196 protein-coding genes, 3 tRNA genes and 2 pseudogenes (2 of these 201 only partly in view) are annotated in these 230,686 nt (G+C 71.4%); 106 read left to right on the top strand and 95 right to left on the bottom strand.

Translation table 11 applies throughout. The features are described 5' to 3' along the window. From HCK04_RS05815 to araA, 9 genes are all read left to right on the top strand, one after another. Positions 1-474: the end of a sugar ABC transporter ATP-binding protein gene (locus tag HCK04_RS05815; RefSeq protein WP_142645822.1), read on the top strand. 1,038 nt of this gene lie to the left of the window's left edge; the window shows 474 of its 1,512 coding nt (coding positions 1,039-1,512); the start codon falls outside the window, past its left edge; its stop codon occupies positions 472-474. Continuing rightward, positions 471-1,517, top strand: a complete 1,047-nt coding sequence (locus HCK04_RS05810; protein ID WP_142645821.1) for an ABC transporter permease — start codon at positions 471-473, stop codon at positions 1,515-1,517. Before HCK04_RS05815 ends, HCK04_RS05810 begins: the two co-directional genes overlap by 4 nt. Positions 1,518-1,522: 5 nt before the next feature. Then, positions 1,523-2,512: a galactofuranose ABC transporter, permease protein YjfF gene (gene yjfF / locus HCK04_RS05805; protein WP_142645878.1), complete on the top strand. Its 990-nt coding sequence runs from the start codon at positions 1,523-1,525 to the stop codon at positions 2,510-2,512. 66 nt (positions 2,513-2,578) lie between these two features. After that, positions 2,579-3,697, top strand: coding sequence for a multiple monosaccharide ABC transporter substrate-binding protein (gene chvE, locus HCK04_RS05800; protein WP_142645820.1), 1,119 nt, complete (start codon positions 2,579-2,581; stop codon positions 3,695-3,697). 50 nt (positions 3,698-3,747) lie between these two features. Then, a complete protein-coding gene (gene mmsA, locus HCK04_RS05795) occupies positions 3,748-5,286 on the top strand; it encodes a multiple monosaccharide ABC transporter ATP-binding protein (protein WP_142645819.1) in 1,539 nt (512 codons plus the stop codon). Beyond that, positions 5,283-6,542 carry a multiple monosaccharide ABC transporter permease gene (gene mmsB / locus HCK04_RS05790; protein WP_185948924.1) on the top strand — a complete coding sequence of 420 codons (1,260 nt, stop codon included), beginning with the start codon at positions 5,283-5,285 and terminating at the stop codon, positions 6,540-6,542. The genes mmsA and mmsB overlap by 4 nt, the downstream gene beginning before the upstream one ends. Before the next feature lie 93 nt (positions 6,543-6,635). Next, complete coding sequence (araB, locus tag HCK04_RS05785) at positions 6,636-8,285, top strand: ribulokinase (protein ID WP_142645818.1); 1,650 nt, start codon at positions 6,636-6,638, stop codon at positions 8,283-8,285. After that, the gene (locus tag HCK04_RS05780) at positions 8,282-8,941 is read left to right on the top strand and encodes an L-ribulose-5-phosphate 4-epimerase (protein WP_142645817.1); all 660 of its coding nucleotides are present in this window, start codon (positions 8,282-8,284) and stop codon (positions 8,939-8,941) included. The genes araB and HCK04_RS05780 overlap by 4 nt, the downstream gene beginning before the upstream one ends. Then, positions 8,938-10,431 carry an L-arabinose isomerase gene (araA, locus tag HCK04_RS05775; RefSeq protein WP_142645816.1) on the top strand — a complete coding sequence of 498 codons (1,494 nt, stop codon included), beginning with the start codon at positions 8,938-8,940 and terminating at the stop codon, positions 10,429-10,431. The genes HCK04_RS05780 and araA overlap by 4 nt, the downstream gene beginning before the upstream one ends. A gap of 63 nt (positions 10,432-10,494) precedes the next feature. On the opposite strand, the gene HCK04_RS05770 is transcribed toward araA, so the two are convergent. Together HCK04_RS05770 and HCK04_RS05765 are read right to left on the bottom strand one after the other, a co-directional pair. Further along, positions 10,495-11,655, bottom strand: a complete 1,161-nt coding sequence (locus HCK04_RS05770; RefSeq protein WP_142645815.1) for an NAD(P)-binding protein — start codon at positions 11,653-11,655, stop codon at positions 10,495-10,497. Continuing rightward, complete coding sequence (locus HCK04_RS05765) at positions 11,652-12,566, bottom strand: RNA polymerase sigma-70 factor (protein ID WP_142645814.1); 915 nt, start codon at positions 12,564-12,566, stop codon at positions 11,652-11,654. The genes HCK04_RS05770 and HCK04_RS05765 overlap by 4 nt, the downstream gene beginning before the upstream one ends. Positions 12,567-12,659: 93 nt before the next feature. Here HCK04_RS05765 and HCK04_RS05760 point away from each other — a divergent pair. After that, a tRNA-Ala gene (locus HCK04_RS05760) sits at positions 12,660-12,732 on the top strand. Positions 12,733-13,349: 617 nt separating this feature from the next. Here HCK04_RS05760 and HCK04_RS05755 read toward each other — a convergent pair. Then, complete coding sequence (locus HCK04_RS05755) at positions 13,350-13,658, bottom strand: AzlD domain-containing protein (protein WP_142645813.1); 309 nt, start codon at positions 13,656-13,658, stop codon at positions 13,350-13,352. Beyond that, positions 13,649-14,356 (bottom strand): AzlC family ABC transporter permease, encoded by a 708-nt coding sequence (locus tag HCK04_RS05750; protein ID WP_142645812.1) that lies wholly within the window; start codon positions 14,354-14,356, stop codon positions 13,649-13,651. The genes HCK04_RS05755 and HCK04_RS05750 overlap by 10 nt, the downstream gene beginning before the upstream one ends. 67 nt (positions 14,357-14,423) lie before the next feature. Between HCK04_RS05750 and HCK04_RS05745 the strand changes: the two genes are divergently transcribed. Further along, positions 14,424-14,987: an XRE family transcriptional regulator gene (locus HCK04_RS05745; protein WP_142645811.1), complete on the top strand. Its 564-nt coding sequence runs from the start codon at positions 14,424-14,426 to the stop codon at positions 14,985-14,987. Here HCK04_RS05745 and HCK04_RS05740 read toward each other — a convergent pair. Both HCK04_RS05740 and HCK04_RS43405 read right to left on the bottom strand, forming a co-directional pair. Further along, positions 14,984-15,154, bottom strand: a complete 171-nt coding sequence (locus tag HCK04_RS05740; protein WP_168065686.1) for a hypothetical protein — start codon at positions 15,152-15,154, stop codon at positions 14,984-14,986. The genes HCK04_RS05745 and HCK04_RS05740 overlap by 4 nt on opposite strands. Positions 15,155-15,642: 488 nt before the next feature. After that, positions 15,643-15,765: a hypothetical protein gene (locus tag HCK04_RS43405; RefSeq protein ID WP_260617129.1), complete on the bottom strand. Its 123-nt coding sequence runs from the start codon at positions 15,763-15,765 to the stop codon at positions 15,643-15,645. Positions 15,766-15,915: 150 nt separating this feature from the next. Here HCK04_RS43405 and HCK04_RS05730 point away from each other — a divergent pair, with 150 nt between their 5' ends. After that, complete coding sequence (locus HCK04_RS05730; RefSeq protein WP_205829875.1) at positions 15,916-16,635, top strand: class I SAM-dependent methyltransferase; 720 nt, start codon at positions 15,916-15,918, stop codon at positions 16,633-16,635. A gap of 96 nt (positions 16,636-16,731) precedes the next feature. Next, positions 16,732-18,114, top strand: coding sequence for a SpoIIE family protein phosphatase (locus HCK04_RS05725; RefSeq protein WP_168065684.1), 1,383 nt, complete (start codon positions 16,732-16,734; stop codon positions 18,112-18,114). Here HCK04_RS05725 and ftrA read toward each other — a convergent pair. Beyond that, a complete protein-coding gene (ftrA, locus tag HCK04_RS05720) occupies positions 18,027-19,079 on the bottom strand; it encodes a transcriptional regulator FtrA (RefSeq protein ID WP_142645809.1) in 1,053 nt (350 codons plus the stop codon). The genes HCK04_RS05725 and ftrA overlap by 88 nt on opposite strands. Before the next feature lie 72 nt (positions 19,080-19,151). On the opposite strand from ftrA, the gene HCK04_RS05715 reads away from it, so the two are divergent. The 3 genes from HCK04_RS05715 to HCK04_RS05705 all read left to right on the top strand — a co-directional run bounded on the left by HCK04_RS05715 (position 19,152) and on the right by HCK04_RS05705 (position 20,299). Then, positions 19,152-19,607 (top strand): rhodanese-like domain-containing protein, encoded by a 456-nt coding sequence (locus tag HCK04_RS05715; protein ID WP_142645808.1) that lies wholly within the window; start codon positions 19,152-19,154, stop codon positions 19,605-19,607. Positions 19,608-19,678: 71 nt separating this feature from the next. Further along, positions 19,679-19,751 (top strand) — tRNA-Ala (locus tag HCK04_RS05710). A gap of 59 nt (positions 19,752-19,810) precedes the next feature. Further along, positions 19,811-20,299 carry an aminoglycoside nucleotidyltransferase gene (locus tag HCK04_RS05705; protein ID WP_142645807.1) on the top strand — a complete coding sequence of 163 codons (489 nt, stop codon included), beginning with the start codon at positions 19,811-19,813 and terminating at the stop codon, positions 20,297-20,299. A gap of 436 nt (positions 20,300-20,735) precedes the next feature. Here HCK04_RS05705 and HCK04_RS43400 read toward each other — a convergent pair whose 3' ends face one another. From HCK04_RS43400 to HCK04_RS05685, 4 genes are all read right to left on the bottom strand, one after another. After that, positions 20,736-23,207 carry an HNH endonuclease signature motif containing protein gene (locus HCK04_RS43400; RefSeq protein WP_142645806.1) on the bottom strand — a complete coding sequence of 824 codons (2,472 nt, stop codon included), beginning with the start codon at positions 23,205-23,207 and terminating at the stop codon, positions 20,736-20,738. Continuing rightward, positions 23,186-23,419 carry a hypothetical protein gene (locus HCK04_RS05695; RefSeq protein ID WP_142645805.1) on the bottom strand — a complete coding sequence of 78 codons (234 nt, stop codon included), beginning with the start codon at positions 23,417-23,419 and terminating at the stop codon, positions 23,186-23,188. The genes HCK04_RS43400 and HCK04_RS05695 overlap by 22 nt, the downstream gene beginning before the upstream one ends. Positions 23,420-24,887: 1,468 nt before the next feature. Further along, entirely contained in the window at positions 24,888-25,589 is a 702-nt protein-coding gene (locus HCK04_RS05690; protein ID WP_142645804.1) for an HAD family hydrolase, read from the bottom strand. Between the two features lie 22 nt (positions 25,590-25,611). Continuing rightward, positions 25,612-26,064, bottom strand: a complete 453-nt coding sequence (locus HCK04_RS05685; RefSeq protein ID WP_142645803.1) for a helix-turn-helix domain-containing protein — start codon at positions 26,062-26,064, stop codon at positions 25,612-25,614. Between the two features lie 116 nt (positions 26,065-26,180). On the opposite strand from HCK04_RS05685, the gene HCK04_RS05680 reads away from it, so the two are divergent. Continuing rightward, positions 26,181-26,888: an SDR family oxidoreductase gene (locus HCK04_RS05680; RefSeq protein WP_142645802.1), complete on the top strand. Its 708-nt coding sequence runs from the start codon at positions 26,181-26,183 to the stop codon at positions 26,886-26,888. A gap of 45 nt (positions 26,889-26,933) precedes the next feature. Continuing rightward, positions 26,934-27,143: a DUF6203 family protein gene (locus HCK04_RS05675; RefSeq protein WP_142645801.1), complete on the top strand. Its 210-nt coding sequence runs from the start codon at positions 26,934-26,936 to the stop codon at positions 27,141-27,143. A 1-nt stretch (position 27,144) separates the two neighbouring features. Here HCK04_RS05675 and HCK04_RS05670 read toward each other — a convergent pair whose 3' ends face one another. Continuing rightward, the gene (locus HCK04_RS05670) at positions 27,145-28,131 is read right to left on the bottom strand and encodes a helix-turn-helix domain-containing protein (RefSeq protein ID WP_312845717.1); all 987 of its coding nucleotides are present in this window, start codon (positions 28,129-28,131) and stop codon (positions 27,145-27,147) included. Between the two features lie 107 nt (positions 28,132-28,238). On the opposite strand from HCK04_RS05670, the gene HCK04_RS05665 reads away from it, so the two are divergent. From HCK04_RS05665 to HCK04_RS05655, 3 genes are read left to right on the top strand one after another with little or no spacing between them, the layout of a single operon-like run. Continuing rightward, positions 28,239-29,513 (top strand): MFS transporter, encoded by a 1,275-nt coding sequence (locus HCK04_RS05665; RefSeq protein WP_142645799.1) that lies wholly within the window; start codon positions 28,239-28,241, stop codon positions 29,511-29,513. After that, positions 29,510-30,196, top strand: a complete 687-nt coding sequence (locus HCK04_RS05660) for a peptidyl-tRNA hydrolase (protein ID WP_221889868.1) — start codon at positions 29,510-29,512, stop codon at positions 30,194-30,196. Before HCK04_RS05665 ends, HCK04_RS05660 begins: the two co-directional genes overlap by 4 nt. Positions 30,197-30,242: 46 nt before the next feature. Beyond that, positions 30,243-31,277, top strand: a complete 1,035-nt coding sequence (locus HCK04_RS05655; RefSeq protein ID WP_168065682.1) for a hypothetical protein — start codon at positions 30,243-30,245, stop codon at positions 31,275-31,277. A gap of 75 nt (positions 31,278-31,352) precedes the next feature. Here HCK04_RS05655 and HCK04_RS05650 read toward each other — a convergent pair whose 3' ends face one another. Then, the gene (locus HCK04_RS05650; protein ID WP_205829874.1) at positions 31,353-33,224 is read right to left on the bottom strand and encodes a potassium transporter TrkA; all 1,872 of its coding nucleotides are present in this window, start codon (positions 33,222-33,224) and stop codon (positions 31,353-31,355) included. 56 nt (positions 33,225-33,280) lie between these two features. On the opposite strand from HCK04_RS05650, the gene HCK04_RS05645 reads away from it, so the two are divergent. Both HCK04_RS05645 and HCK04_RS05640 read left to right on the top strand, forming a co-directional pair. Next, on the top strand, positions 33,281-33,868 hold the full coding sequence (locus HCK04_RS05645) for a nucleoside triphosphate pyrophosphatase (protein WP_142645795.1): 588 nt from the start codon (positions 33,281-33,283) through the stop codon (positions 33,866-33,868). 10 nt (positions 33,869-33,878) lie between these two features. Then, on the top strand, positions 33,879-34,682 hold the full coding sequence (locus HCK04_RS05640; RefSeq protein ID WP_142645794.1) for an EI24 domain-containing protein: 804 nt from the start codon (positions 33,879-33,881) through the stop codon (positions 34,680-34,682). On the opposite strand, the gene HCK04_RS05635 is transcribed toward HCK04_RS05640, so the two are convergent. Then, complete coding sequence (locus tag HCK04_RS05635; protein ID WP_142645793.1) at positions 34,655-35,806, bottom strand: ATP-binding cassette domain-containing protein; 1,152 nt, start codon at positions 35,804-35,806, stop codon at positions 34,655-34,657. The two genes, HCK04_RS05640 and HCK04_RS05635, sit on opposite strands and share 28 nt — an antisense overlap. A gap of 228 nt (positions 35,807-36,034) precedes the next feature. Here HCK04_RS05635 and HCK04_RS05630 point away from each other — a divergent pair, with 228 nt between their 5' ends. Beyond that, complete coding sequence (locus HCK04_RS05630) at positions 36,035-37,153, top strand: DUF4192 domain-containing protein (RefSeq protein ID WP_142645792.1); 1,119 nt, start codon at positions 36,035-36,037, stop codon at positions 37,151-37,153. Here HCK04_RS05630 and HCK04_RS05625 read toward each other — a convergent pair. Then, entirely contained in the window at positions 37,132-37,482 is a 351-nt protein-coding gene (locus HCK04_RS05625; protein WP_142645791.1) for a hypothetical protein, read from the bottom strand. The two genes, HCK04_RS05630 and HCK04_RS05625, sit on opposite strands and share 22 nt — an antisense overlap. A gap of 200 nt (positions 37,483-37,682) precedes the next feature. Between HCK04_RS05625 and HCK04_RS05620 the strand changes: the two genes are divergently transcribed. Then, a complete protein-coding gene (locus HCK04_RS05620; RefSeq protein ID WP_260617128.1) occupies positions 37,683-38,228 on the top strand; it encodes a DUF1707 and DUF4870 domain-containing protein in 546 nt (181 codons plus the stop codon). Positions 38,229-38,247: 19 nt separating this feature from the next. On the opposite strand, the gene HCK04_RS05615 is transcribed toward HCK04_RS05620, so the two are convergent. From HCK04_RS05615 to HCK04_RS05595, 5 genes are all read right to left on the bottom strand, one after another. After that, a complete protein-coding gene (locus tag HCK04_RS05615) occupies positions 38,248-39,774 on the bottom strand; it encodes an ATP-dependent DNA ligase (protein WP_142645789.1) in 1,527 nt (508 codons plus the stop codon). A 49-nt stretch (positions 39,775-39,823) separates the two neighbouring features. Then, the gene (locus HCK04_RS05610) at positions 39,824-41,350 is read right to left on the bottom strand and encodes a glycosyltransferase family 39 protein (RefSeq protein WP_142645788.1); all 1,527 of its coding nucleotides are present in this window, start codon (positions 41,348-41,350) and stop codon (positions 39,824-39,826) included. A 386-nt stretch (positions 41,351-41,736) separates the two neighbouring features. Beyond that, positions 41,737-42,111: an FKBP-type peptidyl-prolyl cis-trans isomerase gene (locus tag HCK04_RS05605; protein WP_142645787.1), complete on the bottom strand. Its 375-nt coding sequence runs from the start codon at positions 42,109-42,111 to the stop codon at positions 41,737-41,739. Between the two features lie 155 nt (positions 42,112-42,266). Then, the gene (locus tag HCK04_RS05600; protein WP_185948923.1) at positions 42,267-42,863 is read right to left on the bottom strand and encodes a general stress protein; all 597 of its coding nucleotides are present in this window, start codon (positions 42,861-42,863) and stop codon (positions 42,267-42,269) included. Between the two features lie 83 nt (positions 42,864-42,946). After that, entirely contained in the window at positions 42,947-44,386 is a 1,440-nt protein-coding gene (locus HCK04_RS05595; RefSeq protein ID WP_142645786.1) for a GuaB1 family IMP dehydrogenase-related protein, read from the bottom strand. A 104-nt stretch (positions 44,387-44,490) separates the two neighbouring features. Between HCK04_RS05595 and HCK04_RS05590 the strand changes: the two genes are divergently transcribed. Further along, positions 44,491-45,000, top strand: coding sequence for an effector binding domain-containing protein (locus HCK04_RS05590; protein WP_142645785.1), 510 nt, complete (start codon positions 44,491-44,493; stop codon positions 44,998-45,000). A 7-nt stretch (positions 45,001-45,007) separates the two neighbouring features. On the opposite strand, the gene HCK04_RS05585 is transcribed toward HCK04_RS05590, so the two are convergent. The 6 genes from HCK04_RS05585 to HCK04_RS05560 form a co-directional block, all read right to left on the bottom strand. Then, positions 45,008-45,553: a hypothetical protein gene (locus tag HCK04_RS05585; RefSeq protein WP_142645784.1), complete on the bottom strand. Its 546-nt coding sequence runs from the start codon at positions 45,551-45,553 to the stop codon at positions 45,008-45,010. Next, complete coding sequence (locus HCK04_RS05580; protein WP_076434397.1) at positions 45,550-45,783, bottom strand: helix-turn-helix transcriptional regulator; 234 nt, start codon at positions 45,781-45,783, stop codon at positions 45,550-45,552. The genes HCK04_RS05585 and HCK04_RS05580 overlap by 4 nt, the downstream gene beginning before the upstream one ends. Positions 45,784-45,813: 30 nt before the next feature. Next, entirely contained in the window at positions 45,814-46,605 is a 792-nt protein-coding gene (locus HCK04_RS05575; RefSeq protein WP_142645783.1) for an ABC transporter permease, read from the bottom strand. After that, a complete protein-coding gene (locus HCK04_RS05570) occupies positions 46,602-47,474 on the bottom strand; it encodes an ABC transporter ATP-binding protein (protein ID WP_142645782.1) in 873 nt (290 codons plus the stop codon). Before HCK04_RS05570 ends, HCK04_RS05575 begins: the two co-directional genes overlap by 4 nt. Before the next feature lie 96 nt (positions 47,475-47,570). Continuing rightward, positions 47,571-48,218 carry a nitroreductase family protein gene (locus tag HCK04_RS05565; RefSeq protein WP_142645781.1) on the bottom strand — a complete coding sequence of 216 codons (648 nt, stop codon included), beginning with the start codon at positions 48,216-48,218 and terminating at the stop codon, positions 47,571-47,573. Positions 48,219-48,444: 226 nt separating this feature from the next. Next, positions 48,445-49,563: a CaiB/BaiF CoA-transferase family protein gene (locus tag HCK04_RS05560; protein WP_142645780.1), complete on the bottom strand. Its 1,119-nt coding sequence runs from the start codon at positions 49,561-49,563 to the stop codon at positions 48,445-48,447. A 76-nt stretch (positions 49,564-49,639) separates the two neighbouring features. Between HCK04_RS05560 and HCK04_RS05555 the strand changes: the two genes are divergently transcribed. The 3 genes from HCK04_RS05555 to HCK04_RS05545 all read left to right on the top strand — a co-directional run bounded on the left by HCK04_RS05555 (position 49,640) and on the right by HCK04_RS05545 (position 53,470). Then, positions 49,640-50,629: a 2-hydroxyacid dehydrogenase gene (locus tag HCK04_RS05555; RefSeq protein ID WP_142645779.1), complete on the top strand. Its 990-nt coding sequence runs from the start codon at positions 49,640-49,642 to the stop codon at positions 50,627-50,629. Positions 50,630-50,814: 185 nt separating this feature from the next. After that, complete coding sequence (locus HCK04_RS05550; RefSeq protein WP_142645778.1) at positions 50,815-52,185, top strand: FAD-binding oxidoreductase; 1,371 nt, start codon at positions 50,815-50,817, stop codon at positions 52,183-52,185. 25 nt (positions 52,186-52,210) lie between these two features. Further along, positions 52,211-53,470, top strand: a complete 1,260-nt coding sequence (locus HCK04_RS05545) for a class I SAM-dependent methyltransferase (RefSeq protein WP_142645777.1) — start codon at positions 52,211-52,213, stop codon at positions 53,468-53,470. Positions 53,471-53,476: 6 nt separating this feature from the next. Here the strand turns inward: HCK04_RS05545 and HCK04_RS05540 are convergent, their stop codons facing one another. Beyond that, positions 53,477-55,003 carry a long-chain fatty acid--CoA ligase gene (locus tag HCK04_RS05540; RefSeq protein ID WP_142645776.1) on the bottom strand — a complete coding sequence of 509 codons (1,527 nt, stop codon included), beginning with the start codon at positions 55,001-55,003 and terminating at the stop codon, positions 53,477-53,479. A 147-nt stretch (positions 55,004-55,150) separates the two neighbouring features. On the opposite strand from HCK04_RS05540, the gene HCK04_RS05535 reads away from it, so the two are divergent. Then, positions 55,151-56,419, top strand: a complete 1,269-nt coding sequence (locus HCK04_RS05535) for a cytochrome P450 (RefSeq protein ID WP_142645775.1) — start codon at positions 55,151-55,153, stop codon at positions 56,417-56,419. A gap of 9 nt (positions 56,420-56,428) precedes the next feature. Here HCK04_RS05535 and HCK04_RS05530 read toward each other — a convergent pair whose 3' ends face one another. Continuing rightward, on the bottom strand, positions 56,429-56,848 hold the full coding sequence (locus tag HCK04_RS05530; RefSeq protein ID WP_142645774.1) for a hypothetical protein: 420 nt from the start codon (positions 56,846-56,848) through the stop codon (positions 56,429-56,431). A gap of 206 nt (positions 56,849-57,054) precedes the next feature. On the opposite strand from HCK04_RS05530, the gene HCK04_RS05525 reads away from it, so the two are divergent. Then, entirely contained in the window at positions 57,055-58,329 is a 1,275-nt protein-coding gene (locus HCK04_RS05525; RefSeq protein ID WP_142645773.1) for a cytochrome P450, read from the top strand. A 28-nt stretch (positions 58,330-58,357) separates the two neighbouring features. Here the strand turns inward: HCK04_RS05525 and HCK04_RS05520 are convergent, their stop codons facing one another. Next, positions 58,358-59,944 carry a hypothetical protein gene (locus tag HCK04_RS05520; RefSeq protein ID WP_168065679.1) on the bottom strand — a complete coding sequence of 529 codons (1,587 nt, stop codon included), beginning with the start codon at positions 59,942-59,944 and terminating at the stop codon, positions 58,358-58,360. A gap of 440 nt (positions 59,945-60,384) precedes the next feature. Here HCK04_RS05520 and leuS point away from each other — a divergent pair, with 440 nt between their 5' ends. The 3 genes from leuS to HCK04_RS42010 all read left to right on the top strand — a co-directional run bounded on the left by leuS (position 60,385) and on the right by HCK04_RS42010 (position 68,108). Next, positions 60,385-62,847, top strand: a complete 2,463-nt coding sequence (leuS, locus tag HCK04_RS05515; RefSeq protein WP_142645772.1) for a leucine--tRNA ligase — start codon at positions 60,385-60,387, stop codon at positions 62,845-62,847. 81 nt (positions 62,848-62,928) lie between these two features. Then, positions 62,929-66,120 (top strand): S41 family peptidase, encoded by a 3,192-nt coding sequence (locus HCK04_RS05510; protein WP_142645771.1) that lies wholly within the window; start codon positions 62,929-62,931, stop codon positions 66,118-66,120. A gap of 320 nt (positions 66,121-66,440) precedes the next feature. Then, the gene (locus HCK04_RS42010; RefSeq protein ID WP_142645770.1) at positions 66,441-68,108 is read left to right on the top strand and encodes a cellulase family glycosylhydrolase; all 1,668 of its coding nucleotides are present in this window, start codon (positions 66,441-66,443) and stop codon (positions 68,106-68,108) included. Positions 68,109-68,117: 9 nt separating this feature from the next. On the opposite strand, the gene HCK04_RS05500 is transcribed toward HCK04_RS42010, so the two are convergent. Together HCK04_RS05500 and lexA are read right to left on the bottom strand one after the other, a co-directional pair. Continuing rightward, entirely contained in the window at positions 68,118-69,212 is a 1,095-nt protein-coding gene (locus HCK04_RS05500; protein WP_142645769.1) for an aminotransferase class I/II-fold pyridoxal phosphate-dependent enzyme, read from the bottom strand. 88 nt (positions 69,213-69,300) lie between these two features. After that, positions 69,301-70,014, bottom strand: a complete 714-nt coding sequence (lexA, locus tag HCK04_RS05495; protein ID WP_142645768.1) for a transcriptional repressor LexA — start codon at positions 70,012-70,014, stop codon at positions 69,301-69,303. Positions 70,015-70,451: 437 nt separating this feature from the next. On the opposite strand from lexA, the gene nrdR reads away from it, so the two are divergent. Then, positions 70,452-70,931: a transcriptional regulator NrdR gene (gene nrdR, locus HCK04_RS05490; RefSeq protein ID WP_142618207.1), complete on the top strand. Its 480-nt coding sequence runs from the start codon at positions 70,452-70,454 to the stop codon at positions 70,929-70,931. Positions 70,932-71,049: 118 nt separating this feature from the next. Then, positions 71,050-73,935: a vitamin B12-dependent ribonucleotide reductase gene (locus HCK04_RS05485; RefSeq protein ID WP_142645767.1), complete on the top strand. Its 2,886-nt coding sequence runs from the start codon at positions 71,050-71,052 to the stop codon at positions 73,933-73,935. A 63-nt stretch (positions 73,936-73,998) separates the two neighbouring features. Here HCK04_RS05485 and HCK04_RS05480 read toward each other — a convergent pair whose 3' ends face one another. Continuing rightward, the gene (locus HCK04_RS05480) at positions 73,999-74,805 is read right to left on the bottom strand and encodes an alpha/beta hydrolase (protein WP_142645766.1); all 807 of its coding nucleotides are present in this window, start codon (positions 74,803-74,805) and stop codon (positions 73,999-74,001) included. Positions 74,806-74,816: 11 nt separating this feature from the next. Beyond that, complete coding sequence (locus HCK04_RS05475) at positions 74,817-76,328, bottom strand: MFS transporter (protein WP_142645765.1); 1,512 nt, start codon at positions 76,326-76,328, stop codon at positions 74,817-74,819. 126 nt (positions 76,329-76,454) lie between these two features. Between HCK04_RS05475 and HCK04_RS05470 the strand changes: the two genes are divergently transcribed. Both HCK04_RS05470 and HCK04_RS05465 read left to right on the top strand, forming a co-directional pair. Further along, positions 76,455-76,922, top strand: a complete 468-nt coding sequence (locus HCK04_RS05470) for a MarR family transcriptional regulator (RefSeq protein ID WP_240971011.1) — start codon at positions 76,455-76,457, stop codon at positions 76,920-76,922. 28 nt (positions 76,923-76,950) lie between these two features. Beyond that, positions 76,951-77,577 (top strand): NADPH-dependent F420 reductase, encoded by a 627-nt coding sequence (locus HCK04_RS05465; RefSeq protein WP_142645764.1) that lies wholly within the window; start codon positions 76,951-76,953, stop codon positions 77,575-77,577. 80 nt (positions 77,578-77,657) lie between these two features. On the opposite strand, the gene HCK04_RS05460 is transcribed toward HCK04_RS05465, so the two are convergent. Continuing rightward, the gene (locus tag HCK04_RS05460) at positions 77,658-78,755 is read right to left on the bottom strand and encodes a Gfo/Idh/MocA family oxidoreductase (protein WP_142645763.1); all 1,098 of its coding nucleotides are present in this window, start codon (positions 78,753-78,755) and stop codon (positions 77,658-77,660) included. Positions 78,756-78,846: 91 nt separating this feature from the next. On the opposite strand from HCK04_RS05460, the gene HCK04_RS05455 reads away from it, so the two are divergent. Beyond that, positions 78,847-79,482, top strand: coding sequence for a TetR/AcrR family transcriptional regulator (locus tag HCK04_RS05455; protein ID WP_142645762.1), 636 nt, complete (start codon positions 78,847-78,849; stop codon positions 79,480-79,482). 198 nt (positions 79,483-79,680) lie between these two features. On the opposite strand, the gene HCK04_RS05450 is transcribed toward HCK04_RS05455, so the two are convergent. Next, complete coding sequence (locus HCK04_RS05450) at positions 79,681-80,115, bottom strand: YbjN domain-containing protein (protein ID WP_168065677.1); 435 nt, start codon at positions 80,113-80,115, stop codon at positions 79,681-79,683. Between the two features lie 119 nt (positions 80,116-80,234). Further along, positions 80,235-80,801, bottom strand: a complete 567-nt coding sequence (locus tag HCK04_RS05445; protein ID WP_142645760.1) for a TetR/AcrR family transcriptional regulator — start codon at positions 80,799-80,801, stop codon at positions 80,235-80,237. 72 nt (positions 80,802-80,873) lie between these two features. On the opposite strand from HCK04_RS05445, the gene HCK04_RS05440 reads away from it, so the two are divergent. After that, positions 80,874-81,596, top strand: a complete 723-nt coding sequence (locus tag HCK04_RS05440; RefSeq protein WP_142645759.1) for an SDR family oxidoreductase — start codon at positions 80,874-80,876, stop codon at positions 81,594-81,596. 265 nt (positions 81,597-81,861) lie between these two features. Here HCK04_RS05440 and HCK04_RS05435 read toward each other — a convergent pair whose 3' ends face one another. From HCK04_RS05435 to HCK04_RS05400, 8 genes are all read right to left on the bottom strand, one after another. After that, positions 81,862-82,497: a pyridoxamine 5'-phosphate oxidase family protein gene (locus HCK04_RS05435; protein WP_142645758.1), complete on the bottom strand. Its 636-nt coding sequence runs from the start codon at positions 82,495-82,497 to the stop codon at positions 81,862-81,864. Positions 82,498-82,610: 113 nt separating this feature from the next. Continuing rightward, entirely contained in the window at positions 82,611-82,796 is a 186-nt protein-coding gene (locus HCK04_RS05430; protein ID WP_142645757.1) for a hypothetical protein, read from the bottom strand. A gap of 273 nt (positions 82,797-83,069) precedes the next feature. Further along, entirely contained in the window at positions 83,070-83,519 is a 450-nt protein-coding gene (locus HCK04_RS05425; RefSeq protein WP_142645756.1) for a carboxymuconolactone decarboxylase family protein, read from the bottom strand. A 2-nt stretch (positions 83,520-83,521) separates the two neighbouring features. Next, on the bottom strand, positions 83,522-84,433 hold the full coding sequence (sigJ, locus tag HCK04_RS05420) for an RNA polymerase sigma factor SigJ (RefSeq protein ID WP_260617127.1): 912 nt from the start codon (positions 84,431-84,433) through the stop codon (positions 83,522-83,524). A 51-nt stretch (positions 84,434-84,484) separates the two neighbouring features. Then, positions 84,485-85,486, bottom strand: a complete 1,002-nt coding sequence (locus tag HCK04_RS05415; RefSeq protein WP_142645754.1) for a LacI family DNA-binding transcriptional regulator — start codon at positions 85,484-85,486, stop codon at positions 84,485-84,487. Between the two features lie 44 nt (positions 85,487-85,530). Next, a complete protein-coding gene (locus HCK04_RS05410; RefSeq protein WP_142645753.1) occupies positions 85,531-86,412 on the bottom strand; it encodes a carbohydrate ABC transporter permease in 882 nt (293 codons plus the stop codon). After that, positions 86,412-87,308 carry a sugar ABC transporter permease gene (locus tag HCK04_RS05405; protein WP_142645874.1) on the bottom strand — a complete coding sequence of 299 codons (897 nt, stop codon included), beginning with the start codon at positions 87,306-87,308 and terminating at the stop codon, positions 86,412-86,414. Before HCK04_RS05405 ends, HCK04_RS05410 begins: the two co-directional genes overlap by 1 nt. A 2-nt stretch (positions 87,309-87,310) precedes the next feature. After that, positions 87,311-88,627, bottom strand: coding sequence for a sugar ABC transporter substrate-binding protein (locus tag HCK04_RS05400; protein ID WP_142645752.1), 1,317 nt, complete (start codon positions 88,625-88,627; stop codon positions 87,311-87,313). 205 nt (positions 88,628-88,832) lie between these two features. Between HCK04_RS05400 and HCK04_RS05395 the strand changes: the two genes are divergently transcribed. Next, on the top strand, positions 88,833-90,830 hold the full coding sequence (locus tag HCK04_RS05395; RefSeq protein WP_240971009.1) for a beta-galactosidase: 1,998 nt from the start codon (positions 88,833-88,835) through the stop codon (positions 90,828-90,830). A gap of 384 nt (positions 90,831-91,214) precedes the next feature. On the opposite strand, the gene HCK04_RS05390 is transcribed toward HCK04_RS05395, so the two are convergent. Beyond that, on the bottom strand, positions 91,215-91,451 hold the full coding sequence (locus HCK04_RS05390; RefSeq protein ID WP_142645751.1) for a hypothetical protein: 237 nt from the start codon (positions 91,449-91,451) through the stop codon (positions 91,215-91,217). A 176-nt stretch (positions 91,452-91,627) separates the two neighbouring features. Here HCK04_RS05390 and yicI point away from each other — a divergent pair, with 176 nt between their 5' ends. From yicI to HCK04_RS05365, 5 genes are all read left to right on the top strand, one after another. Next, positions 91,628-93,892: an alpha-xylosidase gene (gene yicI / locus HCK04_RS05385; protein ID WP_240971007.1), complete on the top strand. Its 2,265-nt coding sequence runs from the start codon at positions 91,628-91,630 to the stop codon at positions 93,890-93,892. Positions 93,893-93,912: 20 nt separating this feature from the next. Beyond that, on the top strand, positions 93,913-95,229 hold the full coding sequence (locus HCK04_RS05380) for an extracellular solute-binding protein (protein ID WP_142645749.1): 1,317 nt from the start codon (positions 93,913-93,915) through the stop codon (positions 95,227-95,229). 116 nt (positions 95,230-95,345) lie between these two features. Further along, positions 95,346-96,260, top strand: coding sequence for a sugar ABC transporter permease (locus tag HCK04_RS05375; RefSeq protein WP_142645748.1), 915 nt, complete (start codon positions 95,346-95,348; stop codon positions 96,258-96,260). Further along, the gene (locus HCK04_RS05370; protein WP_260617126.1) at positions 96,257-97,096 is read left to right on the top strand and encodes a carbohydrate ABC transporter permease; all 840 of its coding nucleotides are present in this window, start codon (positions 96,257-96,259) and stop codon (positions 97,094-97,096) included. The genes HCK04_RS05375 and HCK04_RS05370 overlap by 4 nt, the downstream gene beginning before the upstream one ends. Positions 97,097-97,137: 41 nt before the next feature. Then, positions 97,138-100,068: a glycoside hydrolase family 3 protein gene (locus HCK04_RS05365; RefSeq protein WP_142645747.1), complete on the top strand. Its 2,931-nt coding sequence runs from the start codon at positions 97,138-97,140 to the stop codon at positions 100,066-100,068. A 173-nt stretch (positions 100,069-100,241) separates the two neighbouring features. Here the strand turns inward: HCK04_RS05365 and HCK04_RS05360 are convergent, their stop codons facing one another. Genes HCK04_RS05360 through HCK04_RS05350 form a run of 3 tightly spaced genes read right to left on the bottom strand, consistent with a single transcriptional unit; the run spans position 100,242 to position 106,399 of the window. Continuing rightward, entirely contained in the window at positions 100,242-102,293 is a 2,052-nt protein-coding gene (locus tag HCK04_RS05360) for a serine/threonine-protein kinase (RefSeq protein ID WP_168065673.1), read from the bottom strand. A 5-nt stretch (positions 102,294-102,298) separates the two neighbouring features. After that, a complete protein-coding gene (locus tag HCK04_RS05355) occupies positions 102,299-104,284 on the bottom strand; it encodes a hypothetical protein (RefSeq protein ID WP_168065671.1) in 1,986 nt (661 codons plus the stop codon). 3 nt (positions 104,285-104,287) lie between these two features. Continuing rightward, a complete protein-coding gene (locus HCK04_RS05350) occupies positions 104,288-106,399 on the bottom strand; it encodes a protein kinase family protein (RefSeq protein WP_142645745.1) in 2,112 nt (703 codons plus the stop codon). 114 nt (positions 106,400-106,513) lie between these two features. Between HCK04_RS05350 and HCK04_RS05345 the strand changes: the two genes are divergently transcribed. Both HCK04_RS05345 and HCK04_RS05340 read left to right on the top strand, forming a co-directional pair. Continuing rightward, positions 106,514-108,028, top strand: coding sequence for a serine/threonine-protein kinase (locus HCK04_RS05345; RefSeq protein WP_142645744.1), 1,515 nt, complete (start codon positions 106,514-106,516; stop codon positions 108,026-108,028). A 2-nt stretch (positions 108,029-108,030) separates the two neighbouring features. Continuing rightward, entirely contained in the window at positions 108,031-109,419 is a 1,389-nt protein-coding gene (locus tag HCK04_RS05340; RefSeq protein ID WP_168065669.1) for a serine/threonine-protein kinase, read from the top strand. Between the two features lie 360 nt (positions 109,420-109,779). Here HCK04_RS05340 and HCK04_RS05335 read toward each other — a convergent pair whose 3' ends face one another. After that, complete coding sequence (locus tag HCK04_RS05335; protein ID WP_142645742.1) at positions 109,780-110,298, bottom strand: hypothetical protein; 519 nt, start codon at positions 110,296-110,298, stop codon at positions 109,780-109,782. Positions 110,299-110,559: 261 nt separating this feature from the next. On the opposite strand from HCK04_RS05335, the gene HCK04_RS05330 reads away from it, so the two are divergent. Together HCK04_RS05330 and HCK04_RS05325 are read left to right on the top strand one after the other, a co-directional pair. Then, positions 110,560-111,945: a hypothetical protein gene (locus HCK04_RS05330; protein ID WP_142645741.1), complete on the top strand. Its 1,386-nt coding sequence runs from the start codon at positions 110,560-110,562 to the stop codon at positions 111,943-111,945. 66 nt (positions 111,946-112,011) lie between these two features. After that, the gene (locus tag HCK04_RS05325) at positions 112,012-112,266 is read left to right on the top strand and encodes a hypothetical protein (protein ID WP_142618158.1); all 255 of its coding nucleotides are present in this window, start codon (positions 112,012-112,014) and stop codon (positions 112,264-112,266) included. A 170-nt stretch (positions 112,267-112,436) separates the two neighbouring features. Here the strand turns inward: HCK04_RS05325 and HCK04_RS05320 are convergent, their stop codons facing one another. Further along, complete coding sequence (locus tag HCK04_RS05320) at positions 112,437-112,784, bottom strand: hypothetical protein (RefSeq protein ID WP_142645740.1); 348 nt, start codon at positions 112,782-112,784, stop codon at positions 112,437-112,439. Positions 112,785-113,308: 524 nt separating this feature from the next. On the opposite strand from HCK04_RS05320, the gene HCK04_RS05315 reads away from it, so the two are divergent. The 5 genes from HCK04_RS05315 to HCK04_RS05295 all read left to right on the top strand — a co-directional run bounded on the left by HCK04_RS05315 (position 113,309) and on the right by HCK04_RS05295 (position 121,346). After that, positions 113,309-114,520, top strand: a complete 1,212-nt coding sequence (locus tag HCK04_RS05315; protein WP_142645739.1) for an ROK family transcriptional regulator — start codon at positions 113,309-113,311, stop codon at positions 114,518-114,520. A gap of 153 nt (positions 114,521-114,673) precedes the next feature. Continuing rightward, on the top strand, positions 114,674-115,633 hold the full coding sequence (locus HCK04_RS40940; protein ID WP_142645738.1) for a PD40 domain-containing protein: 960 nt from the start codon (positions 114,674-114,676) through the stop codon (positions 115,631-115,633). Positions 115,634-116,218: 585 nt separating this feature from the next. Next, positions 116,219-119,068, top strand: coding sequence for a glycoside hydrolase family 3 protein (locus tag HCK04_RS05305; RefSeq protein ID WP_142645737.1), 2,850 nt, complete (start codon positions 116,219-116,221; stop codon positions 119,066-119,068). Then, positions 119,059-120,066: a LacI family DNA-binding transcriptional regulator gene (locus HCK04_RS05300; RefSeq protein WP_142645736.1), complete on the top strand. Its 1,008-nt coding sequence runs from the start codon at positions 119,059-119,061 to the stop codon at positions 120,064-120,066. Before HCK04_RS05305 ends, HCK04_RS05300 begins: the two co-directional genes overlap by 10 nt. Next, positions 120,063-121,346, top strand: a complete 1,284-nt coding sequence (locus HCK04_RS05295) for a GH1 family beta-glucosidase (RefSeq protein WP_142645735.1) — start codon at positions 120,063-120,065, stop codon at positions 121,344-121,346. The genes HCK04_RS05300 and HCK04_RS05295 overlap by 4 nt, the downstream gene beginning before the upstream one ends. A 121-nt stretch (positions 121,347-121,467) precedes the next feature. Here the strand turns inward: HCK04_RS05295 and HCK04_RS05290 are convergent, their stop codons facing one another. Both HCK04_RS05290 and HCK04_RS05285 read right to left on the bottom strand, forming a co-directional pair. Further along, a complete protein-coding gene (locus HCK04_RS05290) occupies positions 121,468-122,619 on the bottom strand; it encodes a low temperature requirement protein A (protein WP_168065667.1) in 1,152 nt (383 codons plus the stop codon). Positions 122,620-122,653: 34 nt separating this feature from the next. Further along, entirely contained in the window at positions 122,654-123,712 is a 1,059-nt protein-coding gene (locus HCK04_RS05285; protein WP_142645733.1) for a 2-oxoglutarate and iron-dependent oxygenase domain-containing protein, read from the bottom strand. Between the two features lie 215 nt (positions 123,713-123,927). Between HCK04_RS05285 and HCK04_RS05280 the strand changes: the two genes are divergently transcribed. Then, positions 123,928-125,286, top strand: coding sequence for an ATP-binding protein (locus HCK04_RS05280; RefSeq protein WP_142645732.1), 1,359 nt, complete (start codon positions 123,928-123,930; stop codon positions 125,284-125,286). Positions 125,287-125,518: 232 nt separating this feature from the next. Here HCK04_RS05280 and HCK04_RS05275 read toward each other — a convergent pair whose 3' ends face one another. After that, positions 125,519-126,325, bottom strand: a complete 807-nt coding sequence (locus HCK04_RS05275; protein ID WP_168065665.1) for a DoxX family protein — start codon at positions 126,323-126,325, stop codon at positions 125,519-125,521. A gap of 76 nt (positions 126,326-126,401) precedes the next feature. After that, entirely contained in the window at positions 126,402-127,991 is a 1,590-nt protein-coding gene (locus tag HCK04_RS05270; RefSeq protein ID WP_185948922.1) for an MFS transporter, read from the bottom strand. Between the two features lie 222 nt (positions 127,992-128,213). Between HCK04_RS05270 and HCK04_RS05265 the strand changes: the two genes are divergently transcribed. From HCK04_RS05265 to HCK04_RS05255, 3 genes are all read left to right on the top strand, one after another. Next, positions 128,214-130,406 (top strand): hypothetical protein, encoded by a 2,193-nt coding sequence (locus HCK04_RS05265; protein WP_142645731.1) that lies wholly within the window; start codon positions 128,214-128,216, stop codon positions 130,404-130,406. A 123-nt stretch (positions 130,407-130,529) separates the two neighbouring features. Further along, the gene (locus tag HCK04_RS05260; RefSeq protein ID WP_142645730.1) at positions 130,530-132,878 is read left to right on the top strand and encodes an AAA family ATPase; all 2,349 of its coding nucleotides are present in this window, start codon (positions 130,530-130,532) and stop codon (positions 132,876-132,878) included. 111 nt (positions 132,879-132,989) lie between these two features. After that, positions 132,990-134,693 carry an ABC transporter family substrate-binding protein gene (locus HCK04_RS05255; RefSeq protein WP_142645729.1) on the top strand — a complete coding sequence of 568 codons (1,704 nt, stop codon included), beginning with the start codon at positions 132,990-132,992 and terminating at the stop codon, positions 134,691-134,693. Positions 134,694-134,819: 126 nt separating this feature from the next. Here the strand turns inward: HCK04_RS05255 and HCK04_RS05250 are convergent, their stop codons facing one another. The 3 genes from HCK04_RS05250 to HCK04_RS05240 form a co-directional block, all read right to left on the bottom strand. Beyond that, positions 134,820-135,584: a 5-oxoprolinase subunit PxpA gene (locus HCK04_RS05250; protein WP_142645728.1), complete on the bottom strand. Its 765-nt coding sequence runs from the start codon at positions 135,582-135,584 to the stop codon at positions 134,820-134,822. 62 nt (positions 135,585-135,646) lie between these two features. Continuing rightward, positions 135,647-137,149 (bottom strand): hypothetical protein, encoded by a 1,503-nt coding sequence (locus HCK04_RS05245; protein ID WP_142645871.1) that lies wholly within the window; start codon positions 137,147-137,149, stop codon positions 135,647-135,649. Positions 137,150-137,374: 225 nt separating this feature from the next. After that, positions 137,375-137,629, bottom strand: coding sequence for a hypothetical protein (locus HCK04_RS05240; RefSeq protein WP_185948921.1), 255 nt, complete (start codon positions 137,627-137,629; stop codon positions 137,375-137,377). A gap of 101 nt (positions 137,630-137,730) precedes the next feature. On the opposite strand from HCK04_RS05240, the gene HCK04_RS05235 reads away from it, so the two are divergent. The 4 genes from HCK04_RS05235 to HCK04_RS05220 all read left to right on the top strand — a co-directional run bounded on the left by HCK04_RS05235 (position 137,731) and on the right by HCK04_RS05220 (position 143,546). Next, positions 137,731-138,297 carry an HhH-GPD-type base excision DNA repair protein gene (locus tag HCK04_RS05235; RefSeq protein WP_142645727.1) on the top strand — a complete coding sequence of 189 codons (567 nt, stop codon included), beginning with the start codon at positions 137,731-137,733 and terminating at the stop codon, positions 138,295-138,297. A gap of 177 nt (positions 138,298-138,474) precedes the next feature. Then, positions 138,475-140,556 (top strand): SpoIIE family protein phosphatase, encoded by a 2,082-nt coding sequence (locus HCK04_RS05230; RefSeq protein WP_142645726.1) that lies wholly within the window; start codon positions 138,475-138,477, stop codon positions 140,554-140,556. Between the two features lie 218 nt (positions 140,557-140,774). Then, positions 140,775-142,463 carry an RNA polymerase sigma factor gene (locus HCK04_RS05225; protein WP_260617124.1) on the top strand — a complete coding sequence of 563 codons (1,689 nt, stop codon included), beginning with the start codon at positions 140,775-140,777 and terminating at the stop codon, positions 142,461-142,463. A gap of 192 nt (positions 142,464-142,655) precedes the next feature. Further along, positions 142,656-143,546, top strand: coding sequence for a hypothetical protein (locus tag HCK04_RS05220; protein WP_240971006.1), 891 nt, complete (start codon positions 142,656-142,658; stop codon positions 143,544-143,546). A 1-nt stretch (position 143,547) separates the two neighbouring features. Here HCK04_RS05220 and HCK04_RS05215 read toward each other — a convergent pair whose 3' ends face one another. Both HCK04_RS05215 and aceE (HCK04_RS05210) read right to left on the bottom strand, forming a co-directional pair. After that, on the bottom strand, positions 143,548-144,297 hold the full coding sequence (locus HCK04_RS05215) for a peroxide stress protein YaaA (protein ID WP_142645723.1): 750 nt from the start codon (positions 144,295-144,297) through the stop codon (positions 143,548-143,550). Between the two features lie 271 nt (positions 144,298-144,568). Next, entirely contained in the window at positions 144,569-147,025 is a 2,457-nt protein-coding gene (gene aceE / locus HCK04_RS05210) for a pyruvate dehydrogenase (acetyl-transferring), homodimeric type (RefSeq protein WP_142645722.1), read from the bottom strand. A 71-nt stretch (positions 147,026-147,096) separates the two neighbouring features. On the opposite strand from aceE (HCK04_RS05210), the gene HCK04_RS05205 reads away from it, so the two are divergent. Both HCK04_RS05205 and HCK04_RS05200 read left to right on the top strand, forming a co-directional pair. Further along, positions 147,097-147,711, top strand: coding sequence for a GntR family transcriptional regulator (locus HCK04_RS05205; protein WP_221889870.1), 615 nt, complete (start codon positions 147,097-147,099; stop codon positions 147,709-147,711). 43 nt (positions 147,712-147,754) lie between these two features. After that, complete coding sequence (locus HCK04_RS05200) at positions 147,755-148,495, top strand: GNAT family N-acetyltransferase (protein WP_260617122.1); 741 nt, start codon at positions 147,755-147,757, stop codon at positions 148,493-148,495. 171 nt (positions 148,496-148,666) lie between these two features. On the opposite strand, the gene HCK04_RS05195 is transcribed toward HCK04_RS05200, so the two are convergent. Then, complete coding sequence (locus HCK04_RS05195; protein WP_079312375.1) at positions 148,667-148,897, bottom strand: hypothetical protein; 231 nt, start codon at positions 148,895-148,897, stop codon at positions 148,667-148,669. A gap of 245 nt (positions 148,898-149,142) precedes the next feature. Between HCK04_RS05195 and HCK04_RS05190 the strand changes: the two genes are divergently transcribed. Continuing rightward, entirely contained in the window at positions 149,143-151,215 is a 2,073-nt protein-coding gene (locus tag HCK04_RS05190) for a DNA topoisomerase IV subunit B (RefSeq protein ID WP_142645720.1), read from the top strand. Between the two features lie 64 nt (positions 151,216-151,279). Here HCK04_RS05190 and HCK04_RS05185 read toward each other — a convergent pair whose 3' ends face one another. The 6 genes and pseudogenes from HCK04_RS05185 to HCK04_RS05160 all read right to left on the bottom strand — a co-directional run bounded on the left by HCK04_RS05185 (position 151,280) and on the right by HCK04_RS05160 (position 156,536). Beyond that, positions 151,280-151,774, bottom strand: coding sequence for a carbonic anhydrase (locus HCK04_RS05185; RefSeq protein WP_142645719.1), 495 nt, complete (start codon positions 151,772-151,774; stop codon positions 151,280-151,282). Between the two features lie 762 nt (positions 151,775-152,536). Further along, a complete protein-coding gene (locus tag HCK04_RS43395) occupies positions 152,537-153,184 on the bottom strand; it encodes a hypothetical protein (RefSeq protein WP_221889867.1) in 648 nt (215 codons plus the stop codon). A 954-nt stretch (positions 153,185-154,138) separates the two neighbouring features. Next, positions 154,139-154,291, bottom strand: a pseudogene (locus tag HCK04_RS05175) (FxsA family protein); the annotation flags it as partial. Between the two features lie 210 nt (positions 154,292-154,501). Beyond that, positions 154,502-154,825 carry a hypothetical protein gene (locus HCK04_RS05170; RefSeq protein ID WP_142645717.1) on the bottom strand — a complete coding sequence of 108 codons (324 nt, stop codon included), beginning with the start codon at positions 154,823-154,825 and terminating at the stop codon, positions 154,502-154,504. A gap of 15 nt (positions 154,826-154,840) precedes the next feature. Further along, complete coding sequence (locus tag HCK04_RS05165) at positions 154,841-155,848, bottom strand: SPFH domain-containing protein (protein WP_142645716.1); 1,008 nt, start codon at positions 155,846-155,848, stop codon at positions 154,841-154,843. 187 nt (positions 155,849-156,035) lie between these two features. Further along, on the bottom strand, positions 156,036-156,536 hold the full coding sequence (locus tag HCK04_RS05160; RefSeq protein WP_142645715.1) for a carbonic anhydrase: 501 nt from the start codon (positions 156,534-156,536) through the stop codon (positions 156,036-156,038). 139 nt (positions 156,537-156,675) lie between these two features. Here HCK04_RS05160 and HCK04_RS05155 point away from each other — a divergent pair, with 139 nt between their 5' ends. Continuing rightward, the gene (locus HCK04_RS05155; RefSeq protein ID WP_142645714.1) at positions 156,676-157,041 is read left to right on the top strand and encodes a VOC family protein; all 366 of its coding nucleotides are present in this window, start codon (positions 156,676-156,678) and stop codon (positions 157,039-157,041) included. Between the two features lie 8 nt (positions 157,042-157,049). On the opposite strand, the gene HCK04_RS05150 is transcribed toward HCK04_RS05155, so the two are convergent. Beyond that, positions 157,050-157,328: a DUF3817 domain-containing protein gene (locus tag HCK04_RS05150; protein ID WP_142645713.1), complete on the bottom strand. Its 279-nt coding sequence runs from the start codon at positions 157,326-157,328 to the stop codon at positions 157,050-157,052. A 2-nt stretch (positions 157,329-157,330) separates the two neighbouring features. Then, positions 157,331-157,825 (bottom strand): hypothetical protein, encoded by a 495-nt coding sequence (locus HCK04_RS05145; RefSeq protein WP_142645712.1) that lies wholly within the window; start codon positions 157,823-157,825, stop codon positions 157,331-157,333. A 303-nt stretch (positions 157,826-158,128) separates the two neighbouring features. On the opposite strand from HCK04_RS05145, the gene HCK04_RS05140 reads away from it, so the two are divergent. Further along, complete coding sequence (locus tag HCK04_RS05140) at positions 158,129-159,097, top strand: helix-turn-helix domain-containing protein (RefSeq protein ID WP_221889866.1); 969 nt, start codon at positions 158,129-158,131, stop codon at positions 159,095-159,097. Between the two features lie 172 nt (positions 159,098-159,269). On the opposite strand, the gene HCK04_RS05135 is transcribed toward HCK04_RS05140, so the two are convergent. Together HCK04_RS05135 and HCK04_RS05130 are read right to left on the bottom strand one after the other, a co-directional pair. After that, entirely contained in the window at positions 159,270-161,798 is a 2,529-nt protein-coding gene (locus HCK04_RS05135; protein WP_142645710.1) for a DNA topoisomerase IV subunit A, read from the bottom strand. A gap of 221 nt (positions 161,799-162,019) precedes the next feature. After that, positions 162,020-162,595, bottom strand: coding sequence for a GNAT family N-acetyltransferase (locus HCK04_RS05130; RefSeq protein ID WP_185948920.1), 576 nt, complete (start codon positions 162,593-162,595; stop codon positions 162,020-162,022). Positions 162,596-162,786: 191 nt separating this feature from the next. On the opposite strand from HCK04_RS05130, the gene HCK04_RS05125 reads away from it, so the two are divergent. The 3 genes from HCK04_RS05125 (at position 162,787) to HCK04_RS05115 (ending at position 166,217) form a co-directional block, all read left to right on the top strand. Then, on the top strand, positions 162,787-163,248 hold the full coding sequence (locus tag HCK04_RS05125; RefSeq protein ID WP_168065661.1) for a nuclear transport factor 2 family protein: 462 nt from the start codon (positions 162,787-162,789) through the stop codon (positions 163,246-163,248). Positions 163,249-163,312: 64 nt separating this feature from the next. After that, positions 163,313-165,424, top strand: coding sequence for a RecQ family ATP-dependent DNA helicase (locus tag HCK04_RS05120; RefSeq protein WP_221889865.1), 2,112 nt, complete (start codon positions 163,313-163,315; stop codon positions 165,422-165,424). A gap of 214 nt (positions 165,425-165,638) precedes the next feature. Beyond that, positions 165,639-166,217 carry a hypothetical protein gene (locus tag HCK04_RS05115; RefSeq protein ID WP_142645707.1) on the top strand — a complete coding sequence of 193 codons (579 nt, stop codon included), beginning with the start codon at positions 165,639-165,641 and terminating at the stop codon, positions 166,215-166,217. Positions 166,218-166,326: 109 nt separating this feature from the next. Here HCK04_RS05115 and HCK04_RS05110 read toward each other — a convergent pair whose 3' ends face one another. Continuing rightward, positions 166,327-167,220 carry a sugar kinase gene (locus tag HCK04_RS05110; protein WP_142645706.1) on the bottom strand — a complete coding sequence of 298 codons (894 nt, stop codon included), beginning with the start codon at positions 167,218-167,220 and terminating at the stop codon, positions 166,327-166,329. Positions 167,221-167,497: 277 nt separating this feature from the next. Between HCK04_RS05110 and HCK04_RS05105 the strand changes: the two genes are divergently transcribed. The 8 genes from HCK04_RS05105 (at position 167,498) to HCK04_RS05070 (ending at position 176,024) form a co-directional block, all read left to right on the top strand. Next, the gene (locus HCK04_RS05105) at positions 167,498-170,254 is read left to right on the top strand and encodes a bifunctional GNAT family N-acetyltransferase/acetate--CoA ligase family protein (protein WP_142645705.1); all 2,757 of its coding nucleotides are present in this window, start codon (positions 167,498-167,500) and stop codon (positions 170,252-170,254) included. 110 nt (positions 170,255-170,364) lie between these two features. Further along, positions 170,365-170,958 carry a DUF5998 family protein gene (locus tag HCK04_RS05100; RefSeq protein ID WP_142645704.1) on the top strand — a complete coding sequence of 198 codons (594 nt, stop codon included), beginning with the start codon at positions 170,365-170,367 and terminating at the stop codon, positions 170,956-170,958. 87 nt (positions 170,959-171,045) lie between these two features. Then, entirely contained in the window at positions 171,046-172,173 is a 1,128-nt protein-coding gene (locus HCK04_RS05095; RefSeq protein WP_142645867.1) for a nucleotide pyrophosphatase/phosphodiesterase family protein, read from the top strand. 127 nt (positions 172,174-172,300) lie between these two features. Continuing rightward, entirely contained in the window at positions 172,301-172,741 is a 441-nt protein-coding gene (locus HCK04_RS05090) for a MarR family transcriptional regulator (protein ID WP_142645703.1), read from the top strand. Between the two features lie 41 nt (positions 172,742-172,782). Then, positions 172,783-173,004, top strand: a complete 222-nt coding sequence (locus HCK04_RS05085; protein WP_142645702.1) for a hypothetical protein — start codon at positions 172,783-172,785, stop codon at positions 173,002-173,004. After that, on the top strand, positions 173,001-174,389 hold the full coding sequence (locus HCK04_RS05080) for an MFS transporter (protein ID WP_205829870.1): 1,389 nt from the start codon (positions 173,001-173,003) through the stop codon (positions 174,387-174,389). The genes HCK04_RS05085 and HCK04_RS05080 overlap by 4 nt, the downstream gene beginning before the upstream one ends. Before the next feature lie 95 nt (positions 174,390-174,484). Beyond that, positions 174,485-175,069 (top strand): hydrolase, encoded by a 585-nt coding sequence (locus HCK04_RS05075; RefSeq protein WP_142645701.1) that lies wholly within the window; start codon positions 174,485-174,487, stop codon positions 175,067-175,069. Between the two features lie 142 nt (positions 175,070-175,211). Then, positions 175,212-176,024 (top strand): sulfurtransferase, encoded by an 813-nt coding sequence (locus HCK04_RS05070; RefSeq protein ID WP_142645700.1) that lies wholly within the window; start codon positions 175,212-175,214, stop codon positions 176,022-176,024. Between the two features lie 468 nt (positions 176,025-176,492). On the opposite strand, the gene HCK04_RS05065 is transcribed toward HCK04_RS05070, so the two are convergent. Genes HCK04_RS05065 through HCK04_RS05050 form a run of 4 tightly spaced genes read right to left on the bottom strand, consistent with a single transcriptional unit; the run spans position 176,493 to position 181,632 of the window. Further along, complete coding sequence (locus tag HCK04_RS05065) at positions 176,493-179,513, bottom strand: CHAT domain-containing tetratricopeptide repeat protein (protein WP_142645699.1); 3,021 nt, start codon at positions 179,511-179,513, stop codon at positions 176,493-176,495. After that, a complete protein-coding gene (locus tag HCK04_RS05060) occupies positions 179,510-180,043 on the bottom strand; it encodes a hypothetical protein (RefSeq protein WP_142645698.1) in 534 nt (177 codons plus the stop codon). The genes HCK04_RS05065 and HCK04_RS05060 overlap by 4 nt, the downstream gene beginning before the upstream one ends. Then, positions 180,040-180,567, bottom strand: a complete 528-nt coding sequence (locus HCK04_RS05055) for a sigma-70 family RNA polymerase sigma factor (RefSeq protein ID WP_142645697.1) — start codon at positions 180,565-180,567, stop codon at positions 180,040-180,042. The genes HCK04_RS05060 and HCK04_RS05055 overlap by 4 nt, the downstream gene beginning before the upstream one ends. A 45-nt stretch (positions 180,568-180,612) precedes the next feature. Then, positions 180,613-181,632, bottom strand: coding sequence for a S8/S53 family peptidase (locus HCK04_RS05050; protein ID WP_142645696.1), 1,020 nt, complete (start codon positions 181,630-181,632; stop codon positions 180,613-180,615). 192 nt (positions 181,633-181,824) lie between these two features. Here HCK04_RS05050 and HCK04_RS05045 point away from each other — a divergent pair, with 192 nt between their 5' ends. After that, entirely contained in the window at positions 181,825-182,322 is a 498-nt protein-coding gene (locus tag HCK04_RS05045; protein ID WP_179155579.1) for a DUF3145 domain-containing protein, read from the top strand. Positions 182,323-182,545: 223 nt separating this feature from the next. Here HCK04_RS05045 and HCK04_RS05040 read toward each other — a convergent pair. The 11 genes and pseudogenes from HCK04_RS05040 to HCK04_RS04990 all read right to left on the bottom strand — a co-directional run. After that, positions 182,546-182,677: pseudogene (locus tag HCK04_RS05040) on the bottom strand (aldo/keto reductase); the annotation flags it as partial. Positions 182,678-182,897: 220 nt separating this feature from the next. Then, positions 182,898-184,319, bottom strand: a complete 1,422-nt coding sequence (locus HCK04_RS05035; protein WP_142645695.1) for a carboxyl transferase domain-containing protein — start codon at positions 184,317-184,319, stop codon at positions 182,898-182,900. A gap of 15 nt (positions 184,320-184,334) precedes the next feature. Further along, positions 184,335-185,567 carry a beta-ketoacyl-ACP synthase II gene (fabF, locus tag HCK04_RS05030; RefSeq protein ID WP_142645694.1) on the bottom strand — a complete coding sequence of 411 codons (1,233 nt, stop codon included), beginning with the start codon at positions 185,565-185,567 and terminating at the stop codon, positions 184,335-184,337. Between the two features lie 99 nt (positions 185,568-185,666). Next, positions 185,667-185,906 carry an acyl carrier protein gene (locus tag HCK04_RS05025; RefSeq protein ID WP_030505676.1) on the bottom strand — a complete coding sequence of 80 codons (240 nt, stop codon included), beginning with the start codon at positions 185,904-185,906 and terminating at the stop codon, positions 185,667-185,669. A gap of 79 nt (positions 185,907-185,985) precedes the next feature. Further along, positions 185,986-186,942 (bottom strand): beta-ketoacyl-ACP synthase III, encoded by a 957-nt coding sequence (locus HCK04_RS05020; protein WP_142645693.1) that lies wholly within the window; start codon positions 186,940-186,942, stop codon positions 185,986-185,988. Next, a complete protein-coding gene (locus HCK04_RS05015) occupies positions 186,939-187,835 on the bottom strand; it encodes an ACP S-malonyltransferase (RefSeq protein ID WP_142645692.1) in 897 nt (298 codons plus the stop codon). Before HCK04_RS05015 ends, HCK04_RS05020 begins: the two co-directional genes overlap by 4 nt. A 117-nt stretch (positions 187,836-187,952) precedes the next feature. Beyond that, complete coding sequence (locus HCK04_RS05010; RefSeq protein ID WP_142645865.1) at positions 187,953-189,155, bottom strand: helix-turn-helix domain-containing protein; 1,203 nt, start codon at positions 189,153-189,155, stop codon at positions 187,953-187,955. A 256-nt stretch (positions 189,156-189,411) separates the two neighbouring features. Next, a complete protein-coding gene (locus HCK04_RS05005) occupies positions 189,412-191,061 on the bottom strand; it encodes a DUF2079 domain-containing protein (RefSeq protein WP_168065659.1) in 1,650 nt (549 codons plus the stop codon). A 151-nt stretch (positions 191,062-191,212) separates the two neighbouring features. Continuing rightward, on the bottom strand, positions 191,213-191,656 hold the full coding sequence (locus tag HCK04_RS05000) for a DUF350 domain-containing protein (protein WP_142645690.1): 444 nt from the start codon (positions 191,654-191,656) through the stop codon (positions 191,213-191,215). Between the two features lie 14 nt (positions 191,657-191,670). Further along, a complete protein-coding gene (locus HCK04_RS04995; RefSeq protein ID WP_142645689.1) occupies positions 191,671-192,834 on the bottom strand; it encodes a glutathionylspermidine synthase family protein in 1,164 nt (387 codons plus the stop codon). A gap of 12 nt (positions 192,835-192,846) precedes the next feature. Further along, positions 192,847-193,248 carry a hypothetical protein gene (locus HCK04_RS04990; protein ID WP_142645864.1) on the bottom strand — a complete coding sequence of 134 codons (402 nt, stop codon included), beginning with the start codon at positions 193,246-193,248 and terminating at the stop codon, positions 192,847-192,849. A 205-nt stretch (positions 193,249-193,453) separates the two neighbouring features. On the opposite strand from HCK04_RS04990, the gene HCK04_RS04985 reads away from it, so the two are divergent. The 4 genes from HCK04_RS04985 (at position 193,454) to HCK04_RS04970 (ending at position 196,463) form a co-directional block, all read left to right on the top strand. Beyond that, entirely contained in the window at positions 193,454-194,470 is a 1,017-nt protein-coding gene (locus HCK04_RS04985) for a PHP domain-containing protein (RefSeq protein WP_221889864.1), read from the top strand. A 69-nt stretch (positions 194,471-194,539) separates the two neighbouring features. Continuing rightward, positions 194,540-194,998 (top strand): WYL domain-containing protein, encoded by a 459-nt coding sequence (locus tag HCK04_RS04980; protein WP_142645687.1) that lies wholly within the window; start codon positions 194,540-194,542, stop codon positions 194,996-194,998. Between the two features lie 97 nt (positions 194,999-195,095). Continuing rightward, complete coding sequence (locus tag HCK04_RS04975) at positions 195,096-195,809, top strand: YafY family protein (protein WP_221889863.1); 714 nt, start codon at positions 195,096-195,098, stop codon at positions 195,807-195,809. Between the two features lie 258 nt (positions 195,810-196,067). Further along, positions 196,068-196,463 (top strand): VOC family protein, encoded by a 396-nt coding sequence (locus tag HCK04_RS04970; protein WP_142645685.1) that lies wholly within the window; start codon positions 196,068-196,070, stop codon positions 196,461-196,463. Between the two features lie 223 nt (positions 196,464-196,686). Here HCK04_RS04970 and HCK04_RS04965 read toward each other — a convergent pair whose 3' ends face one another. Then, the gene (locus HCK04_RS04965) at positions 196,687-198,687 is read right to left on the bottom strand and encodes a serine protease (RefSeq protein ID WP_260617119.1); all 2,001 of its coding nucleotides are present in this window, start codon (positions 198,685-198,687) and stop codon (positions 196,687-196,689) included. A gap of 248 nt (positions 198,688-198,935) precedes the next feature. Next, positions 198,936-201,689: a pyruvate dehydrogenase (acetyl-transferring), homodimeric type gene (aceE, locus tag HCK04_RS04960; protein ID WP_142645684.1), complete on the bottom strand. Its 2,754-nt coding sequence runs from the start codon at positions 201,687-201,689 to the stop codon at positions 198,936-198,938. Between the two features lie 566 nt (positions 201,690-202,255). Between aceE (HCK04_RS04960) and HCK04_RS04955 the strand changes: the two genes are divergently transcribed. From HCK04_RS04955 to HCK04_RS04925, 7 genes are all read left to right on the top strand, one after another. After that, on the top strand, positions 202,256-202,450 hold the full coding sequence (locus HCK04_RS04955; protein ID WP_142618036.1) for a DUF1918 domain-containing protein: 195 nt from the start codon (positions 202,256-202,258) through the stop codon (positions 202,448-202,450). Between the two features lie 10 nt (positions 202,451-202,460). Continuing rightward, the gene (locus HCK04_RS04950) at positions 202,461-202,868 is read left to right on the top strand and encodes a secondary thiamine-phosphate synthase enzyme YjbQ (protein WP_142645683.1); all 408 of its coding nucleotides are present in this window, start codon (positions 202,461-202,463) and stop codon (positions 202,866-202,868) included. Positions 202,869-203,007: 139 nt separating this feature from the next. Beyond that, positions 203,008-203,436, top strand: coding sequence for a DUF3052 domain-containing protein (locus HCK04_RS04945; RefSeq protein ID WP_142645682.1), 429 nt, complete (start codon positions 203,008-203,010; stop codon positions 203,434-203,436). A gap of 73 nt (positions 203,437-203,509) precedes the next feature. Further along, the gene (locus HCK04_RS04940; protein ID WP_185948918.1) at positions 203,510-203,965 is read left to right on the top strand and encodes a peroxiredoxin; all 456 of its coding nucleotides are present in this window, start codon (positions 203,510-203,512) and stop codon (positions 203,963-203,965) included. A 71-nt stretch (positions 203,966-204,036) separates the two neighbouring features. Continuing rightward, the gene (locus tag HCK04_RS04935) at positions 204,037-204,363 is read left to right on the top strand and encodes a hypothetical protein (protein ID WP_142645680.1); all 327 of its coding nucleotides are present in this window, start codon (positions 204,037-204,039) and stop codon (positions 204,361-204,363) included. Continuing rightward, complete coding sequence (locus tag HCK04_RS04930) at positions 204,360-205,316, top strand: ROK family protein (RefSeq protein WP_142645679.1); 957 nt, start codon at positions 204,360-204,362, stop codon at positions 205,314-205,316. Before HCK04_RS04935 ends, HCK04_RS04930 begins: the two co-directional genes overlap by 4 nt. A 15-nt stretch (positions 205,317-205,331) precedes the next feature. Then, positions 205,332-205,403 (top strand) — tRNA-Val (locus HCK04_RS04925). A 286-nt stretch (positions 205,404-205,689) separates the two neighbouring features. Here HCK04_RS04925 and HCK04_RS04920 read toward each other — a convergent pair. After that, positions 205,690-206,616, bottom strand: coding sequence for a hypothetical protein (locus tag HCK04_RS04920; protein ID WP_142645678.1), 927 nt, complete (start codon positions 206,614-206,616; stop codon positions 205,690-205,692). A gap of 351 nt (positions 206,617-206,967) precedes the next feature. Here HCK04_RS04920 and HCK04_RS43390 point away from each other — a divergent pair, with 351 nt between their 5' ends. The 3 genes from HCK04_RS43390 to HCK04_RS04905 all read left to right on the top strand — a co-directional run bounded on the left by HCK04_RS43390 (position 206,968) and on the right by HCK04_RS04905 (position 209,540). Beyond that, positions 206,968-207,090 carry a hypothetical protein gene (locus HCK04_RS43390; RefSeq protein WP_260617117.1) on the top strand — a complete coding sequence of 41 codons (123 nt, stop codon included), beginning with the start codon at positions 206,968-206,970 and terminating at the stop codon, positions 207,088-207,090. Between the two features lie 132 nt (positions 207,091-207,222). After that, positions 207,223-207,528: a hypothetical protein gene (locus HCK04_RS04910; RefSeq protein ID WP_205829865.1), complete on the top strand. Its 306-nt coding sequence runs from the start codon at positions 207,223-207,225 to the stop codon at positions 207,526-207,528. Positions 207,529-207,827: 299 nt separating this feature from the next. Beyond that, positions 207,828-209,540, top strand: a complete 1,713-nt coding sequence (locus HCK04_RS04905; RefSeq protein WP_142645677.1) for a hypothetical protein — start codon at positions 207,828-207,830, stop codon at positions 209,538-209,540. Positions 209,541-209,729: 189 nt separating this feature from the next. Here HCK04_RS04905 and HCK04_RS41995 read toward each other — a convergent pair whose 3' ends face one another. Further along, the gene (locus HCK04_RS41995; protein WP_142645676.1) at positions 209,730-210,632 is read right to left on the bottom strand and encodes a VOC family protein; all 903 of its coding nucleotides are present in this window, start codon (positions 210,630-210,632) and stop codon (positions 209,730-209,732) included. A gap of 438 nt (positions 210,633-211,070) precedes the next feature. On the opposite strand from HCK04_RS41995, the gene HCK04_RS04895 reads away from it, so the two are divergent. The 3 genes from HCK04_RS04895 to HCK04_RS04885 all read left to right on the top strand — a co-directional run bounded on the left by HCK04_RS04895 (position 211,071) and on the right by HCK04_RS04885 (position 214,661). Continuing rightward, the gene (locus HCK04_RS04895) at positions 211,071-212,888 is read left to right on the top strand and encodes a tetratricopeptide repeat protein (protein ID WP_142645675.1); all 1,818 of its coding nucleotides are present in this window, start codon (positions 211,071-211,073) and stop codon (positions 212,886-212,888) included. A gap of 93 nt (positions 212,889-212,981) precedes the next feature. Beyond that, positions 212,982-213,650 (top strand): HEAT repeat domain-containing protein, encoded by a 669-nt coding sequence (locus tag HCK04_RS04890; protein ID WP_142645674.1) that lies wholly within the window; start codon positions 212,982-212,984, stop codon positions 213,648-213,650. A gap of 6 nt (positions 213,651-213,656) precedes the next feature. After that, a complete protein-coding gene (locus tag HCK04_RS04885) occupies positions 213,657-214,661 on the top strand; it encodes a MerR family transcriptional regulator (RefSeq protein WP_142645673.1) in 1,005 nt (334 codons plus the stop codon). On the opposite strand, the gene HCK04_RS04880 is transcribed toward HCK04_RS04885, so the two are convergent. The 3 genes from HCK04_RS04880 to HCK04_RS04870 are packed head-to-tail and all read right to left on the bottom strand — an operon-like array spanning position 214,639 to position 217,345. After that, positions 214,639-215,325: a hypothetical protein gene (locus HCK04_RS04880; protein WP_142645672.1), complete on the bottom strand. Its 687-nt coding sequence runs from the start codon at positions 215,323-215,325 to the stop codon at positions 214,639-214,641. The genes HCK04_RS04885 and HCK04_RS04880 overlap by 23 nt on opposite strands. Continuing rightward, entirely contained in the window at positions 215,322-216,785 is a 1,464-nt protein-coding gene (locus tag HCK04_RS04875; protein ID WP_205829864.1) for an MFS transporter, read from the bottom strand. Before HCK04_RS04875 ends, HCK04_RS04880 begins: the two co-directional genes overlap by 4 nt. Further along, positions 216,782-217,345 (bottom strand): helix-turn-helix domain-containing protein, encoded by a 564-nt coding sequence (locus HCK04_RS04870; protein WP_205829863.1) that lies wholly within the window; start codon positions 217,343-217,345, stop codon positions 216,782-216,784. Before HCK04_RS04870 ends, HCK04_RS04875 begins: the two co-directional genes overlap by 4 nt. Before the next feature lie 187 nt (positions 217,346-217,532). On the opposite strand from HCK04_RS04870, the gene HCK04_RS04865 reads away from it, so the two are divergent. Then, positions 217,533-217,940 (top strand): ester cyclase, encoded by a 408-nt coding sequence (locus HCK04_RS04865; protein ID WP_240971004.1) that lies wholly within the window; start codon positions 217,533-217,535, stop codon positions 217,938-217,940. Between the two features lie 141 nt (positions 217,941-218,081). On the opposite strand, the gene pntB is transcribed toward HCK04_RS04865, so the two are convergent. After that, positions 218,082-219,488: a Re/Si-specific NAD(P)(+) transhydrogenase subunit beta gene (gene pntB, locus HCK04_RS04860; protein WP_142645670.1), complete on the bottom strand. Its 1,407-nt coding sequence runs from the start codon at positions 219,486-219,488 to the stop codon at positions 218,082-218,084. A gap of 2 nt (positions 219,489-219,490) precedes the next feature. Continuing rightward, complete coding sequence (locus tag HCK04_RS04855) at positions 219,491-221,086, bottom strand: Re/Si-specific NAD(P)(+) transhydrogenase subunit alpha (protein WP_142645669.1); 1,596 nt, start codon at positions 221,084-221,086, stop codon at positions 219,491-219,493. 401 nt (positions 221,087-221,487) lie between these two features. On the opposite strand from HCK04_RS04855, the gene HCK04_RS04850 reads away from it, so the two are divergent. The 8 genes from HCK04_RS04850 to HCK04_RS04815 all read left to right on the top strand — a co-directional run. After that, a complete protein-coding gene (locus HCK04_RS04850) occupies positions 221,488-222,729 on the top strand; it encodes a sensor histidine kinase (RefSeq protein WP_142645668.1) in 1,242 nt (413 codons plus the stop codon). Continuing rightward, complete coding sequence (locus HCK04_RS04845; RefSeq protein WP_142645667.1) at positions 222,726-223,400, top strand: response regulator transcription factor; 675 nt, start codon at positions 222,726-222,728, stop codon at positions 223,398-223,400. The genes HCK04_RS04850 and HCK04_RS04845 overlap by 4 nt, the downstream gene beginning before the upstream one ends. A gap of 545 nt (positions 223,401-223,945) precedes the next feature. Further along, complete coding sequence (locus HCK04_RS04840; protein WP_142645860.1) at positions 223,946-224,746, top strand: alpha/beta hydrolase; 801 nt, start codon at positions 223,946-223,948, stop codon at positions 224,744-224,746. A 50-nt stretch (positions 224,747-224,796) separates the two neighbouring features. After that, complete coding sequence (locus HCK04_RS04835) at positions 224,797-225,909, top strand: DUF3500 domain-containing protein (RefSeq protein WP_142645666.1); 1,113 nt, start codon at positions 224,797-224,799, stop codon at positions 225,907-225,909. Between the two features lie 256 nt (positions 225,910-226,165). Beyond that, positions 226,166-227,974: a gamma-glutamyltransferase gene (locus tag HCK04_RS04830; RefSeq protein ID WP_142645665.1), complete on the top strand. Its 1,809-nt coding sequence runs from the start codon at positions 226,166-226,168 to the stop codon at positions 227,972-227,974. Continuing rightward, positions 227,971-228,855 carry a YoaK family protein gene (locus HCK04_RS04825; RefSeq protein WP_142645664.1) on the top strand — a complete coding sequence of 295 codons (885 nt, stop codon included), beginning with the start codon at positions 227,971-227,973 and terminating at the stop codon, positions 228,853-228,855. The genes HCK04_RS04830 and HCK04_RS04825 overlap by 4 nt, the downstream gene beginning before the upstream one ends. Beyond that, complete coding sequence (locus tag HCK04_RS04820; protein WP_142645663.1) at positions 228,852-230,252, top strand: MFS transporter; 1,401 nt, start codon at positions 228,852-228,854, stop codon at positions 230,250-230,252. Before HCK04_RS04825 ends, HCK04_RS04820 begins: the two co-directional genes overlap by 4 nt. Further along, positions 230,249-230,686, top strand: the beginning of a protein-coding gene (locus HCK04_RS04815) for an FAD-dependent monooxygenase (RefSeq protein WP_142645662.1). It continues 789 nt past the right edge of the window; only the first 438 of its 1,227 coding nucleotides appear in the window; it begins with the start codon at positions 230,249-230,251; the stop codon falls past the right edge of the window. The genes HCK04_RS04820 and HCK04_RS04815 overlap by 4 nt, the downstream gene beginning before the upstream one ends.

Genomic DNA, 230,686 nt, shown 5'->3' with positions numbered 1-230,686 from the left:
CTGATCCCCGACCTGACGGTGCGGGAGAACCTCGTCCTCGCCCTGCAGGCCTCCCGCGGCTGGACCCGGCCGATCCCGCGGCGCAGGCAGGACGAGCTGGTCGACAAGTACATCGCCGCGCTGAACATCCGCCCGGCCAACCCCGACCAGCTCATCAAGAACCTCAGCGGCGGCAACCAGCAGAAGGTGCTGCTGGCCCGCTGGCTCATCCTGGAGCCCCGCCTGCTCATCCTCGACGAGCCCACGCGCGGCATCGACGTCGGCGCCAAGGCCGAGATCCAGCGCCTGGTCGCCGAGCTGTCGGACGGCGGGATGGCCGTGCTGTTCATCTCCGCCGAGCTGGAGGAGGTGCTGCGGCTCAGCCACAGGGTCGGCGTGCTGCGCGACCGCCGGCTGGTCGCCGAGCTGGACAACGACGAGGGCCTGACCACCGACACTCTGACGGAGACGATCGCGAGCGGAGCCCGATCATGAGCCGGATCCTCAAGCACCGCCTGTTCTGGCCCGTGGTCGTCCTGGTCGCGCTGCTGGCGCTGAACCTCTTCTTCACCGACGGCTTCTTCAAGATCGAGATGAAGGAGGGGCACCTCTACGGCAGCCTCATCGACATCTTCCGGTTCGGCGCGCCTTTGATTCTGGTGTCGCTCGGCATGACGCTGGTCATCGCCACCAGCGGCATCGACCTGTCGGTCGGCTCGGTCGTGGCGATCGCCGGCGCGCTGGCCTGCCTGCGCATCAGCGGCCTGTCCGACCAGAACTCGGTGAGCGGTGTGCTCGGGGCCGTGGGCCTCGCGCTGGTGCTGTCGGTGGTCCTCGGCGCGTGGAACGGCTTCCTGGTCGCCGGCATCGGCATCCAGCCGATCATCGCGACGCTGATCCTGATGGTCGCCGGGCGCGGCCTGGCCCAGCTCATCACCGACGGCCAGATCACCACCGTCAACAGCTCGCCGTACAAGCTGATCGGTGGCGGCTACTGGCTGACGCTGCCGTTCGGGATCATCGTCGTGGCGGTCGTGCTCGCCCTCACCGCGTTCCTCACCCGGCGCCTGGCGCTCGGCCTGCTCATCGAGTCGGTCGGCGGCAACGCCGAGGCGAGCCGCCTGGCCGGCATCAGCGCCCGCGGCGTGCTCATGACGGTGTACGCGTTCTGCGGGCTGTGCGCCGGCATCGCAGGCCTGATGATCAGCTCGAACGTCTCCAGCGCCGACGGCAACAACGCCGGTCTGTGGATCGAGCTGGACGCGATCCTCGCCGTCGTCATCGGCGGCACCCCGCTGTCCGGCGGCCGGTTCTCGCTCAGCGGCACGGTGCTGGGCGCCCTCATCATCCAGACGCTGACCACCACGATCTACTCGATCGGCGTTCCGCCGGAGACGACGCTGCTGTTCAAGGCGCTCGTGGTGACGATCGTCTGCCTGATCCAGTCCCCGGCCTTCCGCACGAAGGTGTTCCACCGCCGCAGACGCCCGGTCACGGCGTCCCCGGCGCCCGAAGAGAAGGTGAGGGTCACGGCGTGACGGGCATCACCGGTCTGCTGGACCGCCGCCGTGCGATCCCGCAGAAGTACATCCCGGTCCTGGTGACCGCGGGCCTGTTCGTGGCCATGTTCGTGGCGGGCGGCATCCGCTACCAGAACTTCGCCACCGGGCAGATCATCCTCAACGTCTTCATCGACAACGCGTTCCTGCTGGTCGTCGCGGTCGGCATGACGTTCGTGATCCTCACCGGCGGCATCGACCTGTCGGTCGGCTCGGTGGTCGCGCTGGCCACGATGCTGAGCGCCAGCCTGCTCAAGGACGGCTGGCCGGCGTACGCGGTCATGGTGCTGGTGCTGGTGATCGGCGCGGTGCTGGGCCTGGCGATGGGCGCGATCATCCACTATTTCGAGATCCAGCCGTTCATCGTCACGCTGGCCGGGATGTTCCTCGCCCGCGGCCTGTGCTACACGATCAGCACAGAGTCGATCCCGATCGACAACCCGACGTTCACCGACATCGCCCAGTCGCGGATCAACCTCGGCGGCGACCTGTCGGTCTCCCCGAGCGCGGTGATCGCGGTGGTGGTCGTGCTGATCGGGGCGTACGTGCTGCACTACACGCGGCTCGGCCGCAACGTCTACGCGACCGGCGGCAGCGAGCAGTCGGCCCTGCTCATGGGTCTGCCCGTGGCCCGTACGAAGATCGCGGTCTACACGATCAGCGGGTTCTGCTCGGCGCTCGGCGGCCTGCTGTTCGCCTTCTACTCGTTGTCGGGCTACGGCCTGAGCGCCGTGGGCATGGAGCTGGACGCGATCGCGGCGGTCGTCATCGGCGGCACGCTGCTGACCGGCGGGAGCGGCTTCCTCTTCGGCACCGTGCTCGGTGTGCTCGTGCTGGGACTGATCCAGACGATCATCAGCTTCGAGGGCACGCTCAGCTCCTGGTGGACCAAGATTTTTATCGGTTTGCTGCTCTTTGTCTTTATCCTCCTGCAGCGCGTATTTTCAGGTGGCTCACGCCGCAGAGTTCCCTGATGTGCGGAAAGTCCTATCCTTCAATCGGCCGCACACCGGTGTGCGGCGACCCCCAAGGAGATCTACATGAGGTTGCTACGAATCGGGGGCGTGGTGTCCGCCATCGCGCTCGCCGCGACCATGACCGCCTGCGGCTCCAGCCAGAAGACGGTGGACACGGAGGCGTCCGCGTCCTCCGGGGCCGGCAACGCCGGGGCCCTGATCGGCGTCACCATGCCGACGAAGTCGTCGGAGCGCTGGATCCACGACGGCGACAACGTCAAGCAGCAGCTTGAGGCCCTGGGCTACCAGGTGGACCTCCAGTACGCCGAGAACGACATCCCCACCCAGGTCAACCAGATCGAGAACCAGATCACCAAGGGCGCCAAGCTCCTGATCATCGCCTCGATCGACGGCACCGCGCTCACCTCGCAGCTGCAGGAGGCCGCGGACAACAAGATCCCGGTCATCGCCTACGACCGGCTCATCCGCAACAGCCCGAACGTCGACTACTACGCCACCTTCGACAACTTCAAGGTCGGCGTGCAGCAGGCGAACTCGCTGCTCAAGGGCCTCGGCGTCGACGCCGGCAAGAAGGGCCCGTTCAACGTCGAGCTGTTCGGCGGCTCGCCCGACGACAACAACGCCACCTTCTTCTGGAACGGCGCGATGTCGGTGCTCCAGCCGAAGATCGACGACGGCACGCTGAAGGTCAAGAGCGGCCAGACGGACTTCAAGCAGGCCGCCATCCTGCGGTGGGACCCCGCCACGGCGCAGAAGCGCATGGAGGACATCCTCACCAAGACCTACACCGGCGGCACCAAGGTCGACGGCGTGCTGTCGCCGTACGACGGTCTTTCGATCGGCATCCTGTCGGCGCTCAAGAGCTCCGGCTACGGCACCAGCGGCCAGCCGTACCCGGTCGTGACCGGCCAGGACGCCGAACTCGCCTCGGTCAAGTCGATCATCGCCGGTGAGCAGTACTCCACCATCTTCAAGGACACCCGCAAGCTCGCGGAGCAGACCGTGAAGATGGCCGACGCGGTGCTGAAGGGCCAGCAGCCCGAGGTGAACAACACCACGGACTACAACAACGGCAACAAGGTCGTTCCGTCGTACCTGCTCGACCCGGTGGTCGTCGACAAGGACAACTACAAGGACGTCATCATCGGCAGCGGCTACTACACAGAGGACCAGCTCAAGTAGGGATCGGGGCCCGGGGAGCAGTCCCCGGGCCCTCCCTGAGCGGGGGGCACATGACCGAGCACATCTTGCGGATGAGCGGGATCACCAAGACGTTTCCCGGGGTGAAGGCGCTGCAGGACGTCAATCTGGCGGTGCGGCGGGGAGAGATCCACGCGATCTGCGGCGAGAACGGCGCCGGCAAGTCGACGCTGATGAAGGTGCTGTCCGGGGTCTATCCCCACGGCCAGTACGACGGCGAGATCACCTTCGAGGGCAAGCGTTGCGAGTTCGGCGGCATCCGCGACAGCGAGCACGCCGGAATCGTCATCATCCACCAGGAGCTGGCGCTGTGCCCGCAGTTGTCGATCGCGGAGAACATCTACCTCGGCAACGAGCGGGCCACACGCGGCTTCATCGACTGGAACCGCACCAACTACGAAGCAGGCGAGCTGCTGAAACGGGTCGGCCTGCGGGAGAACCCGACCACGACCGTCTCCGACATCGGCGTGGGCAAGCAGCAGCTCGTGGAGATCGCCAAGGCGCTGTCGAAGGAGGTGAAGCTCCTCATCCTCGACGAGCCGACCGCGGCGCTCAACGACGAGGACTCGGCCCACCTGCTCGACCTGCTGCGCGGGCTCAGGGACGAGGGCATCACCTGCGTGATCATCTCGCACAAGCTCAACGAGGTGATCGCGATCGCCGACTCCGTCACGATCCTCCGGGACGGGCGCACGATCGAGACGCTCGACATGGCCTCGGGCGACGTGACCGAAGACCGCATCATCTCGGGGATGGTCGGCCGCGCCCTCGACAACCGCTTCCCGCCGCGTACGCCGGCGATCGGCGAGGAGGCGTTCCGGATCGAGGACTGGACGGTCTACAGCCCCAGCCAGCCCGGCAGGAAGGTGGTCGACGGGGCCTCGCTCACGCTGCGGCGGGGTGAGATCGTGGGCCTGGCCGGGCTGATGGGCGCCGGCCGCACCGAGCTGGCGATGAGCGTGTTCGGCCGGACGTACGGCGTGCACATCTCCGGCAGGATCTTCAAGGACGGCAGGCCGATCGAGATCCGCACCGTGCAGGACGCGATCAGGCACGGCGTCGCCTACGCCACCGAGGACCGCAAGCGGTACGGCCTCAACCTGATCGAGGACATCAAGCGCAACATCAGCGCGGCGTGGCTGAAGGGCCTGTCGAGGCGGGGCTGGGTCAACGAGTACGAGGAGTACCGCGTCGCCCAGCAGTTCCGCGCGAGCATGAACATCAAGGCGCCGGACGTCGACAGCGTCGTCGGCAAGCTGAGCGGCGGCAACCAGCAGAAGGTCGTGCTCTCCAAGTGGATCCTGACCGAGCCTGACGTGCTGATCCTCGACGAGCCGACCCGGGGCATCGACGTCGGCGCCAAGTACGAGATATACGTGATCATCAACCGTCTGGCGGAGCAGGGCAAGGCCGTGCTGGTGATCTCGTCTGAACTGCCCGAGTTGCTCGGTCTCTGCGACCGCATCTACACGCTCTCGGAGGGGCGCGTCACCGGCGAGGTGCCGCGCGAGGAGGCCACACAGGAACGCCTCATGTATCTCATGACCAAGGGACAGGAGTCGCTCGCATGAGCAGCATCACGCCCGCCGACATCGAGGTCGGCGCCAAGGGCGGCGGGGGAGCGCCGGGGCGGCCGGGCCGGGTGTCGCTCGGCGGGCTGTCGCTCAACCTGCGCTCCAGCGGCATCTACATCGCGTTCGCGCTGATCATCGCGTTGTTCTCGGTGCTGACCGACGGCGCGCTGCTCCAGCCGCAGAACATCTCCAACATCATCGTCCAGAACTCCTACATCCTGATCCTCGCGATCGGGATGATCCTGATCATCATCGCGGGGCACATCGACCTGTCGGTCGGCTCGGTGGTCGCGGTCACCGGCGCGCTGGCCGCCGTGCTCATGGTGAACATGGGCGTGCCCTGGCCGCTGGCCCTGCTGATCACGCTCGTGGCCGGTGCGCTGATCGGGGCCTGGCAGGGGTATTGGATCGCCTACTTCGGCATCCCCGCGTTCATCGTCACGCTGGCCGGCATGCTGCTCTTCCGGGCGCTGACCCTGACCGTGCTGGGCAACCAGGGCATCGGCCCGTTCCCCGACCAGGTCCGGACACTGGCCAACGGCTTCACCGACGGCTGGCTGGGCAACATCGGCCTCGGCCCGCTCGGGGGCGCCGACCTGTTCAGCCTGCTGATCGGCATCGTCGCGATCGCCGGCATGGTCCTCGCGCAGTGGCGCAGCCGCAGCGCGCGCAAGGGGTATGGCCAGACGGTCGACTCCCTGGCGCTGTTCGTGCTGAAGATGGCGGCCGGAGCCGCGCTGATCCTCTTCCTCGTCGTGCAGCTCGCCCGCTTCAAGAACCTGCCGTGGGTGCTCGTGCTGCTGGCGGTGCTCGTGCTGGCGTACTCGCTGATGGCCAACCGCACCGTCTTCGGCCGGCAGATCTACGCGATCGGCGGCAACCTCCAGGCGGCCGTGATGTCCGGCGTCAAGGTCAAGTCGGTCGTCTTCTGGATCTTCGTCAACATGGGGGTGCTGTCCGCGATCGCCGGCGTCATCTTCGCCGGGCGGCTCAACCAGGCGGGTCCCACCGCGGGCAACAGCTTCGAGCTGGACGCGATCGCCGCGGCCTTCATCGGCGGCGCGGCCGTCCAGGGCGGCGTGGGCAAGGTCGTCGGCGCGATCACCGGCGGTCTGATCATGGCGGTGATCAACAACGGCATGTCGCTGATCGGCTCGCCCAGTGAGCGGGTGATGCTCGTCAAGGGTGCCGTGCTGCTCGCCGCGGTGGCGTTCGACGTGTGGACCAAGCGCAGGGCAGGCACCGCACGCTGATGGCCTCAGACATCGACAGGAACCCGGGCCGCCGGCCGCACCGCCGGTCGGCGGCCCCGTCCCGGTCGGCACGACAGCTTGTGGAGGTTGAGTGTGAGCGTTAACAATGACCGCTATGTGGTCGGTGTGGACTACGGCACGTTGTCCGGCCGCGCCGTGGTGGTGCGGGTGAGCGACGGCGCGGAGCTCGGGAGCGCCGTGCACGAGTACGCCCACCGCGTGATCGAGGACGCGCTGCCCGGCTCCGGGGTCCGCCTCGCGCCCGACTGGGCACTGCAGTCGCCGGCCGACTGGATCGACGTGCTGCGCAACGCCGTGCCGAAGGCCCTGGCCGACGCGCAGGTCTCCGCCGAGCAGGTCGTCGGCATCGGCACGGACTTCACGGCCTGCACGATCCTGCCCGCCACGGCCGACGGCCGTCCGCTGTGCGAGGAGTTCCCCGAGCGGCCGCACGCCTGGCCGAAGCTCTGGAAGCACCACGCGGCCCAGCCGCACGCCGACCGCATCAACGCGCTGGCCGCCGAGCGCGGCGAGGCGTGGCTGCCGAGGTACGGCGGCAAGATCTCCTCCGAGTGGGCCTTCGCCAAGGGCCTGCAGCTGCTGGAGGAGGACCCGGAGATGTACGACCGGGCCGACCGCTGGATCGAGGCCGCCGACTGGATCATCTGGCAGCTCACCGGCGTGGAGACCCGCAACGTCTGCACCGCCGGATACAAGGCCGTCTTCCAGGACGGCGCCTACCCGTCCGAGGACTTCCTGGCCGCGCTGAACCCCGCCTTCTCCGGGTTCACCCGGAAGCTCGGCCAGGAGCTCGCGCCGCTCGGCGGGCTCGCCGGTCGCCTGACCGCGCGGGCCGCCGAGTGGACGGGACTGCCCGAGGGCATCGCGGTCGCGGTCGGCAACGTCGACGCCCACGTCACCGCCGCCGCGGCCGACGCCGTGCGGCCGGGCCAGATGGTGGCCATCATGGGCACCTCCACCTGCCACGTCATGTGCTCCGACCAGCTCGCCGAGGTCCCCGGCATGTGCGGCGTGGTGCGCGACGGCATCGTCCCCGGGCTGTGGGGCTACGAGGCCGGGCAGTCCGCCGTCGGTGACATCTTCGGCTGGTTCGTGGACAACTGCGTGCCCGCCGCGTACGCCGAGCGCGCGGCGGAGGCGGGCGTCGGCCTGCACGAGTACCTGACCTCGCTCGCCGCCGAGCAGCGCGTGGGGCAGCACGGGCTGGTCGCGCTCGACTGGCACGGCGGCAACCGCTCGGTCCTGGTCGACCACACCCTGTCCGGCGTGATCGTCGGGCAGACGCTCGCCACCCGGCCCGAGGACGTCTACCGCGCGCTCATCGAGGCCACCGCGTTCGGCGCCCGCACGATCGTGGAGACGTTCGAGGCGGCCGGGGTGCCGGTCGAGGAGTTCGTGGTCGCCGGCGGCCTGCTCAAGAACCGCTTCCTCATGCAGACGTACGCCGACGTGCTGCGCCGCCCGCTGTCGGTGATCGGCTCCGACCAGGGGCCGGCCCTCGGCTCGGCCATCCACGCCGCCGTCGCGGCGGGCGCCTACCCCGACATCACGGCCGCCGCGGCGGCGATGGGCAAGCGCGAGGCGGCGGCGTACGTGCCCGACGCCGGGCGGGCCGACGCCTACGACCTGCTGTACGCCGAATATCGCAGGTTGCACGACCACTTCGCGGACGGCGAGATGCTCCACCGGCTCCGCGCGATCAGGAACGAGGCCAGCGCATGATCGATGAACTTCGCAGGGAAGTCTGCCGGCTCCACGCCGAACTGGTGCGATACAACCTCGTCGCCTGGACGGCCGGCAACGTGTCGGGCCGGGTGCCGGGCGAGGACCTGTTCGTCATCAAGCCCAGCGGGGTGTCGTACGACGACCTGACCCCCGAGTCGATCGTGGTCTGCGACCTCGACGGCAACCTCGTCGAGGGCGACCTGGCGCCGTCCAGCGACACGGCCGCGCACGCGTACGTCTACCGGCACATGCCGGAGGTCAACGGGGTCGTGCACACCCACTCCACGTACGCCTCGGCATGGGCGGCCCGTGGTGAGGCGATCCCGTGCGTGCTCACCGCGATGGCCGACGAGTTCGGCGGCGAGATCCCCGTCGGGCCGTTCGCGCTCATCGGCAACGACGACATCGGCAAGGGGATCGTCGCGACCCTGACCGGGCACCGTTCCCCCGCCGTGCTGATGCAGAACCACGGCGTGTTCACCATCGGCGGCTCGCCGAAGGCGGCCGTCAAGGCCGCCGTGATGTGCGAGGACGTCGCCCGCACCGTGCACATCTCCCGGCAGCTCGGCGAACCCCTGCCGATCGCCCAGGGTGACATCGACCGCTTGTACGACCGCTATCAGAACGTCTATGGACAGAGGAGTCACCTGTGAAGCTTTGGTTCCTGACCGGTAGCCAGGGCCTGTACGGCGAGGACACGCTTCGGCAGGTGGCCGAGCAGTCCCAGCGCATCGCCGAGCAGCTGGGCGAGGCCCTGGGGGAGTCGGCGCCGTTCGAGATCGAGTGGCGGCCGGTGCTCACCGACGCGGCGGCCATCCGCCGCGTCTGCCTTGAGGCCAACAGTGACGACGACTGCATCGGCCTGATCGCGTGGATGCACACGTTCTCCCCGGCCAAGATGTGGATCGCCGGGCTGGACGCGTTGCGCAAGCCGCTGCTGCACCTGCACACGCAGGCCAACGTGGAGCTGCCGTGGAGCTCCATCGACATGGACTTCATGAACCTCAACCAGGCCGCCCACGGCGACCGCGAGTTCGGCTACATCCAGACGCGCCTCGGCGTGCCGCGCAAGACCGTCGCGGGTCACGTGAGCGACCCCGCGGTGACGGCGCGCATCGCCACCTGGGCCCGCGCCGCGGCGGGCCGGGCCGAGATCGGCTCGCTGCGCCTGGCCCGCTTCGGCGACAACATGCGCGACGTCGCCGTGACCGAGGGCGACAAGGTCGAGGCGCAGCTCCGGTTCGGCGTGTCGGTGAACACCTACGGCGTCAACGAGCTGGTCGAGGCCGTGGACGCCGCCGCGGACGCCGACGTGTCGGCCCTGGTCAAGGAGTACGACGACCTCTACCGGCTGGCCCCCGAGCTGCGCGCGGGCGGGGACCGGCACGAGTCGCTGCGTTACGCGGCCCGCATCGAGCTGGGCCTGCGGCACTTCCTGGAGGGCGGGGGCTTCAAGGCGTTCACCACGAACTTCGAGGACCTGGGCGGGCTGCGCCAGCTTCCCGGCCTGGCCGTGCAGCGGCTCATGGCCGAGGGCTACGGCTTCGGCGGCGAGGGCGACTGGAAGACCTCCGTGCTGCTGCGCACGCTCAAGGTCATGTCGGCGGGCCTGCCCGGCGGCACCTCGTTCATGGAGGACTACACCTATCACCTCACCCCGGGCGAGGAGCTCATCCTCGGCGCGCACATGCTGGAGGTCTGCCCGACGATCGCGTCGGACACCCCGTCGTGCGAGATCCACCCGCTGAGCATCGGCGGACGGGAGGACCCGGTGCGGCTGGTGTTCGACGCCGCCCCCGGCCCCGCCGTGGTGGTCGGCCTGTCCGACATGGGCGAGCGGTTCCGGCTGGTGGCCAACGAGATCGACGTGGTCGCCCCGCCCGAGCCGCTGCCCGCCCTGCCGGTCGCCCGCGCCGTGTGGCGGCCCCGGCCCGACCTGCGCACCTCCGCCGAGTCGTGGATCACGGCGGGCGCCCCGCACCACACGGTGCTCTCCTCGGCCGTCGGGTCGGAGGAGCTGACCGACTTCGCCGACATGCTCGGCGTCGAGCTGCTCGTCATCGACGAGGCGACCACCCCGCGCCAGTTCGCCAAGGAACTGCGGTGGAACCAGGCCTACTATCGGCTCGCGCAAGGGTTCTGAAGCTCAAGGTCATGATGTCTCGCGGGCCCTTCCCCTCCTGGGGAAGGGCCCGTTCGCGTTCCGTCAGGCCGCACGCCGGGACAGGGGCCGCGCGGCGAGCGCGGCCTCGGCCGCCGCGAGCGCGCTGTTGATCGAGACCTCGCCGAGCAGGCCGGGCGCCGCGACCTGGTCGCCGGCCAGCCACACGCCGTCGCCGCGCCGCACCGCAGGCCGGTCGCGCCACGTCGCGCCGGGCAGGTCGAGCGCGCCGGTGCGCCCGGCGGCCACGGCGTCGCGGCGCCAGGTCGTCCGCTCGTGCCAGCCCGGCAGGGCCAGGTCGGCGATCCGCTCCAGCCGCGCGATCGCCGCGGCCCTCGACTCGCCGGGACGCATCGGCATCTCCATCTGGACGAGGCTCTCGCCCTCGGGCGCCAGCGACGGGTCGGGCAGCGTGTAGCGCTCCAGGAAGCCGCCCTCGTCCAGGTCGCTGACGAGGAACAGGTCGCGCCGGTCGGCCCGCACCGCGAGGTCGAGCAGCACCGCCCGGCCGCTCTCCCAGCGCAGCGAGTCGTCGCCCAGCAGGCCGCGGGCGGCGTCGAGGGAGGTGGCCACGATCACCCGCCCCTCCGGCAGCCGGTCGAGCCGCGACCCGGTCTCGATGCGTACGCCGAGGTCGCGCGCCCGCGCCGCCATCCGGTCGATCACCCGTCCCCAGCCGCCGATCACGTAGCGCACGGCCGGGTAGCGCGGGCCGAACGCCCGCCGGAACCGCTCCCAGGCGAAGGCCGCCGACAGCCGGCCGGGGTCCGACTCGTAGGTGACGATGCCGAGCATGCCGGCGGCGGCCCGTGCGGCCTCGGCGCCGAAGCGCCGGGTGGCCCAGGAGCCGAAGTCCTCGTCCACCGGCGCCTCGGCCCGGCCGGCCATCATCCGCAGCACCCCCGCCGGGGGCCGTACGGTCAGCCTCCCGTCGCGGCGGAACCGCGCCCTGGCCAGGTGCCCCGGCCGCACTGCCGCGTACGGCCGGACCAGCCCCCGCTCGTCCAGCCACCGCCAGGGCCGGCCGTCGGCGTAGAAGGCGTGGGTGCCGTCGTTGGCGACGTACGGCGCGGCGGTGGAGCGGGCGCGCCCGCCGAGGGTGTGATGTGCCTCGTGCAGGACGACGGTCGCGCCGCCCTCCGCGCAGGCGATGGCGGCGGTCAGGCCGGCGAGCCCGCCGCCCACAATGGTGATGTTTTCTGTCATGCACTCCCGGACGCATCCGGAGCCCCGATCCGTGACATCTTGTCGGGGTTGGCGATGAGGTAGACCGTGTCCACCAGTCCGTCGTTGATCACCAGCGAGATGACCGTGACGGGACGGCCGTCCAGCCAGGCGACGATCGCGGGCCCGCCGTTGACCTCGGCGATCCCCACCTCCATCCGTTCGCCGGGGCTGGCGCCGATGGAGGCCAGGAAGCGCTTGCGGCCTTCCGCGCTCGCGATCGCGAGGAGGAAGCGGGCGACCCGCATGGCGCCGGTCACCTCCCGCAGGGGCGCCCGCGCCTTGCCGCCGCCGTCGCCGACCATGCGCACGTCCGCGGCGAGCAGCGCCGTCAGGCCCTCGATGTCCCCTTCCGTGCAGGCCGCGATGAAGCGCTCGGTGATCGTGCGCCGTTCCCGCCGGTCCACGTCGAAGCGCGGCCTGCGCTCGCGCACGTGGTCGCGGGCGCGCCTGGCCAGTTGCCGTACGGCGGGCTCGCCCCGGCCGAGGATCTCGGCGATCTCGCCGTGGGAGAAGCCGAACGCCTCCCGCAGGACGAACACGGCCCGTTCCAGCGGGGACAGCGTCTCCAGCACGACGAGGAGGGCCAGCTCGATGCTGTCGGCGTGTTCCGCGGCGTCCCCGGAGTCCGGCGCGCCGATGATCGGCTCGGGCAGCCAGGGCCCGACGTACGCCTCCCGCCTGGCCCGCACCCGGCGCAGCCGGTCGATGGCGAGGTTGGTGGTGACGCGCACGAGGTAGGCCTTCGGGTCGGCCACCGACGCGGCGTCCACCTCCGCCCAGCGCAGCCACGCCTCCTGGACCACGTCCTCGGCGTCCGCGGCGCTGCCGAGGATGCGGTAGGCCACGCCCGCGAGCAGGCTCCGGTGCGCGGTGAAGACTTCGATGGTCATGACATGCCAGACGTATCATGCCCGCCGTTATGTGACATCGGCTCGTCCGATTACCGCAGCCGCGCGGACTCCTATACACTGGCTCCGTCGCAAGGGGCTATAGCGCAGCTGGTAGCGCACTTCCATGGCATGGAAGGGGTCTGGGGTTCGAGTCCCCATAGCTCCACAACACCTCAAGGGCGGTCGATCGACCGCCCTTTTTGTCGTCCCCGAGGCCTCAAGCACCCGGAAGCTCCACTTAGATGGGTGATGACTTGCATCTATGCGTAGTGAAGCGCCGCCGTTGTTGCCGATCTTCCGTTCCCGGCACCAGGCGGAGCTGCTCGCACTGCTGTACCTCCAGCCGGAGCGGGAGTTCTCTCTGACCGAACTCGCGGGTCGCCTGTGGAGGCAGGGCTCCTCCTCGATCGCCGAGTGGGCAGAGCGCATCTGCTTCGCGCCAAGGCGCACGGCCGATATGCCAAGCCGCTCACCGAACTGCTGACCTTGTCGTTCGGGCCGCACGCGTTCATAGAGCAGGAGTTCGCCGATGTCCCGGGGGTCGAAGCGCTGGCGATCTTCGGGTCCTGGGCGCGTCGGCCGTGCTGGCTCACCAGGGCTGCGGCCTACCTCTTCGGGCGGGCACTACGTGATCGAAGAGGTGCTCAGAGCCCAGTTCGGTAACACCTTCAGGGACTTTGGCGCGCTACGCCGTCGCCGCAACGAGATCGACTAGCGGAAAGCCTGATCGAGACGGCGGGAAAGCCGCTGCCCAATCTTTCTCTTTTCTGACGCCTTCGCTGATCAGGGGACGCCGAGGAGGCGGAGGATCGCGGTGGTGGCGGCGGCGAGGACGACGATCAGGGGGAACGGCGCCTTCCGCAGCGTGAGGATCCCGGCGACGAGCACCCCGGCGGGCCTGGCCCATCCGGCGAAGCCTTGCCCCTCGGTGAGGGCCGAGGTCGCCACCAAGGCGATGAGCAGCACGGTCGCGGCGACGGACAGCAGGTGACGCAGGCGGCCGGGCAAACGCAGCCGGTGCCGCAGCACCGGCCCGGCCAGGCGGAACGCGTAGGTGCCGGCGGCCAGCGCGAGGACGGCGATCAGGGGCATGGGACCTCCGCACCGGAAGGGGTCCGTACGGCGAGCACGAGACCGGTCAGGGCGAGCAGCACCGGCAGGCCCGCGGGCAGGAACGGCGTGGCCGCCACCGCGACCACCCCACCCAGAAGGCAGGCTCGCCGCAGGGTGGCGGTCCGGGCGTTCCGTTCCGTCAGGGAGGGCAGCACGAGGGCGAGCAACACGGCGGGGAAGGCCGCGTCCAGCCCCAGGGCGCCGGTGTCGCCGATGCCGCGCCCGGCCAGCACGCCGAGCACGACGGCCGCGTTCCAGCTCACGAACAGACCGAGCCCGCAGGCCCAGAACGCCGCGTGACGCCGCCGGGGATCGCCGTCGCGCAGCACGAAGGCCACCGCTTCGTCCGTCATGAGGTGCGCGCCGGTGAGCCGGGTCCACCACCGGCCGCCGAGGACGTCGCCGATCGCGAAGCCGAACGGCAGCAGGCGCGCGTTCAGCACCAGACCGGCCGCGACGGCGGCGATCGGGGCGCCGCCGGACAGCACCACGCCGACCGCGGCGAACTGCGCCCCTCCGGCGAACACCAGCAGGGACATGACGACCGGCACCCACGCGGGCAGGCCGCCGGACACGCTGATCGCGCCGAACGCGGCGCCCACCATGGCGTCGGCGAGGCACACCAGGGCGATGTCGCGGAGCGTGCCGCGATCAAGTGTTCGCCAGAGCGAATGCATGTCCAGTAGAGTGAACAACGATGATGGTGTTCGTCAAGTCGAACAAGTGGAAGTGTGGAGCGAACACATGGGTGAGAGGCCGTCCTTCGACCTGATCACGCTCATCGCCGGGTCGATCCGCAAGGAGCGTGAGCGGGCCGGCCTGTCGCTGACCGAGCTGGCCAAGCGCGCGGGCATCGCCAAGTCCACGCTCTCCCAGCTTGAGTCGGGCGTCGGCAACCCGAGCGTGGAGACGCTGTGGGCGCTCGGGGTCGCCCTCGGCGTGCCGTTCAGCCGCCTCGTGGACCCGCCCCGGCCGGCCGTACGGGTGATCCGGGCGGGGGAGGGGCCCGCGACCTACTCCGAGCAGGCCAGTTATGCGGCCACCCTGCTGGCGTCGTGCCCGCCCAACGCGCGGCGCGACCTCTACCGGATCTCGGCCCAGCCGGGCCCGCCGCGCACCTCGGACCCGCACATGGCCGGCACCGTCGAGCACCTGCTCATCGGCACCGGACGCGCCCTGGCCGGGCCCGCGGAGGAACCGGTGGAGCTCGGGCCGGGCGACTACATCGCCTATCCCGGCGACGCCCCCCACATCTTCGAGGCACTCGAACCCGACACCACCGCGGTCATCGTCATGGAGCACGTCTAGGCGGCCTGCGGCTCGCCACTGCGGACGACGGCCGCCCAGACGGCGACGCCCGCCACGGTCGCGGTGGCGCACGCTGCGAGCGCGAGGGGCGGCGCCGGCGGGGCGATCGCCCCGAGAGCGGCGAGGACGAGCACCCCCGCGAGATGCGACCGTGGGACACGCCCCACACGCCCGCCTGAACAGCGCGTGCCCGATGAGGAAGAGCGCGGGGCCGCCCAGGATGGCGGTCGCCGTTCCGGGCGCCATGTGGCCGCCCGGGTGGTGGATCACGAGTTCGTCGGCCACGGCCGACACGACGATGCCCGCGACCATCGGCAGGTGAAGGAAGGTGTAGGCGGACCGGGCGAGCCGCCCCGGGTCGTCCGATGCGGCGATGACCCGGCTGCCCGCCTCGGCGCTGCTGCCGAAGTAGGTCCACCACGGGCCGACGCTCGCGCCGAACGCGGTGAGCAGGGCAGTGCCGCCCTCGGGCGACGGGTGCGCGGCGAAGGTCGCCCCGGTGACCAGGATCGACTCCCGGCAGCGTCACCGTGCTGTGGCGCGACCGGCCCACGTGGCCCGAGGAAGCCCGAGGCGGTCCTCGCCGGGAAGCGGGCTCAGGTGAGCGTACGCCGGATGTCCGAAACCCGCTGGCGGCCGGGGCCGCTCGACTCGGTCATCGGCGGGCGTACAGCGCACAGCCAGACCGGCCCCTCGTCAGCCGTTCGACGACGCCCGCGAGCGCCGGCTCGTCGATCCGGCCGCCGTCGTCGTACGGGGTGACCGTGACGGCGGCCATGCCGTGCCTCGCGGACCTCGCCGATCACGCGAACCCTCCCTGGTCTGACATCTGGCATATCGGCATGCCGAGCGGAGTTGACAACGATCTTTGACACATTTGATGGCCGAAATGCCTTTTTGGCCGTGCAATGTCTTGACTTGTCAGGGTGTGGTCCCCTATCTAGAAGAAGGCAAAAGACGGCTGATCAATACGGCGGCGACGATGACAATCGAATCAGGACCGGACAATCCGCGTCAGGAGTACCGCGCCATCCAAGCTGAGGCGTTCAATCGCATCGGCGGCCGGTACGACGAGGCCTTCCCGCACAAGGAAGGCCAGGTGGCCGCCGGTGAATGGATGATCAAGCAGCTCAAGCCGGGATCGCGCGTCCTCGACGTCGGCTGCGGCACCGGGTCGCCCACGGCGCAGCAGTTCGCCGAGGCGGGCTGCGAGGTCACCGGCATCGACATCTCCCCGGTCATGCTCGATCTGGCGCGCAAGAACGTGCCGACCGGGACGTTCCTCGAACGCGACGTGCTCGACCTCGACGACTCGCTCGGCGTGTTCGACGCCGCGACGGCGTTCTTCAGCCTGCTCATGCTGCCCCGGGCCGAAATCGAGCAGGCGCTCCGCGCGATCCACGGTGTGCTCGCCCCCGGCGGCCTGTTCTCGCTGAGCATGGTGGAAATCGACCTCGACGACGTTCCTTTCCAGTTTCTCGGCGCTCCGGTGCGGGTGACCGGATATCTGCGCGACGAGTTGCGCGAGGTCGTCGAAGCCGCCGGTTTCAGCGTGCTGTCGGAGAATCACATTTCGTATGCTCCCGCGACCACACAGGCGCCGCCGGAAATCCAGCTCTTCGTCAACTGCCGGCGTGACCAATTCTGAGCGGCCACACCCGTGTCGGGAGGCGGGGAGCCGTTCGCCGTACTGAGTCACGTCAGCGGTGTCGTCCGGGCCATGGGCGAGAGTCAGGGCCCGGACATGACGACGAGGGTCCTCTGCGAGGCGGTGGTCCCGGAGCTGGCCGACGCCGCCGCGGTCTACGTGGACGGCGCCGTCTGGCACCGGGTCGATCCGGACGGACGGCTGCCGCCGCGCTGGGCCGGCGACGAGATCCGTGAGGCGGCGCTGCTCGACGAGCACCTGCTCGCCGTACCCCTCAGGGCGTACGGCGAGCCCGTCGGCTGCGCGCTGCTGGCGCGGGACAGCCGGCGGCCGCCCTTCGGGGAGGCCCACGTGCTCGCCGCCGGGCAGCTCGCCGTGCCCGCCGCGCTCGCCATCCACCACGGGCGGCGCGACCGCCAGCAGGACGAGACCCTGGAGACCCTCCAGCGCGGCATGCGGCCGGGCGACCCGCCCGACCTGCCCGGGCTGGAGATCTCCTACCGCTACAAGCCGGCCGCGGACCGGGTGGGCGGCGACTGGTACGACGTCATCCCGCTGCCGGGCAGCAGAGTGGCCCTGGTCGTCGGCGACGTCATGGGGCACGGGCTGGCCGCCGCGGCCGTGATGGGCCAGCTCCGCACGGCCGTGCAGACCCTCGCCTCGCTCGACCTGCCGGCCGAGCAGGTGCTCCATTCCCTCGACGAGATGGCCCAGCGGCTGGCCGCGCAGACGCTCACCACCTGCGTCTACTGCGTGTACGACCCGGTGCTGCGCAGGTGCACGATCGCGAGCGCCGGGCACCTGCCGCCGATCCTGCTGGGCGCGGACGGCAAGGCGGAGGTGCTGTCGCCGCCCCGGTGCCCGCCGATCGGGCTGGGCCGCACGCCGTTCGAGACCATGGAGATCGCGGCGGAGGACGGCAGCATGCTCGTCCTCTACACCGACGGGCTCGTGGAGGAGCGCGGGCAGGACATCGGGCTCAGCGTCGAGTCGCTGCGCCGCAGGCTCGCGAACGGCGCCTCGATCGAGGCGCTGAGCGACGACGTGCTGTCCGCCGAGAGGACCGACGACGTCACCGTGCTGGCCATCCGGTTCCGCGGCATCCCCAGCGAGCACGTCGCCCAGTGGCTGCTGGAGCCCCTGCCGACGACGCCGTCGCGCGTACGCGGCCTGGTCCGCCGGACGCTCGGCTCGTGGGGTCTCACGTCGATGATCCCGGTGGCCGAGCTGCTCGCCGGAGAGCTGGTCACCAACGCCGTGCAGCACACCCAGCGGCCCATCACCATCAGGCTGCTGCGCACCGACCACCTGCTGTGCGAGGTCAGCGACGACGACCACCGGCTGCCGGTGGTGCACGAGCCCGGCCCGCTCGACGAGGAGGGCAGGGGGCTCTACCTGGTCAACCAGCTCGCCGAGCACTGGGGGACCAGCCGGGTCGCCGGAGGCAAGACGGTCTGGTTCTCGCTGGCGATCCCCTGACGCCGGAACGCCTTCCGGTACGCCGACGGCGACGTACGCATCGAACGGCCGAAATGGTGGCGGAACGTCACCGGGCTCTCGAACCCGACGGCGGCCGCCACCTCCTCGATGGGAGCCGTCGTCGCCTCCAGGAGCGGCAGGCTGGCGGCGATCCGCTGCGCGATCACCCACCGCAGGGGGCTCGTCCCGGTGCGGCGGCCGAAGTGCCGGATGAAGCCGCGCTCGGACATCCCGGCGACCCGGGCCAGCGCGGCGACCGTGACCGGCCGGGTGAGATCGGCCAGCACCCAGTCCATCGCCCTGCCCACCGGATCACCGGCCTCCACCTCCGCGACCGGCGTCTCGACGAACTGCGCCTGCCCGCCCTCCCGGTGCGGCGTGACCACCAGCCTGCGGGCCACCGCGTTGGCCACGCTCGGCCCGTGGTCACGGCGCACCAGATGGACGAGCAGGTCGAGGCCCGCCGCGCTGCCCGCGCTGGTCAGCACGTCGCCCTCGTCCACGTACAGCACTCCGGGATCCACCCGGACCTCGGGGAAACGCCGCTGGAGCAGCGCGGCGTACCGCCAGTGGGTCGTCGCGGCCCGCCCGTCGAGCAGCCCGGCGGCGGCGAGCGCGAACGCGCCCGAGCAGATCGACACGACCCGTGCCCCGCCGTCGTGCGCCCGGCGCAGGGCGTCCGTGAGGGCGGGGGAGATCTCCGCCCGCACGTCCGGGACTCCGGGCACGATCACGGTCCGCGCCCCGGCGAAGACGTCCAGCCCGTGCGCCGCCTCGATCGTGAACCCGCCGACCGCCCGCAGCGGGCCGGGCCTCTCCGCGCACACGGCCAGCTCATACCAGGGGACGTCCAGCTCCGGGCGGGGCAGCCCGAAGACCTCGACGACGCAGCCCAGCTCGAAGGGGCTCATGCCGTCGAAGGCCAGCACCGACACGGTACGGCTCCGGTCGGGGAGCGGGAGCATGGCGGAATATTAGCGATATCGGGCGTTCACGCCTCTTCTGGCATGGCAGGGCGGCCGGGCACCCTGGTCGGCATGTCCGCCGTAACGCACACGCCCGCCGCCGAGCCGCCCGCCGCCGTCGCCCACTTCTCCGCCCGCCTGACCTTCGAGACCGACGTGTCCGACGTACGCGCCGACCTGCTCTCCGGGGAGCCGGCGATCGTGGTGGTCGACTGCCGCAGCGCGGAGAGCTGGCGGCAGGGCCGCATCGAAGGGGCCGTCCACCTGCCCACGGCCGAGATCGCCGCCCGGGCGCCCGCGCTGATCCCCCGTGATGTGACCGTGGTCACCTACTGCTGGGGGCCGGGCTGCAACGGCGCCACCCGCGCGGCCCTGGAGTTCGCCCGGCTGGGCTACCGGGTCAAGGAGATGATCGGCGGCTTCGAATACTGGGCGCGTGAGGGCTTCCCGGTCGTCGGGCCCTCCGGAGTGCGCACCCGGCCGGCCGACCCGCTCACCGCCCCCGCGGGAGCCGCCTGCGCCTGCTGAAACGTTCTCGGTTACACCCACACCGCGGAAGTCCTATACACTGGCGGGGCATCGCCGACGCGGTGTGGCAAGGGGCTATAGCGCAGCTGGTAGCGCACTTCCATGGCATGGAAGGGGTCTGGGGTTCGAATCCCCATAGCTCCACAGTGACCGGATCACCAAGAGAGCCGTCCTCCGCCCGGAGGGCGGCTTTCGGCGTTCTGATGGACGCCGAAACGGTCTGCCGCATCTACGAGCATCTCGCCGAGCGCGGGGTGAAGGTCTGGATCGACGGCGGCTGGTGCGTGGACGCCCTCCTGGGCAGGCAGACGAGAGATCACCCGGATCTCGACCTGGCCGTGGACCGCAGAGACGAAGAGGACTTCGCCGGGCACATGCGGGGCCTCGGCTATGTGAAGAGGCGCGACGGCGACGACACCGCGTGGAACTACGTCCTGACCGACGGCCGGGGCCACAGCGTCGACGTGCACGTCTTCGAATATGACGAAGCCGGAAACCACGTCTACGGGATCGCGTACCCCTACGGCTCGCTCACCGGACAGGGCACGATCAACGGCCATACCGTGGACTGCGTCGCTCCGGAGTGGATGTTCGCCTTCAAGACGGCATACCCACCGCAGGAAAAGGACCGCAGGGACGTTCGTGCGCTGGGGGAGACGTTCGGCTTCGAGATTCCGCCGGCTCATCGATGATCACTGGCAAATGAGGCACAGGACGCGCTCACGCAAATCCGCGACCACCAGGGACGGCGTTTCGTCGTGGGGCCATTCGCGGCCGACTGATGCAGGCGGTATCCAATCCGGCCCTTCGACCGGCGACATCGTGACGTTCGGCTTCGTCCCGGCGCACCACTGGAACCGCCGTACGCTCTGGGACACCTGCCGCACGTCGGCGCCTACGAGTCGCGGTGGTTCATGAAGGTCTCCCACGTCGATCCCGTCGAGGCCGTGCAGGGCTGCCTCGACGCCTGACTTCCCGGCGGCTGCCCATGCCGCCGTGCCGCACTGTGAAGCCCTGTGAGCACGGTGAAGCCCTGTGAGCACGGTGAAGCCCTGTGAGCACGGTGAAGCCCCCGTGGACAGCGCACCGGTGACCCTCTCGTCGGCCCTCGGCCCTCGGCTTGGGCGGTCATTCCCGTAGCCGCCGTGCTCTTCCGAGGCGGTGGTAGGTGAAGGCCCAGCGGTCTTCGCCGACGTTGCGGCGGGTGTAGCGGTCGGGGTGCTGGTAGCGGTCGCGGTTGTGGAACTGGCAGGCCGGGCCCAGCAGCTTCAGGTCCGTGAGCCCGCCGGTGCTCCAGTTGTCGGCGTGGTCGATCTGGCACATGGTCGCCGGGAGCGGGCAGCCGTCGACCCAGCACGTGGCATACCGGGCGAAGATGGCCCGCCGCTGGGCAGGAGTCGCCAGACGGACCTTGCGCCCCATGTCGAGCACCTGCCCCTCGGCGTTCATGACGATCCGCACCAGAGTGGAAGTGCGGGCGAGGCGGTGCACGCTGGAGACGGGCAGCACCTGCCCGGTCGCCAGCAACAACCCCGGCGGCACCATCCCCAGCGGCCCTCCCAACGCCCCTCCCAGAGACGCCCCCAGCAGCGTGCTTGCCGACGCTCCCAGCGCCGACCCCAGCGACGCCCCGGGCATCGTGCCCGCCGACGCTCCCAGCGACGCACCCAAGAACGCCCCGGGCATCGTGCCTGCCGACGCACCTGGCGCTGCTCCGGGTGACGCACCCTGCGCTGTTCCCGGTGACGCTCCCTGCGAGGTCCTCGGCGTGTCTTGGCCATGCCGGCAGTCCCCCGCAGGCCGAGGCCCGGCGTGGGTGTGACGTGTGGAGGCGTCCTCGGGCGGCGGATCCGGCCACGCCGCCTCCGAAGATGCCGCCTCCGAAGATGCCGCCTCTGAGGGTGCTGCCTGCGATGGTTGTGCGTCCGAAGCCGCCGCGCCCGAAGCCGCCGCGTCCGAAGCCGCCGCGTCCGAAGCCGCCGCGCCCGAAGACGCTATGTCCGAAGGGGCTGTGGGGGAATGCCCGCCATCGTCGGCTGGGCATGCTGACGCGTGCCGCGGGGCATGCGGTGCTCCTGTCTGAGTCGCGGCGCGGTCGCAGCGATCGCCCTTGGCGGGCGCGGTCTCGTGGCGCTTGGCAGAGCTGGTGCTGATGGTCTCGCGGCCCTTTGGGGAGTCGGCGTTCGCGGTGTGGTCGCCCTCGGCAGAGGCGGTGTTCGCGGTGTCGCGGGGCTCGCACTCGCCGGGCCGCCGCGCACCGGCCTCGCGCTCACCGGCTCCGCAACCGCAAGGCTCCTCGTTGCGAAGTCCGGCCGTGGCATCGGCGGAGCCAGGGGCGGAGTCGGTGGCAGAGTCGGTGGCAGGGGTGGTGGCGCAATTGGTGGCGGGGTCGGCCTCGGCTTCGCGCACGTCATCGATGCCGGTCACCGCTGTAGCGCAAGCGTCGCCAGCGCTCCGGGCACCGGCGTCCGTGGCTCCGTCGGCAGCGGCGTCGCTCCCCGCACCAACACCTGCCTCGGCCTCGGTGGAGTCGTCGGCGCTCATCGCGTCGGAGACATTGTCGTCGGCCTTGTGAGGCGCAGAGTCGCTAATGTCGTCAGCGCTCCCGGCACCCGCTTCCGCCCCGGCCCCGGCCCCGGCCTCGGCCTCGGCATGGGCAGCGTTGAACTCCTCCGGGATGTCGGGGTCGTCGGTGCCGTCCGCAGCGCCGGGGTCGCCCAACGCGCCGGAAACGGTGTCATCGGCCCGGCTCAGGTCGTCGGCGCTTCCGGTGGCGTCGGGGTTGGTGTCGTCGGTGGCCGGGGCAGCGGGGTCTTGGGTGGCCGGGTCGCTGGTGTCGTCGGCGGGGTGTGGGTTGTCGTCGGTGGGGTCGGTGGTTTCGGGGTCGGTGGGGAGGGATTCGGCGCTGACCACGACGAGGAGCTCGGTGACGATCTTCTGCTCCAGCAGGGCGATCAGCGCGTCGGCCTGACGTACCGTCAGCGGGCGGTCATCCCCCTGCGCCCTCAGCTTGGCGTACGCCTGCAACAAGGCCATCAACCGGGCGCCGGCCTCACGCGGCAGGTAGAACTCTCCTTCCACGCCGCCGCCCTTGCCCGGGCGGACCCGCAGGAACCGCCTCCCGTAATCGGCCCGCTCGTCGCGTTCTTCCCCATCGGGGTCGAGCACCGCCCGCAGGTGGCGGCCGGCCTTGGCGACTTCCGCCGCCCCCGCTTTGGCGGCCAGGTCCACCAGGATCGGCTCCGCCAGGCCGGCCTGCTCGTCGGTTAGTCCGGCCACAGCGGCGCAGATGGCCTCCACCACCCCCGCCGCCAGCTCACCCGTGGCGAACTTCTCCCGCACGACGGGGAGGCGCGGCAGTTCCGCCCCCAACGTGAGCAGGCAGCCCGCACCGCCCACCGTCATCCCCCCACTGGTGCGCAACCAGCACCGGGTGGAGGCATGCCCATGCTGCCTGGCCTGCCCCGCCCGATGCACCCGCCCCACCCGATCGGCCAGGGCGCTGGTGATCCGATCCCGGGCGAACAGCAACTCCTCCGCCTCGGCCAGGCACATGTCCACATCGTCGGGAAGCGGGGTCAGCGCCAGCTCTTGGGCCACCTCACGAACCGACCCCACCACCACCCACGACGACCGCACACGGCGCTGGCCCCGACCACGACCACGGCCACGATCACGGCCACGATCACGACCGCCCACACCCTCGGAAGCACCCCCACCCGCACCCGCACCAGCACTCGGGCCGGCCGCGCCAGGGTCATTCGCGCCAGTGCCGTTTGTGCCAGCAGCGTCCGCGCCGTCGGCAGCCCCACGCGTGGCACCTGAGCCAGCGCCATTCGCGCCAGCGGCATTCACACCGGCGAATGCCGCACTGTCGGGAGTGTCGGGAGCCTCACGGGCGGCATCGGCGTCAGATCCCGCGCTGTCGGCAGCTCCACGCGCGGCATCTGCTCCGGCACCGTTCGTGCCAGCGGCATTCGCACCGATGGCAGCCCCACGCTTGGCATTCGCGCCGTCGCTATCTGCGCTGTCGGTATGCGTGCCGGGGACGTCCGCGCCCGGGGCGTCCACGCTCTCGGCAACGGGTGTGTCGGCGTGCTGCCGGCGCTCGAAGTTGATGATCGGGAAGGGCTCGCGGGCGGATGAGCCGTCGGACGACCATAGCGGAGAATTGGCGATCAGACGGTCCCACCAACCGTCGTCAGGGCCATTCGAATGACGAAGGTGCTCAGGATCGACGTCGAACAGATCCATCACACCTCCATCAAGAGATTCGAAAGCTTGTATTAATTTTCTCGTCTCTCTGGGGCCTGTGCAAGATCAACTAAGAATCTCTTGGGATCACAGATTGAGGGGACCGCCCTGGTCAAGGGGTGTTCGCCGTGGCCGGGCAGGCCAGCCAGATGCTGTGGCTGGAGAAGCCCTGCCAGCGGCAGTGAAGGCACCGCCGCTCAGGGTGCGGCAGGCGCTACCCAGCAAACGTCGAAAGCCCAGAAAACGGCGCCGACGCCGCTCAGAAAGCATCGAGAGCCTGGAAAACAGTGCCGACGCCGCCCGGAAAGTGGGGACGACACTGCCCGGAAAGCGCTGAAAGCCCGGAAAACTGCGGCGGCACTGCTCAGCCGGTGGGGACGGCGCTGCTCAGAGAACGGGGACGGCGCTGCCCGGAAACGCCGAAGGCTCGTAACAGCGGAGGCCCAGGACGACGGAGGCCCAGGACGATGGAGGCACAGGACGACGAAGGCACAGCAAACGGCGACTGGGCTGCTCGGAAGGTGGCGAGGGGCCCAGAAAGCAGGCGTGCTCAGAAGGCGGTGACGGCGTGTTCGACGGCACGCAGGACGCGGCCGCGTTGGACGGTGCGATTAGCGATCACCTCTTGTACGGGATCACCTGCGTGGATCCTGTCGGTGCCGGCGACGTACGCGGAGCGGGAACCGAGGCGTGGCGGCGCGGTGCACGGTGCAGCAACGGGCGGCGGCGTGGCGGGCGCACTCGCGGGCAAGCATCGGACGCGCCTGCGGGCTGGCCGGACGCGCCTGCGAACCGGCGGGATGCGAGCCGGTCGGATGCGGGTTGGGCCGGATGGGGACCGGCGGGATGCGAGCCGGTCGGATGCGGGCCGGCCGGATGGGGACCGGCGGGATGCGGGCCGGTCGGATGCGGGCCGGCCGGATGCGGGTTGGGCCGGATGCGGACCGCCGGCTGGGGGCTGGCTTGTGTCATCGTGCGAAATCTGTGCCAGGGCCAAGGCTTCAGGATCCGCCGGCCCACCCATCATCACTGGCCCGTGAGGTGCAGGACGAGCTCGCGCAAATCCGCGACCACCATGGGTGGCGCTTCGTCATGGGGCCATTCGCGGCCGTCGCGATTGATCCAGGCGGTGTCCAATCCGGCCCTTCGACCGGCGATGACGTCCTCGACGGGGTCGTCGCCCACGTGGAGGACATCGCACGCATCGAGCCGCAGCCGATCCACCGTGAAGCGGTAGATCTCGGGATCCGGCTTGTGCAATCCGCACTCGGCGGCGACCACCACCGTTTCGAAGAGACCGTCCAGTCCCACACGGTGAGGGTGGGTGTTCCCGTTGGTGACGAGGGCGAGGCGATAGCGCGATCGCAGAGCCGCCAGGCTGCCCGGCACGTCGTCATAGGCACGCAGCCGCGCCCACCGGGCTCGCATGTAAACGCCGTGGACGTCGCGGGCAAGCTTCGGATCGGCGTGCCCGCAGTGCGTCAGGGCCGTCTCGAAGGACGCCAGCCGGATCTTCTCCATGCTCTGACCACGGTAGGCGTCGAGGCGGGCGACCGAATCGCGTACCTCGCGCAGCCATCGCGCGGTCACCGGCCCGTCCGGCCTGCCGACTCCCGACGCGCGGAGCAGGCGGGCGGCGTCCTCAAGCGCGAGGCTCATCGCGCTCTCGAAGTTCCACAGCGTGCCGTCGCCGTCGAAGGTCAGAGCCCGATAGCCGCCGCCGGACATGCCCGCTCCCTCGTACGGCCGGTCAGGTGCGGGTGCGTACGAAGGCGACCGCGTCCAGCGGGACGGCGCGGCCCTCGGGGTCGGTGAACGACACGTCCAGCCGGGCCCCGGTCCGCCGATCGAGGCGTTTCACCGTCGGCCCGGAGAGGCGGGGCGCGTGGCGGTCCCCCCACTGCTGCAGCGCTCCGAGGATCAGGATCGCGTCGCGGCCCGCGTCGGTCAGGTGGTACTCGTACCGGGTCCGGGCCCCGGTGTCGCGGTAGGGCCGCTTCTCGACCACGCCCGCGGCGGCGAGCGTCGTCAGCCGGGTGGTCAGCAGATTCGTGGCGATCCCCAGGCGCTGCTGGATGTCCGCGAAGCGGACGACCCCCGAGTGCAGCTCCCGCAGGATCAGCGGCGTCCACCGCTCTCCGAGGAGGGTCACCGCCCGTTCGATGGAGCACGTCATCGAGTCGGGCAGTTCCGTGGTCGTCATCACACGCCTCAATCGCTCATCGCCTGTGGGTTCCAGGCTAGCTCAGGACGCTGACTTGAAAATCTAAAGTCAGCCATCTAGCGTGTACGCGAAGTCGTCGAGAGATGGAGACTGCAATGAAGATCGAGGGATCGGTCGCGCTGGTCACGGGCGCGAACCGCGGGCTGGGACGCCGCTTCGCGGCCGCGCTGGTGGAGCGCGGCGCCGCCAAGGTGTACGCGGCGGCGCGCAGGCCGGAGACGATCGACCTGCCGGGCGTGGTGCCGCTCGCCCTGGACATCACCGACCGCGCATCGGTCAGGGCCGCCGCCGAGCATGCCCCCGACGTGGATCTTCTGATCAACAACGCCGGAGTCTCCACGAACTCGTCGGCCCTCGCCGGTGCGCTCGACGACATTCGCCTGGAGATGGAGACGCACTACTTCGGCACGCTCGGCATGGCCCGTGAGTTCGCCCCGATCCTGGGCCGCAACGGGGGCGGCGCGATCCTCAACGTGCTGTCGGTGCTGTCGTGGGTCGCCGTATCCCCGCGGGTGGCTGGCTACTCCGCGGCCAAGGCGGCCGCGCTGCAGCTCACCAACAGTCTCCGCATCGAACTGAAGGAGCAGGGCACGCTCGTCACGGCGCTGCACGTCGGATACATGGACACCGACATGGCCGCCCACGTCGACGGCCCGAAGGTCGACCCGGCGGAGGTCGCCGCCCAGGCCCTGGACGCGATCGAGCAGGGCAGCTTCGAGGTGCTCGCCGACGACGTGAGCCGCCGCGTGCGGTCGCTGCTGTCGGGCGACGTGGCCGGACTCTATCCGCAGCTGGCGTCCTGAACCGCGGGCACATGATCACACCCGTGCCGGGTAGGGGCGGGTGTCATGAAGAGGATCCTGCAGCTCGTCGTCACCCGCTGGCTGGCGCGTACGCCGATCGGGATGGTCGTGCTCGGCCTCGGCTGGCTGTTCCTGCGTAAGCGGCGGGCCCGCAAGCAGCAGCAGCACGCGGACTCCCCGGTGCTTCGCGAGCCTCCACGCCGCTCGGGCGGCCGGTACGCCCGGCGCGGCCCCGCCGTGGGCGACCGCCGGTGAGTCAGCCGAGCGCGGCGGGCGTACGGAACGTCTGGCGATAGGCCAGGGGGGAGACCCCGACGGCGGCGTGGAGGTGCTGGCGGAGCGAGACCGCGCTGCCGAAGCCGGCCTTCCTGGCGACCACGTCGACCGGAAGGTCGGTGGTCTCCAGCAGGTGCCGGGCATGGGCGATCCGCTGCCCGGCGAGCCACCTGGCCGGGCTGAGCCCGGTCTCCTCCCGGAACCTGCGGGTGAACGTCCGCACGCTCATGCGGGCGTGCGCGGCGAGGGCGGCCAGGTTGACCGGCTCCTCCAGGTTTTCGAGCATCCACGCCCGGGTGGGCGCGGTGGTGGTCCCGACGGGATCGGGGAGCGGGCGCTCGATGTACTGGGCCTGCCCGCCCTCCCGGAACGGCGGCGTGACGCACCGGCGCGCGGTGCGGTTGGCCACCTCGCTGCCGTGGTCGCGCCGGATGACGTGCAGGCACAGGTCGATGCCCGCCGCCACGCCGGCCGAGGTGAGCACGTCGCCGTCGTCGATGAACAGCACGTCGGGGTCGAGCAGCACGCGGGGGAACAGCATGCTGAACTCCGCGGCGTTGCGCCAGTGGGTGGTCGCCGGACGCCCGTCGAGCAGTCCGGCGGCGGCCAGCACGAAGGCGCCGGTGCAGATCGAGATGAGCCGGGCGCGTCCCGCGACATTCCGCAGCGCTGCGCGCACCTCCTGGTCGAGCGTGCCGTCCTCCAGTGGGGGACCGCTGTGGATGCCCGGCACCACCACCGTGTCGGCGGTCGCGAGCACGCTCAGGTCGTGGTCGGGGACGACGCTGTAGCCCGCCTGGCTCCGCACCGGGCGTCCGCCCGGGCTGCAGGTGACCACCTCGTAGAGCGGGCCGGGGTCACGGCCGGAGTCGCAGGCGGCCCAGAACACCTGCCCGGGGATGCCCAGGTCGAGCGTGGCGAAGTCGTCCAAGGCCAGTACGGCGACGCGGTGCACGCTTGGGGGCACGGTTGGGGGCACGGTTGGGGGCACGGTTGAGGGCATGGCCTGATTCTTTCACATGTTGACCTCCCGGCCACTATCTGCGAAAGCGGCACGACGGGAGGATGCTCGGCATGAAGTCGCTGCATCGTGCATGGATCGTCGCCGCCGTCGCCTTCGTCGCGATCATCGGGGCGGCCGGGTTCCGCGCCACGCCGGGTGTGCTGATCACGCCGCTGGAGGACGCGTTCGGCTGGTCGAGAGGCACGATCTCGCTCGCGGTCTCGGTGAACCTCATGCTGTACGGCCTGTGCGCGCCGTTCGCGGCGGCGCTCATGGACCGCTTCGGCATGCGCCGCGTCGTCGCCTGCGCCCTGCTGCTGGTGGCGGCGGGCAGCGGCCTGACCGTGTTCATGACCGCGAGCTGGCAGCTCGTCGCGCTGTGGGGCGTCCTGGTCGGGCTCGGCACCGGCTCGATGGCGCTCGTCTTCGCCGCCACGCTGACCGACCGCTGGTTCGTACGGCACCGCGGCCTGGTCACCGGCGTGCTGACGGCCGGCGGCGCGACCGGGCAGCTGATCTTCCTGCCGGTGCTCGCGCATTTGACGGAGATGCAGGGGTGGCGGTGGGCCTCGCTCACCGTGGCCGCTGCCGCGCTCGCCGTCGTGCCGCTCGTGTGGTTCCTGCTCAGGGACACCCCCGAGGAGATCGGCCTGACCGCGCTGGGCGCGACCGAGCCGGTCGTGCGCACGCCTGCAGTGCGTACGCCGGACGGGGGCGCCGCCGCGCGGGCCGTCCGCGTGCTGCGGGACGCCGCCCGCACCCGGCACTTCTGGTATCTCGCCATCGGCTTCGCGATCTGCGGGGCGAGCACGAACGGCCTGGTGGGCACCCACTTCATCCCGGCCGCCCATGACCACGGCATGCCGGAGACCACCGCGGCCTCGCTGCTCGCCGTGATCGGGGTCTTCGACATCGCCGGCACCGTCTTCTCCGGCTGGCTGAGCGACCGGGTGGACCCGCGGCTCCTGCTCGCCGTCTACTACGCGCTGCGCGGGCTGTCGCTGCTGATCCTGCCGCGGCTGTTCGCCGCCACGGCCGAGCCGAGCATGCTGGTCTTCATCGTCTTCTACGGCCTCGACTGGGTGGCCACCGTGCCGCCGACCGTCGCGCTGTGCCGGAAGATCTTCGGCGCGGACGGTGCGGTGGTCTTCGGCTGGGTCTTCGCCTCCCACCAGATCGGCGCGGCCGTCGTCGCCACCGCGGCCGGGGTCACCCGCGACCATCTGGGGAACTACGACCTGGCGTGGTACGGCGCGGGCGTGCTGTGCCTGCTCGCCGCGCTCATGTCGTCCCGTATCGTCACGCGTGTCCGGGATGGCCGCGAAGCTGCGATCCTTGTCGGGTGACCGAACGCGTTCTTCCTCTGGTCGTACGCATCGAACGGGCCGCGCCGCCGCAGCGCACCGACGCGCTGGAGGCGGCGGCGACGGCCGTGGTGTGCCTGCTGGACCGTGCAGAGAACCCCGCGGATACCCCCGCCGCGGACGGAGACGGGTGGTCCGACGTGGTCGCCGAGTGGCAGGACGGGCGGATCAGGAAGGTGGTCAGGCGGGCCCGCGGCGCCGAGTGGCGGCGGGCGCTCGCCCTGCCCGGCATCACCGTCGCCGTGCGCACGGCCGAGGTGCGGGTGCATCCTCCCGTGCCGCTCGACGACTGGCCGCGCGACCTCGCCCGCCTCCAGGTGTCGGGCACCGAGCTGACCGACGACGCCGTCCCGCCTGAGCCGGGCCCGGGCGACGTGGTGCTCTGGATCAACCCCGGGCTCGAGATGACCGCGGGCAAGGCGATGGCCCAGGCGGGCCACGGCGCCCAGTTCGCCTGGTGGGGTGCGGGCGAGGCGGACCGGGCGGCCTGGCGCGAACGGGGCTTCGCCGTACGGGTCAGGACGGCCGGCCCGGCCCGGTGGGACGCGCTGGCCGCGAGCGGGCTTCCGGTGGTCAGGGACGCCGGGTTCACGGAGATCGCTCCGGGCTCCGCGACGGTCGTGGCGGACGCTCCGTGGCTGCGGGTCGGCGTTCCCGAAGTGTGATGGGGAACGCGCCCGAAATATCGGGATATGCCGTACGCTCCCGTTCGTGTCACCTGGGGACTATGGGACGAAGGCCGTTCCCTCTTATATAGCGGCCGAGGCCGAGACCACTCCACTACCGAAGATCACGGTCCCTGTGGCTGCGCCACCGGCGAGCTCGTCCAAGGGGCTCGGAGACCTGCCGATGCGGGTGGTCTACCGGGCGATCGCGATCGCCGCGGGAGTCGTCGTCCTGGGCGCGGGCGCGACCGTCGTGCTGCTGAACCGGGACGACTCGGCGACCGCCGCCCCGCGGAACTCCGCAGCCGCCGCCCCCTCGGTCATCTCGGACTCGTCCGCGTCGAGCGCCGGTGTGGCACCGGCCGCGGGCGCGGTGGCCACGCCCGGTCTCAGTCCGCTGTCCAGCCCGCTGTCGAACGCCGAGGCGAGCACGACGCCCGGTGCGGACAGCACGGACGGCGCTGACGGTGGGGACAGCGCTGACGGTGGCGACGGTGTGGACACGGCCGATGCCGATGTCGCACTGGCGGCGGCCCTCAAGGACCCCCGAGTCCCCGCGCTGCCGAAGAAGACCCACCGGCTCCGCAGCCTGCCCGGCCGGTCGGCCTCCACCCACGGGCTGATCAAGGACCGGCGGTCCGGCGTCGCCCTGCCCCGCTTCGCCACGTCATGGGCGCTGGCCAAGCCCGCGCCGTTCGCCTCCCGCCAGTTGCTGCCCAAGGTCAAGGGCGCGTCGTACCGCGGGATGCTGGTCTCCTGCCCGGTGCCGATCCCCGAGCAGAAGTCGCTGCGCGACACCGCCTTCCTGGCCGCCCGGTGGACGCTGAACCACCACCCGTCGGGCTCCACGATCACCTGGACGGCCTCCCAGCCCATCAAGGCGGGCGAGCAGAAGGGCTGGCTGCTCGGCTACACCGTGCACTACACGCTCAAGGGCAAGAAGCGGGTCTCCGCCGCGGCGCTGGCCCTCGTGGACGTGCCGGAGAAGAAGCCCGCCGTCGTGTTCGTCACGATCCCAGACAGCCAGAAGAAGCGCTGGCACGACATCAACAAGGTGATGTCGTCCGTCAAGGTGCTCTGACCCGGCGCGCGGACCGGACACGGCCGAGCCCGGCTCCCCGTCCGGGAGCCGGGCTCGGCGATGACTGGTTTTCGACTAGTTCTCGGCGAGGACGATCACGGAGTCGCCCGCCGTGAAGGTCACCGGCCGGGACCGGCCCGGGTTGAGCACGACGCCGTAGTGGGGCGGCTCCCCGGACTTCGCCGCCAGGCGGTAACCGATCGCGGTCTCACCGCGCCGCAGGGCCGACTCCACGATCGTACGGAAGGCGACGGGCTCGCCGGTCGTCACGTAGTTCTCCACGGGCCGGGGATAGACCTCCGAGCCCGCGGAGTCGAAGAGATGGCCGAAGACCTCGGCGAGGTGGGGGTTCTCGGCGAGCTGCGCGAGCAGCAGGCCGATGACGGTGTCGCTGATGACGATGTCGTCGGCCTCGGTGACCTCGGCGAGCGCCCGGTTGTTCTCGTCGTGCATCTCGCTCACGATCGAATATTTCTCCCCGAGGGTCGCCTGCATGTCGCGTAACTGCAGCAGCGTCATCAGCGTGCGGGTGTCGGCGTGGTGCGGGTCGATCCGGTCGTCGGAGAGCACGATGACGTGCTGGTAGACGCCGACGCCGAGGGACTCCAGGGCGTACCTGTCGGTGGCGTCGCACTCCTTGACGTTCACCGTCAGGTTGCGCAGGCCCTCCAGGCCGGTGCCGGCAGCGGGGTGGTCGCCGGCGACGTCGAGCATCGATCCGGGGGTCACATAGCCGTCGAGGTAGTGGATGATCTTCGCGGCCCGGCCGTTCCAGCCGAGCATCAGGGTCCGCTCGGGTGCCGGTGCCGGGGTCTTCGCGGGGACGATGTGTTCTTCGTCCGCGGGAGCCGTTCCGTTCGCCAGGCGGATGAGCGAGTCGTCCTGGGCGATCACGACGATCTCGTCGGACGTCCCGATCGCGGTGTCGGCCGGCGGGTTGAGCATCACACCGCCGGGCGTGCGCAGGCCGAGGACGGTCGCGGTCGCGTACGCGTCGAGGGCCTGGCCGTACGACCTGCCGGCGAGGGACGGATCGCGGCGCAGGTAGATCTCACCGCCGTCGAAGTTCAGCAGGTCCATGCAGACGACGGACACGCCGGACTGCCGGGACGACTGCACGATCAGCCGTGCGGCGATGTCGTCGCTGTCGACCAGGTGGACGCCGGGCCCTCCGGCCAGGCGGGCGGCGGCCATGTTGCGCGAGGAGGAGATGGCGGCGACCACCGGAGGATGCGCGCCCGCCCGCTTGGCCAGGGCGAGCAGGGTCTTGATCACGTGCGCGTCCGGGTCCTCCTTGTCGGGGGACAGCACGACGATCGTCCGCGCGGTGTTCAGGCTCAGCAGGTCGAGGTCGGTCGGCTCGGTGGGGCGGCCGGTGCGGCACACCACACGCGTCCTGCCCGTGTCGCCCACCCGGGCCCTGATGGCGTCCTCCATGGCCGGCTTGTCCCGGTCGGCCAGGATCGCGATGACCGAGCCGTGCTGGCTGGCGTGCGCCTTCGCGAGCTCGGAGACGATCGTGTAGAGCTGCTCGGACCAGCCGAGGATGACCGTGTGGCCTCTCTCGATGACGCGGGAGCGGCCCTTGCGCAGCTCCTCGATCTTGCCGCGCAGGCCGGCGGACAGCACGCCCACGAGGATGCTGACGATGAAGATGCCGCCGAGGGACGCCCCCAGCATGATCGCGAGGAAGGGCGCTGTGCCGGTGTCTCCGGCGATCTTGCCCGGGCTGAGGGCGTGCATGAGCGACAGCCACAGCACCCCGGGCCAGCCGTGGTGCTGGAGCGCCTCGTCGGGGGTGAGCCACATCGTCAGCGTGCTGGCGATCACGATGAGCACCAGCGAGACCAGGGCCAGCCAGCCGATGAGGGCGGCCGTGCCCCTGGCCATGGTGTTGTCGAACCAGTAACGCGCACGCTCTTTGATCGTGGCCTTCGACACCGGCATCCCCCGCTAGTGATCAGTAAACGTCAGACATAGTAGAAGCGACTAGGCTGAAAGGTGTGACTGAACTGGTCCTCGCTTCGGCCTCGCCCGCCCGCCTCGGAGTGCTGCGGGCGGCCGGGCTCGATCCCAAGGTCGTCGTCAGTGGTGTCGACGAGGACGCGATCACGGCAGGCACCCCCGAGGAGCTGTGTCTCGAACTGGCCGTGGCCAAGGCGGACGCCGTCTCCCGGACACTCACCGGCGGCCTCGTGATCGGCTGCGACTCGGTGCTCGAACTCGACGGCGTCGCGTACGGCAAGCCGGGGACGCAGGAGGAGGCGGTGCGCCGCTGGCGGATGATGCGGGGCAGGACGGGCCGGCTGCTGACCGGGCACTGCGTGGTGGACGTCGCCGGGGGCCGGAGGGTGTCGGAGGCGGCGGCGACCGTCGTGCGGTTCGGCACGCCGTCCGAGGAGGAGATCGAGGCGTACGTCGCCAGCGGCGAGCCGCTGCGCGTGGCGGGTGCGTTCACGCTCGACGGCCTGGGCGGCTGGTTCGTGGAGGGCATCGAGGGCGACCACGGCAACGTGCTCGGCATCTCGCTTCCCCTGCTTCGCCGCCTTTTCGCCGCTTTGGGCGTGCCGGTGACGACCTTGTGGCGCTAGCCTGCCCGCCATGAGTGGCATCGGGCGGCCCGCCGTACGGCGTGGCGTCGGCGGTTTCGCCGAGGGAGTCGGTTTCTGCCTGCGTGGTCTCGCCTGGATCGCCCGGCATCCCCGCTGGTGGCTGTTCGGGCTGATCCCGGCGCTGATCGCGCTCGTGCTGTACGCCCTGGCGCTGGTCTGGCTGGGCACGCACGCCACCGACGTGGCGGCCTGGGCGACGCCGTTCGCGGACGACTGGGGCTGGCGCGACACGTTCCGCGCGCTGGTCGGCTTGGTGATCTTCGTGGCGGGTCTCGCGCTCGCCGTGCTGACGTTCACCGCCGTCACGCTGGTGATCGGCGACCCCTTCTACGAGAAGCTCTCGGAGCAGGTCGAGGAGGACCTGGGCGGGCTCCCCGACGGGGGCGACCTGCCGTTCTGGGCGTCCCTGTTCCGGTCGATCCGCGACGGCATCGTCACGCTCTGGTGGGTCCTGCTGTTCTCCGTCCCGCTGTTCGTGCTCGGCTTCGTGCCTGTCGTCGGGCAGACCGTGGTGCCCGTCGTGGGGGCGTTCGTCTCCGGGTTCTTCCTCACGGTCGAACTGACCGCCCTGGCGATGGAACGCCGGGGTCTGCGGCGCAAGGAGCGTTTCGCCCTGCTCCGGTCGAACATGTCGGCCTCGCTGGGCTTCGGCGTGCCGCTCTTCGTGGCGTTCATGGTGCCGCTCGTCATCGTGGTCGTGATGCCCGGCGCGGTCGCCGGCGCCGCCATGCTCGTCCGCGTGCGGCTGGCGCCGGCGACCGAGGGTCAGGCCAGGGACACCAGGCCGGCGTAATCGGAGTTCCACATGTCCTCGACCCCGTCCGGCAGCAGCAGGACGCGGTCGGGACGCAGGGCCTCCACGGCCTTGTCGGCGTGCGTGACCATCACGACGGCGCCCTGGTAGGAGGCGACCGCCGCCAGCACCTCGTCCCGTGACGCCGGGTCGAGGTTGTTGGTGGGCTCGTCGAGCAGCAGCACGTTGGCCTGCGAGCTCACGAGAGTGGCGAGCGCCAGCCGGGTCTTCTCGCCGCCCGACAGCACGCCCGCGGGCTTGCCCGCGTCGTCGCCGCCGAACAGGAACGAGCCGAGGATCCGCCGCACCTCGCCGTCGCCCAGGTGCGGCGCGGCGGCGGCGAGGTTCTCGACGACGGCCCGCTGCCGGGCACGCCCGCGCTCGATGGCGTCGCGGTCGGCCAGATAGGTGCGCCGGCCGGTGTTGTGCACCTCCAGCGCGGCCCGGTCGGCGTCGAGGCGCCAGATCCTGTTCACGGTGTCGTCGAGCAGCGTGGTGTCGTGGCTGATCAGGACCAGCCCGCCGGTGCGGCTCGCGAGGAACGACCGCAGCCAGGCCACGGAGTCGGCGTCGAGGTGGTTGGTCGGCTCGTCGAGCAGCAGCGTGCCCTGCCCGGCGAACAGGATGCGGGCGAGCTCGACCCGGCGGCGCTGCCCGCCCGGCAGCGTGCCGACCGGCTGGGTCATGACCCGGTCGGGCAGGCCGAGCCCGGCGGCGATGCGGGCGGCCTCGGCCTGCGCGGCATAGCCGCCGCGGGCCTCGAACTCCGCCTCGGCCCTGACGTAGCGCCGCATCGCCCGCTCCTGCTGGGCGGGATCCCTCATGGCGGCCTCGGCGGCGCGCAGCGCCCGCTCGGCCTCGTCGAGGCCGCGGGCCGACAGGATGCGGGCGGTGACGGACAGGGACGGATCGGCCGCCGCGGGATCCTGCGGGAGATAGCCGACCTCGCCGGTCCGGGTGATGGTGCCCGCGGCCGGCTGCAGTTCGCCGGCCAGGGTCTTCAGCAGGGTGGTCTTGCCCGCGCCGTTGCGGCCGACGCGGTCGCCGGGGGCGACGTGGGCGGTGACGCCCGACAGCAGGAGACGGGCGCCGACACGCACGTCGACACCACGTAGGGTGATCATTGGAATACGCTCCGGAACAGCTCAAGGACACACGGGTGGCGCGAAAGCGTGTGTCCGAGCTAAGACATCCGGGGCGTAGACATGACGCGGATTGTAGATGTGCGCTCCGCCCGGTTCCAATGGTTTTCCGGCGCCGTCGGTTTCCGGGGTTTTCCACAGGCGGTGGGATATCCCCAGAGCGGCGTTCCGGCCGTCCGGGCGGGTGGCCGCCGGGCGAGGCTTGCGGCCATGACGATCCCGAAGCTCGTGCTCTCCTCACCGGCGGACATCCTCGCCGCCGTGCCCTACCTCGTCGGGTTCCATCCCGCCGACAGCCTCGTCGTGGCCGGTGTCGCCGGGCCGGACGTGCGGCTCACGACACGCTGGGACCTGCCGGTCGCCTCCGAGGACCTCGACCGGCTGGTCGCGCTGCTGTGCCGCGAGGCGGTGACCGCCGCCTTCGTCGTCGGGTACGGCCCGGGCGCGCTGGTGACCCCCGCCGTCGACGCGGTGACCCGGCTGCTGCACGCCGGGGGCATCCGGGTGGCCGAGAGCCTCCGGGCCGAAGGCGGGCGCTACTGGTCCTACGCCTGCGGCAGCGCGAGCTGCTGTCCCGCGGAGGGCACGCCGTACGACACCGAGCGCAGCCAGGTCGCCGCCGAGGCCGTGCTGCACGGGCTGGTCGCCCTGCCCGACCGGGGCAGCCTGCGGCGCTCGGTCCAGCGGTGCGGCGGGGCGGCGATGCGGCGGGTCACCGCCCGCGTCATGGCCGAGCTGCGGGCGCTGCCCGAGCCCGGGGGACCGGGCGCGGACGAAGCGGCCGCGCGATTCGTGGCCGAGGGGCTGGCGCGGGTGCGCGGGGCCGTGGGCCTCTACGGCTCGGGGCACAGGCTGGACGACGAGCAGGCCGCCCGGCTCGGGCTCGACCTCGCCGTGGTCAGGGTGCGCGACGAGGCGTGGGCGTTGATCGACGGCCGTGACGCGCACATCGCGCTGTGGCGTGACCTCACCCGCCGGTTGGAGCCGGGGCATGTCGCGCCCGCGGCCTCACTGCTGGCGGCCGCCGCCTGGCATCGGGGGGAATGCGCGCTCGCGGGCATGGCGCTGGAGCGGGCGCTCACCGCCGACCCCGGCTATTCGATGGCGCTCCTGCTCCGGCAGGCACTGGTGCACATGATGTCTCCCGCCATGCTCCGCGACCGTATGCCGACGCCCGAGGAGCTCGACGAGGAGATGGGCCCTCCCCGGGCGATCTGGCTCGCGCCGCTGCGCGCGCTGCTGGCCCGGGACTCACCCGGCCCGGCCGCCGCGCCGGCCCCGGCATCCGCGCCCGCGCCCGGCGGCCGTCAGACCGCGTCGTCCTCCTGAGCCTGCCGCCGGCGTTCGTTGTACGCGCGCATCCGGGCGGGATAACCGGTGAGCTGCACGTCGTACACGGGAAGGGCGAGATCCCTGGCGACCTTGGCGATCACCGAGGGAGCACCGACGCGGCGACGGGTCCACTCCCCGTCATGAGCCACGGCCACGGCGGTGGTGTCGGTCGCGAAGGTCTCGGGCTCGACGTAGAACTCGACTCCGCGCCGGGTCTTGGCGAACTCGATGAGGGCCTCGATGTCGGCGTCGGTCGCCTCGCGGTCGAACTTGGCCACGCGGGCGCCCCGGCGGCGCCGGAGCCCATAGCGATCTCGCCATCTCATAGCCCTTGTATACATCGCCCTGTATCACGATGGCGTTAAGCGAACGGTCTCGGGGCGATGTAGGGGATGTCCCTGATGCCGCCGGGCGCGTGCCCGGCACAAGATGGAGGCAGACTCGAAGAAGGCCGAGCAGTCGATCGACGGAAGGCGATGCCGTGATGCCCGCGACAGCGACACCACCGTGGCCGGGTCGCGCCCCCGTGCCGCACCCTCAGCTGCGTGTCACCAACCAGGACCGCGAACAGGTGGTCGAGCACGTCAAGGCGGCCTACGCCGAGGGCAGGCTCGACAAGCACGAGATGGACGAGCGGCTGCACCTCGCGATGACGGCGCGCACGCACGGCGACCTCGTGCCCATCATGAACGACCTGTACGGCACGCGCCCGGCCTACGTCCCCCGGCCGCCGGTCTACCAGCCCAGGGCCGCGGCTCCGGACGGGGGAGACCGGGTGGGGGCGGCGGCTTCGCACCTGTTCGGCCTGATGGGGCTGTTCATCGTCGGCCCGCTGCTGATGATGGTGACCGCGGGGCGGACGTCCCCCTACATCAGGAAGCACGCGGTGGAGTCGCTCAACTTCCACCTCACCATGCTGGGCGCGACGGTGCTGCTGCCGTTCACCGTCGTGGGGCTCGTCCTGGTGCCGGTCATCTGGGTCGTCGGACTGGTCCTGTGCGTCGTCGGCGGGGTGTCGGCGCTGGCCGCCACCGAGTTCCGCTACCCACTGACCATCCGCCTGATCAAGTAGCCCGGGAGGCGGCCCGCGGTCAGGGCATGAGCGCGCGGACCGCGGCCACGGTGTCGGCCTCCTCCGGGCGCTTGTCGGGCCGGTAGCGCAGCACGCGGGCGAACCGCAGCGCCATGCCGCCGGGGTAACGGCTCGACCGCTGCACGCCGTCGAAGGCGATCTCCACGACCAGCGCGGGCTTGAGCGTGACGACGTAACCGTCCGTCGGGCCGTCCGCCAGCCGCAGGAACTGCTCGGTCTGCCAGGTCAGCAGCTCGTCGGTGAGGCCCTTGAACGTCTTGCCGAGCATCACGAACCCGCCGCTCTCCCGGTCGTAGGCCCCGAGATGCAGGTTGGACAGCCAGCCCCGCCGCCGTCCGTTGCCCCACTCGGCGGCCAGCACGACCAGGTCGAGGGTGTGCCGCGGCTTCACCTTGACCCAGCCCGCCCCGCGCCGGCCCGCGGCGTACGGCGTGCGCAGCGACTTCACCACGACGCCCTCATGGCCCCACCGTACGGCGTCGCCGAAGAACGCCTCGGCCTCCTCAGCGTCCGCCGTGACGAGCCGGGGAGTGATCAGCTCGGCCGGCACCGCGGCCTCGAGCGCGGCGTGCCGTTCCTCGTCCGGCAGGTCGAGCAGGTCGGCGCCGCCCACGCGCAGCGCGTCGAAGAAGAAGACGGTCAGCGGCACCGTCGCGCGCAGTGACGCCACGTCGGTCCTGCTGGCCACCCGGCCCGAGGTGACCTGGAACGGCTCGGGCCTGCCGTCCGGGCGCAGCGCGATGACCTCGCCGTCGAGCACGAGATCGGTGCCGGGCAGGCCGAGCACGGCCTCGACCAGCTCGGGGACCTGTGCGGTGATGTCGTCGAGCGTGCGGGTGAAGACCGCGACCCGGTCGCCCGACCGATGGGCCTGGACCCGCACGCCGTCGAGCTTCCACTCGACCGCGGCGGGCGCACCGGCCTTCTCCAGGGCGGCGGTCACGCTGGGCGCGCTCTGCGCGAGCATCGGCGCGACCGCCCGCCCGACCTCCAGGTGGAACGCCTTCAGCTCCGCGACGCCGCCGCTGAGCGCGGCCGCGCCGACGGCGGGCAGCGAGCCGCGCAGGGTCAGGGCCCGGCGCACCTCGGCCGCGGGCACGTTCGCGGCCATGGCGATCGCCTCGATCATCACCCCGTTGAGCGCTCCCTGGCGCAGCTCGCCCGTCAGCAGCCGGTGCAGGAACGACTGCTCCTGCCGGGTGAGGGCGCCGAACAGCTCGCCGAGCAGCTCACGGCGCGCCGCCTGCGAACCGGCGCCCGACTGCGCCTTGATGCGTTCGAGCAGGGCGTCGACCTGCGTCAAGGTCGCCGTGGCGATCTGACGCGGCTCGGGGAGGTCGGACAGGCTCCGCCAGCCCACCCCGATCTGGCGCTGCGGCAGCTCACCCGACAGGTAGGCGATGGCGATCTCGGCCTCGTCCGGTCCCACCCTGCCGAGCAGCTCGGCGAGGTGCCTGATCTTGGCGAGCCGAGCCGAGTCCGCGGCGACGGCCGCGGACGTCCTGGCAAGGTCGATCAGCAACACACCGTAATCCTGCCTCACCACAGCGCCAGGTGCCCAGGCCGGGGGGCGGCTAGCTGTAGTGGCGGGCGGACGGCCACAGCTCGCGCAGGGGGCGCACGGGGTCGCGGCAGACCGTGATCGGCGCGCCGTCCTCCTCGCCGGGCATCCCGGTCAGCCTGCCGCCCGGGGTGCAGCGGGCGAAGGCGGTGGCGAGCTCGCCGGGCGGCAGGCCGACGGCCACGACCACCCGCGTCCCCTCCGGCGGCGGTCCCCACCACCACAGCTCGTTGTGGCCGCTGTAGACCGCAGGCAGCCCGAACTCGCCCGCGTAGCGGCGCAGCGCGCCGGCCTCGCCGTAGTTCCCCGTGAGCAGCACCGCACCGGCGCGCTCGCCGGCGGGCAGGCCGTTCACGACCCTGGCCGTCTGCGCCGCCACGTCGCGCATGCCCACCGACTCACGGGCCACCTCGTTGATGGCCGCGACCGGCGTGCCGCCGAGCGACGCCGCCGGGATGACCGGCAGCGCGACGACCACCGCCACTACGGCGTCGACCGCCAGCGCCGCGACCAGCGTCCGTCTCCACCGCCATCCGGCCGCCGTGACGCAACCGGCCGCGAACAGGTAGAGCAGGAACCCGCCGGTGTAGTCGGGGCGGCCTCCCGAGAAGAGGAACAGCGCGCAGGCCACGGGGTAGGCGATGGCGAGCGAACGCACCCGGCGGCTGCGCCACAGCCGCAGCCACCCGGCCACGCAGATCACCGCCTGCACCGGCCCGAGCAGCACGAGCTGCAGGGGGACGAAGGCCGCCCGGTTGTCCGCGCCCTCGTCGGCACGCAGCGCGTCGGCCATCTGGAACTGCGGCCAGTCGTGCGTCACCTGGTAGATCACGTTGGGCGAGGCGATCACCAGGGCCAGGAGGGCGCCGGCCCACAGCCGCCTGTCCCGCAGCACCTCGCGCGGGCCCGCCACGAGGATGCCCAGACCGACGGTGCCCAGCAGCACCACCATCAGATCGCGGTTGTACGAAGCGATGCCGGAAAGGACGCCCGCCCAGAGCCAGTAGCGCCCGTCACCTCTGAGCAGCACCCGGAGCAGGCACAGCGTGACCGCGCTCCACAGCACGAGGTCGGGGGTGAGGGTCAGCAGCGAGTGACCGGCCAACAGCGGCAGCACGGAAGTGGCCGTCCCGGCCGCGGCGAGGATCTGGGCCGCACGGCCGCCGCCCAGCTCCCGGGTGGCCAGCGCGACGAGCACGACGAGAGCCCCGGCGCACAGGGCGGGAACGATCCGCAGCGCGACGACCGTGTCTCCGAAGACCGTCGTGGACAGGCGGGCGATCATCGGCGTCAGCGGCGGGGTGTCGAAATATCCGAGTCTGGGCCGCTCGCCCAGCATGCGGAAGTACAGCTCGTCGCGGTGGTAGCCGTACCACGGGCTCACCGCGAGCAGCACGGCCACGGTCACGGCGGCGATCGCGGGAACGGCGCGGGGTGTCCCGGTGAGCGCAGCGCCCGTGCGGACGCCCTCACCGGGGGATGCCCCCTCGGTGCCGCCCTGTGCCGGCGTGCCGCCGGTCACCCGGCCGTCCGCGGTCACGCCGGCCTCCCGGAAGCCGGCGTTCGCGGGGGGCCGCCCCGCGGGCGGCCGTGAGGGGAGGAACCCCGATCGAAGGGGGTCATGGAGAGGCGGTTCGGGGGGGTATCTGCCACCCGGCCATCATCCTCGAACCGCTTCCGCTCTCCTACCCCCGAATCCGGTACCCCCGAATCCGGTACCCCCGAATCCGGTACCCCCGAATCCGGTACCCCTGAATCCGGTACCCCTGAATCCGGTACCCCTGAATCCGGGACCCCTGAATCCGGGACCCGTGAATCCGGGACCCGTGAATCCGGGACCCGTGAATCCGGGACCCGTGAATCCGGGACCCGTGAATCCGGGACCCCCGAATCCGGGGACGCCGCGGTCGCCTCACCGCGGCTCGGTCAGCCGACGCCGAGCAGGTCGACGACGAAGATGAGCGTCTCGCCGGGCTTGATGACGGCGCCCGCGCCGCGGTTGCCGTACCCGAGGTGCGGGGGGATCGTCAGACGCCGCCGTCCGCCGACCTTCATGCCGGCCACACCACGGTCCCAGCCGGCGATGACCCGGCCGCCGCCGAGCGGGAACTGGAACGGCTGGCCGCGGTTCCAGGAGGCGTCGAACTCCTCACCCGTGGAGAACGCCACCCCTACGTAGTGGACGGTCACGTTCTGCCCCGGCTTGGCCTCCGGCCCGTCCCCTTCGACGAGATCGACGATCTCCAGGTCCGCGGGCGGGGCGCCCTCGGGAAAGTCGATCTCCGGCTTCTCCAGTGCCACGTGGGCCTCCTGCTTCTGTAGTGCCCCAAGCGCTTGCGGTGCCGGTGGTTCCGGCAGGCTGACGACTCTACCGGGGGCGGCCGGCACGACAACGCCTTCCCCACCCGGGTGGGGAAGGCGCCGGAACTCCGCCGATGCCGAGAGGCGGCGAAGGGTCACGGGCGGCGGCCCCTCGGCAGGTCCGCCCGGTCGTCGTCGCGGGCCTGCGCCTGATCCACCGCCCGATCCTCCTCCGCCGGGTAGGCGGCGGCCTGCGGAGCGGTGTCGGCCGGCGGCGCACCGCCCTGCAGCAGGGCCTGGGCCTGGTCGAGCAGGGAAGAGGCCACCAGCACGTCGTAGCGCCCCGCGACGATCGAGCTCCGGGAGGAGAAGTCGCGCGTCCCGCCGGTGAAGGCGTGGCTGGTGAAGCCGAAGGCCGCCCCGGCGATGGCGCCCCAGAGGATCGACCACAGCACCAGCCCGAAGAACGAGGTCGTGGTCGAAGTGAACAGCCCGAGGAACAGGCCGACGACGAACCCGAACACCGCGCCGGTGATCAGGCCGGACAGCGCCGCCCTGCCGTTGGTGAGCCGCCCGGTGACGGTCTCCTCCAGGCGCAGGTCGCTGCCGACGATCGCGGTGTTCTCCACCGGGAACCCGGCGTCGGACAGGGTGTCCACGGCGCGCTGCGCCGCGGTGTAGTTGTCGTAGCTGACCAGCAGCCGTCTGTCGGCCGCCATACTGACCGGCCCTCCGGCCGGGGAGTACTGCATGATCGCCTCCGCGGGGTAGTGCGGTCGGTACACGAACGCACTACCCCCGGAGAGCCCGATATTCCTCTACGGAACAGGAGGGGTCACCAGCTCTGGTGCAGCGGCATGCCCTCGCTGTAGCCGGAGGCGCTCTGCACGCCGATCACCGCCCGCTCGTGGAACTCCTCCAGTGTGGCGGCGCCCGCGTAGGTGCAGGAGGAGCGCAGACCGGCCACGATGGCGTCGATCTGGTCCTCCACGCTGGGCCGCGCCGGGTCGAGGTACATCCGCGAGGTCGAGATGCCCTCCTCGAACAGCGCCTTGCGGGCCCGCTCGAACGGCGTGTCGTCGGCGGTGCGCAGCCGTACGGCTCGGGCCGAGGCCATGCCGAAGTTCTCCTTGTACTTCCGGCCGTCGGGGGCGGTGCGGGTGTCGCCGGGCGACTCGTACGTGCCGGCGAACCACGAGCCGATCATGACGTTGGAGGCCCCGGCGGCGAGCGCCAGCGCGACGTCGCGGGGGTGGCGCACGCCGCCGTCGGCCCACACGTGCCGCCCCAGGCGGCGGGCCTCGGCCGCGCACTCCAGCACGGCGGAGAACTGCGGCCGCCCCACGCCGGTCATCATCCGGGTCGTGCACATGGCGCCCGGGCCCACGCCGACCTTCACGATGTCGGCGCCCGCCTCGACGAGGTCGCGTACGCCCTCCGCCGTGACGACGTTGCCCGCCGCGACCGGCACCGAGGGCTTCAGCGCCCGCACGGCCCGCAGCGCCGAGATCATCTTCTCCTGGTGGCCGTGCGCCGTGTCGACCACGAGCACGTCGACACCGGCGTCGAGCAGTTCCTTGGACTTGGCGGCCACGTCGCCGTTCACCCCGACCGCCGCGGCGATCCGCAGCCGGCCGTTCGCGTCCACGGCGGGCTGATAGAGCGTGGAGCGCAGGGCGCCGGTGCGGGTGAGGATGCCGACCAGGCGGCCGTCCTCGTCCACCACGGGCGCCAGCCGGTGGCGGCCCTCGTGCAGCGCGTCGAACGCGGACTGCGGGTCCACGCCCCGCGGCAGCGTCTGCGGCGAGGCGGTCATGACCTGGGAGAGCTGGGTGAACATGTCGACGCCGTGGCAGTCGGCCTCGGTCACCACACCGACCGGGCGGTTGTCCCAGTCGACGACGATGACCGCGCCGTGCGCCCGCTTGGGCAGCAGGGTGAGCGCCTCGCCCACGGTGTCGTGAGGGGTGAGGGTGATGGCCGTGTCGTGAACGAGGTCACGGCTCTTCACCCATTCGATGACGTCGGCCACCACGTCGATCGGGATGTCCTGGGGGATGACGGTGATGCCGCCGCGCCGGGCGACGGTCTCGGCCATGCGGCGGCCCGCGACGGCGGTCATGTTGGCGACGACGACGGGGATCGTCGTGCCGGTTCCGTCGCCGGTGGACAGGTCCACGGCCAGGCGCGACCCGACCGAGGAGCGGGACGGCACCATGAAGACATCGCTGTACGTGAGATCGTAGGGCGGCGTCACATCATTGAGGAATCGCACGTTTGTCCAGCCTACGTTGTGAGCGGGTCATAAACGGCATTCCCGGCCGACGCCTGAGCAGACCCGGACACGGGATACATTGACCTCGCCTGAAAGGAGAGCACGTGATCATCGTTGACCGTCCGGAGGCGCTCGTCGTCGGCTATGCCGTGCGGACGACCAACGCGGCGGAGGCGGACCCGGCCCGCGCCCAGTTGCCGGGCCTGTGGGCCCGTGCCGGAGCGCCCGGAGCCTTCGCGCACGTGCCCGGCCGGGTCGACGAGAACCTGTACGCCGTGCTCACCGACTACGAGAGCGACCACAACGGCGCCTACACCCAGATCGTCGGCGTGGCCGTGCGCACGGCGGCGCGACTGCCCGAGGGCATGGTCGCCGTACGGGTGCCGGGCGTGCCGGCGCTGCTGTTCGAGGCGCGGGGACCGCTGCCGGGGGCGCTCGCCGAGGTCTGGCAGCAGGTGCGGCAGCACACAGAGTCGGGCGGCGTCCCGGCCCGCGCCTTCACCACCGACCTGGAGATCCACCACCCCGACGGCGTCGATCTCTTCGTGGCCACGCTGCCGTCGTTCGGTGAGCCCTCCGGGCCCCCGGCGCAGGCTCAGGCCACGCCGGCCTGACCGCCGGTCACTGCTCGTCGCCGGGGTCGTCGTCCGGCGGCGGGTCGGGCAGCCGCCACCCGGCGACCAGCAACGGCAGCACGTAGTGCGTGAGCCACACCGCGATGAGGCCGAGAGCGATGGCGGCCCCCGGCACCCGGGCCGCGGGGCCGTCTCCCCACATCGCGGCGAGGACCAGGGCCGTGACGACCGTGAGGATCAGCCGCATCAGCGTGTTGGCCACCGTGTAGGCGCGCAGCCGTTCCGCGATCTGCCGTTCGTCCAGGCGGCGCTCCGGCAGCGAGGCCAGTCCGCGCGTGGCGGCGTTCAGCGCGGTCACCGAGGGCAGGTAGCACACGAGCGCGATGGTCAGCAGCACGAAGTTGACCGTCACGGCCGTGTCGCTCGGCGCGATGTACCAGGACACGATGGCGTCGGCCCATATCACCAGCAGGCCGGTCGCGCCCACGGCGACGAGCAGGCGGCGCCGGGCGCGGGTGCGGTACAGCGGCACGAACATCGGGTGTTCCATGCTGCGGGCGGCGTGCGCGTGCCATCTTTCGCCCCAGTTCACGATGTGCTCCCGAGTTTGGGGAACGGCTTGAGGGAGAAGACGACCTCCACGGGCACCTCGAAGAACTCGGCGATCCGCAGGGCCAGGTGAAGGCTCGGGCTGTACTCGCCGCGCTCCAGGTAGCCCACCGTCTGGTAGTGCACCCCGAGCGCGGCCGCCAGATCCCGGCGCGAGACGCCGCGGTCGGCCCTCAGCACCGCGATGCGGTTGAACACCGGCTCCTCGGCCACGTCTCACCTCCGTCGGGCCTGCGAGTCCGCTCACCGTCCACGGACCCGGCGCAGCAACCAGGGGGCTAGAACCATACCGCCGACGGCCCACGCGCCCAGAACGGCCGCGGCCCGGCCGAGCGGCCAGCTGTTCCCGAGCTCGGCCGGGAGGACGGAGTCGGGCAGGAACACCGCGCGCAGTCCGAGGCCCTGCCAGTAGAGCGGGAAGACCTGGGCGATGCCGCGCACTATGCCGGGCATCATCTCCAGCGGGACCATCACCCCGGAGATGAGCATCAGGAGCATCGTCGGCAGGGCGAGCATGGCCGCGGCCGCCTTCGGGCCGGACACCAGGGTGCCGATGGCCGCGCCGATGGGGACGACGGCCAGCGTGCCGAGCACCAGGACCCAGACGAGCGTCAGCCACCGCCCGGGTGTCGGCGGCGTGGCCGCCCCGCCGAGCGGCACGGCCGCCACCAGGACGAGCGCGGCGTTGAGCCCGATCGTGAGCAGCGTCGTGACGGCCCGCCCGGTCAGGTAGACCCGGATGCCTCCCGGCAGCGTCCGGGCGCGCATCAGCGTGCCCTCCTCGCGATCGGCGGCGATCAGCATGGGCAGCCCCATCAGCCCGGTCGAGAACGCCGCGAACGCCAGGAACCCCGGCGTCATGAACGCCGCCATCGACACGGGCGTGCCCGGCACGTTGTTGCCGCCGATGAACAGGATGAGCACCACGTAGGTGCCGACGGTCCCGACAACGGCGTTCAGCAGTTCCTTGCGGTCGCTCCAGAGGTTGAGCTGCTCGGTCCAGCCCCGCCGCAGCCCCAGAATGGTCGCGTTCATCGTGCCCCTCCCACGGTCGCCGTCTCGCGCGTTCCCCGCGCCTCCTCGATGAGATCCAGGTAGCTCTCCTCCAGGGTCGGCCGCCTGATCTCCAGCCCGGGGACCGGGCCGCCGTACCGCTGGTGCAGTTCCCAGGCCACCCCGGAGGGATCGGCGGTCTCCAGCTCGCCGTCCGCCCAGCGGACCAGCGACGGCGCCTGTACGGCGTGCGCCAGCTCGGCGGGGCTGCCGCAGGTGACCACCCGCCCGGCGACGAGCACGGCGATCCGCCCCGACAGCCGCTCGGCCTCGGCCAGGTCGTGCGTGGTGAGCAGCACGGTCAGGCCGTCCTCGCCGGCCAGCCGCTCGATCAGCTGGTGGAACTCCCGCCGGGCCTCGGGGTCGAACCCGGTCGTGGGCTCGTCGAGGAACAGCACGTCGGGGCGGCCGACGATGCCGAGCGCGATGTCGAGCCTGCGGCGCTGGCCCCCGGACAGCACCCCGGCCCGGTTGCGCGCCGCCTCGGTCAGGCCGAGCGCGGCGAGCAGCTCGTCGACGTCGTGGGGATCGTCGTAGTGCGCCGCGACGTGCGCGAGCAGGTCGCGCACCCGCCAGCGGGGGTGGTCGCGCCACGACTGCATGACCACGCCGAGCCGTGCCCGCCAGGCGTCCCCGGCGTGCGCCGGGTTCTCGCCGAGCACCTCGACCTCGCCGGACCAGCCCGTACGGAACCCTTCCAGGATCTCGACCAGGGTGGTCTTGCCGGCGCCGTTGGGCCCCAGCAGCGTGAACACCTCGCCCCTGCGCAGGTCGAGGTCGACGCCGTTCAGGACCTGAACAGGCCCGTACGCCATGCGGAGTCCGCGTACGCGGATGGCGACGTCAGGCATGCGCCCTCCAATGAAGTAGCCGTGCTCTCGAATGTAGTAGATGTACTACATTCGATTCAAGACCTGCTTCATTGGAGGGCGATCAGCGTGATCGGCTCAGGGCGTCCAGAGGGGCTCGGGGATCTCGAAGCCGACCGGCTCACCCCACTGGTTGCGGAAGGACACCTCGTGGGCGGGCCGGCGCGGGGCCACACCCCACCGGCCGGTCGGGTAGCCGAAGGTGACGGTGCAGGCGATCTGCCAGCCCTTGCCCTCGGGCACGCCGAGGATCCGCATGGTCTCCTCGCCGTGGAACAGCCCCAGCACGGTGGTCAGCGCGCTGCCCACCCCGAACGCGCGGGCGGCGAGCTGGGCGCTCCAGACCGAGGGATAGATGGAGCCGCCGCTGGTGTCGTTGCGGGTGAAGGCGAACAGCATCAGGGGATAGGACTCGAAGTGGTCGGCCAGGTGCTGGGCCGACCGCATGACGCTGAGCGTGCGGGTGTCGCCGGTCGCCTCGGCCCGCTCGCGCATCGGCTTGTAGTGCGTCTCGAACAGGACGCCGAGCGCCTGCCGGTAGAGCGGCCCGAGCTGCTCCTTCACCCTGGTGTCGTCCACCAGCAGGAACCGCCAGCTCTGGGTGTTGCCCGGGCTGGGGGCGCGGACGGCGGCGTCCAGGATGCGTTCCTGCACCTCCATCGGGATCGGGTCGGGCTTGACCCGCCGCATGGCGCGGGTCGTGTAGAGGGCTTCGAAAACGTCCATGTGCGGGGGAACTCCTCGATCGTCACAGGGGGGGAACGGGGGTAAACGGGGGGGCAGGGGGCTAAGGGGCAGGGGCGGCGGGCAGGGGCGGCGGGCAGGGGGCGGGAGGCAGGGGGCGGCGGGCAGGGGTCAGGCCGGTACCGCGGGGGAGCCGGTCGGGCCGGAACGGCCGAGGGGGCGGGGCCGGGGTCGAACTGCCGAGAAGGTCGGGCGCTGCGGGAACCGGTCAGGCGAGCACACCGGCGGCGCGCAGGGCCTTCGCCTCGTCGGCGGGCAGGCCCCAGGCGCTCAGGTCGTGCAGCCGGGTGGCCGGGGACAGGTCGCCGCGCGGCGCGCCGACCAGCCGGGGCGCGGGCGCGGCCTGCGGCAGCCCGTCGACCTCCACGAACGTGCCGCGCGCCCGGTTGTGCGGATGCCGTACGGCCTCGCGCGGGTCGAGCACAGGGGACACGCACGCGTCGGACCCTTCGAAGACCGCCTCCCACTCGGCCCGGGTGCGCGACCGGAAGATCTCGGTCAGCCGCTCCCTGATGGCCGGCCAGTTGGCCGGGTCGTCGCGGTCGGGCATGTCCTCCACACCCATCCGGGCGAGCATCTCGGCCCAGAACCGCGGTTCGAGCGGGCCCACGGCGAGATGGCCGCCGTCGGCCGTCTCGTACGTGTCGTACATGGGCGCGCCGGTGTCGAGGAGGTTGGTGCCGCGCGGGCCCCAGTGACCGGAGTGCACCCCGGCGTAGAACATCGAGAACAGCAGCGCCGCGCCGTCGACCATCGCGGCGTCCACCACCCGGCCGCGTCCGGTGCGCTCGCGTTCCAGCAGCGCCAGCAGCACGCCGTACGCCAGCATGAGCCCGCCGCCGGCGAAGTCGCCCAGGATGTTGATCGGCGGGGTGGGCTTCTCGCCCGCGCGGCCCAGCATCGACAGCACCCCGGCGATCGCGATGTAGTCGATGTCGTGCCCCGCCGTGGAGGCGAGCGGGCCGTCCTGTCCCCAGCCGGTCATGCGGCCGTAGACCAGCCGCTCGTTGACCGCGTGGAGGTCGGCGGGCCCGATGCCGAGCCGTTCGGCGACTCCGGGCCGGAACACCTCGATCACCACGTCGGCCCGCTCGGCCAGCCGCTTGAAGGCGGCCACGCCCTCCGGCGACTTCAGGTCGAGGCCGATCGTGCGCTTGCCGCGGTCCATGACGTCGCGGCGCGGGGTGTCGCTCACGGCCTTCACCCGGTCGACGCGCAGCACCTCGGCGCCGTGGTCGGCCAGCATCATCCCGGCGAACGGCCCGGGTGCGAGACCGGCCAGCTCAAGCACCCGGATCCCTGTCAGCGGCCCCCGCGACTCCTCCATCCGAACCCTCCTCGGAGCGGTATCACTTCACGCGCATTAGTAGAACATGTTTCTGTAGGCATGCGAGACTGCGCCCGTGACGTGGAATGTTCTTGCCCTGCCACCGCTCCCGGAGGACGCGGTGCGCGGCCTGCTCGCCGACCTCGACGGCCGCGTCGAGGTGCGCGTCCCCGCCCGCCACGACCGCGCGGCGCTGCTCGACGCACTGCCCGAGGCCGAGATCGTCGTCGGCGACTGGAGCGGGGCCCTGGCCCTCGACGCGGAGGCCGTACGGCTGGCGCCGCGCCTGGCGTTCGTGCAGCAGCCGTCGGTCGGCGTCGACGGGCACGACCTGGAGGCGCTGGCCCGCGCCGGGGTGCCCCTCGCCAACACGGCGGGGGTGAACGCCGCCGCGGTGGCCGAATGGTGCCTGGCCGCCGCGCTGGCGCTGCTGCGCCATCTCGCGGACGGCGACCGGGCCATGCGGGCGGGGGAGTGGCCGCAGTTCGCCTACCAGCGCCGCGAGCTGTCCGGCTGCCGGGTGGGGGTGATCGGTTTCGGGCCGATCGGCGCGGCCTGCGCCCGCATGTTCGGCGCGCTCGGCTGCCGGGTCTCCTACTGGTCGCGCACGCCCAAGCCCGAGACGTACGGCGCGGACTACGCGGATCTCGACACGCTGGTGGCGGGCAGCGACGTGGTCGTCCTGGCCGTGGCGCTCGCGCCCGAGACCGTCGGGCTGATCGACGCGGCGCGGATCGCCCGCATGCCCAGGGGATCGGTGCTGGTCAACGCGGCCAGGGGCGCGGTGGTCGACAACGCGGCGCTGTTGACCGCGCTGGAGTCCGGTCACCTCGCCGGAGCGGCGCTGGACGTGTACGACAGCGAGCCCCCGGCGCCGGACGACCCGTTGCGCTCCTGTCCGCAGGTCCTGCTGTCGCCGCACGCCGCCGGGGTGACGCCCGAGGCGACGACGCGGCTGATCCGGTGCGTGCTCGACAACCTCACCGCCGCGACGGAAGGCCGTCCGGTGGTCAACGTGGTCAACGGCGCCGATCCCCTGGTCCGCCGTCGCGTGCCCGGCGGATGACGAATTCCCCTGTTACGGCAGGGGCGCCGGAGGCGATGAAAAAGAGCAGGATACGATCTACGCCGACGGTGCGCCGCGGGAATTCCAGATAGTTTTCCGGGGCGTAACGTGTCTACTCTGGTCTGCGTTCCCCGCCGGGGATAGCGTGCCAAGAGCCGATCTCTACGATCCATGGGGGTGGTGTCATGCCAGAGCGCACGGCCAGTATGACCGCCCATCAGAAGGCCGTCGAGCAGATCAGGGACTCCTACGCGGCCATACCGGAGGACTCCGCTCCCCGGCTCGCCAAGGCCACGACGAACCTGTTCCGCTTCCGCGCGCCGGCCAAGACGGCGACGCTGTCCGCCCGCGATCTGGACCAGGTCATCCACGTCGACCCGGTGACCATGACCGCCGAGGTCCAGGGCATGACGACGTACGAGAACCTGGTGGACGCGACGCTTCCGTACGGGCTCATGCCCTACGTGGTGCCGCAGCTCAAGACGATCACGCTGGGCGGCGCGGTCACGGGCCTCGGCATCGAGTCGACGAGCTTCAAGGACGGTCTGCCGCACGAGTCGGTCGAGGAACTGGAGATCCTCACCGGCGACGGGCGGATCGTCGTGGCCCGGGCCGACAACGAGCACGCGGACCTGTTCCACGCGTTCCCCAACTCCTACGGCACGCTCGGCTACGCGCTGCGGATCCGCATCAAGCTGGCCAGGGTGAAGCCGTACGTCAAGCTGACGCACATCCGCTTCAGCGACGCCGGCAAGTGCATGCTCGCCATGCAGGAGATCTGCGACAGCCGCGAGCACGACGGCGAGCGGGTCGACTTCGTCGACGGCACGTTCTTCGGCCCGGACGAGCTGTACATCACGGTGGGCTCGTTCTCCGACCGGGCGCCCTACACGTCCGACTACACCGGCATGCGGATCTACTACCAGTCGATCCGCAGCCGCGTCCGCGACTGGCTGACGGTGCGCGACTACCTGTGGCGCTGGGACACCGACTGGTTCTGGTGCTCGCGCGCCTTCGGGGTGCAGCAGCCGCTGGTCCGCTCGCTCCTGCCGCGCCGCTACCTGCGGTCGGACGTCTATCGCAAGCTCGTCGGCCTCGACCAGAGGTACGGCGTGACCGCCCGGATCGACCGCTGGCGGAACAACCCCGTGCACGAGTCGGTCATCCAGGACGTCGAGGTGCCCATCGAACGCGGCGCCGAGTTCCTGGAGGTCTTCCACGACAGGGTCGGTATGACCCCGGTGTGGATGTGCCCGCTCAAGGCGACCGACCGGTGGGCCCTATACCCGCTGGAACCCGGCCGCCTGTACGTGAACTTCGGTTTCTGGGGCATGGTTCCGCTGCCGCGCGGCCAGTACGACGGGTACTACAACCGGCTGATCGAGCGGGCGGTGCATTCGCTCGACGGCCACAAGTCGCTCTACTCCACCTCCTTCTACGAGCGGGAGGAGTTCTGGCGGCTTTACAACGGAGACGCCTACTGGCCGGTCAAGCGCGCCTACGACCCGGGCGGCCGGCTGCTGGACCTCTACGACAAGTGCGTCAGAGGCCGGTAGGCGTCGATACGTCGGGAGAGGTGCAATGACTCTTGCGAAGATCTTCGAGAAGATCGTCGGTCCTGACGCCGGCGTCGAGTTCGTCGCCTATGACGGCAGCAAGGCCGGATCCTCGGGGGCGGACCTCCGCATCGAGGTGAAGTCGCCCGTGGCGGTGGCCTACCTCGCGCAGGCGCCGGGAGAGCTCGGCCTCGCCCGCGCGTACATCTCCGGGCACATCGACGTGCACGGGGACATGTACACCCTGCTCGACCGGATGTGGTCGCTGACCCTGAACGACCTGCCGCTCAGCGAGAAGATCGCCGCGATCCGGTCGCTCGGGATCAAGCCGCTGCTGATGCGCGTCCAGCCGCCGCCGCAGGAGGCGCGGCAGAGCACGCTGGCGAAGCTGGGCAGCCGGCACGCCAAGCAGCGCGACGCCGAGGTGATCCATCACCACTACGACGTCTCCAACCGCTTCTACGAGTGGGTGCTCGGCCCCTCCATGGCGTACACGTGCGCGGTCTTCCCGCGGCCGGACGCGACGCTGGAGGAGGCGCAGTACGCGAAGTTCGACCTGGTCGCCAAGAAGCTCGACCTCAAGCCCGGCATGCGGCTGCTCGACGTCGGCTGCGGCTGGGGCGGCATGGTCATGCACGCGGCCAGGGAGTACGGCGTGAAGGGCCTGGGCGTCACGCTGTCGCGCCAGCAGGCCGAGTGGGCGCAGAAGGCCATCGCGGAGGCCGGGCTGTCCGAGCTCGCCGAGGTCCGCTACATGGACTACCGCGACGTCGCGGAAACCGGTTTCGACCGGGTCAGCTCGATCGGCCTCACCGAGCACATCGGCAAGGACAACCTGCCGTCGTACTTCTCCTTCCTGTACGGCAAGCTCAAGCCGGGCGGGCGCATTCTCAACCACTGCATCACCCGCCCGACCAGCACCGAGAAGACCATCAACAAGGGCGGCTTCATCAACCGCTACGTCTTCCCGGACGGCGAGCTCGAGTCGGTGGGCTACCTGATCCGCCAGATGGAGGACACCGGTTTCGAGGTCCGCCACGAGGAGAACCTGCGCGAGCACTACGCGCTGACGCTGCGCGAGTGGTGCAAGAACCTCGACGCCCACTGGGACGAGGCGGTCGAGGAGGTCGGCCAGGGCACCGCCCGGGTCTGGCGGCTCTACATGGCCGGCTGCGTCGTCGGGTTCGAGCGCAACAAGGTGCAGCTGCACCAGGTGCTCGGCGTCCGGCTCGACGACGAGGGACAGGCACACGTGCCGCTGCGCCCGTCCCTCGACTGGCCGTAAAGAGCTCTAGCGCAACTCGCGCTTGAGGATCTTGCCGGTGGCGGTCATCGGCAGGGACTCGCGGAACTCCACGATCCGCGGGTACTTGTAGGCCGCCATCGTCTCCCGGCACCACGCCACCAGTTCCTCCTCGGTGATCGTGGCGCCGGGCTTGCGGATGACGTACGCCTTGACCTCCTCGCCGTGGGAGTCGTGGGGCACCCCGACGACCGCGGCGAGCGATACCGCGGGGTGGGTCATGAGGACCTCCTCGATCTCCCGCGGATAGACGTTGAAGCCGCCGCGGATGATCATGTCCTTGGCCCGGTCGACGATGAAGTAGTAGCCGTCCTCGTCGCGCCGGGCCACGTCGCCGGTGCGGAACCAGCCGTCCTTCATGACCTGGGCCGTCGCCTCGGGCCGGTTGTAGTAGCCCTTCATGATGTTGTGGCCGCGGATGGCGATCTCGCCGATCTCGTCGGTCGTGTTCCACTCGGCGTCGACCAGCTTCATCTCCACGCCCCAGATCGGCGTGCCGATCGAGCCGGCCTTCGCGGGCCTGCCCGGCTGGTTGAACGAGGCCACGGGCGCGGTCTCCGACAGGCCGTACCCCTCCAGGACGTTCACGCCGAACGTCGCGCTGAAGTCCTTGAGCACCTCGACCGGCAGCGCCGAACCGCCGGAGGCCGCCGTCACCAGCGACGACGGCACCTCGGCCGCGCCGGCGTGCACGGCGGTGAGCATGGCCCAATACATGGTCGGCACACCCGCGAACAGCGTGACCTTCTCCCGGTTCATCAGCGTGAGGGCCTCGACCGGTTCGAAGCGCGGCATCAGCACGAGTGTGGCTGCGCGCAGGAACCCGGCGTTCATCAGCACCGTCTGCCCGAAGGAGTGGAACAGCGGCAGCGCGACGAGATAGGTGTCCTCCCCCTGCCGGGGGAACATGCCTTCGCTGACCATGGCGTTCATGACCATGTTCTGGTGGGTGAGCTCGGCGCCCTTCGGCTGGCCGGTGGTGCCGCTCGTGTAGAGGATCACCGCCGTGTCGTCGGCGGAGGTCTGCACGGTCTCGAACTCGCCGGACACCCCGTCGAGGGCCGCCCACAGCGTCTCGCCGAGCTCGGACTCGGTGGCGAACGGCGTGGCGGGCAGCACGAAGAAGTGCTCGGCGCCCTCGGCGTCGGCGAAGCCGGCCCGGCCCCGCTCGCCCAGCGGCAGCTCCGGCGAACCCTCGAAGCAGAAGAAGGCCTTGGCGTCGGAGTCGTCCAGGTGATAGGCGATCTCCCTGGCCTGCAGCAGCACGTTCAGCGGGACGACGGTCGCGCCCGCCTTGAGGATCCCGTAGTAGACGAACGGGAAGTAGGGCACGTTGGGGCAGGCCAGCGCCACCTTGTCGCCCCTGCCGATGCCGCGCGAGACCAGCAGGTTGGCGACCTGGTTGGCCACGGTGTTCACGAGCGAGTACGGCAGGCGCATGTCGCCGAAGACGACCGCGGTGGCGTCGGGCTTCTCCCGTGCGCTGTCTTCCAGCACGACGGCCAGGTTGAGCATTGCCGCTCCCTCTTCTATCGGACCCCTCGGTCCATACCAACCGGTAGGTACCTCAGCGTAACGGCTCAAGGTCCGGATTTTGAGGGTCTGGTTACAAGGGCGTTCCCGACCCTTGACGATGCCGTGCCCCCGCACAAGAGTGGCGGCATGGACACGGCTGCCGACCTGTCCCGCATCCCGTTCTGGGGCCTGCCCCAGGCCGAGCGGCACGAGGCGTTCCGCCGCCTGCGGGCGCTCGACCACCCCGCCTTCTTCCGCGAGAACAAGATCCCCTTCATCGGTCACGGCGCCGGTTACTACGCGCTGGTGCGGCACGCCGACGTGACCGAGGCCAGCCGCGACCCCGCCGTCTTCAGCAGCGAGCCGACGGCCAACAGCATCCCGGACATGCCCCGCTGGCTGGCGGTCTACTTCGGCTCGATGATCAACATGGACGACCCCCGGCACGCCCGGCTGCGGCGGATCGTCTCGCGGGCGTTCACCCCGCGCATCCTGGCCAAGATGGAGGAGGACCTGAGCCGGGCCGCCCGGGAGATCGTCGGCGCCGCCGTACGGGAGGGGCCGGGCGACTTCGTCACCCAGATCGCCGCCCGGTTACCCGTACGGGTGATCTGCGACATGATGGGCATCCCGGCCGATCATCACGACCGGGTGCTGCGCCGTACGAACACGATCCTGGCCAACGCCGACTCCGAATATTCGGGGGTCGCGGCCGACCCGTCCCGGCCGGACGGCTCCTTCGGCCGCTGGACCACGGCCCGGGGCCTGGCCGCGCTGCTGCGGGCCGGGCACGACCTGAACGCGCTGGCCCGCCGCCTGGCCGCCGAGCGCCGCCGCCGGCCCACCGACGACCTGACCAGCAGGCTCGTGAACGGCGAGGAACGCCTGACCGCCCAGGAGCTCGGCTCGTTCTTCATCCTGCTGGTCGTCGCGGGCAGCGAGACCACGCGCAACGCCATCGCCCACGGGCTCAAACTGCTCACCGACCACCCCGGCCAGCGCGCGCTGCTGCTGGAGGACTTCGACGGGCGCATCGCGGGAGCCGTGGAGGAGATCGTCCGCTACTCCAGCCCCGTCATCCAGTTCCGGCGCACCGTGACCCGGGACCACACGATGAACGGCCACGACTACCGCGCGGGCGACAAGGTCCTGCTGTTCTACAACTCGGCGAACCGCGACGAGACGGTCTTCCGCGACCCCGACGTCTTCGACATCACCCGCAGCCCCAACCCCCACGTCGGTTTCGGCGGCCACGGCCCCCACTACTGCCTCGGTGCCCACCTCGCCCGCCGGGAGATCACCGTGATGTTCCGGGAGCTGTTCGACCGCATGCCCGCCATCCGGTCCGTCGGCGAGCCGTCCTATCTGCTGTCCAACTTCATCAACGGCGTCAAGCACATGAGCTACCGGTTCTGAACGCCGGCCTCAGTGGGCGTACTCGTCGAGGCGCCGGAACATGGCCGCCAGCATCAGCGGGAACATCAGGACGTGGGCGGCGACCATCACGGCCATGCCGTCGATCATGCCCAGCCACAGGAGCGGGAAGAGCGGCACGACCGGGACGAACATCGCGGCGCACATCTCCAGGGTCGGAGCCCAGGAGTGCCCGCGCACCCGCATCCACGCCGCCATGCCGGCCGACATGTCGAACGCCATCAGCAGGTAGGCCGGCTCGGGATCACTGTCGTACGAGGGGTCGAACCCCAGGGCGGACCACAGCAGGCCGAGCGCGAACATCCCGGCGAACATCGCGATGATCATCTCGACGTAGTGGAGGGCGAAACGTCCCCAGCGCCGGATGCCGCTCCGGTTGCCGGTGTGTCCTTCAGGCGTCGTGTCAGTCATGGCCCAACTGTCCGGGCGCCCCGGCGACGCGCCAAGGAGCGGGACGAGAACAGGTCCGAAATCCTGCGCTCCCCGTCCGTCCGGCCCCGTCCGTCCTCCCCCCCCCGCCGGCGCATGGGCGTCTGAGCCGCTGCGGGTGAACGGTCCGGTGTGGCAGACTAGAAACCGAATGTGGTTCTAGTCACTCGGAAGGGCCGGCCCCCACCATGACGACACAGCCCACGGAGCGTACGCCCATCACCTCGGCGGCGGACATCGACCTGAACGACTGGGACTTCTGGGGCCGCCCGGACGAGGAGCGGGAGCACGCGTTCCGGCTGCTGCGCGACCTGGACAAGCCGGCCTTCTTCCCCGAGCCCGAGTTCAGCCTGGGCGGCATCACCGGGCCGGGTTACCACGCGCTCGTCAGGCACGCCGACATCCTGGAGGCCAGCCGCAACCCCGAGGTCTTCTGCTCGGGCGACGGCGGGGCCACCAACATCCCCGACCTGCCGGGGGAGTTCGCCGAATACTTCGGCTCGATGATCAACATGGACGACCCGCGGCACGCGCGCCTGCGGCGGATCGTCTCGCGCGCCTTCACGCCGAGGATGATCAAGCAGTTCGAGTCCGACGTGGACGCCGCCGCCTCGCGCATCGTGGACGAGCTGCTGGAGACCGGCCCCGGCTGTGACTTCGTCACCGAGGTGGCCGCCAAGCTGCCCCTGAAGATCATCTGCGACATGATGGGCATCCCGGAGAAGGACTATCAGTTCGTCTTCGACCGCTCGAACATCGTCCTCGGCGCCACCGACCCCGAATATGTCAGCAAGCGCGAGGACATCGCCCACGCGCTGCTCACCGCGGGGATGGAGCTGCAGCAGCTCGTGCAGGACCTGGCCGCGCTGCGGATGGAGACCCCCACCGACGACCTCACCTCGTCCCTCGTCAACGCCAACATCGACGGGGAGCGGCTGACCGCCCAGGAGCTCGGCTCGTTCTTCATCCTGCTCGTCGTGGCCGGCAACGAGACCACGCGCAACGCCATCTCGCACGGCATGCGGCTGCTCACGCTCAACCCGGACCAGCGCCGGCTGTGGCTGGAGGACTTCGAGGGCCGGGCGCCGCGCGCGATCGAGGAGATCGTCCGGCTGGCCGCGCCGGTCAACTACATGCGCCGCAAGGTCACCCGCGACCACGAGATGAACGGCAACCTCTACCGCAAGGGCGAGAAGGTCCTGCTGTACTACTGGGCGGCCAACCGCGACGAGCGGGTGTTCGACGACCCGCTGCGCTTCGACATCCTGCGCGACCCGAACCCGCACGTCGGATTCGGCGGCCCGGGCCCCCACTTCTGCCTCGGCGCGCACCTGGCCCGCCGCGAGATCACCGCGATGTTCCGCGAGCTGCTGCGGCGGGTCCCGCAGATCGAGGCGGGCGCACCGGAGCGTCTGCTGTCCAGCTTCATCAACGGCATCAAGCACATGCCCTGCGAGTTCTGACCGGCCGGGCTCCGGGCCCGGCCGGCGGTCAGCCGAGGGGCTTGATCGACCGGAAGACCGTGTTGATGTCGGGGAGCAGGTCGTTCTTGAGCTCCGGCACGGCCATGTAGACGATCGTGGGAAGGTCGGCGCCGGTGTTCACGGCCGCGACGACGACCGTGGTGGTCGCGCCGTCGGCGGTCACCTTGTAGGCCGCCGCGAGCCCGGTGAGGTTGTTGCGCGCCAGGCGCTGCTGGGCCACCTTGGCGATCTTGTTGTCCTTGGGGAACTGGGTCTGCCGTGCCCGGTACATCACCGCGTTGATCACCGGGCCCAGATTGTCGGGCGTGGTGTACTTCGCGGCCAGCGACTGCGCCAGCGTGCCCGACATGACCACGGCGAACTCGCGCTTGCCCTTGGTCGTCATGCCGGCCGGCACGTACTGCCTGGTGGTGAAGCCGTACGTCGCCTTGACCTGCGCCGGGTCGGCGTCCGCCTGCCAGGGGCCGCCGAGCTTGGGCAGCGTGACGCGGCCGGCGGTGTCGGTGAGCACACCGTTCACCGGGGAGGCGGTGCCCTTGTAGACGGGCAGCCGTGACGCGGTCTGCGTCTGCGGCTTGGTCGTGGTGGCGGTCTTGGCGGGGGTCGGCTTCGCCGACGTCGAAGCCTCGGCCGCGTCGCCGGAGCTGAGCGGCCCGGCGGCGAACGCCCACACGAGCACCCCGACGAGCGCGGCGACGACCGAGGCCACCAGCGCGTAGAGCCAGACCGGCCGGCCGTCCTCGTCGTCCTCGTACTCGTCGATGGCCTGGTAGTTCTCCCCGAACACCGTGTTCCACAGCTCCTGCTGCCGGTGCGCGGGAGGGGTCTTGGGCCCGCTGATCTGTCCCGCCGTCACGAACGGCCGGTACGGATCCTCCGGCTGGGGCGGGGCCTGCGGCGCGCCGGAGGCGTGCGGCGGGGTGGCGGAGGCGTGCGGAGCGGCCGGGGCGGACTCGGCGTACGAGCGGACCGACGGGGTGAACGGCGCGGACGGCCGGGAGTGGTCAGGGCTCCCGGGCATCGCACCACCGGGCATCTGGCCGCCGGGCATCGCACTCCCCGGCATCGCACTTCCCGGCATGGCGCCGCCGGAGAACTGACCTCCGTACGGGCCGGGCTGCCCCGACCCCTGGCCCTGACCATGCCCCGCGGGCCCCGCGGGACCCGCGGGGCCCTGTGTGCCGTACGCCGGCGAGGGGCCCCCGAATCTCTCGGCGTCCCCGAATCTCTCGGCGTCCCCGAATCTCTCCGCGCTCCCGAATCTCTCCGCGCCACCGAAGCCTTCAGCGCCGCCGAATCTCTCCGTACGGCCGAAGTTCTCCCCGCCGCGGAAGTTCTCCGTGCCTCCGGCGCCCCCCGAGCCGCTGTAGCCGTCCCGGGTGAAGGCGGGGTAGGACCGCTCCGGAGCCGCGCCCGGAAGCGGGCCCCCCGCCATGGTCGCGGTCGCGTCCGCGGGCTGCTGGGGCGTCCCCTCGACGAACGACCTGACGGTCGGGGTGAAGGATGACGAGGACGGAGGTGGCGCCTCGGGCCAGGCAGGCGGGATCTCCGGCCACGACGGCTCCCGCTGGTGTTCGCTGCGGTCCGTGGGCACGGTACCTCCCGAGATCATGCCCGAATTGGGGGTGCCTGGCATGATCTCATGCGAGCCGGGGGCTGCCGCAGCGAAACCGCGGAATGCCTCTCGGAACTGCTCACCTGTGGGGTCGGTGGGCGGGTCCTGCATCGGCAAATCCGCGGGCGGAAATGAGTTGGCCACAGAAGCACAGTAGGGGAATGGACATAAGAGCCCACAACGGAACTATCACCATCGTGTATCGCGCTCTGACACGCGAGGTCAGCCCGCAAGATCGATCGGCGACCCGGTTGTGGTCTGCGCTACGCTTGACATGCGTGCCGCCACCCCGCTGAGCGGGCAGCCGCCTCGGAGCGCGAGAGCGCGGAGACGGGGCTGCCTCGACTGTGACGCAGGGACCTGCCCCCGGCGGACGCCATCATCTGTGTGTGATTCCAGCCGCCTGGCGAGGAGTGGAAGTGGACGAGCCGGTGTACGACCCGGAGGCGCTGCAGGCCAAGTGGCTGCCGCGGTGGGAGGAGCTGAACCCCTTCGCGGCGGTCGAGGACCTCGCGGACACCAGGCCGCGCAAGTACATGCTCGACATGTTCCCCTACCCCTCCGGCGACCTCCACATGGGGCACGGCGAGGTCTTCGCGATCGGCGACGTCGTCGCGCGCTACTGGTTCCAGAAGGGCTACAACGTCCTGCATCCGATCGGGTGGGACTCCTTCGGCCTGCCCGCCGAGAACGCGGCCATCAAGCGCAACGCCCACCCCGCCGAGTGGACGTACAAGAACATCGAGACGCAGGCGAACTCGTTCAAGCGCTACGCCATCTCCTTCGACTGGTCGCGACGCCTGCACACCAGCGACGCGGAGTACTACCGCTGGAACCAGTGGCTGTTCACCCGCTTCTACGAGCGGGGCCTGGCCTACCGCAAGGGCGGCCTGGTCAACTGGTGCCCGCAGGACCAGACCGTGCTCGCCAACGAGCAGGTCGTGGCGGGCAAGTGCGAGCGCTGTGGCGCCGACGTGATCCGCCGCGAGCTGACGCAGTGGTACTTCAAGATCACTGACTACGCCGACCGGCTGCTCGACGACATGGCGCAGATCGAGAGCGGCTGGCCCGAGCGCATCCTCACCATGCAGCGCAACTGGATCGGCCGCTCCACCGGCGCCGACGTCCAGTTCCGCATCGAGGGCCGCGACGAGCCGGTCACCGTCTACACCACGCGCCCCGACACGCTGTACGGCGCGACGTTCTTCGTCGTGGCCGCGGACGCCCCGCTGGCGGAGGAGATCTGCGCCCCCGAGCAGGCGGAGGCGCTGGCCGCCTACCGCGCCGAGGTCGCCAAGCTCTCCGACATCGAGCGGCTGTCCACGGAGAAGGAGAAGACCGGGGTCTTCCTGGGCACGTACGCGATCAACCCGGTCAACGGGGAGCGCATCCCGGTCTGGGCCGCCGACTACGTGCTGTCCGACTACGGCCACGGCGCGATCATGGCGGTGCCGGCGCACGACCAGCGCGACCTCGACTTCGCGCGGAAGTTCGGCCTGCCGGTCAAGGTCGTCGTGCACACCGGCCTCGCCGATCCGGGCGAGACCGGCATCGCCACGCCCGGCGAGGGCACGCTGGTCAACTCCGGCCCGCTGGACGGGCTGACGAAGACCGAGGCGATCAAGAAGATCATCGAGGTCCTGGAGGAGCGCGGCACCGGCAGGGCCGCGGTGAACTACCGCCTGCGCGACTGGCTGCTGTCGCGGCAGCGGTTCTGGGGCACGCCGATCCCGATCATCCACTGCCCGGACTGCGGCGAGGTCCCGGTGCCGGACGAGCAGCTCCCGGTCACGCTGCCCGACCTGCGCGGCGCGGCCCTGCAGCCGAAGGGCGTCTCGCCGCTGGCCGCGGCCACCGAGTGGGTCAACGTCGCGTGCCCCAAGTGCGGCGGCCCCGCCCAGCGGGACACCGACACGATGGACACCTTCGTCGACTCGTCGTGGTACTACCTGCGTTACTGCGACCCGCACTACGAGGACGGGCCGTTCGACGTCGAGAAGGTCCGCAAGTGGGGGCCGATCGACCAGTACGTGGGTGGCGTCGAGCACGCCGTGCTCCACCTGCTGTACGCGCGGTTCTTCACCAAGGTCCTGCACGACATGGGCCTGGTCGACTTCACCGAGCCCTTCGAGCGCCTGCTCAACCAGGGCCAGGTCATCAACCGGGGCAAGGCGATGTCGAAGTCGCTGGGCAACGGCGTGGACCTCGGCGAGCAGATCGACACGTACGGCGTGGACGCCGTCCGGCTGACGATGATCTTCGCCGGGCCGCCGGAGGACGACATCGACTGGGCCGACGTCTCGCCGGCCGCGTCGCAGAAGTTCCTCGCCCGCGCGTTCCGCGTGATGGCCGAGGCCGGTGCCGCCAGCGCGCCCGGCGTGGACTTCTCCACCGGCGACGTCGAGCTGCGCAAGGTGACCCACCGGACCATCGACGAGGTGACCAAGCTCGTCGAGAGCTACCGGTTCAACGTCGCGGTGGCCCGCATGATGGAGCTGACCACGGCCACCCGCCGGGCGATCGACTCCGGGCCCGGCGCGGCCGACCCGGCCGTCCGCGAGGCCGCCGAGACCCTGGCGATCATGCTGTCGCTGGTCGCGCCGTACTGCGCCGAGGAGGGCTGGGAGCGGCTCGGGCACGCGCCGTCGGTCGCCAAGGCCGGCTGGCCCGAGGCCGACCCGGCGCTGCTGGTCCAGGAGTCGGTCACGGCGGTGGTGCAGGTGGCGGGCAAGGTCCGCGACCGGCTGGAGGTCTCCCCGGACATCTCCGAGGCCGACCTGCAGGCCCTGGCCCTGGCGTCGGACAAGGTCCGGCCCTACCTGGACGGCGAGCCGCGCAAGGTGATCGTGCGGGCGCCCAAGCTCGTCAACGTCGTCCCGTAACGGGTGACCCCGGCTCCGCCGTACCGTGATCGAACCTGTCCGGTACGGCGGAGCCGTCGTCGTTCGGCATAAGGTGCGCACGTGGCTAATGGCGCATACCTGAGATACCCCCATCTGAACGGCGACCTCCTCACCTTCGTGGCGGACGACGACGTCTGGCTGGCGCCCGCGGGCGGCGGCAGGGCCTGGCGGTTCACGGCCGACCGGGTCGAGGTCTCGCATCCCCGGTTCTCTCCCGACGGCACCCGCATCGCCTGGACGAGCACCCTTGAGGGCGCTCCCGAGGTGTTCGCCGCCGGCCTGGACGGCGGCGAGGGCGAGCGGCTCACCCACTGGGGCGACGCCATGACCGGCGTACGCGGCTGGACCGAGGACGGGAACGTGCTGGCCGTCACCGCCGCGGGGCACGGCTCCCGCTCGTGGCAGTGGGCCCACGCCGTCCCGCTGGACGGCGGCCCGGCGACGGCCCTGCCGTACGGCAGGGTCAGCGAGACCGCGGTGAGCGGCGCCAGGGTGGCGACCGTGTCGGCGATCTGGCGCGAGCCGTCGCAGTGGAAGCGATACCGCGGCGGCACGGCGGCCAAGATCTGGGTGGACGCGACGGGCGACGGCGAGTTCACCCGCCTGTTCGAAGGCGATCCCGCGCAGCACTGGTCGGTCATGTGGGTGGGCGAGCGCCTGGCCTTCCTCGCCGACACCGACGGCGACGGCAACCTCTACTCCTGCCTGCCCGACGGCTCCGACCTGCGGCAGCACACCACGCACCACGGCTTCTACGCGCGTCACGCCGCGTCGGACGGCTCCCGCGTCGTCTACAGCCTCGCCGGCGACCTGTGGCTGCTGGACAGCCTCGACGCCGAGCCGCGCAGGCTGGACATCACGCTGAGCGGGCCGCGCCCGGCCAGGGCCAGGCGGCCGGCGCCGAACAACGTCGGCGGTTTCGCCCCGGACCGCACCGGGCGGGCCAGCGTGGTCGAGATCCGCGGCACCGCCCACTGGCTGACCCACCGCGACGGCCCCGCAGGCACGCTGCGCGCCGAGCCCGGCGTCCGGGTGCGGCTGCCGCGGACTCTCGGCTCCTCCCCGCAGTCGCAGACCGGCCGGGCCGTCTGGGTGTCGGACGCCTCCGGCGAGGACGCGCTGGAGATCGGCACGCCGGGCGGTGAGATCCGCACCCTGGCCGCCGGGCAGCTCGGCCGGGTGCTCGACCTGGCCGCCGCGCCGGACGGCACGCACGCGGCGGTCGCCACCCACGACGGGCGGCTGCTGGTGGTGGACCTCGACTCGGGGAACGTCCGTGAGGTCGACCGCACCACCCACGGCGACGTGCAGCACCTCACGTTCTCGCCCGACTCGGCCTGGCTCGCGTGGGCGCATGCCTACCAGCCCTGGCGCTACCACCTCAAGCTCGCCCGCGTGGACGGCAGCACCACGATCGAGGTCACCCCGCCGCGCTTCAACGACTACAGCCCGGCCTTCACGACGGACGGCAAGCACCTGGCCTTCCTGTCCGACCGCACGTTCAACCCGGTCTATGACAGGCACGTCTTCGACCTGTCCTTTCCCGCCAGTTGCCGGCCCTATCTGGTGCCGCTCAAGGCCACGACGCCCTCGCCGTTCGATCCCTCGCTGACCGGCCGCGGCTTCGGCGGGGAGGACGACGCCGGCGCGGACTCCCGGGCCTCCGAGAACACCCAGGACGCGAAGAGCGACGGCAAGTCCGACCCGCCGCGGGTGACCGAGGTGGACGCCGACGGGCTGGCGGACAGGATCGTGGCCGTGCCGGTGCCCGCGGGCGTCTACTCCAACCTGCGCGCCGCCAAGGGCGGCCTGCTGTGGCTGTGTCATCCGCTCACCGGCGAGCTCGGCGACGGCACCGAGCCCGGCGAGCCGGTCCTCGAACGCTACGACCTGGTCAAGCGCAAGGTCACCGAGCTGGACGGGGAGTTCGGGGCCTTCGAGGTCAGCGGCGACGGCACGCGCCTGGTGGCCACCGGCGCACACGGCCTGCAGACCCGCTCCACCGGCGAGGACGACGAGGTCGTCACCATCGACCTGGACCGCGTGGCCGTGACCATCGACCCGGTCGCCGAGTGGCGGCAGGCCTACAACGAGACCGGGCGGCTCATGCGCGACCACTTCTGGCGGGAGGACATGAACGGTGTCGACTGGGCGGGCACCCTCGACCGCTACGCCCCCCTCGTCGAGCGGATCGGCGCCTACTCCGAGCTGATCGACCTGCTCTGGGAGGTCCAGGGCGAGCTGGCCACCTCGCACGCGTACGCGCGGCCCGTCGGCGCGGGCCGCGATCCACGGCGCCGCCAGGGCCTCCTCGGCGCCGATCTCGCCCGGGACGAGAGCGGGGTGTGGCGGATCCGCCGCATCCTGCCGGGGGAGTCCTCCGACCACGAGGCCCGCTCGCCGCTGCTCGCGCCCGGCGTCGCCGTACGCGAGGGCGACGCGATCGTCGCCGTCGGCGGGCGCCCGGTGGACCCGGTACGCGGGCCGCTGGCGCTGCTGTCCGGGATGGCGGGACGGCCCGTGGAGCTGACCGTACGGCCCGGCTCCGGCGGCGAGACCCGCAGGGTCGTCGTCAGGCCGGTCGCCGACGAGACGCGGCTGCGCTACCACGACTGGGTGGCCGGGCGGCGGGCGTTCGTGCGCGAGGCGTCGGGCGGGCGGGTCGGCTACCTACACGTGCCGGACATGATGTCCACCGGCTGGGCGCAGTTCCACCGGGACCTGCGCGCCGAGATGGACCGCGACGCGCTTGTCGTGGACATCCGCGACAACGGCGGCGGTCATGTCTCCGAGCTGGTGCTGGAGAAGCTGCAGCGACGGGTGACCGGGTGGCAGCTCAGCCGGGGATACGAGCCGGGGCGCTACCCCGAGGACGCGCCTCGCGGGCCCGTCGTGGCCGTCACCGACGAGTTCGCCGGATCGGACGGCGACATCGTCAGCGCCGGGATCAAGAACCGCGGCATCGGGCCGCTCGTGGGCACGCGGACCTGGGGCGGCGTGATCGGCATCGACTCGCGCTACTCGCTCGTGGACGGGACCGTCGTCACGCAGCCGCGCTACTCGTTCTGGCTGGAGGGCGAGGGGTGGGGCGTCGAGAACCACGGCGTCGACCCGGACGTCGAGGTCGTCGCGACGCCGCAGGACCTGGTCGCCGGGCGGGATCCCCAGCTGGCGCGGGCGGTGGAGCTGGCCCTGGCGGCGCTCGAGGACAGGCCGCCGGCCGCTCCGCCGGAGCTGCCGCCGCTGCCGTGACGCCGTGCCCCCGTGCCCCCGTGCCCCCGTACGGTGCCATGGTGCCGTGCGGGGCATGTGCTCGATTGCGTGCACAGCACGGTGCTCGATTGCGTGCACAGCATGGTGCTCGATTGCCTGCGGGGCATGGTGCCGTGACGGGACGTTGACGATGGACTGGCCTTCCGGACAAAATTACGCCCGAGCCACAAAACCAGTTCATATCGATGTAGGCGTGCGGTCAGGGCATGCCGCGACCACCACCGCTCCGGCGGTGGTCTGGGGTGCGCGCCTGACCGTATGGCTCGCCGTCGGCGTGCGCCCCGCGTGGGAGGCACGTCTTGTACAGACGAATTCTCGGCGGGCTGACGACCGCCGCCGCGGTTGCGGCGACCGTGCTCGTCGTCACCGGGTCACCGGCTAACGCCGCCGGCACGGGCACCGGCTACCTGCACACCAGCGGGAACAAGATCGTCGACAGCACCGGCGCGACGGTCCGGCTGACCGGCATCAACTGGTTCGGCATGGAGACCGACAACAAGACCTTCCACGGGTTGTGGGCGAACAACCCGTGGAAGAGCCAGCTCGACCTCATGGCGAGCCTCGGTTACAACACCATCCGGGTGCCGTTCTCCGACGACGCGCTGAAGCCGGGCGCGCAGGCGACGAGCGTCAACACCTACTCCAACCCCGACCTGATCGGCCTGTCCCCGCTGCAGATCCTCGACAAGGTCGTGGACTACGCGGGCCAGAAGGGCATGCGGATCATCCTCGACCGGCACCGCCCGACCAGCGCGGGCCAGACGGCGCTGTGGTACACCTCCGGCGTCCCCGAGTCGACCTGGATCAACGACTGGAAGTCGCTGGCCCAGCACTACGCGGGCAACCCCACCGTCATCGGGGCCGACCTGCACAACGAGCCGCACGCCGACGGCACCAACCCGAACGCGAAGGGCTCCTGCTGGGGCTGCGGCGACGAGTCGCGCGACTGGCGCCTGGCGGCCGAGCGGGCCGGCAACGCGATCCTGTCCGTGCAGCCCAACTGGCTGATCTTCGTGGAGGGCGTGAGCTGCCCGAGCGGCGGCGAGTCCAACGTCTGGGACAACGACCCCAGCAACGACGAGGACTGCGGCTGGTGGGGCGGCAACCTCACCAAGGCCGGGCAGTATCCGGTGCGGCTCAACGTGGCCAACCGGCTCGTCTACTCGCCCCACGAGTACGCCACCTCGGTCTTCCACCAGAACTGGTTCGACGACCCGTCCTACCCGGCCAACATGCCGGCCATCTGGGACAAGTACTGGGGCTACCTCTACAAGCAGAACATCGCCCCGATCATGGTCGGCGAGTTCGGCACGACGCTCGCCAGCAACATCGACAAGATCTGGCTCCAGGAGCTCATGAAGTACATGGGCACCGGCGTGAACGGCATGTCGTTCACCTACTGGTCGTGGAACCCCAACTCGGGTGACACGGGCGGCATTCTCAAGGACGACTGGGCGACGGTCGACCAGGCCAAGCAGAGCATCATCTCGCCCTACCTGATCCCGCCGACCGGCGGTGGTGGCACCCCGACGCCGCCAGTGTCGCCCTCGCCCTCGCCCTCGGCCTCGCCGTCGGCGTCTCCGACTCGGTCGCCCTCCCCATCGCCGTCTCCCTCGCCGTCTCCCTCCCCGTCGCCGTCCGCGTCTCCCTCGTCGCCGGGCGGGAAGACCTGCACGGCCACGTACAAGGTCGTCAACGAGTATCCCGGCGGCTTCCAGGGCGAGGTCACGGTCAAGGCGGGTTCGTCGGCCATCTCGGGCTGGACAGTGAACTGGTCCTTCCCGAACGGCCAGAGCATCACGCAGCTCTGGAACGGCACGCTCAGCGCGAGCGGGTCCAACGTCACGGTGACGAACATGTCCTACAACGGCACGCTGGGCGCCGGCGCCTCGACCGCGTTCGGCTTCAACGGAAGCTGGTCGGGCAGCAACGGCGTTCCGTCCTCGGTCACCTGTACGGCGAGCTGAGCGGGCGCGTCACGTCAGCACGGCGGCGATCCTCGACAGGATCTCCTCCAGGATCGCCGCCGATGTCGCGAAGTTGAGGCGGGCGAAGGTGTCGCCGCCTCCGTACATCGGGCCCGGGTTGAGCCTGACCCGGGCCTCCCGCTCGACGAACGCCGCCGCGCCGGGCACCCCGAAGTCGAGCCACGCGAGATAGGTGGCCTCGGGAACGCGGTAGCCGACCGACGGGAGCCGCTCGGCGACGAGCCTGCGGTTGCGGTCGAGGATCGCCAGCACCTCCTCCAGCCACGCGTCGCCGTGCCGCCAGGCGGCCACCGTGGCCTCCACCCCGAGCACGCTGGGCGCGCCGAAGATGTGGGCGGGCTGGCGGCCGAGTGCGTCCCTGGCCTCCTTCGCGCCGAGGTGGGCCACCGAGCAGTGCAGTCCGCCCATGTTGAAGGCCTTGCTGGCGGAGGTCAGCGTGACCGTGCGCTCGGGGAGGATCGTGGCGAACGGGATGTGCCGCTTCGGGGCGTACGTCAGGTCGGCGTGGATCTCGTCGGCGATCACCAGCGTGCCGTGCCGATCGGCGTACGCGGCGACGCCTTCGAGCTCCTCACGGGTGAACGAACGGCCCGACGGGTTCTGCGGGTTGACCAGCAGGAGCACACTGACGGGCTCTCCGGGGACCTCGAACCTGCCGTCGGCCGTCAGCGGCATGGGCACCAGGCGGCGGTTCATCCCGGTGATGGTGGTGAGGAAGGGGTCGTAGGCGGGGACGTGCAGTGCCACGGCGTCGCCGGGCTCGGTCAGGACGTGCAGCAGCACCTGGAGAGCCTGGTTGAGGTCGGTGAAGGACCGCACGTGGGCCGGATCGGCCCGCCAGCCGTGCCGCGTCTCCATCCGCTCGGCGAACGCCTCCGCCAGTGGTCCCGCGGTCGGGGTGTCCAGCCAGGCGGGATAGCCGAGGTCCTTGGCGGCGCGTCGCGCTATGGCCTCCGTGACCACGTCGGGCACGGGGAAGTCCATGTCGGCGACCCAGGCGGGGATGACGCCGGGCGCGGCCTGCGCCCACTTGATTCCGTCACGGCCCCGGGCCGCGTCGAGGGAGAGGGAGTCGAGCTTCATCCGACTCACCCTAATTGCCGGTTGACGACCGCCGAAAAGGCGGCCGCCGCGCCCCGCGATCCCGTCGTGCCGCGGGGCGCCGGCGCGGCTACAGCTTGCGAAGGACAGCCGTGACCTTGCCGAGCACGGTGGCCTCGTCGCCCGGGATCGGCTCGTAGTTGGGGTTGTGCGGCACCAGCCACACGTGCCCGTCCTTGCGCTTGAAGGTCTTCACGGTGGCCTCGCCGTCGATCATCGCGGCCACGATGTCGCCGTTGTCGGCGACCGGCTGCTGCCGGACCACGACCCAGTCGCCGTCGGCGATGGCGGCCTCGATCATCGAGTCGCCGGAGACCTGGAGCAGGAACAGCGTGCCCTCGCCCACGAGCTGCTTGGGCAGGGCGAACACGTCCTCGATGCTCTGCTCGGCGAGGATGGGCCCACCGGCCGCGATGCGGCCGACCAGCGGCACGTAGGCCGCGGTGGGCCGGCTGAACCCGGGCTCCTCCTCGGAGGTGGCGTCGGGGTCCACCCACAGCACCGGCTCGCCCGGCAGCCGGACCTCCAGGGCCCGGGGCCGATGGGGATCACGCCGGAGGTAGCCCTTACGCTGGAGCGCCGTGAGCTGGTGCGACACGCTGGAGGTGCTGGTCAGCTGGACCGCTTCCCCGATCTCCCGCATGGACGGCGGATAACCGCGCTGCTGGACCGAGTCGCGGATCACCTCGAGAATCTTCCGCTGCCTGGGGGTGAGGCCAAGCGAGTCGCGCCTGCGAACCGCGAGGTCGCTGACGCCATTCGCCTGCTCACTTCGGTCACTCACGATGCCACCTCTCAATCCGTGTTCCTCGTGTCGCACAGAGCGACCGTACCGCGATTCAAGATCACCGTCAAACAATTGTTCGATATCCAGCGAAATCGCCGATCTCGCCGTCCGCCTTCATCGTACGGGAGTTCGATCGATCCCGTGTTCGATTTCCCCGATCTTCTTCGGCCGCTGTAGGCGCAGGTCAGAAGCCGTGCGAAAAACGGCCGGGAAAAGGCGCGTAAACGGCCTATTCCGCGACGGCCGGGGCGCGTGATGCGGCCGTGACCCGGGGTGCGACACGCGGGCGGAGCAGGGACTTCCTTGCCCAAGGCCGGTTCGACTTGCGTTCAAGGTCGGGCGCTCCTACGGTTGGACCACAACATCTAGTAGTCACACCGGTGTAAGTTCACCACACCTTGTGTTCGGGGATGTGCGTTCAGGGAGGCGATGAAGTGCACTGTCCGTTCTGTCGCCACCCGGACACCCGGGTCGTGGACAGCCGCGCGGCAGAGGACGGGGCGGCGATCCGTCGCCGGCGCACCTGTCCCGAGTGCGGGCGCAGGTTCACCACGCAGGAGACCGTACTGCTGATGGTGAGCAAGCGCAGCGGAGTCACCGAGCCGTTCTCCCGCGAGAAGGTCATCGCCGGCGTGCGGCGGGCCTGTCAGGGGCGCCCGGTCAGCGAGGACTCCCTCGCCCAGCTCGGGCAGCGCGTCGAGGAGAGCATCCGGGGCACGGGCGCGGCCGAGATCGCCTCCCACGAGGTCGGCCTGGCCATCCTGGGCCCGCTCCGCGATCTCGACGAGGTGGCCTACCTGCGCTTCGCGTCGGTCTACCGCAGCTTCGAGACGCTGGCGGACTTCGAGGCGGAGATCGAGCGGCTCCGCGCGGCCCACGGCACCGCAGCCCATGGCACCGGGGGCGAGGAATAAGACGCCTTCCGGGGGACCGGGACGAGGCGGGCGGGGCGCGACGGCGCACCGCGACTATGTGGTTTCAACGAGCGTGGTCCGGAGAAGGGGCTCCATCGGGCCCTGGGAGGGGGAAGTCATGACGGAGACCGTGAGCGGCACGGTGTCGGGTGCGGGGGGTCGCCCGGGCAAGCGCCCGCGCAAGGGCCTGAAGATGAAGCGCATCTTCACCACCCCGGGTGTCCACCCGTACGACGAGGTCCGCTGGGAGCGGCGCGACGTCGTGATGACGAACTGGCGGGACGGCTCGGTCAACTTCGAGCAGCACGGCGTGGAGTTCCCGGACTTCTGGTCGGTCAACGCGGCCAACATCGTCACCACCAAGTACTTCCGCGGGGCGGTGGGCACCCCGCAGCGCGAGTCGAGCCTCAAGCAGCTCGTCGACCGGGTCGTGGGCGTCTACACCAGGACCGGCGTCGAGAACGGCTACTTCGCCTCCGACGAGGACGCGGAGATCTTCGACCACGAGCTCAAGCACGCGCTGATCCACCAGGTCTTCAGCTTCAACTCCCCGGTGTGGTTCAACGTCGGCACCCGCTCCCCCCAGCAGGTGAGCGCCTGCTTCATCCTGGCCGTGGACGACACGATGGAGTCGATCCTCGACTGGTACAAGGAAGAGGGCGTCATCTTCAAGGGCGGCTCCGGCTCCGGGGTCAACCTCTCCCGCATCCGCTCGTCCAAGGAACTGCTGTCCAGCGGCGGCACGGCCAGCGGCCCGGTGTCCTTCATGCGCGGCGCCGACGCCTCCGCCGGCACCATCAAGTCGGGCGGCGCCACCCGCCGGGCGGCCAAGATGGTCGTCCTCGACGTGGACCACCCCGACATCGAGGAGTTCATCGAGACCAAGGCGCGCGAAGAGGACAAGATCCGCGCGCTGCGCGACGCCGGGTTCGACATGGACCTCGGCGGCAAGGACATCGTGTCCGTGCAGTACCAGAACGCCAACAACTCGGTGCGGGTCTCCGACGAGTTCATGCGGGCCGTCGAGGCGGGCGACAAGTTCGGCCTGCGGGCCCGGCTGACCGGCGAGGTCATCGAAGAGGTCGAGGCGCGGTCGCTGTTCCGCAAGATGGCCCAGGCCGCCTGGGAGTGCGCCGACCCCGGCCTGCAGTACGACGACACGATCAACGACTGGCACACCTGCCCCGAGACCGGGCGCATCACGGCCAGCAACCCCTGCTCGGAGTACGTCCACCTGGACAACTCCTCGTGCAACCTCGCGTCGATCAACCTGCTGAAGTTCCTGCGCGACGACGACTCCTTCGACGTCGCGACCTTCGTGAAGGTCACCGAGCTGATCATCACCGCGATGGACATCTCGATCACCTTCGCCGACTTCCCGACGCAGAAGATCGCCGAGACCACCCGGGCGTACCGCCAGCTCGGCATCGGCTACGCCAACCTGGGCGCGCTGCTGATGGCGACCGGGCACGCGTACGACTCCGACGGCGGCCGGGCCATCGCGGCCGGGATCACCTCGCTGATGACCGCCGTGTCCTACCGCCGCTCGGCCGAGATCGCCGGGATCGTCGGCCCGTACGACGGCTACCAGCGCAACGCCGAGCCGCACAAGCGGGTCATGCGCAAGCACGCCGCGGCCAACGACGACCTGCGCACGCTCGGCGACATGGACAAGGCCCTGCACACCGAGGCCACCCGGCAGTGGCAGGAGTGCCTCAAGCTGGGCGAGAAGAACGGCTACCGCAACGCCCAGGCGTCGCTGCTCGCCCCGACCGGCACCATCGGCCTGATGATGGACTGCGACACCACCGGCATCGAGCCCGACCTGGCGCTGGTGAAGTTCAAGAAGCTCGTCGGCGGCGGTTCGATGCAGATCGTCAACCAGACGATCCCGCGGGCGCTGCGCCGGCTCGGCTACCCGGAGGAGCAGGTCGAGGCCATCGTCGAGTACATCGCCGAGCACGGCCACGTCGTGGACGCCCCCGGCCTGCGGCCGGAGCACTACGAGGTGTTCGACTGCGCGATGGGCGAGCGGGCCATCGCCCCGATGGGCCACGTCCGGATGATGGCGGCCGTCCAGCCGTTCCTGTCCGGCGCCATCTCCAAGACCGTCAACCTGCCCGAGTCGGCCACCGTGGACGACATCGAGCAGGTCTACCTGGAGGGCTGGAAGCTCGGCCTCAAGGCCCTGGCCGTCTACCGCGACAACTGCAAGGTCGGCCAGCCGCTGTCGGTCGCGAAGAAGACCTCCGAGGAGGCCCCCGCAGAGGCGGCGGACAAGGAGCCGGTCGTCCAGGTCGTGGAGGTCGCGCGGCCGACCAGGCGGCGGATGCCCAACCAGCGGCCGAGCACCACCACCCGCTTCACGGTGGGCGGCGCCAAGGGCTACATGACCGCCTCGTCCTACCCCGACGACGGTCTCGGCGAGGTCTTCCTCAAGATGTCCAAGCAGGGCTCGACCCTCGCGGGCGTGATGGACGCCTTCTCCGTGGCGATCTCGATCGGCCTCCAGTACGGCGTGCCGCTCGACACGTACGTGCAGAAGTTCGTCAACATGCGCTTCGAGCCGGCGGGCATGACCGACGACCCCGACGTCCGGATGGCGCAGTCCGTGATGGACTACATCTTCCGGCGGCTCGCGCTCGACTACCTGCCGTACGAGGACCGGGCCGCCCTCGGGATCTTCTCCGCGTCCGAGCGGGCCGCGCAGCAGCGCGGTGAGGACCCGGCCGCGCTGCAGGACGTGGACACCGCCGCGCTCGCCCAGTCGGCGCCGATCGAGAGCGGGCAGGCGCCGGTCGAGAAGGCGCAGCCCGCGCCGGTCGAGAAGGCCCCGGCAGCGCCGGTGGCCGTGCCGGAGCCGCGCCGGGTCGGCGCCTCGCTGGAGAGCCACCAGGGCCGTACGGCGGACGCGCCGCTGTGCATGACCTGCGGCACCAAGATGCGCCCTGCCGGGAGCTGCTACGTCTGCGAGGGTTGCGGCAGCACCAGCGGCTGCAGCTGATCGGTTCGCCGTCAGGCGGGGCGCCGGAGAGATCCGGCGCCCCGTCGGCGTGTTCACGGGACCTCAGACCGCCGCGGCCATGCGGTCCAGGCGGCCGGTGATGACGGCGGTGAACGCGGCGGGGTCCTCGAACGGCAGGCCGTGGCCGCCGGGGACCGTCACGAGCTCGGCGTGGGGAATGAGCCGGGCGAGCTCGCGCTGGTGGTGCGGCGGCACGATCCGGTCGTCGGCGCTGGAGACGATCAGCGTCGGTGCGGACACGTGCGGCAGGAGCCCGGTGATGTCGACGGAGATGTCGGCCAGGGTCTGCCTCTCGAACCCGTCCTCCGCGCCGCCGAGCATCGCCGTGAACGCGGCGGCGGCCTGCTCGAAGTCCTCCGCCGACCGGGCGCGGAGCGTCTCCTCGCCCATCGCGGTGAACTGGAGCAGACGGGCCAGCAACTCGCGGTCGGTGCGCACCAGGCGGACCCACAGGTCCATCTGGAAGGCCATCCACGGGTCGGTCCTGGCCCATCCGGCGTGCGCCGTCAGCGACAGGATCTTCTCCGGCCGGGTGCCCGCCGTCGCCACTGCGACGACGGCGCCGAGCGAGTGGCCGACGAGGTGGAAGCGCTCCAGACCGGCGTGCTCGGCCGCGCCGAGCACCTGGGCGACCAGGTCCTCGACGCGGATCGGACCGCCCGCGTCCACGGTGGCGCCGGAGCCGGACAGGTCGGGGGCGACCACGGTGAAGCGGCCGGAGGCGGCGTCGATGAGCGGGCCCCAGTTGGCCTGCGCGTCGGCGCCGGTGCCGTGCACGAGGACGAGACCGGGGCCGGTGCCGGTGACGAGATAGTTGACGGTGCTCGAACCGACGGTGACGACGGGCATGGTCGTTCCTTTCACGTGGTGATCCGCGCGGGTTCGCGGACGGACATCAGGAGGCCGACGGCGAGCGCGCCGGCCAGGGACAGGAGGGTCAGCAGCCACAGGGCGGTGTGCAGGGCGTCCGCGTAGCCGGCGCTCGCCAGGCGGGCGAACTCCAGCGGTCCGGCTCCCGCCGGCACGGCCCCTGTGATGTCGCCCTGCAGCAGGCGGGAGGTCGCCCGGGCCGCGCGCGCCTCGCCGTACGGGCCGGTCAGGCTCGCCTGGGTCAGCGCGGACAGCACGGCGCCGAGCACGGCGATGGCGACGACCTCGCCGGTGATGCGGGCCGTGTTGAACAGCCCGGCCGCCATGCCGGCCCGCGCGGGCTCGACGGAGGAGACCGCCGCCCCGTCGACCACGGCAAGCGACACGCCGAAGCCGGTCCCGATCAATATCAATGGCAGGGCGAGCCGCGCCGGGCCCGACCCGGCGGGCACCGTCGCCAGCAGACCGGTCCCGGCCGCGACCAGCAGCAGCGTGGTCACCAGCAGGACGCGCTGCGACAGGCGGCGGGCCAGGGCACCGGAGACGGGCGGCATCACCAGCGTCGGCCCGGTCAGCAGCAGCAACGTCAGACCCGCCTGCCGGGCCGAGTAGCCCGAGGTGGCCATGAGGTACGGCGGCAGCACGATCGTCAGCGCGACGAAGCCGAAGGCGAGCAGGAACGGTATGGACGCGATCGCCGCGAACCGGGGCCGGGCCAGCAGCGACAGGTCGACAAGCGGCGCGGGATGACGGCGCTCGGCCAGGGCGAAGGCCGCCGACAGGACCGCGCACGCGGCGAAGGCGGCCGGCACCGCCGGGTGCGTCCACCCGAGAGCAGGCCCCTCGATCACGCCGAAGGTGAAGGCGGTGAGCGCGAGGGTGAAGGTGACCGCGCCGCCCCAGTCCATGGGGCCGTCCGAAGCGGCGCGTGACTCCTCCAGCAGCGCGCTCAGCAGCAGCACCGGCAGCAGCGCGATCCCGGCCGCGCCGAACAGGACGCGCCAGCCGACGGCGCCGACCAGCGTTCCGGCGATCACCGGGCCGAAGGCCAGCCCCAGCCCGATCGTGGTGCCGAACCACGCGAACGCCCTGGTCCTGCCGGCGCCCGAGGGGTAGGCCTGCGCGAGCAGCGCGGTGCCGCCGGTCATGGCCGCGGCGGCGCCGGCGCCCGCGAGCGCCCTGGCCGCGATCAGTGTGCCGATGTCCGGGGCGGCCGCGGCCAGGAGCATCGCCGCCGTGAACACCCCGGCGCCGAGGGCGAACATCCTGCGCCGCCCGATCCGGTCGGCCAGCGCCCCGGTGCTCGCCATGAACGCGGCGAAGGTGAGGAAGAAGGCGTTGACCACCCACTGGGTGGCGTCCAGCCCGGCGCGCAGGCCCGCGCCGATGTCGCCGAGCGCCTCGGCGCTCCCCGTCGCGGTCACCGGGACGAGCAGCACCGCGGCGCAGACCACGGTGAGCGACGGCGCCCGTCGTCGAGGCCCGGCATAATCCACAGGCATCGATACCCTCCAATCCTGATAACCATCAGAACCCTGATGGAGATCAGAGGATGGATGAATAGGGGTAGGTCTGTCAAACCGGTGATAGAGTCCGCTTGTCAGAGCCCTGATGGCCCGGGGAGGGTGATGATGGGAGCCGAGGAGGCGAGGATCGCCGAGGCGATGGCGTGGCGCCCCGGCAACGCCATCAAGCGCGCAGAACAGGCGCTGATCGCGGAGAAGACCCGTGTGCTGCGGCCGTTCGGGCTGACCGTCCCGCAGTACGCCGCGATGTACGCGCTGTCGCTCGCGCCCGGCATCTCCGGGGCGAAACTGGCACGGTTCTGCTCGGTCACCCCGCAGAGCATGACGACCGTGCTCAAGACGCTGGAGTCGCGTGGGCTCGTGGAGCGGCGTCCGTCCAGCGATCACGCCCAGGTGCTCGTCACCCGGCTCACCCGGGCCGGGCAGGCGCTGCTGCGCAAGGCCGACGCGGCGGCCGTCTCCGTGGAGCGCCGGCTGGTGGAGGAGTTCACGCCCGACGAGGCCGAGCGGCTACGTGACCTGCTGGAACGGGCCGTGGTCGTCCTGGGGGAAACGCCGGCGGGGGAATGAGGCCGAAGATCGTCGCGTTGCCGCAAGCATGCTCATCGGATTCATCGGCAGTGGGAACATCGGCGGCACCCTCGCGAAGCTGGCGGTCGACGCCGGGCACTCGGTGGTGCTGAGCAACTCCCGTGGGCCGGACACGCTCGCCGAGCTCGTGGCGGAGCTGGGCCCGAACGCGCGCGCCGCCACCGCGGCCGAGGCCGCGGCGGCGGGGGACATCGTGGTCGTGACGATTCCCTTCGGCAGATACCGGGAGGTGCCGGTCGAGCCGCTGAACGGCAAGATCGTCATCGACACGAACAACTACTACTTCGAGCGGGACGGCCACTTCCCCGAGCTCGACGCGGGGGAGACCACCGACACCGAGCTGCTCGCCGCACATCTGCCGGGGTCGCGGGTCGTGAAGGCGTTCAACTCCATCCACTACGCCCACCTCGCCGAGCAGGGGCAGCCCGCGGGCACGGAGAACCGGCGGGCGCTGCCCATCGCGGGCGACGACGACGAGGCCAAGAAGACGGTCACCGAGCTGATCGACCAGTTCGGCTTCGACGTGGTCGACGCGGGCCCGCTCGCGGAGGGACGACGGTTCCAGCGGGACAAGCCCGCCTACGGCCCCCGCTTCACCGCCACGGAGCTGCGCGAGGCCCTCGCCAGGGGCTGACGGATCAGCCGGGGGCGACCGTTCCGGCGGTCTCCCGCCGGACGGTGGATCGGCGGTCGCGGCCTCCGCGGAGCGGCGGATCAGGCGGGAGTCACCGTCTGGCGGGTGCCGGTCTCCGCGGAGCGGCGGACCGCGTCGAGCAGGCCGTGCAGGCGCAGGCCGTGCGCGAAGTCCGGCACCCGCTCTCCGCCCGTTCGCAGGTCGGCGGCGAGCGCGGCGTAGAGTTCGGCGACGTTGCGCGCGTCGCCCGTCACCCCCGGCACCCGGACGTACTCCTCGGGAACCGGCAGCTCCTTCCACGTGCCGCCGGCCGTCCCGTGCAGGCGCAGCTCGCTGATCTGCGCGTGCGCGCCGCGCGACACGAGGGCGAGGTCGCCCTCCGTGCCGGAGATCTCGATCCGCGCGCCCGGTTCGGTGACCTTGCCGTCGTGCAGGTGCATGGAGAGCACCGCGCCGCTCGTCATGGTGGCGGAGAGCGCGAGCTGGTTGGGGGCGTCTGCCTCGATCGTCTCGCCGCTTTCCTCGATGACGTACTGCTCGCGCTGCACGGCGAGGGTGGCCGACAGGGCGCCGACGCCGCCCAGGAGATGCTCCACGAGGTCGAGCGTGTGCCCGCCCATGACCTCGAGCAGCCCGGCCGCGTTGGCGCGACCGGCCGTGTACGCCCACGAGGACGGCAGCATGCCCCCGGCGCCCTTGCCGGTCGTCGAGTGCACGTTCACCGAGACCACCCGGCCCACGGCGCCGTCCGCGAGCAGGTCGCGGGCGTACGCGACGACCGGGGAGAACCGGCCCTGCAGCCCGAGCGCGTGCCGCACGCCGGCCGCCCGCGCCCGGTCGAGCAGGTCCCGCGCCTCGTCGGTCGTCCGGGCCAACGGCCACTCGCACAGCACGTGCGTGCCGGCGTCCACCGCGGCTTCCACGAGCTCGGCGTGGTGAGGGACCTTGACCGTGACGGCGACGAGGTCCACCTCCGGGTGCGCGGCGAGGGCGCGGGGGTCGGTGAACGCGTGCGCGGCGCCGAACCTGCGCGCGGCCTCGCGGGCGCTGTCCTCCCGGGTGGTCGACACGGCCGTGATCTCGTAATCCGGCAGCGCCCGCAGCGCCGGGACGTGCGCGCGCACCGCCCAGCCGCGCTCGGGACTGGCGCCGACGATGCCCACACGGATTCTGCTCATTGTCCGCCTCCGTTCGTTAAACGGACTTGATCCGTCCGCTTACGACGCTAGCATAACCGGACGTAGCGAGTCCGCTTGATAAAGTGCCTTCATGAGCAGTAGGGACGGGGCGGTCGGCGCTCTGCTGGCCGCCGAGCCGGGGCGGACGCCCCGGGCCGACGCGCGGCGCAACATGGAGCGGCTGGTGGAGGCCGCGCGGGCGGCGGTGGCCGAGACCGGAATCGAGGTCACCGCGCACGAGATCGCCCGCAGGGCCGGAGTGGGCATCGGCACCTTCTATCGGCGCGTCTCCTCCCGCGAGGCGCTGCTGGAGGCGGTTCTCGACGAGGTGCTCGCGGAGATGGCCGACCTGGCCGCGAACGCCGCGGCCGACCCCGATCCCTGGCACGCGTTCGAGACCTTCGCCGCCACGTACGTGCGGCTGCGCGCGGAGAGCTGCGGCATCCGCGAGGCAGTGGGCGGCGCCTGCGGGCCGAATCTCGACCCCGTTCTCGGGGAGATCCAGGAGGGCCTGCGGCTCCTGGTGGAGCGCGCGCAGAAGGCCGGGGTGATGCGGGCCGACGTGGCCTGGCAGGACGTGCCGTTCCTGCTGGCGGCCGTGGCGACCGGTCCGCGCACGCTCAGACTCCGGGCAGGGGACGAGCAGTGGGGCCGGAACCTGCGGGTCGTGCTCGACGGACTGCGTACGCCGGGGACGCAGGGGCTTCCGGGGACTCCGCCGGCCTGATCGGTCGCCGCCGACGAGCCGGTCCGGGGAGGTCCGTGCCAGTTCAGCCGGTCCTGGCCAGGCCGTGCTGGTTCGGCCGTGCTGGCCGGGTCGTGCTGGCCGGGTCGTGCTGGTTCGGCCGTGCTGGCCGGGTCGTGCCGGTTCGGCCGCCGCTGGTCGGTCTGCGCTGGTTGGTCTGCGCTGGTCGGTCTGGGCTGGTCAGTCGGCCTCGAAGGCGAGCCGGTCGGTGAGCCAGCGGTAGAACTTGATCGAGAACCTGACCCAGTGGGCCACCATCGTGGTCAGGTGCTCCCTCGTCACACCGGCCCCGACGTAGATCTGGGAGTCGCCGACGACCCGCATCAGGCCGTTGTCCTGGGTGAACGTGTACACCTTCGGCCACATCGTGTCGGCGTTCCACTCGTTGAGCGCCGTGAGCAGCATCCGCTTGTCGTCCACCGAATACTGCCTCACGTAGAGGGCCCGTACGGTGAACATGTCTCCTTCCCCGCCGAACAGGAAGTAGATCGTGAGGTGGGCGGTGGAGATCGTCAGGTCGCCCTCGGTGTCTGTGGTGTGCTCGATGTCCAGCTCGTCGAGGATCTCCTCAAGGAGGTCCCGGTCCGGCTGGACGACCGCTGGGGAAGGCGTCACCGCTCCATCCTGCCCCATGGCGCCGTCGATGAAGTGGCAGATGTGACACAGGATGCGGGGGAGAAACCCGGTGTCCGTCACGCCCGGCTTTTCCGGCACACCGCGCTTCGAAGGGCGCGTCAGCCCGGGCGCTCCTCGTCGGGTCCCGGGCTCGCGCCGATCCTGGCCACGAGCGTCGTGATGTCCTCCGCGAGGGAGGCATCGAGCGGGGCGTGCCGGTTGAGCAGCCGATACCACATCACCCCGAAGATCATGTCGATCAGGAGGTCGAGGTCGGTGCCGGGGGGTGGCGGCATCCGCTCCAGCACCGCCCGCAGGGTGGCGCGCCGCGGGCCGATCAGCCGCGCCCGCAGGCGCTCGCCCAGGGCCGGATCGCTCTGGGCCTCCGCCATGAGGCCGGCCACCACTCTGCCGACCGCGCCGTCCGCGAGCGCGAAGGTCTCGCGCAGGAACGTCTGCAGGTCGGCCTGCGACGGCGCCCGGGAGCTTTCCACAAGGTAGGTCATCGCCTCGAGCAGCAGGTCGGCCTTGGTGTCCCACCAGCGGTAGAGCGTCTGCCTGCCGGTGCCCGCCTCCTCGGCGATGCCCTTCAGTGTCACGTTCGGATAGCCGTCGCGCTCGCACAGCCGCAGCGCGGCCTCGAGTATCGCCCGGCGTGCCTGCTCGCTGCGTGGCCTCCCCACCATGCGCTCACTTTACAGGACACAGTGTCTCGCTTTATAGTTTCGAGGCATCATGTCTCGAATTTGGGAGAACCGATGAGTGAGCGCGTAGTGATCATCGGGGGCACGAGCGGCATCGGCCTGGCCACCGCCGTACGGCTGGCCGCGTCGGGCCGCGAGGTCGTCGTCACCGGCCGCACGCCCGAACGGCTGGAGCAGGCCGTCAAGGAGATCGGGGAGCGGGGCTCCGGTGCGGTGGCCGACGCCCGCGACCCGGAGGCGATGCGCGCCCTGTTCGCCGAGGTGGGCCCGGTGGACCACGTCGTCGTCAACGTGTCGGGCCGGAAGGGAGGCGGGCCGTTCCGCTCGCTCTCGCCGGACGAGCTGCGCGCCGCCCTCGACGACAAGCTGATCGCGCATGTGGTCACCGCGCAGGCCGCGCTCCCGGCGCTGCGGCGGGACGGATCGCTGACGTTCGTCGCGGCGGCCAGCGCGAACAGCGCGATGGCCGAGGTGGCCGGGCTGGCGGCGGTGAACGGCGCGATCCAGTCGATGATCCCCGGCCTGGCGGTGGAGCTCGCCCCGCTCCGGGTCAACGCGGTGTCGCCCGGTGTGATCGACACCGAGTGGTGGGACGGGCTGGGGGACGGCCGGCAGAGCACGCTCGACGCGTTCGCCGCCGCGACCACAGTCGGCAGGATCGGCGCCCCCGGCGAGGTGGCGAACGCGATCGCCTACCTGATCGACACGGGCTACGCGACGGGCACCGTGCTGACCGTCGACGGCGGCGTCCGGCTCAAGCCGGGCGTCCAGTCGTAGCGACCGCCCGGCCGGGGCCCCGGCATGGTGCCGCTGCCGGTGTGGTGAGCCGAGCCCCGGCTCGCCGCGACCCCCGTACGGCGCGGCGGTCAGCACGGCGTAGCGGTCAGTGGCCGGGATCAGCACAGCGCCGTGGCCGGTGGGGGCGCCGTGGTCGATGGGGACGGGGCGCTGCGGGAAGTTGACGTACTGCGGTCGGCGGGGTGCTGTGGTCGGCAGGGCGCCGTGGTCAGTAGGGGTGCCGTGGTCAGTAGGGGTGCCGTGGTCAGTGGGGTGTGGTGCGGGCGAGGATGTGCGGCGGGACGGGATGCGCGGCCGCGTGCGGGTCGGTCACCGGGGCCTGCCACGACCGGGTGAGCGGCAGGATCCCGGCCCAGACGTCGTGCGGGTCGTCGGCGTCCTCCGGGTGGCCCTCGCGCACCTTGACCGACGCCTCGGCGAGCGGCACCGCGAGGATCGTCGTCGCGGCCAGCTCCTTGCGGTTCGGCCGCCGGGCGTAGTCCCACTGGCCGGGTGCGACGTGCTCGGTCAGGCATCGCAGGGCGGCGAGCTTCTCGTCGCCCTCCAGCACCCGCGGCACGCCGTAGATCATCGCGCTGCGGTAGTTCACGCCGTGCTCGAAGACCGACCGGGCCAGCACCAGGCCGTCGACGTGGGTGATCGTCACGCAGACCGTCGTGCCGCGGGTGAGGCTGCGGCCGGCCACCGAGCCGTGCACGTAGAGATGGCCGTCGTCGAAGCCGTACACCGTCGGCACCACCATGGGGTCGCCGTCCACGACGACGCCGAGGTGGCAGACGAACCCGGCCCGGAGCACCTCGAACAGCGCCTCCCGGTCGGTGCGGCCCTGCTCTCGCAACCGGCGGTGCCGGGTCCGCTCGGTGGCGGACAGATCGCTCATGAGGCGACATTCAACCAGCAAAGCGGTCAGCCCGCCCGGCGGGGACGCCGGGCGGGCCGATGCGTGGATCGTTGCGGAGGACGGGAAGACGTGCCCGTCAGTGCCCGCGCCGCTCAGGCGGCGGACGTCGGACCGGATGTCCTCGGGAACCGGATGACGTTTCCGCCGGTGTAGGCGCTGAAGTCGACGATCTTCCTGTCTTTTCTGTTCCGCCTGGGCCTGCGCCGCAGCGCGGTCCTGATGTCCCTCACTTTGGCGAGCGACTGGACTTCGGTGAGCGACGGCACCACCGTGACCATGTTCGTTTCCCCCCGACCGTGATGGTTCCGTGACCTTCCCGGTATAGATATCGGAGAGCCGGTAAAAGGGGCGTAAAGCCGCTCACGTCACACCGGTTTCCGGGAGCCGTTCAGTACGGAAGCGCCCGGCCGGAGGGGGTGCGCAGGTCGAGCTCGGCTGCGGGACGACGGACGCGGCGGGGCCTGCGGATCCTGATGCGTCTCATGGCCCTTCCTCCTTCCTGACGTTACGCAGACTATTCGCCCAGGCTGCCGCCGTCTTCCCCTTTTCGCTCAAAGAGAGCCGGGCACCCTGCGGCTCACGACGCAGATCCGGTTCCAGGCGTTGATCTGCGCGATGGCGACGACCAGCGCGGCCAGTTGCTCCTCGGTGTAGTGCTCGGCGGCGTCCGCCCAGATCTCGTCCGGCACGGGGTCGGGCCGGTCGGCGAGCCGGGTCGCGGCCTCGGTCAGCGCCAGAGCGGCCCGCTCGGCGTCCGTGTAGAAGGGCGCCTCCCGCCAGGCGGCGACCGACCACAGGCGCTCGTCGGCCTCCCCGGCCTTCTTGGCATCGCGGACGTGCATGTCCAGGCAGAAGGCGCAGCCGTTGATCTGGCTGGCCCTGATCTTGATGAGTTCCAGCGTGGCGGGGGGCACGTCGCACGCGTGCAGGAAACGCTCCACACCGCGCATGGCCTGGTAGGCCTCGGGAGCCAGCTCGCGGACGTTGATCCGCTCGGTCATCGTCATTTCCTCGTCTCGTCGGCCCGCATCACTCGGGCGAGTTTCTCGGGGTTCAGGACCATGTCGACGGCGGTGATCCGGCCGCCGGCGACGGTGAGGCCGATCACGGTGACCAGCCGTCCGTCCCGATAGCGCAGCAGGCCCGGCCAGCCGTTCACCACGGCGGGGACCAGCTCGAACCGGCCGAACCTCCCGATGCCGGACAGCAGCCTGGCCACCTTGGCCGCTCCGCTGACGGGCCGCCTCCCGGCGCGCACCCGGCCGCCGCCGTCGCTGCGCAACACGACGTCCGGGTCGAGCAGCGCGACCAGGGCGTCGATGTCGTCGCCGAGGCAGGCCCGGGCGAAGGCGTCGACCACCCGCCGGTGCTCGGAGGGGTCCACGTCGAACCGGGGAGCGCGCGACGCGACGTGCGCCCGGGCCCGGGCGGCGAGCTGCCGGCAGGCCGCCGGGCTGCGCCCGACCGCCTCACCCACCTCGGCGAACGTCAGGCCGAACACGTCGTGCAGCACGAACGCGGTCCGCTCGGCCGGGCTGAGCGACTCCAGCACGACGAGCATCGCCATGCTCATCGACTCGTCCAAGGTCACCCGCTCCGCAGGATCGGGCTGAGCGATAACAGGTTCGGGCAGCCACGGGCCCACGTACTCCTCCCTGCGGTGCCGCGCCGAGCGCAGCACGTCGAGAGCGAGCCGGGAGACCGTGACCACCAGCCAGCCGGTCACGTCCCTGATCTCGTCGCCGCCCGCGGCCTCGGCCGACCGCAGCCGCAGCCAGGCGTCCTGCACGACGTCTTCGGCCTCGTCGAGGCTGCCGAGCAGGCCGTACGCGACGCCGAGCAGCCGGGGCCGCATCGCCAGGAACGTCTCCTCGAACGTCGCCTGGGTCTCGGTGCCGTCGTCATGGTCGTTCACATTCTGAGGACGAGACACCCCCTCAGTGTGTGACATCCCCGGGCGCGCGGATCAGGCGGACTCCCGCACGATGAGGCGGGTGGGCAGGATCACCGGCTCCACCGGGCCGCCCCCGTCGATGAGCGCGAGCAGCAGTCGTACGGTCTCCTCCGCGACCTCGGCGAGCGGCTGGCGGATCGTGGTGAGGGGCGGGTGGGTGGTGGCGGCGACCGACGAGTCGTCGAAGCCGCCCACGGCCACGTCGTCGGGCACCTGGCGTCCGGCGGCCCGCAGCGTGGACAGCGCGCCGGCCGCCATGAGGTCGGAGGCCACGAAGACCGCGTCGAGGTCGGGGGTGCGTTCGAGCAGCCGTGCCATCGCACTCTCGCCGCTGAGCTGGGTCCAGTCGCCGTGCTCGATCAGCTTCTTGGACGCCTTCCTGCCGAGCACGTCGGCGAAGCCCTCCAAACGCTGGATGCCGCCCGGGGTGTCCATCGGGCCGGTGATCGTGGCGATCTTCCTGCGGCCCTGCTCGACCAGATAGCGGGCCATCTGCCGGGCGCCCTCGCGGTCGTCGGCCGCGGCGTAGGGGATCACGTTCTCCTTGCCGATGACGGCGCCGCAGGCGACGGCCGGGATGCGCAGCGACTCCAGCTCGTCCACGAGCGGGTCGCCCGCGTGCGTCGACATCAGCAGCACCCCGTCGGCGTGGCCGCCGCGCACGTAGTGCACCACCCGGTCACGGTCGCCGTCGTCCCCGGCCAGCATGATGACCAGGGAGACGTCGCGGTCGCCGAGCCGCCGGATCGCCGTACGGATCGTGGTGCTGTAGTTGGGGTCCTCGAAGACCTTCTCGTGCGGCTCCGACAGCACCATGACCACCGACCCGGTCCGCTGGGTGACCAGGCTGCGGGCGTTGCGGTTGACGATGTAGCCGGTCTCGGCGATGGCGCGCCGGACGGCGGCGTGGGCGGCGGGGCTCACGTAACGGTCGTCGTTGAGCACCCGCGACACGGTGCCACGGGAGACGCCCGCCGCCGCGGCCACGTCATGAATGGTCGGACGTTTCGCCATGGTCGTATTGTCCCCCCGCCGATCAGCCTGTTCCCCCGCGTCCATCAGCTTTTCACGGCCCCGCCGGACAGGTCCGTACGCCAGTAGCGCTGCATCGTGAGGAACAGCGCGATCAGCGGGATGAGCGACAGCATCGTGCCCGTGATGATCAGGTTGTAGAGCGACGGCTGGTTGGCGCCCGCGGCGAGCAGGGTGTAGAGGCCGACCGTCAGCGGGAACTTGTGGTCGTCGCCCAGCATGATGAACGGCAGCAGGAAGTTGTTCCAGATCGCGACGAACTGGAACAGGAAGATCGTCACCATGCCCGGCGTCAGCAGCGGCAGCGCCACCCGGCGCAGCAGCCGCCACTCGCCCGCGCCGTCCAGCCGCCCCGCCTCCAGCAGCGAGGCGGGGATCGCCGCCTGCGCGTAGATCCTGGCCAGATAGATGCTGTAGGGGTGCAGGATCTGCGGCAGCAGCACCGACCAGTACGTGTCGGCCAGGCCGGCCTTGGAGAACAGCAGATACTGCGGGATCGCCAGCACGACCGACGGCACCAGGATGCCGCCGATGAGCAGATTGAAGATCAGATTGCGGCCGGGGAAGGAGTATTTCGCCAGCGCGAACCCCGAGATCGTGGACACAGCGGTCGACAGCACCGCGCCGCCCCCGGCGTACAGGGCGGTGTTGAGCAACCAGAGCCAGAAGACGCCGTCGCGGTAGGCGAACAGGTCGGCCAGGTTGGACAGCAGGCCGGTGCCGGGCGCGAAGGTCGAGGTGGAGAACAGCTCGGCCTTCGACTTGGTGGCCGCGACCACCACCCAGCTCACCGGGAACAGGGTGTAGATCGCACCCAGCACGAGCACCGCGGTCGGCACGATCCCCAGCGGGCGGCGCGGCGAGGGGCGGGCGTGCCCGCCTGTCCCCGGCAGTGCGGTGGCGGCCATCAGCCCTCCCCGAACGCGTGGTTCTTGACGATCCGCAGGAACCCGAACGACAGCACGAGGGAGATCGCGGCGATCACCATGGACGTCGCGGCGGCCGAGTAGAGGTCGCCGGTGACGAACGCGTCGCGGTACACCTTCATCAAGGGGCTCCAGGTCGAGCTGATCGTGTTGGTCAGCGGCCGCAGGGTGGTCGGTTCCGTGAACACCTGGACGGTCGCGATGACGGAGAACACCGTGGTCAGGATGATCGACGGCGCCAGGATCGGGATCTTGATGCGCAGGGCGATGCCCAGCTCGCTCGCGCCGTCGATCCTGGCCGCCTCGTAGTACTCCCGCGGCACGGCCCGCAGGTTCGTGTAGAGCACCAGCATGTTGAAGCCGGTGCCGCCCCAGACGGCCACGTTCGCCATCGAGAACGTCACCAGGTCGGCGCTCAGGAACGGGTGATCGCCGAACGGGCTGAGGCTGGGCAGGTAGAGGAAGCCCCACATCAGCGTCGCCGCCACACCCGGCACGGCGTACGGCAGGAAGATCGAGATCCGGGTGAGGCGGGCGAGCCGCACGTGCGCCGCGTCGAGCATCAGCGCGAACACGAGGGCGAGCCCCAGCATCAGCACGAGCACGAGGGCTCCGTACGCGAGGACGCGCAGCCATCCGGCCCACAGCTCGCCGTCGCCGACGGCGGCGGCGTAGTTGCCGAGCCCGGCGAAGATCTCCTTGCGGGCGCCCTTGCCGAGGCCCAGGCCGGAGACCTTGGTGCGCCGCAGGCTCAGATAGATCGTGTAGCCGATGGGCAGGGCCATGAAGAGCGTGAACAGCGCCATCGCCGGGGCGAGGAACAGGTAGGGCACGGCGCCCGCGCGGTGCGCGCGGGCGCTCTTGTTCCGCGACGTCATGGTCACTGGGCGAGAGTGAAGCCGGACTTCTGCATGTCGGCGATGGTGGCGTCCTGCATCGCCTGCACGGCGGCGGCGAAGTCGGACTTGGCGGCGACGGCCTTGTCAAAGGCGTCCTTGTACGCGTTGTAGGTCACGTTGACGTTCGGGCCGAACGTGAAGCCGCGGGCCGTGGCGCCGATGGAGGCGGCCTGCTGCCAGAAGTCGGGCTGGCTGGAGAAGTAGTCGGGAGCGCCGGTCATCAGCGCGGCGCCCTTGGCGGAGGCCGGATAGATCGCGCCCTCCTTGATCAGCAGCCCGAGCGCCTCCGGGTCGGTGTTGAGCCAGGTGGCGAACCGTGCGGCGGCCGCCTTGTTGGGCGACTTGGCGGCGACGGCGGTGGAGGAGCCGCCCCAGAAGCCGCTGTAGTTCTCACCAGCGTTCCACTGCGGCAGCGGGGCGATGGCCCACTTGTCCTTGCCCTTCGGCGCGTTGGCCGACAGCACGCCCGGGCCCCACACGGCCGACGGCCAGGTGAGCAGCTTGCCGTCGTTGAGCGCCTTGTTCCACTCCGGGGTGAAGTAGGGCATGCCGTCGATGACGCCCTCCTTCACCAGGCCGCCCCAGTAGGAGGCGACCTTCTTGGTGGCCTCGTCGTTCACCGCGACGTTCCAGGCGTCGCCGCTGATCGACCACCACTGCGCGCCCGCCTGCTGGGAGAGGCCGGCGAACCAGCCCGGGTCCTTGCTGGAGAAGGTGCCGAGGAAGACCTTTGGGTCCTTCTTGTGCACCGTGCGGGCGGCCTCGGCGTACTCGTCCCAGGTCTTCGGCACCGCGATGCCGTACTTCTCGAACAGGTCCTTGCGGTAGTAGAGCATCATCGGCCCGCTGTCCTGCGGCACCGCGTAGACGGCGTCGGTGCCGAGGGTCACCAGGCTCCAGATGCCGTCGCTGAACTCGCCCTTCACCTGCGTGGTCTCGGCCGTGAGGTCGGCCACGGCGTCGGCGGCGACGAAGGAGGGCAGCATCTGATATTCGGCCTGGACCAGGTCGGGCGGGTTGCCCGCCTTGGCGGCGGTGAGGAACTTGGCCGCCGCGTCGTCGCCCCCCGCCTGCTTGCTGACCTCGACCTGGATGTCGGGGTGGGCCTGGTTCCACACTGCGACGATCTTGTCCATGTTCGGGACCCAGGTCCAATAGGTCAGCTTCACCGGGCCGGCCGGCGCCGCGCTCTGGCTCGCGGCGGGGGCGGACGGCTCGTCGGAGCCGCCCGAGCAGGCCGTCGCGAGCGTGGCGGTGAGGATCGCGGCCGCCGCCACTGCTAACCGGTTCACGCGCATATGTTCCTCCAGGCGGATGGGCGGGGGACAGGAGGCTGGAATGTCTGGGAGCGTTCACAGACTGAAAGGTGCCCACTGTGCTGTCAATGGTCGTTACGTGGTTGTTAACGACCCGCATTGATCAGGACAGATCGTTCGTACCTTCTCGGCGAGGCGGTTCTGCGCTACTGTGCACGTTCACAGAAGCAGAATCGAGGGGGAGACGTTGCCCGGATATCCCGTCCTGCCCGAGGGGCTCGCCTACGGCGGGGACTACAACCCCGAGCAGTGGCCGGAAGAGGTGTGGCAGGAGGACGTCCGCCTGATGCGCGAGGCCGGGGTCACCCTGGTCACCGTCGGCGTCTTCAACTGGGGACTGATCGAGCCGCGGGAGGGCGAATACGACTTCTCCCGGCTCGACCGGATCCTCGACCTGCTCCACTCGGCCGGGGTGTACGCCGACCTCGCCACCCCCACCTCATCGCCGCCCACGTGGTTCCGCCGCCGCTACCCCGGCAGCCGGCTCGTGGACAGGGAGGGCCATGTGCTCGGCGGTGGCTCGCGGCACAGCTTCTGCCCGAGCTCACCCGACTACGCCGCCGCGTCCGAGCGGGTCGTCGCCGCCCTGGCCGCGCGGTACGCCGGCCATCCCGCCGTGGCGATGTGGCACGTGCACAACGAATACGGCTGGGCCAACGCCCACTGCTACTGCCCGACGTCGGCCGAGGCGTTCCGCGCCTGGTTGCGTGAGAGGTACGGGGACGTGGGCGCGCTCAACGCAGCCTGGGGCACCACCTTCTGGGGGCTGATCTACGGCTCGTTCGACGAGGTCGAGCCGCCCGTCGCCGCGCCGGTGGGCCTGGTTCCCGGGCTCCAGCTCGACTTCATGCGGTTCTCGGTCGACGCCCACATCGCGTGCTTCCGCAGGGAGCGCGACACGATCCGGCGGTTCAGCGACCTGCCCGTCACGACCAACTTCATGATCCCCAACTGCAAGCCCATGGACTACTGGCGCTGGGCGGCGGAGGTCGACGTCGTGGCCAACGACCACTACCTCGACTCGGCCCGCGCCGATTCGCACATCGAGCTCGCCATGGCCGCCGACCTCACCCGGTCGGTCGCCGGGGGCCGTCCGTGGATGCTGATGGAACACTCGACGGGCGCGGTCAACTGGCAACCGCGCAACCTGGCCAAACGGCCGGGGGAGATGCGCCGCAACACCCTCGCCCACGTGGCGCGCGGCTCGGACTCGGCGATGTTCTTCCAGTGGCGCGCCTCCCGATATGGCGCGGAGAAGTTCCACTCGGCGATGGTGCCGCACGCCGGCACCGACTCCGGGATCTGGCGCGACGTGGTCGCGCTCGGCGCGGACCTGCGCGCGCTGGCGGAGGTCAGGGGCGCGCGGGTGACCGCCGAGGTCGCCGTGGTGTGGGACTGGGAGTCCTACTGGGCGCTCGAATTCGAGTGGCGGCCCTCGGCCGACCTGCGCTTCCGGGAACGGATCGAGGCCTACTACGAGGCGCTGTGGCGCGAGCACGTCACCGTCGACTTCGTGCACCCGTCGGCCGACCTGTCGCCGTACCGGCTGGTCGTCGCGCCCAGCGCCTACCTGCTCGCCGAGGCGGCGGCGAAGAACCTGCACCTCTACGTGGAGGCGGGCGGCCATCTGCTCGTGTCGTACTTCTCCGGCATCGTAGACGAGAACGACACCATCCACCCGGGGCCTTATCCCGGGGGGCTGCGCGACGTGCTCGGTGTGGCAGTCGAGGAGTTCCACCCGCTCCGCGAACACGAGACCGTCACGCTGCGCTCGCCGGGCTCGCTGGTGCCCGGGGCTACGGGCCGGATCTGGTCCGAGCGCGTACGGCTCGCGGGTGCGGGAGCCGTACGCGAGTTCGCCGACGGGCCCGACGCCGGCCATCCCGCCGTCACCCGGCACGACCTGGGAGCGGGCAGCGCCTGGTATGTGTCCACCGCGCTCGACGGGGAGTCGGGCCTGCGCGACCTCGTCGCGGAGGTGCTCGACCACGCGGGCGTGTCCCGGCCGCGCGGCCTGCCCGACACGCTGGAGCTCGTACGGAGGGGCGACCACCTGTTCCTCATCAACCACGCGGACGCGCCGGTGACGGTCGACGGGGTGACCGGTGCCGGCGTGCTCGACGGCGCCGCGTACGACGGCTCGGCGACGGTGCCGGCCGGAGGCGTCGTGGTCGTCCGCACCTGACGCCCCGGCGTCGTGCCGCACCTGACCTGCGGCACGCTGCCGGGTGACCCGGGGGAGTCCGCTGCCGTCCGCCGGGCTGTACCCCGGATGTCCGGCCACCTCCGCAAGTCAGGCGGCCCGCCAGGAACTTCGGTGTCTGACGGGGCGGTCTCAACAGGCCGGAGGACTACTCGGCGAACAGCTCGTCGGCCGTCGTGATGATGGCGACCTTGCGGGCCCAGGCGTCCAGCCGGTTCATGTCCTCACACCGCTGGACGGTTGCGGATGAGTTCGAGCGGCAGCTCGTGATCGATACCGGGCATGACGGAGACGTTACTGACTGTTGTCGGTCGATTGCCGCGTGTTCTCCAAAATGGCGGTGATTGGCGGCTTTACTGGGCGGGGTCAGGACTCGGGAACGGCTTCCCACTCGTGGCAGGGGCTGAGCGGGTGGTGCTGGTAGATCACGCCGACGGCGGGGTGAGGCCAGCCGAGGATGACGGTCTCGCGCTCCGTGTGCGGAACCGGCTCGCCGAGGTCGGCGGCGGTGACGGGCTGGCCGCCCGGGCCGCAGACACACTCGGGGCTGCCCTCGTGGTCGATCACGTCGTCGAGCGGCATCACGTGTACGAACCTGTCCATGTCACCTACCTTGACGGGGGATTGCGGTCACATTACCCCAAACAGATACAAACAGGAATAACTTGGACAAATCCGGACTCCTGTCAACCCATTGACGTTTGTTGGGATGGACGGCAAACTAACTCCACAATCGCCGGATGAGCCGATGGAGTGCCGCAATGCCGTACCGTCCCCCATTGATCGCGCGCGAGTTCTTCGTGGCGGATCCTCCAGAGCTTCCGGTGCGCGAGCCGGGCGAGGAGGGCCTGTCCGCGCTGACCAGCGCGGAGGTGGTGGCCTCCGACGGGCAGGGCGTGACGCTCAAGGGCTCCACCACGGCCGAGGAGACGCTCGTCGTGCAGATCACGGTCGCGGGTGAGGGGGTGATCCGGGTGCGTCTGTCGGAGGATCCCGACGCGCGCACCCGGTCTGCCCGCGCGATCTCGATGGTCACCCCCGGTGAGTACGGCGGGGCCGTCGTGGAGGCGAACCACAGCCGTGTGGTGGTCGACGCCGGGTCGCTGCGGGCCGAGGTGCGGCTGAACCCCTGGAGGCTGCGCTTCACCGACCGGGCCGGCCGGACGCTGGTCGAGCAGGACCCGGGCCACCCCGACATCAGCGGCCGGCTGCGCACGCTGCCGTTCGGCCGCTCCTCCGTCGACGGCAAAACCGTCGCCTATCACGAGACGTTCGTGGCCCCGGCCGACGAGGCGTTCGGCGGTTTCGGCGAGTCGTTCACGCCGCTCGACAAGCGCGGCCAGCGCCCGCTCATGTGGAATTTCGACGCGTTCGGCGCCGAGTCGCAGCGCGCGTACAAGAACGTGCCCTTCTACCTGTCCAGCAGGGGGTACGGCATCTGCGTCGACAGCGGCACGCCGGTCGAGTTCGACGTGTGCCAGTCGACGCACAGCGCCGTGCAGATCATCGTGCCCGACGACCTCATCGACTACTACGTGATCGCGGGCCCCACCCCCGCCGAGGTCCTCGACCGGTTCGACGGGCTGACCTGCCGGCCCGAGCTGCCGCCGAAGTGGGCGTTCGGCACCTGGATCTCCTCGGGCTTCTTCCGCGACAGCCAGGAGCGCGTGCTGGAGCGGGCCAGGAAGATCAGGGAGCGGGGCATTCCATGCGACGTGCTCCACCTCGACTGCTACTGGCAGGCGGACGGGCACTGGTCGGATCTCCAGTGGGACCCCGAGACGTTCCCCGACCCGGCGGGCATGCTGGCCACGCTCAAGGAGCAGGGCTTCAAGGTCTGCCTCTGGATGAACTCCTACATCTCGCACCTCAGCCCGGCCTTCGGGGAGGCGGCGGAGAAGGGCTACTTCCTCAGGCGGCCCGATGGCGAGACGTACGTCGCCGACACCTGGCACGGCTCCTACCCCGCCTGCGGCATCGTGGACTTCACCAACCCGGAGGCGGTGGAGTGGTTCAAGGGTCTGCTGCGCGAGCGCCTGCGTGAGGGCGTGGCGGCGTTCAAGACCGACTTCGCCGAGGGGGTGCCCGCCGACGCCGTGGCCTTCAACGGCATGACCGGCACCGAGCTGCACAACGTCTACACGCTGCTGTTCAACGACATCGTCTCGGACGTGACCCGCGAGGTGAACGGGCACGGCCTGGTCTGGGCCCGTTCGTCCTACCTCGGGGGCCAGCGGCACTCGGCCCAGTGGAGCGGCGACGTCGACACCACCTACTCCGCGATGGGCAGCACGATCAGGGGCGGGCTGTCGCACGGCCTGTCCGGCATCCCCTTCTGGAGCCACGACGCGGGCGGGTTCACCGGCACGCCCAGCCCGGACCTCTACATCCGCTGGTCGCAGTTCGCCGCGCTGTCCCCGCTCGTACGGTTCCACGGCACGACCACCCGGGAGCCCTGGGAGTTTCCGCCGCACGCCGAGCAGGCCGCCATCGAGGCGCTGCGGCTGCGCTACCGGCTCATGCCGTACATCTATTCGGCGGCCGTCACCGCGGCCGAGACGGGCGCGCCGATCCTGCGCGCCCTGTGCGTCGACTATCCGGACGACCCGGTGGCCTGGCAGGCCGACCTGCAGTACCTGCTCGGCACCGACCTGCTCGTCGCCCCGATGACCTCCGCCGACGGCACCCGGAAGGTCTACCTGCCCTCGGGGGTGTGGGTGGACTACTGGACGGGGGAGACCGTCGACGGCGGGCGTTACGTCACGGTGTCGCCGCCGCTCGACCAGATCCCCCTGTTCGTACGGCACGGCTCGCTGATCCCGGTCACCGAGCCGGGCGACACGGTGGCCGACGACCCGCGGGTCTCGCTGCTCGCCTTCGGCCTGCCGGAGCGCGAGAGCCGTACGACGATCAGGGACCTGGACGGGGACACGACGGTCACGGCGGTGCGGGACGGCGACCGGCTGGTCGTCACCGCCGAGGGCCCCAAGCAGATCGACGGCGTCGAGTTCGTCGGCCCCGGCGCCCCGGTCGTCATCAACTAGAAACCCCCTGGAGAAAGACCATGTTCAGAGTAGGCAGGAGCGTGGCGGTGGCGGCGCTGGCCGCGGCCGCGCTCGCGCTCACCGCGTGCGGCGGCTCCTCTTCGGATGGTTCGGGTGGCAGCGGCGGCTCCGCCGAGGGCAGGACCCTCACCCTCTGGCACTACGAGACCGGCAACAGCGCCATGGGCACCGCCTGGGCGCAGGCGATGAAGGACTTCGAGGCCGGCCACCCCGGCGTCAAGGTGAAGTTCGAGGAGAAGGGCTTCGAGCAGATCCAGAAGACCGCGGGCATGGTCCTCAACTCGGACCAGGCCCCGGACATCATGGAATACAACAAGGGCAACGCCACCGCGGGCCTGCTGTCCAAGCAGGGCCTTCTCACCGACCTGACCGAGGAGGCGACCAAGCGCGGCTGGGACAAGCTGCTCAGCCCGTCGCTGCAGACCACCGCGAAGTACGACGACCGCGGCATCATGGGCTCGGGCAAGTGGTTCGGCGTGCCGAACTACGGCGAGTACGTGATGGTCTACTACAACAAGGACATGTTCGATAAGGCGGGCATCAAGGTGCCCACCACGTTCGACGAGTTCACCGCCGCGCTCGACGCGTTCGCGAAGAAGGGCACCACGCCGATCGCCATGGCCGGCGCCGAGTATCCGGCCCAGCAGCTGTTCTACCTGCTCGCGCTGAACAAGGCCGACCGGTCCTGGATCGACTCCTTCCAGCTCTACAAGGGCAAGGTCGACTTCCATGGGCCCCAGTTCACCTACGCCGCGCAGACCTTCTCCGACTGGGTGAACAAGGGCTACATCAGCAAGGACTCGGCCGGCATGAAGGCCGAGGACATGGGTGTGGCGTTCATCGGCGGCAAGTTCCCGATCATGGTGTCGGGCAGCTGGTGGTTCGGCCGTCTCCAGGCGGAGATCAAGGACTTCACGTGGGGCTCGTTCCTGTGGCCCGGCCAGTTCGCCCCGGGATCCAGCGGCAACCTGTGGGTCGTGCCCGAGAAGTCCGAGAACAAGGACCTCGCCTACGACTTCATCGACATCACGATGAAGAAGGAGATCCAGAACCTGCTCGGCAACTCGGGCGGCGTCCCGGTCGCGGCCGACCCGGCGGCGATCACCGACGCGCAGAACAAGGAGCTCATCGAGAACTTCAACAAGCTCTCGACGCAGGACGGCCTGGCCTTCTACCCTGACTGGCCGGCTCCCGGCTACTACGACGTGCTCGTCGCCGGCATCCAGGAACTGATCAACGGCAGCAAGAAGCCCGAGGAGGTCCTGGACGAGATCGCCCAGCCGTACGACGACAACCTGGCCGACATCGGCAACTAGTGACGGGCGGGTCCCGGTGGCCTGAGCACGGCGGGACCCGCTCTCCCCCCGACCCCGGCGGCGGGGCTACCTGACCGGTCTCCGCCGCCGGTCCCCCTCTGGAAAGGTCTGCACACATGGCACCACCCGTCGCGGGCGCGGCCCGCCCGCGCGGGAGGAGCGGCTACTGGCTCTACCTGGTTCCGAGCCTGGTGCTGTTCCTCGCGATCATCGTCGTCCCGTTCCTGATGAACGTGGCGACGAGCTTCACCCGCTGGTCCGGCGTCGGCACCCCGACCTGGATCGGGCTCGACAACTACACGAAGTTGTTCAAGGACGAGCGTTTCTGGGCGTCCTTCGAGCACAACGTCGCACTGATCATCGCGATGGCCGTGGTGCCGACGATCATCGGCCTGGTGCTCGCCGCAGCGCTGTTCGACTACATCGCCAAGCGGTTCGGCGGGCGTACGGCCTCGGCCCTGCGCGCGGCGTTCTACCTGCCGCAGGTGCTGCCCGTCGCGGTGGCCGGCGTCGTGTGGGGCTGGATGCTCCACCCGTCGTACGGCGCGGTGAACGAGATCTTCGGGATCAAGGTCAACTGGCTGGGCGACCCCGACATCGCGCTCGCGACGGTCATGGCGATCATGGTGTGGTTCCAGCTCGGCTACCCGGTCGTCATCTTCATGGCCGGGCTCCAGCGGGTCGATCCCTCCCTCTACGAGGCGGCCGAGATCGACGGCGCCTCGTGGTGGCGCAGGTTCTGGCACATCACGATCCCGCAGATCCGGCCGGAGATCTTCGTGGTGCTGCTGACCTGCACGATCGCGGCGCTCAAGGTGTTCGGACCGATCTTCGTGCTGACCAGGGGAGGCCCCGGCTCCTCGACCATGGTGCCGTCGTACTTCTCCTACCTGAACTTCTTCGAGAAGGTCAACGTCGGCTACGGCTCGGCCATCGCCACCGTGCTCGCCCTGATCATCGTCGTGGTGACCTTCCTCTTCCTGCGGGTCCAGGAAGGCGGCCAGGAGCGTGACCAGGAGAGTGGCTCGTGAACGCCGATCGCACCTTCCGCCAGCCGGGACGATGGGCCGTGCTCGCGGCGCTGGTCGTGCTCGCCGTCGTGATGCTCTTCCCCTTCGTCATCGTCACGCTCAACGCGTTCAAGTCCCCGGCCGAATACTCCGCGAACGGCCCGCTGAGCCTGCCCCACGGGCTCTACCTCGACGGGATCGTCGACTTCTGGAATCGCGTCGACTTCGGCCTGAAGCTCTGGAACAGCTTCCTGATCAGCGGCGTCGTCGCGGTCGCCGCGGTGGTGCTGTCGCTGCTCAACGCGTACGCGCTGGGCATCGGCAGGGTCCGCGGCCGGCTGTGGATCCTCGTGCTGTTCCTGGTCGCCAACACGCTGCCGCAGGAGTCGCTGGTCTACCCGCTCTACTACCTGTCGAAGGAGGTGGGGCTGTACGACTCGAAGCTCGCCGTCATCCTCATCTTCACGGTGATCCAGGCGGCCTTCGGGACCTACCTGCTGTCGTCGGTGCTCGGGCAGTTCCCCCGCGGCATCCTGGAGGCGGCCGAGCTCGACGGCGCGAGCAGGTGGCGCACGCTGTGGGGCATCGTCGTGCCCATCAGCCGCCCGACCCTCTCGGTGCTGCTCATCTTCTTCTTCATCTGGACGTGGAACGAGTTCTTCCTGCCGATGGTGTTCCTCATCTCCAACGACAACCAGACCGTGCCGGTCGCCCTGGGCGTCCTGCAGGGCGAGAAGATGATGGACGCCACCACCTCCAGCGCGTCCGCGCTGCTCGGCATCGTCCCCGCCGTGGCCTTCTTCCTCATCTTCCAGCGCACGCTGACCCGTGGCGTCACGGTCGGCGCCATCAAGTAGCACCCCCGAATACACGCGTCACTACCTGACCTGGAGGCGCAATGTCCCATCGCCGTTCGGCGATGCTGTCCGCGTCGGCCGCCCTGGCTCTGGCACTGAGCCTGGGCGCCGGCCCCGCGAGAGCGGCCGGCGACTATCCGTTCCGCGACCCGTCGCTGCCGCTCGCCCAGCGCGTCGACGACCTGCTCGGCCGGCTCACGCCGGACGAGAAGGTGGCGATGCTGCACCAGTACGCCCCCGCGATCGACCGCCTCGGCATCAAGCTGTTCAAGACGGGCACCGAGGCGCTGCACGGCGTCGCCTGGTCGACCGACTACACGAACAACGGCGCGGTGGTCACCGCCAAGGGCACCGTCTTCCCCCAGGCGGTCGGCCTGGCCAGCACCTGGGACACCGACCTGATCAAGCGGGTCGGCTCGGCCGTCGGCGACGAGGCCCGCGGCTACCACGCCGAGAACCCCACCGTCTGGGGGCTCAACCTCTGGGCGCCCGTGGTCAACCTGCTGCGCGACCCCCGCTGGGGACGCAACGAGGAGGGCTACTCCGAAGACCCGCTGCTCACCGGCGCCATCTCCGCGGCGTACGGCTCGGGCCTGGAGGGCGACGATCCCGACCACCTGAAGACGGCGCCCACGCTGAAGCACTATCTGGCCAACAACAACGAGGTCACCCGCGACACCTCGTCGTCGGAGCTGCCCCCGCGGGTGAAGCACGAGTATGACGAGGCGGCCTTCAAACCGGCCATCGAGGCCGACGCGGCGACCGGCGTGATGGCGTCGTACAACCTCGTCAACGGCCGGCCCAACACGGTCAACCCCGACCTGAACGACGTGGTCCGCTCCTGGACCGGCCGCACGCTGTTCAACGTCACCGACGCCGGTGCTCCGAACAACCTGGTCAACTCCGAGAAGTACTACGCCACCCAGGCCGAGGCCGACGCCGCGCTGATCAAGGCGGGGCTCGACAGCTTCACCGTGGACGACGCCAACGGCGCGCCGACGGTCGCGGCGGTCAAGGAGGCGCTGTCGAAGGGGCTGCTCACGCAGGCCGACGTCGACAACGCCGTACGGCACCAGCTCGGCATCCGGTTCCGGCTCGGCGAGTTCGACCCCGACGGCGGGCCGTACGGGAAGATCACCAAGGACGTGATCAACAGCCCGGCGAACCGGAAGCTGGCCCGCGAGACCGCGGCCAAGGCGATGGTGCTGCTGAAGAACTCCGGCGGCACGCTGCCGCTGAAGCCGGGCAAGAAGGTCGCCGTGGTCGGCCCGCTGGCGAACGTGCTCTACACCGACTGGTATTCGGGCAGCCTGCCCTACAAGGTGACCCCGCTCGACGGGATCAAGGAGCGGGCGGCGTCGGTGGCGTCTTCGGAGGGCGTCGACCGCATCGCGCTGAAGGACGTCGCGACCGGCAGGTACATCAGCGCCCCCGCGTCCGGCGGTGACCTCAAGGAGAGCGCGACGGCCCTCGGCGACACCGAGCAGTTCGACGCGTTCGACTGGGGTCAGGGCGTGCTGACGCTGCGCAGCGTGGCCAACGGCAAGTACGTCAGCCGGGCCAACTGGGCCACCCTCGCCAACACCGCCGACCAGCCGTCGGGCTGGTTCGTGCAGGAGCAGTTCACGCTCGAGCCGCAGCCGGACGGCACCGTCCTGCTGCGGTACGCCGGCTACGAGACGGCCTACGACTGGTTCGGGCCCGGCAAGTATGTGAAGGCGGAGGCCGACGGCTCGCTCGGCCTGACCACGGCCGACCAGGCCACGCACTACGCCAAGGAGATCGTCTCGCGCGGCGTGGACGACGCCGTCGCCAAGGCCAAGGCCGCCGACGTGGCGGTCGTCGTGGTCGGCAGCATGCCGTTCATCAACGGCCGCGAGGACCACGACCGCACCGACATGAACCTCGCCGAGGGGCAGGAGGCGCTGGTCAAGGCCGTGAAGGCGGCCAACCCCAACACGGTGGTGGTGCTGGAGAACAGTTATCCGACCACCATCAACTGGGAGCAGGACAACGTCCCCGCGATCCTGTGGACCACCCACGCGGGCGCCGAGACCGGGCACGCCCTCGCCGACGTGCTGTACGGCGACGTCAACCCGGCCGGGCGGCTCACCCAGACCTGGTATCGGTCGGCCGACGAGCTGCCGGGCATCCTCGACTACGACATCGTCAAGAAGGATCGGACGTACCTGTACTACAAGGGCAAGCCGCTCTATCCGTTCGGCTACGGCCTGTCGTACACGTCGTTCTCCTACCAGGGCCTCAAGGCCGTCCAGAAGGGCGACGCGTACGAGGTCTCTGTCAAGGTGACCAACACCGGCTCCCGGGCGGGCGACGAGGTCGTGCAGCTCTACACCCACCAGCACCGCTCGCGGGTGAAACAGCCGGTCAAGCAGCTCCGCGCGTTCGAGCGGGTGACGCTGGCGCCGGGGCGGACGAAGACGGTCGCCTTCACCGTCAAGAAGAGCGACCTGGCGCTCTGGGACGTCACGCGCGACAAGTGGACCGTCGAGAACGCCACCCACGACGTGCTCGTGGGGTCGTCCTCGGCGAACATCCGCCAGCGGGCGACGATCAACGTCAAGGGTGAGAACATCCCGCACCGCGACCTGTCGAAGACCACCCGCGCGGTCGACTTCGACGACTACTCGGGCATCCACCTGGTCGACGAGACCAAGGTGCGCGGCGACGCGGTGGCGGGCGCGAACGGCGGCTGGATCGCCTTCAAGGACGTCCAGCTACGCAAGCCCCGCACGGTGACGGCCGGGGTGGCCTCCACGAGCGGCGGGAGCATCGAGGCGCGCCTCGGCTCGCCGACCGGCGCCAAGGTGGCCACGATCCCGGTCGCCGCCACCGGCGGGATCTACAACTGGGCCGCCGCGACCGCTCCCGTCTCCGGCGCGAACGGCGTGAAGGACGTGTATCTGGTGTTCGGCGGCGACGTCCGGATCAAGGACCTCGCCCTGAGCTGAGGCTCCCCGCCGAGAACGACGGACGCCCCGGACGACGGACGCCCCGCGTACCTGCGTGGGGCGTCCGTGCCGGTTCAGGGCGCCGGTTCAGGGCACAGGGTGCAGGGTCAGAGTGCAGGGTCGGAGTGCAGGGCCAGGGCGCCGGGTTCGGAGAGCGCGTTCGGAGAGCGTGTTCAGCCCGGGGTGATGTGCAGGAGCCAGTAGGTGTCCTTCGTGCCCGTGATTTCGGCGAACAGCCGGACCCGCCGGCCGGACAGGTCGACGATGTGGACCCGCCAGGGCGTCGAGCCCTTGTCGAAGACGAGGAGGTGGTCCTCGTTGAACCAGCCCCACAGCGCGCCGTCGGCCGGAAGGGGAAGGCTCGCCCGGCGTCGGCCGGAGTCGGCGTCCACCACGCACGCGCGCCGGTCATCGCCGGGACACAGCGCCGCGAGCAGACGTCCGGAGGGGGAGAAGCCGGCGTCGGCGGTCCAGCGGACGCCGTCGATGGTCCGGCGCGGGGTCCCGTCCAGGTCGTAGACGCGGATGCCGTCCGCCCCGGGGGCCGCCTGCCGGATCACCGCGGACCCGTCGGGCGTCCACCGGTAGACCGGGGCGGCCGCCGCGGGGGCGTTCTTCTCGTCCTCGCCCTCGACCTCGGTGAAGGACACCTTCCTCGCCGGCACGTCGACGACCGCGAAGCCCACCGGCCGGGGATCGCGGTCCGGCTCGGCGGAGACCGTGAGCAGCAGCCGGCGGCTGTCGCGGGACCACTCCGGGGAGCCCGCGAGGAGCGGACGGTCCACCGTGGGGACCGAGAACCGCTCACCGGTCCCGCGGTCGGTGAACAGCACCTGATTGTGCAGGTCCGACACGCGCTGCGGGGTCTGCGCCACCGCCGCGACCAGCCTGCCGTCCGGGGACACGACCGGGTCGAGCAGGCCGTCGAGCTTCTCGTACGCGGCCCGGCCGGGCTCCCGGACGTACGCGGGCTGACTGAACGGACCCGTCTGCACGAGGAACGACGTGACGCGCACCGGGTCGCCGGGCGCCTCGTAGAGCGTGGCCCGCAGCTCCGGCACGGCGACGCGGTCCGCGACCGGCGCGGGCGGGCCGCTCAGGGCGGGACGGGGGCGCGGCGGCGGCACGTCAGGGCGGGTCGCCACGTAGGCCGCCACGCCCGCGCTGAGAACCACTCCCGCGCAGGCGGCCGCGACCGCGCGCCGCACGCTGGTCCGCTTCTCCCCGCCGTCCTTTTCCCCGCCGCGCTGGATTCGGCCGCGCTGGATTCGGCCGCGCTGGATTCGGCCGCGCTGGATTCGGCCGCCCGGCACGGCGGCCTCGTCCTCCGCGCTCTCCGGACGGCCGGAGGCGGCGTCGGAGCCGCGATGGAGGAGCCCGGCCGTGTCCTCGGCGGGGCGTGCGTTCTCGGCGGGGCGGCCGAGCAACCGGAGCAGTGCCTGCGCCGCGGCCGGACGGGCGGCGGGATCCTTCCGCAGGCACTCGGACGCCACCTCGCGCAGGTCTCCGTCGAGCGCGCCGAGATCGGGCTCCTCCGTAAGCACGCGGCGGATGATCGCGGGGACCGTGTCGTGCCCGAAGGGCGGGACACCGGTGGCGGCGAACACCACGACCCCCGCCCACGCGAACATGTCGGCGGCCGGAGCGGGCGGTGCGCCCCGCAACTGCTCGGGGGCCATGTAGGCGGGGGTGCCCAGCACTCCCTCGCCGGTGATCTCCACCGCGTTCCCGGGGCCGAACGCGCGGGCGATGCCGAAGTCGATCACCCGCGGGCCGTCGGGGCCCAGCAGCACGTTGGCCGGCTTCAGGTCACGGTGGACGACGCCCGCCCGGTGGATCGCCGCCAGAGCGGTCACCGTGCCGATGGCCAGGCGCCGCAGCTCCTGGCCACGCAACGGACCCCGCTCCGCCACGGCCTGCTGCAGCGTCGGGCCCTCGATGAACTCGCTGACGATGTACGGCAGGCCGTCCGCCGTGCCCACCTGGAGCACCTGGGCCGTGCAGAACGACGCCACCCGGGGCAGCACCTCCGCCTCCCGGCGGAACCTGGCGTCGGCCTCCGGGTCGCCGGTGGCGTGCAGGACCTTCACGGCGACCCGTTCGCCGCGCCCGGACTCCGCGAGGTAGACGACGCCCTGTCCACCGGAGCCGAGCCTGCCCAGGACTCGGTGGCCGCCCACCTCGGACGGATCGCCGGGGCGCGGGGGAGAGACGGCGCCGGGCATGGCGGTCAGCGCGGGGTGAAGGAGAACTGAACCGGCTTGTCCGGACGCTTCCGGGCCTCCGCCAGGACCCTGACCCCCCTGCCCTTGAAATCCGTCACGACCGCACGCACCCGGTCCTCGCCGGCGGGCTCGCTCACGATCAGGTGCTCCTCGTCGTACCAGCCGAGGACGCCGCCGCCCTCGTGACCGGGGACCGTCCTGGCGCGTTCGCCCGTGACGGCGTCCCACAGGCAGACGGCGTTGCGCTTTTCGCACCCCGTGGTGGCGAACAGGCGGCCGGACGGCGAGAACACGTCGCCCGCGCCGACCGAGGGCCCCGTCCAGTGCATGCTCCGCAGCAGCCGCCCGGACAGGTCCCACACCCGGGTGCCGAGGGCCTGCTCGGGTGTGGTGTAGGGGCCGATGACCCCGGCCCCGTCCGGCATCCACCGGAAGTAGCCCACGGCGCGCGCCGACTCCGGCAGCGCCAGGTGCGCCTGGGCGTCCTCGGCGTTGGCCGTCTGGACGAAGCGGGCACGGCGGGTCGCCGGGTCGGCCACGAGGAACCCGGCCGGATAGACCGCGTCCGTGCCCTTGCCGTAGTCGTAGACGGTGAGCAGCAGCCGGGCGCCGTCCCGGGACCACTGGGGGCCCGAGGAGATGTAGGGCGAGCCCAGGCCGGTGACGGTGAACCGTTCGCCGGTCCGCCGATCGGTGAACGCGATGGACTGGCGCTCGGATTCGGCCACGTAGAGCGAGTTCAGCACGGCGAGCCATCTGCCGCCGGGGGACACCTCCGCGAGGACCACGTCGCCGCCGACCGCCGTGAAGCCGCCCTGGGGGAGCCGGGCGTAGGCGAGGTCGGTCCGCCCGTCGGCCGCGGCGTGATAAGAGGTGAGGATCACGGGGTCGGCCGGCTCCTCGTGCAGCGTGAGCCCGGGTGACGCACCGGCGGACACGGTGGACACGGTGGACACGGCGGACGCGGCGGACGCGGCGGACACGGGGGAGGCCGGAGCGGCGCCGGTCACGCCGATCGCATCGGTCGTGGCGGTCGTCGCGGTTGCGGGCGGCTGCCGGGCCTCGCGCGGCGTCAGGGCGTACGCTCCGCCGCCGCACACGAGCGCGATGGCCGTCCCCGCGGCGGCGAGCGTGAGCCACGAACGGCCCGCACGGGACGTGGGCGTCCGGCCGGAGGGTTGCGTGGGCGCTTCCCGCGCCCCTTCCGCGGCCGGCGCGGCCTCGGACAGCTTTTCGGGGATCCACTCGGGGATCTTCTCGGGGATCAGCGTGTCCAGGCCGCCGGAGTGCCCGATCAGGCGAAGCAGGACCTCCTCGGCCCGGGGCCGGGCGCCCGGCTCGGCGGCCAGGCAGTCGGCGACGAGCTGCCGCAGGTCGCCGTCGAGCGGGTCGAGGTTCGCCGCGCCGTGGGCCAGGCGTTCCTCCTCGGTGAAGGGGGCCCGCCCGCTCGCCGCGTACACGACGGTCGCGGCCCAGCCGAACACGTCGGCGGGCGGGCCCACCGGATCGCCGGCGGCCTCCTCGGGGGAGCTCCACAGGAGAGGGTTGGGCGCGGCGGAGCCGTCGCAGAGCAGACGGGGACCGTCAGGGCCGAGCACGATCCGGTCGGGCCGCACGTGCCCCGCACGCAGCCCGGCGCGGTGCAGGGCCGCGACCGTGGTCATCGTGGCGATCGCCAGCCGGTGGAGCGCCGGGCCGGAACGCGGGCCCTCGGCGGCGACGTCCTCCTCCAGGGACGGTCCGTCCACGTGCTCGGTCACCACGTAGTCCGGGCCGGAGCCGACCACGAGCGCGGCTCCGACGACGGCGGCTCGCCGCAGCGCCTCCAGCCGCGCCGGGCCGGGACGGGCCGTGGCGGGGAACCGCTTCACCACGACCCGCTCCCCGGAGGGGGACATGGCCGTGTACGTGGCCTCGCCGAGCCGCCCGGTGAGGCGGTACGGACCGAGCGCGGCCGGGTCGCCCGGACCCGGCGGTGCGACGGTGGGCATCGGTCAGCTCCCTGTGCTGGAGAAGGGGGTGCCGGAGGAGGGGGTGCCGGATAAGGGGGTGTAGGAGAAGATCAGGTCGTCGGTGTCGTCGGCCGGGGCGATCTCGGCGAGCACCCGCTGCTGCCGTCCCCGCTCGTCCATGACGACGACCTCGTGGTTCTTCCGGGTCGGGTCGATCAGGAGAAGGTGCGCGTCGTCATACCAGCCGAGGAACACGGCGCCGGAAAAGAAGATCGCGATCGAGTGCCTGCGGACGCCGGTGGCGGTGTCCCACAGGCACAGGGTGCCGCCGCTCGGGCAGTACGTGACGAAGAGCCGCCCTGAGGGGGAGAAGAGACGGCGGCCGACACCCGGACCCACCCAGGGCAGGTCGCGCGTCTGCCGTCCGGTGAGGTCGCGGAACCGGACACCGTGCCCGGAGCCGGTGGCGTGGCCGACGGCGACTCCCGATCCGTCCGGCAGCCACGCGTAGGAACCCACCCCCTGCTCGTGCTCGTCCTGCGTGTCCACGTACGACGAGGTCCGCGTGGCGGGGTCGAGCACCACGAAGCCCGTGGGGGTGTTCTTTCCGGTCATGACGGACAGCAGGAGCCGGGCGCCGTCACGAGACCAGACGGGCCGGTCGAGCTTCCCGTCCGGGGCCGGCGCGGCGAGGGCGAACCGCTCTCCGCCGCGCTGGTCGCGGAACTCGACGGACCCCTTCTTGGCCTGGACAAGCGCGAGCCAGGCCCCTCCTGGGGAAACGAGCGGCTCGACGTCCGGCGTCTCCAGCTTCTCGAACGCGTCCCCCGTCCGCAGGTAGGTGTCCGGACCGACCCGGTAGCCCGTCATCCGTACGGCGTCCTGAGGGCTCTCGTGCAGCGTCATGCGTACGCCGGGCACCTTCAGGCGGGTGGTGGCGGCGGGAGGCGTGGGCGGGTCGGCGGCGGCCGAGACGATCTCGACCGGCGGCGGCGACGTCGTGACCGGGCCGGTCGCGGCGGCCTGGCGCAGCGCGAGCGCGTGGCCGCCGCCGGCCGAGGCGAGGGCGATCACGAGCCCGGCGAGAGCGAGGGCCGGCCGCCTCCACCGGGCCCGTGTGCCTCGCGCGGACCCTGCCGCGAACTCTGCCGCGGACTCTGCCGCGGACTCTGCCGCGGACCCCGCCGCGGGCCGCTGCGGGGCCGGTGCGGCGTCCGTGCCGCCGGGCTCGCCGCGATCGTCCCCGGACGCGGCGGCGGGAAGCGCCATGCGTGGGCCGCGGTCGACGGGGACGGTGAGCAGGGAATGGCCGACCAGCGTGAGCAGGGCGTCGGAGGCGGTGGGGCGGGCCGCCGGGTCCTTCGCGAGGCACCCGGCGATCAGGCTCCGCAGCGGTTCCTCCAGCGCGGACAGGTCCGGTTCGCCGTGCAGCACCCTGGTGACGACGGCCGCGGGCGAGCCCGCCTCGAACGGCCGGTGTCCCGTGGCGGCGAAGACGACGGCGCCCGCCCAGGCGAACACGTCGGCAGGCGGCCCGGTGGCCCGTCCGGCAAGCTCCTCCGGCGTCAGCCCGTCGAGGTCCACGGGCAGGGTGGCGCCGCGGTCGGCCCCTGGATGGGCCCCTGGATCGGCCCTGGCATCAGCGGCGGCGTCGCCGGGAGGGGCGGCCGGTCTCAGCAGCGGGGCGATGCCGGCGCCGGTCACGCGAGGGCCGTCCGGGGTCAGGATCACGGCGTCCGGGCCGAACGCTCCGTGCACGGCTCCGGCTTCGTGGACGGCGACCAGCGCGGTCGCCGTCCCGACGGCGAACCGGTAGAGCGCCGGCTCCGGCAGCGGCCCCCGAGCGGCCACCTCCTCGGACAGCGTGGGCCCGTCAACCGGCTCCGTCACGACGTAGGGCCTGCCCCCGCTGGTGCCGGCGTCGAGGACGGGCACGAGGTGGAAGGCGGGAAGCCGCCGTACGGCGTCCACCGCGAGGAGGAAGGCGTCGGGGTCGCCGAGCGTCACGTCATACAAGGTGACGATCACATGGCCGCCCGCGTCCGCCTCAGCGGAGTAGACCACCGCGTGTGCGGTCTCGGTGATCCGGCCGAGCAGCCGGTAGTCACCGAGCCGCTCCCGATCGTCCGGTCGTAACGGGCTGGTGGCGAGCAACTCGCCCTCCGTTTCGAGGCGGTCCGTCTCTGGAGGCCCCCATTATGCGTCGATCACGGGGCCTGGGAAGGATTTCGTCGGGCGATCAATCACGCTTTCGCTATTCTCCCCCATATGGCCGAATCGCTGAGGGGGACGCTGGCCTCGCGATACCACCTCGTACGCCCGCTGGGCTCCGGTGGCATGGGCACGGTGTGGCTGGCCAGAGACTCCGTGCTCGACCGCGAGGTCGCGATCAAGGAGCTCCGCCTCCCCGAGGGCCTCGGCGAGCGCGAGCGGGCCGAGCTGATCGCCAGGGTCATGCGCGAGGCGGAGGTCACCGCTCGCGTCCGGCATCCCGGGATCGTCGCGCTCCACGACGTGCTCCTCCAGGACGGCAGGCCGTGGATCGTCATGGAGCTGCTGCACGGCCACGATCTCGCCCGGCAGATCACCGCGTACGGGCCGATGCCGTACCGGCAGGTGGCGGACCTCGGCGCCCGCCTGCTCGACGCGCTGTCGGCCACGCACGCCGAGGGCGTGCAGCACCGGGACGTCAAGCCGGGCAACGTCTTCCTCTCCGCCGACGGCCGGGTGCTTCTCACCGACTTCGGCATCGCCCGTCCGGCCGACCAGGCGTCGATCACCGAGGCCGGGCTGATGGTCGGCTCACCGGGATTCATCGCCCCGGAACGGCTCGCGGGTGAGCCGGGCGGCCCGGCCTCCGACCTGTGGTCGCTCGCCGCCACCCTCTACACGGCCGCCGAGGGCGTCGCGCCCTACCAGGGCAGGCATTCCGAGGTGATCCGGGCGACCCTCACCCAGGCTCCCCGTCCGCCGGTGCTCTCGAGACCGCTCGGCCCGGTGCTGCTGTGGATGATGGCGCGCGAACCGGCCGCCCGCCCCGACGCGGCGACCGCGCTCGGGCTGCTGCGGCAGGTGGCCGACGGCGGCGTGCCCGACCTCGACTCCCGGCGCGGCCTGCGAATCGAGGCGCGCAAGCGGACTCCCCGGTGGTGGTACGCCGCCGGGGCCGTCGCCCTGACCGGCGTCGCGGCCGCCGTGGCGGTCGTCGTGCTCTCCGCCGGGCCGGACGAACGGCCGAGCGACCCCGTGCACCGGGTCTCGCCCACCTTCAACGGCGCCGTGGACCTGTGCCGCGCGCTGCCTGCCGGGGAGGTGCGGCGCGTTCTGGGCGCGGCGGCGCAGCCACGGCCGGGCAAGACGAGCTGCCAGTGGACCGTGAAGGGCAGCGGCATCGAACTCAGCGCGGAGACCGACTCCGACACCCCCGAGCCGTGGAAACTCGACACGGCGGCGGCGCAGACGCTGATGGAGGGGCTGCGCAGGCAGTACGCCTCGGGGCCGCGCGACGCGAGCTGGCTCTGGTACGAGATCGGCCTCGACAGCAGGACCCAGGTCATCGAGACGGCGGCACGGGACACACCCGACGTCGCCGACGAGGCGTTCGCCTTCGACCTCACCACCCCCGACGGCAAGGCACAGGCCGCGGGTGTGTACTTCCGGCTCGGCGACCTCGTCCTGCGGCTCCAGTTCGCCGATCTCGACGTGAGCTCCCCGGCCGACCTGCGTGACCGGGCCGTCTCGGCCGCCTCGGCGGCGGCCGAGGGCCTGAGAGAGCTGGCCTGACCGTGGACGTGCTCGCCGGGCGTTACCGCCTCGCCGAACCGCTCGGCGAGGGCGGCGGCGGCACGGTCTGGCGCGCCCACGACGAGCTGCTGCGGCGTGAGGTGGCGATCAAGCAGCTGCACGTCCCGCCGGACCTGGACGAGCGGCAGCGCGCCGACTTCCTCGGCAGAGCCATCGAGGAGGCCCGGGCGGCCGGGCGGCTCACCCACCCGTCCATCGTCACGGTCCACGACGTCGTCGGGCACGCCGGGCAGCCGTGGATCGTCATGGACCTGGTGCCGGGCCGCTCCCTCGACAAGATCATCCGGGAGGACGGGCCGCTCGCGTCCGAGCGCGTGGCCGAGATCGGGCTGGCCGTGCTCGACGCGCTGGAGGCTGCCCACGCCCGGGGCATCCTGCACCGCGACGTCAAACCGGCCAACGTCCTCATCGGGCCGGATGGCCGCGCGCTGCTCACCGACTTCGGGATCGCCGCACCGGTCGGCCGCACCGGGAACTCCTGGCAGAGCTCGGCGGGGTCGCCCAACTACATGTCCCCGGAACGGTTCCGCGACGAGCCGGACGGGCCGCCCTCCGACCTGTGGTCCCTCGGGGCCACGCTCTACACCGCCGTCGAGGGGGAGCCGCCGTTCCACCGCAACATGGCGGCCGCGCTCGTCGCCGCCGTCCTGCTCCACGAGCCCCGGCCCATGACCCGGGCCTCGCGGGTGCTCACGTGGATCGTGCTCGCCCTGCTCGACAAGGACCCGGCGCGTCGCCCGCCGCCCGAGGTCGTACGGCAGGCCCTGCACGCCGCCGCCGCGCCGCCGGCCTCCACGTCGGCACCCGCCGGCCGGCCCGGCGGAATGTGGCGGCTTGTCGCGATCGCCGCGGTGGTGGTCGTCGTCGGCCTCGCGGCGGGACTGGGCGCCTGGTTCCTCGTGTCCGGGAAACAGGGCGGCTCGGGGCGGTTCGACGGCGTCCCCGACGCCTGCCGCAGCCTGACCACGGAGCAGATCCGCGACGTCCTCGGCGCCACGCCGCGTGGGAGACCCGCCGCCGAGGGGCGATGCGAGTGGAAGGAGCACGCCACCGGCCACGACGGGACGATCACGGTCGGATACCGGTTGCCGGCCGATGGGGACGGGGAGGCCGCGGCCTCCCGTGACCTCGCGGCGGAGCGGGCCGCGCGGTGCCCCGCCGCGCGCGACCTGCCCGGGATCGCCGACGAGGCCTTCACCTGCGACTCCTCCGACCCCGCCACCGGGACCACCGGGGCCACGGTCTGGTTCCGCCTCAGCAATCTCATCGTCGAGGTCGCCTACCGGCGCAACGGTGACCCCTCGGTCACCCCCGCCGACCGGCGCACGGCCGAGCGCGCCGCCGAACTCGTCGGCATCGGGCTCGGGTGACCTCCCGCTCAGCATCTGTAGGAGACCCCCATGACCAGCGGTGACGACGCCCCCGTCGAGCCCGGCGCGACGCCTCCCCGGGACGACCGCCCCGGGCAGGGACTGCCGCCGTACCCGCACCCCCAGCCGGGGGTTCCGCCCTACCCGCCCCCGTACGGCCCGCCGCCCGGCTCACAGTCGGGTCCCCAGCCTGGCTCGCAGTCGGGTCCTCAGCCTGGTCCCCAGTCGGGTCCTCAGCCTGCGTCACCGTTCGGCCCGCCGCCTGGTTCACAGCCCGGCTCACCGTTCGGTGCCCAGCCCGGTTATCAGCCGTCCGCCGCACGACCGGGACTCCCGCCCGGCACGCCGGGGGCTCAACCGCTACAGCCCGGTGCGTACGGTCCGCCGCTGCCGGGTGCGTACCCTGCCGGTCCGCAGCAGGGCGGGTACGCCGGGCCGCCACCGCAGCCGGGCGCGTACCCGGCTGGTCCTCAACCGCAGGCGGACGGGTACCCCGGTGGGCAGCAGCCGCCGGGTGGGTATCCGGGAACGCCGCCCGGGTCCCAGCCGCAGCACGGGGGGTACCCCGGTGCGCAGCCGCAGCCGGGCGCGTATCCCAGTGGGCAGCCGCAGCCGGGCGCGTACCCGGCTGGACCTCAACCGCAGGCGGACGGGTACCCCGGTGGGCAGCAGCCGCCGGGTGGGTATTCCGGTTCGGGGCCTGGTGCGCAGCAGCAGCCGGGCGCGCAGCCGCAGCAGGGCGGGTATCCCGCCCCGGGGCCCTATCCCGGTCCGTCGGCCGGGCCGCAGCCGTATCCGGGTGCCGCGCCCGGCGGCGCGCCGCAGCCGGAAGGGTATCCCGGGGCGTCGAGCGGTCAGGGCCTGCCGCAGGCGGGGCATCCGGCCGGGCCGCCTCAGCCCCCGGGTTCGCAGCCGCCCGCGTCGCAGTCGCCCCAGTCTCAATCACCGCAACCGCAGTCACCCCAGCCGTCTCGATCATCGTCGTCGTCACCGCAGTCGAATCCCTATCCCTATCCGTCCCAGGGCGGGCAGAGTGGCCAGAGCAGCCAGAGCGGGCAGAGTGGACAGGGCGGCCCGCCGTCCGGGCAGCCGGGACAGGGCTGGCAGGCGGCGACGCCGCCTCCGCCCGAGCTGTGGCAGATGCCGACCCAGCCCTCCGCTCCGGCGCGGCGGGGATGGGTGCTGCCGGTGGCGGCGGTCGTCGCCGTACTGGTGGTGGCCGGGGGGACGTTCGCCTTCATGACGATGCGGCAGACGGGGACGACCACCACCAAGGCGGGTGCGACGACGACGGCGGCGGCGACGGCCAGGAATTCGGCCACGGCCGCGCCGGTGGCGGCGACCGCCGACGTGTGCTCGATGCTCGACCCGGACGAGGCCGAGCGCCTCGTGCCGGGAGCCACGATCGACTCCTCGACGAACGACAACCGCGGCGACAGCCTCGTCAGCTACGTCCGCTACACGTGCGGCTGGGTCAACCGGAACATCTCGTACAAGGACCTCATCCGCAGCCGTGAGATCACGGTGAACGTGTCCAAGTACGAGGCGATCGGGACGACCACGGCCGAGAAGTCCGCGCGGATCCAGTTCGACGGAGAGTTCAAGCAGTACAAGTACCAGGAGACCCACTCGGACAAGGAGCACTACTACTCGCCGGTCCAGGAGTACCAGGGCATCGGCGACCAGGCGGCCGCGCAGTACCAGTGGACGCGGGAGGGCGACAAATACTGGTACTCCTTCGGCCAGGGAGTCGGCCGGGTGGGCGACGTGGTCTTCCAGGTGAAGTACGAGGCGAGCCAGAAGAAGAAGGAAGCCGATTTCCTCTCGACGGAGTCCACGCAGTCGATCACCGAGGAGAACGCCCTGCGGGAGGTGAAGGGGCTGCTCGGGCAGCTCGCCAAGTCGGTGACCGCCTGGCGGGCCGGACAGCCGCTGCCCTATCACGCGCGTCCCAAGCCGAGCCCGACGCCGTCGCCCTCGCCCACGAAGATCCCCCTGCCCCGGGCCTGCGTGAGTCTCACGACGCTGGCGGCCACCCTGGTGCCGGACACCGAGGGCGTGGCGGTGCGGAGCAAGGAGGGCAAGTCGAACGTCTCCCAGTGCCAGTGGTGGAACGAGAAGCTGCCGCTCGGCGGAGGCAAGGTCCGGTGGCGCAACCTGCGGGTCGCCATCCACACCTTCTGGGACGAGGAATCCGCCCGCTACTACCTCATCGACCAGCGCTCGAAGACCAAGTTCACGGCGAACAGCCAGATCGGCGGCATCAAGTGGGGCAAGGTCGAGAAGCTGACCGGCCTCGGGCAGGAGGCGTTCGGCCAGGCGATCCGGCAGCGCACCGACACCGCCCAGGGCAACCGGTACGAGATCTACGCCCTGGACGGCAAGAACGTCATCTGGGTGCTGCTGTCCGGCAGTGACCGCCCGGAGAACACACCGATCAACTCGGCCGATTCCGTGCTCATGGACCCGAAGGAGGCGGCCACCGGGGCGAAGTCCGTGGCCAAGGCCCTGCTCGACGCCCTGTGAGGCGGTGTTCGTGCAGATTTAGGCGGGTATTTCCCCCCTCGACCGCGAGTCGACGGGGGGAAAACCATGGCTACATGTGAGGTCTGCGGCAACGACTACGACATGGCCTTCGAAGTGCACAGCCAGGGAGCGGTGCACGTCTTCGACAGCTTCGAATGCGCCATCAGCCGGATGGCGCCCGTGTGCGAGCACTGTGGGTGCCGCATCGTGGGCCACGGCTCGGAGTTCGACGGCCGCTGGTTCTGCTGCGCGCACTGCGCCCGGGAGGCGGGCGCGACCAGGATTGTCGACCGAGAGGTCACGGGCGCCGTCGCACGCTAGGGAGCGTCCGGCGCATGCTGCCCGTCGCGAGCGCGGCGCCGTACGGGCCGCGCGCAGCAGAGCCATGATCTGTGTCAGACACGACCAAGAGCGGCGGGCCGCCCTGACGGTCATGAGGGCCTCCGCGCGGGATCCACTCCCGCCGGAGGCCCTCATGCCGCGCGACACGCTCAGGGCTCGAACCCGACCAGGCGGATGATGAGGAATCCCTCGCCCTCGCGTTTGGGCGGCAGCGTGGTGCCGGGCACGGCCTCGAACACCTCCGGGTGCTCGTCCCTGGTCACCACGCAGAACAGGTCGTCCGACAGGGTCATGCCCAGCGCCATGGCCCGCCTCGCCGCGGCGTGGAAACTGCCACCCGCCTCCAGGTCCGCGGCGACCGTCTCGGCCGCGGGCCGGTCGGGCACCCGGATGCGGGCCACCCGGGCCCGTTCCGGCCGGGCGGAGCGGGCACGGAGATAGTCCTCGATCTCCCACACGAGCAATTCGCCGAGGTAATGCGACATGTCCCTCTTCACGGTGCTCAGGCTCGCCTATGGCGGTTGATTCCCGTTTGCACTCCGGTTGCTCCCCGATTCGCCTCCGGTGCTCGGCTTCCGCGGTTCGCCCCCGGTGTCCGCCCCCGGTGTCCGCCCCCGGTGTCCGCCCCCGGTGTCCGCCCTCGGTGTTCGCCTCCGGTGTTCGCCTCCGGTGTCCGCCCTCAGTGCTCGGCTTCCGGGTTCGTGCCGGCGCGGTTCGCCCCTGGTGTTCGACTTCGACACCGGCCGAGAGTCCGCCGGCGCGTCCCTCGTCTCACCCGGGCGCTTGCCCCTGGATTCACATAACGCTGCACGGTAGTCTTTTAGTTAGTTCCTTAGCCAAACAAATGTCGGAGGAGTCGAGTGCCACCAGGTTACCCGGGAGGCGCTGGGGCCGGTGGCCGGTGCCAAGCCGGGCGCGGGGCTGCCCGCGCGTCCGTGCGTGCCGCGATTCCAGCCGCCGCTGTCGTGTCAAATTGCTCGCAATTGCGGCATGATGAGCCCGAGCGGGAACGGGGCGGACATTGATCACATCGCACAACGGGCCACAGCCGGCCGACTTCACCGACGTGCGGGCGACCAACCTTGCCGTCGTGCTGCGGTTCGTCCGGGAGAACGCCCCCTGTTCGCGTGCCGACATCGCCGCCTCGACAGGCCTCAACAAGGCCACCGTGTCGAGCCTGGTCGCCGATCTCATCGACCGGCGCCTGCTCCGCGAGACCGGCCTGACCGAGCACCGCGTGGGCCGGCCCGCCACCATGCTCGTCCTGGACGGCTCGCCGTACGCCGCGATCGGCATCGAGGTCAACGTCGACTACATCTCGGCGGTCGCGGTGGACCTCAAGGGCGAGGAGCTCCTGAACTGGCGGCGGTCCTTCCCCGGCGGCACCTCCAGTGCGGGGCAGGCGGTCGTCGCCATGGCGGCGCTCGCCCGGCGGGTCGTCAGCCGCATGACCAAGGAGGCCCGGCAGGTGCTCGGCCTGACCGTGGCCGTGCCCGGCCTGGTCGACGTCAACGGGAACGTGCGGGTCGCCCCCAACCTGGGCTGGCGCGACGCCGACCTGGCGGGCGACCTCACCAAGGCGCTGCGCGACCCCGGCTTCCCCGTGCTCGTGGACAACGACGCCAACCTCGCCGCCCTGGCGGAGCACCGGTTCGGCCCCCACCGCAACGCCGCCAACCTCGTCTACGTGACCGGCGAGGTCGGCGTGGGCGCCGGCATCATCATGGACGGCCGGCTCAGGCGGGGCGGGCAGGGCTACAGCGGCGAGATCGGCCACATCGAGCTCGACCCCGCCGGGCCCACCTGCCGCTGCGGCCGGCGCGGCTGCCTGGAGGCCGTCGCCGGGATCGGCGCGATCCTCGCGCACACCGCGCCCGACGCCTCGCCGTCCGAGCTCGAACTCGAGATCGACGAGGTCGTACGCCGCGCACGCAACGGCGAACAGGACATCCTCGCGCTGCTGGAGAACGTGGGGCGCCACCTCGGCAGGGGAATGGCCGCCGTGGCCAACATGCTCAACCCCGAGGTCGTGATCCTCGGGGGCTACTACGTGCCGCTGGCGCCCTGGCTCGTCGCGTGCGCGGAGGAGGAGATGTACGGCAGGGTGCTCGCCCCCGGCGGGGGAGGCTGCCGCCTTGAGGTGTCCACGCTCGGGTACGGCGCCGCCGCGCTCGGGGCCGCCGCGCGGGTGCTCGACTCGGTCGACTCCGGCCGCCTGCCCGCCCAACGCTGACCCTCACCCCGCCGCCCGCCCGCGCGGGCGGCGCGCCGGGCCGGACCCATGCGCCCGGTGCATTGGTCCTGGCGGCAGGTGTACCGGAATCGAGCGACTGCGAACCCGGCCGGGACGCGAGGCGTCGAACATGCACTGCCGACGAATTGGACCATGATGAACACACGCCCGCTGTCCGCCGCCGCGCTCTGCGCCACGCTCACGGCCGCGCTGGCCACCCCGGCGTTCGCCGCCCCCGCACTGGCCGCTCCCACATCGACTGCCCCGGCCGCTGCTCCGGCCGCTGCTCCGGCCGCCGCGCCCAAGCCCCTCACCGGGGTCGCCGTCTACCTGTCGTACGACACCGGTTTCCCGGTCAGCCGTTACGAGCCCCGCAAGGGCTTCACGAAGCTGGGCGCCATGCCGATGACGGGTCAGTTCTCCGCGTCCCCGGACGGCAGGAAGCTCGCCTGGATAACCGACGCCGGGTACGTGCGGGTCGGCGACGGCCGCAGGGTCACGACCGCGGCCAAGGGCGCCGCGGCCGGGTTCCCGTGTGCCACCCCGGTCTGGTCGCCCGACTCCAGGCGGGTCGCGTACGTGGGGAAGGGCAACTCGGACGCGCGGCCGATCTCGGTCGTCGGTGCCGACGGCAGGGGCCGCAGGAGGGCGGGCACGACCCTCGGGCTGTGCCACCTGGCCTGGTCGGCGAACGGCCGCTACCTCGCGGGGTACGCCGGGACGACCGAGGGCGTCTACCGCCTCGACGTGAAGACCGGCAAGGCGACCAAGGTCAAGGGCGTCGCTCTCGCGAACCACGTGCAGAGCCTGTCTCCCGACGGCTCGAAGGTCGTCGTGGCGCCGTTGTCGAGGAACGCGGCAGGAGGGGACGGTTCCTGGCCGGGGAGCTTCCGTCCGGCCGTGGTCGACGTGGCCACCGGAAAGAAGGTCGCCATCCCGGTGAAGGGCTCGCTCATCGGCGCCTACTACCTGCGGGACGGCCGCCTCGTCGTGCGGGTCGCCGGGCGCACCGCCAACACTCTCGTCGTACTCGACAGGAACGGCAGGCAGGTGCAGCGCCTGACCGAGCCGGCCGCGGCCAGGCGGCAGGCACTGCTGCAGATCGTCGGCTGACGCCCGAGCGTCGGCGGAAAGGGCGGGCGCGGGCCTGCCGGGACTCCGGCCCCGCGCCCGCCTTCGTGTCAGGGCTCGCATACGGCCCGCGCCCGCCGCATGCCCCCGCCGCCCGCCTTCGCGTCAGAACCGCGCATGGCCCCCCCGCCCGTCCTCGCCCGCGGCCTGTGCCTGGCTTCGCTCGCAGTTCGCTGTTCGCCTTGGTGCGCGGCCCGGACCCGCCTTCACCTACAGCTCGGACAGCTCGCCGTTCGCTTTGGCCCGCGGCCCGCACCCAGCCTCCGCCTACAGCCCGCCGCCCGGCTCGGCATGCGGCCCACGCCACGGCTCCGCGTACGGCCGGAGGGGGCAGCGGTGTGACATCGACGTGAAACCGGTGCGAACAAGGGTCTTGACCTGAGCCGAGGATGAGGGCACTCTTCCGGATAAGCCCGGATTTACACGCCGGAAACTTGCGGTAACCCTTTCGAAGCGCTTCGACGACGGCGCTTCCCCAACCGAACATGCGGATCCTCGCGACGCCCCTCACGGGCGCGTTTTTCGGCAGGTCATCGAAGCGCTTCGACGCGAAGGGTGAGTCTCCAGATGAACGAACCGGCGAGACACGACCAGGACCCGGCATTCCGGAACCCCGCGCTGTCTCCCGCCGAACGGGTGGACGACCTGCTCGGCCGGCTCACGCTCGACGAGAAGATCGGCCTGTTGCACCAATACCAGGCGCCGGTCGAACGGCTCGGCCTGCGAAGCTTCCGCACCGGCACCGAGGCCCTGCACGGCCTGGCCTGGCACGGCCCGGCGACGGTGTTCCCCCAGGCCGTCGGCCTGGCCAGCACCTGGAACCCGGACCTGGTCCGCCAGGTGGGGGAGGCGACCGGCGACGAGGTCATGGCCTTCCACCACAAGGATCCGCAGAGCGTGGGCCGCAACGTCTGGGCTCCGGTGGTCAACCCGCTGCGCGACCCGCGCTGGGGCCGCAACGAGGAGGGCTACTCCGAGGACCCCTGGCTGACCGGGGTGATGGGCACCGCCTACGCGCGCGGCCTGCGCGGGGGCCAGTCCGTGCTGAAGACCGCGCCCACGCTGAAGCACTTCCTCGGCTACAACAACGAGACCGACCGGTGCGTGACCTCCAGCGTCCTGCCGCCGCGGGTGCTGCACGAATACGAGTTCAAGGCGTTCCGCCCGGCGCTGGAGGCGGGGGCCGCGGTGGCCGTCATGCCGTCGTACAACCTGGTGAACGGCCGGCCTGCCCACCTGTCGCCGCTGATCGCCGACCATCTGCGGACGTGGGCGCCCGACGACATCCTCGTGGTCAGCGACGCGTACGCGCCGGGCAACCTCGCCGGGCTGCAGGGTTACCACAAGGATCTGACGGAGGCGTACGCGCACGCGATCAAGGCCGGGCTGGACAGCTTCACCCAGGACGACGCGGACAGCACCGCCACCCTGGGCCACGTCAGGACCGCGCTCGACCGCGGCCTGCTGACCGAGGCCGACATCGACTCCGCCGCCCGGCACGCGCTGTCGATCCGGGTGCGCCTGGGCGAGTTCGACCCCGACACGCCGTACGACGACATCACCCACGACGTCGTCAACAGCCCCGAGCACCGGCGGCTCGCGCGGGAGGCCGCCCGCCAGTCGATCACCCTGCTGAAGAACGACGGACTGCTCCCGCTGACGGCCCCGCGTACGGTCGCGGTGATCGGCCCGCTGGCCGACGCGCTGTTCGAAGACTGGTACAGCGGCACGCTGCCCTACCAGGTCACGGCCCTGGCGGGGCTCGCCGAGCGGTGCGAGACCGTCTACTGCGAGGGCGTCGACCGGGTGGCGCTGCGCACCGAGGGCGGGTACGTCGGCGCGTCCGCCGACCCTGCCGGCGGGCCGTTGTACGTCGGGAGCGAGCGCTCCTGCTTCGACGTGTTCGACTGGGGCGGCGGCGCGTACGCGTTCCGGTCGTGCGCCAACGGCCGGCACGTGCAGGCCGGTGAGGGCGGTGTGCTCACCAACGACCAGCCGGGACCGAACGGCTGGGAGGTGCGCCAGACCTTCCGGATCGAGGAGCGGCCGAGGGGCGTGGTGCTGCGCAACATCTCCTCGGGCGACTACGTCACCGTGACCGGCGGCGTCGTGCGCACGACCGACGATCCCGACGCCGCGTCCGTGCTGGCCCTGGAGCCCGTCGAGAGCGGCGCGGCCCGCGCGGCGGAGGCGGCGGCCCGCGCCGACGTCGCGATCGTCGTGCTCGGCGACCACCCGCTGGTGAACGGCCGCGAGACCGAGGACCGCGCGACGCTGGCGCTGCCCGAGCGGCAGGAGGCCCTGCTGAAGGCCGTCCACGCGGCCAACCCGGCGACCGTGCTGGTGGTCTCCAGCGGTTACCCCTTCGCCGTGACCTGGGCGCAGGAGCACCTGCCCGCGATCGTCTGGTCGGCCCACGGCGGCCAGGAGTACGGCCACGCGCTCGCCGATGTGCTGCTCGGCGACGAGGACCCGGGCGGCCGCCTCACCCAGACGTGGTATCGCTCGGCCGCCGAGCTGCCCGACCTGCTCGACTACGACATCATCGCCTCCGACGCCACCTACCTCTACTACCGCGGCCGGCCGCTCTACCCGTTCGGGCACGGCCTGAGCTACACCCGTTTCGCCTACTCCGACCTGGAGCTGTCGTCGGCCGACCTCGCCGAGGGCGACACGCTGACCGTCCGGGTGACCGTGACGAACGCGGGCGGACGCGCGGGGGAGGAGGTCGTGCAGTTCTACACCCACCAGCGGCGCTCCCGGGTGAAGCAGCCCCTGCGCCAGCTCCGCGGCTTCGTCAAGGTGCGGCTCGCGCCGGGCGAGAGCCGTACGGTGTCGGTGGACGTGCCGGTCGGCGACCTCGCCTTCTGGGACGTGACGCGCGGCAGGTTCGTGGTCGAGGAGGCCGCGCACACGGTGCAGGTGGGCGCCTCGTCGGGGGACATCCGGCTGTGCGCGCCGTTCCGGGTGCGCGGCGAGCGCATCCCGCCGCGCGACCTGACCTCGGGGCCACTGGACGCGGCCGATCACGACGAGTACGACGGTGTGGTGCTGTGCGACGCCGCTCTCGACTCCGGCGACGCGGTCCGCTCCACGGGACCGGGGGCGTGGATCGTCTTCAAGGACTGCGACTTCGGTGGGGACTTCGGCGGGGGCTTCGGCGGGGGCTTCGGTGATCAGGGCCCCTCCGCCTGCCTGCTCGCGGTGTCGAGCGACGAGGGCGGCGTGGTCACGCTGCGGCTCGACGATCCTCTGATCGGCGAGGTCGCCGGCGCGGTCAGCGTTCCGCCCACGGCGACCAGGCATGATTTCGTGGAGGTGAGCACCCCTCTGGCGGGAGCCGCGGGAGTGCGCGATCTTTATGTGGTGTACGAGAGCGAGGGGGTCACGGTGAGCGCGTTGGGGTTCTGCCCGTGAGGACCGTGACGATCGCCGATGTCGCCAAGCACGCGGGGGTCGCCGTCAGCACGGTGTCGTACGTGCTGAGCGGCAAGCGGGCGATCTCGGCGGCCACCCGGCAACGCGTCCTGGACAGCGTGCGGGTCCTCGGTTATCACCCCAACGCCGGCGCCCGCGCGCTGGCGAGCAAGCGGGCGAAGGTCATCGCCCTGGTGCTGCCGCTGCGGGCAGGCATGAACCTGCCGGTCCTCATGCAGTTCGCGACCTCCGTCGTCACCACGGCCCGCCAGTACGACCACGACGTGCTGCTCATGACGGCGGACGAAGGGGCCGAGGGGCTGCACCGGGTGGCGGCCAGCGCGCTGGTCGACGGGCTGCTGCTGATGGATGTGGAGATCCACGACCCCCGCGTGCCGCTGCTGCGCAAGCTCGCCGAGCCGGCCGTGCTGATCGGTTTCCCGGCCGACCCCGAAGGGCTGACCTGCGTCGACCTCGACTTCGCCCGCGCCGGGGCGCTGTGCGCCGACCATCTGGCCGACCTCGGCCATCGCGAGATCGCGCTGCTCGGCGCGCCGCGCGTGGTCTACGAGCGCGGCACGGGTTTCGCCGAGCGGACGATGGCGGGTTTCGTCGAGGCGGCCCGGCGGCACGGGATCGAGGCCGACGCGCGCCCCTGCGAGGAGTCGTTCGACGAGGTCCACGCCGCCGTCAAGCTGCTGCTCGACGAGCGGCCGGGCCTGTCCGGGCTCGTCGTGCACAACGAGGCGGCCGCCGGCCACGTGCTGGGGGCGTTGCGGATCCTCGGGAGGCGGGTGCCCGAGGACGTCTCGGTGGTGGCGATCTGCCCGGACGACATCGCCGAGCGGGCCAGCCCAGCGCTGACCTCCGTGCTCATTCCCGCCGAGGACGTCGGCAGGCAGGCGGTCCGGCTGCTCATGGCCAAGCTGGAGGGCCAGGCCGTCCCGGAGTCGACACTCCTCGAACCTCGGCTGACGATTCGCGAAAGTTCACGATGACCTCATTTCCCGACGGCTTCCTGTGGGGGGCCGCGACCGCGTCGTACCAGATCGAAGGAGCGGTCCACGCCGACGGCCGCGTGCCCTCGATCTGGGACACCTTCTCCCACACCCCCGGGATGGTCGCCGACGGCCACACCGGCGACGTGGCCTGTGACCACTACAACCGCTATCTCGAGGACGTCGAGATCATGGCGTGGCTGGGGCTGAAGGCATACCGGTTCTCGGTGGCCTGGCCGCGCCTGGCCGACCTGAGCTTCTACGACCGCCTCGTCGACGCCCTGCTCGCCAAGGGCATCACGCCGGTCGCGACGCTCTATCACTGGGACCTGCCGCAGACGCTGCAGGACACCGGCGGCTGGACCAACCGCGAGACGGCCTTCCGGTTCGCCGACTACGCCGCCGTCGTGCACCGGCTCCTCGGCGACCGCGTCGGCGTCTGGACGACGCTCAACGAGCCCTGGGTGTCGGCGTTCGTCGGGCACGGGTCCGGCCGGCACGCGCCCGGGGTGACCGACCCGGCCGCCGCGTTCACCGCCGCCCACAACCTGATGCTCGGGCACGGCCTGGCCGTGCAGGCGCTGCGGGCGGGAGGCGCGGAGACCGTCTCGCTGACGCTGAACCTGACGCCGATCCTCGGCGACCCCGAGCCGGCCCGCCTGATCGACGGGCTGGCGAACCGGCTGTTCCTCGACCCCGTGCTGCGCGGCGAGTATCCCGCCGACGTCCTCGCGCACCTGGAACGTTTCACCAAGGTCAACGTGGACGACCTTCCGACGATCGCGCAGCCGATCGACGTGCTCGGCGTCAACTACTACACGGTCAACCGGGTCGTCGCCGATCCCTCGGCCGAGGGGCATCCGGAGTATCCCGGCAGCGAGGGCATCGCCTGGGAGGACCCGCACGGCGAGGTCACCGAGATGGACTGGGAGATCAACCCCGCCGGCCTGGAGGACCTGCTCGTACGGCTGTCGCGCGACTACCCCGGCACGCCCTTGATGATCACGGAGAACGGGGCCGCCGTGCCCGACGGGGTGTCCGACCCCGCCCGGATCTCCTATCTCGACGCCCACTTCCGCGCCGCCCGGGCGGCGATGGACCGGGGCGCCGACCTGCGCGGCTACTTCGTGTGGTCGCTGATGGACAACTTCGAGTGGGCCCGGGGCTACCACAAGCGGTTCGGGCTCGTCCGTGTCGACTACGACACGCTGGAGCGCACGCCGCGCGACAGCGCCCGCTGGTATCGCGAGGTGATCGCCAGGAACGGCCTGGCGGACTGAGACCCTCCCGCCCGGGTGGCACCGGTTCCCCGCCGGATTCCCGCCGGATGCCCACCGGTTCCGCGCCGGTTTCCGCGCCGGTTTCCGCAGCCACCCGGGCGAACCCCCACGACGCGTTCGGCTAGGCCGTGGCGGCTTGCCGCTGCAGGACGTTCTCGACGCAGATCATCGCGATCAGCAGGACGACCAGCACGCCGAGGTGGGCGGCCGACGACCACAGGCCGATCGGGACGGTCGCCGCGGCCAGCAGCACCGCGGCGACCCGTACGGCGGTCCGCGTCGGCCCGAGCACCCGGCGGAACCACAGGTCGCCGAGCAGGAACAGCGCGGTTCCCCCGGCCAGTGCCACGGCGGGGCCGAGGTCCAGGTGGCCGTGACCCACGGCCTTGTGGATCCCGGCCGCGGTCGCGACGATCCCGAGCAGGATCGGGATGTGGGCGTAGAAGTACGCGCCCAGGATGAGCCGGGTCCGCTGGACGACGTCGGCCCGCATCAGCGCGTGTTCGGGCCCGCTCTCGTCGCGTGCGAAGTACACCCACCACAGCGACGCGGTGAGGGCAAGGCCCAGCAGGGCCGCGACGATCAGGGCCGCGCCCGGGTGGCCGTCGGTCGCCCCGATGCCGATCGCCACGATCGACTCGCCCAGCACGATGATGACGAGCAGGCCGTGCCGCTCGACGATGTGCGCCGGGTGCAGGGGGAAGCCCTTCTGCCCGATGAAGATCGGGCTCAGCCAGATCAGCACGAGGGCCGCCGTCCACAGCGCGTAGTTCCACGGCGAATCGACGAACGCGGCGGCGAAGACGAGCGCGGTCGCGGTCAGGTTGAACGGCACGACCCGGGCGATGGCGGCCGTCGCCTGGAGATAGAGCCCGCCGTGGACGAGCACGATGACGAGATAGCCGACGGCGAACGCCACGCCGCTGCCCGAGAAGGCGCGCGGGATGGCCAGAGCCATGATCAGGAACCCGGCCATGCCGCCCAGGATCAGCACCCGCCGGGCCGCGCGCTCCGGCGGCACGGTGTTGGTGAGCCAGGCGTAGCCGGAGTACATCCACCAGAGCAGACCGAAGATCAGGACCGCCTGCACGGTGCCCTGGCCGGTGAACCCCTCTCCGTCCTGCCGGGTGAAGTCGTCCACGAGCAGCGACGTGAGCTGCGTGATCGTGAAGACGAACACGAGGTCGAAGAAGAGCTCGATCGTGGAGACGCGCAGCTCGGCGTCCGGCGCGGTCGGCTCCACGCGCTCGGCGAACCAGCGGGGGAGAGGCATGGCCAACATTGTGCTGCTTACACCGCTTGTGTGATTACACGTTTTCACGTGCTCCAGAGGACGGCGGCAGCACCCTGCAGCCGAGTCCCGGGAACACCTTGGCGACCTTCGCGGTCAGGTAGTCGCCGTACGTGCCGGTGAAGGCCCGCAGGTCCAGGCCGTCCCATCGGGGGCGGCCCCCCTCGCGGGCGGGCAGCGAGGGCAGCGGCGGCACCTCGCAGTCCCAGCCCGGGTCGAAGAAGAACGGGAAGGAGAGCCGGCTCCGGCCGGTGGCGTTGCGCACGCGGTGCGGAGTCGAGCGATAGAGCCCGCCGGTCAGCTTGTCGAGCATGTCGCCGATGTTGCAGACCAGCGTGCCCGGGATGGGCGGCGCCTCGATCCAGCCACGTGAGGTGTGCACCTGGAGGCCGGGATTGTCGTCCTGGAGCAGCAGCGTCAGCAGGCCGTAGTCGGTGTGCTCGCCGACCCCCCACTCCTCCGGATCGGCGTACGGCGGGGACGGATAGTGGAAGATCCGGAACAGGGTCGTGGGCGTGGCCGTGTAACCGGCGGCGAAGTAGTCCTCGTCGAGCCCCAGGCTCAGCGCCACGCCCCGCATGACCGCCTGCCCCACGTGGGTGAGGGCGTCCATGTACGCGAGCACGGCCGGGCCCAGCTCGGGCACCTCCTCGGGGAAGAGGTTGGGCCCGTGCAGCGGCCGGGGATCGTCGGGTTCGAGTTCGGCGCCGAAATAGAGGCCCTCCTTGAGGTCGGGCCGGCCGGAGGTGAGCTCGCCGCCCACGGGGAAGTAACCGCGCCAGGCCCGCCCGCCCCGGTCCATCGATATGCGCGACTTGTGCTCCTCCGGCAGCCGGAAGAAACGATCCGCTGCGTCCCTGAGCTCGGAGATCAGGGCCTGGGGCACGCCGTGTCCGGTGATGTAGAAGAAACCGCTGTCCAGGCAGGCGGCCTCGATGCGGCGTGCGACCTCGGCGCGCGCGTGGCCTGCTTCGGGGCCGTTCCCTGGGCCGGTCCCGGGGCCGGTTCCGGGGCCGGTCCCTGAGCCGGTGAGGGCGGAGACGTCGATTACCGGCAGTGGTCCAGCGGCGTTCATATCCCATATCCCACCATCCGGAAGGGCCGTCCGGAAGGCTCCTTTACCTGCTTGCCGGTCGTGTTGCGCGGGGAGGCATTTCGACCTGATAGGACCATCTCGTCCAGTTTGTTCCGTTACCAAGTAATAACGCCCCGAAGAGTAGATTTCTTAGGCACGGATAGTTCGCCACGTCGTAAGTGGGCGATCAGGTGGGTTTCGGGGATCGTTGGTCGTTGAGGAATCGCATCGCGCTGTTCACCGGCACGGTGGTCGCCCTGCTGTGCATCGCGTTCTCGTTCGTCCTGGTGTGGTCCCTGCACGTGGCGGCCCGGGACAACCTAGTGCTGAGGGTGACGGCGACGGGCGGGCGGGTCGCCTATCTCGTGGACCACGGACAGGTGGAGAGCGTGCTGCCCCCCAGTGGGCGGGACGAGCCCGTCCAGGTGGTGGACCCGCAGGGCAGGGTGCGTTCTGCGACGCCGGACATGGCCGGAAAGCCGCCCATGGCGAGCTTCCATCCCTCGCCGCCGTCCCGCAAGGCCACGCGCGAGGTCTGCGGCGGCGTCTTCGGCCCGGACCGGTGCTACACCGTGGTCGCGCAGGAGGTCTACAGCAACGGCGGCGACTGGACCGTCTACAGCGCCGCGCCGAGCCAGCCGTTCAACGTGCCGCCGGGCCTGGTGGTCGGTCTGATCGTGGGATCCGCGCTCGTCACGGCCGCCGTCGCGTACGGCACCCAGCGCAGCGTGCAGCGGGCGATGTTGTCGGTGCGGGCCATCAGGGCCGAGCTCGACGAGATCAACGCCTCGGACCTCGGGCGGCGGGTGCCGGTCCCCGAGGCCAAGGGGGACATCCACGACCTCGCGCAGAGCGTCAACTACACGCTCGACCGGCTGGAGGAGACGCTGGAGCAGCAGCGGCGCTTCACCTCCGACGCGTCCCACGAGCTGCGCAGCCCGATCACCGCGATCCGCGCGCAGGTGGAGGACGCGCTGCGCGCCCCGCAGGAGTCCGACCTGCGGGAGATCGGGCCGGCCGTGCTGAAGAGCCTCGACCGGCTCCAGGCGATCGCCTCCGACCTGCTGATGCTGGCCCGTCTCGACGCGGGCGCGCCGTGCGAGCGCGAGCGGCTGGACCTCGGGCAGCTCGTGTCCGCCGAACTGGACGCCCGCCGTCCGCACAAGAGGATCGTCTCGCAGCTGGCCCCCGGCGTGATCGTCCGGGGAGACCGCATCCGGCTGGGCCGCCTGGTCACCAATCTCCTCGACAACGCCGAACGGCACGCAGCCAGCACCGTACGGGTGGAGGTGCGGCGAGAGGACCCGCATGACGGGGACCCACGGTTCCGTTCCGGCGTGGCCGTGCTCGAAGTGCTCGACGACGGCGCGGGGATCGCACAGGACCAGCGGGACCTCGTCTTCCAGCGGTTCACCCGGCTCGACTCGGCCCGCAGCAGGAACGCCGGGGGTGCCGGACTGGGCCTGCCCATCGCCCGGCAGATCGCCGAGAGCCACGGCGGCACGTTGACGATCATGGACAGCCCCCGCGGCGCGCGATTCCTCCTGTGCCTGCCGCTCTCCCAGGAGCCCTGACCGGCCCCGGCCGGGCCCCTCCGCATCTCATACACGCCGCACGGGAAGACCGGGCCCACTCACCGCACGGAAACGCCGCACCCTTCATCCACGCACGCGGCATGCGGAGGCTCACACGCCGCCTCTCGCACGCCGTATCCACTCGCACGCCGTATCCAAGAGCCGCCGCACGGGCACGCCGCACGCGCGGGCGCGGGGGCCGCGCCTGTGGCCCGTGCCGGGCGACCCGCCGTCAGTGGGCCTCGGCGCGGCTCTCCGTGGTCGTGTCGTCCTCGCGCCGCGTACGCCGCTGCCGGGGCGTGGCCTTCCGCACCGTCGTCGTGGCAGGGGCCTCCTCGCCCGGCGGCTCCGCGGCCGTACTGGTCCCGGACGAGGTGGAGCCCGCACTCGCACCGCTCGCCGAGGGCGGCTCCGGCGGCCCGGCCGAGCCGGTGGAGGGGGCGGGCGCGGGCTTCCCTGAAGCGGACCCGGACCCGGACCCGGACCCGGACCCGGACCCGGACGCGGACCCGGACGCGGCGGGCCGGGCGGAGGGCTCGTCCGCACCCGGCTCCCCGGGCTGTGGCGGGCGCAGCGCCGCGATGACCGCGTCGGCCTCCGCGTCGGCGGCGAACTCTCCGGCGGCCTCGGCCTCGCGCCGTTTGATGACCACCATGTGGTCGACGGAGATCCGGCCCGCGCCCGTGACGGCCAGCAGCACGGAGGCGGCCCCGAGGGCCACGATCAGTTCGATGTCGCCCCCGGTGAGCGGCAGGCCGCTGTCCCCGGCCGTGATCACGAACACCGCGAGAGCCTCGGCGAACAGCAGGAGCCCGACGGCCGGCACGATGAGGCCCGCGATCAGCAGCGTGCCGCCCACCAGCTCCGTCAGCATGGTCACCGGCGCCCACACATGGGGCAGCGGGGCCTGGAGCGCGGTGAACTGGTCGGCGGTCGCGTTGAGGCCGGCTTCGAGCTTCTGCCAGCCGTTGGCGAAGAAGATCCCGCCGACGCCCATGCGGGCGGCCAGCGAGGCTAAGTCGTGCAGGGTTCTCTTCACGGCTTCTCACTCTGGGGTGGGGGGTGACTTGCCCGGACACTTTCCCGCCGACGCCGCCGTCATGCGTCCGGTCCGCTCAGGTCCGTACGCTGTCGGACTCCTCGGCGTCGGCGCTCGCGGGGGTGGGAACGTGGCGGGGGAGCAGCAGGGCCACCGCCAGCGCGGTGAGCGCGAGCAGCGCCACGCTGACGGCGATGGTGGAGTGCAGGGCGGTGACGAAGGCCGCGCGGGCGGCCTCCAGCAGCGCGGTCCCGGCCGCACCGGTCTCGTCGGCCACGTGCGCGGCCGCGGCCAGCGACTCACGCGCCTGCGCCATGAGCCCGGCCGGGATGCCCGGCACGTTTGCGAGGGAGGGGGCGTACACGATCGTGGTGATCGTCCCGAGGACGGCGATGCCGAGGCCCGCCCCGAGCTCGTAGGCCGTCTCCTCGATCGCGGCGGCGCCGCCGGCCCGCGACTCCGGCACGGTTGCCATGATCGTGTCCGACGCCGCCAGCAGGGCGACCTCGACGCCGAAGCCGATCCCCACGAAGCAGGCAGTCAGCATCACCGGATGCTGCTCGGTGCCCCAGGTCAGCACCGGGGTGAGCGAGAGCGCGGTCAGGGCGAGGCCGCCGCCCACCGTCGCGCGCAGCCCGACGCGCCCCAGCACGTGCGCGGCGGCCAGGCCGCCCGCGATCGCCGCGACCATGAGCGGCAGCATCCGCACGGCGGCCTCCAGGGGCGAAAGCCCCAGCACGAGCTGGAGATACTGCGCCAGCATCAGCTCCAGCCCGACCAGCGCGAAGATGGCCAGCAGCACGCAGCCGACGCCCGTCGCGAAGCCGCGCTGCGTGAACAGGCCGATGTCGAGCAGGGGGAACGCCAGCCGCCGCTGCCGCCGTACGAACCAGACGAGCAGTGCGACGCCGGTCGCGAGCACGGCGAGCGAGAGCCCGCGGCCCAGCGTGTGCCCCGACCCCGCCTCCTTCAGCCCGAACGCGATCGCCAGGATGCCCACGGTGGACAGGGCCGCGCTCAGCGCGTCCCACGGATGGTCGGCCCGCCGCGGTGACGCCGGCAGGATCCGTACGGCGAGCGGCAACGCGATCAGCAGCAGCGGCACGTTGATGAGGAAGACCGCGCCCCACCACAGGTGCTCGACGAGGACCCCGCCGATCAGCGGCCCGACGGCCGCTCCCGCGGCGGCGACGGCGCTCCACACGCCGAGCGCGATCGCCCGCTCGCGCCGGTCGGTGAAGACCTGCCGGATGATCGAGAGCGTCGCCGGCATGATCATCGCGCCGCCGACGCCGAGGAAGGCCCGCGAGACGATGAGCGCGAGCGGGGTCGCGGCGAACGCGGCCGACAGCGAGGCCAGGCCGAACACCACGTAGCCGCCGAGCACCAGGGGCCGCCTGCCATACCTGTCGCCCAGCGTGCCGAACGTCACCAGCAGCGGCGCGACGACCAGCGAGTAGATGTCGATGATCCACAGGAGCTGTACGGACGACGGCTCCAGGGCGGCGGTGAGCGCCGGGACGGCGATGTGCAGCACGGTCGCGTCGACCGCGATCAGGAGCAGGCTGAAGCACAGGAGCACGAGCACCGACCACCGGCTCGCCCTCCGCTCCCGCAGGGCACTGGTGGCGCGGACGGCGGCGGACTCGACCGAAACCATGATCATAGTCCGCTCAGTGCTCCTGCTCCGAGATCCCGGCCAGCTGGAACATGCGTGGCAGCTTAGGCCATGGGAAGCGGATCTCTCAGCCCTTCCGGTGATGTCGGGAACAAATCGCCGGATCCCCATCACCCCAGGTGATCAAGCGGAGCAATCCGCCTCTCTAGAGAGCCATAGGTATATATCCCGCGTCTAGGCAAGAGACCGGCCGCAACGGATCATGCGGTCGTGGGGAGCGATATCGACGGACGCGACACGTCCCCGGTGCCGCCCCCGCTCGACCGCGCCGACGCCCGCGCCTGGTGCGCCGTCGCGGTGGCCCGGCTGTCGTGCGACCAGCCGGAGGCGGCGCTGGAAGCGGCGCGCCAGGCGATCGGCCGCGATCCGCAGGACGAATGGGGGCATCGCCTCGTCGGGGCGGCACTGGAGCGTCTCGGGCGCGACACCGAGGCGGTGGCGGCGGCACGAGAGGCCGTACGGCTCGCGCCCGGCTCCTGGGCGGCGCGGCTGCGGCTCGCGAGCGCGCTGCGGCGGATCCCCGGACGGTGGCGGGAGGCCTGGGCGGAGGCCCGCCGCGCCGTCCGGTTCGCCCCCGACGAGCCCGACCCCCACGTGCTGTGCGGCGACCTCGCGCTGCTGCGCGGTGACCACGACGGGGCCGCCCGGGCGTACGGCGCGGCGCTGCGCAGGCGCCGGGACCACCCGGCGGCGTGGGTGAACCTCGGCCTGGCCCTGCTGCGCTGGCAGCGGCCGCGCGACCACCACGACCCCGCGTGGGAGGCCGACCCCCGCGACACGGGCCGTGCGCGGCGTGCCCTGGAGACCTGGTCGCGGCAGGTGCGGGTGATCCTCGCGGTCGCGACGGCCGGGATCTGCGCGGCCGTTCTGCTGCCGGGCCTTCTCCCCGGCGCGAACGGTCATCCCGGCACGCGGCGCCTCTCCGGTGTGCAGGGCCTCCTCGGCATGCACGGCCTTCCCGGTGTGCACGATCTCCCCGGCCTGCACGACCTCCCCGCCATGCGGGGGGACGTGCGCGTCGTCGGCGCGCTGGCGCTCGCCGCCGTCCTCGTGGTCTGCCTCCGGCAGGCCGCGCGCGTCGGCGCCTGGACCTACGTCCCCGGGATGCTCCGGCGCGACCTGCGGCTCTTCATGTCGGTCGCGCTCGGGTTGCTCACCCCGGCGGCGTACCTGGCGGAGCTGGCCACGCTGCCGGAGCCGGGGGCGGCTTCGCTGCACGAAGGGGGCGGCGTCTGGGCCGGGGCGACCGGGCTGGTGCTCCTGAACCCCGTCGTGGCGCTCGCCGTCCGGCTCCTGGCCGAGACGTGGCGGGGGCGCCCGCTCGCCGCGCTGAGGCGGTTCGCCACCGCGCTGCATGTGCCCTCGTCGTCACGCATGCGACCACCCGCCTCATCGGCCATGCCGTCACGCGTGCCACCACCCGCGCAACGACCTGCCTCATCGGCCACGCCACCACGCGTGCCCCCGCAAGCGCCGCCACCCGTCCCATCTCGCGTGCCACCACCCGCGCAAGGCTCCGCCTCACCGCCCATGCCGTCGCGGGTGCCGCCGCAAGCGCCGCCACCCGCACAACCACCCGTACGGCCGGCTGGGTCCGGCGTGGCCGATCGGGGGCGGGCGGCGGCGGCCGACCGGGCGGCGGCGCGTGACATCGCCGTCGCGTACTGGATCGTCGCGGCCCGCGCGTGGCAGGCGGCCGCGGTGCTCATGCTCCTGCCTTTCGTGACCACGGTGCCCCTCGCCGCCGTCGCGTGCCTGGCGGTCCCGGTTGGGCTGCTGCACGCGCGCACGACGGGCGCGCCGCGGCCGGACGACCGGTGGCTCGCCACGGCGCTCACCGCCCCGGCCGTCGCCGCCCTCTGCGCCGCCGCGGCGGGCGCGGCGCACGCCCTCATGGGACCCGGCCCCGCCGTCGTGGCCCTGTGGCGCTGTGCGTGGGGCGCGCTGGCGTTCGGCGCGGCGGCCTTCGCGGTGCGTGCCGTACGGGCGTGGTGGCGCGGCGGGCCGGGTCCGTGGCGCGCCTCGCTCGTGCCGTCCGAGTCGCGGGGCGCGCGGATCCCCGGCGACCTGACCCCCTCGGCCGGTCTCAGCGAGGAAGTGCGGCACGCCGCGGCCTACTCCCGGAACGTGGTCCTCGCCTGCACCGGGGCTGACGGCCCGCGCGCGCTCGCGGTGAGCGCCGTGACCTCGGTGAGCCCGGCGGGCGAGTTCCGCCTCATCGCGGGCGACGAGGCGTGGGACGCGGTGCGGCGCGATCCCCGCGTGGTGCTCTTCGTGGGAGACCCGCGATTCTGGGCAGAGGTGCGGGGCGTCGCCGTGCCGGACGACGACGTGCTGCGGGTGACGCCGCGGCAGGTTCTGATGCGCGAGTACCCCGGACGCCACCAGGCCCGCACCCGGTAGCGCGAACCACGCAACTCGGGCGCGCGTCCGGTTCCGGCGACGTGCGTCGTCCACCGCGCCGCTTGGGTCCACCCATTCCGTTCGCACGTGCGGTATAACCGGGGTCGAAGCGGGGAGGCGTCGATGCGGGACTCCGACAGGGCACGGGCGGCGAGCCTCTTAAGCCGGACTGCGGCACGTGATCTGTTCGAACAGGTGCGTTTCCGCTATTTCCAACTTCCGCCGTTCGCGCGGCGCGCGTTGTTCGTCGTGCTGCTCGTCGCCACCATGGGCCTGGCCGCGGCGCTCAACTGGTCGCTGGTGCCCACGTTCATCTACACGTTCCTGGCGCTGTGCTTCCTCGCGCTGGCGCTCAGCTATCCGCGCGCCGCCGCGACCGTGCTCGTGCTCGCCGGGTGGGGCCTGCTGCTGCCGCTGTTCATGGGCGTGTTCGGCGGGCAGTCGATCGCGCCCGGCCTGCTGATGCTGCTGGGCGCGCTGACCGGCGTCGCGGCCCACCTGATCCGGTGGGTCCCGCCGTGGCTGACGACGCTGATGGCACTCGCGCCCGCCGGCGTCGTCGCGCTGTCGCTGTCGCCGCTGTCGCCGTCCGCCGCCCTGTGGGGCGCGTACGGCGTCGTCGCGGCGGTGCTCCTCTACCGCCTGGTGCTGGCCCGCAGGGTGCGCGCGGAGGCGGAGCGGGAGGCGGCGGGCGCGGAGACCCAGGTGCAGGTGCGCGGCAGGGCGGGCGGCCACCAGACCGCCGCGGCCGAGGCCGGCGCCCCGCCGCCCATCACGGTCGAGCAGGCGCTCGCGGAGCTGGAGTCCATGATCGGCCTCGAACCGGTCAAGGAGCAGGTGCGCGCCATCGCCGCGTCGATAGAGGCGGCCCGGCTGCGCAGGGAGGCGGGCTACGCCAACGAGCGGCCGATGCGCCACTTCGTGTTCGTCGGCCCTCCCGGCACCGGCAAGACCAGCGTCGCCAGGTCGCTCGCCAAGATCTTCTACGCGTTCGGGCTGCTGGAGACGCCGTTCGTGGTCGAGGCGCAGCGGGCCGACCTCGTGGGGGAATACCTGGGGGCCACGGCGATCAAGACCAACGAGCTGATCGACCGCGCGCTCGGCGGCGTCCTGTTCGTGGACGAGGCGTACAGCCTGATCAACTCGGGCGACGGCCAGCCCGACCGGTTCGGCGCGGAGGCCGTGCAGACGCTGCTCAAGCGGGCCGAGGACGACCGTGACCGGCTCATCGTCATCCTGGCCGGCTACGAGCGGGAGATGAACGACTTCCTCGCGTCCAACCCGGGGCTGTCGAGCCGCTTCGCCACCCGGGTGCGCTTCCCCAGCTACAGTCCGGCGGAGCTGCTGGAGATCACCGAGGCGCTGCAGCAGCGCCGGGGAGACCGGCTCGCCCCGGAGGCCCGTCCCGTGCTGCGCCGGCTGTTCGAGGACGTGGAGCGCCGGGGGCTCGTCGACGACCTCGGCAACGCCCGGTTCGCCCGCAGCCTCGCCGAGGCCGCGGCGCAGGCCCGCGACGTGCGCGTGGTGAGCGCGGGCGGGGCGCCGCGCGGCGAGGACCTGGTCACCACCACCGCTGACGACGTGACCAAGGCGTTCAACGAGATCACCGCGCGATACCGCGGCTACCAGGTCACCCCGACCCTGGACGAGGCGCTCGCGGACCTCGACAGGATGGCGGGCCTCGAACCGGTCAAGCGGCAGGTGCACGCGATCACCGCCCAGCTCAAGGTGGCCAGGATGCGCCAGGAGCAGGGCCTGCCGGTCCAGTCGCAGATGCGGCACTTCGTGTTCGTCGGCCCTCCTGGCACCGGCAAGACGACCGTCGCGCGCATCCTCGGCCGGATCTTCTCCGCGCTGGGCCTGCTGGCCCGGTCCGACGTGGTCGAGGCGTCGCGGGCCGACCTGGTCGGCCAGCACCTCGGCGCCACGGCGATCAAGACCAACGAGCTGGTCGACCGGGCGCTCGGCGGGGTGCTGTTCATCGACGAGGCCTACAGCCTGGTCAACACCGGCTATTCGGGGGGCGACGCCTTCGGGGCCGAGGCGGTGCAGACCCTGCTGAAGCGCGCCGAGGACGACCGCGACCGCGTGGTCATCATCCTGGCGGGCTACGAGCGCGAGATGGACGCGTTCCTGGCGACCAACCCCGGCCTGGCCTCCCGGTTCAACCAGCGCGTGTCGTTCCCCTCCTATCGGCCGTCGGAGCTGGCCGAGATCGCGGAGCTGCTGGCCTCCGGCAGCGGCGACAGGTTCGACGCCTCCGCCGCCCGCGACCTCGCCGACGTCTTCGACTGGGTGTGCCGGGAGGGGCTCATCGACGGCCTGGGCAACGGCCGCTTCGCCCGGTCGCTCTACGAGCGGGCCGCGCTGCGGCGCGACGTCCGGCTCGCCGAGCAGGGGTCGGCGAACGCCGCCGAGCTGACGACGATCACCAGCGAGGACGTCCGCAGCGCGGTGGACGAGTTGTCCTGATGCCGTAGGACGTGTCAGGGGAACCCCGCAGACGCGTGTCCCGATGGCCGCGAGCCGTCACTTCCTGCTACTAATCGACTGCGGATGGTAGCCGGAGGATCGGAGAAGCACGTGAGAGCACGATGGCCGGTCGCCCTGGCCACACTGGCCGCTCTGTGGGCCGCCGGTGCCTGCGGCGTGCAGCGGGGGCCCGGTGAACCGGACAACGGGCTCGCCCCCTCCCCGGTCAAGGCGTACGACATCAACCCGATGGCCCGCGACAAGGTCAAGGACGGCGGCACGCTCCGGTGGGGGCTCACCGACTTCCCGACCCAGTGGAACCGCAACCACATCGACGGCGACGGCACCGGAGTCAAGGCGGTGACCGACGCGCTGATGCCCCGCACGTTCCGCTCCGACGAGCGGGGGCGGCTGACGCTCGACACCGACTACGTGACCAACGCGAGGATCACCGCGACCTCTCCCCGGCAGGTCATCACCTATTCCATCAACCCCAAGGCGAAGTGGTCGGACGGCAGGCCGATCACCTGGACCGACTTCGCCGCCCAGTGGAAGGCCATGAGCGGCCACGACCGGGACTACCGGGTCGACTCGACCATCGCGTACGAGAACATCCAGAGCGTGGCCAGAGGGGCGAGCGACCGCGAGGTGGTGGTCACCCTCGCCCAGCCGTTCAACGAGTGGCAGTCGCTGTTCACGCCGCTGTATCCCAGCAGCACCAACGCGACCGCGGCGGCGTTCAACGCCGACTGGATCAACCACATCCCGGTGACCGCGGGGCCGTTCCGCGTCGAGCGTCTCGACGTCAAGGGCAAGACGGTCAGGCTCACCCGCAACCCCGCCTGGTGGGGCAACCGCGCCAAACTGGACGCCATCGAGTTCCGGACCGTGCGCCCCGACCAGATGGTCCACGCGTTCACCAAGGGCGACGTGGACCTCTTCGAGGTGGGCCCGTCCCCCGACGACTACGCGCGGGTCAGGGAGGCGTGGGACGCCGTGATCCGGCAGGCCGCGAGCACCCAGTATCGGCAGTTCACCTTCAACGGGGAGAGCCCGGTCCTGTCCGACGCGCGGGTGCGCGAGGCCGTCGCGGCGGCGATCGACCGCCGCGGCCTCATGCAGGTGGACCTCAAGGGGCTCGGCTGGCCGATCGTGACGCTGGACAACCACTTCCTCATGAACAGCCAGTACGGGTATCAGGCCAACGCCGGACAGATCGGTGCGTATGACCCGAAACGGGCCGGGCAGCTGCTCGACCAGGCGGGCTGGAAGCTGTCGGGCAAGACCCGCGTGAAGAACGGCAAGCCGCTCACGCTGCGCTTCGTCGTGCCCGACGGCATCGTCATGAGCGGCGTCGAGGCAGGCGTCGCCCGGCAGATGCTCGATCGCGTGGGCATCCGGGTCGACGTGCGCAAGGTGTCCTTCAACGACTTCTTCGGCAAGCACCTCATCCCCGGCGACTTCGACATCACCGCATTCGCCTATCCGAGCTCGCCGTTCCCGGTGTCGAGCGCCTTCGACATCTACGCGGACGGCGAGAGGGGCGGCCGGGGCGACGACGTCGAGTGGTACTCCAACCTCGGGCGCAGCGGGAGCAGGCAGATCGACGAGGCCATGTATCGCGCGGGCAGCACGCTCGACCCCGGCAAGGTGCCCGGCCTGCTGAACGAGGCCGACCGGCTGGTCTGGAAGAAGGTCAACGTGCTGCCGCTCTACCAGAGCCCGCAGGGCGTGGCCGTGCGGTCCGCGCTGGCCAACGTCGGGGCCAACGGGTTCTTCGACCTCAGGTACGAGGACATCGGCTACGCCTCCTGAGCGGCGCCCACGGGCCGTCTCCGGGCCGCCGGAGGCCCCCGGCGACGCCCAGGAGGCGCCCAGGCGGTGCCCGGGAGGCACATGCGGCGACAGGGGCCCCCAGCCGACGGCACGGGGCCTGGCGGGTCAGATGAACGGCTCCACCGTCACGCCGGCCTCCAGGAGCGCCTTGCGGACGGCGGCGGCGATCCGTACGGCGTCGGGGGTGTCGCCGTGCACGCAGACGGACCGGGCGCCGACGCGCACCTCGCCGCCCTCGATCGTCGTCACCACGCCCTCCGTGGCCATGCGCACGGCGCGGGCCGCGACCTCGTCCGGATCGTGCAGCACCGCCCCCGGCCGCCTCCGGGGCACCAGCGTCCCCTCGGCCGTGTACGCGCGGTCGGCGAAGCACTCGGCCACCGACGGCACGCCATGACGGGCGGCCACCCGCGAGAGGGCCGACCCGGGCAGCGTGAGGATCGGCAGCGCCGCGCCGAAGGCCTCCACGGCGGCCACCACGGCCTCCGCCTGCTCCTCGTCGCGGCAGGCGCGGTTGTAGAGGGCGCCGTGCGGTTTCACGTACGACACCCGCCCGCCCATCGACCTGGCCATGCCGTCCAGGGCGGCGAGCTGATAGAGCACGTCGGAGCACAGCTCCTCCGGATCGATCTCCATCTCCCTGCGGCCGAAGCCGGCCAGGTCGCGATAGGAGACCTGGGCGCCGATCGTCACGCCGCGGTCCACCGCCGCCGCGCAGGTGCGGCGGATGATCAGCGGGTCGCCCGCGTGGAAGCCGCAGGCGATGTTGGCGCTCGTCACCAGGTCGAGCAGGGCCACGTCGTCCCCGAGCCGCCAGATCCCGTAACCCTCTCCGAGATCGGCGTTCAGGTCCATCACGCCAGTGGTCATCGCCGTGCCTCCCGCAGCTCGGTGCGGTGTCCATCCTGCCGCAGGGAGAGGGGCCGCCGCCGTCAGGCGGGAGGTTCGTCCGGGATGTCGGCGATGTCGTCGAGCGCGGCGGCCAGCTCGTCCGGATGGTCGCCGATCCGCTCGGCGATCTCGATGAGGACGTGCAGCACGTCGTGCCGGTCGTGCCCGAGGTCGATCAGGCGCTGGGCGGCCTCCCACAGCTGCGGCGGGTCGCCGACCCACAGCCGGCCCGCGATCTCCTCGTGCCAGGCGAGGTGCTCCTCCAGGTCCGTACGGCCGAGCTCGCCGGCGTGGTCGATCTCCAGCAGGATGCGCCGGTCGGCCTCGTCCGCCGGGTTCAGCAGGTCGAGGCTGGTCGAGCCGCGCATGCCCTGCAGCAGGGGGAACGCGAACGCGCGCCGGGCCAGGGCGGACAGGTCGCCGTCGGGCAGCAGCCGCTCCACGAGAGAGCGGTCCAGCCCGAACGTGGTCGGGTCGCGGTAGGCCTCGGTGAAGCGGGCCGTCGCCTCCCAGACCGCGTCGAGCGTCGCCCGCACCCCCTGCTCGGGCAGGCCGATCCGGGGGCCGGCGAAACGCACCCACGCCGACAGCACATGCGGCATCGCGTCCTGCTCCGCCGGGCTGAGCAGGACCTTGCGCGGCAGCCAGTCGAGCAGGAACGTCTCGCACTTGGTCGGGCTCACCCGCATCGGCCGCCCGAAGTCCTGGTCGCAGCCGTAGTCGATGATGTGGTCGGCGCACCGGGAGGCGGCCGACGGGTCCGACAGGTTCTCCGCCGCGTCCGAGGCGAGGAACTCGGCCGCCAGCATCGCGCGGCGGTCGCGGCTGTAGGGCGCCTCGGTGTGCGCGGGGGCGGGCCGCATCCGCCCGGGCGGCAGCGCCTTGATCCGCGCCCGCGCGAAGGCGTGGTAGGCGCTGTAGCTGTCGCTCACGAGCTTGGGGCCGGTGCGGCCGTGCGCGGCGGTCCTGGTGGCCTTCATGGCGAACTCCAGCAGCGCCCGCGCCTGCTGTGGCTCCAGCTCCTCGAACCGCAGCAGCGCGTTGCCCGCGGCCTCCAGCCTGGCCTGTTCGAGCAGCTTGTCGACCTGCGACGACACCCAGGCGTCGCGGGCCATGCCGCCCATGTTGTAGTCGACGACCACGACCAGCGCGTGCCTGTCCTCGCCGTTGTAGGCGAACGTGCACACCACGGTGTCCTGGTCGCCGTACACGTCCCTGGAGACGTAGCAGCCGGTCGGCTTGACGGCCCCGACGCGGTCGGCCCAGCGGGGGCGGGCGACGTCCGACTCCATCAGCGCGAGCGCCGCGCCCTCCGCCTTGGCCGCCTGGCGGGCGGTGCCGAGGTAGGCGACGGAGACGAGCAGAGTGAGCGCGGCCGGCGTGCCGGCCTTGGCCGCGTAGTCCACCAGCCCCTCGCCGAGGATCTGCTCGACGTCGCCGCCGCGCAGCCGCCTGCCCCACCAGGCCCCGAGCATGTCGGAGACCATGAGCTCGGCGTCGAGAGGGCTGCGGACGGCGAGCAGTTCCCTGGCCGCCAGCAGCATCTCCGCGAACACGTCGTCCGGTGGCCGGGTCTCCCGGGGGTCACGTCGGCGCCGGCGACTCACGAGGTCTCGCTCCGCTCGCTCACGGTGACCACCTTCTCGCATTCCCGCCGCGAACGGCATCAGGAACACGGCCCGGTGACTTCCCCGTTATCTGCCGCTCCGGCCGTGCCCGCCGTACGGGTGCGGGTGGGGACGCTCGCTGGGGGACCGCGGCGCGGCGCCTCACCTCCGGGAAGGCGGCGCCGAGTTGACCACGCCCAGGAGGCGTTCCCGGGCGACCCGCTCGACGATCTCCGGAGTGACGTCGAGTCCGAGATGCTCGCCGCAGGCCCAGGTGTCGGCGACGCACCGGGCGACTGCGGACAGGGGGACGGTCAGGAATTCCGCGGCCAGCCGGTGGGTGACGAGTTCCGCCGGTTCACGAAGACCCGGCTCCGGTGTTGGGCCGCCACTGATTCGTGCTGCGAGTACGGGCATGGACTGCATTCCTCGCTGAATGGGGACCTGCCGCCCCTTATTCCACCTCTTTCCCCGGCGGTGTCAACCCTTCGCGGGCCGCCGCGTGGGAAGCTGAATCCATGCGTATCCGGCTCGCCCAGGATCCCGAGGCCGACGAGCTTCTCGGCCGCAGCCCCCTCGCACTGCTCATCGGCATGCTGCTCGATCAACAGGTGCCGCTCGAGCGGGCCTTCGCGGGGCCCCGTACGATCGCCGACCGGCTCGGCAGGGACCTGGACGCGCGTGAGATCGCCTCTTATGATCCTGATCAGTTCGCGGCTCTGCTCGCGGCGACGCCTGCCGTCCACCGCTATCCGAAGGCCATGGCGGCGCGGGTCCAGGCGCTCGCGGCCTATCTGGTCGAGCAATACGATGGCTCGGCCGAGAAGGTGTGGGAGGATGTCCGCGACGGCGCCGGGCTGCTGCGCCGGCTGCTGGCCCTCCCCGGATTCGGCCGGCAGAAGGCCCAGATCTTCCTGGCCCTGCTGGGCAAGCAGTGCGGTGTGCGCCCGGACGGCTGGCGTGAGGCGGCCGGGCCGTACGGCGAGGAGGGGGTGCACCGGTCGGTGGCCGACGTCGTGGACGCCGAGAGCCTGCAACTGGTCCGCGCGACCAAGCAGGAAGCGAAGCGGGCGGCCAAGAAGTAGGCCGGATCCTCCTGCGCGAGACGCCGGTCTTTTGACAGGATGCGTTGACCGCATGGCGGGCGGGGCTTCCGTCCGTGCATGCCGATCGCCCATGATGTAGGGCAGATCTGCGCTACCAATCACAGTTATGGAGATGTGCCTCGTGGGAGACGCTGGCACGCGACGGAGGTGCCGACCATGAGCGCCGAAACCTCCGTGCCCCGGCCCCGGGAGCCCGGTTTGGACATATCAGACTCCGACCTCTTCAGAGGCATGATGTCGGAGGCGCCGTTTGCCTTCGCCTTTTTCAACCCGGATGGACGTTTCGTCCGGGTCAACTCCACCTTTACCGAGCTGACCGGCCATCCTGTCGAGCTGCATCTTGACCGCCGGCCGTCCGAGTTACTGCCGGCCGACCTGACCACCCTCATCGAGGCGGCGCTGCGCCGGATCGCCGACGAGTCGCTGCCGATCACCGACCAGCGGATCAGGACCCGCGCCGGGAACGGCGACACCCGCCACTGGACGGTGTCGTTCTACCCGATGCGGGGCGACGACGGCGTCGTCGGCACCGCGTTCTTCGGCGTGGACGTGACCGAGCGGCAGCTGAACGAGGAGGTCCTCGAGCGCAGCGAGGAGCGTTACCGCTCGCTGGTGGAGTCGCAGCAGCAGCTCGTGTGGATCACCTCGCCCAGCGGCACGGTCGCCGAGGACGCGCCCCAGTGGCGTGCCATCACCGGCCAGGGCCTGGAGGAGTACCTCGCCCACGGCTGGCTGGACGCCGTGCACCCGGACGACCGTCCCGGCACCGAGGAGGCGTGGCGCGAGGCGCTGCGCGGCCGGACGATGTTCGAGTGGAGCTACCGGGTGCGCACCCGGGCCAGCGGCTACCGGCACTTCGAGGTCCGGGCCGTGCCGATCATCAGGCACGGCCGCGTGGTGGAGTGGGTCGGGGCGAACACCGACGTCACGCCGCAGCGCGAGGCCGAGGAGATGCGCGGCCGCCTCACCGACCAGCTCGGCGCCGCCGCGCTGCGCACCGCCCGTCTCCAGGGCGCGACCGCGCAGCTCGCCGAGGCGCTCACCGTCGAGCAGGTGGTGCAGGTCATCATCGACGTCGGCCGTACGGCCCTCGCCGCCGACCACTCGTCGGTGGCCCTGCTCGACCTCGACCGGGCGACGCTGAAGCTGATCAGCAGCGGCGGCACCCCGGACACCCGGGGCGAGGAGATCGATCTCGCGAACCCCAACGTGATGACGATGGCGGTCAACAGCCGCCGCCCGGTCTTCGCCGAGTCGCCGGAGAGCCTGCGCGCCCAGCTCGTGGACGCCGGCGCCGACGAGGCACAGATCTCCGGGTTCCTCGCGCAGACCGACGAGCGGGCCTGGGTGGGCCTGCCGCTGCTGGCGGCCGGGCGGGCGCTCGGCGCGCTGCGGTTCGCGTTCACCCGGACCCAGAAGATCTCCCAGGAGGACGGCGTCTTCCTGGAGGCCCTCGCCGGTCAGTGCGCCCTGGCGGTCGAGCGGGCCACGCTCTTCGAGCGCGAGCACAAGACCGCCGAGACGCTGCAGCGCAGCCTGCTGCCCGAGCGCCTGCCGGTGGTGCGTGGGCTGACGCTGGCCTACCGCTTCCGCTCCGGCTCCCGGCACGTGCAGGTGGGCGGCGACTGGTACGACGCGTTCGTCCTCCAGGACGGCCGGGTGGCGGCCGTGGTGGGCGACGTCATGGGCAAGGGCGTCAAGGCCGCCGCCGGCATGGGCCGGATCCGCAACGCCATGCGCGCGCTCGCGCTGACCAACCCGCCCCCGGCCGCGGTGCTGACGGGGCTCGACCGCGTTTTCGAGGCCACCGAGGAGGAAGAGCAGGTCACCACCCTGGCGTACATGGTCGTCGAGCCCGGCACCGGGGAGGGCACGCTGGCCCTGGCCGGTCACCCGCCGCCGCTGCTGGTCTCGCCGCAGGGCGTCGGGCTGCTGCACGAGACCGAGCCGGGCACTCCGCTCGGCTGGGCCACGAGCCGCAAGCAGTTCCGGTTCTGCGTGCCGCCGGGTCACACCGCCGTCCTCTACTCGGACGGCCTGGTGGAGAACCGCAAGCGCGGGCTGGACGCCGGACTCAGGGAGCTTTCGTCCGTCGTGGCCGAGGCGCCCCCAGAGGTCCTGATCAGCCCGAATATGCTGCTGGATTTCCTGGTGGACCACATGCTGTCCGGGTATGAACAGGATGATGACGTAACGGTACTCGCGGTCCACGTGCCACCGGCCACGAAGAGTGACTGAATGAATCAGGCATAACGGTTGCTTTCGGGTATCAGTGACCTCCTTCCGTACGCACTAGTGTCTCGGTCGGCCTAGGGTGGAGGAGCAACCGGCGGGACGCGGCCGTATCACGTACCGTGGCGTGCCACAATGGCATGTCGCGGTCTGCGCGACCTCACCACCGGAAAAGAAGAAGCACCTGGGTCCATTCTCGCCATGCGTTCGTTCGAGAGGTGTTCGTGTCGCCTGCAAGTTCGACTCGCTCGAAGCCGTCGGAGCTGAACGAGCCAGTGATTCAGCAGCTCCTCGAGCGTGGGCGCTCGCAGGGTTTCCTCGAGTCCGAGGATGTCCGCAAGGCCTTCGAGGAAGCGGACATCCCGATGTCGCAAGCCGCTGGATTCCTGCGCAGCCTCAGCAAGGAGGGTGTGACCGTCGTGGTGACGGCCGCCGACTCCGCGGCTCCCAAGCGTTCTCGAGGTCAAGCCAAGCGCCGCACCACCGCGCCCGTCAAGAAGACCACCAAATCCGCCGCGGCCAAGGAGTCGCAGCCGGAGACCGTGACCGCCGTGGTGACCGACTCCGCGCCGGCCGCCAAGCCGGCGCCGAAGAAGCCCGCGCCGGCCAAGCCCGCGCCGCCCGCGGCCAAGCCGGCCGCCGCCAAGGCGCCCGCCAAGCCCGCGCCGCCGAAGAAGGCCGCGCCCGCCAAGCCGGAGGCCCCCGCCACGGGTCCCCAGGCCAAGGCGCCCAAGGCCGACTCCAAGCCGAAGTCCGCCGACATCGCCGACGACGAGGACATCGACCTCGAAGGTGACGTCGACATCGAGGACTTCGACATCGAGGTCGAGGACGTCGAGATCGACGCCGAGGTGGAGACCGACGACTCCGACACCGAGGCCGAGGGGGAGGCCGACGGCGACGAGCCCAAGGCCGAGGCGCTCGCCCAGTCCGAGGACGAGGTCCTGATCCTCACCGACGACGATGACGACGCGCCCGTCGCCCAGGTGGCGGCGGCCGGAGCCACCGCCGACCCGGTGAAGGACTACCTCAAGCAGATCGGCAAGGTTCCGCTGCTCAACGCCGAGCAGGAGGTCGAGCTCGCCAAGCGGATCGAGGCCGGCCTGTTCGCCGAGGAGCAGCTCGCCCAGGAGGCCGACAACCTGCCCGTCGACGTCCGCGCCGAGCTGGAGTGGATCGCCGAGGACGGCCACCGCGCCAAGAACCACCTGCTGGAGGCCAACCTCCGGCTCGTGGTCTCGCTGGCCAAGCGCTACACCGGCCGCGGCATGCTGTTCCTGGACCTGATCCAGGAGGGCAACCTGGGCCTGATCCGCGCCGTCGAGAAGTTCGACTACACCAAGGGCTACAAGTTCTCCACGTACGCCACCTGGTGGATCCGGCAGGCGATCACCCGGGCCATGGCCGACCAGGCGCGGACCATCCGCATCCCGGTCCACATGGTCGAGGTGATCAACAAGCTGGCCCGCGTCCAGCGGCAGATGCTGCAGGACCTGGGCCGCGAGCCCACGCCGGAGGAGCTGGCCCGCGAGCTCGACATGACCCCTGAGAAGGTCATCGAGGTGCAGAAGTACGGCCGCGAGCCGATCTCCCTGCACACGCCGCTGGGTGAGGAGGGCGACAGCGAGTTCGGCGACCTCATCGAGGACTCCGAGGCCATCGTCCCGGCCGACGCCGTGAGCTTCACGCTGCTGCAGGAGCAGCTGCACTCCGTTCTCGACACGCTGTCGGAGCGCGAGGCGGGCGTGGTCTCCATGCGGTTCGGCCTCACCGACGGGCAGCCGAAGACCCTCGACGAGATCGGGAAGGTCTACGGCGTGACCCGTGAGCGGATCCGCCAGATCGAGTCCAAGACCATGTCGAAGCTGCGCCACCCCTCCCGTTCGCAGGTGCTGCGCGACTACCTGGACTGACGCACGACTCGATCGTCCCCCCGGCCACGCACCACGGCCGGGGGGACGATCGTGTTTACGCCGACGTAACATCGTGGTAGCGCTGTGGGCACGGCGATGCTCCTAGGCTCGCGCCTCATGGGAGTGATCGAAGTGGATCGGGCGCGTGCTCGGGGGCCACGAGTGATCCCGGACCGCCCTTGGGCGGACACCATGCTCGACGAGGCGGTCGAGGCCGTCTCCCGGGGTGACCTCAGACCGGCGGCGGTGGTCCTCGCGGACAGCAGGGGCGACCCGGAGAAGCGGTCGCTGCGGGTGGAGGCGCTGTCGCGCGCCGTCATCGGCGCGAGCCGGTCGATAGAGGCGTTGATCGCCTACGACCAGGGCAACCCCGACCTCTGGCTGTGGCTCGGCCGGGCCCGCCTGGAGGAGGCCTGGGAACTGCGGCCCGACGTACGGGCCAGGGCGGTGCAGGCGGACCGGCAGCACGCCTACCAGTCGGCGATGGAACGGGCCAGGCAGCCGCTGCTGACGGCGGCGGGCCTCGCGCCGAGTGACCCCGTTCCCTGGGAGTGCCTGATGTGGCTGGCGATCGGGCTCGACCGGCCGCGCGCGGACAAGGACGCGGTCTGGTACGAATGCTCCCGCCGGTGGCCGACGCTGTATTCGGGGGCCCTGGCCCGCCTGATCACCCTGTCGCCCGGCTGGGGCGGCACCGCGGCGGAGATGCTCGCATTCGCCCGCTCGGCCGCCGCGCACGCCCCGGAGGGCAGCCCGCTCCCGGCGCTCGTGCCGCTGGCCCACTTCGAGATCGTCGCCGCCGCCCGCACCCCCATGTCGCGGGGCGGCTGGTTCTCCTTCGAGGCGCAGCGCGACATCGTCTCGGCCGCCGGTCAGTGGGCGGAGCGGCGCCTCGGCGGGGCGCACCCGCGCTCGGTGGAGGCGCACAACGTCTTCGGCGCCGCCTTCTACCTGTCCGACCTCAGGCGTCCGGCGCGGGGGCACCTCGCCAGGACGGGCGGCCGGTTCAGCCGGGTGCCCTGGTCGCACCTCGGCGATCCGGCGCAGCAGTACCGCCGGGCCTGCGCCCGGCTCAACCTCTGACTCACTCGTCCACGATCACGTCGAGGATCCGCGGCTTTCCCCGGCCGGCCGGCGCGGCCGGTTCCACGCGATGCCCGAGGCCGGTCAGCAGGTCGGCGAGATCCCCGGCCGTTCGAGGGCGATCGGGTGTCTCGAGGAGCGCGCGGGCCACGACGCCCCGGGTGGCCTTCGCCATGTGGCTGACGACGGTCCGCTTTCCGGCCGCCTCCCGCAGCACCCGTACGGCCACGCCGCGCTCGCCGGGCTGCCAGGCGGCGGCGTACGTCGCGGAGCGCATGTCCACCACGAGCCCCTTGGTCGCGTCGAGCACCGCGCTGATCGACGGCCGCCAGAACGCGGCCAGGCCGCCCATCGGCGGCAGCCGTACGCCCATGGACAGGCGATAGGGCGGCACGCGGTCGGATGGGCGCAGCAGGCCCCACAGCGCCGAGAACACCACGATCCGCCGGTCGGCCCGCCGCCGGGCCTCGGGGGAGAGGGTGGCCAGGCCGAGATTGTCGTACAGCACGCCCGTGTAGAGGGCGGCGACGGGCAGCGTGCGTGCCGTGGGAAGCGCCAGGTTGCGCTCGATCTCGCCGGCCTGCCCCTCCGACAGGCCGAGCACGTCGCGCGCCTCGGGCGTCCGGCAGAGCGAGACGAGGGCGTCGAGGACCTTCTCGCGCGGGGAGGCGAGTTCGGGGAAGCTGAGCCGGCGGGCGGCGGAGGTGCCCCGCTCGGCCTTCCCCTCCGACGGAGGAAGCAGGATGAGCACGGTTTCGCAGCCTACTGCGCCCCGACCGGAGAGTTTCCCCCGATCGGGGCGCAAGGTCGTGCCTGACAAATCAAGCCCTGCTGCGCGTGGCCCGGGCGGCGCCTCGCTGCGTTCTCGTCCCACCCGCGGAGATCGCTCGCAGGCTCACAATCTCCGCGGGCCCGGGGTCGTCGCCCGTAGCCTCCGGCTACGAGCTCCTCCGCCGCCTTGCGATGCGTCCGCCTGCCCGCTCGTGACGGGCGGCATTTGTCAGACACTCTCCAGGCCCGGCCTACTCCTGGCCGGTCTTGACCGCCTTGAGCACGGCCTCCGCGATCGAGCGGGGGTCCACGCCGAAGTGCTTGCGGACCGACTCGCGGGTGCCCGACAGGCCGAACCCGTCGGTGCCGAGCGAGGTCCAGGGCCGGTCGATCCACGGGCTGATCTGGTCGGGCACCGCGCGCATCCAGTCGCTGACCGCGATCACCGGCCCCTCGGTCCCGGCCAGGGCCTGCCGGATGTACGGCACGCCTTCGGTGGACATGGCGTCGCGGCGCAGCTCGCTCCAGGAGGTGACCGACCACACGTCCACGCCAAGGCCGTACTCCTCACGGAGCAGCCGCTGCGCCTCCAGGGCCCAGTGGATCGCGGTGCCGCTCGCCAGCAGGTGGGCCTGGCCGCCGCCCTCGGAGAACCGGTAGATCCCCCGGAGGATGCCCTCCTTGACGCCCTCGGGCATCGCGGGCTGGGGGAGCGGCTCGTTGTAGACGGTCAGGTAGTAGAACACGTCCTCGCCGTCGGGGCCGTACATGCGCCGGAGCCCCTCACGCACGATCGCCCCCACCTCGTAGGCGAAGGCGGGATCGTAGGCGAGGCACGCCGGGTTGGCGGAGGCGAGCAGATGCGAGTGACCGTCGGCGTGCTGCAGGCCCTCCCCGGTCATCGTGGTCCGGCCGGCGGTGGCGCCGACGAGGAACCCGCGGCCGAGCTGGTCGGCCAGCGCCCACATCTGGTCGCCGGTGCGCTGCCAGCCGAACATCGAGTAGAAGATGTAGAAGGGGATCATGACTTCGCCGTGGGTGGCGTAGCTGGAGGCCGCGGCCGTGAACGACGCCATCGACCCGGCCTCGGTGATGCCCTCCAGGAGGATCTGCCCGTCGGTCGCCTCCTTGTACGCCAGCAGCAGGTCGCGGTCGACGGACTCGTAGCGCTGGCCGAGGGGCGAGTAGATCTTGGCTGTGGGAAACAGCGACTCCATGCCGAAGGTCCGGGCCTCGTCGGGCACGATCGGCACCCAGCGGCGTCCCGTCTCCGGCTCCTTCATCAGGTCCTTGACCAGGCGGACGAAGGCCATCGTCGTGGCCACCGGCTGCTTGGAGCCCTTCTCCAGAGCGCGGAACGGCGTCTCGGACGGGGCCGGCAGCGGATGGTAGGAGACCGTGCGGCGGGGGATCGGCCCGCCCAGCTCGCGGCGCCGCTCGGCGGCGTACCGCGCCTCCGGCGAGTCGGCGCCGGGGTGCACGTAGGGCGGCAGGTCGCCGTCTAGCGCCGAGTCCGGCACCGGCAGGCCGAGCCGGTCGCGCAGCGCGCGGAACTCGTCCTTGCTGAGCTTCTTCATCTGGTGGTTGGCGTTGCGCGCCTCGATGCCCGCGCCGAGGGTCCAGCCCTTGACGGTCTGCACGAGGATCACCGTGGGCGCGCCGCGGTTGTCCAGGGCCCTGCGGTAGGCGGCGTACACCTTCCGCGGCTCGTGGCCGGCCCGGGACCCGCCGACGATGCGCTGCAGGTCCTCGTCCGAGTGCGGCACGTCAATCCCGTGGAACAGCCGCTCCCTGATGTAGGCGCCCGACGACGCGGCGAACGTCTGGAACTGCCCGTCCGGCACCTCGCCCAGCCGGGCCACCAGCTCGTCGGAGGTGAGCAGGCTGTCCCACTCCTGGCCCCACAGCGCCTTGACGACGTGCCAGCCCGCGCCCCGGAAGACGCTTTCGAGCTCCTGCACGATGCGGGTGTTGCCGCGTACGGGTCCGTCGAGCCGCTGCAGGTTGCAGTTGATCACGAACGTGAGGTTGTCGAGCCCTTCACGGGCGGCCAGGGTGAGGGCGGCCGTTGCCTCCGGCTCGTCCATCTCGCCGTCGCCGAGGAAGGCCCATACGTGGCTGTCCGAGGTGTCCTTGATGCCGCGGTTGTGGAGATAGCGGTTGAACCTGGCCTGATAGACCGCGTTGAGGGGGCCGAGGCCCATGGAGACGGTGGGGAACTGCCAGAAGTCCGGCATGGATCGGGGGTGGGGGTACGACGGCAGCCCGCCCTCGGGCTCCCGCCGGAACAGGTCGAGCTGGGCCTCGCTCAGCCTGCCCTCCAGGAAGGCACGCGCGTAGATGCCGGGGGAGGCGTGGCCCTGGAAGTAGACCTGGTCGCGGCCGCCCTGGAAGAAGTGGTTGAAGCCCACCTCGTACAGCCAGGCGGCCGAGGCATAGGTCGCCAGGTGTCCGCCGAGCCCCAGCCGGCTGCCCCTGGTGATCATCGCCGCGGCGTTCCACCGGTCGTACGCGGCGATGCGTTCCTCCATCTCCAGGTCACCGGGGTAGCCGGGCTCCTCGGAGGTGGAGACGGTGTTGATGTAGCGGGTGGTCGTCGCCAGCCGCCTCAGCAGGTAGTCGGCCCGTTCGGGGCCGGCTGCACGGCGGACCGCCTCGAGGGATTCGAGCCACTCGGCGGTCTCCTGCGGATCCAGGTCTTCTACCATGAATCTATTAAATCACCCTATGATCGATCATCGGATGTATCCTGGGCCCTATCATCGGCCTCGTGGAACCCGTGCTGCGGCCGCCGCTTCGCGACCATATCCGGCAAACGGTGCTCGACGGCCTCATCCACGGCCGATGGAAGCCCGGCGACCGTATCATCGAGCGTCGTGTGGCCGCCGAGCTGGGTGTCAGCCAGGCCCCCGTGCGTGAGGCGCTGCGCGAGCTGGAGGCGCTCAGGCTCATCGAGTCGGCGCCCAACAAGGGCGCACGGGTCCGCGGGCTCACCCGGAGCGACCTTCGCGAAGTGTACGAGGTGCGGGCGGGCCTGGAGGAGACGGCCGTCCGGCTGGGCAGGCCCCGCGTGGGGGTGCTGCGTACGCATCTCGGCCGCCTGCGCGACGCGGCGGCCGGCGGTTCCCTGGACGATCAGGTGCGGCACCTCGTGGCCTTCCACCGGGAGATCGTGAAAGCCTCGGGCAACGAGGTGCTGCTGTCGGTGTGGGAGTCGCTCGGCATCGAGGTGTGGTCGCACCTGTCGATCCGCCTGTTCCGGATGAACCTGCACGAGAACGTCGGCCGCCACGAACCTCTGGTGGAGGCGTTCGAGCGGGACGACCCCGAGGTGGGCGTCCTGCTCCGCGAGCACGTGCTCGGCTACGCCCCGCTCGACCCCGGAGGCAGGTAGGGGGTTCGAACCCGGGCAGCGCAGGTCAACTAGGCTGCGGCGGGTGAGTGAGGTGAGCGAGGAGATCGCACGGTTCGACCTCCTGGTCGACGAGGCATGGCCGGCGCCGGGACGGGTCGAGGACGGGGGCTGGGTCTACCGGCACGCGGGCGGTGTGACGAAGCGGGCCAACTCGGTGCTGCCGCTGGGAGAGCGCGCGGATCTGCCGGAGGCGGTCGACCGGGCCGAGCGTTTCTACGCGGGCATCGGACAGCCCTGCGTGTTCTCGGTCGGCATGGGCGCCTCGCCCGGGCTCGACGACGAACTCGGCCGCCGGGGTTATCGGCTCGTGGACCCCACCCTGGTGATGACCAGGCCGATCACCGGCGACGAGGCCGCCGCCGGGGCTCCGGTGGCGGACAGGCCGTCGGAACGGTGGCTGCACACCTGGTGGACCGTGGACGGCGGGCGCCACGACGAGACCGGCGGGGTTCCGGCGCGGACGTGGGGCGAGCGCATCCTCAGCGGGGTGCCCGCCGGGTACGTCCTCCTGGAGGAGGGCGCGGTGGGACGGGCCGTGCCGCAGGGGCGCCGGCTCGGGATCTACTGCATGGCGGTCGAGCCGCACGTCAGGCGGCGCGGGCTGGGCGCGGCCGTGCTGCGCACCCTGCTCGCCTGGGGACGGCAGCGTGGCGCCGACAGCGCCTACCTGGTGGTGACGGAGGCCAACACCGGCGCCCGCGCGCTCTACGAGCGTGAGGGATTCGCCGTCGCCGGCCGCTACCACTACCGGGTGCGGTCCTGACCCGCGGGCGCCGCTGCGGGGCCCCGGGGGAAGCGGGGAACGGCGGTCGCGCCGGCCGGGCGGCCCGGGCCGAGAGGTTCGTCCGGGCCGATGACGTGGATCGATGATTCATATGGAGACGGCGCGCGGAGCCGACGTCGTCGTCCGCGCTCCGGCACGCCGTCTATGGGGTCAGCGCTCGCCGTCAGGGGCGGTCGCGGGGGATTCACTGAGTCGGGCCGACTCGTCCTGGATCTCAGCACCTTTGTCGCGCAGCACAGCCACGTGCTGACGCCCGTGGTGGGCGCAGAACAGCAACTCCCCACCCACGGGCAGGGTCGCGCGGATGTAGGCCTGAGCACCGCACCGGTCACACCGGTCCAGGGCCGTCAGCGGCTTGATGGGGGCGAGAGCTCCAGTCACGTATCGCCTTTCGGGTCGCCCCACGGTGTGGGGACGTTGGCGTCAGTCACTTGGGACAACATCTAACCGGATACGGGCCTTCCCAATCATGCTCCGAGTACGCCCAGAGCAGAATGATCCGTAAAGTGACCGGGATCACAGCGAAAGTGCCGGTCATAGTGCTGCGCCTGGCAAGCTTGTGCGCGTACAAACATGAGTGGCGTTAAGCTGCGTACGCGTGTTCGATTGATAAGTAGGAGTTGGGTGTGACTGCGGTTCGCGCGGAGACGGGGTACACCGCCCGTCATCTCTCTGTGCTGGAAGGCCTGGAGGCGGTCCGCAAGCGCCCGGGGATGTACATCGGCTCCACGGACACGCGCGGCCTCATGCACTGCCTGTGGGAGATCGTCGACAACTCGGTCGACGAGGCGCTCGGCGGCTACTGCACCCGGATCGAGGTCGAGCTGCACCCCGACGGCTCGATCGAGGTGCGTGACAACGGGCGCGGCATCCCCGTCGACATCGAGCCCAAGAGCGGCCTGGCCGGCGTCGAGCTCGTCTACACGAAGCTCCACGCGGGCGGCAAGTTCGGCGGCGGCTCCTACGGCGCCTCCGGTGGTCTGCACGGTGTCGGCGCCTCGGTGGTCAACGCGCTGTCCTCCCGGGTGGACGTGGAGGTCGACCGCGACGGCAAGGTCCACCAGATCAGCTTCCGCCGGGGCGTGCCCGGCGTGTTCGACGGCGACGGCCCGACCGCCAAGTTCCGCAAGAAGTCCGGCCTGCGCGACGGCGGCCCGGCCCCGCGCCACGCCACCGGCACCCGCGTGCGTTTCTGGGCCGACCGGCAGATCTTCCTGCCCGAGGCGGAGGTCTCGCTCGACGAGATCCACGTGCGGCTGCGCCAGACGGCCTTCCTGGTGCCGGGGCTCACGCTCGTGGTGCGCGACGCCCGCGGCGAGGAACCGGCCGAGGAGACGTTCCGCTTCGACGGCGGCATCAGCGAGTTCACCGAGTTCTTGTCCCGCGACGAGGCCGTGTGCGACGTGCTGCGGCTGCAGGGCGAGGGCCACTTCCACGAGACGGTCCCCGTGCTCGACGAGCAGGGCCACATGACGCCGACGGAGGTCGAGCGGGAGCTCACCGTCGACGTCGCGGTCCGCTGGGGGAAGGGCTACGAGACGACCGTACGCTCGTTCGTGAACGTGATCGCCACGCCCAAGGGCGGCACCCACGTCGCGGGATTCGAGCGGGCTCTGGTCCGCACGATCAACGAGCAGCTCAGGGAGACCCGGCTGCTGAAGAACGGCGACGAGCCGGTGACCAAGGAGGACATCCTCGAAGGGCTGACCGCGGTCGTCACCGTGCGGGTGCCCGAGCCGCAGTTCGAGGGCCAGACCAAGGAGGTGCTCGGCACCTCCGCGGCCAGTCGCATCGTCGCCCATGTGGTCACCCGTGAGCTCAAGGCGCTGTTCGCGAACCCCAAGCGGGGGCAGAAGCAGCAGCTGCGCGCGGTGCTGGAGAAGGTCGTGGCCGCGGCCAAGGCCCGCATCGCCGCCCGCGAGCACCGCGACAACCAGCGGCGCAAGTCGGCCCTGGAAAACTCGGCGCTGCCCGCCAAGCTGGTCGACTGCCGCAGCGACGACGTCGACCGCAGCGAGCTGTTCATCGTCGAGGGCGACTCCGCGCTGGGCACGGCCAAGCTCGCCCGCGACTCGGAGTTCCAGGCGCTGCTGCCGATCCGGGGCAAGATCCTGAACGTGCAGAAGGCGTCGGTCGCCGACATGCTCAAGAACGCCGAGTGCGCCGCGATCATCCAGGTGGTCGGCGCGGGGTCCGGCCGTTCGTTCGACATCGAGTCGGCCCGCTACGGCAAGATCATCCTGATGGCCGACGCGGACGTGGACGGCGCGCACATCCGCTGCCTGCTGCTCACGCTCTTCCACCGCTACATGAAGCCGATGGTCGAGGCCGGGCGGGTGTTCGCCGCGGTGCCGCCGCTGCACCGCATCGAGGTCACCAACCCCGGGCGTGGCCAGGACAAGTACATCTACACCTACAGTGACGCCGAGCTGCACAAGGTCCTGCGCGACCTGGAGCGGCGCGGCAAGCGCTGGAAGGACCCCGTGCAGCGTTACAAGGGCCTCGGTGAGATGGACGCCGATCAGCTCGCCGAGACGACCATGGACCCGCGCCACCGCGTCCTGCGCCGCGTGCGGATCGAGGACGTCGAGGACGCCGAGCGCATCTTCAACCTCCTCATGGGCAGCGATGTCGGCCCGCGCCGCGAGTTCATCATCGGCAGCGCCGCCGAGGTGGACCGCGACCACATCGACGCCTGACACATCAGGTCGCCTGGTCGCCGGCCCACCTTCCCCGTGAGGTGTGACGACCGGAGGCCGCCTCTCAGGGCTTGACCTCGCGCAGGCGTCCGGTCTCGACCTCGTAGACGAACCCCCGCACCGAGTCCTTGTGCGGGATGAACGGGTCGGCCGTGATCCTGTTGATCGACTGGATGACGTCCGCGTCGAGGTCGGAGAACGCCTCGGCGGCCCAGTCGGGCTTGATCCCGGTCTCGGCCTCGATGCCCCGGCGGAAGTCGTCGTCGGTGAAGGTCAGCATTCCGCAGTCTGTGTGGTGGATGAGAATGATCTCCCGCGTGCCGAGCAGGCGCTGGCTGATGGCGAGGCTGCGCCGCTCGTCCGCGGTCACCACGCCGCCGGCGTTGCGGATGACGTGGGCGTCGCCCTCGCTGAGCCCGAGCAGGCCGTACACGTTCAGCCGGGCGTCCATGCAGGCGAGGACGGCCACCCCGCGTGCCGGGGGCAGCGGCAGGTGTCCCTTGTCGAAGGCCGCGGCGTATCGCTCGGCGTTGGCGAGGAGCTCGTCGGTGACGCTCATGTGATGCCCCTTCGAATCGTATGAGTCGCTGGGCTCAGCGTTGCCAACTATTCCTACCAAGTCAATAGGTATATGCCGTAGGGGCGCCAGGATCTCCTGTCACGCGTCGAGGTGTCGGTGCCGGAAGGCGTCGTGACGCTCACGTGCGCCGTGGAGCGCCGCTCGCAAGCATGGGTGCTCACCCGCATGGTCGAGCGGACCAACGGTGTGATCGGCGTCGTCGGCCGGCTGGAGTGGAAAGAGGACGGCGTCGGCCCTGGGAAGAGCGCTGACCGGCCGTCACCCCGTCTTGCACTCCGGAGCGGTGGAAACGCCGACACCCCTGCCCGGTCATCGGGAAGGGGTGTCATGGCGCACTCTGGAACTTTCAACCGCACCCGGAAAGACGGCGGCCCCCCGAACTCTCGGGCGACTGATCGGCCCCTGGACATGACGGCTTTACGACATAGGAGCATCGAGAGGCCGCGATCGGCGACGGCCGCGTTCCGCCTCCGGCAACGCCGGTTGCCGCCGGCGCGCCGGCCGAAAGCGCGACCGCTCCGCTCGACAGTCAGGATGCATTGGCGCAGATCGCATAAGGGGCGAGAATCGCATTGAACTGGCTGTTGTTGAAAACCAAGACCTCCCACCCCGTATTTGCGGCGTTCGGCGCGGATGTGACGATAGAGATGGTGCCGTCGCCTGGAGCGAGGGTGCCCACAAGAGTCCTGAATCCGCCGGAAATCACCACTTTTCCGGCGGGGCACATAACTCCCGCGGAATCTATAGATACCGGGTCTGAGGTAAACGCTGCTCCGGTGACGACCTCATAGCCCGAGACTCCCGCCGGGCCTTGCGGGCCTGCTGGACCCTGTGGACCCGCCGGGCCTTGCGGGCCTGCTGGACCCTGTGGACCCGCCGGGCCTTGCGGACCTGCTGGGCCTTGCGGACCTGCTGGGCCTGCCGGACCTGCTGGACCCTGTGGACCCGCGGGACCTGCTGGACCCTGTGGACCCGCCGGGCCTGCTGGGCCTTGCGGACCCGCCGGGCCTGCTGGGCCTGCCGGGCCTGCCGGGCCTGCTGGACCCTGTGGACCCGCGGGACCTGCCGGACCTGCTGGACCCTGTGGACCCGCCGGGCCTTGCGGACCTGCTGGGCCTTGCGGACCCGCCGGACCTGCTGGGCCTTGCGGACCCGCCGGACCTGCTGGACCTGCCGGACCTGCTGGGCCTTGCAGACCCGCCGGGCCTGCCGGGCCTGCTGGACCCTGTGGACCCGCGGGACCTGCCGGGCCTGCTGGACCCTGTGGACCCGCCGGCCCTTGCGGGCCTGCTGGGCCCTGCTCGCCACGTGGACCTGCCGGGCCCTGCGGACCTGCCGGACCGACTGGACCTGCCGGGCCTTGCGGGCCTGCTGGGCCCTGCTCGCCACGTGGACCTGCTGGGCCCTGCGGACCTGCCGGACCGACTGGACCTGCCGGGCCCTGCGGACCCGCTACACCTCGATCGCCGTGCGGCCCTGCAGGCCCCTTCGGGCCCGCCGGGCCTGCAGGGCCTTGCGGGCCTGCCGGACCCTGTGGGCCTTGCGACCGTGCCGGCCCCGCGGGTCCCTGCGGACCCGCCACCTGGCTCTGGTGAGGCGCCCCGTCCGTGGTCAAAATCCTGTCCTGCGCGCTCCAGGTCTGCGCCGTCGCGTCAGAGTTCTGCCAGTTGTAGGGGAGCGCCACGGATGTCGTCTCTGTCTTCTGAACCGGCGGCAGCACCTGAGTGAGATCCCGCAGCATGTTCTGGTTCTGGTTCGCGCCCTGACGCTCGTGCTGCCTTTGCTTGTTCTTGTTCTTGTTCTTGTTCTTGTGATTCGGGCCCGGGCGATGAGAGGAGTGAACGGCGGGGCGAAGGTGTCCATGGCGGACTTGAGAGGCTGCCTCACGTGCGGCAGTGGCGGATTCGACGGCGGCGATGTCAATCACGGGGACGGTGCCGGCGGTCAGCACCGTGCCGATTGCGAAACCCCTGAACATGCTGCCGAGCGTGGCCAACGTGATCACCTCTAAATGAGATTCCACCCATAGGTGCGCGATGTCGAAATTTCCCCGGAGAGGCCCGTCGGCCGCAGGCCTCCCGGTGTGGACCATCTTGCATCCATTCATTCGATGCGCCCGTGCCGACACACAGGTGTCACACGCCGCCACCTGTTTATTTATCGCTCTATTAATGACAGGTCTTCGGGTGGTCTACTTTATTCAGATAATCCCGTCGCATTCCGGCTTATGCTGAAAGTACGGCATCGAAGAGACCTTCCTCCCGCCGTACGAGGTGAGCGGGCCGTGTCGAGACTCCGCACGGCAATGAGCCCGTCACGCGCGGTCGATGACCTCGCCGGACATCACGGCGGCCCCGGCACGCCCGGGTCGGCGAGCGAGCGCACCCGGCGGCGGGTGAGCGGCAGGATCATGAAGAGCCCGAATACGTCGCTAAAGAAGCCGGGCCGGCAGCAGGCGCCACCGGCGACGATCAACGCGCCACCGGAGAGCTCCTTGTCCGGGCATGCGGCCCCGGCTCGATGGCCATGCGCGCCGCCGCCACGCCCACCGGCCCTCGCGGCAGTTACGGCCCTTACGGCTCAGAAGCCGTCAGCCGAGGATGCCGTCGGCGATGTGCCGGGCGACCTCGGACGGTGTGTGACCCTGGTGTCTCCCAGTGCCACCTCCGGTACGCCCGCCGACCGCACCGTGGTGGGCGTACCGGCTCAGTTGGACTCGATCTCCAGGGTGCTGACCCGGTTGCGGGCCTCCAGCATGCCCTCCCGGTAGCGCTCGTCCCAGGCGGGATCGTCGTCGGGGATGGCCCTGACCGTCTGTCTGGTCAGCTCCACCGGCCCGTTGGGGCCGGGAGCGACTTTGCGTACGACGATCAGGGTCCATCCGTTCTCCATGACCGTGTCGGTCTCCCAGCGGGCCTGCCCGGCCACCTCGCGCCGCGACGCCGGCCTCCCGCCGCGCGCGAGCACCACGAGCAGATATATGAGCACGGCGATGACGATGAGTGTCACCGGAAGGGCGAGCAGGCGCATCGGGGTTGCGGCTTCCTACTTGGTGGGCAGGGCGACGCCTCCAGTATTGCCCGGCGCGTACACCGTGATGCCCTGGGGCAGGGCCTTCAGCTTCTCGATCTCCGCACACGTGGGGCACCTGTTGTAGCCGTCCTGGCGGGCCTTGTTGGCCTCGGCCTCGGCGCGCGCCTGGGCGACCTTCGCCTGCGCCTCGGTGACCTTCGCGAACGCGGCCTGCGCCTGGTTGACCGCCTCCTGGACCTCGGTGGGCAGGGTCACCCGCGAGAGGTTGAAGTGGATGTTGGTCACGAAGTCGGCGCCGAGAGTCGCCTTGAGGTCCTCCGCCAGGCTCGTGTTCACCGCGTTCTGGATCTTGGCGATGTTCGCGTTGTTGCCCTGCTGCGGCAGGCCGGTCTGCTGGGTGCCGCTGTTGTTCTGCACGAGCGCGCAGGAGGAGACCAGCTCGGCGCAGCGGAAGTTGTTGATCTGGGTGCGCAGGTCGTTGTCGATCACGGGACGGATGATCTGGTCGAGGAAGGCCGACCAGCCCTCGTCGCCGTCCCAGGGGTAGTAGGTCCCGCCGTTGGTGCTGCGGAACTTGCGCGTGCCGAACTTGTCGTCGAACGACTTCAGCGTCTCGTGGTCGAGGTTGAGCCCGAAGTAGAGCGTGCCCTCGATGCCCATGTTGACGCCGTCGCTGCTCGGCACGTTGACCACGTCGACGCCGGACTTCTCGCCCTCGCCGGAGTTCGAGGTGATCGTGTAGAACCGCTGCTGCGCCGGATAGCGGTGGATCTGGGACCACCAGCCGATCCAGGTGACTCCGGAACCGGGGTCGATGACCTGGCGGACCTTGTTGTCGTCGAGCGGGCCGCCGTCGCGGACGACCGCCACCTCGCCGCCGCTGGTGCGCTCGAACCCGCTGAAGGCACCGATCAGGGTCGGCGTCCCGACGACGATGAGCGCGAGGATCACCAGGATGGCGATGCGACGGAAGGATCGGCCTGACGTTCCGCCGGAGGCGGAGGATTTGCGGCTGGGCATATGGGGGCTCCTAGGGGGGGCGCCTCGGGACCGGTTGTGGTGCCGGGGAAAGGCTCACGTGTCGTCGGCCAGGACAACGTAGCAGCGGTGCGCCCTGGTTCCGGCATGGCCGGAAGGAGCGGAGAAGGAGCCCGACCCGGTCACGTACGGCAGGCCGGGCGGCCTGCCGTACGAGGAGGGGTGGGAATCAGAACTCGACGGGCTGGAGCCGTCCGGTGTGCACGTCGTAGATCGCGCCGCCTACGGCGAGGTCGTCGGGCAGGTAGGGGCTGGACGTGATGCGGGTGATGTCGTGCCGCAGCGCGGCCCGCTGGTCGGGGACGGTCTGGAAGTCGAGGCTGCGGGTGTCGACGCCGTAGTCGGCGGCGATGAGGTTGTGCACGTCCTCGTCGGTCGACTTGGACATCCGGCAGTCGGTGTGCGGCATCACCAGCACACGGTCGACGCCGAGCAGATAGACGGCGAGGACCAGGGTCCGCAGCACGTCGTCGGTCACCCGCGCACCCGCGTTGCGCAGGATCTTGGCATCGCCCGCGTTCAGGCCGAGCAGCCCGAGCGGGTCGATTCGGGAGTCCATGCACGTCACCACTGCCAGCCCACGCGCCGCGCGGCCGCTGAGCCCGGAGTGGGTGAACGTGCTCGCGTACTTCTCGTTGGCGGCCAGTAGATCGTCGAAAGCTCCGGTCATGTCACAGATGTTGCCCGATGCCCCTCCGAGCGGTCACGCGGGGGCGGGCTTTCGGGCACTTCCAAACGGCTGGCCATCGCTTGCGACACCGGTATAGGGTTTTCACCGGTGTTATCCGCTGGAGGGAGAAGAGGTCACCATGAGCGGTGTCGCACGTGTGCACTCGGTCGTGCTCGACTGTCCGGAGCCGAAGGCACTGGCCGGCTTCTACGCCGGGCTGCTCGGCTGGGAGGTCGCCGACGAGGACGAGGACTGGATCATGCTCGCCGGCGACGACCAGACCCGGATCGCCTTCCAGCGGGTTCCCGAGTACGTGCCCCCGGCCTGGCCGTCCGCCGAGCACCCGCAGCAGTTCCACCTCGATCTGAGCGTGGACGACATCGCCGAGGCGGAGAAGCAGGTGCTCGCCCTGGGGGCCGTCAGGCACGAGCACCAGCCGGGCGAGGGCCACTGGACGGTCTTCCTCGACCCGGCCGGGCATCCGTTCTGCCTGATCACCGGGTGAGCCGACGCCTAACCGAAGGAGTCGGCGGCTTTGTCCCGGCGCGTGAGACGCCGCAGGACGAGAAGGCCGCCAATTCCCGGCAGCCAGGCCAGCACCTTGCCGGTCGGGTCGCACTCCGCGTCACGGGCGGCGGCCACGACGACGATCAGGTACGCGCAGCCGTGCAGGGGGCCGACGAGCGAGGAGACGGGCGGCAGGTGCAGGGTGGCCAGATTGGCCAGGAGGACGGCCAGCGACCCCAGCTCAACGGCGGCGGCGGCGCGCAGCGCCGAATGAGGGCGTGACATGGTCAGACTCCCGTGGTCGAGCCGGGCCGGACGATCATCAGCACCGTGACGGCCGCCCACAGCAGGTTGAAGACGCCGGTCAGCATGGCGAGCCGCGCCACCCCACCGCCGGCGTCGGCGGGTGTGGAGTCCCCGGCGGTGAGCCTGGCGAGGACGGCGTCCTGACGCGGCAGGACCGCCAGGGCCAGGATCGCCGCCGCCGCGCCGGTGAGCAGGACGGACGCGATCACCCACGCGTCGCCCAGCACGCCGAGGCCGCTCGCCGTGGCGAACCCGAAGACCGGTACGGCCAGGCCCGCGACGGCGTAGACCCGGCAGATGCGGTGCAGAATGCGGAGCGCGGCCACGCCGCCGGTCCGGGCGCCGTCGCTCTCGTTGGAGAGGCCACGATTCGACAGGGCACGCGCGGCGGCGGGGAACATGCTCGCCGCGACGGCGACCGGGCCGACCGCGAGGATCGCGGCGAGGACGTGGACGGCCAGGAAGAACGCGGTCATCGTGCCTGGTCCCATATCAGCGGGCGGCGCTCGCACCCGAAGGCGCTGAGCGCGTCGAGCCCTGGGTGGTGACCGGTCACGTGGCGCGCGAACTGGGCCGGCATGGGCATCGCTCCTTGTCGTCGCGGGTGTCGTCGCGGGTGTCGTCGGCGGTGCGGTCACCAACCGTAGGAGTGCGGCCCGGGGCGATCCCAGAGGCGAGAACGACAAAAGCCAACGGATTCTCGCCAACGGTTCTCACCGGAGAGTTCGCGTATCAGGCCTGGATGTGGTGGTGGCGGGATCCCGTCTATCGTGGCGATCGTGCACACTGTGGCGATCTTGGCACTGGACCATGTCGTGCCGTTCGACCTGGCGACCCCCATCGAGGTGTTCGGGCGCACCCGCCTGCCGGACGGCCGGAGCCCCTATCGGGTGCGGGTGTGCGGGCCCGCCCCCGAAGTGGAGAGCGACGCGTTCGCCCTGCGCGTGCCGTACGGCCTCGACGCGCTGGCCGAGGCCGACACGGTCATCGTCCCCGGCCGCTCCGAGCGGGCCGGGCCGCCTCCGCCCGAGGCGCTTGAGGCGCTGCGCCACGCCGCCTCGCGGGGCACCCGCCTCGCGTCGATCTGCGTCGGCGCGTTCACGCTCGCGGCGGCAGGGCTGCTGGACGGCCTGCGGGCGACCACGCACTGGGCGGCGGCGCCCCTGCTGGCCCGGCGGTTCCCGCTCGTGGACGTGCGGCCGGACGTGCTCTACGTCGACAACGGGCAGGTGCTCACCTCGGCGGGCGCGGCCGCCGGGCTCGACCTGTGCCTGCACATGATCCGGCGCGACCACGGCTCGGCCGTCGCGGCCGACGCGGCCCGCCTGTCGGTGATGCCGCTGGAGCGGGAGGGAGGCCAGGCCCAGTTCATCGTCCACGAGCACCCTCCGGTGCCCAGCGGCTCGGTGCTGGAGCCGGTGCTGGCGTGGATCGAGGACAACCTCGGCCACGACCTGACCCTGCGGGAGATGGCGGCCCGCTGCGGGATGAGCGAGCGGACGTTCAGCAGGCGCTTCCGGCAGCAGACCGGCACCACACCGCTGCAGTGGCTGCTGCGCGCCCGGGTCCGGCGGGCGCAGTATCTGCTGGAGAACACCGACCACGGCATCGAACGCATCGCCACGCAGGCAGGTTTCGGGTCGCCGACGGCGTTCAGGGAGCGGTTCAAGCGGGTCGTGGGGACCACGCCGCAGGCGTACCGCGCCTCGTTCCACTCCTCGTCCCGGGAGAGCCCCGCCGCCACCTGAGCGCCGCGAAAGGGCGCGCGGCGGCGGCGCGGAGCCGTGAAACCGGCCCCGCGCCGCAGGTGTCGCATAGGGCGGCGTGCCGCCTGTGCGGCATGGGGCGGCTCCGCGCCGCCGTGCCACATGGGCGGCGAGGAGCCGCCTGCGCGTCATCGTGGCGGCTCTTGGCCTCCGGTCACTGGGACGGCTCTTCGCCTCCGGTGTCGCCGGTGGTGGCCAGGCCGCCCTCCGTCGCGGCGGCCTCCTCGCCGCCGTCCGCGCCGAGCGCGCCGCCGATCGCGGCGATGGCGTGCACGAGGCGCACCCCGGAGCCGTCACGGCGGCCGAGCTCCTCGGGCAGCGGCACCGGCTTGCCGGTCGAGGAGACGGCCTTGACCGGTGCCGGGCCGGCGTAGGCGAGCAGCAGGACGTCTTCGCCCTTCAGGAAGCGCTGGGCGCGCACGCCACCGGTCGCCCGCCCCTTGGGCGGGAAGTCGGCGTAGTCGGAGACCTTGCCCGCGCCCATCTGCGTGCCGGGCAGGGCGGTGGAGGAGCCGGCGATCGTCACCACACGCGCCTCCCGCGTGGGATCGACCACGCCGAAGAAGACCACCTTCGCGTCGCCGTCGAGGCGTACGCCCGCCATGCCGCCCGCGGGACGTCCCTGGGGCCGTACGACGGAGGCGGGGAAGCGCAGGAGCTGCGCGTCGCTGGTGATGAACACCAGGTCGTGGTCGGCGGAGGTCAGCTCGACGGCGCCGACTACCACGTCGCCGTCCCGCAGCCCGATCACCTCGAACTCGTCGCGGTTGACCGGATATTCGGGCACGACCCGCTTGACCACGCCCTGGCTGGTGCCGAGTGCGAGCCCCGGCCCGTCCGGGTCGAGCGAGCCCAGCCCGACGACCTTCTCGTCCGGTTCGAGGGCGACGTACTCCGACACCGGATGGCCGCCGGCGAGCGAGGGCGGATTGGCCGAGGGCGGCAGTGCGGGCAGGTCGAGCACCGAGACCCGGATCATCCGGCCCTGGGAGGTCACCACGCCCACCTCGCCGCGCACGGTCGAGCGGACCACAGAGACCAGCACGTCGTGCGCCGTCCGGTCGCCCTCGCCGGAGACGGGCGAGGCGTCGGTCGTACGGGCGAGCAGGCCGGTGGACGACAGCAGCACCAGGCAGGGATCGTCGGCCACCTCCAGCGGCACGACGGCGGTCCTGGCCGCCTCCGACGACTCCAGCAGGACCGTGCGGCGCGGCGTGCCGTACGTCTTGGCCACCTCGGCCAGCTCGGACGACACGACCTTGCGCAGCCGGTCGTCAGAGCCGAGGATCTCGTTCAGCTCGGCGATGTCGGCCTGGAGCTGCTCCTTCTCGCGGTCGAGCTCCAGCTTGTCGTAGCGGGTGAGGCGGCGCAGCGGGGTGTCGAGGATGTAGTTGGCCTGGATCTCGCTCAGCTCGAAGGTCTCCATGAGCCGAGTGCGGGCCTGGGCCGTGTCGTCCGAGTCGCGGATCACCCGGATGACCTGGTCGATGTTGAGCAGCGCGATGATCAGGCCGTCGACGAGGTGGAGCCGTTCCTCGCGCTTGCGCAGCCGATAGAGCGACCGCCTGCGCACGACGTCGAGCCGGTGGTCCACGTAGACCGACAGCAGCTCGCGCAGGCCGAGCGTGCGCGGCTGGCCGTCGACGAGCGCGACGTTGTTGATGCCGAAGGTCTCCTCCATCGGCGTCAGCCGATAGAGCTCCTCCAGCACGGCCTCCGGGTTGAAGCCGTTCTTGATCTCGATGACCAGGCGCAGGCCCTTGTGGCGGTCGGTCAGGTCCTTGAGGTCGGCGATGCCGGTGAGCTTCTTCGCGTTCACCAGCTCTTTGATCTTGGTGACGACCCGCTCGGGGCCCACGTTGAACGGCAGCTCGGTGACGACGATGCCCTTGCGGCGCGGCGTGACCTGCTCGATCGTCGCCTTGGCCCGCATCTTGAAGGTGCCGCGGCCGGTCTCGTACGCGTCCCTGATGCCGTTCAGGCCGATGATCGTGCCGCCGGTCGGCAGGTCGGGGCCGGGGACGAAGCGCATGAGCTCGTCGAGCGTCGCGTCCGGCTTCCTGATCAGGTAGCGGGCCGCGGCGATGACCTCGCCGAGGTTGTGCGGGGCCATGTTGGTGGCCATGCCGACCGCGATGCCGGAGGCGCCGTTGACGAGCAGGTTGGGGAACGCCGACGGCATGACCGACGGCTCGGTCTCCTGGCCGTCGTAGTTGGGCTTGAAGTCGACGGTGTCCTCGTCGATCGACTGCACCATGAGCATGGCGGCCGGCGCGAGGCGGGCCTCGGTGTAGCGCATCGCCGCGGGCAGGTCGTCGGGAGAGCCGAAGTTGCCGTGCCCGTCGACCAGCGGCAGGCGCATCGAGAACGGCTGCGCGAGCCGTACGAGCGCGTCGTAGATGGCCGAGTCGCCGTGCGGGTGGAGCTTGCCCATGACCTCGCCGACGACGCGGGAGGACTTGACGTGCCCGCGGTCGGGCCGCAGGCCCATCTCGCTCATGGAGTAGAGGATGCGGCGCTGGACGGGCTTGAGTCCGTCGCGCGCGTCGGGCAGCGCGCGCTGGTAGATCACCGAGTAGGCGTACTCAAGGAAGCTCGTCCGCATCTCCGCGGAGACGTCGATGTCGACGATCCGCTCCTCGAAGTCCTCGTCCGGCGGGGGTGTCGTCGTGCGTCGGGCCATGTCCTGGTTTCCTGCGTGTCGAGGAGCCGGACCCCGGCCGTCGTGACCGGGGAGGGCGAACGGTCGTGGTGAACATCAATAGTGGGCATCGAACATTCTGCCGAGAGTTCACCCTGTTCGCGACTCACCACCATACTGCCGGGCTCGTGCCCGCCGTCCGGCTTCCCCGACGGGACAGCCCTTCCCGGTTTCGGACCGGTCCCGGACCGGTCCTGGACGGGTCAGTCGCGGGGGCCGGCGCCGGGCCAGGGACCGGGCGTCTCGCCCTCGTCCTCGTCGCCGGGCGCGTTCAGCTTCTCGTCGTAGATCCGGAAGCCCCGGGCCTTGTAGTTCGCCAGCGCCGCGGGCCCGTCGAGGGAGCAGGTGTGCACCCACACCCGCCGGGTGGCCTCCCGCTCAGGCCAGCGCCCGGCGAGGTCCCAGGCTCGGGCCGTGGCCTCGCCCAGCAGCCACCCGCCGAGGCCCTGCCCGATCGCGTACGGCAGGAGCCCGAAGTTGGTGATCTCGACCGTGGCGTCGTCCTGGGCCACCAGCTCGGCGTACCCGGCGGGGGTGCCGCGCACCCAGGCCACCCAGGTCTCGACGCCCGGCCGGTCGAGCCAGTCCCTCCACTGCTTCCAGGTCCACGGCAGCCGGTTGGTCCACTGCCAGTCGCCGCCCACGGCCGTGTAGAGGAAGCGGCTGAACTCGGGGCTGGGGACCTCGGCGCGGACGACCTGCGCGGGGATCGCGGGGGTCCGTCCCGGCCGCAGGTCTGCGGGGCTGGTCTGTTCGAGATACCAGGTGGTCACGTCCATAGCGGGACTCATCCAACCACGACGCCCGTCCGGGGCCGGATGCGGCCGCCGGGCCTCGCCCCCGTCCGGGGCCGGAGGTGACGCCCGCGCCTCACTCCAGCTGATGGGGCAAATGGGCGTATATGTACTGTTTATCCAGTTATAGCTGCTTCTTTGGTTCCTCCCCCCGAGAGAATGGAGGTGCTCCCGCGGTGTACGACGTCGTTGACCGGATGCTCGACGCGATGAACGCGCACGACCTGCAGGCGGTGTTGCGGTGCTATGCGCCGGGCGCGGTGGTGATCGGACCGGAGATGGAGGCGGGGGAGCCCGGGGAGATCGGGTCCTACATGCTGCAGATGTGGGAGGGCTTTCCCGACCTGCACTTCACCCGATGGGAGACGATCACACTCGCGGACGCGGTCGCGACGGAGATGACAGCGGCAGGCACGCACACCGGGCCCTATCTGGTCGTCGGGGGCGATCTTCTCGCCCCGACCGGCCGGCGCATCAGCGTACGCGTCTCCTGGTTCTGGCATCTGGAGGACGGCCTCATCCTGAGCCAGCGCTGCTACTACGACCAGCTCGAGATCTATTCGCAGCTCGGCCTGCGGCTGCCCCTGTGCTTCGCGGACGAGGACGCCGGAAGCGGCGCGCCCGCAGAACGCGGTTAGTTTCCCGCCTCGCCTCCCGCGATCACGGCGGAAACGGTCGGCGGGACCTGGTACCAATGGGCGGGTGAGCGAAGAAGAGGTGACGCTGCGGGAAGAGGCCGAGGCCCGGCTGCGGGCGCTCGCCGGCGATCAGGCGCGGCTGCGCGACGACCAGTGGGCCGCCATCAAGGCCCTGGTCATGGACCGCAGGCGGGCGCTGGTCGTGCAGCGCACCGGCTGGGGAAAGTCGGCCGTCTACTTCATCGCGACCGCGCTGCTGCGCGAGCTCGGCGAGGGCCCCACGGTCATCGTCTCCCCGCTCCTGGCGCTGATGCGCAACCAGATCGCCGCCGCCGAGCGGGCCGGCATCCACGCCGAGACGATCAACTCGGCCAACCCCGAAGAGTGGGAGAAGGTCTACGGCCAGGTCGCCGAGGGCGCGGTCGACGTGCTGCTGGTCAGCCCCGAGCGGCTGAACAACCCCGACTTCCGCGACAACGTGCTGCCCGAGCTGGCCGGCAGCGCGGGGCTCCTGGTGATCGACGAGGCCCACTGCATCTCCGACTGGGGCCACGACTTCCGGCCCGACTATCGCAGGCTCCGCACTCTGCTGGCCGAGCTGCCGCCGGGCATCCCCGTGCTGGCCACGACGGCCACGGCGAACGCCCGGGTCACCCGCGACGTGGCCGAGCAGCTCGCCGTCACCCAGGAGTGGGACGAGCTGCCCGGCGGCGAGGTGTTCGTCCTGCGCGGCCCCCTGGAGCGCGAGAGCCTCCACCTCAGCGTCGTACGGCTCGGCGGAGCGGACCAGCGGCTCGCCTGGCTGGCCAGGACGCTGCACGAGCTGCCGGGCTCCGGCATCGTCTACACGCTGACCGTCGCCGCGGCCCAGGAGATCGCCGCGTACCTGCGCGAGCAGGGCCACACCGTCGCCGCGTACACCGGGCAGACCGAGCCGGCCGACCGGCTGGCGGCCGAGGAGGACCTGCTCGGCAACCGGGTCAAGGCGCTGGTCGCGACGTCGGCGCTGGGGATGGGCTTCGACAAGCCCGACCTGGGCTTCGTCATCCATGTGGGCGCGCCGGCCTCGCCCGTGGCGTACTACCAGCAGGTGGGCCGTGCCGGGCGCGGCGTGGAGCGGGCCGAGGTCATCCTGCTGCCCGGCCCCGAGGACCGGGAGATCTGGGCCTATTTCGCGTCGCTCGCCTTCCCTCCCGAGGGAGTGGTCAGGGCGACGCTCGACGCGCTGTCCGAGGGGGGAGTGCTGTCCACCGCCGCGCTGGAGACGCGGGTCGACCTCAGCCGGAGCCGCCTGGAGATGATGCTCAAGGTGCTCGACGTGGACGGCGCCGTACGCCGGGTCAAGGGCGGCTGGGAGGCCACCGGCGAGCCGTGGAGCTACGACGCCGAGCGTTACGCCCGGGTGGCCGCCGAGCGCCGCGCGGAGCAGGAGGCCATGCTCGGCTACATCACGACCACCGAATGCCGGGAGCAGTTCCTGCGCCGCCACCTCGACGACGAGTCGGCGACTCCGTGCGGCAGGTGTGACAACTGCACCGGCGCCCACAGGTCCGCCGAGGTGCCGGATGACGCCGTCCGGGCCGCCCAGCAGCGGCTCGCGCGTCCCGGCGTCGAGATCGAGCCGCGCCGCCAGTGGCCCACCGGCCTGCCGGACCTGAAGGGGCGGATCAAGCCCGAGCTGTGCGCCGAGCCCGGCCGCGCGCTCGGCCGTCTGACCGACATCGGTTGGGGCACCCGCCTGCGCGACCTGTTCGCGGCGGGCGACGGGCCCGTCCCCGACGACGTGTTCGCGGCCGTGATCGAGGTGCTGAAGTCGTGGGGATGGGAGCGGCGTCCGGTCGCGGTGGTCGCGATGCCGTCGGGTTCGCGGCCGGCGCTGGTCGGGTCGCTCGCCGAGCGGCTCGCCCAGGTGGGCCGGCTGGAATATCTCGGGACGCTCGGTTATCGCGACGGGTCGCCGGCCGCCCGGCACAACAGCGCCCAGCGGGTGACGGCCATCCGGGGGACGCTCGCGATGCCGCGTGACGTGGCCGCGAGGATCGCGGCGGCGGGCGGGCCGGTGCTGCTGGTGGACGACCGCGTGGACAGCGGATGGACGATGGCCATGGCCGCCGCCCAGGTCAGGCACGCCGGGGCGCCCGCCGTGCTGCCGCTTGCCCTGGCCGTCACCAACTGACCCGTCTCAGCGGCCCCGGACCGGGCACCCCCCCGGCCACGACCGGGGCGTCCCTGACGGGCAGGGGCAGTGAGCCGGGACTGGGCCGGGCTCCGGACCTGCGCTCGGGGCCGCACTAGGGGCCGCACTAGGGGCTGCGCTCGGGGGCGGGTCAGGGCGAGGTCAGGGTGGTCACCTCATCCCGGGGCCGGGTTTGATCAACAGACTTGTCGCCATGAAATCACTTGTTGTGGCTCCGGTCCTGGTCGGCGCGTACGGCGTCGCCCGCATCGCCGACGGACTCGACGGGAGCCGCGGGCCCGGCCTGGCCTGGACCGTGGGGCACCTGTGCTTCCTGGCCGCGTTGGTGCTCTTCGTGCAGATCTTCGGGCGGCTCCGGGCGATGGCCGGTGGCGGCGTGGTGGCCACGGCGGGATACGCCGCAGGGCTCATCGGGGCGCTGGCGCTGGCCGCGCAGTTCACGATCGACCTGGTGGTCGGCTTCCTGTCCGCCGATCATGACGCGATGGGGCCGCGCTTCGAGGCCGTCAAGGCGATCCCGGGCGTCGAGCCGGTCGTGTACACCGTCGTCCCGTTGCTGTTCTACGTCGGCATGGTCGTGCTGGTGGCCCGGCTCGCCGCGGGGCGGCGGGTGCCGTGGTGGAGCGCGGTGCTGGTGCTCGTGCAGGCCGTGCTCCCGCTGGTGAGCAAGGACCTGATCCCGCTGGGCGCGGCCCTGCTCCTGCTGGCCTTCGTGCCGCTGCTGCGCCTGCGGCCCGCGCGGCCGGCCGTGGCCGCGCGAAGCCCGTTCTGAGCCTGCTCCCGTACGAACCGCGCCCTGCAGAACAGGGCCTCTGAAACACGGGCCTCACGAAGAAGGCCCTACAGAACAGCGCCCTTTAGAGCCGACGTCAGAGACGGGGTCAGAGGCGGGGGCGGGCGCCGAGGTTGGAGATGCACTTGGCGGCGAGGGCGTTGCCCGCCGCCAGCGCCTCGGCGGCCGGCTTGCCGTCCAGCCAGACCGGCAGGAAACCGGCGGTGAAGGCGTCACCGGCGCCCGTGCCGTCCACGATCCGGTCGACGACCTCGGCGGGCGCCCGGACCGGCTCGGGACGGTTGTTGGAGAACCAGAGCGAGCCCTCGGCGTTGAGCTTGATCACGACCTGGGGGAACCAGGCGGTCAGCACCTTGGCCGCCGCGGCGGGGTCGTCCCTGCCGGTGAGCACCTTGGCCTGGTCGGTGTTGGCGAACAGCAGCTTCGCGCCGTCGGTCCACTCGAGGAAGGGTTCGGCGCCGGTCCGCTCCAGCGGGGCGGAGGAGGCGCAGTCCACCGAGATCGACATGCCGGACCGCCGGGCCATGTCGAGCGCGGCGAGGCCGGCGTCGCGCGAGCCCTCGTTGATCAGCGTGTAGCCCGACATGTGCAGGTGGCCGCCGCCGCCGAACAGGTCGCGCGGCAGGTCCTCGGGGGACAGCGCGGCGTTGGCGCCGGGGTCGGACAGCATGGTCCGCTCGCCCTTGTGGGTGACGAGCACGACGCAGGTGCCGGTCGGCCGCTCGGGGTCCATGACGAGGCGGGCGTCCACGCCGTAGCCCATGAGCTCCATGTCGCGGTTGCGGCCCGTGATGTCGGCGCCGCGGCGGCCGATGAAGGCGACCTCCGAGCCCTCCACGGCGAGCCAGGAGGCGATGTTGGCGCCGGAGCCGCCACCGTGCATGGTCACGACGGCCGGGGTGTCGCTCGCCCTGGCAAGAGGGAATTTCGCGCGAGCGACCGCGTCCGTCATGAGATCGCCCACCACGACGACCCGCGTCATGATGTCACCACCTTGCCAACTGCTTGTGGAGGTGAGCCATGCCCATGGAGGGGTGGCGTCCTCTCCGTGCTGTGAGGCTGACGTCCAGAAACCTAACAGCTTCCAGGGGCGTCGTGGGGTGGAGAGCGGACAGACGGGCACAGTCGATGCACAAGCGTTGCCCAACTTGCCACGTCAGGGCTGGTAGATCCCTTATAGGCGAATCCGGAAAGCGGATCGGTGAGTCGTAAGGAATGTCTCAATCCAGGCGAAGCCGGACGCGGCTAGCCTCGATTGCGTGCACCCTCAGTACCCCGCCCACTGGGAGGCGGACGTCGTGCTGTCCGACGGCGGCACCGCTCACGTCCGCCCGATCAGGCCGGACGACGCCGACATGCTGCGCTCGTTCTACTCGCGCCTGTCCGCGGAGTCCATCTACTTCCGGTACTTCGGGCCGCGCCCCCGCCTGACCGACAAGGACGTGGTCTGGTTCACCAACGTCGACTACGACAACCGGGTCGCCCTCATCGCCACGATCGGCACCGAGATGGTCGCGGTCGTACGGTATGACCGGGTGCAGCCGCGCGACCACGCCGAGGTGGCCTTCCTGGTAGAGGACGCCCACCAGGGCAGGGGCGTGGCCGCGGTGCTGATGGAGCACCTGCGGGCCGCCGCCCGCGAGCGCGGGATCAAGACCTTCATCGCCGACGTGCTGCCGGGCAACCACCGGATGATGGGCCTGTTCCGCCAGGCCGGCTACACGGCGCAGAGCCAGTTCGAGGACGGCGTCGTGCGCATGACGCTCGACCTGTCCAGCACCGAGACCGCGCTGGAGGTCCGGCTCGCCCGCGAGCACCGCGCCGAGGCACGCTCGATCGCCCGCCTGCTGACGCCCGAGTCGGTCGCGGTCATCGGTGCGAGCCGCGAGCCGGGCGGGATCGGCCAGACGGTCCTGCGCAACCTGCTCGCCGCCGACTTCACCGGCCCCGTCTACCCCGTCCACCGGCACGTACGGGCCGTGGCCGGCGTGCGGGCCTACCGCAGCGTGTCGGCCATCGACGGCGAGGTGGACCTCGCGGTGCTGGCGGTCCCCGCCGAGGGCGTGCTCGAACTGGTCGAGGAGTGCGCGGAGAAGGGCGTGAAGGGCCTGGTCGTGGTCTCCTCCGGATTCGGCGAGACCGGGCCCGAGGGCCGGGCCCGCCAGGAGGAGCTGGTCCGCATCGCCCGCGCGTACGGCATCCGGGTGGTCGGGCCCAACTGCCTGGGCATCGCCAACACCGACCCCGCCGTACGGCTCAACGCGACGCTCGCGGCGACCCTGCCGGGGCGGGGGAGGGTCGGGTTCTTCAGCCAGTCGGGCGCGCTCGGCACCGCCCTGCTGCAACGGGTGGCGCAGCGCGGCATGGGCATCTCGACGTTCGTCTCGGCGGGCAACCGGGCCGACGTGTCCGGCAACGACCTCCTCCAATACTGGGAGGAGGACCCGGCGACCGACGTGATCCTGCTCTACCTGGAGTCCATCGGGAACCCGCGCAAGTTCACCCGGCTGGCCCGGCGGATCTCCCGCTCGAAGCCGATCGTGGTGGTCAAGTCGCGCGGCGTCCCCGGCGGGCACCGCGCGCCCGTGCTCGCGCTGCCCGACACCGCGCTGAGCTCGCTGTTCGCGCAGGCCGGGGTCATCCGGGTGGACGACCTGGTCCAGCTCTTCGACGTCGGCCAGCTCCTGGCGCACCAGCCGCTGCCTGCCGGGCCGCGGGTGGGGGTGGTCGGCAACTCCGACGCGCTCACGCTGCTCGCGGAGGAGGCGTGCGCGGACGCCGGCCTGCAGCCGGGCGTGCCGGTGAACCTCGGCGCCCGCGCCGGCGCCGCCGAGTTCGCCGCGGCCCTGCGGAGCGTCCTGCCGCAGGTGGACGCCGCCGTCGCGATCTACATGCCGCCCATCCCAGGAGACTGCCGCGAGGTGGCCGAGGCGCTGCTGGAGGTCGCGCGGGAGTCGGGCAAGCCGGTGCTGGCGACCTTCCAGGGCGCGCTGGGCATGCCGGTCGAGCTGCGGGTGACGGACGGCCCCGGCGACGACTCCCCCCAACGCGGGTCGATCCCGTCGTACCCCGCCCCGGAGGAGGCGGTTCGCGCGCTGGCACACGTCGTGCGGTACGCCCAGTGGCGCAGGCAGCCGCCCGGCACGGTCCCGACCGTCGAGGGGATCGACACCGCCGCGGCGCGGGAGATCGTCGCCGCCGCCCTGGCAGGCAAGGACGCGGCCGGTGAGGCATCCGGCGGGGGTGGTGCGGCAGGCGAGGGTGCGGTCGACAGGGGTGCGGCAGGCGAGGGTGCGGTCGGCAGGGGTGCGGCCGGTGAGGGGACGGTCGGCAGGGGTGCGGCCGTCGAGGAGCGGGAGATCGACGCGACCGCGCTGCTGGCCTGCTACGGCATCGAGGTCTGGCCCGCGTACGTCGCCGCCGACGCCGAGGAGGCCGTCGCCGCCGCCGAGCGGATCGGCTGGCCCGTGGTGGTCAAGTCGGCCGACCCGGAGGACGCCCGCCGCGCCGGCACCGTCCGCATCGGCCTCACCGAGCCCGCCGGGGTCCGGCAGGCGTACGCCGACCTCGCCGCGCTCCTCGGGCCGGGCACGCCGCTCGCGGTGCAGCGCATGGCGCCGCAGCCCTCGGTGCCCACGGTCGTCGGCGTGACCCAGGACCGCTATTTCGGCGGGGTCGTCACGTTCGGCCTCGGCGAGGTCACCGCCCGGCTGCTCGGCGACCAGGCGTACCGGCTCGCGCCGCTCACCGCCGAGGACGCGGCGGGGCTGGTGCGGTCGGTCCGCGCCGCGCCGTTGCTGTTCGGCGAGTACGGCTACCAGGCGGTGGCCGTGGAGGCGCTGGAGGACCTGCTGGTGCGGGTGGGACTGCTCGCCGACGCCCTGCCCGAGGTGGCCAGGATGGACCTCGACCAGGTCCTCGTAGGCGCGTCCGGGGTGGCCGTGCTGGGGGCGCGGGCCGTCCTGCGGCCCGTCACTGCGCTGCGCCCCGACGTCGGCCCCCGTCGCCTGAGCTGACCGGCGCGATGATCGACGCCTGAGCCGATCGGCCCGGCGTCACGCCGTGGGCGGAAAACCCGTCCCGTCGGGGTGTGAAACAGGTGTCCCTTACAGGGCAGGATGGACCCATGAGGGAAACCCGAGTCTCCGCCGCGGGCTTGCGCGAGGCCATAGATCGCAGCGGCTACTACCCGGATCTGGTGGCCGACGCCGTCGACTCCGCGCTCGGCAACGAGCCGGTCACGGCGTACGTCGTGCATCACGAGGCCACGTTCGACCCGGCGATGGAGGTGCGCAGGCACGTCACGGTCCTGGTCCTTTCGCCCACCCGGCTGCTGGTGTGCCACACCGACGAGCACCCGCCCGCCGAGGGCATGCCCGCCTCGCACGCCTCCACGACGACCGAGGCGGTGAGGCTCAGCCGCATCCAGTCGGTCGCCGTGACCAGAGTCGTGCCCGACCCCGCGGCGTACGCACCGGGCGTTCCCCCGACGGAGGTCACGCTCACGATCGGGTGGGGCGCGATCTCCCACGTCGATCTCGAACCGGCGACCTGCGGCGACGAGAACTGCGAGGCCGACCACGGCTACACCGGCGCGATCACGGCCGACGACCTGTCCCTGCGGGTCAGCGAGGCGGCCGACGGTCCCGAGGCCGTCACCCACGTGCTGACGTTCGCGAAGGCGCTGTCGGAGGCCACCGCCAAGGCGGCGACCACCTGACCGTTCCCCCTTGAGTCCCCCTTGAGCCGACGGGGAGGTGACGTGATCGATCCCCAGCCCTCGGGGGCTCCGCCCGGGGAGCCCACCATGGAGTCGCCGGTCGCGCCCGTGCCGTACGTGCCCGCGTACGGCACGGCCTCCCTGGCCGACCTGCCGGGCTCGCTGCTCGCCTCCCTCGGGCTGCCGACCGGCAACACGCTGGCGCTCGAGCCGGCCTCCCGGGTGTGCCTGTTCCTCGTGGACGGTCTCGGGGCCGAGCTCCTGGCCGCGCACCCCGGTGCCGCGCCGTTCCTCTCGGCCCATCTGCGCCGGACGCTCACGGCCGGCTTCCCCTCCTCGACCACGACCAGCCTGACCACCCTGGGCACCGGCGCCACTCCCGGGGAGCACGGCATGGTCGGCATCCAGATGGCCGTCCCGGGAGAGGGGCGGTTGTTCAACTGCCTGCGCTGGACGGTCCCCGGTCTGCCGATCGACCCGAACGTCTGGCAGCCCGCGCCGACCGTCTACCAACGCATGGCGGCGGCAGGCGTCGAGCCCGTTTACGTGGCGCCCGCGTCGTTCGACGGCACCGGGCTCACCCGCGCCGTCTACCGGGGCATGCGCTACTGGGCCGCCGAGAGCCCGGACGAGCGCGTCGAGGCCGTACGGCACGCGCTGCGCGAGACCGCGTTCGTCACCGTCTATTACGGCGACGTCGATCGCGCGGGGCACGTCAGCGGGTGGGGCGGCCGCGAGTGGCTCGAACAGCTCGCCATCGTGGACCGCATGGCCGAGCGCATCGCCGAGGCGCTGCCGCCGGGCGCGGCGCTGTACGTCACGGCCGACCACGGCATGATCAACGCTGCCGACAAGGTGGACGTGGATCTCCGTCCCGATCTGCTGGAGGGCGTGCTCATGCTGGGCGGGGAGGCCCGCGCCCGCCACGTCTACACCGCTCCGGGCGCGGCCTCCGCGGTGCTGGAGACCTGGCGGGAGGCCCTGCGCGGGCGGGCCTGGGTGGTCACCCGCGAGGAGGCCGTCTCGGCGGGCTGGTTCGGCCGCAGTGTCCGGCGCGAGTGGCTCGGCCGCATCGGCGACGTCGTGGCCGTGCCGTACGGCGAGTGCGTGATCGTGGCCTCGGCCGGGGAGCCGGTGGAGGCTTCCCTGATCGGGTATCACGGCTCGCTGACCCCCGCCGAGCAGAACATCCCGCTTGTAGAGATTCGCCGCTGACGCTGGTGCGGCCGTGGCGCTGCCGCCCCTGCGAGAGCCGCCGCCGATCCACATGCCCTTTGATCATCAGTCTGGACTGCGCAGTTTTGGGTGTACAGTCTGGACTGTCTTTCTTTGGGAGTGTGCCATGAGCGATGCCGTCTCTGAGGCGGCGGCGCAGGCGGCCGGCGACGTCTGGGTGGCGGTCAGCCGGCTCGTCCGCAGGCTGAGAGAGCTCGACACAGCGGGAGACCTCAGCCCCGGACAGGTCTCCGTGGTGGTGCGGCTGTTCAAGCACGGCCCGGCGTCGGCCAGTGAGCTGGCCGCGGCCGAGCGGGTCAGGCCGCAGTCGATGGCGGCGATCGTCCAGGCACTGGAACGGGCCGGGCTGGTCGAACGCCACCGCGATCCCGAGGACGGCCGGCGTCAGCTCGTCACGCTGACCGAATCGGGACGCGAGCGCCGCCTGGACGACCGGAGGGCGCGTGAGGCGTGGCTGGCACGGGCGCTGCAGGCACACTGCACCGAGGCGGAGCTGCGCACGATCATCGAGGCGATGGCGCTGCTGGACGCCGTGGCTCAATCGTGACCGGCCCAGTCGTAGCCGGGTCAGCGGTATCCGCGCCAGCGGTGTTCAAGCCGGTCGTGTCCGGGTCGGCGGTGTTCAAGCCGGTCGTGGGCGGGGCCGTTCGTGAACAGGGCACCGTCGTGGTCGGGCCGGAAGTGGCCGGGGCGGTTGTGCCAGCGCCGGTCGTGTCCGGGTCGGCGGTGTCCGAGGCTGAAGGGTCCGGGCAGGTCGCGGTCGGGGCCGTTCGTGAACAGGGCACCGTCGTGATCGGAGTCCGGGCATGACGCGCGTTGCCGCCGTCTTCCGGGTGGGACGCCGATCGGACTCCGGCGGCTTCGACCGCAGGCTGATCGTCCCGATGATCCTGGGCTCGATCCTCAACCCGATCAACTCGTCGATGCTGGCGGTGGCACTCGTGCCGATCGGCCGCTGGTTCCACGCCTCGCCCGCGCAGACGGCGTGGCTGGTGACGGGGCTCTACCTCGCCACAGCGGTCGGCCAGCCGGTCATCGGGCGGCTGGTGGACACCTTCGGCCCGCGGCCGCTCTACCTGACCGGCACGGCACTCGTCGGCGTCGCAGGGCTGCTCGGCGTGCTCGCGCCCACCCTCGGCGTACTGATCGTGTCCCGCGTCCTGCTCGGGATCGGAACCTCCGCCGCCTATCCCGCCTCGATGTTTCTACTGCGGGCCGAGGCCGACCGCACCGGCATGCGAAGTCCCAGCGGCATCCTGGCGGCGCTGTCGATCTCCAACCAGGTCATCGTGGTCATCGGGCCGACCCTGGGCGGCCTGCTCATCGGAGCGGGCGGCTGGCATCTCATCTTCGCCGTCAACGTGCCGCTCTCGGCCGCCTGCCTCGTCCTCGGCGCGCGGCGGCTGCCCCGCGGCTCCTCGGCCGCCCGGCGCGGCGGGGGACTGGACGTGCTCGGCATGGCGCTGTTCGCCGGCACGCTCACGGCGTTCATGACGTTCCTGATGAACCCGGCGTGGGACCTCTGGTGGCTGCTCGTGGTCGTCGTGATCGCCGGCACCTGCTTCGCCGTACGGGAACTGCGGACCGCCCAGCCGTTCCTCGACCTGCGGGTGCTGGGCGGCAACCCGCCGCTGCTGGCCACCTACGGCAGGCAGTGGCTGGCCTTCACGACCTCCTACGCCTTCATGTACGGCTTCCCGCAGTGGCTGCAGGACAGCCGGTCGCTCGGCCCCTCGGCCGCCGGGCTGCTGCTTCTGCCCATGTCGGCGACGGCCATCGCCGTGACCGCCCTCACCGGCCGCCGCCCCGAGGTGCGCGGCAAGCTCGCCGTGGGCGCCGCGGCGCAGATCGCCGCCTGTGTCGCGCTGCTGACGGCCGGCTCCGGCAGCCCGATATGGCTGCTGGCGCTGACCGGCGCGTTCGTCGGCGTCTCGCAGGGCCTCAACGGGCTGGCCAACCAGAACGCGCTGTACGCGCAGGCCGACCCGGCCCGCATGGGGTCCTCAGCCGGGCTGCTCCGCACGTTCGGATATCTCGGCGCGCTGAGCGCCTCGGCCTCCAACGCGACCTTCTACCGGGATGGCGCGACCACAACCGGGCTGCACGAGCTGAGCCTGCTTCTGCTGGGCGTCTCGGCGCTGCTGCTGGTCGGCACCCTCGTCGACCGGTCGCTACGGCGCGTCGGCCGCACCTGACCATCCCGGCCCATCCACCAGGGCCCATCCAGCCGGGCGCATCTCATCAGTGCCCATATCCCATCAGGGCCATCCATCAGAAAGGGAGCTTTCCCATGCCCGTGACCACGCTCGACCCCAGGACCGCGCTCGTCGTCGTCGACCTCCAGAAGGGCATCTTGGCCATACCCGGCGGCCCGCACTCCACGAGCGACGTGCTCGCCCGGACGGTGCGGCTGGCCGAGGCATTCCGGGCGCGCGACCTGCCGGTCGTCCTGGTGCGCGTCACCGGAGCGGCCGACGGCGCGGACGCCGTCCCGGGACGCACCGACCTGCCGCGCGCCGGGCAGGCCCGGCCCGACGGATGGGACGAGATCGCCGACGACCTGGCCGGGCACCCAGGCGACATCGTCGTCACCAAGCGCAACTGGTCGGCCTTCTACGGCACCGACCTCGACCTGCATCTGCGCCGCCGCCGCGTCACCCAGGTCGTGCTGACCGGAGTCGCCACGAGCATCGGAGTCGAGTCGACCGCGCGTGCCGCCCACGAGCACGGATACAACGTCACCCTGGCGACCGACGCCATGACCGACCTCGACCCGGAGGCCCACCGCAACAGCATCGAGAAGATCTTCCCGCGTCTCGGTGAGACCGGCACGACGGCTGACATTCTCGGCCTGCTCGCCGCGACCGGGTCCTGAGCCGCGCGGCCCCTGCCTGCTTCGCAGCGCGCTCTTTCGCCTTGGCACGTCGGACCCTGCCTGCCGCCGCACGGTGGACGCCGCCGGCTTGGCACAATGGCTGCGGCACCGTCCGGCAGGGGCGCGAAGGCAAGGGGATGGCATGAGCCCGCTGATCACTCCTGAGGAGCTCGCCGCGATCGGCGACGCCTCGATCCTCGACGTTCGCTGGCGGCTGGGCGGGCCGCCCGGCATCGAGGCGTACCACGAGGCGCACATACCCGGCGCGGTCTTCTGCGACCTCGACGCCGACCTCGCAGCCCCGGCCGGGCCCGCCGGACGGCATCCGCTGCCCACGCCGGAGGCGTTCCAGGAGGCGATGCGCCGCCTCGGAGTGTCCGAGGGCCGGCCGGTGGTCGTCTACGACGACGCCGACTCGACGGCGGCGGCCAGGGCCTGGTGGACGCTGCGTTACTTCGGCCACGGCGACGTACGCGTGCTCGACGGCGGGCTGCGGGCCTGGACCCGGGCCGGGCTCCCGTTGACCAAGGACGAGGCTCCCGTCCCGCCGGGCGACTTCACCGCGCGGCCGGGCGGGATGCCGGTGCTCGACGCCGACCAGGCCGCCGCGCTGGCGTCCGACGGCGTGCTGCTCGACGCCAGGGCGGCCGAGCGCTACCGGGGCGAGGTGGAGCCGATCGACTTGGTCGCCGGGCACGTCCCCGGTGCGATCAGCGCCCCGACCTTCGAGAACGTCGAGCCCGGCGGCCGGTTCCACAACAGGGAGTTCCTCCGCGAGCGCTTCAACAGCCTCGGAGCGGTCGAGGGCGTGCCCGTCGGGGCGTACTGCGGATCGGGCGTCACGGCCGCCCACGAGGTGCTCGCGCTGGAGATCGCCGGCCTGCCGGCGGCCCTGTACGTCGGCTCGTGGTCCAACTGGGTCGCCGACCCCAGCAGGCCGGTCGCGACCGGCTGACCTCGGCGCTCGGCTGCAGAGCTGGGCCCCGGTACGTGTGACCCGGCTGGAGCGCACGCCCCAGAGGGATCGTGTGACCCGGCCATGCTGGGCACGGTTCCAGCACTCGACCCTGGCGCCTGTCCCGGGGCTTTGCTCGCGGGGTCGGCTCCGGTGCTCGTCTGGGTGCTCGGCTTCAGCGCTGGACACTGGCGCTCGTGCCGGAGATCGGCTCGCGGGGTCGGCTCCGGTGCTTGGCTTCGGTGCCGGACCCTGGCGATCGTCCCGGAGCTTGGCTCGCGCGCTTGGTTCCGCTGCTCGCCTGGCTGCTCGGCTTCATTGCTGGATCCTGATGCGCGTCCTGGAGCTTCGATCGCATGGCCGGCTGCGATGTTTGGCTTCGGTGCCGGATACTGGCGATCGTCCCGGAGCCAGCTCATGACGCCTGACTCCGGCACTGGGTCCTGATGCTGGTCCGGCGGCGGGCCGTCAGCTCGTGGCGAAGGGTTCGTCGCCGGCGCCGAAGCAGACGAAGCCTGGCACTGCCGTCTTCTCGGCGGCCTGGGCGAGCGCCTCGGCGGGGGAGCGGCCCTCGGCCAGCAGCGTGTGGAAGAGCGTCATGAGCGTTCGCGCCTCGTCGTCGCGCACCGGCACGACACCGGCCACCACGCACGCGGCGTCCCCGTTGCGGGCGGCGCTGTCGAGGAAGGCCCCGGCGAGGCCCAGCGCCGCGCCGTCCACCGGGGCGTGGGCCATCCCGGCGTCGCAGGCCGACAGCACGACGAGACGGGGGATCCGCCGCGCGGTCAGCAGGTCGTAGGCCATGAGCGGCCCGTCGTCGAGCGTGATCTGCGACAGCATGGGCCCGCGCGGGCTGAACATCCCGTGCGCGGCGATGTGGAGCACGTCGGCCTGCTCGATCGCGCGGAGCACCTCCGCCCTGGTCGCGCCGATGCGCCGCCCTCGAGTGTGCGCGGCGGCGACCATGTCGGCCTCGGCCTCGGCGTGATCGAGCCCCGGCCCCGCGAGCGACAGCACCAGAGGGGCTCCGGCCGGGCCTCGGCGTGAGGCGAGGCACACGGTGGCGTCGGCGGCCACCGACACCGGCCTGCCGCGTAGCGAGGGAAGCAGCGGCCAGGGCAGCGTGTACAACGCTCCGGTGGGCACGATCGTCACCGGGCTGCCGGGCGGGCTCCCCGCCAATGACAGGGTGCCTGGACCGGATAGGAGAACGTGGTCGAGCGCGTACAGCTCGCCTGCGAGTCCCTCGTCCACTGACATGGGAAAAGCATCCACGCCGCCTGGCGCATCCCGCAGAGTGCTGCGCCCGTAGTCAAGCGGAGCGTCGGGTGGGGTGTCGCGCCTGGGGCCGGGCGGGGTGTTGCGCCCGGGGCCGAGTGGGGTCCCGTGCATGGGGTTGGGCGGGGTGTTGTGCTCGGGGTTGAGCAGGGTGTTGTGCTCGGGGCCGAGCGGAGTGTTGCGCTCGGGGTAGGGCAGGGCGTCGTGCTCGGGGCCGAGCGGAGTGTTGCGCTCGGGGTAGGGCAGGGTGTTGTGCTCTGGGCCGAGTGAGGTCCTGTGCATGGGGTTGGGCTCGGGATTGCGCCCGGGGCGGGGCAGGGTGTCGAGCAGGGCACGGCGGCGCAGGCCATACCTGATGCGCACGGTCGCCTCCACTGCCGCCTGGTAGCTGCCGAGGAACCGCAGCGTGCATCCCCCTGAGCCGGCCGTGACGGCGAACAGGTCGTCGCCGCGCCGTACGAGCTCCACGAGCAGCCCGGATCCGGCGGGTGGGTTGCCGTGCGGCCCGGACCCGGTCGGCATGCTGCCGTGTAGCAGCGGCGCGGGAACCGGGGCGCCGCGCACGACCGCCCGCCACCGTTCGGCCCATTCGAGCACGGTTCGGGCATCGCCCGTCCGTCGGGCCCGGTCGAGGGCGATCTCCAGGCCGAGCGCGGCGAGGTCCTCGGCCGGCCGTGCCGCGTGCACCCGCAGCTCCGCGTCCCGCGCCGCGTCACTGTCGCGCGGACCGGCCGCGTCACCGATGGGACCTGCCGCGTCACCATGCGGACCGGCGGTGTCGCCGTGCGGACCGGCCTGGTCATCGAGTGGACCGGCGTCGCCGGGGGAGTGCACGGCCTCGATTCCTCGGGCCGCGGCAATCAGGGCCTGATCGAGGTCCCCGTCCAACCGATGCCGCATCGCCACCGCGTGCCAGCGTACGAGCGGGCGGGTGGCGGTGGCGGCGTGGTCGAGCTGGGCGCGGGCCTGCGTGATCGCGCCCAGCCGTACGGCCGCCGCCGCGGCGGTGAGCCGCAGCGCGGCCGAGGCAGCAGGCCATCCGCACACCGCGAGCTCGCCGGCGCAGGCGACCAGATCGGTGACCAGGCTCTCGGCGTCCGACGCCTCGTGCGCGGGTGCGTCCGGTGGTGCGGGTGTCTCCGCGAGGCGGGCGCGCAGGACGACCTCCCTGGCCAGGGGCAGCCAGGCCGTCCTGCCCTGGGCGTCCAGCTCCGCGAGCGCCGTACGCGCCGTCGCCGCGGCCAGCGTGGCGTCCCCGGCGAGGAGCGCGGCCTGGGCGAGCAGCAGCCGTGCGCCGGGCACCGCCGCCTGCGCCCCGGCCGCCACCAGTTCGGGGACGGCCTGTTCGAGCAGCGTGCGTGCCTCACCGGGCATGCGCGCGGCCAGCAGCGCTTCGGCGAAGTCCGTGCGCATCACCGCGAGCCGTTCAGGAAAGCCGAAGAGGGTCGCCTCGGCCGCCTGGTATCGCGCGAAGGCGGCGGCGATGTCGCCGCGCCGGGCGGCCACGAACGGCAGGTTGCCCTCCGCCAGCATCGCGACGTGGTCCAGGCCGGCCGACCTCGCGAGCCGGGCGCACTCCGCGAGATCGGCCTCGGCCTCGGCATACCGCTCACGGTAGGCGTGCGCGAGGCCACGGTTGAGCAGCCCGCCCGCCCTGAAGTGGGCGTCGTCGCCCAGCAGGCCGATCGCCCGGTCGCAGTGCCGTACGGCCTCCTCGTGCCGTCCCAGCAGGATCAGGGCGACCGACCGCTGCACGCCGAGCCTCGCGAGGTCCGCTCCCGAGAGGTCCCGTTCGGCGAGGTCGGCGAGGCGCAGCCCGCCCTCGGGGTCGCCGAGCTGGGCCCGCACGGTGACGAGCGACATCCGGGCCTGCGCCACCCGGCGCGGAAACCCGCGCCCCGCCGCGATCGCCTCTTCCAGCCGCTCTCCGGCGAGCTCGAGGTCGCCCAGCTCGCGGGCGGCCAGCGCGGTCGCGCGCAGCGCCACCGACGCCGCCTCGCCGTACGCGCCCGCGGGTCCCGGCCACCCGGCCAGGTCCAGTACGGCTCTCGCCTCCACGAGGGCCAGCCGGGGGTCGGTCGCGGAGAGCCGTACGGCAGCCTCGGCCCTGCCGAGCAAATCGACGCCGTGCGGATCGATGGCGTGCGGATCGATGGCGTGCGGATCGACGCCGTGCGGATCTACGTCCAGCGAGTCCCCGGGCGGAGTCATGGGTGCACGTGGATCCAGCGGGTGAAGACGGGCGGGTGGCCGGGCCGGTGGCAGACGACGCTGACCCAGCCAGGCGGCAGGCCGGCCACCGCGAAGTGGCCGCTGCCGGAGGGCGTACGGACCTTGGCGATGTGCGGCGTCCGCACTTCGACCGTGGCATCCGGCCCGGGGGCGGGGGACACCTGACCGGCCACCTCCATACGCCCTCCGGTGACGGTCGTCTCGACGTCGATGACCAGGCCATCGGCACTGAACCGGCGGACACCGGCCTGCGCGGTCCCGGGCCGCGTCGTCTCGCCCTGTGCCGTCTCGGGCTGCGCGCGTTCGGCCTGTGCGTGTTCGTCTTGTGCCGTTCCGGCATCGGCGGCGGAGCGAGCCCCCGGCGGCACGGGAAGGTCGACCGGCCCGGCGGGCACGCCTCCGGGCACCCGCAGGCCGAAGACCGCGCGGGCGGCGGCCGACACGCCTTCCGGCACCGGGTCGGCGCCCGCTCCCATGCGCAGGGCCGCCAGCAGGTATTCCTCCCTCACGATGCGTCCTCCTCTTCCACAAGAGCGCGCAGGCGGGCCATGCATCGGGCCCGGGTGGGGCCGATGCTGCCGATCGGCAGGTTCAGACGGACCGCTATCTGGGCGTACCGCGCCTCGGGGTGGAGCACGTAGAGGCGGATGAGCGACCGGCACGGCTCACCGAGCAGGTCGAGCCTGCGCCACACCTGCCTGCCGAAGTCGGCGTCCACCACCGCAGCGGTCGGGTCGGGCAGTGCCGTGTCGGGCACGTCCAGGTCGGAGACCACCTCCCCGCGTGCCCTGCGGCTGAGCCGGGCGGCCTCGTGCCGGGTCGTGGTGACGAGCCAGGCGCCGATCCGTTCGGGGTCGCGGATCGTGTCCGCGCTCTCCACGAGCCGGAGCCATGCACCCTGTACGGCGTCGGCCGCGTCGGCGGTGCTCAGCCCGAACGCCCGGGCGACCGCCCACATCCTGCCGTCGAATCGGGCGACCAGGTCCTCCCAGGCGGCCTGGTCGATGGTGGCGAAGGAGTTGTCTGTCGTCATCCGTCACTCTGCGCGCTCGGGGGAAAGCGTATGGTGACGAGAACCTTACCGATCCCCGCTCGTCACGACCACCCCGAGATTCGCGACCCGCCTGTCGCCGTCGAGCAGGCGGCGTACGGCCTCCGCCGGCGGCACCTTCCGGCACAGGCGGGCGAGCGCGCCGGTGACGACGGCGGCGGCGAACGAGGTGCCGCTCCAGGTGGCGTAGCCGTGGAAGTCGCCGAACTCGAGGAAGCTGCTCGTCAGCCCGACACCCGGGGCCCAGACGTCCACCCATGGGCCGTACGCGGAGAACTCGGCCCTGTTGTCGCCGTCGAGTGCGCCGACCGCGACCACGCCGGGCAGTGCCGCGGGCCAGAAGGGACGTGACGACGCGGTGTTGCCCGCGCACGCGACGACGGCGGGGAAGCCCGCGAGCGCCTCGGCCAGCCCGAGGGGCGGCGCGTCGTCGAAGGTGTGCCCGCCGAAGGAGAGGTTCACCACGTCGGTCCGGCCGTCGCGCAGCACGGCGAGCGCCCGCAGCAGCGCCGCCTGGTCGCTGACGCCGTCGCTGTCGAGGAGGCGGAGGACGCGCAGCCGTACGCCGGGCGCGTGCCGCAGGATCAGCCCGGCCACGAACGTGCCGTGTCCCGCCTGCCGGTCGCGCACGCCGTCGCCGTCCGCGTCGGGCGTCTCGGCGATGTCGTCGTCGTACCACCGTGCCATCCAGGGGTGCGGCGCCAGGCCGGTGTCGAGGACCGCGGCGACGACCTCGCCCGGCTCACCCGGCTCGTACGGCGGGGCCGCCGCGGGTGCGGGCGGCCCGCCGGGCCCGCCGAAGAACAGCGGCTGGCCGGAAAGGACATGGTTGGGGGAGGCGGCGTGCCCGCGGTCGCGGAGCGTGGCCGTCAGGTCGATCACGTCGGTGCCCGGCGGCAGCCGTACGCGGTGGACCCGGCCGGTGCCCGGAAGGGGCTCGGAGGCCAGTGCCCACCGGGAGACGGCGGTGGGAGAGGAGGTCAGGAGTTCGTCGGGCCGGATCAGGGCGGGCCGTCCGGGGAGGGGTTCGACGAGCCGGCTGCGCATGGGAAAGCCTTTCCGTATTGATTACGGAGCGTGTCCTTCCCGAATTGGTTGGTCGCCAAGCACCAATCGGTATGACCCCCCTCTGGTGCCAGGCTGCAACGGACGGTAGTCTCTCCTACAGTCATCCAACCGTGATCATTCCAAGTATGAGGCCGTTGGGGAAGGCGCACCTCATGCGAATTGGGAGGTCCGGTGGCTGCTGCTCGTGGCGTCCTGTACGTCCACTCGGCTCAGCCTGCGCTGTGCCCGCACATCGAGTGGGCCGTCGCAGGCGTTCTTGGCGTACCCGTCGACCTGACGTGGACCGCCCAGCCCGCCGCGCCCGGGACCCTGCGGGCCCAGGCGGAGTGGGAGGGGCGTCCCGGCACGGCGGCGGCGATCACGTCCTCACTCATGGGCTGGCAGCGCATCCGGTTCGAGATAACCGAGGACGCTTCACCGGGTGTCGACGGCTCCCGGCACGCCTACACGCCGACGCTCGGCGCGTTCACGGCGGTCGTCGGCGCGAACGGGGACATCCTGATCCCCGAAGACCGCCTGCGCAACGTGATGCTGATGGCCGCCCAGGGCCGGGTCGTCCTGGAAGAGGAGCTCGACCGCCTGCTCGGCAAGCAGTGGGACGAGGAACTGGAGTCGTTCCGCTACGCGGGCGAGGGCGCGCCGGTGCGCTGGCTGCACGCGGCCGTCTGATCCTGTGCCACCGCGGTCTCAGCCCTGCGCCGCGGTGGCCTGAATCCTGCGCCGCGGTGGTCTGTTTTGCGCGGATCGTGATAACAACGCGCGGGTGCGCCTTATGAAAACCACATAGAAAGCCGCCTTTTTCGCAGATATACCGGGACTCATCCACGTCCGCACCCCCCGACGCGGACCCGAGGAGGAGCCCATGAGCGTTCTCGCCCGGCGGCTGGTCGTTGGCCACATGCGGGCCGTAGGAGTCGCTGGTGTCGATGTGGGTGACGCCGAGTTCCACGGCCCGGCGTAGCACGGCGAGCGCGGTGGCGTGGTCACGCGGCGGGCCCTACACCCCCGGGCCGGGCAGTTGCATCGCCCCATACCCGAGCCGCCGGCCGGCCGGCCCGTCACCCAGTCGCAGGACGCCGCCGGCGAGGCCGTGAGAACCAGCGGAATCGTCAAGTAGCGGATATCCGCCGCGAGAGAACGCGAAAGCGCCGGTCCCCGCGTTCAGGGACCGGCGCTTCCGGTGCGTCGTCCGAAAGGCGTCCTCAGATAGGCGCCGCCAGAGGGGCGTCGTCAGAGGGGCGTCGTCAGAGGGGGATGTTGCCGTGGGCGCCCCGGGCCGGGGTGGCCTGGGCGAGCACCCGGGCGATCATGCCGCGCGTCTTGGCCGGCTCGATCACCTCGTCGATCACGCCGAGGTCGAGGGCGCGCTGGAGGCCGCCCGCCGTCTTCTCGTGCTCCTCGGCCAGCCGGGCCTCGAGCGCGGAGCGCTCCTCCTCGGGAGCGGCGGCCAGCTCGCGCCGCTTGAGGATGCGCACCGCGGCGACCGCGCCCATGACCGCCACCTGGATGTCCGGCCAGGCGAACACCCGGGTCGCGCCGAGCGAGCGGGAGTTCATCGCGATGTAGGCCCCGCCGTACGCCTTGCGGGTGATGAGCGTGATGCGGGGCACGGACGCCTCGGCGAACGCGTGCAGCAGCTTCGCGCCGCGCCGTACGATCCCGTCGTGCTCCTGGCCGACCCCGGGGAGGTAGCCGGGCACGTCCACGAGCACCACCAGCGGCACCCCGAAGGCATCGCACATCCGGACGAACCGGGCGGCCTTCTCCGCGGAGGCGGAGTCGAGGCAGCCGCCGAGCCGCATGGGGTTGTTGGCGATGACGCCGACCGTGCGGCCGCCGAGGCGGCCCAGGGTGGTGACGATGTTCGGCGCCCACTTGGGGTGCAGCTCCACGCCGGGCTCGTCGAGCAGCCCCTTGACCAGCGGGTGCACGTCGTAGGCGCGGCGGGGGTTGTCGGGGAGCAGGGTGCCGAAGTCGACCTCGTCCACGTCGTCGCGCACCCGGCCCTGGTGGCCGAGCAGTACGGCGAGCTGGCGGGCCCGCAGCATCGCCTCGGGCTCGTCCTTGGTGACGACGTGGACGACGCCGCTGCGCTTGCTGTGCGGCTCCGGACCGCCGAGGGAGGCCATGTCGGTCTCCTCGCCGGTCACGCTGCGCACGACGTCCGGACCGGTGACGAAGATGCGGCCGCTGTCGGCGAGGATCACGATGTCGGTCAGGGCGGGGCCGTACGCGCCGCCGCCGGCCACCGGGCCGACCACGACGGAGATCTGGGGGACCAGGCCCGACGCCTTGGTCATGGCGGCGAAGACCCGGCCGACCGCGTGCAGGGACTCGGCACCCTCGGCGAGGCGGGCGCCGCCGGAGTGCCAGAGGCCGATGATCGGCACCCGCTCCCGCACGGCCACGTCGTAGGCGTGGACGATGTGCTCACAGCCCTCCGCGCCCATGGCGCCGCCCTGGACCCGGGCGTCGCTGCAGAACGCGACGACCGGCACGCCTTCGACGCGCCCGGACACCGCCAGCACGCCGCTCTTGTCCTCGGGGGTGATCGGCCGGATCGAGCCCTCGTCGAGCAGGTGGCCCAGGCGCACCAGGGGGTCACGGGGGTCGACGGCGGCGGCGTCGGCGGCGTCGGCCACCGTTCTGCTGTCCAGCACTGTCATTCGAGACTCCCTATGTCAAACCGTCGTGAAGGCCACGGCGACGTTGTGTCCGCCGAACCCGAAGGAGTTGTTGACCGCGGCGATCTGCCCCTCGGGGAGGTCACGCGGCTTGGCGCGCACGATGTCCACGTCGACGCCCTCGTCGAGGTCGTCCAGGTTGATCGTGGGCGGCACCACGCGCTCGGCCAGCGCCTTGATCGTGAACACCGACTCGATGCCGCCGGCGCCGCCGAGCAGGTGCCCGGTCATCGACTTCGTCGACGTGACGAGGGGATGCGATCCGATCGACTTCTGGATGGCCTGCGCCTCGATGACGTCGCCCGCGGGAGTGGAGGTGGCGTGCGCGTTGACGTGAAGGATGTCGCGGCCGGTCAGGTCCGCGTCGGTCAGGGCCTGGGTCATCGCCATCATGACGCCGCGGCCCTCGGGCTCCGGCTGGGTGATGTGGTGCGAGTCGGCGGACATGCCCAGGCCGGCCGCCACCGCGTAGATGCGGGCGCCGCGGGCCACCGCGTGCTCGTACGACTCCAGCACGACCAGGCCGGCGCCCTCGCCGAGGACGAAGCCGTCACGGCCCCGGTCCCAGGGGCGGGAGGCCCGCTCGGGCTCGTCGTTCCTCGTGGACATGGCCCGGGCCGCCGCGAAGGCCGCCATGTTCAGCGGGTGGATCGCGGCCTCCGTGCCGCCGGCGACCACGACGTCAGCCCGGCCGCTGCGGATCATCTCCATGGCGTAGCCGATGGCCTCGGCGCCGGACGCGCAGGCGGAGACGGTGGCGTGGACCCCGGCCATGGCGCCGAGCTCCAGGCCCACCCAGGCCGCCGGGCCGTTCGGCATGAGCATCGGAACGGTGAACGGCGACAGCCGCTGCCAGCCCTTCTCCTTGAAGGTGTCGTAGGCCGACAGCGTGGTGCCGATGCCGCCGATGCCGCTGGACACGCAGACGCCGAGCCGCTCGGAGGGAACCTCGGGGGCCCCCGCGTCCTGCCATGCCTGGCGGGCGGCGATCAGCGCGAACTGCTCACTGCGGTCGAGCCTGCGGGCCTCCGGCCGCGGCAGGACCTCGGCCGGATCGACGGCCGCGGTGCCGGCGAACTTCACCGGAACGGAGTCGACCCAGTCCTCGGTGAGCGGGCGGATGCCCGACCGCCCCTCGAGGAGCGCCGACCAGGTCGATGCGACGTCTCCACCGAGGGGCGTCGTCGCGCCGAGCCCGGTGACTACGACACGTACCCGGTCCTTACTCACTTGTCTGCACTCCTCTTGGTATCGGGGCGTGAAAGGGGGCCGGACGCGCCCTGTCGCCTCGCGGGAGGCGGGGCGGGCACGCCCGTGCGGCCGTGGAACTCAGGCCTGGATGAAGCTGATGACGTCCTTGACGGTCTTGAGGTTCTTGAGCTGGTCGTCGGGGATCTCGACGCCGAACTCGTCCTGGGCCGCGACGGCGATCTCGACCATGGAGAGCGAGTCGATGTCCAGGTCGTCCACGAAGCTCTTCTCCGGGGTGACCTCGTCGGCCGAAATGCCGGTGATCTCGTTGATGATCTTGCCGAGGCCCGCGAGGATCTCCTGCTCGGTCAGTGCCATGTCGCGATTACTCCTTGGATTTGCTGTCTTCCGGTTTCCTGGGTTGCCCCAGCTCTGTACGGCAGGCCGTACAAGTTCCTCAGGGGATCTCGATCACCTGGGAGGCGTAGGTGAGGCCGGCGCCGAAGCCCAGCAGCAGCGCCAGACCGCCCGACTGGACCTCGCCGCGCTCGATCATGCGCGAGAGCGCGAGCGGAATCGACGCGGCGGAGGTGTTGCCGGCGAGCACGATGTCCCTGGCGACGACGGCGTTGTCGGCGCCCAGCTTGCGCGCGATGGACTCGACGATCCGCAGGTTCGCCTGGTGGGGGACGAAGGCGGCCAGGTCGGAGGGGTCCACGCCCGCACGTTCGCAGGCGAGCCTGGCCACCGGGTGAAGCGCGGTGGTGGCCCAGCGGAACACCGTCTGGCCTTCCTGATAGAGGTAGGACCGGCGGTCCTTGACCTGGATGGCCTCGGCCTTGTCACCGGCGCTGCCCCAGGCCACCGGGCCGATGCCGGGCCGGTCGGAGGGGCCCACGACCGCGGCGCCCGCGCCGTCGGCGAAGATCACGGCGGTCGAACGGTCTTCGCTGTCGACCCACTGGCTGAGCTTCTCGCTGCCGACCACCAGCACGTTGGTCGCCGAACCCGACCGCACCGCGTCGGACGCGGCGGCCAGCGCGTAGCAGAAGCCGGCGCAGGCGGCGTTGATGTCGAAGGCGCCGGGGGCGGTGATGCCGAGCCGGTGGGCGACGCGGCCGGCGGCGTTGGGGATGGGGGCCTCGATCGTGCAGGTCGCCACGATCACCAGGTCGATGTCGTCGCTGGACAGGCCGCTGGCCGCGAGGGCCTTGCCACCCGCCTGCACGGCGAGGTCGATCTCGGACTCCTCCGGGCCCGCCACACGGCGTTCCTTGATGCCGACGCGGCTCTGGATCCACTCGTCGTTGGTGTCGAGCCGGGCGGCGAGATCGTCGTTGGTCACGACGTTGGCGGGCTGATAGCCACCGAACGCCAGGATCCTCGCCGCGGGGGCGCCTTGGCCGAGCTTCACTGCAGCACCTCCCGGGCGGTGTCCAGGTTGTCAGGGGTCTTGAGCGCCACGGTCTTCACTCCGGGCAGGGCCCGCCGGGCCAGGCCGGTCAGCGTGCCGCCGGGCAGCAGCTCGATCATGGCGGTGACGCCGCGCTCGGCCATCGTCGCCATGCAGGCGTCCCACCGGACCGGGCTGGCCACCTGGTTCACCAGCCGGTCGAGGAACTCGGCACCGCCGGAGACGGCCGCGCCGTCGGAGTTGGACAGCAGCGTGACCGACGGGTCCGCGGGGGTCAGCGCCGCGGCCTCGGTGCGCAGGTGGTCGACGGCGGGGGCCATGTGGACGGTGTGGAAGGCTCCGGCGACCGCCAGGGGGCGCACCCGCGCCTTCTCCGGCGGCTCGGCCGCGAAGGCCTCCAGCTGCGCCAGCGTGCCGCCCGCGACGATCTGGCCCGCGCCGTTCATGTTGGCGGGGGTCAGTCCGTGCTTGGAGATGGCGGCGAGGACGTCCTCCTCCGCGCCGCCGAGCACCGCGGTCATGCCGGTCTCGGTGACGGCGGCGGCCTTGGCCATCGCCCGGCCGCGCTCGCGCACCAGGGCGAGGGCCTGTTCGGGGGTCAGCACCCCGGCGATCGCGGCCGCGGCGAGCTCGCCGACGCTGTGTCCCGCGACCACGTCGGGCCTGATCCCGAGCGTCTCGAACGACGCCAGGGCGGCGGCCACGAGCAGGGGCTGGGCCACGGCGGTGTCGCGGATCTCATCGGCGCCCGCGGTCGTCCCGTACGCCACGAGGTCGAGCTCCACGATCTCCGACCACGCGGAGATCCGGTCGCGGAACTCGGGTATCTCGAGCCACGGACTGAGGAATCCTGGGGTTTGGGCGCCTTGGCCCGGAGCGACGATGACGAGCACGTACTCAACCCTGCCCTGTAGAGGTTCACCACACTGATGGAGATCCGAACGAACTTTGCCGCTGCCGTGTTGTGGGGTACCTACAGTTTCGGTGTCGAGCAGATTAAGGCACCCGGCTCAGGTTACGGACAGACGCCCGAGTATGAGACCCACCTGGAGGGTGAATGCGGACCGCCCCTCCGTGGGCTGATACCCGGTCAGTTCCGTGATCTTACGTAGACGGTATCGCACGGTGTTCGGATGGACGAACAGCAGCCTGGCCGTCGCCTCAAGCGAGGTCCCCTGCTCCAGGTAGGTCGCGAGCGTGTCGAGCAGCGGGGTCCCGGCGAGCGGTTTGTAGACGTTCTCCACAAGCTGGGCGCGGGCGTCCTCGTCGCCGTCCAGCGCGCGCTCGGCGAGCAGGTCCTCGGCGAGCACCGGGCGCGGGGCGTCGGGCCACCCGGCGGCGGCACGCAGGCCCGCGATGGCGGCGCGGGCCGACCTGGCCGCCGCGTGCAGGTCGGGCACCTCTGGCCCGATCACGACGGGCCCGGGGCCGAAGCGCGCCACCACGCCGCGCGCCGCGTCCTTGACGCCGTCCGCGCCGCCGACGATGACGATGAGCCGGTCGCCCTGCACCCCGGCGAGCAGCTCGTGGCCGAGACGGCGCCCCTTGTCGCGCAGGCCGTCGATGACGCTCTGCGGGTCCTCGTCCGGGGCGTACCCGGCGAAGACGACGACCGGCGCGGAGGTCCAGCCGAGCGCGGCGGCCCACGAGTGCAGCCCGTCGTCGACCTGGCCGCGCACCAGCGCGTCCACGATCAGCGCCTCAAGCCGCGCGTCCCACGAGCCGCGCGCCTCGGCCTCCCTGGCGTACACCTGGGCGGCGGCGAAGGCGACGTCGCGGGTGTAGCGCAGCATCGCGTGCCGCAGCAGCTCCGCGCCGCCGGGCGCGGCCAGCTCCTCGACCTGGGCCTCGACGACCTCGACGACGATGCGGACGAGATCGACCGTCTGCTGGAGCGACACGCTGCGCTTGAGCTCGCGCGGCGCGGTGCCGAAGAACTCGATGCTCGGCGTCGGCCGCCCCTCGCCCGCGTGGCCGAACCACTCGACGAACGCCGCGATCCCGGCCTGCGCCACCAGGCCGACCCACGACCTGTCCTCGGCCGACAGCGCGCGATACCAGGCCAGCCGCTCCTCCATGCGGGCCATCGCGGCCGTTCCGAGGCTGCCCATGGCGCGGTCGAGCCGCCGCGCCGTGTCCTCCCGGATCCTGTCGTCCTCCCGGATTTTGTCGTCCTCGCGGATCCTGTCGTCGTCCCGGACGCCGTCGCTCATCGGCACACCGTCTCCGGCCGTCCGGACGACGTCGTCGTTCTGCCCGTCCGTACGCATCTGCCCGCCGTTCCACGCGCCCCGCTCGCTCACGCCCTCTAGCGTGCCAGGTCATCGCATTGATCGTGCCGTACGGGTGTGTGGGCGGCGTCACCGCAGGTCGGAGCGGCGGGCCGCGGGCTCAGGAGCCGACGCGGCCCAGCGGTCTCGGGCGCCGACGCGGTGCGGCGGTCTCGGGCGCCGATGCGGCGCGGCGGCCTCAGGAGCCGATGCGGTGCAGGACGACGATGTCCTGGCGGTCGAAGCGCAGCTCGTAGCCCTCGGTCAGGTAGCTGTCCACCACGCCGCGCAGGTCGTTGTTGACGGAGGCCACGATCCAGGGCGTGCCCCGCTTCTGGTAGTCCCACCACAGCACGGTCGCCCGGCCGGACAGCCGCGCGCCGAAGTCGTCGCTCGCCTCCACCACCGTGCCTTCGGGGACCATGCTGATGGCCTGCTCCCTGGCCTCCGTACGGGGATCGGGCTGGTAGAAGTCCGGGCTCATCAGGTTGTCGAACGGCCGGTAGGGGACCGTGGTGACCGCGACCGCGAAGACCGCGGCGGCGTAGGCCAGCCGCAGGCCGTGCCCGGGGCGCGGCACCCCGCGCCGCTCCAGCCACCGGATGAGCCGGGCGGCGCCGTCCACCCCGGCCATCAGCAGGACCATGATCACGAACGCGTCGTAATGCCAGCCGGTCGACCACCAGTTGTCGGAGTCGGCGAGCAGCCGTTCGAGGATCAGCGGCAGCGCAGCCAGGAACAGCGGGGACAGCAGGCACAGGAACAGCGCCGGCCACAGCAGCAGGCCCCAGGTGTCCCACTTCGAGTGGTCGTCGAAGAGCATGCCCACGAACTGGAGCGGGTGCGTGACGGCGCTCCACAGCATCTGCGGCAGGTCATCGCCGAGCTTGGAGTAGCGCGTGTAGTAGGCCGGGTTGCCGCCCGCCAGCGGAATCAGGAACTTGCGTACGACCTCGAACACGGCCACGCCGGTGAAGACCAGCCCGGTCCCGAGCCTGCGCTGCCCGGTGAAGAACAGCCAGACGCCGAGGCCCGCCACCATGAGGCCCAGGTCCTCCTTGGTGAGCAGGAGGCCGGCCACCGCGAGCAGCCCCGGCAGCCGCCGCCCGGCGTGCAGCCGCTCGACGGCGATCGCGCTCAGCAGAGGCACGAAGGCCACCTCGTGGAACTCCACCGCCGTCGCCTGCGCGATCGGCCAGGAGATGGCGTACGCCACGGAGACGAGGTAGGCGTGCGGCGTGCCCAGCACGCGGCGGGTGAACTTCCACAGGAACGGGATGGCCAGGGCGAACAGCACGGCCTGCGCGACGAGCAGCGTCTCGGGCCCGTCGTGCAGCCAGTAGAACGGCGCCAGCACGGCCAGGATCGGCGAGAAGTGGTCGGCGAGCTGGATGTAGTCCATGCCGAAGCCGCCGGTGACCCCGCGCAGCGGCACGGTGGGCGCCGAGAAGTGCGAGTATCCGCGCACCGCCTCGTCGAAGATGACCAGGTCGTAGGTGGCCACCTGGAAGTGGGCGAGCCTGAGCAGCGAGAGGGTGCAGTTGAGGGCCGTCGACAGCGCGCAGAGCACGGACAGCGCGATCAGGTGCCGGTTGGACCGCAGGATCCCCGCGGACGGGCCTTGCGGGTCCGCCTCGCCGTCCGGCCGCTCCTGCGGCTCGGCGGTGGCCGTGGCGTCGGGGGTCTCCGCGGGCTCTGTCTCGCCTGCCGCCCGGGTGCCTGCGGCGTCTCCGGGCTCCGCGACGGCCGTTCCGTCCACGGCGGCTGCCTCCAGGGTGTCGTCGGGGTCGCTGCTTTTCCGGGGCGGCTCCTCCGCCGGTCGCCCGGACGCCGTGGTCCCCGTGAACACGAGGAGGAGAGTAGGCCCTACGGGCAGGAACGGTCTATACGGGCGCATCTCCGGAAACTCGCTGCCGCGGCGTACGGCGCTCCCACCTGGGGCTCCTCACGCGCGCCCATGAATCTTTCATGGGCGCGGGGCCGGAGGTCGCCGGCGCCGGTCAGATGACGGCGACGGCCGTGATGAGGCCGATGAAGAAGTGCGTCACGCCGAGGAGGACGGCGGCGGGCTGCAGCGTCGTTTCCTGGACGAGTTCACGCACCGAGATGCCGGCGACCTTGTCGAAGGCCACCATGCCGAGCGTCTGCACGGCGATGCCCACCAGGCCGAACACGAGCGTCGCGAGCAGCCCTTCCTGCAGCGCGCCGCCCGACGACCAGATGGAGGCCGCCACGACGAGCCCAACGCCGGCGACGCTGGAGGCGGCCAGCATCGTGGCGTTGGGATTGCGGTCGGTGCGGATGACCTTGCTGAGCCGCCCGGGCGTCGCCAGGTCGATGACGTAGAACCCGGCGACGAGCAGCAGCACGCCCAGGATGGCGTACGCGAGGATCGCCAGGGCGCCGTGCGCGAGCACGTCGCCGATGGAGGTTGTGGTGTTCACGGGGGCCTTCGCTTTCAGCCGTGGATGCGGTGGGGGACGAAAGAGGACGTGTCGTCGGTGACGAGGCCGGCGGTCTCCCGGATGCCGACTCCGGCCGACTCGTCGTCGACGACCCACGCCCCGAGCACCGGACGCCAGCCGTCGAAGTCCGGCAGCGGCAGGAACTCCTGGTAGACGAAGCCCTCTGTGCCGTAGTCGCCCTCGGTCTCCACCTCGACGCCCGGTGCGGAGATCCGCATCGAGGCGCCCTCGCGGCCGAGCAGCGGCTTGCGTACGTAGCCGGGCCCACCGGCCAGCTCACGGGGACCGTCGAGGTAGGCGGGCAGCAGGTTCGGGTGGCCCGGATAGAGCTCCCAAAGGATCGCCAGCAGGGCCTTGTTGGACAGCAGCATCTTCCACAGCGGCTCGATCCACGTCATCGAGACCTGCTGGGCGAGCGCGTGCGGCGCGAACGGCTCGGCGACGATCCACTCCCAGGGATACAGCTTGCACAGCGTGCGGACGACCCGGTGCTCCATGTCGACGAACCTGTGGTTGAGCGCGTCCCAGCCGATGTCCTCCATGGCGATCGCCGCAGTGACCAGCCCGGCCTGCTCCGCGGTCTCCTGGAGGTAGCCGATGGTCATCGCCTCCTCGCCCGTCTCGTCGGCGCTGGTCCACGCGAAGTGGGCCGGGCCGGTCTGGAGCGTGAGCGACTTCCAGCGGTCGACCAGGCGCTCGTGGATCGAGTTCCACTGGTCGTCTTCCGGATAGACGTCCTTCAGCCAGAACCACTGCACGACGGAGCTCTCGACCAGGCTCGTCGGGGTGTCGGCGTTGTATTCCAGCAGCTTGGCCGGGCCCGTGCCGTCGTACCGCAGGTCGAACCGGCCGAAGACGTGCGGGTCGCGCCGCCGCCACGACTCCGCGACGGCCGCGCGGCAGTGCGGGGGGATGCCGAGGTCGGCGAACCGGCCGGAGGTCACGATGTGGTCGGCCGCCGCCAGGCACATCCGGTGCAGCTCCTCGACCTGCTCCTCCAGCGCCAGGACCTCGTCCATCGTGAAGACGTAGTGGACGCTCTCGTCCCAGTAGGGCCGGGTGAGGCCCTCGGGGTGGGCGGAGCGGTGGAACGCGAGCCCCTGCGACTCGACGAGGGCGGCCCAGTCCTCCCTGGGCGCCGAGCTCAGCCTGCGCACGTGCCGGCCCGCTCAGCCGCCGCCGCCGAAGTGGAAGCCGAAGCCGCCCCGCTGCACGATCCGCCCCGACCGGGTCGTGATGTGGGCGTCGGCCGGCCGTACGGTCGTGCCGCGGTAGACCCGGCTGCCGTTCCGGATGCCGCCGTAGTACCAGCGGTACGCGCCGTGCGAGCCGTAGTAGTGGCTGCGGCCGCCGTCGTCGTCGCAGTAGTCGTCGTCCACGACGAGGTAGGAACCGTCGAGGTTGAGCGTCGAGGTGTCCACGCAGTCGGCGCCGACCTCCTCGTAGTCCTCCTGCGCCGCGCAGAAGCCGACGACGAGGACGGACAGCACGCCCAGGGTGCCGAGCTTGATCGCCGTGGAGGACTTGATGCCGCCGGAGGGCGGCGGTGTCCCCGGCGGCTGCGCGCTCATGGCCATGGGATGGGTCGGCAAGGAGCCGCCGGGTGGCGTCGTGGGTGGGGGGCTCTCCCCGGGCTCTGCCAATCGGGCTCCTGCTGTCGAGATCGGCACACATTATCGTCTGGTTGGACGAACGGGACAGGCAGGTGCCGGGTTCCTGATGCGTCTGTTATCTCCGGCCCGGCTGAGGCTCCGTACGCCGGGTAGCGTGCCGGTTGTGGACCCCGTCGAGGCGCTCAAGCGCATCGCCTTCCTGCTCGAACGGGCCGGCGAGCCGACCTACCGCGTGCGCGCCTTCCGCGGCGCCGCCGCCGCGATCGAGGGCCTGCCCCGGGAGGAGCTCGTACGGCTCGCGCGCACCGGCGGCCTGACCGGCATGCGGGGCATCGGCAAGGTGACGGCCCTGGCCATCACGGAGGCGCTGGACGGCGCCGTGCCGACCTACCTGCGGCGGCTTGAGGACACCAAGGACGTCGACCTGGACGAGGCCGCGCAGGCGCTGCGGTCGGCGCTGCGCGGCGACTTCCACAGCCACTCCGACTGGTCGGACGGCGGATCGCCGATCGAGGAGATGGCCGACGCCGCCCGCGCGCTCGGTCACGAATACCTGGCGCTGACCGACCACTCACCCCGGCTGACCATCGCGAACGGTCTGTCCGCCGACCGGCTGCGGCGTCAGCTCGACGTCGTCGCCGAGCTCAACGAGCGGTACGCGGGGGAGGGCGGCCCGCCGTTCCGGATCCTGACCGGCATCGAGGTGGACATCAACGCCGACGGCTCGCTCGACCAGGAGCCGGAGCTGCTCGGACGGCTCGACGTCGTGGTGGCGAGCGTCCACTCGCTGCTGCGGATGGAGGCCGCGGACATGACCCGGCGGATGGTCACGGCGGTGGCCGACCCCGACGTGGACGTCCTCGGGCACTGCACCGGCCGCGTCGTACGCGGACGCGGGCGGCCTGAGTCGCGGTTCGACGCCGAGGTCGTCTTCGAGGCGTGCCGGAGGTTCGGCGTCGCGGTGGAGATCAACTCCAGGCCCGACCGGCTCGACCCGCCCAAGCGCCTGATGCGGCTGGCGTACGAGATGGGCTGCGAGTTCGCGATCGACTCCGACGCGCACGCGCCCGGCCAGCTCGACTGGCAGCGGTTCGGGTGCGAGCGCGCCGCCCTGTGCGGGATACCGCCCGAACGCATCCGTAACACCCGGTCCTGGGAGGTTGTCGCAGGCATGGGGTGATGGTGCTGTGGCGTCCGAGTGAGGTGTGTTGTGCGGGTTTGGCCGCACTGATCGACGTAGCGTCGAATCATGAAACGCCGCGACGCGCTGGTGAGGGAGCTGGAATCCGCCGGGTGCCTGTCGGCCCGCGAGCTCGCCTCGCGCCTCGGCGTCAGCAAGAGCACCGTCGTGCGCGACGTCGCGAAGCTCCGGGAGGCCGGTGTCCCCATCCGGCTCGACCAGGGCGGGTACGCGCTCGCGGGCCCCGACCTGGTGAAGCGCGCCATCGACAGGGCGCTGCGCGGGCGGCACGTGCTGCGCCTTGAGTACGTCAACAGCAAGGGTGTGCCCACCGTCAGGGACGTCGAGCCGAGCATCTGCCTCGGAGGGCGGGGCGGGCACTGGTATCTGGTGGCGTGGTGCCGGTTACGCGACGACGTCCGCGTCTTCCGGCTCGACCGGATCTCCTGGGCCGAGGTCATGGACGAGCGTTTCCCCGAGCCGGGCCGCGACCGGCTGGCCGAGCTCGCCGAGGCCGTCGGCGGCTGACCGCGCCGTTCGCGCTGACCCACTATGACCTGGATTGATGGGATGCAGTCGAACGCGTCAGCGAGAAATGTCGGTGGGGTGGCCTACCCTCTGCGGCGTGAACCGTACCGACCGGCTCTACGCGATCGTCGAGGACCTGCGGGCGATCTCCCCGCGCTGCCGGTCCGCGCGTGAGCTCGCCCTGCGCTTCGAGGTGAGCTCGCGGACCATCGAGCGGGACATCTCCGCGCTGCAGCAGGCCGGCGTGCCGATCTACGCGGAGGTCGGGCGCAGGGGAGGATACGCGCTGGACAAGAGCATGTCCCTGCCCCCGCTCAACTTCACCCCCGCCGAGGCCGTGGCGGTGGCGATCGCCCTGAGCCGCACAGAACAGCAGCCCTTCGCCGACGAGGCGCGCAGCGCGCTGCGCAAGCTCGTCGCCGCCATGCCCGGCCCCGAGGGGGACCGAGCCCGGCAACTGGCCGCCCGCGTGCAGATCCTCACCGACGACAAGCCGGAGTCCCGCTACACCGGGTCGATCGGCCGGGTCATCGAGGAGGCCCTGCTCAAGGGCGTCGTCCTGCGCATCCACTACGGCGACGCGCAGGGTGTGCTCACGACCAGGGAGGTGGAGCCCGGGGCGTTCGTCGGCGGGCGGAGCGGGTGGTGGTACCTGGTGGCCTGGTGCCGCCTGCGCGACGCCGTCCGCGTCTTCCGGCTCGACCGCATCGTCGAGGCCGTCCTCACCGAGGATCCGGTGCCAGGCCGGCCTTTGGAAGCGTTCGACGCCGGGGTGCCTGACATGATCGCGCGCACACCGGTGCTCGACTGATCGTTTCTTCGAAAAAATGTTCGTGAGTCTTCGGAAACGCCGACAGGGGGGTGTCGCGAGGGAGCGGGAGGCTCTACTCACACGACGACGGGCCGGCCGTGGCCCATCGAGCACCTTCCCCGCTCGTCACGGCCGCCGCCGTCGCACAGGAGAGAGCGCCCGCCACAGAGGGCTACAGCAGGGCGCGACAAGCCGCGACAAGCAGGGCGCGACAAGCAGGGCGCAACTGCAGAGCGCCACGGAAGAAAGAGACCGACGATGACCACTCCCGCCGTCCCCGCCGTCAACACCGTCGCCTGGTTCGAAGTCGCGAGCGACGATCCCGAGGGGGTCCAGCGCTTCTACGGTGACCTGTTCGGCTGGCGGTTCCAGACCGACGAGAACTCGGCCGCCATGGGCATGGACTACCGGCTCATCAGCTACGACGGTGACGACGAGGTGAGCGGCGGCGTGTTCGGCATCCGCGGCGACATGCCCGGTCACGCCATCTTCACCGTGCTCGTGCGGGACGTGGCCGAGACCTGCCGCACCGTGGAAACCCTGGGCGGGAAGGTGCTCAGCCAGGTCGTGGGCAACGAGAGCGGCCCCGATTTCGCCTACCTTCACGACCCGTCCGGCAACCTCTTCGGCATCTTCGCCCCGGCCGGTTCCTGACCGGCCGGAGCGACCCAGGCCGTCCGGACGCCCGCCGGGATCCCCCCCGTGCTTCCCCTGCGGTGCCTTTCCCCCCGGGCCCTTCCCCTCCGGGCCGTCAGGGCGCTCGGACGGCCGTTCCCCACCCCCGCCGGTCGGGTGGGGTCCGCCGGCCGCCCGTTCGAGGTGCCGACACGGGCGGCCGGCCCCGCCGCGTCGCCACACGTGCCGTGGCGGGGCCTCGTCATGCCTCCGGCTGCCGGTTCTGCACCTGCGGGTGCTGCAACTGCCGGTGCTGCAACTGGCGGCGCAGCTCGGCGATCTCCCGCTCCAGGTCGGCGATGTCCGGGGCGCCGGAGCCGGCCTGGCCCTGACCCTGGACTTGGCCCTGGCTCTGGACCTGGCTCTGAACCTGATCTTGGCCCTGGCCCGGTGCGGCCTGCGACCACTGCTGCCCATAGGGCGAGGGAGCTGGACGCACATACCGTGTCGCGCCGTCGAGTCGCTGAAGGTCGTTGCCCGCGTCCGGCCGCTGGGAGTCGTCGCCCATGTCCGGCCGTTGGCGGTCGTAACGCACGCCAGGCCGCTGGGGATCGAAGTCGCGCGAGGGCGGGACCTCGTGGTCTCCGGACGTCCGCCCGGGCCGGTGGCCGTTGGCCGGCGGCAGGCTCTGCGGCTGCCGGCCCTGCGGCAGCAGGTGCCCGTTCACCGGCTGCCGGTCGTAGCCGGCGCCGACCTGCGCCGGGTAGCCACCGCCGCCGTCGGCCTGGAAATACGGCCCGCCGTACGCGGGCGAGGGCGACTGTCCCTGCGCGGAGAAGGCGGTCTTCCTGCGCCTGCGCATCAGGATCAGCAGCAGGAGACCGCCGCCGGCCACGACCAGCGCACCGGCTCCGGCGGCGATCCACAGCCACAACGGCTGCGGGGTCTCGTCCTTGCCGGACGAGATCGCCTGCTGGGAGTCGGTGATGTACTTCGCGACGTACGGGTGACTCGGGAACAGCGCCTGCACCTCGCGGAACTTCGGCAGCGCGTCCTTGTAGTGCCGCTGGAAGAAGTCGTCGAGCGCCTCGTTGTACTTCGTCGTCGTCAGCGACGCGGCGGGCCTGACGTTCTTCTCGTTGAGCTTCTCCTTGATGATCGAGACCGGGAGCACGAAGCTCTCGTTCTCCGACGCCTCGCCGTTCTCGCTCACGGTGCCGGCGATCAGCATGCCGACGACCTTGCCCGCCCGGCTGAAGACGGGACCCCCGGAGTTGCCGTGATAGGAGGGCGCCTGCGTCTGGACGTACGGCACGCCTTCCTGCGTGGTGCGCTTGGCGTTGTACGGCCCCTCGGTCAGCGCCGGGTCGAGCTTCGACTCGACGCTGAACCACGGCGTGTTGGTCACCAGGCCGGGGAAGCCGCTGATGTAGAGCGTGTCGCCGGTCTGCACGTCGGCGTCATCGCCGAGCGGCACGGTCGGCAGGTTCTGCCGGCCGTTGACCTTGAGCAGCGCGAAGTCCTTGCCCGGGTAGCTCTCGCCGACCGACACCAGCTCGGCCGGGACCTCCTTGGCCGTCTTGTCGACGCCGCCGCCGGGCAGGCTCTGCAGGACCGACAGGCTCTTGCGCAGGCCGCGGATCTCCAGGTGGGTGCTGTTGAAGGTGACGTAGATCTGCTGGACGAGCTCGATCATCTCCTTGTCGGCCTCGAAGTTCCGCAGGGCGTTGATCATGTCCTTCGCGTCCTGCTTGTTGAACTTCTCCAGCGCCTGCCGCGCGAAGGTCTGCGACAGCTCCTCGTCGCTCATCTCGACGCAGTGCGCGCCGGTGACCATGTAGCCGTCGGGGGTCACCCACCAGCCCGTGCACATGCCGCCGACCTGAGCCTTGACCGTGCGTTCCGGGCCGACGGGCCGGAGATACCGGTCGACGTCGGCCGCCACGCGCTGGAAGAGGAACTTGGCGATGCTCCGCTCGTCAGAGGGGATCTTGCCGGTGAGCACGGCCCGGGTGGCCTCGTTGGTGAGCTGGTCCCACGCGGCCTCCTTGGCCTGGCTGCTCGGGACGACGACCTCGCCGGAATAGGTGATGCTGGTGAGCTGCACGGCCGGGTGGGTGCGAGCGGCCAGCCGGGTGCCGACGGGGACCTCGTCCACGGTGTCCGCCGAAGCGGGAGCGGCCACGACGAGCAGGGCGAACGCCGCCGTCGCGGCCATTCCCCCGGTCAGTCTGCCGAAGTATTTCCTGAGATTTCCATCCACGGCCGCAAGCGTGATGGAACGTTCTTGTTACCCGCTTGGAGGTGGCTTGGGACCGGCCGGTAACGCACGCCGGGGCCTCATCCGCGCCGCTCAGGCGGGATGAGGCCCCGGACACAGCCCCGCTTCCGGCGCGGGTGAGGGCTCCGGACTCCCGCGTGGGGTGAGGGCTCCGGACTCCCGCGTGGGGTGAGGGCTCCGGAAACGACGGCGGCCCCCGCCGGAGCGGGGGCCGCCGGACGATCCGCGGATCAGACGCCCATCGACTGGGTGTCGTTGGTCTCCGGGGTCTGCTGAGCCGTCACCTCGGTCACGCCGTTCTTGAGGTGATAGCGGGCGACGGCCTCCTGCAGCGTCTCGGCCTTGACCTCGCCGCGCCGCACGAGCTGGGTCAGCACCGCCAGCGTGATCGAGGCCGCGTCCACGTGGAAGTGGCGGCGCAGCGCCGAACGCGTGTCGGACAGGCCGAAGCCGTCGGTGCCGAGCGAGGTCCAGTCGCCGGGCACCCACTGGGCGATCTGGTCCGGGACGGCGCGCATGTAGTCGCTGACGCCGACGAACGGCCCCGGCACACCCGACAGCTTGGTGGTCACGTACGGCACCCGCTGCTCGGCGTCGGGGTTGAGCAGGTTGTGCTCCTCGACGGCCAGGGCGTCCCTGCGCAGCTCACTCCAGGAGGTGGCCGACCAGACCGAGGCCGCCACGCCCCAGTCCTCCGCCAGCATCCGCTGTGCCTCCAGCGCCCACGGGCCGGCGACGCCGGACACCAGGATGTTCGCCTTCGGCCCCTCGCCCGTCGCAGGGGCGTAGAGGTAGAGGCCCTTGAGGATGCCCTCCACGTCCACGTTCTCCGGCTCGGCCGGCTGCGGGTAGGGCTCGTTGTAGACGGTCAGGTAGTAGAAGACGTCTTCGGGGTGCTCCCCGTACATCCTCCGCAGGCCGTCCTTGACGATGTGCGCGATCTCGAACGCCCACGCCGGGTCGTACGCCACGGCGGCGGGGTTGGTCGAGGCGATCAGCGGGGTGTGGCCGTCCTCGTGCTGCAGGCCCTCGCCGTTCAGCGTGGTGCGGCCGGCGGTGGCGCCGAGCAGGAAGCCCCGGCCCATCTGGTCGCCGAGCTGCCACATCTGGTCGGCGGTCCGCTGGAACCCGAACATCGAATAGAAGATGTAGACCGGGATCATGTGCTCGCCGTGGGTGGCGTACGACGTGCCCGCCGCGAGGACCGAGCCCATCGAGCCGGCCTCGCTGATGCCCTCGTGCAGGATCTGACCCTCGGTCGACTCCTTGTAGGACAGCAGCAGCTCGCGGTCGACCGCCTCGTACGTCTGCCCGTGGGGCGAGTAGATCTTGGCGGTCGGGAACATCGCGTCCACACCGAATGTGCGGGCCTCGTCCGGGATGATCGGCACGAACCTGGCGCCGATCTCCTTGTCGCGCATGAGGTCCTTGAGCAGGCGGACGAACGCCATGGTGGTGGCGACGTTCTGCTTGCCGGAGCCCTTGCGCAGGCCCGAGTAGACGGGGTCGCCGGGGAGCTTGAGCGGCTTGGCGCGTACTACTCGCTTCGGCAGGTAGCCGCCGAGCGCCGCCCTGCGCTCCTTCATGTAGGCGATCTCGTCGTTGTTCTCGCCCGGGTGGAAGTACGGCGGGAGGTCGGCCTCGAGGTCCTTGTCGGGGATGGGCAGGTAGAGCCGGTCGCGGAACTCCTTGAGCTCGGCCTTGCTCATCTTCTTCATCTGGTGCGTGGCGTTGCGCGCCTCGAAGTCCTTGCCGAGCGTCCAGCCCTTGATCGTCTGGGCCAGGATGACGGTCGGCTGGCCGACGTGCTCGCGGGCCGCCTTGAACGCGGCGTACACCTTGCGGTAGTCGTGACCGCCGCGCGACAGCTTGCGGATGTCGTCGTCGGTCATGTGCTCGACCATCTTGCGCAGGCGCGGGTCGCCGCCGAAGAAGTGCTCGCGGATGTAGGCGCCCGACTCGACCGAGTAGGTCTGGAACTGGCCATCGGGCGTGGTGTTCATCTGGTTGACCAGCACGCCGTCGACGTCGGCCGCGAGCAGCGGGTCCCAGTCACGGCCCCAGACGACCTTGATGACGTTCCAGCCGGCACCGCGGAAGTACGACTCCAGCTCCTGGATGATCTTCCCGTTGCCGCGTACCGGGCCGTCGAGCCGCTGCAGGTTGCAGTTGATGACGAAGGTGAGGTTGTCGAGCTCCTCGCGGGCCGCGACGCCGATCGCGCCGAGCGACTCGGGCTCGTCCATCTCGCCGTCGCCCAGGAAACACCAGACGTGGCTGCGGCTGGTGTCCTTGATCTTGCGGTTGAGCAGGTAGCGGTTGAACCGCGCCTGGTAGATCGCGCCGATCGGGCCGAGGCCCATGGAGACCGTGGGGAACTCCCAGAAGTCCGGCATGAGCCGGGGGTGCGGGTAGGACGGCAGGCCCTTGATCCCGTGGGACAGCTCCTGGCGGAACGCGTCGAGCTGGGCCGCGTCGAGGCGGCCCTCAAGGAAGGCACGGGCGTAGATGCCCGGGGCCGCGTGGCCCTGGATGAAGACCTGATCGCCCGACTCCCCGTGGTCCTTGCCGCGGAAGAAGTGGTTGAAGCCCACCTCGTAGAGCGAGGCCGCGGACGCGTAGGTGGCGATGTGGCCGCCGACGTTGGTCCGCGCGTTGGCACGGGTCACCATCACCGCCGCGTTCCAGCGGATGTAGGCCCGGATGCGGCGTTCGACGTACTCGTCCCCTGGGAACCAGGGCTCACGCTCCGGTGGGATGGTGTTGATGTAGTCCGTGCTGCGCAGGCCGGGCACGCCGACCTGGTGTTCGCGGGCGCGCTCTAGCAGCCGGAGCATCAGGTAGCGGGCCCGGGTGCGACCCTCGGTCTTGATGACGTTGTCGAGCGATTCGAGCCATTCGCTGGTCTCGCTCGGATCGACATCAGGCAACTGGCTGGGTAGGCCGTCACTGATGATCGAAAAACGCTGGCGTCCGGAAGCCACTGGGTCTCGCCTTCCGAGAATGGACTGTGTCTCGTCGGATCTGTTACGTCTGGGTTGCCTGCTGCGATGCAGTCAGCGCTTGATCGCGGCGTTGCGGTCTTCTTCCATCCTGTCTCGTCCTACCGGAAAGTGCATCTCTACTTCCCGGTAACCGAACCGTCCGCGCTGGCTGCGGGGCAGTTCTTGGCCTAGACCACCGATGGTAGGACGATTTTTACCCACCATCCATTCCTGGCCGCCGCCGGGGGCGCCGCAGGGTCTCAGAGGTCATATCGTGCCTGGTCGGAACCCCCCTACCCGGCCTTGCCGAGCCTTATCCGGAAGGCCCGGCGAAGTCGTCGCGCGGCCGGGATCCCCGACGATTTGTAATCGTCTACGGCACGCTCTCTACTCGTCTGTTTCCAGGTCTGCGGCATGTCGCCCGGGACAAGCGGACGGGGCCGGGCGGTCGTGTGGCGGCCACGTAACGTTTTGGTATGAGTTGTCCCTTCCTCTGAGGAGAGGAGGGTTTCTCCTCTTTCCAGGTGGCGATAGCCGTACCAGGCTCAGGAGAGAGGGGGACCGAGATGCATGCAACGGTAGGGGACCGGCTGGTGGTGCACGGTGCCGTCGTGGGCGACCACGAGAAGCACGGTGTGATCGTCGAGGTCCGCGGCCCGGAGGGCGGCCCGCCGTTCCTGGTGAGATATGAGGACGGGCACGAGGCGCTCGTCTTCCCCGGACCGGACGCCGTCGTCGTCCCAGCTCAGCGCGAATCGTAATATCGCGGATGTGAAATCGACGGTGATCGACGTGCGGACCGGCGCGCGCGAGCGCGTGCACGACATAACGAAGGAGTGCGCCGACTTCGTGCGCGAGTGCGGGGGAGACGGGCTGCTGCACGTCTTCGTCCCGCACGCGACGGCGGGCGTGGCGCTGATCGAGCTCGGCTCCGGGAGCGACGAGGACCTGCTGGCCGCCCTGGGAGACCTGCTGCCGGCGGACGACCGGTGGCGGCATGCGCACGGCTCTCGCGGGCACGGGAGATCGCATGTCATGCCCGCCTTCATTCCGCCGTACGCTACCGTTCCCGTCCTCGCGGGCAGGCTGGCGCTGGGGACCTGGCAGTCGGTCGCCCTGGTCGATCTCAACGTCGACAACCCCGACAGGCGTGTTCGTTTGTCGTTTTTGACCGATTAAGAGATAACGGTGCGGGTCACCCGCCGTGGCGACCGTTGACGACGAAGGGTCGCAGCGTGTGGACTGTGCCGAAGCATGGCTCTCAACGAGCCGGGACAACCGCAAACTGGGCGGGGTCACCCAAGCAGGAGGGATAAACGTGAGCGCGACCGCGGGTCAGGCGCAGGACGAGCGCGGCCTGGCCGAACGACTCGGCCTCAAAGCCGGTCAGGTGGTGCAAGAGGTCGGCTGGGACGAGGACTGCGACGAGGCGCTGCGCGAGTCCATCGAGGAGCTGACCGGCAACGAGCTGGTGGACGAGGACTACGACGACGTCGTCGACGTGGTGCTGCTCTGGTGGCGTGACGGCGACGGCGACCTCTTCGACGCGCTGAGCGACGCGATGACCGCACTCGCCGACGGAGGCCAGATCTGGCTGCTGACCCCCAAGGCGGGGCGCGAGGGCCACGTGGAGCCCAGCGACATCGGCGAGGACGCGGCGACCGCGGGTCTGTCGCAGACGAGCAGCGTGAGCGCCGCCAGGGACTGGTCGGGCACAAGGCTCGTCGCCCCGAAGGCCCGCCGCTGAGTATTGCCCTGCCGTACGGCCCGGGGATGCCGTACGGCAGGATGATGAGCGGACACCTGGGGAGGGACTGCTCATGGCGATAGAGGTCGGGCAGCGGGCTCCGGATTTCGCGCTCAAGGACCAGCACGGAGTCCCCGTGCGCCTGTCCGGCCTGCGGGGAAAAACCGTGATGCTCGTCTTCTATCCCCTGTCCTTCAGCCCCGTCTGCCATGGCGAGCTCGCGGCCATCCGCGACGAGCTCGCCGGCTCCCTGCCTCCGCACGTCCAGGTGCTGGCGGTGTCGGTCGACTCGATGTTCAGCCAGCGTGCCTGGGCCGACCAGGAGGGTTTCACTTTTCCCCTGTTGTCGGATTTCTGGCCCCACGGTGAGGTCGCCCGGGCGTACGGTGTCCTCGATGAGGACAGGGGCCTCGCGCTCCGGGGCACGTTCATCATCGACGGCGAAGGCATCGTGCGCTGGAAGGTCGTCAACCCGATCGGTTCCGCACGCGATCTCGACGAGTACCGCAAGGCGCTCGCGGACATCTGATCGTTTCATTGCCCGCCCCCGGGCACTGACATATCCGACTCCGACTCCGACTCGCCCTTTTGGAGGCCACGATGCCCTGCTACCGGTGCGGGGCCCGGCAGACCGACCCCGTCCGCGGCGCCAGCCCATGGAAGCGCGCGGTGCGCCACGAGGCGCAGGTCCTCGTCTGCCCGGACTGCCAGCGCGTGCACGATCTCGATCTCGACACGTGCGCCTCGTGCGGCTCGATCGCGCTGATCTGCCGCCTGGGGGAGATCGAGTGCCGCTCCTGCGGTGAGGTGCGGCTCGCCCGCGCCGGTGAGCCGCTCGTCACGGCCGGCCCGCCGGGTTCCGCCCGGATGCCCGGCCTCGCCGCGGAGGTGGAGGCGGCCCTCGACCGCGTCCTGGGCCGCTCGTGACGTACGTCGTCGCCCTGGACGTGGGCGGCACCTCCATGAAGGGCGGCCTCGTCACCCGGCGCGGCGAGGTCACCGTCCTCGCCGGGCGTCCCACGGGGCGTGAGGACGGTCCTGACGCGGTCGTGGACGCCGTGCGCGCCTACGTCGGCGAGATCGCCGACCTCGGCCGCTCCCGGTATGGCGCCGAGCCCGCCGGGGTTGGCCTGGCCGTACCGGGCATCGTCACCGCGTCCACCGCCGTCTATTCGGCCAACATCGGCTGGCGCGACGTGCCCGCCGAGGCGTTCACGCCGCCGGGCGTCCCGGCGCGGCTCGGCCACGACGTCCGTACGGGCGGCCTGGCCGAGAGCGTCTTCGGCGCGGGCCGCGACGTCGCCGATTTCCTCTTCCTGCCCATCGGCACCGGCATCGCGGGAGCGGTGGTGCTCCGCGGCGAGCCGTACGGCGGAGCGCATGGGTGGGGCGGCGAGATCGGGCACGCGGCCGTCTGGCCCGCGGGGGAGAAGTGCGCCTGCGGGCAGATCGGCTGCCTGGAGACCTACGCCTCCGCCTCGGCCGTGGCCCGGCGCTTCACCGACCGCTCCGGCCGTACGGCGACAGCGAAGGAGGTCGTCGAACTCGCGGTCGCGGGAGACCCGGTGGCCGCCGAGGTGTTCGGCGAGGCGATCGAGGCCCTGGCCATCGCCCTCGCGTCGTACGTGCTCGTGCTCGACCCGGCCCTGATCGTCATCGGCGGCGGCCTGGCGGAGGCAGGCGCAACCCTGTTCGAGCCGTTGAAGGAGCGGCTCGCCGGTCGGCTGGCCTTCCGCGAGCCCCCGCCCGTACGCCCGGCCGCCCTGGGCACCCGGGCGGGCATGCTGGGCGCGGCCCTACTCGGCTGGCAGGCCGCGGGAGACGGCGACGCGGGCGCCGACTGGTCACTCGATGTGCTGAGAGGCGGGTCGGTGTCGTAAGGTGTAGTCCGGTCCGGGCGGTTAGCTCAGCGGTAGAGCACTCGCCTTACAAGCGAGGGGTCACTGGTTCGAACCCAGTACCGCCCACCTGCGAAAAGAGCCCCGTCTCCCATCAGGGAACACGGGGCTCGTACCATTAACGTGCCATTAGCGAACGCAATCGATCTTGCTCAGTGACCACTCGCCTCAGTCGGTAGGACTTGTGCGATCTTGCCGTTCATGACATTGGCGATCTTGTGGTCTGCCTCAGCGGTGCGGTGCTGGTAGATCATCGCGGCGCGCACACTGTCATGGCCCATGCACGCCAGGTCGCGGAGAGCTGTTTGGCGACCACGTCGACCGCCGCCCGCGCGATGGCTCTCGGATGGGGTCATCACCAGGCGGCGTTCGGGGAGTCGCCCTCGCCGGGGTGCTCATCGGTCTTGATCGGCATCGGCGTGGTCGAACCATTGGCAAGATCGACTCGAAAGCCCCGCCATCGGTGCACGTAGAGCAGGTATTGGCCGGTTCCATCAAGGCTGAAACGGAGGGTGAGCCGCGCGAGAACCTGCGATTTCCCTCTACCGTCGACCGGGATGCGCATTATGGCATGACCGGCCGAGTAGATCAGGGCACTGCCATCGGGGGTGTAGGCCACAGATTCCAGGAATGGCAGGTCGTTGCTCGGTTTGACGAGGCGGGTGGCGGCCAGCAGATCGGATCCCTTCAAGCCGAGGTCGAGGACGCCGATGCCCCAGCCACCGACCACCAGTGCGATCCGCTGACCGTCCGGGGCCCAGGCCAGGCCGGTCACCACGGACACTCGCGTGCTCCAGTCGCGGCGCTGCCCGGTGGCGAGATCGACAACAGAGATCTTCGCTCCACCCGGGATGGAGGCGGCGTAGGCCAGTCTCGTGGCGTCCGGGCTCAGGGCGAGGATGTATCCGGCGCCCAGTGCGTCGCTCTCGAGTCCGGGGACGGGTATCGGGTCGCTCGGCGACCCGTCCTCGGCGAGGTGGACGCGGAAGAATCGGAGAGGAGAGTCCGGCCCGGTCCATCCGGACAGTACAAAGGTGCGGTTGTCGGGTGCCGCGGCTAGAACTTGCCAGGAGGAGCGCACTCCTGCCGGCAGAGGGATGGCGGCCAGGAACTCTCCGGTTGTGGCGTCGTGCACGGCGGGCCGTACCGGAGTGAAGATTGCCGTCTTGGACTTATTCGGAAAGCGTGCGAGTGGAGCCCTCGCGATGACAAAGAATCGCGGTGGGCCGATGATCGGCAGGGGCGAAGAGGTCGCCATCGCCGATGCCAAGGAGGTCGCCATGGGCAGCGGCGTGGGGACGGCTGCGGGGTCTGACGACCGCATGACCGTGGCGGGCGAATCTTCTTTTTACGAGCGATGGCAAGCAATCTCAGAGGTTGCAAGAGAGGGGCCATACCAGCGACCTGGGGCTGCTGTCACGGCACTTCGCCTCTCATGCGGCTGCCTGGCCGAGCGAGCTCAGTCGCTCTCACGGTCCTCACCGACCTTATTTGGGCCGGGCTACGCCCAATGCTTCTGCCTTCGTCTTGCCTGACACCTAGACTGGAGGCACGAGCGCCATGCGCGAGGAGTTGCACTATCTCGTGGACCAGTTGCCGGAGTCGGAGCTACGCCCGGCTCTGGAGTTGATCCGTGGCCGTCTGGACGAGCCTGCCCCCGCGGAGCGTGACCTTCCCGTTCTTCGCGTCGTTCGAGGCTGAGCCGGACCTCGCCGAACGCCATGAGGAGATCCTGCGCTCCGAGATGGGCCGCTGACGTGCTCCTGTGCGACACCGGCGTCCTGCTCGCTGTCGGCAACGCCAAGGACAAGCATCACCAGGCCTGTCTCAAGCCGCCGAAGGAGCGGGTGGCAAGCCGCTGCGGATGTCCTGCGCTTCGGCGAACCCGATGGCGTGGCTGGCAGCCGACGTCATCGCCGCGCGCCTGACCGGTCGCAAGGTTCCCGAGACCACGATCGGCTACGTCCTGCAGTGCGTCAGCATCGGACGCCACGACGGCATCGTCCAGCGCGTGACCCCCGACGACCAGGTCCTGCCCACCGCGTTCACGGGCCGGACCGCCGCCCGCATCAAGGAGATGATCTGCGCGAGCGCGGCCTGGGGCATCTCCCACCCGACCATGATGGCGCCGAGCCGCCGCCGCCACCTCGTGGTCACCGGTGCGGGGGAGACCCGGCCCCTCATCCGGTCGTGACGAAGCAACGGGATTCGCGCTCGGCTTGACAGCGAAATCGCTCGGATACGGAGACTTGTCGTCGGCTCCGGCTACTTCGAGGCGGCCCGTACGTGCGTGTGAATGTGCGCGCCCGGGTTTCCGGAGAAATCGATAGCGAAATCTGCGGTCGTGGAGTCCGATCGGCGTGACGGGACCGTTCGTCGTTTCGCTGTGTCCGGCCGTACGGCAATGCCACACTAAGATCGCATCTTGTGTCTCCGAATAGCTTTTCGCGAATTATCAGGATTTGCGTAGTCGGCCTGGTTCTTGCGGCGGCGGTGACGGGGCTGGTGCTCGGCGACGCCTGGCTCTGGGCCGCCGTCGAATGGACGCCGCCGGCCTATGCGGAGTTCTTCGTACGCGCCGGGTTCGACACCCCGATGATCGTGGTGCTGCTCGTGGCCGCTCTGGTGAAGGCCGCGCTGCTGTGGCTGATCCTGCGCGCCCCCGCGCCGGGACCGCTGGATAGTCAGGCGAAGGCACTGCGCCGGCTGCTCTATCTGGCGGTGGCGTGCACCCTCGTGCCGTGGTACTCGATCGCGCTGCTTCCCGGCGCGGTCGACGCGGCGTTCCAGCTCGCGTTGTGGACCGCGATCAACGTCCTCTACCTGCTCGTCATCCGCTGGCGGTCCCGCATGCTGCGCGCGGTGGCCGGGGTGATGTACGCGGTCGAGCTGATGGGGATGGCCGACGAACTGCTCGACGAACTCGACCTCCCGCGGCTCGGATCGGGCACCATCGTCGAACTGACGTTTCTGGCAGGCGGAGCGGCGGCGATCGCCATCACGGTCGTCGGACAGTGGCGCGACGGCCGGTGGAGCCGCGGCACGCAGGCCGCCGGATGGCTGTCGGTGGGGGTCTGCGCGCTGGCGATCCCGCTCAACGTTCTCCTGGGGAGGATCTCCGGCGGCAGCCTGGCGGCGGTGGTCATCATGGACGCGGCGGCGCTGATCAGCAGCGTGTGGATCGCGGCGACCGCCCGTGAAATGCCCGCCGAGGGCACTCAGACGGACCTGCCGCCCGCGCGGCGGCGCGTGATCCGTGTCGCGGTGGTGGCCGTGGCCGTACTGCCGGTCATCGCAGCGATCCACCCGGAGGCGACCCCGCACCTCACCTACACCGGCTGGTCGGTGGACTGCTATGACCGGCCCGCATTCGGCGATCTGAAACCCTCGGAACGGGACGCCGCGTTCCTGTGCCGGGCGCGGAGCAGGGAGGGCGGAGTGCCGCCCGTGTTCCCGGACAGCGTGTCGGACCAGGAGATCCTCGCGTACGGGCGGATGCTGTGCCATGCGAAGGACCGCGACGAGGAGCACGCGATTCTCACCCGGGCCGGGAGCGCGCGGCCCGCCTGGGGCGCGGACCCGTGGGACCTCGTCTACGTCTGTCCCGAGATCGTCGGCGCGACCCATCCGGAGCTGCTGCGGTCGACCACGGAGATGCAGGAGGCGGACGCCGCCTACGTCGCCGAGCAGAACGCGAGGTGCCGCGACCCGTGGCCCCGGACGAAGGGTGTCGTCCAGGCCACGGCCAACTACTTCCTGTTCGTCGACGGCGATCCCGGCTATCTGGTCTACGACCCCGAAGACGAAGCGGCCGAGGAGACGGCGGAGCAGGCGATGGACAGGGTCTTCGACGACGACGCCGGCATCGGGGTGGCCGGCAGCGCGGTGCTCGTCGGCCATGTCGCGGATGTGGCCGATGTCTGCCTCACGGTGAAGGCCTTCCGCACCCCGCCGCCGCGGCGGACGGCCGGATGGGATCAGGTCAACGAGGTGCCGATCGTCAGCCGCAGCGGCAGGCTCACCGTGCCGGACATAAGCGAGGGCGGAGAGGTGGGCGCGGGTGCCCCGATGCCGAACCTGGCGATCAACGGGAAGGGCCGCTACCGGCTCCGTGTCTACGTGCGGGTCGACGATTCGGAGGAGGAAGAGCACCTGATCGTCGTCTTCCCGGGCACGTCGAGGAAGAGGCTCACGCTGAAGTCGTGAACGGTCGAGGCCCGAGCATGGGCGGCGCCGTTTCCGGTACGGCAGGCCGGGCGTGCGCTGTGCCGTTTCCCGTACGGCAGGCCGGGCGTGCGCTCGAATGCGCCGACGGCCTGCCGTACGGTCTCCTGAACAAGACGCCTGCACCATCTCGCGGGCCGGGGTGCCGGAGCCGACGTCAAGGACTCTTTCTCAGTCGTAGGTGGAGATCTCGATGAGGTTGTGGTCCGGGTCGCGGACGTACAGGCTGGTGATCGGGCCGAGCGCGCCGGTCCTGGGCACCGGACCTTCTTCGATGAGTACGCCCGAAGCGGTCAGATGAGCGGCCACCTGATCCAGGGGCGAGTGGGTGATCAGGCAGAGGTCGGCGCTGCCCGGCACGGGGTGGAGGGCGTGCGGCCGGATCTCGTGCCCGGCCTGGTGCAGGTTGATCTTGCTGGAGCCGAAGACGAGCGCGTGGCGGCCGTCGCCGAAGGTCACCGGCTCCATGCCGAGGGCGTCGCGATAGAAGGCGATGGCGCGGGGGATGTCGGCCACGGTCAGGACCAGGTGATCGAGGCTCGCGATGCGGACGGCGAAGGTCTCCTTGACGGCCTCCCAGGCGACCGGTGGCAGCAGGTCCCGGTTGCGGGCGAAGAACGCGTGCAGCGCGGCTGCGTGCTCGGTGCGGATGTCCGCGTTGTGCCGGGCGACGTCGATCTCGTTCGCGGCCGTGATCAGCATGAACGCCCGGAGCTCGGTGTCGGAGGGGTCGACCGTACGGCCCGTGAAGCGGTCGGCGAAGCGCAGGGCGGGATAGGTGGCCGCGCGGTCGCAGGATGCGTAGAGATATACGAGCGCCTCGGCCGGGGCCCCGATCACCTCGGCCAGCGCGGCGCGATCGGCGAGGCCGAGGAGCGGGTGGTCGAAGCCGTCCGTGCCGTAGGCCGCGTGGCACAGGCCGGCGAGCTGGACCTCTTCCGGCGCGCCCCAGTCCTTGAGCCGGGCGGCGACGCGCCGCAGGTGTTCCAGGAGCGTGCCCCCGGGGTGGGGGAGCCCGGCGGCGCCCTTGGAGGCGAGGAATGCCGTCGAATCCGTGAAGGTATCCGCTGTCATGTTCGCCTTGTATACACCGGCGGGTGAGAGCGGCCCGGGCAGGGGCACTGATGCTTCGGCCTGCTTCCCTGGGCCGAGCACGGAGGCCGAGCACGGAGGCCGAGCACGGAGGCGGGGCACGGAGGCCGGGGCACGGAGGCCGGGGCACGGAAGCGGGGCACAGGGGCGAGCACTGAGCCGGGCACCGAGGGCGCCGCTCTGATCGTTTCAGCGGACGGCCTTGCCGCCCTGGGCAATCTTCCTGGTCAGGCCCCTTGTGCCGGGTGGCGCGGGCCGCCGTCGGTACCGGGTTAGATCAGTGCGGCGTACAGTCCGGGGCGGTCCACGATTTCCGGGAACGCCCGCCTTCTGCCTCGTCGCGGACGCCCGGAAAGCCGGCGTGGGAACGCCGGCGGGACCGGGACGCCCGTCAGCGACGACGCTCACTGGAGGCGTGTGATGACGCCCGCTCGCCCGGCCGTTCGCCGTGGTCCTCGTTACGCGGCCGCACCCGCGAGCGCGATCGGAGCGCGGAACTCTTCCCTGCCGTGGCAGATTCTGTTCCTGATCGTCGCGGGGACGTTCGCCGTGCACGCCAACGGCCTCGGCAACGGCTTCATCTATTTCGACGATCCCGAAGGCGTCGTGGACAACGTCTCCATCCGGGAGTTCAGCGCGGCCAACATCGGCTATTGGTTCACCACGCCGCTGCAGTTCATGTACACGCCGCTGGTGTACGTGTCGTACGCGATCGACTACATGTTCGGCCATGGCGCGATCGGCATGTACCACTTCACGAACCTGATATTGCACCTGGCCAATGTGGTGCTGGTGTTCCTGCTCTTCCGGCGGCTCACCGAGCGCGCTTTCCCGGCCTGTTTCGTCGCGGTGGCCTTCGCGATCCATCCCGTGAACGTCGACACGGTCGCCTGGATCTCGGCCCGCAGCAATCTGCTGGCCACGCTCTTCTCGCTGGCCGCGATCTCGCTCTACGTGCGTTATCTCGAGTCATGGCGATGGCGGCCGCTGGTCTGGTCGGTGGTGCTGTTCGGGCTGGCCGCGCTGTCCAAGTCGACCGCCGTCGCGCTTCCCGTGGTGTTGTTCCTCGTGGACTTCTGGCTGTGCCGCGGGCCGAGCCGGCGTCTGCTCCTGGAGAAACTCCCGTTCTTCGTCATCGCCGCGATCACGGTGCTCGTCGGGCTGGACGTACGGCAGGACGTGGTTCCACAGGGCGGATACACCGTGGTCGACCGGATCCTCCTGACCTGCTCGGCGCTGGTCGACCACCTTGTGCAGTCGGTCTATCCGGTGCACCTGTCGTTCGCCTACGAATACCCCCGCACGCCCTTCCCCTGGTATTTCTCCGTTTTCCCGCTCGTGCTCGCGGCCGGGATCGCCGCCGCGTGGGTGGTGAGGCCGGTGCGCAGAATCCTCGTCTTCGGGCTCGGGTTCTTCGTGGTCACCATCGCGCCGACCCAGGCCGTGCTTCTCATCGACGGATATCACGCGAACCGATATGTGTATCTGCCCTATCTTGGTCTCTTCCTCGTCTTCGGATATCTCGTGGACGCGGTGCTCCGGGGGCGTTATCGCGTGCTGCGGGCCGGTGCGATCGGGGTGACGGCGGTGTTCGCGATCCTGTTCGCCACGCTGACCGTCATCAGGAACACGGCCTGGAAGAACACGGAAACCATCATGAGCGACGCCATCGCCAAAGAGCCGGGCATCGCGTTGGCGTACAACAGCCGGGGCATCGCCAGATTCCGCGGCGGAGACTACACGGGCGCCACATCGGATCTGGAACGCACGGTGAAACTCGACCCGGACTTCGTCCTGGCGCACCACTATCTCGGCCTGATCAGGTATTACAACGGCGACTACACCGGGGCACTACGGGAGCTCGACTATGAGGTGTCGCGGCTTCCGACCTTCGCGGTCGCCTACAGCGAGCGCGGCAAGACCAAGATCGCGCTGCGGGACTACTCGGGCGCGTACGCCGACCTTTCCACGGCCCTCACCTATGACCCGCAGCAGGCGGAGGCCTACTACTCCCGGGGAGTGGCCGGGATCGGGCTGGACAAGCCGCAGGAGGCGATATCCGATTTGAACGCGGCGATCGGACTCATGCCCGAATATGCCGACGCCTACTATCAGCGCGGGGTGGCCGAGTCGCGGCTCGGCGATACCGGCGCCGCCTGCGCCGACTGGAACACGGCGGCGTCCCTCGGCAACCCCGACGCGACCACGTCCCTCACCGACAACCACTGCGCCGGTTGACCGTACGGCCACGGGCGGGCTGCGCTTGACCTTGACTCCGCTTGACCTTGACACAGTGACAAGCTTTTCACTGTGGCCGAGGAGGTGGTCGCGATGACCACGCAGGAAGGCGACACGAACACGGTGCGCGTTCTGCACGCGCTTGAGGACGGCGACTCGTCGGTGCGGCTGAAGGCGGTGCTGGCGGTCGGCACGGCCCCGGACCAGAGGCTGGTCGGCAAGCTCATCGAGCGCTGCGCGGTCGAGCCCGATTTCTACGTGCGCGACATGCTCACGTGGGCGCTCACCCGCCATCCGTCATCGGTGACGGTGCCGAAGCTCGTGGACGAGCTGCGCTCGGAGCGCGCGCAGGCGCGCAGCCAGGCGTTGCACACGCTCTCGAAGATCGGGGACCAGAGCGCATGGCCGGCGATCACACGGGCGCTCCTGACCGACACCGACGACGAGGTGGCGCGGAGCGCCTGGCGGGCGGCGGTCGTGCTCGTGCCCGATGGTGAAGAATCCGAACTGGCCGGGGTGCTGGCGACACAGCTCGGACGCGGCGAACGCGAGACGCAGCTGAGCCTGAGCCGTGCCCTGGCCGGGCTCGGCGAGGTGATCAAGCCGATCCTGCGCGAGGCGATGACGAGCCGCGACGAGCGCGTACGCCGGCACGCGATCGCCACGGAACGGCTGCTGCGCGATCCGGACGCGGGATTCGAGTTCGCGATCGAGGAGGCGAAGCGCGTCGCGGTCCTCGGCGCGGCAGGGCAGGAGGAGTGACATGCGGTGTTGATCGGCGAGGTGGCACGGCGGTCGGGGGTCAGCGCCCGGATGCTCCGGCATTACGAGTCGCTCGGCCTGGTGCGGCCGACGGGCCGGAACGAGGCCGGCTATCGGGAGTATTCCAGCGACGACATCGCGCGGATCTTCCACATCGAGAGCCTGCGGTCGTTGGGGCTGTCGCTGCGTGAGGTCGGGCGCGCGCTGGACGATCCCCGATTCACGCCCTCGGAACTCGTCGACGACCTCATCCGCCGTACGCGCGAACGCATCGCGGCCGAGACGGAGCTGCTCACGCGGCTGCGCCGGATCGGCGCCGCCGAGCCCGCCGGTTGGGAGGACGTGCTCCGGATCGTGGCGCTCCTCCAGGCCCTGGGGTCGGAGAGCGCAGGCAAGCGCCAGCAGGCGGCCCTGGCCACGGCCGAAGAGGCTTCGGCGCCCGTGGAGGCGCTGGCCGAGGCGGCGTTGAGCGAGACGGACCCGAACGTCGCCGGTGCCCTGCGCTGGGCCCTGGCGCGATCGGGCGACGACGCGGTGGCGCCGCTCGCGGAGGGCCTCGGCTCACCGGCCGCCGAGGTGCGGAGGCGCGCCGTCCAGTCCCTCGCCGAGATCACGGGAGAGGCGGCGACCGCGCTGCTGCAGGACGCTCTCACGAACTCCGACGCCGAGGTCCGCAGGCGTGTGGCTCTGGCGCTCGGGGCACGCGGGGTGGCCGAAGCGGTGCCGACGCTCATCGACATGATCGTCGAGGGGGTGAACGACGTCGACGCGGCCGACGCGCTGGGCGCGCTGGCGGCCGATCCCGCGCTGACGGATCGGATCGCCACCGGGCTCGTCGGCCGCCTCGCCCAGGGCGGCGTCGAACCGTCCGGACGCCGGCGGCTGACCCAGGCGCTCGCCGACATCCCTGGCGACATCACCTCACGCGCCCTGGCCGAGCTGTCGCACGACGACGACCGGGCCGTCGCACTCACCGCGACCTACCTGCTCACGCTGCGCAGCGGGCAGTGACGTCTGAAGCCGGCATCAACGCCGGGCGTCGCTCCCACGCGCATTGAGGCGCCCGGCAGGGCAGCGTGGCTCCTCTCCGGTCGTCGGAGGCGAAGTGCACGCCGGTGACATCCTCCAGCCACAGGTGCAGCTCGGGCAGGTCTCCCGCCTGCGGGCCGGCGTCGTAGCGGCGCGGCACGATCAGGACGAGTGACCCGGTCAGTCGCTCGCCGGCACGTTCGATCAGCAGGGAGCGGACCTCCCCGGCGGCGACGTCGTAGCCGGTCGCGAGTTCGAGCGCGGCCTCGGCTGTCAGCGGCCTGGCCGAGGGAGTCACGTGCCCTCGGAAGTCTCTGGTGCGCCGGGGCTGCGCTATGGGCGGCGGCAGTGATCGCTCCAGTGGGTGCCCCGCCGCCGCGGCCTGCTCGACCATCCAGCTCCGCCGCTCCGGCCCGAAATCGGCCATCCAGCTGAGGGCCGCGCGGGCACGCCGTTCCCGCCCGATGGACGTGCGGGCGGTCGCGGCGTGGAACAGGGGGAAGGTGTTGTTGTCCCAGACGTCCGCGACCTCGTTGACGGTTCGCCGGTCGTACGTCCGTGCGTCCGCGGACGCCTCCGCGATCTGTACGAGCGACCTGTCCAGCAACGAGCCCAGGGCGCGCAGCGCCGTCCCTCGTCTGATCATTCGCACGGGATATCACGATCGGCCCGACCAGTGCGCAGGGCTGGGCGCAGGGCAGGGTGCAGGGCAGTGTGCAGGACCGGTTCCGCACGACGGCGCCGGGCGGGGAAGTCGCGCAGCGGACGGAGCGGGCTGAGCAACAGGATCGCGACCGACAGGAGCTGGACGACGGCCATCAGGATCATGGTCTCGCGTACGCCGATCGCCTCGCCGAGCAGGCCGCCGAGCAGCCCGCCGAGGGGGATCGCGCCGTAGTTCAGGGCCGAGGTGCTCGCGGTGATCCGCCCGAACATGCCGGCCGGGCAGTAACGCTGGCGGAAGGTGCTCGTCAGGATGTTCGAGGCCACGACGCCCAGACCGGTGCCGAAGCCCGCGGCGGCGAAGAGCGCCAGTCCCGCGCCGCCGGTGCCGATCGGCCCCAGCAGAGCCATCGGCGCGGCGAGCGCCTCGCACATCAGGAATCCCCGCGCCGGTCCGAACCGCGTGGCCACCCGGCCGGACAGCGCGGCGCCGAACAGGCCGCCCGAGCCCGCCACCGCCAGCACCACGCCCACCTGTGCCGCTCCCGCACCGAGATCCCGGGTGAGGAACACGACCTGGATCGACGCGTAGCCCATCAACGCGATGTTGGACGTCGCGCCGAAGGCGGTGAGCGTACGCAGGTATGGATCGTGCACGACGAACCGCAGCCCGTCGCCGATCTCCGTGCGCAGCCGCCGTCGCGCGCCGGTCTCCCGGCGAGCCTCGCGTGTGCGCACCGAACGCAGGCACAGGACGGCGATCGCGAAGCTGACCGCGTCGGCCAGCACGCCGCTGACGGCGCCGAACCACTGCGCGAGCAGCCCGGCCAGCCCGGGACCGGCGATCTGCGCGGCCGACTCGCTGCCCTGGAGCATGGCGTTCGCCTCCAGCAGCCGGTCACGCTCGACCAGGGCGGGCAGGTAGGCCCGGTAGGCGAGGGTGAAGAACACCTTCGCCGCGCCGGCCGTCGTCGCCGCCACGAGCAGGTGGGTCGTGGTCAGCGCGCCGAGCCAGGCCGCGATCGGCACGCCCGCGAACGCCACCATCGACACGGTGTTGCACACCAGCATCACCGGCCGTTTCGGCATCCGGTCGACCCATGCGCCCGCGGGCAGCCCGACCAGCAGCCACGGCAGCCAGGCGGCCGCGGTCAGCAGCCCGACCGCCAGGGGGCTCGCGTGCAGGGTCACCACGGCGACCAGCGGAAGCGCCACGCCGCCGACGGAACCGCCGAGCGTGCTCGTCGTCTCGCCGATCCAGAGCAGCCGGAAGTCGCGCGTGCCCAGCAGGCCGCCGCGTACGGCCGGCGTCGTGGTCACGGGCGGCGTGGTGGATTCGGGCGGCGTCGCGGTCGCGGTCGCGGTGGGTTCGGGCGGTGTGGTGGGTTCGGGCGGTGTGGTGGGTACGGGCGGTGTGGTGGGCACGGGCGGTGTGGTGTTCACGGCCGGCCTGGTACGGCGCGGGCGGTGAGGAAGACCAGCTTGCGTTCCTCCCCGTCGTCGGGGACCTCCCGGTCCGCCAGCGAGGTGAACAGGGCGAGGATCTTCTCCTCCAGCTCGGCGAGCTCGGCGACGGACAGCCTCGCCCAGTGGTCGGTGGTGAACGCCGCTCGCCGCCACGCCTCCGGGTGGCCGTCGCGCTCGGCGAACCACTGCCGGGCGAGCGCGGTCTGCCGCTCAAGCACGAGCGATTCGGCCGCCGCGGCCACGGGATCGTCGGGGAAGTCCGACATCGACCAGCTGATGACGTCGGCTGACCTGCGCCACCAGCGTTCCCGCCGGTCACGCGCGAGCTCGGGCACCTCCTCGACGAGCTCGCTGGCGGCGAGGACCTTGAGGTGATGGCTGATGTTGCCGACGGCCTGCCCGGTCCTGTCGGCCAGCACCGACGCCGTCGAGGGCCCGTCCACCCGCAGGATGTCGAGCAGCCGCCGGCGCAGCGGGTGGGACATCGCGGCCAGCACCTTCGAGTCGCGTACGTCACGCGTGGGGCGATCACTCACCCGCTCACCCTAGTCGCACAAGAGTCGTTGTGCAACAGTTCTTGTGCACCTGTGCGGGTGAGCGGTCTTTGCCAAGGCAAGGCCCTATGGGAACCAGGAGAAAACCACTCTTTGCGTAAATTAAGAACCCGAGATTTCGACGCATCGAGGGTGCCCTATGGCTACTTTTTGGGACCTCAAGCACTGGTTGACCGACGCGATCAACATGCACGACATCCGGGGAATACTCGCCTGCTACAGCCCTGGCGCCGTGTATGTCACGCCGTCAGGCGTGGCGGAGGGCCACGACCAGATCGCCTGGATGTACGAGCAGTTCTTCAGGGCCTTTCCGGACTTCCGCGCGACGGCCTGGTTCGAGCTCGGCGACTGTGAGAACCCCGCCGTCACGGAATGGACCTATACCGGCACCCATGAAGGTCCTCTTATGTTGCCGGACGGACGCGAGATAAGGGGAACAGGCCGTCACATCACCATCCGCGCCACCTGTTCGACCTTCGTCCACGACGACAAGATCGTCACGCACCGCGAATACTTCGACCAGCTGGAGCTCTACAGCCAGCTCGGCTTCGGGCTGACGAAGATCGAGCACGGGTGACCGGGGCCGGGAGGCATCGCCCTCCCGGCCCGGATCGTCGTCCGCCCGCAGGCGGTCCGCGTCGGACGGTCGCAGGTCAGAACGATCGCTGGTCAGGAACGATCGCTGGTCAGGAACGATCGCAGGTCCGGCGGTCGCGGGTCAGAGCGCGGAGACGATCTCCTCGACGCGCTGCCGGGCGTCGCCGAAGAGCATCCTGCTGTTGTCCCGGAAGAACAGGGGGTTCTGCACCCCGGCATACCCCGTGGCCATCGACCGTTTGAAGACGATCACGTGCTCCGCCTCCCACACGCGCAGGATGGGCATCCCGGCGATGGGGCTGTCCGGGTCCTCGACGGCCCCGGGGTTGACGGTGTCGTTGGCGCCGATGACGAGGACGACCGAGGTGGTGGCGAAATCGTCGTTGATCTCGTCCATTTCGAGGACGATGTCGTACGGCACCTTGGCCTCGGCGAGCAGGACGTTCATGTGACCGGGCAGGCGTCCGGCGACCGGGTGGATGCCGAAGCGCACCTCGACGCCGCGCTCCCGCAGCCTGCGGGTCAGCTCGGCGACCGGATACTGCGCCTGCGCGACCGCCATGCCGTACCCGGGGGTGATGACGACCGACTTGGCGTCCTTGAGCAGGTCGGCGGTCTCGACGGCGGTGATCTCCCGGTGCTCGCCGTAGTCACGGTCGCCCGCGGGGCCCGCCTCGATGCCGAAGCCCCCGGCGATCACGGAGATGAACGACCGGTTCATCGCCTGGCACATCACGTACGACAGGTAGGCACCGGACGAGCCGACGAGCGCGCCGGTGACGATCAGCAGGTTGTTGTCGAGCAGGAACCCGGACGCCGCGGCCGCCCACCCGGAGTAGCTGTTGAGCATCGAGACGACGACGGGCATGTCGCCGCCGCCGATGGAGGCGACCAGGTGCCAGCCGAGCAGCAGCGCCACGACGGTCAGGGCGACGAGCAGCCCGAGGTTCGGGGAGGCCACGAAGAGCACGGTCAGCACCGCGAACGCCCCGAGCGCGCCCAGGTTCAGGGAGTTCTTGCCCGGCAGCATCATCGGGCGGGAGTCGATCCGGGCCGACAGCTTGAGGAACGCGACGATCGACCCGGTGAAGGTGAGCGCACCGATGAACACGCCGATGGACACCTCGGCGTGATGGACGCCCAGCAGCGAGCCGGGCAGCTCGGCCCGCGCCCCGCCTCCGTTCTCGACCTCAAGGAAGCCGTTCCAGCCGACGAGCACGGCGGCGAGACCGACGAAGCTGTGCAGGATGGCGATCAGCTCCGGCATCGCGGTCATCTCGACGATGCGGGCCCGCCAGAGCCCGATGGCGGCGCCGATCGCCATCGCGACCAGGAGCAGGACCACCGCGAGGGCCGCGGAGCCGTCCGCGGCGAGGACGACGGTCGCGGCGAGCGCGATGACCATGCCGGAGATGCCCGACACGACCCCGGAGCGCGCGGTCTCGTGCTTGGACAGCCCGGCGAGGCTGAGGATGAACAGCAGGGCGGCGACGATGTAGGCGGCCTGCGCGGCCGTGGAGAGGGTCACGGTCAGCTCCTCGTGAACATGCCGAGCATGCGCCGGGTCACGGCGAAGCCGCCGACGATGTTGATGCTCGCCAGCAGGATGGCGACGAACGACAGGACGGCGACGACCGCGTGGCCCTGGCCGATCTGGAGCAGCGCGCCGACCACGATGATCCCGGAGATGGCGTTGGTGATCGACATCAGCGGCGTGTGCAGCGCGTGGTGGACGTTGCCGATCACGTAGTAGCCGATCACGATCGACAGCACGAAGACGGTGAGGTGCTCGATCAGCGCGTTCGGCGAGAAGGCGGTCAGCAGGAACAGCGCGACGGCGAGGGCGGCGGTGACCAGATGGCGTCGCCGTCCGGGCGGCGACGGCGGTCGCCCGGCGGGAGCCGCGGCCGCTTCCCGCACCGTTCCCCGCCCCGGGGCGGAGGCGTCGGTCGCGGGGGCCGTGGGGGAGGGGGTCGTGGGTGCCGCGCTCACCGGAACGGGCGGTGGCGGCCAGGTCTTCTCGCCGTCGCGGACGACGGTCATAGCGCGCTGCACGACGTCGTCGAAGTCCAGGACGAGCCGGCCGTCCGCGCCGGGGGTGAGCAGCTTCATCAGGTTGACGAGGTTGGTGCCGTAGAGCTGTGACGCCTGCGCCGGCAGCCGTCCCGCGAGGTCGGTGTAGCCGATGATGGTCACGCCGTTCTCGGTGACGACCGCCTCCCCGGGCCGGGTGCCCTCGACGTTCCCGCCCTGCGCGGCGGCCATGTCGACGATGACGCTGCCCGGGCGCATGCGCGCCACGTGCTCGGCGGTGAACAGCCGGGGAGCGGGACGCCCGGGGATCAGGGCGGTGGTGACGACGATGTCCACGTCGGCGGCCTGCTCGGCGTACATCTCGGCGGCGCGGCGGTCGTAGTCGCGCGAGGTCTCCCGGGCGTACCCGTCCGTGCTCGCCGCCTGGACGACCCCGACGTCCAGGAACTCCGCGCCCAGCGACCGCACCTGCTCGGCCACCTCGGGACGGGGGTCGGTCGCCCGCACGATCGCGCCGAGGCTGGCCGCCGTGGCGATGGCCGCCAGCCCCGCCACGCCCGCGCCCGCCACCAGGACCTTGGCCGGGGGGACCTTCCCCGCCGCGGTCACCTGGCCGGTGAAGAGCCGCCCGAACGCGTGCGCCGCCTCGATGACGGCGCGATAACCGGCGATGTTCGCCATCGAGCTCAGCACGTCGAGCGCCTGCGCGCGGGAGACGCGCGGCACGGCGTCCATCGCGAGCACGGTGATCGGCCGTCGCGCGAGCGCGTCCACCAGATCGGGGTTGGCCGCCGGGCCGATCAGGGAGACGAGCGTGGCTCCGTCGTGCAGGGCCGTGATCTCGTCCGCCGTCGGCGCGTTCACCTTGAGCACGATGTCGGCGTCCCACGTCTCCTCACGGCCGGCGATCCGCGCCCCGGCTTCGGTGTACGCGTCGTCGGTGAAGCCCGACCGTCTGCCTGCTCCCGATTCGACGATCACCTCGTAGCCGAGCGAGACCAACTGCGGGACGGTGGCCGGGGTGGCCGCCACCCGGGTCTCGCCCGGCGCCGATTCGGCGACCACGCCCAGGCGTTGTGCTGAGTGACTCATCACGATCCTTTCTGTCGTGCGGGCAGTCGGGTTGGCCGGCCCTGCGGTCGCCGCCGTCCTCCGCTCACTCGTGGGTCGCGGTGATATGGAACGGCGGCATGCCATGCGTCGCCGTACGGGCGGCGGTGAAAGGGATGGATGCGATTTGATGGGAATATCGGGGAAATTGTCCCGACTTTGCGTGGTACGGATCAAGGTGTATCTGCCGGTGGCCGTCCACACGGTATGACGACGATCTCTCGCGCGCAGGCGTTCGTCATCACGGCGCCGCATCGGGTCCTGTCCGGCGCCGCCGGCGAACCCCCGCGCGCCGCCGCCACGCCCGCCGGCGGGGGGCGACGCCGGGTCTGTCCCGCTTTCACATGTGTCCTGACCTCGTGTTAAGCCCCTAGGCTGTCTCCATGACCTCAGTGAAGGAGGGAGGCCCGCACGCGCTGTTGGCGGGGTCGTCCCGCCCGTGGGTTCGGCTGCTGCCTGGGGTTGTGGCGACCGTGTTGTGCGTCTGCCTGCTTCCGGCGACGAGCATCCTCCTCACCAAGTACTACGGACTGATCGCCGTCGCCGGGACCGCGCTGGCCATCGCACAGGTCGCGCCGCTGCTGCTGGCCGTCGTACGGCCGCTGCGAGCCTGGTATGTGATCTTCACGGCCGACGTGGCCGGGGCGCTCGCCCTGCTCACCGTCGATTTCCCGGAACGGCTGCTGTGGCCGTTCCCGTCCGTGGTGATCGTCGGATATGTCGGACTCTGTCTCGCTCTGGGTCTGAGCGAGCGGCGCCGGACGCTGCTGCTGGTGTGGCTGGCCACGGCGGCCGCGAACGTGACGCTGATGTTCTTCGCACCGCACGGCGCCGGCGCCGTGGACCTGTCGTTCACCGCCCTCGGCGGCCTCGCCCTGCTGGTCGCCGTCGCGCTGCGGGAACGGGCCGAGGTGCAGCGCAGGCTGGTCGAGCAGGAGACGATCAGCGAGGCCGAGCGCGCGCGGCGGACGCTGCTGGAGGAGCGGGCCCGGATCGCCCGCGAACTGCACGACGTGGTGGCGCACCACATGTCGGTCATCACGGTGCAGGCGGACAGCGCCGAATATCGCCTCGACCGGCTGCCGCCGGATGTGCGGAAGGAGTTCGCGAACATCGCCTCGACCGCGCGCAACTCGCTCGGCGAGATGCGGCGCCTCCTCGGCGTTCTGCGCAACGAGGAGACGCAGGACGAACTCTCGCCCCAGCCGGGCCTGGCCCAGATCGACCAGCTGGTGGACGCGACCTCGCGGGCGCACGTGCCGGTGGAGTTCACCGCCTGCGACGTGAAGGTCCCCGAGTCGGTGGGCCTGTCCGCGTACCGGATCGTCCAGGAAGCCCTCGCGAACGTCGTGCGGCACGCACCCGGAGCGCACACGCAGGTGTCCCTGTCGGTGTCGGAGCCGGCCGAAGGCGAGGACGGCAGGCGGCTGGCCGTCCTGATCGTCAACGGACCGTCGCCTGAGCCGCGCGCCGTACCGCTGGAGCCGAGCGGCACCGGACACGGACTGGTCGGCATGCGCGAGCGGGTGCGGCTCGTCGGCGGCACCCTCGATGCCGGACCACTGCCGGACGGAGGCTTCCGAGTGGCCGCCCGGCTCCCCTTGAACGAAGAGGACTTCACGTGACGATACGAGTCGTCGTCGTCGACGACCAGGCCATGGTGCGGGCCGGCTTCGCGGCACTGCTGGCCGCCCAGAGCGACATCGACGTGGTGGGCGAGGCGTCCGACGGCGCACAGGGCGTCGAAGTGAGCCGGCAGACCCGTCCTGACGTGGTGCTGATGGACGTGCGCATGCCCGTCATGGACGGCCTGGAGGCCACCCGCAGGCTCCTCTCGCCCCCGCCGGGGGTGACCCACCGGCCGCGTGTGCTGATGCTGACCACGTTCGACGTCGACGACTACGTGTACGAGGCGCTGCGGGCGGGCGCGAGCGGCTTCCTGCTGAAGGACGCGCCGCCGGACGACCTCGTCGCGGCGGTCCGCATCGTCGCCAGAGGCGACGCACTGCTCGCGCCGTCCGTGACGCGCCGTCTCATCGCGGACTTCGTCAAGCAGCGGCCCGCGGCCCGCGGCAAGCCCGCGCTGCGGCTGAAAGAGCTGACCGAACGCGAGACCGAGGTGCTGACCCTGGTGGCGCGCGGTTATTCGAACCAGGAGATCGCCCGGGCTCTGGTGCTGGCCGAGCAGACGGTCAAGACGCACGTGAGCCGCGTGCTGACCAAGCTCGACCTGCGCGACCGCGCCCAGGCGGTGGTCTTCGCCTACGAGTCGGGACTCGTGGCTCCCGGCGAGTGACACGGCCGCACCGCCATCCCCTACGGCGGTGGCGCCCGCGCGGCCGTCCCCGGACCTACGTGCCCGCGAGGCCGTCCCTGGACCCATGTGCCCGCAAGGCCCACGTGCCCGCGAGGTCGTCCCCGGACCCATATATCCACGACGGCGCCGGACGGCGGCCGTCCCGCGTGGCTGCCTGAGGTGGCCCTGCGTGGGTGGGCGCGCGGGCTGACCACCCCTGATTCCGCCCTTCCTGTCTCGCCTGCCCGGCTGTCCCGTTCTTCTCGCCTGCCCGCCTGCCCGCCTGTCTCGCTTGTGGCGTCCCGGCGCCGCGCCGGCGCTCCGGCACACCTGCGACACCCCCTACCGCGGTATCACCTTCGGCTTGGCTCTCAGGTGTGACGCCGGACGCGTGGCCGTCGGCCCAGACTCCTTTCCAGCCGTTGCACCCGCCCCGGGGGTGAAAGCGGGGTCCTTTCCTGGCTCGACGCCAGATTTCTGTTGCATATCAGACAAATGTTCGACTTGTGCCACCGACGCCATCCACCAGGAGGTCCGCAGTGACGATGCCCGATGACACGACCGCACCCGCCGACCCGGCCACGTCGATCGTACGGGCGGGTGACCTCGAGGTCGGGATCATCGACAGCGGGTCCGGCGTGCCGCTCGTGCTCGTGCACGGCGGAGAGAGCGACCGCACCCAGTTCACGGCACTGCGTGCCCATCTCGGCCCGGGGATCCGGGTCATCTCGTACGACCAGCGTGACTCGGGAGTGACCGTCAACCCGCCGGTTCTCTACACGATGTCCGACCTCGCCGACGACCTCGTTCACCTGCTGGACGCGCTGGACCTCCCCTCCGCGCACCTGCTGGGCACGTCCTTCGGCGGCGCTGTGGCCCAGCACGTCGCTCTGCGGCATCCCGAGCGGGTCGCCTCCCTCATCCTGGTCGCCACCTCACCGAGCTACTTCTTCGAAGGCGCGGCGATCGACGAGCTGTTGTCCATGACCCACGAGGAACGGCAGCGCTCGGCGGTCGAGTTCTTCTTCACCCCCGAGGGCCGGCCCGCGCAGGGTGGCCGGGTCAATGTGCTCACCAAGCGCAGCCCCGACAAGAACTCCCGCCGTGAGCATGTCATCAGGCAGCACGAGGTCCGGGACCGGCTGGCGGAGATCTCGGTGCCCACCCTCATCGTGCACGGCACGGAGGACCGGCTGGCGCCGTACGCCGGTGCGGTCCTCATGGAGCAGCAGATTCCGAACGCCCAGTTGAAGGCCATCGAGGGTGGACGCCACGCGATCGCGCAGGAGTTCGCCGACAGGATCGCGCTGTGGGTGCGCGAGTTCCTGGGAGTGGACGCGACATGACCACCGCCACCACACCCCCCACACGTACGCAAGCAGGAGGGGATCAAGGCATGACAGACGCAGCGCGCGAGGTCGCGGACCTGATGGCCAAGGCGGCCCGGGAGTGGCTCGACTCCCTGGACGCGGAGCAGCGCCGGCTGGCGGTCGGACCGGCGCCGGGCGTGGGGGAGGCGGCCGAGGCCGAACGCACCACGTGGTACTACACGCCCACCGACCACGGTGGCCTGACGTTCTCCCGGCAGCGTCCCGCCCAGCACCGGATGGTGATGCGGCTGGTCGCGAGCGGACTGTCCGAAGCCGGGTACAACACGGTCGCCACCGTCATCGGCCTGGAGAACGTGCTCGACCGCGTCGAGGACTTCTCGGTGTACTGGGGCAGGGAGCGGTCCCGCGACCCGAACATGTACTACCTGCGGGTCTTCGGGGAGCCCGGCGGGACGGAGCCGTGGGGCTGGCGGTTCGGCGGCCACCACGTCTCGCTCAACTTCCTCGTGGTCGACGGGCGGGTCACCGCCACCACGCCCATGTTCATGGGCGCGGACCCGGCCGCGTCACCCCTGCTCGGCGGCGCGGCCCTGCGCCCGCTGGGAGCACCCGAGGACCTGGCCCGCGAACTGGTCCGCTCCCTGCGGCCGGAGGCGGCCGAGCGCGCCATCCTGCTGCCGCGGCCGCCGTACGACGTCGTGGCGGGCAACAGCCCCCGGGTCGACGACCGGGTGATCACGCGCCGTGAGCTGTGGCAGCCCGACCAGAACGTGCCGGACCGCCCCGACCAGCCGCACACGTTCCTGGACGACGCGGAGCGGCGAGCGGTGTCCCTCACTCCGCCGCTCAAGGGGGTGCCCGCCGCCGAGCTCGACGCCGGGCAGCGTGAGCTGCTGCGCGCCCTGCTCGGCACCTACCTCGGCCGGGTGCAGGACGGCATCTCCCCGCTGTCGCGCTACGACGACCCGGCGCAGCTGGACGCCGTCCACTTCGCCTGGGCCGGCTCGACGGAGCCGGGCGAGCCGCACTACTACCGCCTGCACGGCCCGCGGCTGCTCGTCGAGTGGACCAAGGTCCACCGCGGCGCCAACCACGCCCACGCCGTGTGGCGGGATCCGGAGACCGACTTCGGCGGCGACGTCCTGGCCGCCCACCACGCCGCCCACCACGCGTCCTGAGCCGGCGGCGTCCCGGGCCTGCGGCACACCGGTGCCCTGGTCCGGCGCCCCGGCCCGCATCCTGGCCCCGCCCCCTGACCCGGGCCTCCTGACCCAGGCCTCCTGACCCGGGCCTCCTGACCGGCACATGGGCCCCGGCCCTCATGTGACCACCCCGCGCCACCACATGACCCGAGCCCCCGTGCGTCCACGTCGCCACGGGGGCCGGGCCGGCGCGTCCCCCGATCCACCGCGTGCCCCGAACGGAAGGTGACCCATGGCCGGTCAACACCGCGCGCAGACCGATCTCCCTCACCAGACTCGCCCCACGCTGCGCGGATCCTTCGGCATGTCCGCCTCGACCCACTGGCTGGCGTCCGCGACGGCCCAGGCCGTACTCGAACGGGGCGGCAACGCCTTCGACGCGGCCACCGCGGGCGCCTTCGTGCTCCACGTGGCCGAACCCCACCTGAACGGACCCGGCGGTGACCTCGTCGCCGTGCTGGCCACCGCGGAGGACCCCACCCCGCGCGTGCTGGCCGGACAGGGCCACGCCCCGCGCGCCGCCACGATCGAGCACTTCCGCGCCGAAGGGCTCGACCACGTCCCGGGCGCGGGCGCCCTGGCCGCCGCCGTTCCCGGCGCCGTCGACTCCTGGCTCTGGCTGCTCGCCGAGCACGGCACCTGGGAGCTCGCCGACGTCCTGGCCTACGCGATCGAGTACGCCGAACGCGGCGTGCCCGTCGTGCCCCAGCTTGCCCGCGTCCTGGCCACGGTCGAGGACCTCTTCCGCACCCACTGGCCGACGTCGTACGCGCTGTGGATGCCCGAGGGCCGTGTCCCGCAGCCGTACGACAACCTCGTCAACCCCGTCTACGGCCGCACCCTGCGCCGGCTGGTCGCCGAGGGCACCGGCACGACGCGGAGGGCACGGATAGAGGCCGCGCGACGCGCCTGGCGGACCGGGTTCGTGGCCACCGCCGTGGAGGAGGCCGCCGCCGTGCCGCACCGGCACTCGTCGGGCACCGTCCACGCCGGAGTGATCACCGCCGCCGACTTCACCGACTTCGAGCCCCGTCTCGAACCCGCCGTCACCGCGCGCTTCCGGGGGATCACGGTGGCGAAGGCGGGCCTGTGGTCCCAGGGCCCCGTGCTGCTGCAGGCCCTCACCCTGCTCGACCACTTCGATGACTCGCGAATCGATCCGTCGACCGCCGAGGGCGTCCACACCATCATCGAAGCCCTGAAGCTGGCCATGGCCGACCGGGAGGCGTACTACGGGCACCTGGACCCGGCGGACGCCGAGGAGGTGGTGCGCCGGCTGCTGTCCCCGCAGTACAGCGAGGAGCGCGCCGCACTGATCGGCCCGGCCGCCTCCACCGAGTTCAGGCCCGGCGACATCGGCTTCAAACCGTACACACCGCCCCTGGAGACGCGCCGGAACGCCGTGCAGGCCGATGGCGTGGGCGAACCCACCGTGCAGCAGACCGGGCAGACCCGGGGCGACACCTGTCATATCGATGTCGTCGACCGCTGGGGCAACATCATCTCCGCCACGCCGTCCGGAGGCTGGCTCCAGTCCTCCCCGGCCGTGCCCGAGCTCGGTTTCGCGCTGGGCACGCGGCTGCAGATGACCTGGCTCGACCCTGCCGCGCCCTCCCGCCTGGAACCGGGCAGGCGCCCGCGGACGACGCTGACGCCCACCCTGCTGCTGCGCGACGGCGTTCCCGTGGCCGCGCTGGGCACCCCCGGCGGCGACCAGCAGGACCAGTGGCAGCTGCTGTACCTGGTGCGCACCCTCGCTCTGGGCTTCGACCCGCAGCAGGCGATCGACGCACCCGCGTTCCACACCACGGCGGTGCCGAGCTCGTTCTGGCCGCGGACATGGACACCGGGCGGGCTGGTGATCGAGGAACGAGCGGACCCGGCGGTCATCGACGAGCTGCGCCGGCGGGGCCACGACGTGACCGTCTCCGGGCCATGGAGCCAGGGCCGGCTGTCGGTCGTCACCCGTGATCCGGACAGCGGCGTCCTGGGGGCGGCGGCCAACCCGCGCGGCGCCCAGGGATACGCGGTGGGCCGATGACGGGCCGTGCGGCCGGGGCCGGGACGGTGCTGCGACGGGTGTCCCTTCCCGGCCTGATGCTCGCGCTCACCTTCGCGACGGGCGTCGTCGACGCCGTCGGATATCTGCGCCTCGACAGGGTGTTCGCGGGCAACATGACCGGCAACGTCGTCATCCTCGGGATGGCCGCCACGGGCGTGACGGATCTGCCGGTGCTCGGCCCCGCCGTGGCCCTCGTGTGCTTTCTCGCGGGCGCGGCGCTGGCCGGGCGGGTGCTGCGCACCGCCGCCCCGGGCTGGAGCGCCCGGTGCACGGGGCTGCTGACCGGTGTCGCGCTGGTCCTGGTGGCGGTGGCCCTCGTCCTGGTCGCCGTCGGGGCGGATGCCGCGCCCGGCCTGCGCCCGGCGATGGCGGCGGCGCTCGCCCTGGCCATGGGGATGCAGGCGGCGACGGCCCGCCATCTGGCGGTGAAGGACGTCACCACCGTGGTGGTCACCTCCACCCTCACCGGGCTCGCGGCGGACTCCCGGCTGGGCGCGGCCCGCTCCCAGGGTGCACTGCGGCGGGCCGCCGCCGTCATGTGGATCATCCTCGGCGCGGCCGCCGGCGCGGCGCTGTGCCAGGTGAACGAGGGCCTCGCGGTCGCGGTGGCGGCGCTCGTCGTCCTCGCTGTGAGCGGCCTCGGTGATCTCACCACCCGATCCGATTCCCACTTGGCTCCGGCCGCGACCGGACCGGCCGCCTCCCCGGCTCCGGCCGCGACCGGACCGGCCGCCTCCCCGGCGGCCGGTGACGCCTCCACACGGCCGGTCGTGCGCGAAGACAACGGCGTCCCGCGCACGACCGGCATTCAACTCGCCCGGCAGCAAGAAATCCGGCAGCAAGAAAAAGGATGCCAATGACCACACCCCCCTCCGCCTCGCCGGTCCGCATGAGCAGGGCCGCCGTGGCGGCCCTTGGACTGCTGGCCATCTCCGTCGGCTCACTGGAGTCGGTCGTGTCGCCGACGCTGCCGCTCCTGCAACGCGAGCTGAACATGAGCCCGGCCCAAGGGGCGCTGCTCAACATCATGATCCTCATCACGGGTGCGCTCATCACTCCGATCGCCGGCACGTTGGGCGACCGCTACGGCGGCAAGCGGATGCTGATCCGGCTCATGGCCGTGGTCTCGGTGGGAGGCCTGACCTCCGCGCTCGCGCCCAACCTGCCGGTGCTGCTGGTCGGTCAGCTCCTGCAGGGGGTGATGCTGGGCTCGTTGCCCCTGACGTTCATCGTGGTCCGCAAGAACCTGCCGACGGGCGCGGCCAAGGCCGCCATCGGGCTGGTCAGCGGGATGTTCGTGGGCGGCTCGATGGTAGGGCTGCTGGCCGCCGGCCCCGTGGCCGAGTCGCTCTCCCGGCACTGGATGTTCGCGTTGCCGACCTTCGCGATCATCGTATTCACCCTGCTGGTCGGCAAGCTGATGCCCGGCGACGAGCCAAGCGGCTCGCACGGCTCGGGCATCGACTGGCCCGGCCTGCTGCTGCTGAGCGGCACTCTCGCCACCCTCATCCTCGTGCTGGTGCTGGCGCCCCAGGCGGGCTCGGCGCCGGTCGTCTTCGGTGCGCTCGTCGTCGTGCTGGTCGCCTTCGCGGCCGGGTGGGTCGCCGTGGAACGCCGCGCCGTCGCGCCCATGATCGACCTGCGGATGCTGGCACGCCCCATGGTCTGGAAGTCGTGCGTGGTGACGTTCGTGATCTGCCTCGGCACCGCGAACGGGGCCTACCTCGTGCCGCAGCTGCTCGACGTGTCCGGCGACGGTTACGGCTTCGGGGCGTCTCCCACCACCATCGGCCTCGTCCTCCTGCCCGGCGCGGTGGCCGCGACGCTGGCCGGGCCGATCGGCGGGATCGGGGAGCGGCGCTTCGGCCCGCGCACGATGACCATCATCTCGACCGTCATGATGGCTTTCGCCCTGCTCGGCCTGAGCGCCGTGCACGGCGAGATCTGGCACATCGTGGTCGGCAAGGCACTGATCGCGCTCGCCAACGGGCTGTGTGTCACGGCCATGATGACCGGCGTCGCCTCCTATGTCGACGAAGGCGACACCGGCATCGCTACCAGCGTGCTCCTGGTGACCCGCGCCCTGGGCTCGGCCGTCGGCGCCATGCTCGGCGGCGCGCTCCTCACCGCCAATACCGTCGCCGGCTCCGGCGTACCGGCCGAGTCCGGCTTCGTCACCGGCTTCGTCATCGCAGGCATAACCGCGGCGCTGTGCCTGCTCGTCGTCCGTACCATGCACGAAGGAGTCAAGGCATGACCCTCACCGACCAGCCGAACCACGGCCGTGTCACGCCCGCGCGCACCGTCCTGGTCTCCGGAGCCAGCATCGCGGGTCCTACCGTGGCGTACTGGCTCAACCGCTACGGCTACGAGGTCACCGTCGTCGAGAGGGCGCCCGCGCCGCGCAGCGGCGGCTACCCCATCGACATCCGCGGCACCGCCTTGGGCGTCGTCGAGCGCATGGGCCTGCTGCCCCGGCTGCGGGAGGCGCACATCGAGATGGAGCGGATGACCTTCTACGAGGGAGAAGGCGACGTGGTGGCGACCCTGCGCCCGCAGAGCGTCACCGGCGGCGTCGCGGGGCGGGACCTGGAGGTGCGGCGCGGCGACCTGACCGATGCGCTGTACGGGTCGGTCCGTGACGACGTGGAGTTCCTGTTCAACGACTCCATCGTCAGCCTGGACCAGTCC

The organism is Microbispora sp. CL1-1 (genome assembly GCF_012034195.1).
GTDB lineage: Bacteria > Actinomycetota > Actinomycetes > Streptosporangiales > Streptosporangiaceae > Microbispora.
The sequence above is the reverse complement of the archived record's forward strand: the minus strand, read 5'-3'. Positions and strand labels throughout refer to the sequence as shown.

Bases quoted from the DNA above. Each gene is read 5' to 3' on its own strand.
- HCK04_RS05810 (WP_142645821.1), top strand. From the start codon at position 471: ATGAGCCGGATCCTCAAGCACCGCCTGTTCTGGCCCGTGGTCGTCCTG.
- chvE (WP_142645820.1), top strand. From the start codon at position 2,579: ATGAGGTTGCTACGAATCGGGGGCGTGGTGTCCGCCATCGCGCTCGCC.
- mmsA (WP_142645819.1), top strand. From the start codon at position 3,748: ATGACCGAGCACATCTTGCGGATGAGCGGGATCACCAAGACGTTTCCC.
- mmsB (WP_185948924.1), top strand. From the start codon at position 5,283: ATGAGCAGCATCACGCCCGCCGACATCGAGGTCGGCGCCAAGGGCGGC.
- HCK04_RS05780 (WP_142645817.1), top strand. From the start codon at position 8,282: ATGATCGATGAACTTCGCAGGGAAGTCTGCCGGCTCCACGCCGAACTG.
- HCK04_RS05770 (WP_142645815.1), bottom strand. From the start codon at position 11,655: ATGACAGAAAACATCACCATTGTGGGCGGCGGGCTCGCCGGCCTGACC.
- HCK04_RS05765 (WP_142645814.1), bottom strand. From the start codon at position 12,566: ATGACCATCGAAGTCTTCACCGCGCACCGGAGCCTGCTCGCGGGCGTG.
- HCK04_RS05755 (WP_142645813.1), bottom strand. From the start codon at position 13,658: ATGCCCCTGATCGCCGTCCTCGCGCTGGCCGCCGGCACCTACGCGTTC.
- HCK04_RS05750 (WP_142645812.1), bottom strand. From the start codon at position 14,356: ATGCATTCGCTCTGGCGAACACTTGATCGCGGCACGCTCCGCGACATC.
- HCK04_RS05745 (WP_142645811.1), top strand. From the start codon at position 14,424: ATGGGTGAGAGGCCGTCCTTCGACCTGATCACGCTCATCGCCGGGTCG.
- HCK04_RS43405 (WP_260617129.1), bottom strand. From the start codon at position 15,765: ATGGCCGCCGTCACGGTCACCCCGTACGACGACGGCGGCCGGATCGAC.
- HCK04_RS05725 (WP_168065684.1), top strand. From the start codon at position 16,732: ATGACGACGAGGGTCCTCTGCGAGGCGGTGGTCCCGGAGCTGGCCGAC.
- ftrA (WP_142645809.1), bottom strand. From the start codon at position 19,079: ATGCTCCCGCTCCCCGACCGGAGCCGTACCGTGTCGGTGCTGGCCTTC.
- HCK04_RS05715 (WP_142645808.1), top strand. From the start codon at position 19,152: ATGTCCGCCGTAACGCACACGCCCGCCGCCGAGCCGCCCGCCGCCGTC.
- HCK04_RS05705 (WP_142645807.1), top strand. From the start codon at position 19,811: ATGGACGCCGAAACGGTCTGCCGCATCTACGAGCATCTCGCCGAGCGC.
- HCK04_RS05690 (WP_142645804.1), bottom strand. From the start codon at position 25,589: ATGTCCGGCGGCGGCTATCGGGCTCTGACCTTCGACGGCGACGGCACG.
- HCK04_RS05685 (WP_142645803.1), bottom strand. From the start codon at position 26,064: ATGACGACCACGGAACTGCCCGACTCGATGACGTGCTCCATCGAACGG.
- HCK04_RS05680 (WP_142645802.1), top strand. From the start codon at position 26,181: ATGAAGATCGAGGGATCGGTCGCGCTGGTCACGGGCGCGAACCGCGGG.
- HCK04_RS05675 (WP_142645801.1), top strand. From the start codon at position 26,934: ATGAAGAGGATCCTGCAGCTCGTCGTCACCCGCTGGCTGGCGCGTACG.
- HCK04_RS05665 (WP_142645799.1), top strand. From the start codon at position 28,239: ATGAAGTCGCTGCATCGTGCATGGATCGTCGCCGCCGTCGCCTTCGTC.
- HCK04_RS05650 (WP_205829874.1), bottom strand. From the start codon at position 33,224: ATGCCGGTGTCGAAGGCCACGATCAAAGAGCGTGCGCGTTACTGGTTC.
- HCK04_RS05640 (WP_142645794.1), top strand. From the start codon at position 33,879: ATGAGTGGCATCGGGCGGCCCGCCGTACGGCGTGGCGTCGGCGGTTTC.
- HCK04_RS05635 (WP_142645793.1), bottom strand. From the start codon at position 35,806: ATGATCACCCTACGTGGTGTCGACGTGCGTGTCGGCGCCCGTCTCCTG.
- HCK04_RS05630 (WP_142645792.1), top strand. From the start codon at position 36,035: ATGACGATCCCGAAGCTCGTGCTCTCCTCACCGGCGGACATCCTCGCC.
- HCK04_RS05625 (WP_142645791.1), bottom strand. From the start codon at position 37,482: ATGAGATGGCGAGATCGCTATGGGCTCCGGCGCCGCCGGGGCGCCCGC.
- HCK04_RS05600 (WP_185948923.1), bottom strand. From the start codon at position 42,863: ATGCAGTACTCCCCGGCCGGAGGGCCGGTCAGTATGGCGGCCGACAGA.
- HCK04_RS05575 (WP_142645783.1), bottom strand. From the start codon at position 46,605: ATGAACGCGACCATTCTGGGGCTGCGGCGGGGCTGGACCGAGCAGCTC.
- HCK04_RS05570 (WP_142645782.1), bottom strand. From the start codon at position 47,474: ATGCCTGACGTCGCCATCCGCGTACGCGGACTCCGCATGGCGTACGGG.
- HCK04_RS05565 (WP_142645781.1), bottom strand. From the start codon at position 48,218: ATGGACGTTTTCGAAGCCCTCTACACGACCCGCGCCATGCGGCGGGTC.
- HCK04_RS05560 (WP_142645780.1), bottom strand. From the start codon at position 49,563: ATGGAGGAGTCGCGGGGGCCGCTGACAGGGATCCGGGTGCTTGAGCTG.
- HCK04_RS05550 (WP_142645778.1), top strand. From the start codon at position 50,815: ATGCCAGAGCGCACGGCCAGTATGACCGCCCATCAGAAGGCCGTCGAG.
- HCK04_RS05545 (WP_142645777.1), top strand. From the start codon at position 52,211: ATGACTCTTGCGAAGATCTTCGAGAAGATCGTCGGTCCTGACGCCGGC.
- HCK04_RS05540 (WP_142645776.1), bottom strand. From the start codon at position 55,003: ATGCTCAACCTGGCCGTCGTGCTGGAAGACAGCGCACGGGAGAAGCCC.
- HCK04_RS05535 (WP_142645775.1), top strand. From the start codon at position 55,151: ATGGACACGGCTGCCGACCTGTCCCGCATCCCGTTCTGGGGCCTGCCC.
- HCK04_RS05530 (WP_142645774.1), bottom strand. From the start codon at position 56,848: ATGACTGACACGACGCCTGAAGGACACACCGGCAACCGGAGCGGCATC.
- HCK04_RS05525 (WP_142645773.1), top strand. From the start codon at position 57,055: ATGACGACACAGCCCACGGAGCGTACGCCCATCACCTCGGCGGCGGAC.
- HCK04_RS05500 (WP_142645769.1), bottom strand. From the start codon at position 69,212: ATGAAGCTCGACTCCCTCTCCCTCGACGCGGCCCGGGGCCGTGACGGA.
- HCK04_RS05485 (WP_142645767.1), top strand. From the start codon at position 71,050: ATGACGGAGACCGTGAGCGGCACGGTGTCGGGTGCGGGGGGTCGCCCG.
- HCK04_RS05480 (WP_142645766.1), bottom strand. From the start codon at position 74,805: ATGCCCGTCGTCACCGTCGGTTCGAGCACCGTCAACTATCTCGTCACC.
- HCK04_RS05475 (WP_142645765.1), bottom strand. From the start codon at position 76,328: ATGCCTGTGGATTATGCCGGGCCTCGACGACGGGCGCCGTCGCTCACC.
- HCK04_RS05470 (WP_240971011.1), top strand. From the start codon at position 76,455: ATGATGGGAGCCGAGGAGGCGAGGATCGCCGAGGCGATGGCGTGGCGC.
- HCK04_RS05465 (WP_142645764.1), top strand. From the start codon at position 76,951: ATGCTCATCGGATTCATCGGCAGTGGGAACATCGGCGGCACCCTCGCG.
- HCK04_RS05460 (WP_142645763.1), bottom strand. From the start codon at position 78,755: ATGAGCAGAATCCGTGTGGGCATCGTCGGCGCCAGTCCCGAGCGCGGC.
- HCK04_RS05455 (WP_142645762.1), top strand. From the start codon at position 78,847: ATGAGCAGTAGGGACGGGGCGGTCGGCGCTCTGCTGGCCGCCGAGCCG.
- HCK04_RS05445 (WP_142645760.1), bottom strand. From the start codon at position 80,801: ATGGTGGGGAGGCCACGCAGCGAGCAGGCACGCCGGGCGATACTCGAG.
- HCK04_RS05440 (WP_142645759.1), top strand. From the start codon at position 80,874: ATGAGTGAGCGCGTAGTGATCATCGGGGGCACGAGCGGCATCGGCCTG.
- HCK04_RS05435 (WP_142645758.1), bottom strand. From the start codon at position 82,497: ATGAGCGATCTGTCCGCCACCGAGCGGACCCGGCACCGCCGGTTGCGA.
- HCK04_RS05430 (WP_142645757.1), bottom strand. From the start codon at position 82,796: ATGGTCACGGTGGTGCCGTCGCTCACCGAAGTCCAGTCGCTCGCCAAA.
- HCK04_RS05425 (WP_142645756.1), bottom strand. From the start codon at position 83,519: ATGACCGAGCGGATCAACGTCCGCGAGCTGGCTCCCGAGGCCTACCAG.
- HCK04_RS05415 (WP_142645754.1), bottom strand. From the start codon at position 85,486: ATGGCGAAACGTCCGACCATTCATGACGTGGCCGCGGCGGCGGGCGTC.
- HCK04_RS05410 (WP_142645753.1), bottom strand. From the start codon at position 86,412: ATGGCCGCCACCGCACTGCCGGGGACAGGCGGGCACGCCCGCCCCTCG.
- HCK04_RS05405 (WP_142645874.1), bottom strand. From the start codon at position 87,308: ATGACGTCGCGGAACAAGAGCGCCCGCGCGCACCGCGCGGGCGCCGTG.
- HCK04_RS05400 (WP_142645752.1), bottom strand. From the start codon at position 88,627: ATGCGCGTGAACCGGTTAGCAGTGGCGGCGGCCGCGATCCTCACCGCC.
- HCK04_RS05390 (WP_142645751.1), bottom strand. From the start codon at position 91,451: ATGGACAGGTTCGTACACGTGATGCCGCTCGACGACGTGATCGACCAC.
- HCK04_RS05380 (WP_142645749.1), top strand. From the start codon at position 93,913: ATGTTCAGAGTAGGCAGGAGCGTGGCGGTGGCGGCGCTGGCCGCGGCC.
- HCK04_RS05375 (WP_142645748.1), top strand. From the start codon at position 95,346: ATGGCACCACCCGTCGCGGGCGCGGCCCGCCCGCGCGGGAGGAGCGGC.
- HCK04_RS05365 (WP_142645747.1), top strand. From the start codon at position 97,138: ATGTCCCATCGCCGTTCGGCGATGCTGTCCGCGTCGGCCGCCCTGGCT.
- HCK04_RS05360 (WP_168065673.1), bottom strand. From the start codon at position 102,293: ATGCCCGGCGCCGTCTCTCCCCCGCGCCCCGGCGATCCGTCCGAGGTG.
- HCK04_RS05355 (WP_168065671.1), bottom strand. From the start codon at position 104,284: ATGCCCACCGTCGCACCGCCGGGTCCGGGCGACCCGGCCGCGCTCGGT.
- HCK04_RS05345 (WP_142645744.1), top strand. From the start codon at position 106,514: ATGGCCGAATCGCTGAGGGGGACGCTGGCCTCGCGATACCACCTCGTA.
- HCK04_RS05335 (WP_142645742.1), bottom strand. From the start codon at position 110,298: ATGCCCCGCCTGCGGCAGGCCCTGACCGCTCGACGCCCCGGGATACCC.
- HCK04_RS05330 (WP_142645741.1), top strand. From the start codon at position 110,560: ATGCCGACCCAGCCCTCCGCTCCGGCGCGGCGGGGATGGGTGCTGCCG.
- HCK04_RS05325 (WP_142618158.1), top strand. From the start codon at position 112,012: ATGGCTACATGTGAGGTCTGCGGCAACGACTACGACATGGCCTTCGAA.
- HCK04_RS40940 (WP_142645738.1), top strand. From the start codon at position 114,674: ATGATGAACACACGCCCGCTGTCCGCCGCCGCGCTCTGCGCCACGCTC.
- HCK04_RS05305 (WP_142645737.1), top strand. From the start codon at position 116,219: ATGAACGAACCGGCGAGACACGACCAGGACCCGGCATTCCGGAACCCC.
- HCK04_RS05295 (WP_142645735.1), top strand. From the start codon at position 120,063: ATGACCTCATTTCCCGACGGCTTCCTGTGGGGGGCCGCGACCGCGTCG.
- HCK04_RS05290 (WP_168065667.1), bottom strand. From the start codon at position 122,619: ATGCCTCTCCCCCGCTGGTTCGCCGAGCGCGTGGAGCCGACCGCGCCG.
- HCK04_RS05285 (WP_142645733.1), bottom strand. From the start codon at position 123,712: ATGAACGCCGCTGGACCACTGCCGGTAATCGACGTCTCCGCCCTCACC.
- HCK04_RS05270 (WP_185948922.1), bottom strand. From the start codon at position 127,991: ATGATCATGGTTTCGGTCGAGTCCGCCGCCGTCCGCGCCACCAGTGCC.
- HCK04_RS05260 (WP_142645730.1), top strand. From the start codon at position 130,530: ATGCGGGACTCCGACAGGGCACGGGCGGCGAGCCTCTTAAGCCGGACT.
- HCK04_RS05250 (WP_142645728.1), bottom strand. From the start codon at position 135,584: ATGACCACTGGCGTGATGGACCTGAACGCCGATCTCGGAGAGGGTTAC.
- HCK04_RS05245 (WP_142645871.1), bottom strand. From the start codon at position 137,149: ATGCTGCTGGCGGCCAGGGAACTGCTCGCCGTCCGCAGCCCTCTCGAC.
- HCK04_RS05240 (WP_185948921.1), bottom strand. From the start codon at position 137,629: ATGCCCGTACTCGCAGCACGAATCAGTGGCGGCCCAACACCGGAGCCG.
- HCK04_RS05235 (WP_142645727.1), top strand. From the start codon at position 137,731: ATGCGTATCCGGCTCGCCCAGGATCCCGAGGCCGACGAGCTTCTCGGC.
- HCK04_RS05230 (WP_142645726.1), top strand. From the start codon at position 138,475: ATGAGCGCCGAAACCTCCGTGCCCCGGCCCCGGGAGCCCGGTTTGGAC.
- HCK04_RS05220 (WP_240971006.1), top strand. From the start codon at position 142,656: ATGCTCGACGAGGCGGTCGAGGCCGTCTCCCGGGGTGACCTCAGACCG.
- aceE (WP_142645722.1), bottom strand. From the start codon at position 147,025: ATGGTAGAAGACCTGGATCCGCAGGAGACCGCCGAGTGGCTCGAATCC.
- HCK04_RS05185 (WP_142645719.1), bottom strand. From the start codon at position 151,774: ATGAGCGTCACCGACGAGCTCCTCGCCAACGCCGAGCGATACGCCGCG.
- HCK04_RS05170 (WP_142645717.1), bottom strand. From the start codon at position 154,825: ATGCGCCTGCTCGCCCTTCCGGTGACACTCATCGTCATCGCCGTGCTC.
- HCK04_RS05165 (WP_142645716.1), bottom strand. From the start codon at position 155,848: ATGCCCAGCCGCAAATCCTCCGCCTCCGGCGGAACGTCAGGCCGATCC.
- HCK04_RS05160 (WP_142645715.1), bottom strand. From the start codon at position 156,536: ATGACCGGAGCTTTCGACGATCTACTGGCCGCCAACGAGAAGTACGCG.
- HCK04_RS05155 (WP_142645714.1), top strand. From the start codon at position 156,676: ATGAGCGGTGTCGCACGTGTGCACTCGGTCGTGCTCGACTGTCCGGAG.
- HCK04_RS05150 (WP_142645713.1), bottom strand. From the start codon at position 157,328: ATGTCACGCCCTCATTCGGCGCTGCGCGCCGCCGCCGCCGTTGAGCTG.
- HCK04_RS05145 (WP_142645712.1), bottom strand. From the start codon at position 157,825: ATGACCGCGTTCTTCCTGGCCGTCCACGTCCTCGCCGCGATCCTCGCG.
- HCK04_RS05135 (WP_142645710.1), bottom strand. From the start codon at position 161,798: ATGGCCCGACGCACGACGACACCCCCGCCGGACGAGGACTTCGAGGAG.
- HCK04_RS05130 (WP_185948920.1), bottom strand. From the start codon at position 162,595: ATGGACGTGACCACCTGGTATCTCGAACAGACCAGCCCCGCAGACCTG.
- HCK04_RS05115 (WP_142645707.1), top strand. From the start codon at position 165,639: ATGAAATCACTTGTTGTGGCTCCGGTCCTGGTCGGCGCGTACGGCGTC.
- HCK04_RS05110 (WP_142645706.1), bottom strand. From the start codon at position 167,220: ATGACGCGGGTCGTCGTGGTGGGCGATCTCATGACGGACGCGGTCGCT.
- HCK04_RS05100 (WP_142645704.1), top strand. From the start codon at position 170,365: ATGAGGGAAACCCGAGTCTCCGCCGCGGGCTTGCGCGAGGCCATAGAT.
- HCK04_RS05095 (WP_142645867.1), top strand. From the start codon at position 171,046: ATGGAGTCGCCGGTCGCGCCCGTGCCGTACGTGCCCGCGTACGGCACG.
- HCK04_RS05090 (WP_142645703.1), top strand. From the start codon at position 172,301: ATGAGCGATGCCGTCTCTGAGGCGGCGGCGCAGGCGGCCGGCGACGTC.
- HCK04_RS05080 (WP_205829870.1), top strand. From the start codon at position 173,001: ATGACGCGCGTTGCCGCCGTCTTCCGGGTGGGACGCCGATCGGACTCC.
- HCK04_RS05075 (WP_142645701.1), top strand. From the start codon at position 174,485: ATGCCCGTGACCACGCTCGACCCCAGGACCGCGCTCGTCGTCGTCGAC.
- HCK04_RS05070 (WP_142645700.1), top strand. From the start codon at position 175,212: ATGAGCCCGCTGATCACTCCTGAGGAGCTCGCCGCGATCGGCGACGCC.
- HCK04_RS05065 (WP_142645699.1), bottom strand. From the start codon at position 179,513: ATGACTCCGCCCGGGGACTCGCTGGACGTAGATCCGCACGGCGTCGAT.
- HCK04_RS05055 (WP_142645697.1), bottom strand. From the start codon at position 180,567: ATGACGACAGACAACTCCTTCGCCACCATCGACCAGGCCGCCTGGGAG.
- HCK04_RS05050 (WP_142645696.1), bottom strand. From the start codon at position 181,632: ATGCGCAGCCGGCTCGTCGAACCCCTCCCCGGACGGCCCGCCCTGATC.
- HCK04_RS05035 (WP_142645695.1), bottom strand. From the start codon at position 184,319: ATGACAGTGCTGGACAGCAGAACGGTGGCCGACGCCGCCGACGCCGCC.
- HCK04_RS05025 (WP_030505676.1), bottom strand. From the start codon at position 185,906: ATGGCACTGACCGAGCAGGAGATCCTCGCGGGCCTCGGCAAGATCATC.
- HCK04_RS05010 (WP_142645865.1), bottom strand. From the start codon at position 189,155: ATGAGCGACGGCGTCCGGGACGACGACAGGATCCGCGAGGACGACAAA.
- HCK04_RS04990 (WP_142645864.1), bottom strand. From the start codon at position 193,248: ATGAGCGCGCAGCCGCCGGGGACACCGCCGCCCTCCGGCGGCATCAAG.
- HCK04_RS04980 (WP_142645687.1), top strand. From the start codon at position 194,540: ATGAAACGCCGCGACGCGCTGGTGAGGGAGCTGGAATCCGCCGGGTGC.
- HCK04_RS04970 (WP_142645685.1), top strand. From the start codon at position 196,068: ATGACCACTCCCGCCGTCCCCGCCGTCAACACCGTCGCCTGGTTCGAA.
- HCK04_RS04955 (WP_142618036.1), top strand. From the start codon at position 202,256: ATGCATGCAACGGTAGGGGACCGGCTGGTGGTGCACGGTGCCGTCGTG.
- HCK04_RS04940 (WP_185948918.1), top strand. From the start codon at position 203,510: ATGGCGATAGAGGTCGGGCAGCGGGCTCCGGATTTCGCGCTCAAGGAC.
- HCK04_RS04935 (WP_142645680.1), top strand. From the start codon at position 204,037: ATGCCCTGCTACCGGTGCGGGGCCCGGCAGACCGACCCCGTCCGCGGC.
- HCK04_RS04920 (WP_142645678.1), bottom strand. From the start codon at position 206,616: ATGGCGACCTCCTTGGCATCGGCGATGGCGACCTCTTCGCCCCTGCCG.
- HCK04_RS04910 (WP_205829865.1), top strand. From the start codon at position 207,223: ATGGCGTGGCTGGCAGCCGACGTCATCGCCGCGCGCCTGACCGGTCGC.
- HCK04_RS41995 (WP_142645676.1), bottom strand. From the start codon at position 210,632: ATGACAGCGGATACCTTCACGGATTCGACGGCATTCCTCGCCTCCAAG.
- HCK04_RS04895 (WP_142645675.1), top strand. From the start codon at position 211,071: ATGACGCCCGCTCGCCCGGCCGTTCGCCGTGGTCCTCGTTACGCGGCC.
- HCK04_RS04890 (WP_142645674.1), top strand. From the start codon at position 212,982: ATGACCACGCAGGAAGGCGACACGAACACGGTGCGCGTTCTGCACGCG.
- HCK04_RS04880 (WP_142645672.1), bottom strand. From the start codon at position 215,325: ATGATCAGACGAGGGACGGCGCTGCGCGCCCTGGGCTCGTTGCTGGAC.
- HCK04_RS04855 (WP_142645669.1), bottom strand. From the start codon at position 221,086: ATGAGTCACTCAGCACAACGCCTGGGCGTGGTCGCCGAATCGGCGCCG.
- HCK04_RS04850 (WP_142645668.1), top strand. From the start codon at position 221,488: ATGACCTCAGTGAAGGAGGGAGGCCCGCACGCGCTGTTGGCGGGGTCG.
- HCK04_RS04840 (WP_142645860.1), top strand. From the start codon at position 223,946: ATGCCCGATGACACGACCGCACCCGCCGACCCGGCCACGTCGATCGTA.
- HCK04_RS04835 (WP_142645666.1), top strand. From the start codon at position 224,797: ATGACAGACGCAGCGCGCGAGGTCGCGGACCTGATGGCCAAGGCGGCC.
- HCK04_RS04830 (WP_142645665.1), top strand. From the start codon at position 226,166: ATGGCCGGTCAACACCGCGCGCAGACCGATCTCCCTCACCAGACTCGC.
- HCK04_RS04825 (WP_142645664.1), top strand. From the start codon at position 227,971: ATGACGGGCCGTGCGGCCGGGGCCGGGACGGTGCTGCGACGGGTGTCC.
- HCK04_RS04820 (WP_142645663.1), top strand. From the start codon at position 228,852: ATGACCACACCCCCCTCCGCCTCGCCGGTCCGCATGAGCAGGGCCGCC.